The sequence below is a fragment of the Thiomonas sp. DCM-2 genome (assembly GCF_056820905.1).
The window spans coordinates 2,018,885-2,240,284 of sequence record NZ_CM165962.1 but is presented as its reverse complement, the minus strand read 5'-3'; the positions used below and the strand labels follow the sequence as shown (position 1 = coordinate 2,240,284).

The following is a 221,400-nucleotide window of genomic DNA, read 5'->3' as shown; positions in this document are numbered from 1 at the left end:
ATCATCCGCCAGCTCGAGGATCGCGGCTGGGTCGAGGTGATCGGTCACCGTGAGGCGCCGGGCCGACCGGCACTGCTGGCCACGACCCAGCAGTTTCTCGATGATCTCGGCCTGAAGGCGCTCGACATGCTGCCGCCGCTCGGAGAACGCGGCGAAACCCCGCCCAGTTTCGACGGCCTGCAGCAGCGCCTGCCCGAACTCGGCATGACCGACGATGCGCAGGACATCGCACCGACCCAGGCGCACGCACCAGGCGACAGCCAAGCTGGGCCTGGTGTTCCGGACAACGGGCAGCCATCCCCGATTTCCCATCGCAGTGTGCCGTTCGGCGCGTTGCCCACCGACTGAACCCAAACGGATCGCACCATGAGCAATTCCGACCCCACCGAGACGCCCGAGATTCCCGCAGCGACCGAGGCTGTGCAGGCATTGGCCGACGGACCCGCCGCAGTCGAAGCCCCGGTGCGCAAACCGCGCGCTTCCACCCGGCGTGCACCGCGCAAGACCGCGGCGATGCCGACCGAGCTGACCGACAGCGCCGAGCAGTCAGCGCCGGCGGTGGAGCCTGCCCCTGATCCTTTGACGGCCGAACCCCCGACGCACGTTCCGGTGGATGCGCTGCAATCCGCTGAAATGCAGCCCGCGCCTGCGGCCGATGCGCAAGCCACACTGCGGGTGCGGCCTCCGCGCGCGCCCAAGCCGCCGCGTCGCGCGGCTGAGCCACCCGCCGAGCAGGACGACAGTGCGGTGGAGCCTGATGCGGCAACATCGCCGATGCCGACAGCCGGGGTGCAAATCCAGGATGTGATTTCCGGCACCTATGACCAGGCGGCGGACACCGCGCCGGTCGTGCGTCGCGTGCTGGCACCCGCCGAAGACGCACCCAAGCTCCACAAGGTGCTGGCACAAAGCGGCGTGGGCTCGCGCCGCGAAATGGAAGATCTCATCCTCGCCGGACGGGTGTCGGTCAACGGCGAACCCGCGCATCTGGGTCAGCGCATCCTGCCGACCGATCAGATCCGCGTCAACGGCAAGATCATCAAACGCCGCCTGCGGCCTGCGCAGGCCCGGGTGCTGGCCTATCACAAGCCCACGGGCGAAGTGGTCTCGTTCAAAGACCCGGAGGGGCGTCCGACGGTGTTCCAGCACCTGCCCAAGTTGCAGGGGGCCAAGTGGACCGCCGTGGGGCGACTGGACATCAATACCGAAGGCCTGCTGCTGTTCACCACCTCGGGTGACCTGGCCAACCGGTTGATGCACCCGAGCTACGGAGCCGAGCGCGAATATGCGGTGCGCGTGCTGGGCGAACTCGATGCCGCCGCGCGCGACGAGCTGCTCAGTGGTGTGCAACTTGGCGACGGCCCGGCCAAATTCCTCAGTCTGGACGAGGCGGGTGGCGAGGGTGCGAATCGCTGGTGGCGCGTGGTCATCTCCGAAGGTCGCAACCGCGAGGTGCGGCGCATGTTCGAGGCTGTGGGGCTGACAGTGAGCCGCCTGATCCGCGTGCGCTATGCCAGCGTGGTGCTGCCCGCCGGGCTGCGTCGCGGCGATTTTGTCGAACTCGACAAATCCGCTGTGCAGGCCCTGCAAGGCAAATCTCCGGACGCCGCCACGCAAGGCGACCGGCCGCCGCGGCGTCATAACGGATCGCAACAGGCGGGCGAGCGGCGCAACGACAGCCGCGGCGGACGCGGTGGCCGGGGTGGGCGCAGCAAGGGGCAGGGTGGTGGGCAGCAGCAACCTGGGCCGGACAGCTATGCGCGGACCACGGTCGAGGCGCTGTTCGGCAAAAGTCCGGTGGTGCGCAGCAACAGCTGGGGCGGTGTCGAGGGCAATTTTTCTTCGGCTGCGAAGCCGGGTTCACAAAAGCGCCGCAAGGCGGGCGGAAAGCCACAGAATTCGCAGCCCGATCCGATGAAGACCAGCTTTGGCTACATCCACAAGGACGCGGGACAGAAGCGCAGCGGCGGTGGCTTGGGCGGCGGGCCTTCGGGCGGACGCCGACGCACCGGCGGCGGCAACCGCAGCGGCCGCTGAACCACGGAAAATGGACACTGCTGCAGCGCATCGCATTCCATGCGCTGCCCTACAATGATCGATTAACCCTTTGATTTCAGGAGCAAAGTATGACCATTGAGCGCACGCTCTCCATCATCAAGCCCGATGCCGTTGCCAAGAACGTGATCGGCCAGATCTACACCCGTTTCGAAAACGCCGGCCTGAAAATCGTGGCTGCGCGCATGGCGCAACTCTCGCGTGCCGAGGCCGAGGCGTTCTACGCGGTGCACAAGGCCCGTCCCTTCTTCAAGGATCTGGTCGATTTCATGATCTCCGGCCCGGTGATGATCCAGGTGCTCGAAGGCGAAGGCGCCATTCTGAAAAACCGCGACCTGATGGGCGCGACCGACCCGAAGAAGGCCGCTCCCGGCACCATTCGCGCCGATTTCGCCGACAGCATCGACGCCAACGCCGTGCACGGCTCCGACGCTGCGCAAACCGCTGCGGTCGAGATCGCCTTCTTTTTCCCGGCCATGGCGATTTACTCTCGCTGAGCACACGCTGCGCCCTGGTCCCCATGTCCGACGCACCCGCCGTCACCAACCTGCTGCAGTTCGACCGAACCGCACTGGTCGAGTGGTTTGCACGCCATGGGCATGCGGCGTTCCGAGCGCGGCAGGTGTTCCGCTGGATTCACCAGAAGGGCGTGGCCGATTTCGATGCCATGAGCGACCTGGCCAAGCCGCTGCGCCAGTTCCTGCGCGAACAGGCCGCGGTCGCGGCGCTGCCGGTGGTGACCGAGTCGCGCTCTGCCGACGGCACGGTGAAATGGCTGTTCGACGTGGGGCAGGGCAATGCGGTCGAGGCGGTGTTCATCCCCGAGGCGCAGCGCAACACCCTGTGCGTGTCGTCTCAGGCGGGTTGCGCGGTGAACTGCAAGTTCTGCTCCACCGGCCATCAGGGGTTCAGTCGCAATCTGCAGACCTGGGAAATCCTGGCACAACTCTGGCATGCCGAATTCACCATGCGGCGCGAACTCGGGCTGGCTCCGGGTGAGCGCGCCATCTCCAATGTGGTGATGATGGGCATGGGCGAGCCCCTGCAGAACTATGGCCAGCTGATCCCCGCGCTGCGCACCATGCTCGACGACGACGGCTACGGCCTGTCGCGACGCCGCGTGACGGTCTCGACCTCGGGCGTCGTGCCCATGATCGACCGACTGGCGCAGGATTGCCCGGTGGCGCTGGCAGTGTCACTGCATGCGCCTGTCGATGCGCTGCGTGACGAACTGGTTCCGCTCAATCGCAAATATCCGCTGCACGAGCTGTTGGCGGCGTGCAAGCGTTACCTTGCATTCGCCCCGCGCGACTTCATCACCGTTGAATATTGCATGCTCGATGGCGTGAATGACACACCGGCGCTGGCGCAGGAACTGGTGCGCCTGGTGCGTGCTGCGCAGGTGAATTGCAAGTTCAACCTCATTCCATTCAACCCGTTCCCGGAGTCCGGGCTCAAGCGCTCCGCTGCGACGCGCGTCTCGGCCTTTGCCCAGGTGCTGCTGGACGCGGGCATCGTGACCACGGTGCGCAAGACCCGCGGTGACGATATCGACGCCGCCTGTGGTCAACTCGCTGGCGAGGTGCAGGATCGCACCCGCCGTGTCATTCGGATGCAGCAGGCGGCGGTCACGCCAGCCGCCCAGCTGAGCCATTGAGGGAGAGATTGCCCATGTTCTTGCTTCATCGCGCGTTGTCTGTTGCCGGGCCTTGGCGTGCGGCCTTGCTCGGGGTTTTGCTGGCCGGTGCAGTCCTGCTGGGCGGCTGCGCAACGCAGACGCAGCGCGCGGCAGACATGGGTTCGGGCGCGGCCCTCAGCACGTCCGAAACCGCCGTGCTCAAGCGCGTGCAGTTGCGGCTCGAACTTGCGGAGGGGTATTACCAGCGCGGGCAGTTCGCCGTGGCGCTGGAAGAAGTGAACAAGGCGCTCGCGGAAAAATCCGACTTCGTGCCGGCCTACACCATGCGTGCACTCATCTACACGGCCCTGAACGACAGCGCCAAGGCAGATGCGAATTACCGGGAAGCGCTGCGGCTGTCGCCAGACAACGCAGACGCGCTGCACAACTATGGCTGGTTTCTCTGCCAACAGCGGCGCTATCCCGAGTCGTTTGCCCAGTTCAACAAGGCGCTCTCCATCCAGAATTACCGCTACCCGGTACGAACCTATCTTGCGCTGGGGGTCTGCCAGTACCGGGCCAATGATCTGGCTGCGTCGGAGAGCACGCTGAAGAAGGGGTTTGCGCTCGACCCGGCCAACCCGGCCGTGTCCACCAATCTCGCGGTTGTGCTCGACCGTCTGGGCAAGGCCAAGGAGGCGCTGTTCTACATCGCCCGGGTCAACAGTGGGCAGTACGCCAGCGCGCAGTCGCTCTGGGTCGGCATCCTCATCGCGCGCAAGGCGGGCAATGCCGTGGATGCGGCGCAGTGGACCAACCAGCTCGAACAGCGCTTCCCCGATTCGCGCGAAGCCATCGCGGCGCAACAGGGCCGGTTCGACGATTCCGCACTGCTCAACTACTGATCGCGCATGTCCGAGATCACACCCGAACTGATCCAAAGCCGCACCCAGGCGGGTGCTGCACTGCGCGCGGCGCGTACCGCCGCGGGTCGCAGTGTCGAGGAGCTCGCAGCGCAACTCAAGGTCACGCCGTCCAAGATCGCTGCGCTCGAATCCGGCGACTGGTCTGCGCTGCCTGACGAGACCTTTGGCCGCGCGCTGCTGCGCAGTTGCTGCAAGGCGCTGAAGGTGGACGCGCAACCCATGCTCGATCTGCTGCCAGGCGCCCCGGTGCTGCTCAGCGCCCAGGCGTCGGATGCGGATGCCGATGACATGGCGAACATGCCGGAGCGGGCGCTGCCGCGTACCGGCTCCGGTGTGCATAAATCGCGCGGCATGCTGTGGCTCGCGGCTCTGATCGTGGTGCTGGCCGCAGTGGTGTATTTCTGGCCGGCGCTGCGCGGGCTGGTGGACGGGCTGCAGCCCAAACCGGCATCGCCCGCGGCTGAACAGGGTGTCGTGCATGAGGCGGTGCCCACGCCTTCCCAGCCGGTACGCGCCGCTTCCGCGCCTGTTGGCCTGCAGTCTTCACCCGCGCTGGCGGCGTCTGCCCCTGCCGTGCCTGCGTCGAGCGCTGCGGCGTCCGCGCCAGTGGTTGCGGCGGGTGGCGCGGCACTGCAATTCACCGCAAGCGCACAAAGCTGGGTGCAGGTGACTGCCCAGGGCGGCAAGGTGATTTTTTCGCAGTTGCTGCAACCCGGGTCGCCGCAATCGGTTCAGGTGCCAGCCGGGAGCGCGCCGCTGACCGTGGTTGTGGGCAATGCCCCGAGCACCACGCTCACCTACGCGGGCAAGCCGGTCGATCTGGCCCCGGCCACGCGAGGCAATGTCGCTCGACTCACGCTGAAATAACCCGCCCTCTCATGCAATTGCTCGATCCGCCCATCCCCGAAGCCGTGCCCGCACGCCATGTCACGCGGCAGGCGCGTGTGGTGTGGGGCGACACCGTGGTCACCGTGGGCGGCGATGCACCGGTGCGGGTGCAGTCCATGACCAACACCGACACGTCCGATGCGATCGCCACCGCGATCCAGGTCAAGGAACTGGCGATGGCCGGCTCGGAACTGGTGCGCATCACGGTCGACACGCCCGAGGCGGCTGCAGCGGTTCCGGCGATCCGCGAGCAGCTCGATCGCATGGGGGTGTCGGTGCCACTGATTGGCGACTTCCACTACAACGGCCACCGCCTGCTCACCGACTATCCGGGCTGCGCGCAGGCGCTGTCCAAGTACCGCATCAACCCCGGCAATGTGGGCAAGGGCGAAAAAAAAGACCGGCAGTTTGGCCAGATGATCGATATTGCGCTGCGCCATGACAAGCCGGTGCGCATCGGGGTGAACTGGGGCAGTCTGGACCAGGAATTGCTCGCCTCACTGATGGACGCCAACGCGCACCGGGCACAACCCTATGAAACCCGGCAGATCATGGCGCAGGCGCTGGTGCTCTCGGCGCTCGAATCGGCGCAGCGCGCGCAGGAGCTGGGCATGAGCCCGGCGCAGATCCTGCTGTCGTGCAAGGTCTCGAATGTGCAGGATCTGATCACCGTGTACCGGGCGCTGGCGGCGCGCTGCGACTACCCGCTGCACCTCGGGCTGACCGAGGCTGGCATGGGCACCAAGGGTGCGGTGGCCTCGACCGCCGCGCTGGCGGTGCTGCTGCAGGAAGGCATCGGCGACACCATCCGCGTGTCGCTCACGCCCGAGCCCAACGGTGCGCGCACCGACGAAGTGACCGTGGCGCTGGAAATCCTGCAGGCGCTGGGGTTGCGCGCGTTCACGCCGTCGGTGACCGCCTGCCCGGGCTGCGGTCGCACCACCAGCACCTTCTTTCAGGAACTCACCCAGACCATCGACCAGTTTCTGCGCGCGCAGATGCCGGTGTGGCGCTCGCGCTATCCCGGCGTGGAGCAACTGCGTGTGGCGGTGATGGGCTGCATCGTCAACGGCCCGGGCGAGAGCAAGCATGCCGACATCGGCATCAGCCTGCCGGGCACGGGCGAGTCTCCTGCGGCGCCCGTGTTCATCGACGGCGAAAAGCGCATGACCCTGCGCGGCGACAACATCGCGGCCGAATTCCAGACCATCGTCGAACAGTACGTTCATCAGCGCTACGGCGCAGCACACCGCCATCCCGATCGGGTGGCCTGATCCCCATGGCAGACAGACTGAGTGCCGTCAAAGGCATGAATGACATCGTGCCGCCCAAATCGGCGGCCTGGGAATGGTTCGAGCAGCAGGTGCGCGAACTGATGCGCAGCTACGGCTATCAGAACCTGCGCACCCCGATCGTCGAATACACCCCGCTGTTCGTGCGGGGCATCGGCGAGGTGACCGACATCGTTGAGAAGGAGATGTACAGCTTCACCGACGCGCTCAACGGTGAACAGCTCACCCTGCGGCCCGAAGGCACCGCCGCGGTGGTGCGCGCCTGCATCGAACATGGTTTGCTGCACGATGGCGGCAAGCGGCTTTGGTACACCGGGCCCATGTTCCGCCACGAGCGCCCGCAGCGGGGACGCTACCGGCAATTCCATCAGGTCGGCGCGGAAGCACTGGGCTTTGCCGGGCCGGATGCCGATGTCGAACTGATGCTCATGGCGCGGCAGCTGTGGTCGCGCCTGGGGGTGAGCGATCTGGTCACGCTGGAAATCAACTGTCTGGGGCAGGCCGACGAGCGGGCGCGCCACCGGGTCGATCTCATCCAGTATCTGGAGCGACACGCCGACCAGCTCGATGCCGATGCGAAGCGCAGGTTGCACGCCAACCCCTTGCGCGTGCTCGACACCAAGAACCCGCAGATGCAGGAGCTGGTCGCTGCCGCGCCGCGGCTGATCGACTATCTGGGCGAGGCATCTTTGGCGCATTTTCATGGCGTGCAGGCGTTGCTGCGCGCAGCCGGCCAGCCCTTCGTCATCAACCCCCGGCTGGTGCGCGGGCTCGATTACTACAACCTCACCGTGTTCGAGTGGGTGACCGATCGCCTCGGCGCACAGGCCACTGTCTGTGCCGGCGGGCGCTACGACGGCCTGATCGAGCAGATCGGCGGCAAGCCTGCACCGGCATGCGGCTGGGCGCTGGGCGTCGAGCGGGTGCTCGAACTGCTGGTCGAGGCCGGTCAGGCTGCGCCCGCGAGCGTCCCGCATGCCTACGCCGTGCTCACCAATCCGGATTTGATGCCACGCGCCATGCCGGTGTGCGAGGCCTTGCGTGCCGCCGGCGTGCAGGTGCAGTTGCATCTGGGCGGCGGCAGCATGAAATCGCAGATGAAAAAGGCAGATGCCAGCGGCGCGCGCTGGGCGCTGGTGTTCGGCGAGCAGGAAATGCAGGACGGGCAGGTCGGCATCAAGGATTTGCGCGGTGCGCAGGATGCCCAGCAACAACGCCTGGTCGCGCTGGAGCCGTTGCACAGCCTGATTTCTGCATTGCTCTGAACCGGCACCCTAAAATCACCCACTTTCGGCCGACGACCTCTCATGAGCTACAACTTCGAAGAACAAGAACAGATCGCCCAGTTGCGCCATTTCTGGGAACGCTGGGGTACGCAGATCTCCGCTGGCGTGCTGGCCGTGGCGCTCGGCTTTGCCGGGTATTACGGCTGGCAATGGTGGCAGCGCAACGAGGGCGTGAAGGCGGCTGCGGTGTTCGAGCAGGTCCAGGTGGCGCTGCAGAGCAACAGCCCGGACAAGATTCAGCAAGCCTGGACCGTGATGCAGTCCAAGGCGCCAGCAAGTGCCTATGCCGGCATGGCAGCGCTTGCCGTCGCAAAGGCCCTGCACGACGCAGGAAAGAATGCCGAGGCCATCACCATCCTGAAGTGGGCGGCCGACCACGCCGAAGGCAAGAGTGAGCGTGCGGTGGCCCGGCTGAACCTGTCGGCCCTGCAGATCGACGCGAAGCAATATGCCGAAGCGGACAAGACCCTGGCCGAGGTTCCAGAGCCGACCTTTGCCGCACTCTTTGATCTGCGCCGGGGCGATCTCGCCGCCTTGCAGGGCCAGCGCGATGCGGCGCGTCAGGCGTATGAGGCTGCGCTCAAGGCCTTGCCCGCAGAGTCTTCCGAGCGCGCTGCCGTGCAGCAAAGACTTCAAGCCGTTGGCGGGGGTGCAGCATGAAGATGCGTCCGATTTCAGAAGCATGCTGCCCGCACGGGGGGCGATGGACCCGCGTGGGGCGCATGGCCCTGCCGCTGCTGCTGGCAGCGCTGCTTGGCGCCTGCGCCTCGGGCTCCAAACGTCCCGATCCCACCCCCTTGTCGCCGGTGGTCAACATTCTCACCGTCAAGCAGGTCTGGACGCAGCGCATCGGCGATGTCCCGGCCTGGTTCCAGACGGCCACGCTGCCCGGAGCCGTTGTCGTCGCTTCGGCTGACGGACAAATCATGCGCCTCGACAGTGCGACCGGGCAGATCGTCTGGTCGGCCAAGGTGCCGTCGGGCATCAGCGCCGCCACCGGCAGCGATGGCACGTTCACCGCCGTGGTCGACAAGAACAACGGATTGATCTCCATCGGTCCCAAGGGCCAGTTGCTGTGGCGTTACCAATTGCCCACCACGGTCCTCACGCCTCCCACCGTGACTGGAGGACGCATCATCGTGCAGGGCGCGGATCAGCGCGTGCTTGCATTCGACGCGGCCTCCGGCAAGCGTCTGTGGCAGGCCGACAGCCGTGCCGCCTCGCTGCTGGTGCAGCAGGCGGGCGGCATGGTGGTGCACGACGGTCTGGTGATGATCGGCACCGCGCTCGGGCGCATCGACGCCTACTCTCTCAACGACGGTCTGCCGCGCTGGCAGGCCACGCTGGCACGTCCGCGTGGTGTCACCGAGGTGGAGCGCGTGGTCGGCATCACCGGCCAGCCCGCCTTGCTGGGCTCCACCGTCTGCGCCCGGGCCTATCAATCCACGGTGGGTTGTGTGGACGCCGACACGGGGCGCATTCTCTGGACGCGCGCTGCCGATGGTTACACCGCGCTGAGCATGAATGACCAGGAAGTCGTCGGCACGCAGGCGGACGGCGATGTGCAGGCCTATGCAGCGGCGGACGGCGTGCCGAGCTGGACCAATTCCCAACTGAAGTATCGCAACCTGAGTGCGCCGCTGCTGGTCGGGCGCACGGTCGCGGTGGGCGACTATCAAGGCTATATCAGCTTCCTGTCGGCCAAGGACGGCAGCATTGTCGGCCGCGTGTCCACGGATGGCAGCGCCATTGCGGTGGCTCCGGTGGTCGTGGGCAAGACCATGGTCGTGGTCACGGCCAAGGGCGGGGTCTACGCCTTCGTCCCGGACTGAAGCGGATGACCCCCATCGTCTCCCTGGTCGGGCGCCCCAATGTCGGCAAGTCCACACTGTTCAACCGCCTGACGCGCTCGCGCGACGCCATCGTCGCCGACATGCCGGGCCTGACGCGCGACCGGCACTACGGCATGCTGCGCATGGCCGACCGCCCGGTCATCGTGGTCGATACCGGCGGTTTCGAGCCCGTGGTCGATACCGGCATCGTGCACCAGATGGCGCGGCAAACCCGCCAGGCCATTGCCGAATCCGACCTGGTGGTGTTCCTGGTCGATCTGCGCACCGGCCTGAGTCCGCAGGACCTGCACATCGCAGCAGAGCTGCGCAAGACCGGCAAGCCGATTGTGCTCGCCGTGAACAAGGCGGAGGGCCGCCACGGGCACCCCGCGCTGGCTGAATTCCATGAACTCGGCCTGGGCGAACCGTTTTCCATCAGCGCCGCGCATGGCGACTCCGTGCCCGATCTGCTCGAGCGCATCCTCGCCATTCTGCCGCCCGAGCAGCCCGACGAGGCGGTCGAACCGGTCGTCGAGCCCGAAGCGGCGCTCCCGGAACCAGGGGCGACGCCTGCGCCGCCGCAGCGCGTTCACAGTCTGCGCCTGGCCATTGCCGGGCGGCCGAATGTCGGCAAGTCCACGCTGGTCAATGCGCTGGTGGGTGAAGAACGGGTGATCGCCTTCGACATGCCGGGCACCACGCGCGACGCCATCGAAGTGCCCTTCGAGCGCGATGGCCGCAAGTTCATCCTGATCGACACCGCGGGCTTGCGGCGCAAGGGCAAGGTGTTCGAGGCAGTGGAAAAATTTTCCGTCATCAAGACCCTGCAGGCCATCGAACAGGCCAATGTGGTCGTTCTGCTCCTGGATGCCACGGAGGGCGTTTCCGATCAGGACGCGCACATCGCCAGCTTCGCGGTCGAGGCGGGCAGGGCGCTGGTGCTGGCAGCCAACAAATGGGACGCGGTGGACACCTACGGTCGTGAACGCCTGATGGTGGCGATTCGCCAGCGCCTGCCTTTTGTGAGCTTCGCCCGCTTTCACAGCATTTCGGCGCGAACGGGCGCGGGTCTGAACGGGCTGATGAAATCGGTCATCGCCGCACATGCCGCCGCCTACCGCAAGCTGTCGACGCCCAAGCTCACACGCGCGATCATCGAGGCCGTGGCGCAGCAGCAACCGCCGCGCGTCGGCCCGGTCCGCCCCAAGCTGCGCTATGCCCACCAGGGCGGCACCAACCCACCCATCATCGTGATCCACGGCAGTGCGCTCGACCGTGTTCCGGCGACCTACACGCGCTATCTCGAGGGACGGTTGCGTGAAAAATTCGATCTGACGGGCACTCCGTTACGGGTGGAGTACCGAAGTTCGACCAATCCTTACGCGCGGGATGATTGAACTGGGCTGGAAACACCCACGGATCGCCACCCATATCAGCACTATGTTATTTTGCGTGCTCTTGCATTCCGGGCCACGAATGCCATTTACGCTTTCCTCACACAACGGAGAATAAGATGAGTAACAAAGGGCAGTTGCTACAAGACCCCTTCCTGAACCTGCTGCGCAAGGAGCATGTGCAGGTGTCCATTTATCTGGTCAACGGCATCAAGCTGCAGGGTCACATCGAATCGTTCGATCAATATGTTGTGTTGCTGCGCAACACCGTCACGCAGATGGTCTACAAGCACGCGATTTCCACCGTTGTTCCCGCACGTCCCGTCACATTCCAAGTTGGTGAGCAAGAAACCCCCGCAGCCTGAGGGCCCTGGGCGCGCTGCGCTGGTCAGTGTGCAACAGCGGCGTCCGGCGTCGGGCGACGCCTTGGCTGAACTGGAGCAACTGAGCAGTTCCGCCGGTTATGCGCTGGCGGGAGAGATGTCCTGCGTGCGCGCGCGGCCCGATGCCGCAACCTACATCGGTTCCGGAAAGCTGGAGGAGTTGGGCGAGCTGGTCAGTACCTCGTCGGCCGACACCATCATTTTCGACAATGCCCTGAGCCCCATCCAGCAGCGCAACCTGGAAAAGGCCCTGGGCAAGCCGGTGATCGACCGCACCGGACTGATTCTTGAAATCTTCGCCCGCCGCGCCCAGAGCGCAGAGGGCAAGATGCAGGTTGAACTGGCGCGCCTGGAGCATCTGGCCACGCGTCTGGTGCGCGGCTGGACCCACCTGGAGCGCCAGACCGGAGGGATTGGCGTGCGCGGCGGCCCGGGCGAAAAGCAGATCGAACTCGACCGCCGCATGCTCGATGACAAGATCAAGATGCTGCGAACCCGCCTGGGCAAGCTCGGGCGTCAGCGCATGACGCAGCGTCGCGCGCGTGGTCGCACGGGTGCGTTTCGCGTGGCGCTTGTGGGTTACACCAATGCCGGCAAGAGCACGCTGTTCAATGCCCTGACCAAGTCCAAAATCTACGCGGCCGACCAGCTGTTCGCCACGCTCGACACCACGACGCGCAAGTTCTATCTGGCACCGCAGGTCAATGCCACCTTGTCCGATACCGTGGGCTTCATCCGCGATCTGCCGCACACCCTGATCGAGGCGTTCAAGGCCACGCTGGAAGACACCTTGCAGGCCGACCTGCTCCTGCATGTCGTGGATGCCAGCGCGCCCATGCTGCACGAGCAGATGGACGAAGTGCAGTCGGTCTTGCACGAGATCGGCGCGGACGACATTCCCCAGTTCTTGATCCTGAACAAATCAGACCTGTTGCCGGTGAACCTTCAGGTTACACATGGTCACAACGATGCAGAGGGCATCAACGCGCGTGATAGCATGCCTCGCTTTGCGGTCAGCGCCCTGAAGGGCACAGGGCTTGCAGCGCTCAAGGATGCCTTGCTTGAAGCCGTTCTGGCAGATCCCCGTTTCCAGTCTGTTTCGCCAGTTTTGTCCGACACCACTCACCTCTCCGCATGACTTCCTCCCGTTTTTGGCGTGCATCTCCTGCTGGGCACACAGTACTGCGTGCTCGCGCTTGGCGCGGTGTCTGGCCTGCTTCGCGCGTGTTCACTCGCCTTTTCAACCTCAACGATCCGCGCTGGGGCAAGGACGAGGGTGGGAACAGCAACCAGAACAACAACCAGGACCCGAACCGTCGTCCCGGCAACGGCGGCCCCCCCGATCTGGACGAGCTCTGGCGTGACTTCAACCGCAAGCTTAACGGGCTGTTCGGCAAGAAGCGCGGTGGCAATGGTGGTGGCATGGGAACCCCTCCGCAGCGCCCGGACCTCTACCCATCGGCAAAAGGCATGGGGGTCGGCTTTGTCATTCTGGTCCTCATCGGAGTGCTTGGCTGGCTGTCTTCCGGGTTTTTCATCGTGCAGGAAGGACAGCAGGCCTCCGTCACGCGCTTCGGCAAGCTGGCCTACATCGCCGATGCCGGATTCCACTGGCGTTTGCCCTACCCCTTCGAGGCTGACGAAATCATCAATGTCTCGCAGGTCCGCTCGGTCGAAGTCGGGCGAGGCGGGGAGGTCAAGGCCACTGGGTTGCCCGAATCGGCCATGTTGACCGAAGATGAAAACATCGTGGACGTGCGCTTTGCGGTGCAATACCGCATCGACAACGTGGTGGAGTATCTCTACAACAATCGCAGCCCCGACGACGCCGTGTCGCAGGCTGCGGAAACTGCCGTGCGCGAGGTCGTCGGCAACAAGACTCTCGACTATGTGCTGTACGAAGGGCGTGAGCAAGTGGCCAGCGACGTCCAGGCCTTGACGCAGAAAATTCTTGACCGTTACAAAACCGGGATCGTCATCACCACGGTCACGCTGCAGAACGTGCAACCGCCCGAGCAGGTGCAGGCCGCGTTTGATGACGCGATCAAGGCGGGTCAAGACCGGGAACGCCTGAAGAACGAAGCGCAGGCCTACGCCAACAACGTCATTCCGCGTGCGCAGGGCACGGCGTCACGCCTGATCCAGGATGCAGAGGCCTACAAGGCCCAGGTCGTTGCGCAGGCGCAAGGCGATTCCTCGCGCTTCGACCAAATTCTTCAGCAGTACGAAAAGGCGCCGCAAGTCACGCGCGAGCGGATGTATCTCCAGACCATGCAAGACATTCTCACCAGCGTTTCCAAGGTCATGGTGGATTCGCGCAGCAACAACAACCTGCTTTATCTCCCTCTCGACAAGTTGCTGCAGCAATCTGCGGGCAAGCCGTCATCGTCTGCGGTGCCCGCGCCTGCCGCCCCGGCCGCGGTGCCCGCCCTCCCGGCGGCCTCGGTGGGTGCCTCGCCCAGTGCGGTGGACAGTGCCGCTGCGCTGCCGGACGGCACGGCACCCGCTCCGTCCAGAACGTCGCGCGATACGCTGCGCGAGCGCAACTTCCAGTAAGGACGGAGACATGAACAAAGTCATTCTGGCGATTGCCGCCATCGTCGTTGCGCTGCTGGTGCTGTCATCGAGTCTGTTCGTGGTGGATCAGCGGCAGTTCGCCGCTGTCTTCGGCCTGGGACAGATCAAGCGCGTCATCAGCGAACCGGGTCTGTATTTCAAGGTTCCAGCGCCTTTCGAGAATGTGGTGTTTATCGACAAGCGCATCCTGACCCTGCAGAGCCCGGATACCGACCGTTTCATCACCGCCGAGAAAAAGAACGTGGTGGTGGACTGGTATCTGAAGTGGCGCATCACCAACCCGACCGAATTCATCCGCAGCTACGGCGGCGACCAACGCCGTGCCGGGGATCGCCTGTCACAGATCGTCAAGGCTGCACTGAACGAGCAGATCACCAAGCGCACCGTGCGGCAGGTGTTGGCGTCGCAGCGGGATCAGGTCATGCAGGATGTGCAGGCTGGCATTGCCAAGGACATCAAGGGCACGGGGATTCAGATCGTGGACATGCGTCTGACTCGGGTCGATTTTGTTGCCGCCATCACCCAGTCGGTGTATCGCCGCATGGAGGCCGAGCGTCAGCGCGTGGCCAATGAGCTGCGATCGACAGGCTACGCCGAGGCCGAAAAAATCCGCGCCGAAGCCGACAAGCAGCGCGAAATCGTCATCTCCCAGGCCTACAGCAAGGCCCAGACCATCAAGGGTCAGGGCGATGCCGAGGCGTCCTCGATCTACGCCAAGTCGTTCGGGCAGAATCCGCAGTTTGCCGAGTTCTACCGAAGTCTGGAAGCGTACCGCGCCAGTTTCAACAACAAGTCCGACGTCCTGGTGCTCGATCCGAACAGCCAGTTCTTCCAGTTCTTCCGCAGTCCTGGAGGTTCTGCGCCAAAGTCGGCCAAATGAAAAAAACCCCGGGTTGCGCATCCGGTTGAAGCGCGCCCGGGTCTCGGCTGTCTATGCTGGACTCCCTGCTCCTCGCTCTTGGCCTGGTTCTGGTGCTCGAAGGGCTGATGCCCTTGCTTGTCCCACGCCAGTGGCGCGCGACGTTTCGCCAACTCATGGCCTTGACGGACGGGCAACTCCGGTTTGTCGGCTTGATTGCCGTGCTCGGTGGCCTTCTCCTGGTGCTTCTCCTCAAGTAAGCTGAGAGGTTGGCGCGGATTGTCGCGTCGCCATTTTTTGCGCGTTCCATGAGCAACTGGCGTCTTCCTGAATACTTTTCCGATGTGCTGCCCCGCGAGGCGGCGATCATCGAACAGCTGCGCCGCGCCTGTCTGGACACTGCGCAGCGCCATGGCTATGCCCTGGTCATGCCGCCCTTGCTGGAGTTCGTCGACTCGCTGCTGTCAGGCACCGGGCAAGACCTCGACCTGCAGACCTTCAAGCTGGTCGATCAACTCTCCGGCCGCGCACTGGGCTTGCGTGCCGACATGACACCGCAAGCCGCGCGCATCGATGCGCATCTGTTGAATCAGGATGGAGTGACGCGCGTCTGCTATTGCGGCAGTGCCGTGCGCACGCACCCGGAGGGTGTCCATGCCAGCCGCGAAATCCTGCAATTCGGTGCCGAGCTGTACGGGCATTCGGGACTGGAGGCCGATCTGGAAGTGCAGCAACTGTCCATGGCCTGTCTGCGCCTGGCCGGGGTCCATCACGCGGCGCTCGATCTGGCGGACAACCGCATTGTCCGTGGTGTGCTGTCGGGCCTGCTGCTCGGGCCGCAGGACATGGAGGCCATTCTGGATGCGCTAGCCAGCAAGGATGCAGGAGAGCTTCGTTTGTTGACGCGCGCATGCACAGCGCAGCAGCGCGAGGCCATTCTCGTTCTGCCGGAGCTGTATGGCGATGCGCAGGTTCTGCAGGAGGCGCGCCGTGTCTTGCCGCAACACGCGCTGATCCAAGGTGCGCTGGATGATTTGTCCACTCTCGCGCAGCACCACCAGCAGCAAGGCGTGACGGTGCAGATCGATCTGGCCGACATGCGTGGCTACCGCTATCACAGCGGCGTGATTTTCAGCGCCTATGCGCCGGGCTATGCGAATGCCGTGGCGCGAGGCGGGCGTTACGACGAAGTTGGCGCGAGTTTCGGCAGGCCGCGAGCAGCCACGGGCTTTTCCATGGATCTGCGCGAGGTGGCTGGACTGGCTGATGCCACTCCACCGCGCGCCGCCATTCTGGCCGAATGGTCTGATGCAGCCGGTTTGTCACAGGCGGTCGCCGATTTGCGACTGCGCGGAGAAACCGTGGTGCAATTGCCCTTGAATCAAATCGAATTGGCGCGCGCCAGCTATGGCCGCCGACTGGTGCTGCGCAATGCCACCTGGCAGGTCGAAGACCTGGCCTGATTCGCCTCATACCGATTCTTTGACTGACTGATACTGAAAGAACACCGCGTGAATACTGGACGTCATGTTGTTGTGGTGGGTACCCAATGGGGAGATGAAGGCAAGGGCAAGGTCGTCGATTGGCTGACCGACCATGCGCAAGGCGTGGTGCGCTTCCAGGGCGGTCACAATGCAGGGCATACCCTGGTGATCAATGGGCACAAGACCGCGCTGCAACTCATTCCCTCCGGCGTGATGCGGCCCGGCGTGGCATGCTATGTGGGCAACGGCGTGGTGGTCGACCCGGAGCATCTTCTGCTCGAAATCGCGCGGCTCGAAGCCGCGGGTGTGGATGTGCGCTCCCGGCTGCACCTGAGCGAATCCTGCCCTGTGGTTCTGCCGACGCATGTGGCGCTCGACAAGGCGCGCGAAATCCGGCGCGAAAACGATGGCAGTGGCAAGATCGGCACCACGGGCAAGGGCATCGGCCCGGCCTATGAAGACAAGGTGGCGCGTCGCGCCATCCGGCTGCAGGACCTCAAGCATCCTCAGCGGCTGCAAACCAAACTCGACGAAGTGCTCGACCTGCACAATTTCGTGCTCAAGAACTATCTGCACACGCAGCCGATCGACGGCAAGCAGGTGCTCGATTCCCTGCTGAAGTCGGCTGAGCAGGTGCTGCCGCTGCTGGCCGATGTCGGTTATGGCATTCACCAGGCGCATCTGCGTGGCGACCGCCTGCTGTTTGAAGGCGCGCAGGGCTCCTTGCTGGACATTGATCACGGCACCTATCCCTTCGTGACCTCGAGCAACTGCGTGGCTGGTACGGCCGCCGTGGGTTCGGGTGTGGGCCCCGGGATGCTGCACTATGTGCTGGGCATCACCAAGGCCTATACCACCCGGGTCGGCAGCGGCCCGTTTCCGACAGAACTGCCGACGGACCAGGCGGGCAGTGTGGGCGAGCATCTCTCGCGCGTCGGTCAGGAATTCGGCACGGTCACTGGACGCGCGCGGCGCTGCGGTTGGCTGGACGTTGCGGCGCTCAAGCGCGCGGTCATCATCAATGGTGTTTCGGGTCTGTGCATCACCAAGCTCGATGTGCTCGATGGGCTGCCGACCATCCGTGCCTGCGTGGGTTATCAGCTCGACGGCGTGCGGCGTGATGTGCTGCCGCTCGACGCCGACGAGATCGAGCGCTGCGAGCCGATCTATGAAGACTTCCCCGGCTGGGCACAGAGCACCAAGGGGCTCACTACCTGGGATCAGCTCCCGGCGGCCGCGCGCAGCTATCTGCAGCGCGTCGGTGAATTGATCGGCGCGCCGATCGACATGGTGTCCACCGGCCCGGATCGCGAGCACACGATTGTGCTGCGGCACCCGTTTCAGGCCTGAGTGTCAGCCGCGCATCAGGCAGATTTCCACTTCCAACACGTTCACAAAGGTTTGGCCATGCTCAGCGAGGACGGAAAGCATCTCTATGTTTCCTGGGACGAATACCACGCCCTGATCGAAAAGCTCGCGCTGAAGGTGCATGCCTCCGGCTGGGAGTTCGACCAGATTCTGTGCCTGGCCCGAGGCGGGGTGCGGCCGGGCGACATCCTGTCGCGCATTTTCAACAAGCCCTTGGCCATCATGTCCACCAGTTCGTACCGCGAAAGCGCCGGGACGGTGCAGGGGCGCCTGGATATTGCGCGCTACATCACGCTGCCGCGCGGCGAGCTTGAGGGTCGGGTCCTGCTGGTCGACGATCTCGCCGATTCAGGCGAAACCCTCAAGGCGGTGGAAAACCACCTGCGCAGTGGCAGCGGAAAAATCACGGATCTGCGCAGCGCGGTGATCTGGGTAAAGGGCATTTCCACCTATCTGCCCGAGTACTACGTGGACATGTTGCCCACGAGTCCGTGGATTCACCAGCCATTCGAAGAGTATGACGTGCTGCGGCCGGCCAAGCTGGCCGAGCGCTGGAAAATCTGAGTGCGCTGCAGATTTCGGCTCATCGGCAGTACTGGGCGATGAGTCCGGCGATGCGGGCGTGTTCTGCAGCGCGCTCGGCGTCATCCATGATGGTGCGCTGTCCCTGAGCGTCGATCTGCACCATGCGTTGTCCGCTGTCGAGAATCTGAAGCTGTTGTTGCGCCTGCAGGCAGTTCTGCTGGTTCTGCAGCGCCTGCTCCTGTTGTTGCCGCAGTTTGGCCTGCTCCTGCGCGGCCTGATCCGCCGCTTTTTTCTCCGCGATCTTTTTCTCGAGCGCACTGCTCGCCTGCTGTTTTGCGCCCGCAGGCGCGGAGGACGGAGAGGCTGCAGCCGCTGTGGTTTGCACCGGCGCAACCGTCTGCGCTGGCCGCTGCAGGATGTTGCGCGCCGGCACCGTGGGCGGAGGGGGAACATCGCTGTAATGCACCACGCCCTGGGCATCGAGCCATTTCCACTGGGCTGCCTGGACGGTCTGGCCGACCAGCAGGAGGGCGGGCAGAGCGAGGGCGGCTCTCAGCAGCACATGGTGGCGAGACTTGGCGGATTGCATGAAAGGGTGCATGGCGGTTGACCTCAGGACATGCCGCAAGCTTAGCGTCTTCGCGGGGGCGGCTGCGTGTTTGTCTGGCCTGCAGGCTGACCTTGCCCCTGGAATTCGTATCCCATAGCTGACTCATGCACTGGCTTGCCTTGGTTTGTTGGCGAGCCAGTTTTCTTCGAACCGCATCGGGCTGACATAGGCCAGGGTTGAGTGCAGCCGGGTGCGGTTGTACCAGAGCATCCAGGCGACGGCTTCGTCCATCGCTTGGCGACGTGTCTTGAAGCGCTGCCCATGCAACCGCTCCACCTTGAGCGAACCGAATAACGTCTCGCTGCAAGCGTTGTCCCAGCAGTTGCCTTTGCGGCTCATTGAACTCGTGATCCCATACTCGGCCAGCACGTCGCGGAAGTCCTTGGCAGCGTACTGGCTACCGCGGTCGCTGTGGAAGATGAGCCCGGCTTTCTTGCTCGGATGGCGCTTGAACCAAGCCATGCGCAGGGCGTCGATGACGATGTCGCGCGTCATGTCGGCGCGCAGGCTCCAGCCGATCACCTGGCGGCTGAACAAATCAATGACCACGGCCAGAAACAGCCACCCTTCGTCGGTGGCGATGTAGGTGATGTCACCTGCCCAGACCTTGTCGGGCTCGGCCACGGTGAACTGCCGGTCAAGCAGGTTGGGGGCAATCGGGAAGTCATGATTGCTGTCGGTGGTGACCTTGAAGCGCCGCTTGCCACGGGCGCGGATGCCATGCCGTTGCATGAGCTTCTGGACACGCTCCTTGCCCACGCGGATGCCCCTGGCCAGCAGTTCCTTCCAGGTGCGCGGCCAGCCGTAGCTCCCACGGGTCTCGGCGTGGATGGCCTTGATATGCACCAGCAGCGCATCGTCGCTGAGATGGCGTTGCTGGGCCGTGCTGGCGGCCCGCACGACGTGCGCGTGGTAGCCAGCCACGCTGACCTCCAGCACCCGGCACTGCACCGAGATCGGCCACACGCGCCGGTGGCGCTGGATGAAGGCGTACTTCACGTCGCTGCCTTTGCGAAGTACGCCGTCGCTTTTCCCAGGATGTCGCGCTCCATCTTCACACGCGCCAATTCGGCCCGCAGCCGACTGATCTCCATCTGCTCGGCGCTGACGACCTTGCTGTCAGCCCCCTTGAGCTTGCCGTGCCGCTGGGCTTTGACCCAGTTGAACAGCGTCTGATCCACCACGCCCAGTGTGCGGGCTGCCGCAGCGATGCTCTGGCCGCCCTCGACCAGCCGCACAGCCTCTTGCTTGAACTCGAGCGTGTACCGCGCCCGCCTTGTCGTCTTCGTCATTTCCGTTCTCCTTGCTTGGATTGAATCACTCAGCAAGGGATACGTTTTTCACGGGCAAGGTCAGGCTGCCGCCCGCGTTCGACCCCTATAATTTCCTTTTGCCCGGAGGCATCTATGCGTCTTGTAGGAAAAGCGCTGACTTTCGACGATGTGTTGTTGGTCCCCGCGTATTCCCAGGTGTTGCCCAAAGACACCAACCTTGCGACTCGCCTGACTCGCAATATTTCCCTCAATATCCCTCTGGTTTCGGCCGCAATGGATACGGTGACCGAATCCCGCCTGGCCATTGCCATGGCGCAGGAGGGGGGGATTGGCATCATCCACAAAAACCTCAGCGCCAAGGCGCAGGCCACCGAAGTGGCGCGGGTGAAGCGCTTTGAATCCGGGGTGCTGCGCGATCCCATCACCATTTCGCCCATCGTCAAGGTGCGCGATGTGATGCAGCTCTCGCGTCAGCATGGCATCTCCGGTTTTCCGGTCATCGAGAACGGCAAGGTCGTGGGCATCGTCACCAACCGGGACTTGCGGTTCGAAACCCGCCTGGACACGCCGGTGCGCGACATCATGACACCGCGCGAACGGCTGATCACCGTGCCGGAGGGTGCGCCGCTGGAGCAGGCCAAGGCCCTGATGCATCAGCATCGTCTGGAACGCGTGCTGGTGGTCAATGCCGAATTCGAACTGCGCGGGCTGATGACGGTCAAGGACATCCAGAAAGCCACGGAGCGGCCCAATGCCGCACGCGACCCGCAAGGCAAGCTGCGCGCGGGCGCGGCAGTGGGCGTGGGCGAGGGCACGGAAGAGCGTGTCGAAGCGCTGGCCAATGCCGGTGTCGACGTGATCGTGGTGGATACCGCGCATGGCCACAGCCAGGGCGTGCTCGACCGGGTGCGCTGGGTGAAGCGCAACTTTCCGCAGATCGAAGTGGTCGGCGGCAATATTGCCACGGGCGCCGCTGCCCTGGCTCTGGTGGATGCAGGTGCGGACGGCGTGAAAGTGGGCATTGGCCCGGGCTCCATCTGCACCACGCGCATCATCGCGGGCGTCGGTGTGCCGCAGATCACCGCCATCGCCAACGTGGCCAAGGCGCTGGAGGGCACGGACGTGCCGCTGATCGCGGACGGCGGCATCCGCTATTCCGGCGACATCGCCAAGGCGATTGCTGCAGGTGCGTCCACCGTCATGATGGGCAGCATGTTCGCCGGCACCGAAGAGGCGCCGGGCGAGGCCATTCTGTACCAGGGCCGCGCGTACAAGGCATACCGTGGCATGGGCTCGATCGGGGCCATGAAGGCTGGCTCGGCCGATCGCTATTTCCAGGACGGCGCTGAAATGTCTTCCGCTGCGGGCAATGAGAAGTTCGTTCCGGAGGGCATCGAAGGCCGCGTGCCGCACAAGGGTCCGCTGGTCGCCATCATCTATCAGCTTGTCGGTGGCGTGCGCTCGTCCATGGGCTACTGCGGTTGCGCCAGCATCGATGCGATGCGCGCTCAGGCCGAGTTTGTGCAAATCACCGCGGCCGGCATGCGCGAGAGCCATGTGCACGACGTGCAGATCACGCAGGAAGCGCCCAACTACCACGTCGACTGACGCACCTCCCATCACCGACTCCGCGACAGCGTCAGCCTTCATGCACGACAAGATCCTCATCCTCGATTTCGGCTCCCAGGTCACCCAGCTCATTGCCCGCCGCGTGCGCGAGGCACATGTCTATTGCGAAATCCACCCCAATGACGTGAGCGACGAGTTCATCCGTGAGTTCGCGCCCAAGGGCATCATTCTGTCGGGCAGCCACGCCAGCACCTACGAAGATCAGGACTTGCGCGCCCCGCAGGCTGTGTGGAATGCCGGGGTTCCGGTGCTGGGCATCTGCTACGGCATGTTCGCCATGACCGTGCAGCTTGGCGGTGAAGTCGAGCCCAGTCAGCACCGCGAGTTCGGCTATGCAGAGGTGCGCGCACGCGGACATACCCGGCTGTTCGACGGCATTGAAGACTTCACCACGCCGGAAGGCCACGGCATGCTCAAGGTCTGGATGAGCCACGGCGACAAGGTCACGGCCATGCCGCCCGGCTTCAAGCTCATGGCCAGTACCCCGAGTTGCCCCATTGCCGGCATGGCCGACGAGGCGCGCGGCTATTACGCGGTGCAGTTTCATCCCGAGGTCACGCACACCGCCAAGGGGCGCGAGATCCTGGAGCGCTTTGTGCTGCAGATCTGCGCGGCCAGGCCGGACTGGGTCATGCACGATCACATCGGCGAAGCGGTCGAGCACATCCGCTCCCAGGTCGGCAGCGAGGAGGTCATCCTTGGCTTGTCGGGCGGGGTGGACTCCAGTGTGGCGGCTGCCCTCATTCATCGCGCCATCGGCGATCAGCTCACCTGTGTGTTTGTCGACCACGGTCTGCTGCGGCTGAATGAAGGCAAGGCGGTCATGGACATGTTCGCCGGGCGGCTGCATGCCAAAGTGGTGCATGTCGACGCCAGCGCCCGTTTCATGGCTGCGCTCGCCGGAGTCAGTGATCCCGAAGCCAAGCGCAAGATCATTGGGCGCGAGTTTGTCGAGGTGTTCCAGGCCGAGGCCGCCAAGCTGAAGAATGCCAAGTGGCTGGCCCAGGGCACCATCTATCCCGACGTCATCGAGTCCGGTGGAGCAAAGACCAAGAAGGCCACCACCATCAAGAGCCACCACAACGTCGGCGGCCTGCCCGAAACGCTGGGGCTGAAACTGCTGGAACCTTTGCGCGACCTGTTCAAGGATGAGGTGCGCGAACTTGGCGTGGCGCTGGGCTTGCCGCATGACATGGTGTACCGCCATCCCTTCCCAGGGCCCGGTCTGGGGGTGCGCATACTGGGGGAGGTCAAGCCCGAATACGCCGATCTGCTGCGCCGCGCCGATGCGATTTTCATCGAGGAATTGCGCAACTGGCGCGACGAGGCAAGCGGCAAGAATTGGTACGACCTCACCAGCCAGGCTTTCACCGTGTTCCTGCCCGTCAAGAGCGTGGGCGTGATGGGCGATGGCCGCACCTACGACTATGTCGTGGCACTGCGTGCGGTGCAGACCAGCGACTTCATGACCGCAGACTGGGCCGAACTGCCCTATGGCCTGCTCAAGAAGGTCAGCAGCCGCATCATCAACGAGGTGCGCGGCATCAACCGGGTGACCTACGACGTGTCGAGCAAACCGCCGGCCACCATCGAATGGGAATGATTCCACGTCGGGCAGTGGCTGGCATCACAAAGCATCAAATCGTGCGTAAGTTATCGTCAACATTGAATTGTTTTCTCGGTATAGTTGCATTGACAGGCATCGAGAGGCAACGCCAAGCACCATTTTTTAATGGCATTGTGGGTGGTACTATTTCTTTCTGATGCCATGAGTTGTACCTGATGCCATGTCGCATTGAACGAGCGACATGGTATGAAAACAGCATAAACATCTGATATTAAAGGTGTTTTTTCTGTTTTTCGGGATGTTTAAATCATGGTATTGGAACTCGCGCGGGGCCAAGACCATGCTGACTGATACCAAACTGCGAAGCCTCAAGCCGCAGGACAAACTCTACAAGGTGAACGACCGGGATGGCCTCTATGTGGCCGTCACCCCTGCGGGATCCATATCCTTCCGCTACAACTACTCGATCAACGGTCGGCAGGAGACCATCACGTTCGGACGCTATGGCGTCGGCGGCATCACTCTGTCGGAAGCCCGTGAACGCCTGGGCGAGGCCAAGAAGATGATTGCGGCCGGGAAGTCACCTGCAAGGGAGAAGGCGCGAGAGAAGGCACGCGTCAAAGACGCCGAAACCTTCGGTGCGTGGGCGGAAAAGTGGCTGCGTGGCTACCAGATGGCCGACTCCACCCGCGACATGCGCCGGGCGGTCTATGAGCGCGAGCTAAAACCTAAGTTTGGCAGCCAGAAGCTGGTCGAAATCACGCACGAAGACCTGCGGGCGCTGACCGATGCCATCGTGGAGCGCGGTGCACCAGCTACCGCGGTGCATTCGCGTGAAGTCGTTCTCCAGGTCTACAGGTGGGCGATCGAGCGTGGCCAGAAGGTCGAGAACCCAGCAGAGTTGGTGCGCCCCACCTCCATCGCCAAGTTTGAGCCGAGAGATCGTGCACTGACGCCCGATGAGATCGCCCTGATGTACCAGTACATGGAGCGCATCGGTACCGCGCCATCCATTCGGGCGGCGGCCAAGCTGCTGTTACTGACGATGGTGCGCAAAAGCGAGCTGACGAACGCGACGTGGAGCGAAATCAATTTCAGCGAGGCGCTGTGGACGATCCCAAAAGAGCGCATGAAGCGGCGCAACCCGCATCTGGTGTTCCTGTCCAGGCAGGCGCTGGACATCTTCATTGCTTTGAAGACCTTTGCCGGTGGTTCAGACTATGTGCTGCCGTCGCGCTATGACTCTGATATGCCAATGAGCAGCGCGACGCTCAACCAGGTGTTGACGCTGACGTACAGGCTTGCTCAGAAGGAGGGGAAACCCCTTGCGAAGTTTGGGCCTCACGACCTGCGGCGAACGGCAAGTACGCTGCTGCACGAAGCCGGATATAACACCGATTGGATCGAAAAATGCCTTGCCCACGAGCAACGTGGTGTGAGGGCCGTCTACAACAAGGCCGAGTACCGAGAGCAGCGCACAGCCATGCTGCAAGACTGGGCTGACATGATCGACGAGTGGACGGTCAAGCGGTCGCGGCCATGTGAGTAATGCCAGGGCGCGTGGCATGCGTCCCAGATGATTTACGCGCCTCGATCCATTCTTCAACCTCGGCCAAGTCCCACGCGACGTTTCTGCTGGTTAGAGCGATGCGGCGGGGAAACTCTCCCCGCTGTTCCATGTTGAAGATGGTTCGCTCAGATAGCGGGATCATTGCCAGAAGTCTTTTGCGGTTGATTAACACTTTATTGGGTTTTGTATGTACAGGACTCATTTCACATCCCCACGCACGGTTGCACCGCATCTACCAGCCGTTCCACCGCCTCTCCCGCCGTTGGCATGATCGGGAAGCTGCACGCCAGCATCAGGTTGGCTGGCAGCCCGAAGTCCTCCACCAATCCGCCGTCGAGCTTGTCGCGTGCGCGGCCATCACAGTCGTGCCAGACCTTGCGCAGCATGGCTGACCGCTCTGCTGTGTGCCAGTAGTCGCCGATCCAGCCAGCCACTGGCTTGCCGATGGCGTAGGCGAAAGCTGCCTCGAATACTGATCCGCTATCCGGTTCCGAGCCGCGGAATGGGCTCAGGTTCACCAGTACCGCATCACAGATGCGCAGAAGCCGCAGATTGTGCTGATAGATTTGTTCTGCTGCGGGAAGTGGCCCCTCTGTGTGCAGCTCAAGGCCATCAATCGGCGCCACAGCATCCAGACCGGCTTGTGCGCATGCCGCCCGCAGCCGGGCATATCGCTCCTCCCGATCCTCGAAAAACAGGTCTGGTCCGGCCAGATAGACGCGTGGCTTGCTCATCGACGCTTTCCTCCGAATATTTTTGCCGTAACCCACACTGCAGCAATCGCGACAATCGCTAGTCCGGCCGTCTGCACGATCGACAGATGCCGCGTTGTCTTGAAAATCACGTCATAGACCAGCCCATGCACCACCGAGCTGACGATCATGTGCCCGATGTCCAGATGCATCACGCATCCTCCAAAGCGATTCCCTGGGCCATCACCGCAGCCAAGCTGGCGACGGCAGATACGCATGCATCCCGATGTGGCAGGTGCCCCCACCGCAAAGATGCCAAAGCAGCCCGTGCGGGCTGAAGCCCGATCGCGCTATGGCCCAGGGCTTGCATAGAGGACTCCGCCTGGTCGAGGCGGCGAATGGCCGCTTCGATGTCGGCCGGGGAGGGCCGCAGGCCGATGCGCGCGAAGGCGATCACCCGTTGCGGAAGTTCGAGCAGGTCGTTGTGCATGGCTGTTCCTTAGTTTGGTGTTACATCCGCCTGACGCGGGACATCATCCGGCGAATCTTGAATTCCCAGGCAGCTTGCCTGTAAACGCCCCACAGCCGCTTTCCGATTGCCCAAAGCAGTCGGCCCAGCGAGAAGAGAATGGGCGACAGGACAATCAGCTTGACCCAGAGCGGCGCCATCAAGAACAGGTGGCCGAGGGCGTAAAGCACGATCATCATGATGACGATGGTCACTCCGGCGTTCTGCATGTTTGTTCCTTTCGTCAGAAGGCGCCCGGCTGCGTCTTTGCGTTCTGCATGCGCTGGTAATACGCATTGGCTGCGAGGTCGCATGCCGGGTCATAGGTCTTTGCCTGCTCCTTGACGAGGGGGTTCAAGTAGCCGTTGTTCGCTTTGCACCAGATGTTTTCTTGGTCGTTCTCCTTGGGGTGTGCGACGAACCAAGCCTGATCGTGGCCACTGTATGGGCTGGGGCCGCTGCTTGTCGTCGAAGAGACACTTGGCGTTGACTTACCGCATCCCGCCAACAGCCCAGCGGACAGCAGCGCGACTAATGCAATCGAATGTTTCATTGAAAACTCCCTCAAGTCGTGAAAATGGAAGAACGGGCACCGCAAGCCTCCCTGAGCATGAAAAATTGCTCCAGAAATAGCGCAGCCCAACGCTGTGGTGTCGCGCCCACCAGAGCAGCATGCCCATCGTGCGGCGCAACACCTTCAAGTATGGCCCACGGTTGGTTGACGTTCATGTCAAACCGTAATACATCCCGCCGTTCTGTCGCCAGCGCCACACGATCTGCATGCTTCACGATGTCACGCCAGTCATTCATCGCATCACGCAAGCCGAACGCATCCAAGACAGAATCCTCAGCTTGGTGTTCGAGATCAGCCCATGTTGCTCCAAGCGCGGCCTTGATCGGTGTTGGCACATCGCCGACATAGGCCTCATGCGCGTCATGCATCAGCCCGCACAGCATGGCCTCCGCCGGTGCGTCCATCGATTCCAGGATGCGTACCACCAACAGGCTGTGCTGTGCCACCGAGTAGTGCTCGGTACAGTGCCCGCCGAAACGGCAGATCAGCGACAGCGCGTGAGCGATGTCTGCGATTTGCACGTCACGCACCCTTAACCTGCCGGGCAAATAATCGATGCCCGAATGGGACATCATGTGCATCGGCAGGCTAGTCTGCGGTCGGCTCCCGAGCCATGCTGATGCCTCGGCCTGTGCATCGTCGTAGGCTTCGAGGTCTGATTCGCCAGCAGGAAAAATGCCACCGCCGATTTCCTCGCCGTTCTCCAGGAGGCGCAATCGCCAGCCGCCGCCAAGCTCATCGGAGCGGGGTTCTATTCGGTAGCCGTAGTCCATCACAGCCGCGCCTCCACGCTGCTGCGACCAAGCATGGGCATCGGAGCAGCGCCCTGCGCGATGCGCTCTGCGCGGGCAAGAAGACCCTGTGCATAGCCGCGCCGGTAAGCATCGCGCCGCCACAGCGCAGGATCGGGGGCGCGCCCGGCGCTGCCATCGCGCTCCCCTACGAGGGAATAGTCCACTTTGAATGGCCTGTAGAACATGGTCGGCGCTCCTCAGATGTCCTCTGTGTCGGGTTTTATGGTGAATGTCGCCTTGGACATGTCCACCGGCCTGCGGGCCGCAGCGACTGGCGCGGCAACAGCCTGCTCAGGCTGCGCCTGCGTCTGTTCTTGCGGCTGCGCCCCGGATTTACCACCCAGCAGGATCAGGTCAGTGCCAACCACCTCGGGCGTGAAGCGTTCAACGCCGCCCTTGTCTTCCCATTTCCGGGTGCGCAGGTAGCCTTCAACGAAGCACTGGCTACCCTTTTTGAGGTAATCGGAGGCGATTTCGGCACGGCGGTCATAGAAGACGACGCGCGTCCATTCGGTCTCTTCCTGCCGCTCGCCGTTCTTGTCCTTCCAGACGCGAGTTGTGGCAATTTGCAGATGGGCGACGGCCAGGCCGTCCGGTGTGTAGCGCACCTCCGGGTCGCGACCGAGGTGGCCGATCAGTTGAACCTTGTTGAGAGAGGACATGCTTCACTCCATCGAGGGGATGGAATGAATAGTAGCGAACGCTAAACATTAAAGCAATAGCGTTCGCTAGCTATTTGTCATGATTAGGGGAGACACATATAGAAACAGCTTTCGTGGGCGGAAAAAGGCCGCCCGGAGGCGGCTTCTTTCAGTGTCGGTTCAATCTATGCAGCGTTCGCCCACTCGATCACGCGCTCGGCCAGCGCGTCGACGGTGGATTCCATCTCGACATGCAAGATGGGATGCGCGCGAAACAGCACGGTATCTAGCGCGCGGTCGATTTGTTGGGCTTCTTTTTCCTTCGGCATCGGAGGGCGAAGAATGAACAGGCCTTGGCGCTGCTTCTTTCCGAAGCGAGCCGCGAATTCCATGTCGAGGACAGCATCCATCAGGTGAGTGCGGACGGTTTCGGCTCCATAGTCTGTACTCTTCAGCGTGCCAACCGCATCGCGCGTAACAAAAGGCGCGTAGACGGAACGCTTGCCGCGGGGGGTATCGAAGGAAAGAAATGGGGTGTCAGTCAAAATCTCTTCCGCGGCGAGTTGAAGTGTCTTGCGAATGCAGTCGCTCACCAGTCGTAGCGCCCCATCGTCGTCGATGCGTGTGCGTGCGTCTGCTTCCTTGATTGGAATGGCTGCTGTCACCTGCTGCTCAAATGCGGCGTTTAGAAACTCTGGAAGATTGGAGTTGTAGAACGGGCTGGGATCGGCAAACTCGATCTGTGTCGAGGGCGAACCCTCGCCCGCAAGCGCACATCGCTTCGCGACATGCGCAAGTGCGATGATGTTGGCCGCTGACTCGCCGTACAGACATTTCAATCGCCCAGGATCTTCCATTACTTTCGCATGGCGCACGCCATTTGCGTCCATGCCGGCGACACCGATATTGAATCGCTCGCTTGTATAGGGATCAGGGGTGCACCGAATAACAAACCACTGTCCAGTCTGCTGCAGATTGAGCGAAGGCTGTGTCTTCAGCAATGAATCAAACGTGTTCATATCAGTAGGCCAAGACGACTGCGAAACCAGCCAACGACTTCGTGTGAGCGTCGCCGAATCGCTTCCGCACTCGCAGTAGCGCGTCCAGTTGCTCCCACTTGAATTGCCTTGCTGAACTCGGGTTGAATCTCATAAAAGAGATCCACTAGAACTTCAGCTGCAGCGATGATGCCCGTTTTTAACCTAGGCGACAATGCCTGAATTGGGGCAAGGTCTTCGATAAGCTTGCTGCGTGCCCATACTTGTGGTTCGTACAGGCGCTCTGTGGGGAATGCCGCGCCACCCAGAATGGCTTCATGGTCGAAGATTTCGATGGATCGTGGTCCGGTGAATGCCAAATTGCCGATGTTACGGTCGCTGTTGCCCAAGAGTTGATCGGCAGCGATGATCGACGCGAATGCAGCGCAGGCATGTAGGCGCCGAGTGACTTCATCCAGTTGCTCTGGGCCGAGCGGCTGATAAATTTGCTTGGCAGTTCCCTCGAATCCACGGGCGGCCTCCAGGCTCGCAAAGGCCAGAGTGGCCTCGTCCGACCCAAGCACTGGGGCAGGAAGCACAGCGCCTTCTGAGCAAGGTACACCCAATCCACTCAGGAGGGTGCACGCAAGCGCCTCATTGAAGAGTCCAAATGGCTCGGTCACCGAAAAATGCTTGACGTAAGCCCGCCGAACTTGGCCCTGGAAGCGGATCAACGCCAGGTGGGTCTCGCGTAGACCGCCGTGAGGTGGTCGTGAGGGTGCGCCCGGCACTGGGCCCAAATAGGCATCCACCCCCAGCAGCGGTGGTACGCGAATCGTCATTTTTTCAAGAAGCCGGGAATATCTTGGTTTGCTGTGGGGGGGGTGCCTACGAAGTCGTTGGTCGACACGGCGGCCCGTGTGTTGTGGGTGGTCGAGGACTGCATGAGTTTTTCTAACGCTTCGCGTATAGCTAATTCGCCAGGGTGGAGGGCGAGGGCGTGCAATAGATCGGCCACGGCCTCGCGCTTGTCTGGGGCGACCCGATGGACTGCGAGCGCCAGTTGATCGAGGATCTGCGAGAGAGTCAGTTCATGGGGCTGGGCTTGAATGATCGGGGGCGCGCTGGAGAACCATCCATTCAGCTTGGGAATGGCGGTCACGATCTTTATGACCGTTTTTTCTGTAATGGCCTTGCCCCCGGAAAGCATCTGACGGACAAACGCTCCATCCTTGTAGCCAAGCCGACGCCCGAAGGCTGCTTCATTTCCGCCAAATTCCTCATCGATGACGCGCTGCAGTATGCGTCTTCGGCTTTCCTGAACATCTTCTTTAAGCATGCAGCGAAAGCTATCACGCAATAGCATAGCGTTCGGCCCTTGTGAAGCATAGCGAACGCTACTAATATGCGGAGCCATGGAACTTCTCGAATACATTCGTGGACCGGGTTCAAGTGCTGCCGGGCTTGGGCGAAGCCTCGGGATCGCCCCCGCGTTTCTTTACCAGATCGCCCACGGCAAGCGTAAGGCGAATGCCGCTCTGTCCCGATCAATAGAAAGGGCTACAAGGGGCGCCGTCATGCGCTGGGACCTGCGCCCAGACGACTGGCACTTGATCTGGCCCGAACTCATCGATACCGCCGGTGCGCCCGCGATCCCAACACAACAAAGACGAACTCCATGACCGAGCATCGTGAAATCCGTCATTTCCATCTCTTCTGCGGCCTGGGCGGTGGCGCCAAAGGGTTCAACAAGGCGCAGCCGCGAATCCCCGGCATCCAGGGCCGCATGCGCTGCATCGGCGGTATCGATGTCGATCCAGCTGGCATTGCGGATTTCTCGCGGCTGGCCGGTGTCCAGGGCACGGTGCTCGATCTGTTCGACCGATCGCAATACCGCGATTTCCATGGCGCCGAACCTCCTGCAGCGTGGCAAGAGGCGTCGCCTGCTGATATCCAGCAGGCCGCAGGGAATGAGCGACCACACATCGTGTTCCTGTCAGCGCCGTGCAAAGGGTTCTCCGGGCTGCTCTCGGAGACGCGCAGCAAAACCACCAAGTACCAGGCACTGAACCGCTTGACCGTGCGCGGTGTCTGGCTGATGCTCGAAGCCTTTGGCGACGACCCGCCGGAATTCGTCCTGTTCGAGAACGTGCCGCGCATCCAGAACCGCGGCGCGCACCTGCTCAGCCAGATCACATCACTGCTGGAGCAGTATGGCTATGCCGTTGCCGGCGCGCCGCATGATTGCGGCGAACTGGGCGGGCTCGGGCAATCTCGCAAACGCTACCTGCTGGTCGCTCGCCACCGGGAGAAGGTTCCCCCATTCCTCTACGAGCCGCCGAAACTGGCGTTGCGCAGCGTGGGCGAGATCATCGGCCGGTTGCCGGTGCCCGGCGATGGAATCGGTGGGCCGATGCACCGCATGCCACAACTGGCGTGGAAGACCTGGGTGCGCCTGGCCTTCGTCGAAGCGGGCTCGGACTGGCGCTCGTTGAACCGGCTGACCGTCGAAAACGGCCTGCTGCGCGACTATCTGGTCGTGCCGAAGATGCACGATGGCATGGTGACCACTTCTATATCAGCGGCCTTCGCTATCGCTGATCCCCGATTCGACGGACAGCGCAACGACTACATGCAATATGGGGTGATCCCGTGGGGACAGCCCACTGGGGCCATGATCAACGTGAAGTCCCCTGGCCAAGGCAAATTTGCCGTGGCCGACCCCAGGCACTTCGGGCCATCGAAGCACGGCAACGAATTCCGTGTGGTCCGGCGGCGAGATGTTTCCCGCGCTGTCACAGGCGGCCATGGCCCAAGCCAGTGCGTCGCCGATCCACGGGGCGGGACTGACCCGGCAAAGCTGCACAGCAAATACGAGGTGGCAACATGGGATGGTTCAGCGCGCACGGTCATCAGCGGCAGCAACACGGGGCAGGGCGCCTTTGCGGTCGCTGACCCGCGTCCTGGGCTTGCCCGCGACAAGGGCGATCATTACCTGACAGCCGGGCACTACGGCGTCACCGCCTGGGACGCCCCAAGTGGAGCCGTCTCGGCGGCTGCAGGGCACGACAACGGGCGCTGGAGTGTTGCCGACCCGCGAGAGCCTGCGTGCTGCTTTGATGTCGCGGAAGAGGCAGGAGCGCCCTGTGAAATGCCAGGAGCGAATGACAAGCTGGCGGCCAGGATCGTCGCGGAGGACAGAACGTGGCATCGCCCATTCACGACGCTGGAACTGGCCGCGTTGCAGAGCCTGGTGGATCCGGAGGAATGGCTTGAGCTGGAGGGACTGAGCGACAGCGCATGGCGGGAGCGCATCGGCAATGCCGTGCCGCCGGATGCGGCGCAGGCCATCGGCGAAGAAATCGGCCGCACGCTGCTGCTGGCCTGGGCGGGCGAGACCTTCCAGTTGTCCGCGACACCGCTCTGGGTGCGCAACATCGATATCGCAATGTCCCTGGACGTGCCGCAGTTCATCCTCGGAGATTTGTCATGAATCCAGGCATGTCCAACTCCCTGGGTCTTGTCATGGCTCTGCGCATGCGGCGCGCACAGATTCAGACCCACTGCACTGACCAAAGGACCGGCGTCATGACAGCTTCAGGTGGCACCTACCTCAATGAGACTGAACGCCGCGCCGCCGCAGATTGGCTGCGTGGTCAGCTTGACCGTGGCGAAATTGAGCCCGATCTGGCGGCGTACTTCCTTGCACGCCTCGAAGACCTGAAGTCTCCCTTGATTCGCTTTGCCCCTCTGGGAGTAGGCGAAGGCCCGTTTTTGACCCCTGACGAGCGAATGCGACTTGCGGTCGAAATCAGGCAGGAGCTGACTGCGGGAACGCTGTCGGCTGACTCCCAGAAGGCGCAGTTGCTTCCCGCGCTCGAGAACGTACTCAGTGTCCCCTTTGTTTGGCGATCAGACATCAAGGATGCCAACGACCATGGCTAAACCTAGTCTCAATGGCAGGTCGTTGCCAACAGCAACGGGTAAATATCTGAAGCCTTGGATAGCCCTTGCCTCGCGGGCAATCACACCGCCATGCGGAATGATCCCAGCGGCGCAGAGTGAGGCCATCATGGTGAAGTCAACAAGCTCCATGCTTGGCAGGGTAAGCCATGCGTGGAACTTGATGCGGCCTGAATCTGGATGTCCACGTGCCAGCCACTCGTCCACGTCTTCACGAGAACACGAATGCCAAGTTGATCCCGTCGTCGTCTCAACCGCACCGATCGTCAAAACGGGTTCAACGCCCGTCAACATCGCCACCCGTGGCCGCAGGGCCGCATGGATCGGCAAACAACGCCCAGCGACCAGCTTGAGAGGGGGCGGTGTGCCGACAAGCCGGAGCAACTCCTCGACAAAAGAGGCCTCATGCGCATTACCCAGGAATGGTGCCACCTTGGTAGGGCTGTCGGGGATGGCAAGGTTTCTGGCGCATGAGAACGCGACGGCCTCGCGGAATAGTGTTTCGTATTCGTGCATTGCAATCATCCATGAGAGAGCAAAACAGCATACGAGGACGGTTGGATGGCTCTGCTCGAATGTCGCACCGCGCTGTAGTGAGGATCTCCTCACCCCTTCATGGGGTTTGCGTCAGCCCATCGGTCGGCAACGGCCGGTGGGCGCTTTTTCTTCTCGTTCGGCCTTTGGCGTAAAAGGAGCGTGCATCCATGCAATTGCATACTGATCCGGGAATCGAGGCTCTTCCTCAACCGCTCACACCGTCAACGTGCGACCTGCGCGCCATGCCGCACATGCCGCTGGACGTGACGCGGCTGCTGAACTCCGATTTCATCGCCCAGACCGATTGTCACGCCTTCAAGGCCGGCATGACGCTGATGCTCACAAGCTGGCAGCAGGTGCCCGCCGCCAGTCTGCCAGCAGACGACAAATCCCTGGCCTGGTTGGCCCATGTCGCACCACGACGCTGGAGTCGTATCAAAGATCTGGCCCTGCGTGGCTGGGTGCTCTGCAGCGATGGGCGTCTGTACCACCCTGTGATTGCCGAGTTCGCCCTGGACGCCTTCGACAAGGTGCGTGAACGCCTTGACGACAGCGTGCCGTCCCGACGGATCAGCAGCAGCGCCGAGCGCATGCGTCGCCTGCGCGCACGGCAGAAGGCCGAGCGTGACGCCGCGTCACAAGCGTCACATGTGACGCAGGATGTGACGCACAGTGACGTCACACCCGTGACGGAAGTGACGTCACATGTGACGCCCCCTCCCCAGACCCCACCCCATAAAGAAGAAAAAAAAGAGAAAGGGAGTGACGCGTGTGACGCGTCACATGTGACGCCTGGCGTGACGCCCGTCATCGCGTCACGGCCTCAGCGTCACCTCCCCATCCTGCAGGCCATGCCTGCGGCTGCAGACGCTGACGCGTCTTCGCCGCCCCCCATTCCTGAAGGGCAAGCCCAACCCCAAACCGTCAGCAAAGACAAGCACAAGGTGCAGCTGACCAGCGACGAGCAGCACATCGCCGCGACGCTCTGGCAAAGCTACGCGCAGGCCTTTCAGGAACGGTACGACGCGCCCCCTCTGCGGGACGGCAAAGCGAACTACCAGCTCGCCAGCCTCGTCCGCAGTCTGGGCCAGCAGGCACCGGCCGTCGCCGTGCACTACCTGCAGAGCAACAACGACTGGTACGTCCGCAAAGGCCACGACCTCGGCACCCTGCTGGCTGACGCCAGCAAGGTGCGCGCCGACTGGATTGCCGCAAGCAAACGCGCAGCCCAACTCGACGCCGTGCGCATGCGAAATCACCAATCGGTGCAAACAACCACCCAGCCCAAGGCGCCCGCGCCGCAAGCCATCCAGAAAGCGCTGGCCGACTTGCAGCAGAAGTGGACACGTCCTGTCCCTGCTGCGACCGGCACCTGAGTCCTCCACCACCCTGACCATCACCATGCAAGCGACCACCATGCAACCCAACAAAGCACTCCCCCTGGACTTCGGCGCCACCGGCGCCGATCCGCAGCAACTGCGGGCCATTCCGCTCGTCGCCATCCACACCGACGGCGACTTCACTGTGCGTCGGCTTGATGCAGAGGCTCTGGACGATCTGGCCAAGAGCCTGGAGATCGTCGGCCAGCTTCAGCCCATCGGCGTGCGCGCAGCAGGTGCGAACTGGAACCTGGTGTACGGCGAACGCCGCGTGCGCGCCGCGCGGCTGCTCAACTGGGGCACGTTGCTCGCGCGTGTCTATCCACCGGTCGGTGCCGCCGCCGTGGTGCTGCGCGCCACAGAGAACATGCACCGGCAGGAATTCAGTCTGGAAGACGCAGCGGCGACCGTGCTGCGTCTGGTGGAGGCCGGGATGTCTCCGCCCAGCATCGCCAAGGCGCTGGCCCGCCGGGAATCCTGGGTGACTGGCATGCTTTCCCTGGCCCGCAACCCGCTTGCACGCGACCTGGCGTCACTTGGACGCCTGCAGTCAGTCTCGGCCTGGGAAGAGTTCTCCTCGCTCGACGCTGCTCAACAGCGCGGCATCGTCGAATCCAGCGATGTGATCACCGTTGCGCGTTGCGAGGCGGCGCGCAAGGCCTGCCAACAGCAGTCGCAGAAGCGACAGCAAAAGCTGCTCGATGCACCGCCGCAGGCCACGCACCCCACACCCGCTGAGGCACCTGACGAACAGGGAGCCAAGGACGTGTCTGAGGAATCGAGCGAGCCCGTGCTGAAGGTGCGTGTGAGCGCTGCACTGTACCGAGCCCTGAAGCAGATCAGCGAGCAAGAGCACCGCTCCGAGGAAGATGTCTTGCGCGAGGCGCTGGACGCTTGGTTTGCCACCCACCCGATCGCAGCCAGCCATGTCTGACGCACAAAGCCTGTATGACAGCATGGTCGGCGAAGCCCACAAATTCGCATCCGTGAGCACGCTCAGCGTCGAAGACGTGCGCCAGACGCTGTATCTGATGTGCCTGGAACGCGCAGCCGGTATCGACGGCTACAACCCACTGGTCGGTTCAGAACGAGCGTACATCATGGGCCGCATGTGGGGCCTGGTGGAGCGCTGGCGTGCGATGCGATCTCTCGAAGACGAGGAAATGGAAACGGCGCAAGCACCCAGCGTGGAAGAATCGCTCATCACCGTGCAGCAGCGGCAAGTCGAAGAGCTGATCAGGAATGATCTGCATGGCACCGATCGCGAGGCACTGCCAACGCTGCCGACCATGGTCGCTTTGGTTGCGCACAGGGAGCGTACTGTGCGCGAAGTGACGCGACGATGGGGCGTCGAGAGCGGCCATGGGCGGAAGAAGCTGAGTGAGGCGGTGCGCAAGATTGCGGGGCAGTGAGCAAATTGAAGAAGACGAAGGTGGCACGTGACTGCACCAAAGCTCGCCATTTTCTCTGTTGGTACCAGATTTCAGGCGCCGGGCGCTGCTCAAGGCAATGAGCAGTGATATGAGTCACCACCGAGCCGCCAGTCCGTTTCCTTTGGGATAGAGCGGGCTGGCTTGTGGCGTCCAGCTCACCACAGGCTTTACGGGCGGTAGGGCCGCTCCTGCCGCCGTCCATTGCGCCATCCGCCCACCAGGAATGGCTGGTACCGTCACCCCGGCCTTGCTGTAAACCTGCGCACCATACTTTGCCCCAACGGGGCTGGCCAACTGCCCCGTGTTGTACGCCGACAGCGTGGCACGCAGGTCGGCGGATCGTTTCCAGCCTTCCAGCAGCACCGCCTGCGCTGCTCGCAGGTTCTCGCAGGGCTGCAATACCTGATCGATGCTCATGCCCAGCCGTGGCAGATTGCGGCTGTTGATCTGTGCCAGGCCGATGTCCACCGAGTGGCCCTGAGCGATCAAAATGCGAGCGATCTCCGCCGCCTCGGTCAGGCTTGCTGGCCGATAGCTCTTTCCAGATGTATTGTCGTGCAGGGCAAGCGGGTTGCCCCCGCTTTCCTGCTGCACGACCGCAGCCATCGTGACCGGCGCGATGGCCGGAGCGCACTGTTCGAGAAGCGCTGCGGCACTCATGATTCGCGGGTGGCATCGAGCCGGGCACCGAGAGAACCCCCGGCTACGGCACAGCCGTTCCCGGACGCTCCGCGATTCCCGCCCCACAACATGCCGCGGAGCATATCCACGGCCGGCTCGATCAGCCGATAAAAAACGAGGGCAGCAATGATGGATGAAAAAAAGCTGATGTTCATGGCGGTTCCCTTCGGGGGGCGCACCCCTGCGCCCTTCCAAGACTCTGCAGACCGGCCCGCTCCGCAGAGTCTCCATATCGTCCACACACCGTCAATGGAGACTTCATGCGCCTCATCATTGCTGAAAAACCGTCTGTCGCTCAAGCCATCGCCGGAGTCCTCGGCGGCGCTAGGCGAGGCGATGGCTTCATCGAATGCCCGCCAGTCAAGACTCGCGTCACCTGGTGTTTTGGACACCTCTTGGAGCAGGCAAGACCAGAGGATTACGTCCAGGGCGGCAAAGTCTTGCCTTCACACCTTCCTGTCATTCCCGCCCCGTGGCGGCTACAGCCCCGAGACGGTGGCGCAGGCAAGCAGATCAAGGTGATCCGCGATCTGCTCAAAGACGCCACCGAGGTGGTCAACGCTGGCGATGCGGATCGCGAAGGGCAACTGCTGGTGGACGAGGTGCTGCTCTTCCTGGGTTGGAAAGGCAAGACATCGCGTCTGTGGCTGTCCAGCCTGGACGACGAAAGCGTCCAGCGCGCACTGGTCACCGTCAAAAGCAATGACGCCATGCGTCCGCTCTATGAATCCGCGCTGGCGCGTCAGCGCGCCGACTGGCTGATGGGCATGAACTGCTCGATTGCGCTGAGCCGCAATCTGCAAGCCGTGGGTGTTCAGGGAGCCTGGAGCGTCGGCCGGGTGCAGACCCCGACCCTGGCACTGCTGGTCGACCGCAAGCGCGAGATCGACCACTTCAAGCCCCGCGATCACTACCAGGTGGAGGCCGCACTCGATGGCGACACCCGTGCGCTGTGGCAGATCCCCGAGGACTTGCTCATTGATGGGCTGCTTCTGGACAAGGCCGCAGCCGAGGCGGTCGCCAAGGCTGTGGAGGGCCAGAAAGCCACGGTGGAAAAATTCACCCGCAAGACCGGCGAGCGTGCAGCCCCGCTGCCGTACACCCTGGGTGCCCTGCAGAAGGTGGCCAGCAGCCGTCTTGGCCTGTCCGCGAATGACACCCTGGCGGCAGCGCAGGAGCTCTACGAGGCCAAAGTCGCCACCTATCCGCGAACCGATTGTCCGTACCTGCCGACCGAGATGCACGGTGCGGCAGCGGACATTCTCAAAGTGATCGGCGGCGAGGGCATCGCAGGACTCGATCCGGCGCGCAGGCATGCGGCCTGGAATACCAGCAAGGTCGAGGCGCATCACGGCCTGATTCCGACCGGGCAGAATCCGGATACGGTCAGCCTGTCTGCCAACGCCAAGCGAGTATTCGACCTGATCCGGGAGTCATACATCCGCCTGTTCATGCCGTCCGAGAAATTCGAGACTCGGGAAGCGATCTTCGTCTTCTCGACCGGTGAGCATTTCAGGGCCGCGGCGCGCATTGTGTTGGAGCCGGGCTGGACGAAGCTCGGCGCGCAGGACGAGGGGGAGGGCGAGTCAGCCGAAGCGAACGGCAAGCTGCCGATCCTGGCCGAAGGTCAGATGCTGGCCTGCTCCGCAGTGCAGATCCTGTCCAAGCGCACCGTGCCGCCGAAACCCTACACCGACGGCACGCTCATCGCCGCCATGACCGGCATACACAAGCTGGTCACCGATCCGAAGCTCAAGGCCCGGCTGAAGGAGACCTCCGGCCTGGGCACTGAGGCAACGCGGGCCGCGATGATCGAAGTTCTCATCGCCCGCGAATACGCTGAGCGCAAGAAGAAGGAAATCCACCCTACCGAGCGCGGTGTGCAGCTGATCGACATGTTGCGCAAAGTCGCCCCCGAACTTGCCGACCCCGGAACCACCGCCCTGCAAGAAGATGCGCTCGCCTCTGTCGCCAGCAGCCGCATGGCGTTCGACGCCTTCATGGCAGCCCAGCTCGACAGTATGCGCGAAGCAACCCGCAAGTTGCTCGATGGCCAGCTCGGCGCAACGACGGCAACATTCAATGCCTGCCCGGCCTGTGGAGGCAGCCGCTGCGCGAAGCTGACCAGCAAGGCTGGGAACGCCTATCACCGCTGTATGGACTGCCAAGTGGCGTTCGGCGACGACGCGGGCAAACCCGGCAAGCGCTTCGAGGACAAGCCGATAGGTGAGGGCGAGCAGAAGACATCGGGTGCTGCCGGCCCGAAATGCCCGAGCTGCAAGAAGCCGACTTTCAAGAACGAAACCAGGACCGGCAAGGCGTATTACCGGTGCGGCGGATGCAAGAGTGCCTGGTGGCCGGACCGCAAGGATGAAGGCAAGCTTGGAGGAAAATGGGAGCCAATGAAATGAATGAAAATAGATCTCCTGAAAGGCGAGGATCAGGTCTGTCCATTTTGAGATCCACGCTGCGCTCTCTTCCCCTTGCTTTCTTTCCGCCCTTTCGCCTGCATGGCAATATAGTTACAAGGGCTTAGGAATGCTTGTCTCACCTCGGTAATAGACGCCTCTGATGGACACCCGCGGCGCATTTTTCGCGACCAAGACGGGCGCAAAATTGCTTGAAAGTACAGCCATATTATCCCGCGGAACTGGATAGCTCGACGGGTTGGTCGGTGGCGTTGGGCGTAACACTGGAGTTCGAGTCGCTTGTTGCTCGGGGCGTATTTGTCCTGATAAATGACGATGCCGCGGATCGTCGGATTTGAACGGCACCCACCGCACGACTTGCCCCCGCCGCGCACCTGCAATGGACCATCCATCATGAACCACTCTGCACATGTGTTGCCGTCCCGGCAGCGTCTTCTGGTTCTCGGCGGCGGGCGCGGAGGAACCGCCATGCTCGAACTGTTCCTCGGCGATCCGCTGGTCGAGATCGTCGGCGTCATGGACAGTGATCCCCAGGCCCCGGCCATGGCCCTGGCTGCGCAGCAGGGGATCGCGTGCTTCACCGATCTGACGCAAGCCATCGCGGTCTGTCGCCCTTGCATGGCGTTCAACCTCACCGGGGACGAGGCAGTCAGCACCTTTGCGCAGGAACACCTGGGCAATGCCAACGTGGTCGGCGGATTTCAGGCGCACTTTCTGTGGAACCTGCTGACACGGCTGAAGCAGACCAATGACCAGATCACCCATCTGGCCTATCACGACGCCCTCACGGGCCTGCCCAATCGCACCCTGTTCTACGACCGCCTCGCCCAGGCTATTGTCAGGGCCCGCCGCGCGCAGGAGAGGTTTGCCGTGCTCTACCTCGATCTGGATGGCTTCAAGACGGTCAACGATTCCTTCGGCCATGATGTGGGCGATGCCCTGTTGCGAGAAGCCGCGCGGCGTATCCAGGCGTGCGTGCGCGAGTCCGACACCACGGCCCGGATGGGCGGCGATGAATTCACCGCGATCCTGAACGACATCAAGGCGCCTGAAAACGTCCAGCGTGCAACCGACTGCCTGCTGCGTGCACTTTCAAGCCCGTTCGTTCTGAGCGGACGAAACTGTCAAGTCGGCGCCAGCATCGGAGTTGCCATCTACCCGGACAACGCCACGACCGCCGAACAGTTGGTCAAGAGCGCAGACGCCGCCATGTACTGGGCCAAGCAAGGCGGCAAGAATCGCTGCCGATTGTTCGGCCAGTGAATTTCAAGATGGAATCGCATCAACACACAGAATCGCCATCATGGACAACACCAAAAAATCCATTGAACACAGTCAGGTCGATGTGGACTGGAATCACCCCGAACTGCAGGCCCTGCTGGCCAAGATCGAGGGCCTTCGCCTGGACAATCGCGGCATGTTCAAACCCCGCCCCGTGGTCATCCGCACCTTCTGGCCCCAGGCCGATGTGCTGGGCCCAGGCACCCTCACCGGCAATGATGGCAAAGGCAATTGGGTGGTGATGACGGAGTTCCCCATGGACATCGGCACGGGGCTGACCATCGGGCAGGAGATCGAGGAACTGGGCACCACGGTGCATTACCTGTGTGAGGTGCGGCAGTGCCGGCGGGGGCAGCGCCCCGAAGATGTCGATCGCCCCGTGTTCATTTCCACCTTGTTCTGTCAGCGCAGCAAGACGCAACCATGACCCTGAACTTCTTTTCCGCGACCAAGGCGCACCAGGACTGGAAAAAGCGCCTGCTGCAGTGCGTCTGTGACAACTGCAACGACAACCTCGATCCCGAACGGATTGCCAAGGACAACCTCTGCGCTCTGGGGATGTGGCTTTATGAGCGCAAGGCCCAGAATCCCATCCTGTCCAAGGACGCGAACGCGCTGTTCACCCGCCTGCTGGAAGAGCACGCCCAGTTTCACCTGGCAGCCGCGCAGGTCGCCAGAATGGCCTTGGAGGGACAACGTCAGGAGGCACTCACCCAGTTGCAAGGTGGAGACTACGCACGCATCTCCAACCGAGTCATTGCCACACTCGGTGAGTTGTATCTCAAGCGGCGTGAATTTGGGATGGATTAGCTGCAGTGTTTGAGGACTACGGCGGTTGCCATGCACTGACCCCAACGACCAAAAATCCCGCGATCGCGTGAACAATTTCACGCCATCCCCTAAAGATTGCTGCCACCTCGGGGTTCTACCCCTGGATCGACTTTACGTTCACCATAAAAATTGCGTCAGGTTGATGTCAGAAACCTCAGCTTCGAGCAAATCAATTCTGACATTGATTTTTCGCAAAAGAATGGAGACATGCAGTGCACACTACGGGGATGGGTCTAATGGGAGACCGTGTCTGGAGGAGACGATATTCGGCGCCTCAATTCTGGCGGCAAAGCGCGAATTGCGGCCACGACGAAACGACTGACGGATTGGAGCGGGACGACCATTCATCAGTGCGCGTAAGGACATGACGGCATGATGGATCAACTACTGCCGCCGTGTGAACAGCCCATTCGATTGGTGCCCATTCGGGGTGAACCAGAGGAAGCCTCGTCCTGGCGCGTTCTCAGCCTTCCTTGCGAGCATTCCACCGGATCCGTCAGCGGTGCACATGAGCGCGAACGGCTACTCGTCGCACTTGCTGGAGCGCTGGGAGGATTGATCGATCCCGCCGACTGCGCATCGGTCATGCAAAGCCTCATCGAGGAAATCGTGACCGCGTCTGACCAAATTACGCTGGCTTGGGCGTGGATTGGCAAACCGGAGGATGAGGCCATTGCGCCTCTATGCGTGGCAGGACAAGAGGAGGTTTTCGGCCGCGCGATGCGTATCAACCGCGACCCTACGACTGCACACTGCCCGATCTTTCAGGCGCTAACGCAACATCGCATCATCTATATGCCCATGTCTCCACGCAGCCCTTACAAACCATGGAGGCGTGCAGCTCAACAATATGGCTTCGAAGAAGTGCTTGCCGTTCCGATTGATCTTGATGTAACGGGTCAACACGGTGTGGTTGTGTTTTACGCGGTTGAGCGGGGCTACTTTGCCCGTATCGGGATGCAACCCTTTCGTGCGCTCGCCAAGCTTGGCCAGGTTGCTGTGCATCAAGCACAGCTCATCACCCGCCTCCAAATCCAAAGTTCGATCGATCCGTTGTGTGGCACGCTCAATCGCCACGCGACTGAGCAAATTCTGGAACAAGAATTTTCTCGTGCGCGACTCAGCCACGACGGCTTTGGGCTGATCCTGCTTGATCTTGACCGCTTCAAGCTCATCAACGACTCCTACGGACACATGGCCGGAGATGAAGCCCTGCGCGAAACCGTCTCCGTGCTGCGTCGACATGTCAGGTCCTCGGATCACATCGGACGGTGGGGAGGTGAGGAGTTTCTTGTCATCCTCCCTCACCAAACGATTGAACAGGTTTATGCCACGGCCGAGCGATTGCGCAGAGCAATCGAGTCGATCTGCGTCAAGCATGAAGGTCGCTGCATCCAATTCACCGCAAGTTTTGGCATCACGACATGGTCAGGTCAGTCCTGCACACCGGAACGCCTGATCTCGCGACTCGATTCATTTCTCTATGACGCAAAACGCTTGGGGCGCAACCAGGTGCGAGGTGCTGACGGGCGCGGCAGCGAGACGCTGTCTCTCGGAGCGCAAATCCAGGTGGCGTTGGAGACCCAGCGCATGCGTGTGGCGTATCAGCCGTTGGTTGACCTGCGCACTGGCGCTGTGGTCGCACAGGAGGCACTGGCCCGACTGATTACAGCTGAGGGCACCGTCATGCCAGCCAGCGCTTTTATCGGTGCGGCACACCGTCTGCGCATGGAATGGCGGATCGACGAAGCTGTATCGCGCCAAGCGCTGGCGCACTGTCTGGCGAGCACGCAGCAGGGTGTACACCCTCAAAGACATCTCATCAATTGTTCGGCGGATTTTCTGGCACGTCCGGACTGCATTGAAAGATTGCTCAGTGCCGCAGAACGCAATTGCGCGGATTGCGCTGACGTGTTGCATGGCCCGCACAAGCCAGTCATCATTGAAGTCACCGAGCGCCAGTTGCTCGGCGATCCCGCAAAAACGCGGCAACTGCTACAGCCCTTGCTCGATTTCGGATTCGAACTCGCTGTGGATGACTTCGGGAGCGGCTACTCGTCGTTTCTGTATCTGCTCGACCTTCCGGTGCGCTACCTCAAAATCGAAGGCGAACTCGTGCGCCGCTCTGTGGGGGAGTCACGCGCACGCACCATGATCGAGGCCATTCAGGCCATGGCTCGGCGCTTGGGCATTTGCACCATTGCCGAGGGCATCGAAGACCAAGCAACCTGCGACTTGATGCGCGACCTCGGTATCGACTGGGGACAAGGTTACTTGATAGGACGGCCGGAAATTTCCTGAAAAAGAACCCAGAGGGAGGAGAAAACATGTTTCATATTGACTATGCCCTGTTTGCACCCTGGCACGCGCTGGCTGGTGGCGTGATGATCGGAGCGGCCGCCGGCATCATGGCGCTGTTGGGAGGAAAAGTCATGGGTTGCAGCGGAATCGCAGGTGGCAATTTGCATGATCTGATCGAAGGCATACCCACTCAGGCCTGGCGATGGTCGTTTTTGCTGGGGGTCCTGTTGGGCACCGTCGGGTGGCTTGTACTTGAGGGGCCGATTCCCGGCGCATCTCAACCTCTGCCCTGGCTTGGTTACACCGTCGGAGGATTGGCTGTTGGCTTTGGCACACGGCTGGGTTCAGGCTGCACCAGCGGACATGGCGTGTGCGGAATTCCCCGGTTGTCCCAGCGTTCGCTCGTTGCGGTGGCCTGCTTTTTTTGCACGGCCATGTTGACCGTGTTCATTTCCCACCATCTTGTGTGAGGCAAACCATGATGAATCTGATTGCCATGGTCTGCGGCCTCTTGTTCAGTCTCGGTCTCTTGGTCTCTGGCATGGTTGATCCGGATAAAGTGATCGGCTTTCTGAATATCGCCGGGCATTGGGACCCCAGTTTGGCGTTCGTGATGATTGGAGCAATCCTCACCAATCTACTTCCGATGCGGCTGGCCATGCGGCGCAAGGAATCCATGTTGTTGCACTGCCCAATGGATCTACCGAAAGCGTCGCAAATCACCAAGCGTCTTGTCTTTGGCAGCGTGATTTTCGGCCTGGGTTGGGGTTTGAGCGGCATCTGTCCTGGTCCTGCTCTGGTCAATATTGGTACTGCACAGCCCGATCGCTTGCTGTTTTTTGTGTTTATGGTTCTCGGCATGGGGGGCTATGAAATCTGGAATCGGCAAATCTCGAACCAACGTACCCCCGTCGCACATTTTTCTGACGCATTGGAACTTCTGCCATTGGGACGAGAGATCCAGCCGCCGCTGCGTGCCAAACTTGCCGCGCAGGGAGATGGCCATCAGATGACGATCCTGATTGATACGCCGCTTTCTGTGGGTGAACGGTACTGGGTGATGCAATCAGGACAAACGCGGCGACAGGCGCGCTGTTATGTGGTGCAACACTTTCGCCCAGGCGTTCGAGAGGGCGACATAGCCAGCGCCGTCCTGGTTGCTTATCTCTTACTCGACATTCCTGAGCCAGCCCTTGTCGATGACTCAGCCAGTTCACCATTGAACTCTGCGCAAAAGGAAATGGCATGACAACGACGTTAAGCGAGAGCACAACGCGCGATGCCGCACGCTCTCATCTGTTGCTCTGGGCGATTCCAGCCCTGTTGATGACATTTGGTGAGGAGGGATGGCGTTTGCAGGAAAGTAACGCTGCAGCCGACGAATTTGCGATGGCAGGCGGAATCGACTTGTCGCGCGATGCCCCCACTTGGCTGCCGAGCACGGCCAAGGATTTAGCCTTGTCGCAAGACGGCACCGCAAACCGCCAGTCACCGAAATTCCTTGGGGTGGAAAGGCAGATCGGAGCGAGACCATGCCGGCTGCACATCACGGCCTGGCCCAGTGCGCAAGACTTGCTCCTCGTCCAGATGATTGATCTTTCAGCACGTCAGTTTGCCGAGACAACCACACGCGATGTCATCAATATTGTCAACAGTTCGGGCAGGGTTCTGGGGCAGACTGCTGACCAGATCTATGCCACCATCGAGGGCGTTGAGCAGGGTCTACGCACCACGGAAATGAGCGAAGTCGATAACAGGACGCATGTCGACTCGCTCGTGGGCAATGTCAAATCAATCTCGACGATTGCATCGGATATTCGCGCCATCGCATCCCAAACCAATCTTCTGGCCTTGAACGCGGCAATCGAAGCAGCGCGGGCCGGCGAAGCGGGGCGCGGATTCGCCGTCGTCGCCGACGAAGTCAAGAATCTATCGCGGCGGGTTCAAGCCGCGACCCAAAGCATTACCGAACTTGCCGACGGAATCCGTGGCGTGTCCGGGGGAATCAAATCGGCATGCCATGCGTCGATGCAATCCGTCGAGGCTTCGCACGCTCTGCTCGAACGTTCAACAGCCGATGTAATGCAGATGCGGCGGGTTTCGCATGTTTCCAGTCTTCGTGCAGCGAAAGGCGGTCATCGACTTTTTGTTTTCCGCGTGCAAGGAGATCTGGAACGTGAGGCGCCGTTGCTCAAGCCTGATAGTCTGGCCACGCACCATAGCTGCGGCCTCGGGGATTGGTATGAGGCCAATCGCAGCACGCAGCTGGGACGGCTGGCCAGTTTTCAGGCCCTGGAGAAACCGCACGCCCGCCTTCATGAGTTGGTGCGTGATTTCGCCAAGCTCCTGCAGGAAAGGCAGCGGCACAAGGCGCTTGGGCTCATGCAAGATATCGACCGAGAACTGGAGATACTGCTAGCTGCCATCGACACATTGATACGCGAAATTGAAACCGTGCTTGAGGGATGAGATACCCCCAGCTCACCAGGCATGTCGTGCCCCGATGCCAGTAAACAAATCGAGGATTTGAGTGGACGATGACACGATCTGAAATTTCCAGTGCACTGGTGATGCGAGCTTTCGACGCCATCCCGGAGTCCTGCGTGCTGACCGATGCCGATCAGACCATCATCACGGTCAACCGTGCCTTCACTGCGCTGACCGGCTACACGGAACAAGAAGTGATTGGACAGACCTGTCGCATCCTTCAAGGACCACGCACCGACCCCGTCGCACTCGAAAAGATGCGCCTGGCCATCCAGGCCGGGGAGGTATTCCGCGGATGTCTGTGCAACTATCGCAAGGATGGCACGACCTTCTGGAACTCGATCACGATCACCCCATTGCGCGATGCCAAAGGCCAAATCACCCACTTCGTCAGTGTGCAGCGGGATGACACAGAAAAGCATCAAATCTGGGAAACCCTGCGCGAGCAGTCGATTCATGACCCCCTGACCCACCTGCCCAATCGGGCCGGGTTGGTGCAGCACCTCACTCTGGCAATTGCCAGAGCGCAGCGCGATCACAAGATGGTGGCCCTGGGCATCATCGACCTCGACGATTTCAAGCCCGTCAACGACACCTGGGGACATGCCGCCGGTGACATCCTCCTCGCCGAATTCGCACAGCGTCTAGGCCATCAGCTTCGCGCGGTCGACTTTCTTGCTCGACTCGGTGGCGATGAATTCGTGGTGGTGTTGGAGGGGCTGGCATCCGAACAACTCCAGAGCCAGATCGTCAATCTGGCGCGTCGTTTGCACACGGCAGTCGAAACCCCTTTCGAAGTCATGCCCAGGCAGTTTGCCGAAGTCGGCATGAGCATGGGCGTGGCCATCTACCCTGGCGACGGGCAGGAACCCGACGCCCTCATGCGCTTGGCCGATGCTGCGCTGTATGAGGCGAAGTCACAAAAAGCGAACCGTCCGCATTGGTGGCGTTGTCACAGCAGCCTCTGCGAGGGCGGATTCGAGCAACCATCCCTCTATCTGCCCAGCGAACTCGACGCCTATGGGCCCAAAGCCAGTGAACTGCTCATTCAGATCCAGGATCACCTGCAGCATGTCGGTGCGCAGTTTGTCCGGGAGTTTTATGCCGAAGTACATCAACGGCGTGAGCCATCAGCCATCCTCGGGCATCTCAGTGCCGAGGAATATGCGCATTTGCAGGACAAGCAGATGGAGCATCTGCGCCAGTTGCTGTCCCCTGCGACATCGGAATCCCAGCACCAAGCGCAAGCTGCGCAACTGGGGCAAGTCCACGCCTTGATCGGACTGGATGCCAGCGAGATGATCCTGGCCATGCAGGATTACACCAGTCTGGTCCATCGTGCGATTCAATCCCTGCCCTGGCGTAGCGATCGCCGCACGGAACTCATGGGTGTCATCGGCGAGCGGCTCAAACGAGAAATGCATTGGGAGCTCCAAGGCATGCGACAGATCGAGCAAGCGCGGCAGAGCGTGCTCGCCAATCTCGATTCGATGGCCGAGGACTGGAGCCGCAAGCAGGAAGGCAGCCTGATTGCCATGGCACTGCAGGCCTTGCTCCGCCACTTACATGGGCTTCGGGGTGCCGCTTATGGTGAAGCGGATGCACATGGACAGATTTCCCCGGTTGCCGAGGCAGGGGTTGTCGAGATCTATCTGTCGGACCTGTCGCAGTCCGGGGTGGCGCTCACCTTTGATCCTCAAAATCCGCAGGTTGGCCAGAGCAGTACTGTGCGCGCCTGGGTGACTGGCCAGATTGCAACCGTGCCAAACTACGCAACGGTCGACACGCTCGCCGATGTGGCTCCCATTGCGCGCAAGCATGGCATTCGCAGTGCAGCAACCGTGCCGGTTTTCGATATTCAAGGCAATCCGGTCGGTGTCATTACCCTCTTTGGTGGCTATCCATGCCAGTTTGAGTCCTGGGCGGCACAACTCTGGCTACGTTCATTGCAACAATTTTTCCAGCGCCATGCCAAATCAATCTCGGCAGGTCGCGCTGCGATCGGCATGCCGTCGTCACAAGAACGCCAACGCTATCGGCGCTTACTGCACAGTGATCGCCTCAAGATGTTCATGCAGCCCTTGGTGGATCTGTACACCGGGCGTTTGGTCAAGGTCGAAGCTTTGGCGCGCCTGCAAGACGGATCGGACTGGATCACGCCTGGGACCTTTCTTCCGGCTCTGGGTGCGCATGATCTCATTCATCTGTTTCGGAACGGGCTGTCGCAAGCACTGCAGTGGCTGCATCGCTGGGATACCGATGGGCTCGTGCTGGACGTCAGTGTCAATTTGCCTCCAACCGTCCTGGTTTCGCCCGAGTGTGTCGACTGGGTGCGTCATGCCTTGGAGGCAACCGGAATCGACCCGCATCGATTGATCCTGGAGCTTCTCGAAACGGAGGACATCGAGAACCACGCGGCCCGCGACAAGGCCATTCAATCCCTGGCTGAACTCGGCGTGCAATTGGGAATGGATGATCTTGGGTCGGGTTACAGCGGCCTGCAACGCTTGCAGACTCTGCCGTTTCATGTCGTGAAAATCGATCAGGCCGCCGTGCGGCAGGCAATGGAAACGCCGGACCGATCGATTCCGTTTTTGGGCGCCTTGGTCCGAATGACGCAGGCCATGGGCATGCGCGTGGCGATGGAGGGCTTGGAATCCGAAGAACTGATCGAGATGGCGGCCTGTCTAGGGGTGGACTGGGGACAGGGCTTTGCCATAGCCAAACCGCTTGCGCCCGAAGCGATTCTGGCATGGGCGGTCGACTGGAACTGGACGCTCGATCCGGATCGACCGCGACATGCGCTGGGGAAGCAGGCCCAGATTTTTCGACAGGAATCGTTACCCTTCGACTGGAAACATGCGATTGAGACTCACAAAAAATGGAATGTGGCCTTCTTTGAACGTCTAAGGGGTCAGGGCAAACCATTGAATTGGAAAGTGGTCTGCCGTGATGATGTCTGTCAGCTGGGCCGCTGGCTCTATCGCCACCGTCAAACCGATGTACCAGCGTTGCGATCCTTGTATGAGCAAGCCCTGAAGACGCATGCCCAGTTTCATCACATGGCGGGGGACTTGGTGCGTCGTGCCGAACAAAATGGAGATGTCGTCAATGTTCTGGCGGAACTGCAAAATGGTGCTCTCGTCGACCAATCGAATCAATTGATCCATCTCCTGAATGCGCTCAGTGAGGCATCGATGAAGTTTTGAAGTGTTTGTGCCAAGTGGTCGTGTCGAAAGAAAATTGACTCGTAGGCACTTTGCATCGTTTTGGAATGGCTACTCATCGGCCTGAACGGCATCTAGGCCGTCTCGCGCAATGGCCGATGTCGACCCGCCCCATAAGAGTCATTCGCTTTATGAGAAGCGGACTCACATACGCCTCCGCTTCTCGAAATTCACCTGCAATTGCACCGGTCAGCCCCCCTCAATCGAGACCGGATCGCGAGAGGGCCGGCCGTTGACTCATGGACTTGGCCGTCTCGATGGCGTTGTCTCAAAAACTGTGGTTTGTGAGGCGATGCCATTCCGCAAAAAGCGAGCCGATGAGGACTGCGCAATGTTTCGTTACGTTGCGACACATGTCCTGCATTGACGAATCGCCTTTACAGAATAACAATGATTCGCATTACGTTGATGGAGCGGCAATGCGAATCATCCAGTGGACCCGAGGCTTAGCTTGTGTGGGCGGCTTGTTTCTCGGCGCGCAAGCGCAGGCGCAGTCATGGTCGGTGCAGCCATGCGATGTGGACGACTACATCACCAAAGCCATCGGGATCGAGGAACCATGGTTAGAAAATGCGGCCTATGTCTTTGCCCAGACCAACACCAATGGCACGCCACGGTCGCTGACGCTTTCCCCTGAGATCGAGGGCCAGTTCAGTGAGCGTCTGGGCATGGAGCTCGATCTTCCAGCCTACACCGCGAACGCGCCTTTCGGGCGTGGAAATGGAGCGTTTGGCCCCGTCGCAGCGGGATTGAAGTTTGCGGCTTTGCATACCTGTGATTTGAGCGAGGGGCGTGCCAGCCTATTGACGGCCGAAGTGGAAGGCCAGTACTGGGCCGACCCGCGCCCAAGTGTGCTGCCGGGGCAAGGCAATGCGGTGACGGCTCAGGTGATGTGGGCGCAGCTCTGGTATCCCTGGTTCACCCAGGGAGAGGCTGGCTATACCCAACGCATCGGGACGGGTATCGCCAGTGGCTGGTTCCTCAACACCAGTTTGGGGCATGCCATAGGGACTGCTTATGCTGCGCAAGTGGAAGTGGAAGTCGACAACCAGTTGGTCATGGACGACGGACGGCGGGGTATGGAGGGAAGTGTGATGCCACAAATTGCTTACCACCTCACACAACAATGGCTGCTGGCCCTTGGTGAACAGGCGTCATTTCAACAAGGTACGTCGCATCCGCAATGGTCCACTTGGGTGATGCTGGAGCGGGAATTCTGAGGTGATGGGCTAAGAACTTATCCGTAAATAGATAAAATGACGCTTCGAGTCGTGGCGTGTGCGGCGTGGGAGCGATACGGTGGCCAAGCGGGTTGCGTCGTGGGTTGTGACAGATGCATTCTGGGAGCGAGTGGAGCCGCTGATTCCGCAGCGGGCCGTGCCGGCGGACAAGATCTATCGACGCAAGCCTGGCGCGGGCCGACCGCCGAAGCCGGCACGGCAGGTGTTCGAGGCCATCGTGTACGTGCTGCGCACAGGCTGTCAGTGGAAGGCACTACCCAAGGAGCGGTTCGGCAGCGCCAGCGCCGTGCACAAACGCTTCCTGGAATGGGAGAGGGCCGGCTTCTTCGAAGCGCTGTGGAAAGCGGGCCTGGCCGAATACGACGACATGCAGGGCATCGCCTGGCGATGGCAGAGCGTGGACGGTGCGATGATGAAGGCGCCATTGGCGCAAGAAGCGGTCGGGCCGAACCCGACCGACCGGGGGAAAAAAATGGGAGCAAGCGCCACCTGCTGGTGGACGGCCGTGGCGTCCCGTTGTCGCTCATCGTGACCGGGGCGAACGTCAATGATGGCAAACGCCTGGACGAAGTCCTGGGTGCCATCAGGGTCAAGCGTGAGAGTCCGCCGACGAGGCGCCACAAGCATCTGTGCGCCGATGCCGGCTACCGCAGTGCCGACAATGCGCGCACCAATGACAAGCACGGCTATATCCCCCACGTCGTCGACCGTCGCAGGGAAGCGGACATCAAGCGGCGCGACCCGAAGAAGAAGGCCCGGCGCTGGGTCGTCGAGGTTTGCCATAGTTGGTTCAACCGATTCCGCAAGCTACTCGTGCGCTACGAAAAGCTCGAGCGCAGCTTCCTCGCACTCAACCACCTCGCCGCAGCCATCATCGCGTTTCGGAAAGTGCCGCTCAAGGTCAACATTATTTACGGATAGGTTCTAAGGCTACGCTGAACAGCCCGCCGCGTTCAGCGTAGCCTTAGCCCAGCACATCCCGCAGCGCGATGTTCACAGAGTTGACGTCAAATCCAGCCGGATCAAATGGGCCACCAAACCACCGACGCATCGCCTTGTGTTCCTCATGGGTCGGGTCGAGAACAGCCTCCAGAAAGCTGAGGTAGCCAGGAGGCCCACCCACGTCCTCTGGTGGACAGGCATTCTGCCCTTCCAGGCACTGCGGCCAAGTGTTGTACTCGGGGTCGGGCTTGAGAAGCTGCTCCACGGTCACGACATGGCACCAATCGTCGCCGAAGTCATAGGTGTAGATGAAGTTATGCATGCTCGTGCCCAGCAGATCAGCCAGGCGGAAGTCCTTGTCGAGCTTGGCGGGCTTGTCAACCGGGTACTCATCCAGAGCCATGCCGTAGCGCTGCCCTTCGATCTCGAATTCGTGAAGGTGGCTGTTCGTCCACCCCATGATTGTTTGAATCACCCGATCCAAGCCCGCCAGAGTGATGGCACCAGGCACCCAAAACCGGCGCCAGACCCTCGGCTCGATATAGAGCAGCTGAATGTGCAGCTGATAGATGCTCTTGGCGGGTGCGCGGCGACTGGTGGTCTTTGCGGGCAGCATAGCTAGGCTCATGTGGTCAGTGCTTGATATTGTGCCTTTGCGCGGTGTGCGGGAGTTGGATTGTGCTTTGGAGATGCACAGAAAAATTCCTCGCGCAATGCAAGCCGTGGAAGCTCTACAAATTGTGTGTCTGATGGCAGTGCTGGCCTGATTCGACAGAACTACCGATTCACCGCCGTCACCACCGGCACTCCCATCAACCGCGCCCACGCCCGCGTGCTCGCTTCCTGAATCGCAGGGGCTGCATTCCCTGGCGTGGCCCACCAAGTATTGGACTGCGCCAGGATCACAGTAGGCCGTTGCCACAACGCCTCCAGCCATGTCCATGGTTGCACCTGCTCCACGCAGAGCGCCGCCCAAACCCGCTGCCCATCCAGATCAAACACCTGCTGCCACCATGCCGGGTGCAGGGTGCGCGGATTCCAGGGCTGCCAGTCACCACCCAACAGCAGCCCGGCAGCCACAGCAACGGGTGCGGAATCAGCCCGGCCGTGCTCAACCCGCACCACCGCATCGTGCGCACCGGCCTGCACACCCAGCAGCCAGACTTGCGCACGCGGTACCGCAGCCGCAAACTGCGCCTGCGTACCGGCATACCAGTCCGGCAAGATCGCTTCGGGGAAAACCACGACCCGCGCTCCTGCACCTTGCTGCAGTCCTGCACCGATGCCAGTCTGGTTATTCTGAATATCCGCCAGGACGTTTCCATTGCCAGGCCGGATAAACGTCCGAACACCTATCCAGCCCTCAGGCGCTGTAGGGTGGATCACAGACCAAGCCAGCGCGTTCATGAAGGCACCCGTCGCCAGAAGCCCGGCAACAGCGCTCAGTCCGAAACGCCTGCCCCGCGCCGCCGCCGGTAACGTCCCGACGAGCGCCACCAGTGCCACAACGCCGAGCCATCCGCTGCCTGGATACAAGACCCCCATCGCGTTCATCGGCGACAACCATCCGATAACCCCCAGAGGGGGTAGAGCCGTCAGCAACAATGCCGCCAGCAGTCCGCCACGGCGTGATGGCAATGCCCATGGCAGCGCAAGCAGAATGGACGCAGTCAGCCAGCCTGCGATGGCAAACCCCGCATGTTGTGCGCCCCAGTAGCCGAGCACGGCGCTGACGATGGGCCAGCATCCTGTCAAGTAATAAGCCAGGGCGACGGTCAATCGCCTCCACCACTTGCTCTGACAGGCGACGAGAACCGGCAGGACAAGTGAACACGCTGGCCCCAGCAAACTGCCACCGCCGAGCAGCCAGGCACCGCCGGCCGCAACAGCGCCCGGTGTGGCGAGCGCCCAGCGGCTACTTCCGGGCGTGCTCATCGGCGTGCGGGCTGGTCGCGGTCAGCTTCTGAATCATCTGCTGCTGCATCTGAACGGTAGGCTCCAGCTGCCGTTTGCCCCACCAGGAGCCGATGAACAGCGATCCGGCAATGACCACACCAAGAACCGCCATTGAGGCCAGCGAGATCGGCTCGCGCAAGGCTTCCGACACGGCGGACTTGACCACGGAGTCATCAACCTTCACCGCCACCGGGCGCGCTGAAGCATCTTGCAGGGCACGCAACCCCTGCAATATCGGGTTCAAGTCCACCTGCACTGCATCGCCCCGTCCCGATTCCAGCACCGCTGCCTTCACCGCAGCCAATACGTCCGCCCTAGGCGTACTGCGCGCCCAACCCCAGGCGAACAGCGTGACATGCGGCGCATTGGTCGGGTCGTCCACCTCAAATCCGGCCCTCTGCAAGATACCCAGAAGTGAGCGGATTTCCTTCCATTCGTTTTCGGTAGGCAAACTGCCGAGAGCCTCCATGAACACTTGCTCTGAGTTGCTGAAGGCCATCACACCACCCCCTGTTCGATCGTTTCAACCTTCTCCAGCGCGGCACCGACGCGTTTGAGCCACGACTGCAGTGCGAGTTTGAATCCATAGGGCAGTGGGCGACCATCGATTCCGGTGGCCAACACCTCATGGAACGGGCGGCGCCCGATCATCACGGCGAGTTGATCGTTCATCTCCGGCAGTTCGGCCTCGACCCAGGCCCCCTCGTCCACCAGGCGTTGACGCAGAGCATCGGCCTGCCAGAGTAGGAATTTGTCAGCCGAGCCGAAAAACAGGTTCTTCACCACCACGCCCGCCTCATAGCGGGTGGGCATGTTGCGCAGGCGGTAATCCAACGCACGGATGCTTTCCTGGGTGCGGCTGAGCAGCCATACCGGCATGGCATTGGCCTCTCGTAGCACCTCACCCACGATGTGGATCGAGCCGTCAAAGGCCCGCGTGCCGATCTGGGCCGGCATGTTGATGATGATGCGGTACTCATTCGTCTGGGCAGCTGCGCTGATCGTTTCCAGCCGCGTGCCCAGATCGATCCATCCGCTCTCGGTCGAGAGATCGAGCAGCGCGGTATGGGCGATGCCATTGCCCGGCTTGAGTCCACCTTCGCCACAGACATCAGGGTTGGACAGGTCGGCGTCGTAAACCACCAGCCGTGGCCGGGTCTCCTCATCCTGGGTCAGGTAGTGATGCACCAGCGCCCGGGCGGCCAGGCTCTTGCCCACGCCCCCCTTGTCGCCGTCGATGATGAAAGTCTTGAGCATGATGGTTGCCTTTCAGAGGTAAGCCGGGGAACGCCCCCGGAAGCGACCGGTGGCACCGGCGATCAGCGGTTGTGCTCGCCGATGAATTTGCGCTGGGTCTCAGGCGGCATCTCCAGCGACTTGCGAAAGATGTAGTCGTCGTCCGATTCGCCGGGCATCAAATCCGACCAGTCGGCCCAATCGGGCAGCCGGGCGCTGGGAATCGTCGAGTGCTGGGTCGGTTTGCCCTCGGCGCTGGGCGCCTTTGGTGCGGGAGCTGCTGCAGGCGCCGTGCCCTCCGCTGTCTTTGGTGGGGCGTCCTTGGATTGCGCTTTCCGCTCCGCCTGCTTTGGCGGCATGGCGGCTGGTTTCGGCTTTGCTCTCGCAACGTCCCCAGCTGGGCGGGTCACTGCGGCGTTCGGTAGATCATGCAGACGGTGCCGCTCGCGGATATAAGCGAGCGCATAGCGCAGATCGGCAGAAGGCACGGCAGGAAGGTGGGACTGAATCAACGCCAGAACCTCGTTCACAGACGCACCATCCTCGAACATGCCAACGATGACGGGCTCAAGGCTGCGGACGGTGTTCAGCGCGAACTGCCGTGCCGTAGCCGCAGCTTTGGCGCTCTGGCGGGCGCGGCGGGCGGCCAGCAGCGCCGCCGACACGGCGCCGAGTTGCGCGTAGGCGGCCTGGGCGTCGAAGACGTGATCTGGCTTATCGTCTTTCTCGCTCATGTTTTTCTCCAGTGTTGCGGCCCGCAGGGAGTGGGGCCGATGCCTGGACTCTGCGGGGCGGCCCGCGCCGTGTGCGACAAGGGAACCGCGGAGAACCGGTAGGAGGCCGTTCGGTGGCGCGTCGGAAACGATCGGGAGCAGATCGGAGCGCGCCGGTGACCGGTCGGTTGCAGTCGGGTGTCGGGCGGAGCCTGACCAAGTGGCGTTCGTGTGCGTTTGGAGACGGGCCGCAGGCCGGTCGGAAAACGTCAGACGAACCCTTACCTTGCAAGGATTTTGTCCACAGTTCGAGATCCGAACGCCAACCGGACGGCTTCGGACTGTGCCCGGACGACTTCGGAAGTAAACGGAACGATGCCCAAATCAACCGAGATAACGACGCACTATGCTGTGCTGATGAAACCACTTCCACCCATGCGCGTGATGCTGCGCGCCAAACTGCACAGCGCCACGCTGACCGGAGCTGATCTTCACTACGAGGGATCGTGCGGCATCGACCAGGCACTGCTGGATGCCTGCGACATCCTTCCAGGTGAGCAGATCGAGATTTACAACGTCACCACCGGCGCACGTCTGAGCACCTATGCCATCGCCGAAACCGAACACAGTGGCCGTATCACCCTCAATGGCTCTGCGGCCCGCCATGCCGCTGTCGGCGATGTACTGATCATCTGCGCCTACGCGCCGATGGATGACGCCACGGCGCGGGCATTCCACCCACGCATCGCTTTGCTCGGCGAGAACAACTGCATCAAGATGATGAAGGATTGAGGCTGGTGAGCGCGGCCAGTGCACCGGGTGCGTCGCCCAAGGCTGTGGCCAATAGCGCAGGGTCGTTTTCCTCAAGAACAGCCGTCAGATATTTGGCGCATGCGCCGGAACGACGAGTTTCAAGAACGCGGGACAGTTGTCAGCGGCAAGAACAGAGTAAGCGGCGAGGCTGGCAAGGCAATGAAGCCATGATGCCGGTAGAACGCTGCTGCCGCCTCGTCTTTGGCGTCGACGATCAGCGCAAAGGCGGCAATCTCCGAACGGGTGGCACGGTCGAGCGCATCGGCCAGCAGAGCTCCGCCAAGACCTTGTCCTTTGAATGCTCGATCGACGGCCAAGCGGCCCATGCGAACGGCGGGCACGGTCGGATAGCGCGGCAGTTTCTTGCCGGTGCTGGCCGGAAGATCGGCGAGCAGCAGGCTTGCCGATGCCAAGGTGTAGTAACCCACGATACGCTGCCCGTCCGCCAGGGCCACGAAACAGGCGGCTACGCGACGGCGAATGTCCTGGGTGACTTGCTCGCGCAGGTAGCGATTCAGCGGATCCGAATCGCTATGGAAACCGGCGCGGTCATGTCCTGCATCGAGCGGCGAGAGTAGGTACGGTGCTCGGCTCATTCCGTGCGCAGGAGCTTGCTACGGCGAGCGAAGGCACGCTCCAACGCAGGGGCCGGTTTCGGCGGCGACAGCAGCGCTTGTGCGAAACATTCCTGATCGGCCAGAGACAGGCGAATGACTTCAGCTTGCTCGATCGCGCGCTGCGCGGCATCCTGCACGGCAGACACAACGAAATCAGTCATGGTGCGCCCCTGAATCTCGGCGGCACGCTTGAGCATCGAATGCAGATCGGTGCTGATTCGGGCTTCCAGACGGGCGGTAGAGATGGTGACGGGCATGGCTTTGTCCTCCTGATGCAATCATACGGCAGAATGCCGTACAAGCCAAGGCGGGAATCTCGGCGTTTCCGGCTCACCTCCCGATCTCCCTCTCGCGCTGCCTGCCAACGGCATCGTTGAACTGCGCGATGGCTGGCCCTGCATCGTCACCGCGCCTTGAGAGCGCCCGGCCAACAGCCAGCGCAACCAACTCCCGGCCCTCTCGCCCTTGCTGCACGGCACGATCATGCGCGGCGATGAATGCTTTCACTGGCCCGGCGCTATGGTCGCCGCCTATCCACTCATCAAGCGCACGCTCCATCGCTTGCACGGCGGGATCGGCTGCCTCTTTCTGAGGCAGACCAGTTCCCGCCTGTGGTTGCAAGGGCTTGGCGACTTCGGGCCGTGACTTCTCCACAGCCGATGGGGATAACCCCCTCGCCTCGTTCTGCATCCGCACCTGCTCATCCTTGACCACGCCTTGCAAGTCGGCATCCGTCACCTCGATCCCCAGCCGCACCGCCTGCCGGGCGGCCCGCTCCCGGAACTCGGCGCTTCCGGTGATGTCCACCTTACCGCCGAACTTCTGCGCCGCCATGCGCAAGGCCGCTTCCAGGCTCTCGTCGCTCTTGTCGTGCATCACGATGCGCGGGCCAGTGTCGGTGAACTTGTCCCGGCCATCTGAACCCCGGTACAGCACCAGTTGCCGTTTCTGGTCGATCTGCGCTTGCAGCCCGGCCAGCGTGAGCTTGCGCAGCGGGTCGAGTTCTTCGCCCTCGATGCCGTCCACCGCTTTGTTCTTGTTGCGCTGCTCGCGGTAGCGAATCCCGCGCAGCGCGGCCTGCGCCGCTTCATCGCCCCGTGCGGCCTCACGTTCCAGCCATGTGCGCCAGACTTCCTGTTTAGGCAGCTTGGCTGAGAGCGCCTTGCGTTCTGTCGCCTGGCGCTTCTGCAAGGCTTCGCGCTCCTGCGCCGCCCGCAGTGCCCACAGCGACTGCACCACGGCCAGCGGCTGGCCCTGCTGCCTCGCCTGCTCGGGCAGGGCCTTGCGCTCCTGCCGCATTTGCGCGGTGAGTTCCTTGCGTTCTTGTTGGTGTTGGATGCGTAAGGCAGCGCGTTGCTGAGGCCGCTGCGCACGCCCTGCCGCTTGCTCGGCCTCGAAGCGAGCAGCGAGCGCTGCGCGCGCATCGGCACGGGCCTGTCTGCGAAGGGCGCGTTCGTCAGGATCGCGTTTGGGTTGTTTGCCCGTTGTTTTGTGGCCCTGGTGCATACTGTTTTTGACGTATAGCGCGTAAGGGGCCGGCTTTTGCGGCGGCAGTTCCGGGCCTGGGATGAAGGGGCCGAGGCGCTTTTCCAGTTCGGATTTGCTGGCCCAGCGACCTAACTGGGAAGCCTTGGCGGCCAGGATGCGGCCGTCGTCAAGCTGGGTGGTGACGACCAGACCGGAGCCTTTGGTTTGGATGGTGACGCCGTGCTGCGCCAGGGCCTGGTGAGCATCCGCCCAGGTGGCGCCGGGAGCCTGCACGACGGCACGCAGGTCTTGGGAAGGGCGGGCGGCAACCCAGGACTGAAAGGAATCAGTGCCCAGCCTGTATTCGGCTGCTGTGGCGCTTCGTGTTAGCCGTGGATTGCCCTCCTCTTTCAACAGCCCCCGCATTCTCCGTTCGGCCCGGCTCATGCGCACGATGGTCGGCCCTTGGTCGGTGTCCAGGGTGATATAAGGGCCATTCGCGCGGGCGTAGCCGAATTCCAGTTCGAGCTCGCGCATGCAGCGGTCGAGGATGAAATAGTCTTTTTTGAACGGCGGCTGAACGTAACCGGTAAGCCAGCGGCGTTCTTTCGTTCGTTTCGGATCCCACGAAGAATGTTTCCCATCGCAGGGATGAGGAGACATTCGAGATGGAGAACGACGCGGCAGAGGTGGCCGAGGTCAAGCGGCGGCGGCACCTGGACGAGGCGTGCTGGCGCGACGTGATTGAGCGTTTCCCGGCCTCGGGGCTGACGCTCAAGAGCTTTTGTCGGCAGGAGCGAGTGTGTGTGAGCAGCTATCGGCGCTGGCGTGAGCGGCTGTCGGGCAAGGTGAAGGCTGCGCCCGTGACGGCCAAGACTGGGCGTATGGAGCAGCGTGCCGCGGGGTTCATCGAGTTGGGCGAAGTCGGTACCGGCGGCATGCATGCGCCCATGGAGTTGCGGCTGGACCTGGGCGGCGGCATGAGCCTGCATCTGGTGCGCCGCTGATGTTCTTTCCTGAGGGGCGCATCCGGGTCTTCTTGTATGGGCAGCCTGCCGACATGCGCAAGTCCTACGACGGGCTGTACGCGCTGGCGCGCCAGGGCTTTGAGGTCGACCCGCTGGGCGGGCATCTGTTCGTGTTCGCGAACCGTCGGGCTGACCAGATCAAGGTGCTGTACTTCGATCGCAGCGGCTGGTGCGTGTGGAGCAAACGGCTGGAGGCCGGCCGCTTTGTGCGCGACTGGGGCGGGCAGCGCAGCGCCGAGATCGACTTCACCGCGCTCAAGCTCCTGCTCGAGGGGCTGCAGGTGACGCGGCAGTTCAAGCGGCATCGACACGTGGAGTGGCGATAACGGGTTTTGCAATGTGGCAAAGCCCGATTCCCTTCGGGCTTTGCCATGGGCACAATGCTTTCATGCGTGCAGACCCCGCTCAAGTGCAGACCTATACCGCCCAGATCGTGGCGGGCATGGCGGTTGAGGCTCTCGTGCGGTTGCTGCAATCGCAAGCGCAGACCATCGTTGAGCAGCAGCGGCAACTGGCGTGGTTCAGGCGACAGATCTTCGGCAGCAAGAGCGAACGGCTGCAGAGCGTGGCCGATGCGCAGCAACTTCATCTCGGCCAGATTCTGGGTGATCTGCCGATCCCGCCACAAGCCCCCGAGGCTGGACGCCAAGTGGCCGGGCACACGCGGCGCGCACGCACGACAGATTGTGCTGGCGACCAGGACGCGACGGCGTTCTTCGACGCCGAGCGGGTCGAGGTGCAGGTCATCCACCTGCCGTGCGCCCAGGCGCAGGGGTTGCGTGCCGAGGAGTACGAGGTCATCGGCGAGAAGGTCAGCTACCGCCTGGCGCAGCGCCCGGGCGCCTATGTGGCGCTCAAGTACGTGCGCCCGGTGATCAAGCGGCTCGACACCGCGACCCTGCACTGCGCGCCGGCGCCGGCCAGCGTGTTCGAGGGCAGCCGCGCCGACGTGAGTTTCGTCGCCGGCATGGCGGTGGACAAGTTCCGCTACCACCTGCCGCTGTACCGCCAGCATCAGCGGCTGGCCGATGCCGGCTTCAAGCTCAGCCGGGCCTGGTTGACCCAGCTCATGCAGCAGACTGCGGCGCTGCTCGAGCCCATCGTGGATGCGCAGCTGGCCTCGATCCTGGGCGGGCATGTGATCACGATGGACGAGACCCCGATCAAGGCCGGCCGCGCCGGGCCGGGGAAGATGAAGGGCACGTACTTCTGGCCGGTGTATGGCGAGCACGACGAGGTGTGCTTCCCCCACTTCGCCTCGCGCCGCCATGAGCATGTGAGCCAAGTTCTTGGACAGTTGCCCAGTGGCACGGTGCTGCTGAGCGATGGCTACGCGGCCTATGCCCGCTATGCGAGGCAGACCGGAGTCACCCACGCGCAGTGCTGGGCGCACGCGCGGCGCCTGTTCTTCGAGGCGCAAGACGCCGAGCCGCGGGCGGCCACGCAAGCCTTGCAGCACATCACCGCGCTGTACCGTATCGAGGCCGAGATCCGCGCCGCCGGGTGGGAGGGTGCGGCCAAGCTGGCGCATCGCGCCACCCACAGCCGGGCGCGGGTGCAGGCGTTCTTCGCCTGGGTCGAGCAGCAGTTCGCGCAGCAGGGCCTGCTGCCGAGCAATCCGTTGACCAAAGCGCTGGCCTACGTGCGAGAGCGACGGGCAGCGCTGTCAGTGTTCATCGATGACCCGGCGGTGCCCATCGACACGAACCACATCGAGCGCGCGCTGCGTCCGATCCCGATGGGGCGGCGCAACTGGCTGTTCTGCTGGAGCGAGGTCGGCGCACGCCATGTGGGCATCCTGCAAAGCCTCATCGCCACCTGCGTGCTGCAGGGTATCGACCCGTACACCTATCTGGTCGACGTGTTGCAGCGCGTGGGCCGACATCCCCAGTCCCGGGTGGTCGAACTCACCCCCAGGCTGTGGACGCAGCACTTCGGGCAGGACCCGCTGTGCTCGGACCTGGACAGGGCCGCGCCCCGATGACGCAGCGGATCTCCACGCGCATTGTTGCCCAGGCGATCCTCACCGTCGACCGCATGGATCTGCGCGCGCGCGAGGCGCTCGCCGACGAGATCCATGCGCACCAGCCCACGCTGCTTGCCAGTGTGCTGGTCCTGCCGCGCCTGGGCGCCAGGCTGGAGCAGGTCGAGATTATCCTCAACATCCTCTTCGTGGTGTACCAGGCGATGAAGATCAGCGGACATGCATGGCCGATGGTCTGCGAGGATCTGCAAGATCGCTGCCTCGACCGCCTCGTGGCGAAGATGCTCTTCCTCGACGGCTTGACCACGCTGCAGCAGGCGCAGGCGCTGCAGCAGCAGATCGACTCCCACGCCGAGCCCAACCTGCTGGCGTTCGTCTACAGCCGCCTGCAGGATCACGACCTGCTGGACGTGAAAACCGATGCGATCATGTTCATGCTTCTGGCAGCGGTGAACCTCACCGAGTGCGTCGCAGCAGTATGCCCATCGCACACCACCAAGGCGGTGCAGCGGCGCACTGCCCGACGCGTGAAGACTGCTGCCTGATGCTGCTGCATCTACCCACCCAATAGCTCGAGCGCAATCACGCCGCTGGCTGAACGCTTACGGCTGAACGGCAATGAATTTTTCTGGATGCACCCGGTTGATGACCAGGTGCACATGATCATTGTCGGTGTCGCGGTGGGTGGCCCATGCGGCCTGATGCTCACCGTATCCCAGAGCATTCATGACTTGCTTGCAGGCGTGTTCGGCCTGCTTTGCAGTCGGGTGTTCTCCCTCTTGCCAGGTGATGGCGACGTGATAGACGGGGTTGCCTTGGAAGCGGCCCTTGCTGAAGCATCGTTCAGCGGTGGAGTCGCAGGCCGCGGCCAAGTCTTCAGCGTAGGCCAGACGGTGTTCGTCGAGCGACCAGTAGAGCCGTTCTTCCGGGATGTTGAAATGGCCACCGTCCAGATTCTGTCCAGGCGGCAGCTCCTCGTTGGCTCGCATGACATAGCGCATGACGTTGCCGAAACCCTTGCTGGGTGCCCCAGGCCTGAGGGTGATGACTTTGGCGAGCATCAGGGTGTCCTGCGGAGTTGAGCCGCAGTGCGCTGGAGATCTTCGACCAGCTTCCACCACTTGCGCCGATCTTCTGTGGTGGCCCAGCCCTTGTCCTTTGGGTAGAGGAGCTTGAGCAGCCGACCGAGCTGGTCAATGCTCTTGGCTGTGTCCTTGTCGGTTCGGCTGACCACTGGCTTCAGCAGGGATCGATCTCGGACAAGTTCGGAGACGGATGACCCGGCATGTGCAGCTTGTTTGCGCAGGTCTGCGATTTGTTTGGCCGTCATGCGGACGGTGATCCGCTGCAATTTGATCTGCTTGGTTTCCATGCAATGACTCTGTAGAGTGGCCCGGTTGGCGTTCGGATCTCGAACTGTGGACAAAATCCTTGCAAGGTAAGGGTTCGTCTGACGTTTTCCGACCGGCCTGCGGCCCGTCTCCAAACGCACACGAACGCCACTTGGTCAGGCTCCGCCCGACACCCGACTGCAACCGACCGGTCACCGGCGCGCTCCGATCTGCTCCCGATCGTTTCCGACGCGCCACCGAACGGCCTCCTACCGGTTCTCCGCGGTTCCCTTGTCGCACACGGCGCGGGCCGCCCCGCAGAGTCCAGGCATCGGCCCCACTCCCTGCGGGCCGCAACACTGGAGAAAAACATGGCATCCCCCGGAAAACTCTATGTCGTCGGTTTTGGTGGAACAGACTATCTCGTGCGCGCATTCACGCAGCGCGGTGCCGCCAAGGGACTGATCCGATCTCTCACCGACTCCGCCCTCGAAAACACCCGCCCGGCCAGCCAGGACGACATCCTGGAACTGGCGGGCAATGGTGTGCGCCCCATCGACGTGACCGCAACCGAACCCGAGGAGCCGTCCGCCGCCGGGAGTGAGGAGTGAGCGCCCAGCAGCTCACCCACGCCCGCCAGTCCGAGGCGCTGCGCCGGGCGATGGGATCGGAAGTCCTCGCGCCGCTCGATGACCCCAAGGTCGTCGAGATCATGCTCAACCCCGACGGCACCCTGTGGGTGGATCGTCTCGGCGAGGGCATGCGGCAGACGGCAAGCATCGACGCCGTGCGGGCGCTCACCATCGTCAACACAGTGGCGGCCATGCTCAATACCGTGGTGACGCCAGAACGTCCCATCCTCGAATGCGAACTGCCACTTGATGGCAGCCGTTTCGAGGCCCTGATTCCACCGCTGGTGGAACGCGCCAGCTTCGCCCTGCGCAAGAAGGCCACCCTGGTCTTCAGTCTGGCCGACTACGTTGCCAAGGGCATCATGACCCAGGCACAGATGCGGGAAATCGAGCAGGCCGTTGCTAGCCGACACAACGTGCTTGTGTGTGGCGGCACCGGAACCGGCAAGACCACGCTCGCCAACGCCATCCTCGATGCCGTGGCCCGAATCGATGGCGAACACCGTGTGGTCGTCATCGAGGACACCCGCGAGCTGCAGGTCAACGCCGAGAACGTTGTCTTTCTGCGCACCAGCGACAACACCGACATGACGCGGCTGCTGCGCGCCACCATGCGGCTGCGCCCCGACCGCATCGTTGTCGGCGAAGTGCGCGACGGCAGCGCTCTGGCGCTGCTCAAGGCCTGGAATACCGGCCATCCCGGTGGCGTCGGCACCGTCCACGCCAACGACGCCAGCGCCGCACTGATCCGTATCGGCCAGCTCATCCAGGAAGCGGGCGTGCCGCCCAACCCGGAGTTGATCGCCGAGGCGGTCAACGTTGTCGTGTCGATCAAGCGTACCGCCGACGGGCGCCGCGTCGAAGAAGTGGCCGCCGTGCGCGGCTGGTCGGCCAGCGGTGGATTTCATGTCGAGCGCATCGCGTGACCCAAACGGGCCGGCCCGCAGAGTCAGAGCATGGACATCACACAAACCTCCGCATTCCTCGACTTCGCCCGTATGCATGACGTGCATATCGATCCACATCGCCTGCAGGCCGATGGGCGCATCCACCGTGCTGATGTGGGCGACCGCCCCAATGGCAGGAATGACGCCGCCTATCTCCTGCGCGAAGACGGCACCGGATGGGTGACCAACTTCAAGGCAGACGGTAAACCCATTGCGTTTCGTCCGGAACTGGCGCGCGAGCTTACCCCTGAGGAAAGGCAGAAGGCCGATGCTGCCCGAGCCGCTTGGCAAGCGCAGCAGGCCGAACGCCAAAAGGCCGCGATCAGTGACAGCTTGGCGCGCTGGGAAGCCAGCCACGCCCCGAACAATTTCCCCTATCTGCAAAGCCCGTCTCTTCCAGCCGCCGGATTGCGGCAGCACAGCGCGCAGTTGCTCGTGCCGATGATCAGCCTCAGCGACGGCGAGCCCGGCTGGGTTGGCATGCAGCGCATCGCTTGGGCAGAGCCCGGGCAGTCGCCCGACAAGCGGTTTGTTGCCGGAACGCCCACGCAGGGCGCGTTCGCGGTCATCCCCATTGACGGTCATGACCCTGAAGCGCCGCTTCGCGCCTTCGAATCCGCCCGCACGGCACCGCGCGTTGTGATGTGCGAGGGAATCGGCAACGCGCTGGCGATTCACAAGGCGATCGGACTGCCCGTCATCGCCGCGCTCTCGGCGCAGAACCTGCCTGATGTGGCACGTGCCCTGCACGACCAGGTGCAAGGCCGCATCACCCTCTATGCCGACAACGACGGCGAGCGCGCAGCCCACAAAGGGCAGGCCAACGCCCTCAAGGCCGCCCGCATCCTCGGCAGCTCCCGCGCTGACATCGCCCTCCCCGAAAAACCGGGCGGCGTCACGCCCCCCGGCTACGACGCCCGCGACCAGCTCCGCGATGGCGGTACGGACGCGATCCGCAGCACCCTGGACCGTGCAGTTCCGGCCTGGATCTTTCAGCGCAGCCTGCCAAGCCTCGCGCAATCCACTGGGCCAGGACATCAACCCAAACCCATCACCCCCCACCTCAAGCAGGAGAACACGATGAACAAGATCGACAAGGCACAAGAGCAACGCGATTCGCTGCCGACCGCACAGGTGCAGACCGAACAGACGCCACCCCCTGACCAGCTAGAACAGAGCCAGCAGGCCACGTTTGCTGACCTCAACGCTGCGCTGGAGCAGGCCGAAGCGTCAGCGGCTGCGCCCGATGTGAGGCAAGTCACCGAGAAGACGACACCGCTCGGGAAGGAAAACAACGCTCCGCAATGGAGCGAAGCCTCCCTGCTTGACGCCTGGCGCGAAGCGGCGCGGCCCGCTCGGGAGACACGCGCCAAGGCGTGGCAAGACCTGAACGTGAAGCATCTGGCGGCAAGAGAGGATTTGTTCGCCAGCCTCGCGCAGCAGCGCGCCGAGATCGTCAAACAGCGCGGCGACCTCGATTTGCATGCTTTCGAGGCTGCAAAACAGATCGAGCACCTGCAAAAGTCGCAGATGGCAGAGCGTAAGACGCTGGCCAGCGGGCTGCCCATGGTGCCGACGCTGCGCGAGTTCCTGGAGCCGCATGCCGAGCGCGATCCCGTGGCCGCCCGCATGCTGGAACAGGAGAATGCCCGCGACCCTGCGCAGGAGAGTATTCGCGGCAAGCGCACGGCCGCGCTGGAGCCCGAAGCTCTTGAAGGCCTGACCCACGACATCGACGATGGACCGCCCAAGTCGGTGCACTATGCCCGCGACGGCGAGCGGGTCATGAGCGATCACGGCGAGCGCGTCGATCTCTATCAGGTCGATGACCGTGAAATCGAGGCCGCCTTGCGCCTGGCCGAACAGAAATTCGACATGGACAAGGGGCTGCAGCTCACCGGTAGTCGCGAGTTCCAGGAACGCGCAGCCGAACTCGCTGGACGCCTGGGTCTGAAAGTGCAGAACCCCGATCTGCAGCACACCTGGCAGGCTGGGCGTCTCCAGGCCATGCAACGCGACGAGCTGGCCGAAGACGTTCGTCTGACGGCTCCGGCGGTCGGGAAAGGAAGCGTTGAGCCTGCTCGCGTCAGCCGCGGCGACGATAGCCGTACCTACGCGGTCGATGCCCAATTCATGCAGGCCGAAGCGCTGCTAACCAAGCTCGACCACCATGGCTGGGACGGTCTGGACCGCGCCTCGCGCTACCAGCCTCTGACACCTGGGCAGCGCGCCCAGCTCCAGGGCCATGACGAACAGACCCAGCTCATCGATGACAAGGATCACCTCACCCCACTGGGCGAACGTGTCACCGAGCGCATGTGGGCCAAGATCGAGGCCGAGCGTGCGCAGCTGCAGCAGCAACTGCGCACCCGCAACATCGACGAAGAGCTGGAAAAGCGCCAGGAGCAAGAGAAGGAACGCGCGCAGGAAAAGGCCGAGGACAAACATGAGAAGGCCGTCGAACGGGAGATCGTCGCCCAAGAGCGCGCGGAGGAGCGCGAGATCGAGACAGTGCCGCGCGCGCACAACCGCCAACGGCCGGGGCAACCCAGCCGTGACATTGGTTTGGGCGGCTGAGCATCCGGGGCCACCCCGCAGAGTCAGGGTAGGGCGTCAATGCCTGATGCCCGCCTTGATCCATTCTTCTGGAGACCGTCATGCAAACCCCCGAAACCCTGCCAACCGAACCGACAGACGACTCGACTGAATTCGTGATCCTCCAAGCGCCCGATCGCGCAGCCGCTGAAGCGCTGGGCGCGGACATCGACGACACCGAAACGGAGGCCGAGCATGTCTGAGAACACCAAGCCCGAGGCGGCCGCTGCCAAGCCCCCGCGCGACCTGCGCCAAGAACTGACCACCAAACTGGTGCAGTCGCTGGAGCAGGGGCAGATCCCCTGGAATAAACCCTGGGTCGGCCAGGGTCTGCCCCGGAATATGGAAACCGGCCGCGAATACCGCGGTGGTAACCGCCTCATGTTGCTGCTGGAACAGGCCGACCGTGGCTACGTCGATCCGCGCTATGGCACGGTCAAGCAGATCAACGCGTTGGGTGGCCGCGTGAAAAAAGGCGAGCGAGGCATGCCCGTCGAACTCTGGAAGGAGCAGCCTTTCTATGAGCGCAAGGACATCACCGTCACCCTCAATGACATGCGCGTCAAGGTTTTTGCCGAGAAGAATGGCATGGCGCAGATCGGTATGCCGACTGACAAGGAAGACACGCTGCGCGTCAAGACCGGCGATCTGCGTGTTCAGCAGCGCACCAAGGACGGTCAGCAGGATTTGAGCTGGGCAGATGCCCGCAAACTCGACGCCTGGACCGCTCGCGTGCATACGGTGTTCAACGTCGCGCAGTGCGAGGGCCTGAAGATTGAACCGCTGGCTCCCGCACCGAACTTTGACACGGTGGCGCGGGGTGAATCCATCAAGGCCGCGATGGCCCGCGATGGTCTCAGCTACGCCGAACATCCCCAGCACGCTTTCTACTCGCCCAAGCGGGACGAAGTCTCGCTCCCGCCGCCCGGCGCCTTCAACTCCGAGCCAGGCAAGGACGACGGCGCCGCCCGCTACTACGGAACCCTGCTCCACGAAATCGGCCATGCCACTGGGGCAGCGCACCGCCTGAACCGCGAGGGCATCACCGGCGGGCACCGGTTTGGCTCCGAGGGTTACGCCAAGGAAGAACTGCGCGCCGAGCTGTTCAGCATGTTCATGGCTGCCGAAACTGGTATCCCTCATGATGAGGAGCAGCACAAGGCCTACATTCAATCTTGGGCCAAGGTGCTGAAGAACGACAAGAACGAAATCTTCCGCGCTGCGGCGGAAGCAGGCAGGGCGGTTGACTATGTGCTCGACAAGGAGCAGAGCCTGCAGGTGGCGCAGGAGCGGCTGGCATCCGTCAAGGCGGCCGAGCTGGCGGCGCAGGCGCTGGATGGCAAACAGTCGGCGTCCAATCTCGGCAAGTACTTCCAGCAAATCGAGGACGATCTTGACCGACAGGTCAACGACATCCTCGACCATGCGGAGCAGCCGACCAAGCAGCCCCTGCGTGAGCTGCGCCGCGAGTCCATCGACAACCTCAATCCAGACCTGCGGCTCGGTGTTGAGGCTTACAGCTTCCTCGCCGTGGACAAGGGTACTGGCGCGTATGCGTTTGATGAATTCGCCGACATCATCAACGCCCGGTACGACTCGCCGCAAGCACGCGCCATCGCTGATGCATTCCGTGCCGTACCGGATGGCGTTCTGACAGTCAATGCGAACCGCACGGTTTCCATCGACTTGCCCGCTGTGCGTGACCAAGTACCCCAGCACGAACTCGCACCCAGACCGCCGACGCTGCGCGAAGCCCTTGAGGAGGATGGCTGGAAATTCAAGGCATCGACGGGCTCCTATGAAAAAACATTCGTCCTGACCAAGGACAAGAGCAGGGGCGGCGAGTTCACATACGGGAAGTCTGAAGTCGAAAAAATCCTGATCGCCAAGACCGCTGCACAGGGGCTCGTCATCGAGAGTGGCTGGGATGATGTCCCTGTGCCGGGGACGGCTGGCGTCGCGCCCAGGGAGGCGGCCCGGTTGCTTGACGCCGCAGCGAAAGAGCGCCTTGCCACAGAGCATGCGCACCTTCGTGTTGTGGCGGTTCGTGGCGCGAATGAACCAGCCAGACCGCAATCCGGGGAGCAGGAACAGGCACGCCACAAGGCGCCCCACGAGATGACCTTTGCCGAGTTCCGCGCGGAAGCCAGCGCAGTCAAGCTCGGGCCGGGTCACGGGCGGCAATGGGAAGTGTTCGACGGAAAGCAGTCTCTGGGGTTTGCCGACGGGCCGACGGAGGAGGGCGCACTGCGTCAAGTGCACAAGCGCGAAGTCAACAACGCGCTGTATGGCAACCAGCTCGACGCGCCAGCCTACTTGCACACATCCATGCCGCCGCTGCATGTTCTGGCTGAGTATCCCGATCTGCAGAAGCAGTTCGCGGGAGTCATTGAGGCAAGGCAGCCAGCGGCAATCCTTGCGCAAGAACCCATGCAACAGCAAGGAAAGTTCAAGTCCGTCGAGATCGATGCTCCGGCGGCCTGGGGCAGCGCTCTGGTGAACCGGGATGAGAGTGGCCTTAGCCAGAGCGAAGCCGCTTGCGTCAAGGAATGGGTCGCGAACCAAGGAATCGGCTGGCCGGTGTCCATGTCAGACCAGACCTTCATGGGCCGTCACGAGGGGCTGCTGACCGAAATGGCGACCTATACCTTCCTTGTCCCGGAAAAGGACATCGGCCTGAGCGGAGTCGGTGGCAAACAACCCACCACACCGGAGATCACGAAGCCAAGCGCCTACGACGAGGCGATCCAGAACTTCGTCCTAGGTGGCGGCGCCGAGAAAGACGCCCGCTCCATACTGGACAGTGAACTGGCAGGCGACTTCGACCCGAAGCACCTGCCGAAAGCATTGGTCTTCCACGGATTTGCCAAACCAAGCGGTGCCGAGAAACTGGCCACTGCCATCCTTGCCGAAGAGCACCAGAAGATTCTGGACAAGGAGGATCGCAAGGCCTCCGAGTTTCATATGGCGCAGCAGGTCGAAGAGGCTGCGGGCAAGGACAAGCCGAACGGGGCGGAACGAGCGGCCGACAAAACCCCCGATCGGGCTGATGACGACAAACCCGAGCGCCCAGCGCGGCCGCGCCTGCGTCAGACCAGTCGCAAAGTCGCCTCTATGGAGCGCTGATCCAGCAGACGCCCAGCGGCAGGTGGCGCAAAACAGCCGCAGCGCGCGACCGGATTCCTTCCGCTTCTGGTGATCCTTGCCGGGGCGCACGCCGACTGGCCCACGTCACGGGCGACTTCCCCTATCTGAAGAGGCAGCACAGCCATGAGCACACCATCCGAAGCCATCTATCACATCCCCAAGGCGCAGAAAGACATCACCCGCTTCGTCTGGACAGGTCTGGGTCTGTTCCTCATGATCGTGGTGCTGTCCACTTGGGCTGCGACCGAGTATGCCGCGTGGGGCTTCGGTTTCAGCGCGGCCTTGGGCGAGCCGATGGTCCCGCCGTGGTTGTATGCCCCATTCGACATTCTGATCTGGACCTTCAAATACAACCGCATCGAGTACGGCCAGGCCGTGCTGGATATTCTGGAACGCGCCCACCTCATCATGGGTGTTGGCGGCTTCCTCTCCCTGGTGTTGCCCGTCGGCATTGCTTACCGCCGATCGCGCAAGGCCGATGCCGAGCGCAACGACCTGCACGGCTCGGCGCATTGGGCAACAGACACCGAAGTCGCAGCCGCTGGCATCCTGCCCGACGACAAGAACAAGGGCGGGGTGCTGTTCGGCGCCTGGAACGATGGACAGCATGTGCGCTACCTGCGGCACAAAGGGCCGGAGCACATGATGGTGTTCGCACCCACCCGCTCCGGCAAGGGGGTGGGCATTGTCATACCGACCCTGCTGGCCTGGGACCAATCCGTCTTGGTGCATGACATCAAGGGTGAGAACTGGGCCTTGACCAGCGGATTCCGCGAGAAGGTGCTGGGGCACCGGGCCATCAAGTTCGATCCGACCTCGCCGGATTCCGCGCGGTTCAATCCCCTGCAGGAAATCCGCATGGATGGCAACCTGGTGAAGGATGTGCAGAACATCGCCACCATGATCGTCGATCCCGACGGCAAGGGCCTGAACGACCACTGGGCCAAGACCGGCTTCGATCTGATGACGGGGGTGGTGTTGTTCGTTCTCCTTTACTGGGACGGCAAAGGGCCTGAAGCCCGCCTGCGCTGCCTTCACACGGTTCAGGCCATTCTTTCCGACGGCGGCCCGATTCGCGAGATCGCCAAGGAGGCAGCCGCCCGCAATCAGTCTGAAGATGCTGAGCCGATGGAAGGTTCGCAGGCCGTGATGACCTACATTCGCGACGTGGCGCTGGAGAAGGGGGCACAGAGCACCGACCCCCATGCTCGCACCGGCTGGGCCGCAGTCGCGCAGGCCAGCCAGTCGTTTCTCAACAAGGCGCCCAACGAAGCCTCTGGCGTGCTCTCCACCGCCCTGTCTTTTCTCTCCCTCTACCGCGACCCCATCGTCGCCGAGAACACCCGCGTCTCCGATTTCACGCTGGAGAGCATCATGGGTGGCGCCGACGTGAACGGCAAGAAGGAGGCCCGCAAGACGGCGCTGTACCTGGTGGTGCCGCCAAGCGACAAAGACCGGCTCAAACCCCTGCTGCGCCTGGTGATCAACCAGGTGGTGCGGCGCCTGACCGAAGGCATGGACTTCGATGCGGGCGGGGCGAGCAAGAGTCGCTATCCCCATCGCCTCCTGCTTCTGCTCGATGAGTTTCCCAGCCTGGGCAAGCTCGACATCTTCCAGGAGGCCCTGGCCTTCATCGCCGGTTACGGCCTCAAGGCGCTGCTCATCGTGCAGGACTTGAGCCAGCTCTTTGCCGCCTATGGCAAGGACGAATCCATCATCAGCAACTGCCACATTCGCGTGGCCTACGCCCCGAACAAGATCGAGACGGCCGAGCTGCTGTCCAAGATGGCCGGGCAGGCCACCGTCAGCCATACCCAGCGGCAATACAGCGGCAACCGGCTTGCCGTGCTGTTGCAGAACGTCAACACCAACGAGCAGATCGTGCAACGCCCGCTGCTCACGCCCGACGAATGCATGCGCCTGCCCCCAGACGACGAACTTGTGTTCGTTGCTGGTCATGCCCCGGTGTACTGCCAGAAGATCAAGTATTACCAGGACGCGGCGCTGGCTGAGCGCATCAAACTCGGGGCGGCGACATCGACGGGAAGAATGTCAAAATAAATGGACAAATTACTTGGAAAGCACAAAAATGTCCTATATGAAGGACATTCAAGTGCGTCAACTTCCATCGCTGAATGCGCAGGACCTCGGTCGCGCATTCCGTGCCGAGCGCAAGGCCCAGGGCAAAAGCCAGGCCGGAATCGCTGCGCAGATCGGCACCAAGCGCCAGACCATCGTAGCCTTGGAAGCGGGCCGCAACGTGGGTCTTTATACCGTGTTTGCGGCTCTCGCCGCGTTGGGAAAGGGGTTACTGATCGCCGACCCGCGTGCCGAACTGGATCGACTCGATGAGTATTTCGGTGATGAAGACGAAAGAGCTTGAAGTCTCCACTCCACAGGGAGATGCAGGCCATCTGCGCCGCGAATCGCAATACGTCTTCAATTACAACCGCGGCGTCGACCTGTCGTGTGAGATTTCGCTGACCATGCCGCTGCGGGCGCAGAGCTATAGCGGCAACGTGTTGCCCCCTATTTTCACGATGAACAGGCCGGAAGGCTGGCTGGCACAGGAGCTTGTGCGCCGCATGGCAAAGCAGGGCCCCGTTGACGACATGCGCCTGCTTGCCATCACGGGCGATCACCAGATCGGGAGGTTGCGCTTCAGTGAGCCGAACACGCCTGGGCGCGGCAGGTCGGCTCAGATCGGGCTGCGCGAGATTCTGACGGCCGGATCATCCGCCGAGGTCTTCGCCTTCCTGGTTGATCAGTACGTCGATTCAGGAATCTCCGGCGTTCAGCCAAAAGTCATGGTTCCTGACGCCGACAGGCCGCTGCCCCCAGCAAGCAGATCCACTGCCACTGCGGCTGATCTGATCGTCAAATCGGGCGGCGATCAATACCCTGGATTGGCCGCCAATGAATTCCTTTGCATGAGTGCAGCGCGTTATGCGGGGCTGGAGGTTCCTGAGTTCTGGCTGTCCAACGATGGTCAGCTCTTTGTCATGAAACGCTTTGATATCGCTCCAGACGGCGCCCGCCTTGGCTTCGAGGACATGGCCGTGCTCATGGGCAAAACCGCCGATCCCTATGGGCGCTACAAATACGAGGGCAGCTACGAGAACATCGCTCGGGCGGTGCAACTGTATTGCGGTGCCGAAGCCCCGCATTCCCTGGGCCGACTGTTCGAGAGTGTGGCTCTGTCCATGATGGTGCGCAACGGAGACGCGCACCTCAAGAACTTCGGGGTGCTGTACTTGCACCCGCATGCCGCACTTGCGCCCCGCCTCGCCCCAGCCTACGACATCGTGACGACCACGGTTTACAGCTATGAAGATGCGCGCACCGGCATACAACTGAATGATCGCACCCTGGCCCTGAAGCTGGCCGGCTCCAAGTCCTATCCGTCCCGCGAGCAGTTGATTGACTTCGGACGGGCGGCCTGTCACGTCAACAACCCTGCCGAAGTCGTTGAGCGGATCGCCGACGGCATGTCCCAGGCACTGGACGAACATGCCGACCTGCTGTCCAGCGCCATGGGCAACAACCTGCGCGAAGAGTGGGATGCCGGAAGACTGGCGTACACGGCAGACCCTCCCCGTCAGGCACGCGTTCTGTCTGTGCCAAAAACTGATCGAAGAGGGCTGGACGAACCACCGTCGCAACAGGCTGATCGTCCTAAACCAGCCCGCAAAACGTCTCGCCGCGACCTAGGTCGTTGAGTTTCAGCCAACACACTACCCGGGGCCACCCTGCAGAGTCAGGGTAGGGCGCAATGTCGCGCCCTGCGAAGCAGGAGCCCGGCATGAGCATTCCCTACGCCAGCGAACAGGCAATCACCAGACCACGCAAACCGCGCTGGGAACGCGCCGCCATTCCTCTCGCCGCCCTGGCGGCGACCGCCGTGGCCGTCAACGCTCTCTGGTGGTATGGCTGGCGGATCAACTGGACGGAGAGCGAGCCGCTGGGTTTCTATCGCCTGCTGCCTGTGGATTCCAGAACGGCGATCCCGCGCGGCGCCCGTGCGGCGTTCTGCCCCCCGCCCTCGGTGACGCCGCAGGCCTTCCCGTTCTACATGAAGGGCGACTGCCCTGGTGGTGGCATGCCGATGTTCAAACAGATCGTGGGCATCCCTGGCGACCGCATCACCGTCACCCCGCAATCCGTCAGCATCAACGGCCAAGCCTTGCCACACAGCGGCCAACTTCCTGGCTCCCCGACCTACCCCAGGGTGCATCTGCCCTACCAGCACGGCACCTTTGTGCTCGGCCCCGACCAATTCTGGGTCTATGGCAGCGGCGCGCGCCCAGACCTGGCGGGCCAAAGTTTCGACAGCCGCTACTGGGGGCCGATCACCCGACAGGACATCCGGCGGGCGGCTCCTTGACTGACGGGCCACCCCGCAGAGTCAGGGTAGGGCGCCGATTTCCTGCTCCCTATTTCCTTCCTCGTGACCTCGAAAGGCATTTCCATGAAACGCTTCAAACTTCTTTCTATTCACCATCGTCTGCGTGCCGCAGTCGTGCGGCGCAGTCTCCTGGCATCCGCGGTCTTCGCCGCCACGATAGCCGACGCCTTCGCTACCGGCGCGGGTGGTCTGCCCTGGGACAGCGCCGTTAGTACCCTGCAGAACGATCTGACTGGTCCGGTCGCCACGGCGATCAGCGTCATCGCCTTCCTCGCTGCAGGCGCTGCCCTGGTGTTCGGAGAAGAACTTGGTGGCATCGCCAAGAAGGCTCTGTACGTCGTCCTGGGGGTGGCCTTCATCGTCCTGGGCAACAAGTTTCTTCAGGTGCTCGGTCTGAGCGGCGCCATGGTGTTCTGAACCCCATGATGCACCCCGCCCACACCGAAGCCGGGCGCGGCGGGGAGACGACTCCCCGCCCCCAACTGTCCGAGATGCTGCTCGCCGTTGTGCAGGCCCTGGTCGAGCAAGGTTGGGGCTTGCCGCAGATCGTTGCTGCCATGCGCTACACGGCCGACTTGACCGAATTCACCGACCGCGTGACCGGAGTTCCACAATGAACGACACCAAAACCCCCATTCATGATTCTCTCAATCGTCCCATCCTGATGATGGGAGGCGAGCGCCAGCTCGTGCTGCTGCTGGCCATCGTCGCGGGCATCTTCATCTTCTCACTGGCGAAACTCTGGGCCGCGATCATTGGCGTCACCCTGTGGATGGTTGGCCAATGGGCGTTGTCGCGCGCAGCCAGCTACGACCCGGTGCTGTCGAAAACCGGTAGCCGCCTGTTGAAGTACCGTCGCCACTATCCGGCGCAGGCCTCGCCCTTCGCTAAAGCGCGCGAGGTGCGGTCATGATGGCGCTCAAGGAGTTCCGCACGGCGGCCTATGGCCTACCCGATCTGCTGCCCTGGGCGGCGTTGGTGGACAACGGCATCGTGCTGACCAAGAGCGGTGGCCTGATGGCCGCCTGGGAATACCGTGGCCCCGACCTGGACTCCTCCACGCAGGAGGAGCTGGGCGCAATGGCCGCCCGGGTCAACGCCGCCCTCAAGCTCGGCGACGGTTGGATACTGCATTGCGACGCCGTGCGCTCCCCTGCGCCCGGCTACCCGCCCCCCGGCGCATTCCCCGACCGCACCACACGACTGATTGACGACGCCCGGCGCAACAGTCACGAACGCAGTTTCATCGGCTACCGAAGCCGCTTCATCCTCACCGCGACCTGGTTCCCCATGCCGGATGCCGCCAGCAAGACGGCCGACCTGTTCGTCGAGGGCAGGGTCAAGGCCACGGCCAGCCGCAATCTGGAGCGATTCAAGGAGCAGATCCGCGAGTTGGAGGCAAGGCTGTCGACGCTGCTGGACATTCGACGACTGACGGACACCATCGATGCGCGCACGGGCGTCATCACCAGCCCGATCCTGGCCCATCTGGAGCAGTGTGTCAGCCTGCTGCCGGACCGCCGCCCCTTCCGCATGGCGCATACGCCGATGTATCTCGATGCCGTGCTGGGTCAGCACGACTTCACGACTGGCTTCGTCCCCCGCATCGGGCGCCGCAATCTCTCCTGCATCGCCCTGACCGGCCTGCCGCCCGAGAGCTTCCCCGGCATTCTTGATGTGCTCTCGCGGCTTCCTGTGTCCTACCGCTGGAGCAGCCGCTTCATCTATCTCGATCCTGGGCAGGCCGAGAAGACGCTCAATAAATATCGCAGCAAGTGGGCGCAGAAGCGCAAGAGCATGATGAACCTGCTGCGCGAGAACGCTGGCGGCCAGGCCACCCACATCAACGCCGATGCAGACCGCATGGCCAATGACGCCGTGCAGGCCCTGGCCGAAGCCTCCAGCGGCATGGTGCTGTTCGGCTATTACACCAGTGTGCTGTTGCTCTCGCACGAAGATCCGGAAGTGCTGGATGAATCCACCCGCGAGATGGTCAAGCTCATCGAGAACCGTGGTTTCGGTGCACGGGTGGAGGACGTGAATGCCGTCGAGGCCTACCTTGGCACGCTTCCCGGCAATACCGTCGCGAACGTGCGCCGCCCCATCATCCATACCCTCAACCTGGCCCATTTGCTGCCGCTGACCGCCGTCTGGGCTGGACCCGATACGAACCCCTGTCCGTTCTACCCTCCCAACAGCCCGCCGCTGCTACAGGCCAAGACCGATGGTGGTACGCCGTTCACCCTCAGCCTGCATGCGGGTGACCTGGGTCACAGCGCCATTCTTGGGCCGACGGGCGCCGGCAAGAGCACCCTGCTGGCCCTCGTTGCGGCCCAGCAGTTCCGCTACCCCGGAGCGCAGGTCTTCGCCTTCGATAAAGGCTATTCCATGCTGCCGCTGTGCTGGGCGGCTGGCGGCGAACACTACGACATCGCCGGCGAGCATGGCGATCTGGCCTTCTGTCCCCTCGGCCGCGTGAACGAATCCAATGAGCGCGTCTGGGCTGCGGAGTGGCTGGAACAGCTCTGCGAACTGCAGGGTGTCAAGGTGATGCCGCACCACCGGCAAGAGCTGTTCCGCGCCGTCAACCAACTCGGTGCCTCGACGGAGAAGATGGCGCAGCGCACCATGACCAACTTCCTGGTGCTGCTGCAGGATCAGACCCTGCGCGAAGCCCTGCAGGCTTATACCCTGCGCGGCATGGCTGGGCATCTTCTCGATGCCGAAACCGACAGCCTGGGCGAGGACGTGTTCCAGGTGTTCGAGATGGAGCACCTCATGAACAAGGGCGACAAGCTCGTGCTTCCTGTGCTGGCCTACCTGTTTCATCGCATCGAGCAGCGCTTCAAGGGACAGCCGACGCTGCTGATCCTGGACGAGGCCTGGATCATGCTCAGCCATCCTGCCTTCAAAGCCAAGATTCGGGAATGGCTCAAGGTGCTGCGCAAGGCCAATGTCGCCGTGGTGTTCGCCACCCAGTCGCTCACCGACCTGGTGCGCTCGGGCATCGCCGACGTCATTTTCGAGTCGTGCCCGACCAAGGTTTTTCTGCCCAACCCTGAAGCCGAGACCGAGAACATCCGTCCGCTCTATGAAGGTGTGGGCCTCAATGCGCGGCAAATCCAGATTCTGGCCTTTGCCACCCCGAAACGCCAGTACTACGTCATGCACCCGGACGGCCGTCGCCTGTTCGATCTCGGCCTGACCGGCCCTGAGCTGGCGTTTGTCGGGGCCAGCGGCAAGAACGACATCGCGCGCATCCGGGAGCTGCGCGAGACCCTAGGCAATGCGTGGCCCGCCCAGTGGCTGCGCGAACGCGGCCAGTCTGATGCCGCACAACTGTGGGAGAGTTATCAGTGAAATCCTTCAAACACACCCTTCTTGCTGCTGCACTCGCCGCGGCGGCCACCTGCCATGCGCAGACCTTCCAGGCGAGCGCGCCCGCACCGGCGCCTGTCCCGACCGCGCAGCAGAGTCTGAGCACGGCCGCGAATGCCAACGGCACCGCGACCTACAACGCGGGCATGTCCTATTACAACCAGCAGGCATATCAGGCTGCTGCGAACACAGCCCAGGACATCTCCAACCAGGACGCCCAGAACGTCGGCAGCGGTTATGGCGGCGGGTTTGGCGCCACCGACGCATGGCAGCAGGCCGCTGACCAGGCGCAAACCGTGGCCAACCAGAACCAGGCGCAGGCCGACAATCAGATCCCGATCCAGAACCAGAACGAAGCGCAGCAGGGCAGCAGCCTGAGCAGCGCAACGAACGCCGCGCAGCCGACGGCACAGTCCAACAGCACGGCGGCGCAGAGCGCGGCAGGGCAGGGCAGCAGTCAGTCTTTTGCCGACATCGGCGCCCAGACCAGCGTCCAGCAGGGTCAGCCCTCGGTGACGAACAACACCGGCGAATACATCATCGCCGGTGCGGCAACCCAGGCGCTGATGAATGGGTTGGCAACGAGTGGGTACAGCGCCAACATCGCTGCCTATCAGGCGGCCCAGAACGCTGCAGCCTGTTCGGGCTGGAATGCAGGCTGCGCAGCATTCTGGTGGGCTGTCAACGCCTCTGAGCAAGCCATCGCGAATACGGCCTACGCCAGCAATGTCGCGGCAGCTCCGGTGCTCGGCACCGCGCTCGACGTGGCCGCCGCCGCATCCGCTCTCAAGAGCGCGCAGGGCACGCTGAACCAGATCAGCAGCATGACGGGCGTGCAGCAGGGGCAGACCGCCGGCGCCACGACTGCATCGGCCGCATTCAACCAGACCAGCAGCCAGACCGGTGTTATGCAAGGGCAGCCGCAGACGGGCACCGATACCAGCTACACCGGCGCTGCCGATGCTCAGCAGGCTGCGCTGGGCAGCGCCGCGCAGCAGAACCAGAATGCCACCGTTACGGCAGCGCAGGCTGGGATTGCAGCCTTGAACGCGCAGTATTCCCGCGACGCCGCAAATCAGATCGCCAGCTACGACACCAACCAGGCGCAAGTCACCGGCGATCCCGACTGGACCTCGGCTGCGCAGATTGCGCAGCAGGAGGTGACGAGCCAGGGCAACATCTACGACGCCCAGGCGGCGATCCAGAGCCAGGCCATTGCCACCGGCAACACCACGGCCGCGCAGGCAAGCGCCATGGCGCCCGGCATCGGAAACACCCTGAACACCGCCGCGCAGAGTGCCGCCACGACGCAGGCCAACACCACCCTGCAGGCCATCGCCGCCCAGTCCGGCACCGCACAGTAACCCAGATCCCGAAAGGAGCCCATCATGAACAAACCACGCATCGCCCTGGCCGCCGCCCTGGCCACCCTTGCCATTACCCCTGCACACGCCACCGGCGCAATCGCCGGTGCCACCTTCCCTGAACAGATCGTGCAGGAACTCACCTTGGTGGAGCAGTACGCCACCCAGGCGCAGCAGTTGCAGGCCCAGTTCCAGCAGGTCTACAACCAGGCGGTGAACATGGCGAACATCCCTTCGCAACTCTGGCCCAACATCACCAGCCAGCTCAGCAACCTGGTGAATCTGGTCGGCAACGCTAAAGGTCTGTCCTATGCCGCAGCAAACACCGTTTCCGCAGTGCAGTCGCAGTTCGGCGCGCCCAACGCCGTGCTGACCAATTACAACAAGAGCCTGCAGACCTGGACAGGGAATCTGGACAGTCAAATTGCCGGCGTGCTGCAGCAGTATGGGTTGAACGCCTCGAACTTTCAGACCACCCAATCGGCACTCGCCGCCATCCAGGCACAAAGCAATTCAGCAGCGGGCCGCAAGGCGGTCATGCAGGCGGGCAACCAGATCGCCGGTCTCATGGTCAACCAACTGCAGGGACTGCAGTCTGACATCCAGGCGGGCAACCAGGCCATGCTGAATTACATGGCCATGCAGGCGCACACCCAGACGGATCAATCCAACAGTGTGACGCCGATCCTGACTGCACCGACCCAGCCGGGCGCATTCTGAGGAGAGTCATAATGCGAGCAGACACCGTCGTCTCCTGGCGGAACATCCGCCCCACTGCGATGCAATGGGTGGCACTCGCCGGACTGTTGCTGCTGGTCGCGGCGGTGTCCGTCACATATGCCGCACCCGCCCCTACCCCTACAGGGGGGCCGGGTGGGCAAGGCTATCTGGACACCATCAGTTCACAGTTCCAGGCCGCCACCACGGGTTGGATGACCACGGCGCAAGGCTATGCCTTCAAGATTTTTACGGCTCTTGCCGCCATGGACTTGTCCTGGTGGGGCATCAAGCAGGTCCTCAAAAAGAACGACCTTGCCGATTTCATCGCGGGGGCAACCCTCAAGATCGCCTCGATCGCCTTCTTCTACACCATTGTCAAGTATGCGCCAACCTGGATGCCGCTGATCACGTCGAGCTTCATGAACATGGGTCAGGCGATCGGCGGCGCGGGGGCGGCGACTGCCTCTCCTTCCGGCGTGATGTCGATGGCGTTCTCCGTGGTGCATCAGCTGTATCAGGTCTACAACAACGCTCCTGGCGGTATTACGAACATCGGCACCAATTTGTTTCTCGCCATTGTCATTGCGGCAACGTCTCTGCTCGCCTTAATCGGCTTCGGCCTGGTGGCACTGCAGTTGCTGATGACGCTGATCGAAACCTACCTGGTCGGCGGTGCCGGTCTGGTGATGTTGGGCTTCACCGGTTCCGGCCTGACCAGCAGCTTTGGTGAGAAATACATCGGCTACCTGGTCAGCGTCGGCATCAAATTGCTGATGATCTACGCCATCATCGGACTGGGCCAGAATCTGGTCAACAGCGAACTCTCCTACATCGCGCGATACACGTCAGGCAATTCACTCCCCCCAACCGATCTGCTGACGGTCGGTGTCAGCATGCTGATCTATGGCGTGATCGGCATGCAGGCCCCCGGCCTGGCCGGTAGTCTGATGAACGGCTCACCCAATATGTCCCTGGGCAATGTGGCTGGCGGCGCGGCAGCCATTGCTGGCGGACTTGCAGCCGCCGGCGCTGCGGGCGTAGCCGGGTACGCTGCTGCAACGAAGGGGCTCGACAAGTTGGCGGGCCTCGTGGGCGCAGGCAGCGGCAGCAGCGCATCCGGCGCGGGCGGCGCGATAGCTGGGGCGGAGAAGCTCGCGGCTCTTGGGCAGGCCACAGGTGCGGCATCGGGCGCTGGCGGGTCTTCCGTCGGCGGGATCATGGGAGCGAAGGGCGGCAGCATTGGTGGTCTGCCGTCTGGCGGCGGATCAGGCAGCGCAGGTTCTGTAAAGGGAGCCAACGTCTCGCCGGGCGTCGCAGGCGTCGGTCAGGCCGCGCAGGCCATGATGGAGGGCAAGGGCATTGCGGATGCTGCGAGCACGCCCATCGGGCCACGTCTGGCGCAATCGAGCGCGGGATCGTCCGGCCCGGCGTCTGGCGCTTCACCCAGCCCGTCTGGGCGTCCTGGTACTGGCCCGGTGCCTGCAGCTGGCCAGCCCGGACAGAGTGTCGCGGCCAAGGGGACGATGGACAGCCTGGGCGCGCCGGCGAGTGCTGATCTCGATCAAAGACTTGCGCAGGAAAGCGGCGCGAGATCCAGCTCTGATCGGGAACCGTTCGATGCCTTGAGAGAGAACCTGGGCAAAGTGATCGATAAGAAAGATGACATTGCTCGCCACGAAGGTGGTGGCGGCAGCGGTATCCAGATCCGTCTCGGCCACACGGAGCATTGAGATGGCCGATGACAAAAACCGCTTGCGCAGACAGGTCGTGGATGAGGTCAGTGCAGGCTTTGCCCGAGCAATGCGCAGCGACCGCAAGGGGTTTGCGATTCTGTTGCTGCAAGTTGTCAACGCCGTCTGGTTCGCCGCGCTCTGGGCGCGCGGCTTTCAGCCTGTTCTGCCCGTCATGGCTTGGGGGCTTTTCTTCGTGGTCTCACTGGCCGCCATGATTGCTATCGAACGCACGAGGTAGCGTGCGCACCACCCTGCACAGACACAGGTTTCAACCCAAGGCCCGCCGATTGCGGGCCTTGTCGTGTCGCACAGTGCGAATCGGCTGAGCTTTCAGCCAATCCCCCCGCTCCCCACAGCAATTCCCGCTGCGGGCCACTCCGCAGAGTCAGTGTAGGGCGCCACATTCCGGCGCCGTAACCCTGGAGAACGGAATGGCCGAAGCCAACCCCTACCTCAACGCCCGCCGCGAGTGGGACGAGCGCTACGGCGACGCGCTCGCTCGGGCAAAGAACTGGCGGCTCGCCGCCTTTGCCAGCCTGGCAGTAGCCTCGATTGCCGTTGCCGGCATCGCCTATGTCGGCGGACAAAGCAAGATCCAGCCCTTTGTTGTTGCGATCGACAAAATGGGCAATCCGGTCGCGATGGCCCAGCCGATTGGTGGCAGCGCGGTCAGCCAGCGCATCATCGAGGCGCAGGTCGCAAACTGGGTATGGAACGCGCGCACTGTCGTTCCTGACGCCAATGCCCAGAAAGCCCTGATCGCCAAGGTCTACGCCATGGCCGGCACCAATGCCGCCGCTTACCTCAATTCCTACTACGCAGCGCATCCGCCTTTTGGGGATTTCACAGTCAACGTCACCATCACCAGCGTCCTGCCTGTCAGCAAGGACACCTGGCAGGTCGGCTGGGACGAGCTGCGCTACGAGGGTGGACAACCCAAGCCGGTCGAACACTGGCGGGCCAACATCACCACCGGGCTCGATCCGAAGATGGCCGACAACCCCCAGGTGATGCTCAACAACCCGCTGGGCCTGTTCGTCAAGAACGTGACCTGGACGCAGATCGTCGGAGGCGCGCCATGAGTGGATCAATGGCACCGCGATACCAACTGACGCGAGCGCGCTTGACAGGGCGCAACCTCACGGCGTTCGTCCTGGAGACAGCAGGGATGGCATTGCTCGTCTGCGTGCCCATCGTCTGGGGCTTCATGCCCTTGATTCTCCCATTCGACCCCGCGCCCTATGCCATCGGGCTCGGTGTCCTCGGCCACCTGCTGCTTCTGCTCGGCCTGCTCACGCGCCCGCGCATCCTGCGTCCCGATTTCGTCAATTCCATCATGCTCTATCAGGAGGATCAAACATGATTCCCAGCAAAACCCTTCTCACCCTGACCCTGATTGCCGCAGCGGCTAGCGCCCAAGCTGGTATGCCCTCGGCGGCTGCATCGCAACCGAAGTTGGACATCAAGACCGCCGCCTCGATGCCGTTGCAGACCAGCCACCAGATCTACGATCTCAAAGCACCGATCCCGCTGTCCTGGCGGGCGACCACGGCTGCGGCTCAGACCTGGCTCGACACCGGTAACGCGCCGAGCATGGTTGGCACCAATGGCATGGTGATGTACGCATACGGCCAGAGCCAGCCCACCATCACCTGCGCACCGCTGCACATCTGCGTCATCAATCTGCTGCCGGGCGAGCACATCACCAACCTGTCCATCGGCGACAGTGTTCGCTGGCTGGTGCAGCCCACTGACGCCGGAAAGACGCCGGTCGTTGTGGTCAAACCCACGGCGGCAGGCCTGACAACGAACTTGGCTGTCACCACCGACGCAGGCCGGGTTTACTACATGACCTTGGTCAGCGACAAACACAGCTATGTGCCGCAGATCGGCTTCTACGATCCGCAGCAACTGGTCATCAACATGGAGCAGCAGGCAGCGCGGCAGCGCGCCGCCGAAGCAGCACAGACCGAAGCGAAGAAGCAGGAAGTCGTCGCCCCCATGGGCAACATCGACCCCTCAACCCTGGACTTCAACTACACCTGCAAGCTCGATGGCGGCCAATCTGACCTCGAAAACGACGACCTTCTTCCTGTGCGTGTGTTCTCCGGTGGTGGTCACACCTACCTGCAGATGCCCGGCAAGATGCGCTACACCGACGCGCCTGCGGTGTTCAACGTCACCGACGACACCACCGAGCTGCTCAACAGCCGTCTGGTGCACGGCTACTTCGTGATCGACAGCCTGCCGCAGAAGTTCAAGCTGGCCGTTGGCGTCGGCAAGGGCGCGCGCAGCGTCACCTGCGAACACGCGCAGGCCAGCACTGGACCAAGCTGGTGGACGCGCTAAAGGAGCCCATGATGACCGACACAACGCAATCAGGCACCCCCGAGGCCGACCCCATCCTGCTTGCGCAGGACGTGGACGGCGCCGCCGCCGACAAGAAAAAGAGCCTGAGCATCAAGGGCACACCAAAGGAGGGTGGTGCCTGCCTGAGCAAGAACTTCAAGAATGTGGCCTTTGTTGCCGGTGGCGTCATCGCTGGCGGCATGGTCATCGGCATCATGACGGCCGGGAACAAGCCATCAGCCCCCGCCGACGGCAGCGACGCCGGCGCCCAGCAGGTCGGGCAGACGAGCCCGGACATCGCCGCGATGCAGCGCGCCGCAGCCCGCGCCGCTGCACCGACCTCTGGAGCGTCGAGCCCGGTCAAAACCGCCGCTGCGACAGCAAGCTCCCCCGGATCTGCGCTGCAAACGCCAGGCGCGACGCTCTCGACGACCAACAACCAGCAGCAGCTCACTCCAGCCCAGAAGTATCACCAGTGGCTGGAAGAGCAGCACTACAAAGACCTGGAAGGTGCCGTGCTGGCCGCCCAGAGTGCGCATCTGTCCAAGGTCGGACTGGAATCACCGAGCGGGGGACAGCAGTCTTCCGGCGGCAATACTGCCGATGATCTGCGCCGCCTTGCCCTGGCTGCCGCCCCCAAATCTGGCGAACAGGATCAGGCCCTGCAGAAAACCCTGGCCGCCCTGCAGGGCGGTGCAGGCGCAGGCCAGCAATCGCCTCAGCAACAGAACAAGGGCTTCCTGGATGCCGCACAGACCAAGGGCGAAAACGGTTACTTGCCCGCCGCTGTGCAGCCGCCGCTTGCCCGGCACGAACTGTTCGCAGGCAGTGTCATTCCGGCTGTCATGCTCAGCGGCATCGACAGCGATCTGCCCGGCACCATCAGCGCTCAGGTGCGCCAGACCGTCTATGACAGTCTGAATCCGTCGGTGGTTGTCATCCCTCAGGGGACGCGCCTGATCGGCGAATACAGCAGCGAGGTCGCCTATGGCCAGAGCCGCGTTCTGGTGGCCTGGAGCCGGTTGATCTTCCCCAATGGCGCCACCATCGACCTGCGCGGGATGGAAGGCACCGACGGCAAGGGCCAGGCCGGGTTCCACGACCAGGTGGACAACCACTACCTCCGCGTCTTCGGCAGTGCCATCCTGATGAGCCTGCTTGGCGTCGGCGCCCAACTGAGCCAGCCGCAGAACTCCGGCGCGCTCAACACCCCGTCGGCAAGCCAGCAGGCGGCAGCTGCCACGGCGCAGCAGCTCAACAACGTCGGTACCAACCTGCTCAATCGCAACCTGAACATCCAGCCGACGCTGGTGATCCGGCCGGGCTATGCTTTCAACGTGCTGGTGAACAGGACAATGATCCTGCCGCCGTATGGGGGACTGAACCGCCCCGGCTTCTGAGGGGCTACAACTTTCAGAGAGAGGTCGGGACCGCTATCGGCCACTACCGGTCTATCACGCGTTCGCCGGAGCCGCCATTCGCGTGACTGCTCAACTCTGGAACCCGTCGGAGAGCCAACGCAAGCTGATCGGCGGGCATTAGATGGGGTTCTTGGGAACGTCAGCGATGCTCGAGGTTTCGGCCCACGACAGATGCTGGATCAACCGTCTCGTTCTCCGGCTTTGCGGCGTTCAGACCGCCAAAGCCGGAACCCAGGCGTAATAGCCATTGAGCAGATAGACCCCGAACAGAATCAGCGTGATGCCGCCAGCAGCCTCAAATAGACGTCGGTAAGCATCGAAGTGCCGGAGGTTCTGCAGCCATCCCAACGACCACGCGCCCACGGCCACGGGAATCGCCCGGCCGAAGGCGAAGGCCAGCAACAGGCCCATCCCCAGCCATGGCGAACCTGATGCCGCGGCGACGCCGATCAGCACAGCCAGCGCAGGGGTGCAAAACGGACACACCGCAACCGAGAACGGGATGCCCAGGGCAAACGCACCCCATAGCCCCTTGGGACGGCGCGCACGCAAGGCCAAGGCTGGCAGGGGCAGGCGGATCCAGCCCGGCCATAGCAGGCCCATCAGAATCAGCAGCGGTCCGAGGAACAATCCCCATTGGCGCCCCAGCAGATGCTCGACCCAGGCACCGCCCAAGCCGGCGATCAATCCCAAGAGCCCGTGGATGAACAGCATGCCCAGGATGAACATGGTGCCGAAGGCCCAAGCCTGGCGGGCCTGCCTGGCCTTGGTGACGTAGGCCATCGAGACAGGAATGGCGGCTAGCGCCACGGGATTGATGCTGAAAGCCAGCCCGGCCAGGAAGCTGACACCCAGAGCCGCCGTGCCGGCATGTTCCAGGGTGGTGCGAAATAGGGATGGATCCATGGGTCAGCACTCGTCCCGCGCAAGCGGTTCCAGGGCCGCACAGAGCTGTTGCGGCGTCGGCAGTTTGGGAAAGAGCAAATCCCCGTTGACGGCCAGCGCCGGCAGGCTCAGAACGCCGAGTTCGACGGCACGGTCGAGTGCCTCCAGCACATTGCATTCGCACCACTGAACTTGCGGGAAGCGCTGCAGGGCGGCGGCCTTGAGCTGGGTGCGGGCGCCATCACACTGGGTACAGCCCGGGGAATAGAACAGTTCGATCTGCATCAGCGTGCCCCGTTGGACGCAGTCAGTTCGGCGCTTTCGAGTGCAGCCAGTATGGGGCAAGCATCCAGGGGATAGCGTTCCTGGTTGCAATCGGCAATCAGGCGGCCCAGGGCGTCGGACATGGCCTTGAGCGCCTTGATACGGCTTTCGAGCTGTAGCTTTTTCTCGATCGCCCGTTTGCGCATATCGCCGCAACAGGCGGCGTCCGTGGCACGCAGATCGAGCAACGCGTGGATTTCCGCCAGCGTAAAACCGCAATGCTGGGCCTGCTTGATGAACCGGATGCGACGCGCAGCCTCGGCGTCATAGAGTCTGTAACCCCCTTCGGACTTGGAGGTGGGGGCAATCAGGCCCTCGCGTTCGTAGAAGCGCAGGGCATCGGGCGTGGTTTGCGCCAGTGCAGCGAGTTTGCCGATGGTCAGCATGGATTGTTTTCTGCCGTTCAGGAGCATGACATGCCTGGCCCCAACATCATCGCGGGGCCAGGCGATGCAAAACGCTAGCGCACCTGGCCGAGACCGGCCACGCGCAATACGGCTTCGTCGACACCGCGCCCGGCACAGCAACCGGCGAGTTGGCCGTCGATGGCGACCGCGGGAACCGAACGCACGCCCAGCGCCTTGGCACGCGCCGCAGCCTTGATGTCGTGCATGTCATGCACGACAATGTCGCAAGACGTGCAGGCAACGCGCTTGACCAAGGCCACCACGTCTTCACACACGCCGCACCCGGCGCTGAAAACTTCAACCTGACGTTGTGTTGCCATGTCAGAACTCCTTCGTTTGAAACACCCATCTGTCTTGGCATGATCCCCGGGTGAACAAAGACCTGCCGCATCGCGATGGATGCACTCTAGACCTTGGAGTGAGGTCCAGAGTCAAGGGATTTTTTGGCGTGCTGTTCATCTTCGGGATGACTGCCTTCATTTTCATCGCCGAAGTGACAGAAACTTTTCGGCCGACGTCATGCCTTTGCGGCAGTTTGGGCAAAGCATGCCACCCTAAAAAGTTTACACAGAAATTCCTCTCTGAATCGAATAGGATCGGTATGCGCTGTGGTGCGTCGCACGCATGTTCGCAGCCGCCTGCGTGACGAGGGCAGCACCATAACCAATTTTTGCTGGAACTCCGGCAGGCATGCAGGACTCAAATATCGATTTGCATGATGACGCTCGCTTATATCCCCTTGCTTTTCTCAATAGCCTGATTGCATGAACACCTTGCGTGTCGTCCTGCTCACCGTCCTGCTGGCGTTGCTGCCGCTGCAAGGCTGGGCCGCTATGGGCGATGCCACGACGTTCACGGCCATGCTGAGTCACTGCCCCGGACGAGATCAAGCTTTAATGGGGGCATCGCACGCAGACTTGTCGGCCACAGACCTGCAACAGTCACAGCATCCCCTCGATTCCTTTGAACGCAGCCGTGAAGTGAGGCCGGACGGCCGCCTGGGCCACCCGGTAGCCGGACATGCCCTTTGCCCCGTCCCCTGCGGTATCGCTTTAGCGACGGCTTCCGCGCCATTCGCTTGGCACTTTGTACAGAACGCAGCTTCCATGCCGCAATTCCACACACGCTTCGTCGCCAGTGCGGCGCCTGACGCCCCTTATCACCCGCCCAGGGTCTGATCACCCCTCAAAGCCGGCATTCGTCCGGCCTCAGCGCTGCGGCAGCAGGTCAATCTGCGAGGTCGCCCTCTGTCCCCGGCTCGTCCCAACGACCAGCCTCCGGACCCGGTCCGAGAGCATCGTTCCGCGATGAAACTGGGCGAGCCGATCACCACAGCCTTCTTGAAAACATCGATCGAGGTGAAATCATGCGTGTGCGTTTCACAATTGCCGCCACTGTGGCGTTCGTCATGGCCGGCATGGCCTATTTTGTCCTGGCCAGGAAGCCGGCTGTCCCGCAGGCGACGTTTGTGCTGCTGACTGGAAGAACCCTTTCGACCTCTTCCCTGCGAGGCCAGGTCTATCTGGTGAATTTCTGGGCCACGAGCTGCGCTACCTGCATCAAGGAAATGCCCCAAATGGTCAAGACGTACGAGCGATTCGAGGGAAGGAATTTCGAGTTCATCGCGGTGGATATGAGCTATGACCCGCTGTCTTATGTGACCGACTACACCTCGACCCGGCATTTACCGTTCAAGGTTGCCAAGGACGCGGATGGCCACCTGGCACGCGAGTTCTACGACGTCCGCCTGACGCCGACCACGTTTCTGGTCGACAAGCAAGGGAACGTCGTCAAGCGAATTCTCGGCGAACCCGACTTTCCCGAGCTTGATCGACTGATCCAGCACGAACTGGCTAAAAACGCTTGAAAGGACCAAGCCCCATGGACATCTCACTCATCCTCGAAGTCCTCCTCGCGGTCGGCGCAGGCATGCTGCTCAACCTGACGCCATGCGTGCTGCCGGTCATTCCAATCAAGGTTCGCACCATCCTGCGCGCCGCCGGTGCAAAGCCGGCGACACGTGCTTTGTCCGCCGGTCTGTTCGCTGCGGGGTCCCTGTTGTTTTTCACACCCCTGGGGCTGGCAACAGCTCTCCTGCATCTTCAATGGGGCGTGCTGTTCCAATCGCGAGCCGTGCTGATCGGCCTGGTCATCATCCTGCTGGTGATGGCGGTGATGAATTTCACGGGGCGCAGTTTGCCGATTCCTCCCATCATCGCGAGAATGGGAGGTGGGCGTTTCGCCGAGCCGCTGGTCTCCGGCCTGGTCAGTGCCCTTTTGTCGACGCCCTGTACCGGCCCCTTGCTGGGTGGGATCCTTGTGTTTGCCCTCACCCGGCCAACTGTCGACATCGTGATGATATTCATCGCGATTGGTCTTGGCATGGCTCTGCCCTACGCCATTCTGCTTCTGAAGCCCGGACTTCTCGATCGGCTGCCACGTGGAGGGGCTTGGACTGATATCGTGCGTCAAAGCTTCGGCTGGCTGCTTGCCGGCGCCGCGATTTTTTTCGCGCAAAGTCTGTTTCCCGCCAGCGTGGACAAGGCGCTATGGTTCGCATTTCTTGCTGGGATGATGTTGTGGGTACTCGCAACGAGCCTTCGCGCCACAGATCGCGCCTCGCGCTGGGCCGCGCCACTTTCGAGCTTGCCCGCACTGGCTTTGGTTTATCTGAGTGCAGGGATCTGGCCCGTCCCATCGCAGGGCATCCCTTGGCAGCCGCTTGAGGCAACACAAATCGCCGAGATTGTCAATCTGCATCGCCCTGCGCTGGTCGAATTCACCGCACAGTGGTGCCTGAACTGCAGGTTTCTGGAGCAAACCGTCTATGGCGACGCGCGCGTTGTGCAAGCCCTGCGCACCCGCGGTGTCGTTCCCTTGCAGGTTGACCTAACCCGCCCGAACCCAGAACTGCAAAGTCTCCTTGCCGCCTACGGCGGGGCTGGCCTGCCGTTCGTGGCGATATTGAATCCACATGGGCGAGAGATCGGCCATCTTTCCGGACTGTTCTCGGCCGATGCGCTCGTCCGAGGTTTGAATGCCATCCAACCATAAAGGAATTTCGATGAAACCAAAACTCCGGCGCATGGCCGCCGTCTCGCTCATTGCCCTGACCGTCTTGATCGGCGCTGCCTTGCTGTTCCATGCCGCGTATCCCGACCCTGGCTTGACCCCGGCTGCTGCCGGCGATCTGGTCGATTCCTCCGCCAAGGTTGGTGCCAGTGCCGCGATCAATGGCCCCAATGCGGTGGTGACGCTGCACATTGACGCGGGTTGGCATGTCTACGCCAATCCGCCGTCGGCGCCCTACTTGATTCCTGTCACGGTGGTCGCGCAACGCAGTGGCCGTACGTTAGCGATCCAACCTCTCTATCCACCCGGTCAAGACATCGGCCTACATATCAACGGCAAGACCATACGGGTCTACGAGAACGGTACACGCATCGCTCTGCCAGGTCTGTCAAGGCTGCGCGATGTCCGCATACAGGTGCAAATCCAGGCTTGCGCCGACAAAGGGCTATGCCTTCCACCGGCAACGATCGTTGCGACGACCCAATAATCTCATCGCTTCAGCGCTTTTCCGCCCGTAGAGCGGGCCCCGCTCGCGTTTTTCTTACGGAGTTGAACGATGGATGGTCGTGTTTTTCCCTTGCTCGTCGTACTTGCCTGTGCCGTGCTTCCGCCCGGCGCCTTGGCTGCGGATGCCGCCCCGGCCGCAGCGGCGAGTGCGGCGCAACCGTCGTGGACGAACGCCAGGCACGCTTTCACCGTGCAGTTGATCCAGCTCAGCCCAGACAGTGTGCGCGCCTTCTACGAGAACATGGGCTATCCATCCAAGGCCATCGATGCCATTGCCCGGGTCTGCGTGTTCGGAACCTCGATCCGGAACAACGCCAAGGTTCCTATCACCTATGACGTGGCCGCCTGGAAGGCCGTGACCCCGGATGGCAAGGGGCACCCGCTGATCACCAAAACCCAGTGGCTGCACCGCTGGCAGCCACTGGGCGTGCGTTCGGACTGGTCGGTCCTGCCGGCGCAGCAAACCCTGCAGCCCGGGGATTGGGCCCAGGGGTTCACCACCGTCGACTTGCCGCGCGGCGCGCGGTTCAAACTGATTTTTTTCTGGAGAGAGCATGGAACGCAACACCAAGCCACATTGGCCGGACCGCAATGCGCGGGGGCCACGCCTGATCAACCCTGAGCGCCGCCAGGTGCTGTCCTGGCTCGGCGGCGCCGGGCTGCTGGCCGTTGGCGCGGCGCGCGCCGCACGCGCCGCCGACCCGGCGCAGGACCACGCGCTCGCGGTGGTGGAGCCGCCACGCCCGGCGCCGGCATTCAGCTTGCAGGACATCAACGGCAAGACCCACCGCCTGGCCGATTACCGCGGCAAGGTGGTGCTGGTCAACTTCTGGGCCACCTGGTGCCCTCCGTGCCGGCAGGAAATGCCGTCCATCGAAAGGCTTTACCTGGCGATGAAGGGCCGCCCCTTCGAGGTGCTGGCGCTGGACCAGGGCGAGACCCTGAACAACGTTTTCGCCTACATGGGCCAGCTCAATCCATCACCCACCTTCCCGGTGTTGCTGGACCAGCACAGCGAGGCGGCGCATGCCTTCGGTGTGATGGGCATTCCGACGACCTATCTGGTCGACAAGAATGGCATGATCGTCCGGCAGGCCGTCGGCGGGCGGGATTACGACAGCCCTGCGATTCGGCAGGTCATCGAGGCCCTGATGCGCTGAACAGTCCCTGATCAGGCCACGGCGAACTGGCCCATCATCCCTTGCAGGCTGAGGTGCCGGACGGAGGCATCCGGCCCGCGGCGTCGAAATGGAGGCGATTTTCGCGGGCAATCGGCCCTGCTTGGCGGCGGGAGGCGCGGCGCGAAGCGGTAGAAGGCGACACTCAAGCAAGATTTTTGAGAACGCCAAGCCGCTGTTGCCGGGTGCCACCCCTGCCACTTCATGTGGAGCGCTCACTCCACCAGAATCTTGCCGACCATGCCAGCTTCCATATGCCTGGGCATCGTGCAGGCGAAGTCGACGGTCCCGGGCTTGCCAAAGCGCCAGATCAGCTCACCCTTGCTTCCAGGCGGTACGGCGACCATATTGGGCTCGGCCCCATCGGTCATATCGGGCATAGCCGCCATCATCTTTTCGTGCTCCTTGAGCTCGGCCATGCTCCCGATCGTCATCTCGTGCTTGATTTGGCCACGGTTGATCAAAACAAACCGAATCGTTTGTCCCGGCTGCACATGGATGACATCCGGCGTAAAACGCATCGAGTCGTCCATCGTGATGTCCACGTTTTTGGTGGCGGCCGTTGCTTGACCAGGATTGCCGATGGAAGATGCGTCGGCGTCCGCGTCGGCATGAACCGATGCGTGGGGGGCAGAGGCCGCATTTGCGGCAACCCCTGACATGCCCATGCCCTGCATGTTCATACCTTGCATATTCATGCCCTTCATGGCACCAGGCATTGCGGCAGCCTCAGAGGACACGCTTGCGCCACGCTTCGGCGTGGCCTCGTGTGACGGATTCTCGACTCCGGACGCATTCGCGGCGGCAAGCGCAAATACGGGCCATGCGCCAAGCAGAAGCATGGACAGTCGGATTTTCTTCATCTTCATATGGGTATCCTTTCGTCAGCCTTAAAAGTACAACAGCGAATCCGTTGAAAACCAACGGGTCAGAACCAGAAATGCAAGCCAGCGACGATGGCCGTCTGGCGTGTCTTTTCGCCCGCAATGCGCGCGTAGTCCGCGCTGCGGCCAAATTTCCCGCTCCATTCCACGCCGACATAGGGCGCGAACTGGCGCGTGAACTCGTAGCGCAGGCGCAACCCGGCGGTCGCATCGGACAGCCCACTGCCGATTTGACGCGCCGGATCATCCTTGCCATACAGGTTGGCTTCAACGCGCGGCTGCAGTACGACGCGCTGGGTGATCAGCAAGTCGTAACTCGTCGCCAGACGCAGCGCGCTGCGTCCCGCGTTGCCCAAATAGCCTGTGGCCTCGACATCGAACCAATAGGGTGCCAGGCCCTGCACCCCGAACGCCAGCCAGTTACGGTCGGGTCCGGAGCCGTTGTCGTGACGCACACCGAGCTGCGTGTCCCAGAACGCGGCAACCGCGTGCCCCCAGAGAAGCTCGGTTCGGGCGTCCTGCAGGCGTCCTTGCGAGACATCGCCCTCGGCCTTGATCACCAAGCGGTTGAAATCGCGGCCGAACCAGGCCTGCACGTCGTAGGCGCTCCAGTTGCCGTCGCGCGTATAGGCGCGCTCCAGGCGATCGACCAGCACCGAGCCGAAATTCTCCTGGTCCGCAAGGCGCGGCGGCTTGACTCCAGGCGGGATAAAGGGTCCGGTCGTCAGCGTGTAGCCACCGGAGTACGCATCGGCGCTGCGCGGCTGGTTGGGAGCCGCCCCCTTCATGTTCCCGTCAGCCGCCGCCTGCGTGGCCGCGCCCGTCCCTTGCATCTGCATCCCCGGCATGTCCATCCCATTCATGTCATTCGGCGCTGCCGCGGGCTTTGAAGAGGGCGTGGGAATTGCCTTTGACGAAGACGGGGTGGTTGCATCCATTCCCTGCATGTTCATGCCGCCCATGTCGCCAGACATTGCAGGCGCCTTCGTCGGCGAAACGGGGTGATCGGCCGGGGAGGAAGCCGAAGCAGCAGGAGATCCCATCCCTGGCATGCTCATCCCTGGCATGTCCATGCTTTGCGCCCAGACCGGCGCAATCGCCAGACCGGCGATCGCCAATGCCAGAGCTTTGTTGATGTGTTGCAGTCTCATTGATTTCATCTCCTATGGCCGCGGTGGTCATGACACCAGAATCTCGCGGAACATCCCCGCGTCCATGTGCATCATCAAATGGCAGTGCCAGGCCCAGCGCCCCAGCGCGTCGGCGCTGATGCGGTAGCTGACCTGCTGCGCCGGCTGAACCGGGATGGTGTGGCGGCGCACCTGGAATTGGCCATCCGGGCTCTCCAATTCGCTCCACATGCCGTGCATGTGCATCGGGTGGGTCATCATCGTGTCGTTCACCAACACCATGCGCAGGCGCTCGCCATAGCGGAAATGCACCGGTGTCGACTCCCCGAACGGCACGCCGTCGAACGACCAGGTGTAGCGCTCCATGTTGCCCGTCAGATGCATCTCGATCGTGCGACCGGGCGCACGCGGGTCGATCGGGCCACCGATCGTGTGCAGATCAGCCAGGGTCAAGACGCGTCGGCCGTTGTTGCGCAGGCCCACGCCAGGATCGTCCAGATTTGTCCGTGGGTGGTCGACGCGGGCGTCGACGCCGGGACCGTATTCGGCCGGCGCGTGCCGCACAGCAGGTTCCGTGTCCATACTCATCCCTCCCATGTCCATTCCCGGCATCGAGCTCATGTCGTTGCCCATCATGTCGGCCATGGTCAATTGCTGGCGTGGGTCCATCGGCGGAACGGGCGCGGCGAGACCCGGCCGGGCAGCCAGCGTGCCGCGTGCGTATCCGGTACGGTCCATCGATTGCGCAAAGATCGTGTACGCCTCGTCTCTGGGGCGCACCAGCACGTCATAGGTTTCCCCAGGGCCGAAGCGGAACTCGTCTACACTCACCGGCTCCACGTCCTGCCCGTCGGCGGCAACCACCGTGAGTTTCAGGCCGGGGATGCGCACGTCGTAAAAGGTATCACCCGAGCCATTGATGAAGCGCAGTCGTGCGACCTTGCCCGGCACGATGGGTGCGAACCAGTTGCCGGCAGGGGTGACGCCATTAGTGAGATACGTCAGCGTGGCGCCCGATAGATCGGAAAGGTCGCCCGGACTCATGCGCATCTGCTCCCACATCGCGCGCTTGTCGAGTGCCGCACGCAGTCCCTCGCGGGAGACATCGCGGAAGAAGTCCACCGCCGTCGGCTCGTGGTAGTTGTCAAAACCGCTGTCGTCCTTGAGCTTGGCCAGGACGCGCATCGGGTCTTCGTCCATCCAGTCCGACAACAGCACCACATGATCGGTCTCGGCGTGTATGGTCTTGCCCTGCGCGGGCTCGATGATGATGGCGCCGTACATGCCAGTTTGCTCCTGCATGCCCGAGTGCGAGTGGTACCAGTAGGTGCCGGCCTGCCGGACCTTGAAGTGATAGACGAAGGTCTCACCGGGCGTGATGCCCTTGAAGCTCATTCCAGGCACGCCATCCATCTGAAAGGGCACGAGCATGCCGTGCCAGTGGATCGACGTCGAACGGTTCATACGGTTGGTCACACGAATCGTCACCGTGTCGCCTTCCTTCCAGCGCAGCGTCGGCCCTGGAATCGATCCGTTGATCGTCGTCGCGACCCGAGGTTTTCCGGTGAAATTGACCGGAGTCTCGGCCACCGTCAGATCGAATTCGCGACCCCGCAGCTCCGGGGCCGTCCCGGTTGCGGTGGGCGCCGCTTGCGCGTGCGCCGCCCATGGGGCCAGCCCCAGCATGACGCCGCCAGCAGCCAACCCTTGCACGAAGCGCCGCCGTTGAACATGGACACCTTGTGGCCGGATGAGGAGATTGCGTTGCATGGTTTCGGCTGCTCCCGTTCAATGGAAAAATTTGAATGTGAAGCGTAGACAGGGTGTGCTTTCATGCGGATGACCACGGCATTACATTGATGTCATCGTCCTGTCATGGTCGCGGCAGATTCGGCGAACTACATTGAGAGTATGCTTCGGTCTTGGGGCGCCGGCGAGGTAACGCAGATGAAACTTCTGATCGTCGAAGACGAAGTCAAAACCGGGGAATATCTACAGCAGGGTCTCAGAGAATCGGGGTTCGTCGTGGATTGGGCGCGCAACGGCCTTGATGGCCATCATCACGCGATGATCGCGCCGTATGACCTGATCGTGCTCGATGTCATGCTTCCCGACATCGACGGATGGCGCATCCTCCGATCCCTTCGCGAGTCGGGCAACGATACGCCGGTGTTGTTCCTCACCGCGCGTGACGCGGTGGAGGATCGCGTCAAGGGCCTTGAACTCGGGGCCGATGACTATCTGGTCAAACCATTTGTCTTCACCGAGTTGCTTGCACGGGTACGCACCCTGTTGCGACGCGGGCGCGCCCCAACGCAAATCGATCAACTTGAGGTCGCCGATCTGGTGCTCGATTTACCGCGGCGCCGTGCTACGCGGGCCGGCACCCGAATCAACCTGAGCAGCAAGGAGTTCGCCTTGCTTGAATTGCTGATCCGTCGTCAGGGCGAAGTGCTGCCTCGGTCCCTGATCGCATCCCAGGTTTGGGACATGAACTTCGACAGTGACACGAATGTGATTGATGTTGCCATTCGTCGGCTGCGAGCGAAGGTCGACGATGGTTTCGAGCCCAAGTTGATCCAGACCGTGCGCGGTATGGGTTATACCCTGGACGTCCCCGATGGGCGTTGAGAACCGAACACGCCGCCCCATGTCGCTGGCGGTTCGCGTCACAAGTCTGGTTGGCTTGGTGACAACGGCGATATTCGTACTCTCTGCATGGGGCATCGAATATTCGATCCAGCGGCATTTTTCCCGGATGGATCTGGCCGAACTGCAATCAGCTTGGGCATCGGTGGATGCAGCGCTTCATCGAGATGGGGCTTCTTCGTCTGGGGTGGCACAGTCCCACGAACTCGTCGACGCGATCGCGGGAGGCCACGATGTGTACTTTGTCGTCCGTGACGCTAATGGCCGGCTGCTGTACGGAACGACTGCACCAGATCTCGATGCCTTGGGCGAAAAGGTGCCCGCCACCACGCATTTGACTTTAGATACGCTCCATATCTGGCGAACCGATCACCACGTCTACCGAGGAGCGGTCTTGCGTAGTGGCAACAAAACGGTCGTCGTCGCCACTGCGATCGACTTCCACCTCCAGTATTTACGGGAATTGCAGAATGCTCTTTGGGCGGGGACGTTGATGGCAAGCCTCATCAGCGTTCTTGTCGCAGCCTTAGCCGTACGCCAAGGGCACGCGCCGCTGCGCCGCATCAGCGCGCGCATGCGAGAAATGACAACTGAGCGGCTGCACACACGCCTCGATCCAAAGCATGTTCCAGTCGAACTCGTGGATCTGGCGGCCGCCTTCAACGCCATGTTGACCAGGATCGAGCAAGGCTTCGCGCGTTTGCGTAACGTCTCGGCCGACATCGCTCACGAGCTGCGCACCCCTGTGACCAATCTCACGACGCAAACCCAGGTCGCGCTGTCAAAGGCCCGGGACGTGGACGCCTACCGGGAAATCCTGTATTCGAACCTTGAAGAATTCGAGCGTATGGGCGCGATGATCAGCGACATGCTGTTCCTGGCGCAAGCCGAGCAGGGGCCGATGCGACGCGACGCCGCGGGAATTGACCTGCATGCGGAAATACGCAGCTTGTTCGACTACTTCGAAGCCTGGGCGGAGGACCGTGGGGTCTCGCTCGAACTGAACGGGCAAGTCGGCCGAGTCGAGGGTGATCGGGAGATGTTGCGCCGCGCACTCAGCAACCTGATCGCCAACGCCATCCGATATACGCAGCACGGTCAATCCGTCCATCTGCGCTTGTCGCAGGACGAGCGGTGGGTCAGGATTGAAATATGTAATCCCGGCAACATTCCATCCGAACATTTGCCCCATTTGTTCGATCGCTTTTACCGCGTGGATCCTTCGCGCCAGCGCCGTGGCGAAGGGGCGGGGCTCGGCTTGGCCATCGTCAAGTCGATCGTCGAAGCGCATGCCGGTCAAGTCGAGGTCACGTCCGAGAATGGAAAAACATGCTTCAGCGTGCGATTGCCGGGGGCGCATCTCAGCTCTCAAGTCACTCACGCCAAGTAGTTGATTAACAATGAGTCTTTTGAGCGACTTTCGGGCGATTTGCGGCCCTGGCCCGATTACCTCGCTAACTTCTCACGCGGCAGGCTTGTACGCATGTCTCTCCCTCCGCTGGCGGTTTCATGCCAATGACGTTTCGCCTCACGTGACGAGCCTCAGCCCATCCACGTGATTCAGAACGAGCTTGAACCCTGAGCCTTGGGAAAGGGTTGTCATGCCAATCTCGGCAAGCTCGACGTCAATACGTGTCAGACCGCGCATTTCAAGGACTGAGCGCGGACGAAGCCGTCGGCAGTGGCGGGGCGCTCAACGCAACCTGGATTTGCTGCTCCGCCTGAAGGCGAATTTGGACGATTTGCCGCAGGATTTCGGCAACTGCAGCGCCGGCCTTGGCCTGTGCCGCCGGATCGGGCTTGGCCACGGAGTTGACCGCCAGCAGGTTGGCGCGAGCGGTGTAGAGCTGCGGCTGCAAGGCGCCTTCCTGACGCAAGGCCTCAGCCTGAATCTGTCCAATCCGCACGCGCTGCTGCGGCGTGACCAATTCCTGCCAAGAACCCCTGGCCGCCGGCCAGATGCCCCCGCCCATCATGCCGTAGCCATAACCGCCGTCGTCACCATAGCCGTGATCGCTCTGAACGCCGAGCGCACCCCAGTCCCCGACCGGGCCGTTCATCATGCCGTAGCCGGATCGTGGCCCCCACCAACCGGAACTTTCACGCCAGGTGGGCGGTGCGCCCGCGTCCCATCGCTGGCCCCAGAAGGGGGCGACGCCGAATTCGGGGATCAAGAGTAGGTAAAAAGCGAATAGCACGATCGCCAGTGCAAGCAGCCACTTCGGTAGCGGTTTCATGATCTGAGCCTCAACTTTCCAGTTCGCGCCGCATGCGGTCATAGGTCTCGTGGTCGATGTCTCCGCGGGCGTAGCGCTCCTTCAGGATCTCCAGGTGCCTTTTGCTGTCAGATCGCACCCCGGAATCGCCCGAATGGCCCGTGAACAGCCATCGGATCAAGCCCACAACTATGGCGAGAATCAAAGCCCACCACACCAGCATGAAGAGCCAGCCCAAACCGAAGCCGCCCCATCCGCCCATCATTCCATATCCATAGCCCATGACCATGCTCCCATTGGATGTTCACAATAACCAGGCACCGACCGGCTGGACCGAATCAGCGCCTTGATGATGGCACCGACGCAGCCCTCAGGCGCGCAGGGCCTCGGCGACGCGCTTGAGCTTGTCGCGCACTTCACCGCCGAGTTTGTCTACCTCGGGACGTTTGACCATGCCGAGCACGGCCGCTGGGTCCATGAACACCACGCTGACCCCGCCGTCCGCCTCTTCCCGCACGACGACATTGCAGGGCAGCAGCGCGCCAATATCCGGCTCAGCTTGCAGGGCCTGATGGGCATAGTGCGGATTGCAGGCCCCGAGGATGAGGTAGGGACGTTCCTCGATGCCGAGTTTGGCCTTGAGCGTGGCGGCCACGTCGATGGTAGTCAGGACGCCGAAGCCCTCATGTTTCAACGCTTCGGTCGCCGCTTGCACGGTGGCCTCGAAGCCTTTGGGGCTGGTCACGGTAAAGACATAGTCACTCATGGGTCAATCTCCGGGTTTGAGGAAAGAACGGGTTGAAGATGGTGGTGCACGGTCCTTGATGGCATCGTCTGGCGCATGGCTCTGTCGGCTGCATGTCACGCCTGCGCTGTTGCTACCTGCGGCCCGGCCACGGCGTTCGTGGCCGGGCCGATGCGAATGCCGGTCAACCGGGTGCGCTTGAGCATCAGGGCGTTGACTGCCACCAGCGCCGAGCTGCCCGACATGGCGAGCGCCGCCACTTCGGGACTGATGGTGAAGGGGTAGAACACCCCTGCGGCCACTGGAAACGCAATGACGTTGTAGGCCACTGCCCACCACAGGTTCTGATGCATCTTGCGCAGGGTGGCGTGCGACAGCACGATCGCGCCGACGACGTCGAACGGATCGCTTTTCATCAGCACCACGTCGGCGCTTTCGATCGCCACATCGGTTCCGGCGCCGATGGCGAAGCCGACGTCGGCCTGCGTCAGCGCCGGTGCATCGTTGATGCCGTCGCCCACCATGCCGACCCGCTTGCCCTGCCCTTGCAACTCCCTGATCTTGGCCGCTTTGTCGCCGGGCAGCACGTCGGCCAGCACGATGTCGATGCCGATCTCGCGGGCGATGCGCTCCGCCGTCGGCCGGTTGTCGCCGGTCAGCATGGCCACCTGCACGCCCCTGGCGTGGAGCGCCGCCACGGTGGGCGCGGAGGTCGGGCGCACAGCGTCGGCAATGGCGATGAGACCCATCAAGCGCCCCGCACGCGCGACGTGCACCACCGTCATCCCCTGCCCCTGCAGCCGCTGCGAATCAGCCTCGAGGCCGTTCATGTTGGCCTTGTCGAGCGCTATCAGCTTGTCGTTGCCCAGCAGCACCACCTCGCCCCCCAGTTCGGCCCGGGCGCCCATGCCGTCGATGTTGGTGAACGCGCTGGCGGGTTCGAGCGCAAGACCCTTGGCGCTCTCGAGGATCGCAAGCGCCAGTGGATGCTCGGAGAGCTTTTCGACGGCCCCGGCCGTTTTCAGCAGTTCGTCTTCGGCGATGCCGGCGGCCAGGACCAAGTCGACCACCTCCGGCCGCCCCAGGGTCAGCGTGCCGGTCTTGTCGAAAACCACCACGTTCAACTGGGTCGCATCCTCCAGCGCGGAGGCGTTCTTGAACAAGATGCCGTTCATGGCGCCGAGCCCCGTTCCCACCATCACGGCCATCGGGGTGGCAAGGCCCAGGGCGTCCGGACAGGCGATGACGAACACGGTGATGGTCAATGCCAGCGCCAGCAGCAGCGGCTGCCCCAGGATGACGTACCAGGCGACGAAGGTCGCCACGCCGATCAGGACGGCAATCACCACCAGCCATTGCGATGCGCGGTCGGCCAGCAATTGCGCCGGCGCCTTGGAGTTCTGCGCCTCCTGCACCAGCTTGACGATCTGCGCCAGCGCGGTGTCGGCGCCCACCTTGGTGGCGCGGTAGCGCAAGCTGCCGCTCTTGTTGATGGTCGCTCCGATCACCGCGTCGCCGGGTTTTTTCCCCACCGGCATCGACTCGCCGGTCAGCATCGACTCATCGACCTGCGACGCGCCTTCCAGCACCTCGCCATCCACCGGAATCTTGTCGCCGGGGCGGATGAGCACCACGTCGCCCGGCAGCACCGCGGAGGTTGCCACCGTGATTTCCGCACCGTTGCGCAGCACTGTCGCCTTGGGCGGCGCCAGATTCATCAACGCGCGGATCGCCTCGGAGGCACCGGCGCGGGCGCGCATTTCAAGCCAATGCCCCAGCAGGATGAACACCAGCAGCACCGATACGGCCTCGTAGAACTGCGCCCCCTCGAAGAGAAAGGTCGTGCCGACGCTGAACAGATAGCCCGTGCCGATGGAGAGCACGACCAGCACCGCCATATTGAGCACGCCGTTGCGCAATGCGCGAGCCGCTGCGACGAAAAACGGCCAGGCCGGATAGATCACCGCGGCGCTGGCCAGGCCGAACAGCCAGTCCTTGAGCGCGAGACCGAACGGCGGCGCCGGCGGTGCGAACAGCCCGCCCATGGGCGAGTACACGAACAGCGGGACCGTGAACAACAGGCATACCCAGAACCGGTTGCGCATGTCTCGCGCCATGTCACGCGCGTCCATGCCGGCACCATGGCCCATGTCGTGCGCCATGGCATCTATTCCGGGCGTGCGACCGGAATGGGCGTCGCGTTCGGCGCCTTGGAGCCTGGCTCCGCCATGCACCACTCCAGCCTTGTGCGCACCCTGGGCATGCACCATGGCATGCTCCTCGCGCGGCTCGCACAGATGGTCGGGAACCGACTCGCCGCGGCAGTGGTAGCCGCAACGCTCGACCTGCGCCTGCAGTGCAGCCAGGTTGGTCAAGGCCGCGTCGTACACAACCGTGGCGCTGCCCGCGACGTAATTGACCTGCACGTCGGCGACGCCCGGCAGGCGCCGGAGCTTCTTTTCGACCCCGCGGGCGGAAAGGCTCGACACCAGCCCGGAGACATCGATGACGCTGGTGGTGTTCATAGGGACCGTCTTGTTCCTAAATTGGGTGGCTACGCTGGCGGACCGGAACCTTCGCCGCTTCTCACGCTACGGTGAACTGCCCCATCATGCCGTTGCCTTCATGTTCGAGGATATGGCAGTGGTACATGAAGGGATGTGCATCGTCTGCGGGCTGAGTAAAGCGCGCGGCCATCCGGACGGTTTCGTTGATGCGCACGAGGACGGTGTCCTTCCAGCCCTGTTCCCACTCCGGTACCTCACCGCTGTTGCGCGACAGGAGGCGAAGCGAGGTGCCGTGGCAATGGAACGGATGGGCCATCATCGCATCGTTGCGCACCTCCCAGACTTCGTTGCTGCCAAGACGCACGCGCTGGTTGATCACCGCCATGTCCATGAACTGGTCATTGATGGAAAAAAGCCTCGCGCCGCCGATCCCCAGACTCATGCGGCCCGGACCCGAGTCGGGCGGGGCGCCGCGCTCCACGCCGCCACCCATGCGCATCATTCCCGAGTCGCCTCCGCCCATCATCCGTATGCCCTGCAGGGTGAAGCGGCGTACAGGCGCATCGGGCCGCAACGCGGCGTACTCGGCCATCCGTGCCGGCAGCACGGTTTTCGCCGCATTTGGCGCAACGACCCGAAGCTGAAGCAGATCGAAGCCGTTGCGGTCCCAGCCATCCGTATGCATCGGCGCGCCATTGAGGGCCGGGACCACGGCACCCGAATCGCTGCGCAGCACCAGAGTCTTACCCAGGTCGCGGGATAGATCGACGAAGATTTCGGCGCGTTCCCCCGGCGCCAGCACCAGCCGACGCATCTCCACCGGACGTTCCAGCAGGCCGGCGTCGGTGGCGATCGCATGGAACGCGCGCCCATCGCTCAATGCAAAGTTGTAGAAACGCGCGTTGGAGCCGTTCAGCAGACGCAGACGCACCCGTTGCGCCGGCACCGCGGCATAGGGTTGCTCGCGGCCGTTGACCAGAAAGCGGTCACCCTTCATGCCCATGAGATCCATCATCGAGGTCATGTACAGCAGCCGGCCGTCGGCGGCCATGCGCCGATCCTGGACGATCACCGGAATGTCGTCCACCCCCCCAGGTGCACGGCAGACCGAGGCGAGCGTCCACTCCGTTATCGATGAGCAGTAGCCCGGCCAGCCCGGCATAGGCATGCGCCCCCGTGCGCGTCTCCGGACGAGGGTGGTACCAGAGCGTCGCGCCAGGCTGGGGTCCAGGGTGAAGCGATAGTCGAAGGTTTGACCGGGAAGGATCAGACTTTGCGGACCACCGTCCATCGATCCGGGCACATGGGCGCCATGCCAATGCGTGGTGGTCGACTGGTCGAGGTTGTTGGTCACCGCGATGCGCACCGCGCGCCCCCGCGGCACGCGCAACGCCGGGCCGAGCAGCGGGCCGTTGTATCCCCAGGTCGGGGTGCGCGTTCCAGCTACGAGTTCGCTGGTGCCGACACCCATGCGCAGGGCATAGTGGAGCACACCGGCGCGCTCCTCACCGGAGATCTGCGGGGGAATCGCCAGAGGGCGCGTGAAAGCTCCTGCGTTCATCGTCGCGGGTTTGAGCAGGCCAGGCTCCATGCCCATCATTCCGCCCATGCCACCACCCATGGCTTGGGCGGACGCGCCTTTGCGCAGCGCGGGGGCGGCGAGGACCGCCAGCGCGGCTGTGCCGATCAAACGGCGTCGGCTCAGTTGCAAACCCGATTCGGTTAGCGTGGAAAGAGCATTGGACGTCCCGGAATCGGACATGGAAGATATGGAAGGACACTTGCGCTTCTTCATTTGGATACTCCCTTCGTCTCCCGCCAGAGATGGGCACTTTGCGCACTACTGATGTTTCCCGAATCTGTGACTGTCTGAACCTCTCCCCACCCCAATCCTCCCCCATCTCGTGGGGGAGGCCCGGAGGGGGAGCCTTGCGCGCTGCCTTGCGTCTGTCGCCCATTCTGGAAATCTCAATAGCCAAAAGTCGATGGACTCTAGTTTGTCGTGCAGCGTGCTTCCACTTTAGTGCCGCGACGCTGTCCCATTCATGACAGCGCCATTAAAACTTTGTCATCTCTCGCCGACCGACGCCTACGCTCACACCGACACGCCACCTGGATGATCCGCTCCGGACCGATTGACCGGTTCCGCATGGCATTCGCAGGGCTCGCCGGCCGCGGCGTGTCGCAGGTTCTGCAGGATGCCGCATGCGCTCGCCGTTCGGTTGACCTGACAGGACTCGCGCAGCGCGTGCAACTGCTGCTCCAGCAAGCGCAGCGATTCGACCTGATGATGAATGCGCGCGATCTGCCGGTCGATCAACTGGTTGATGTCGTCGCACGCCGATTCAGGATGCTCCTGAAAGCTGAGCAATACGCGCACGTCGGGCAATCCCATGCCCAGCGAGCGGCAGTGCCGAATGAAATTGAGTTGCACCAGGTGATCACTGGTGTAGTTGCGATAGCCGTTGCCCTCGCGAGAGGGCGCGTCCAGCAAGCCCTCGCGTTCGTAAAAACGCACCGTCTCCACGTCGCAGTGCCCGCGCTGCGCCAATTCCCCGATTCGCATCTTGCATTCCCCTGTCGTCTAAAGGTACTTGACCCTGTAGCAGGTACAGGCTGTTCAATGATCGCATTGTTCACCGAGATCCGCCATCATGAGCCAGCACGACCCCATCAGCACAGCGTTACGCCTGCCTGCCCAGGCGCAAGACCATGGACCCACCTGTGACCACGATCATGCGCAGGATCATGGCCACGACCACGGCCCTGATGCGCATATCCATGCCCACGCGGGGGCCGATGCCTGCTGCGCCCCGGCGACACAGACCGACTGTCTGACGGGTGTTTGCAAAACCAATCCGGCACCCGAAGGGACCAGCCGGGTTCGCTACCGCATCGACAAGATGGACTGCCCCACCGAGGAGCGCCTGATCCGCAACAAGCTGGAGGTCATGCCCGGGGTCGTCCAACTCGACTTCAACCTCCTGCAACGGGAACTCACGGTGTATCACCGTTTGGAGCAGCCGCACGAGATTACTGCAGTGCTGAGCAAGCTGGACATGGCACCCAATGTGCTGGAAGCCAATGCGTCGGTGTCTGTACTTCCCCCGGCCCTGAGCCCACGGCAAAAAGGCCTGCTCGCCGTGGCTGGCGTCGCCGCGGTCGCGGCCGAGGCCATCGCCTGGTCGACCGGGCGAGAGACCTCATCGATGGTGATGGCGCTTGCCGCTGTGTCCATCGTGAGCGCCGGCCTGCCGACCATCAAAAAGGGCTGGGTCGCGCTCAAGAACCTGACCCTCAACATCTACTTCCTGATGTCCATCGCGGTGACCGGGGCCGTGGCTCTCGGCAAGTGGCCGGAGGCGGCGATGGTGGTGTTCCTGTTCGCCGTGGCCGAGGCGATCGAGGCGCTGTCGCTGGAGCGTGCCAGGAACGCGATTAAGTCGCTCACGGCCATCGCGCCGGAAACCGCCGAGGTCAAGGCTGGCGAGGCCTGGCAGGCCAAGCCGGTGGCCGAGGTGGCCGTCGGCAGTCGCATCCGGGTGCGCACCGGCGCGCGGGTGCCGCTGGACGCGCGCGTCGTGTCCGGCCGCGCGGCGCTAAACCAAGCGCCGATCACCGGGGAAAGCATGCCCGTGGACAAGCAAGTGGGCGACCCGCTGTATGCAGGCAGCATTGTGGCCGATGGCGTGGTGGAAGCCTCCGTCACGGCCTCGGCCGGTGACAGCACCTTGGCCCGCATCGCCCTGGCCATTCAGAGCGCGCAGTCACAGCGCGCGCCGACCCAGCGTTTCGTCGATCAATTCGCGCGGTACTACACCCCAGCGGTGGTGGTCTTCGCCATCGCCGTGGCCATCCTCGGCCCGCTGCTGAGTGGTGGAGGCTGGAGTTCCTGGCTGTACGAGGCCCTGGTCATGCTGGTCATCGCCTGCCCCTGCGCCTTGGTGGTCTCCACGCCGGTCACCGTGGTCAGCGGTCTTGCGGCGGCGGCCGGGCATGGCATCCTGGTCAAGGGCGGGATCCATCTGGAAGGCGGCCGTCTGCTCAAAGCCGTGGCGCTCGATAAGACCGGCACGCTGACCCGCGGCAAGCCCGCACTGACCGATGCGATCCCGCTTGGCGACATGACCATCGCGCAGGCCTTGCGGATCGCCGCCAGCCTCGACGACCACAGCACGCATCCGGTCGCCCAGGCGCTGGTTGCCGGCTGGCGCGCGCAGCAGCCAGGGTCCACAGTGCTGCCCGTCGAGGATTTTGGTGTGCTGCAAGGGCGCGGCGTTAAGGGCAGCGTCACCGGCCAGCTCTGGCATCTGGGCAATCATCGCCTGGCCGAAGACATCGGGGTCTGTTCGGCGGCGCTGGAGGCGCAGCTTGCCGTGCTGGAGCGTGCCGGCAAGACCGCCATCGTGTTGTGCGACGCGGCTGGCCCCGTGGCCGTTTTCGGCGTCGCCGACACCCTCAGGCCAGAGAGCGCGCAGGCGGTTGCGGCCCTCAAGGGGCTGGGCGTCGAGCCGGTCATGTTGACGGGCGACAACCCGGCCACGGCAAGGGCCATTGCCGCTCAGCTCGGCATCGCCGATGCGCGAGGCAATCTGCTGCCACAGGACAAGCAGGCCGCCGTTGCCGAACTGCATGCGCGCTACGGTTCGGTCGGTATGGTCGGCGACGGCGTGAACGATGCGCCGGCGCTGGCGCGCGCGAACATCGGCTTTGCCATGGGGGCGGCCGGCACCGCCACGGCGCTGGAAACCGCCGATGTCGCCATCATGGACGACGACCCGCGCAAGATCGCCGACTTCATCCATTTGAGCCGGCGCACCGCCGCAATTCTCAAGCAGAACATCGCCCTAGCGCTGGGCATCAAGGCGGTGTTCTTCGCCTTGGCCCTGAGCGGCGTGGCGACCCTGTGGATGGCGGTGTTCGCCGATGCCGGGGCCAGCCTGTTGGTGGTGTTCAACGGCATGCGGCTGCTGTCGCTACGACGTGCAACGGTTTGATGTTCTGGGTTCATGGTTTCACAACAAGGAGATGCCGTCATGAAATGCCACGTCTGCAAGGAAAGTACCCTGGTGATGACCGAACGCCAGGGCATTGAAATTGACGACTGCCGCAATACCGCGGCGTTTGGCTCGATCGCGGCGAGCTTGACAAGATCATCGAGCGAAACCACCAACAGGAGGCGGCCAGCGCACCACAGCAAGTGAGCCGCCCATCACCACAGCCTGAAAGTCATGGCCAAAACGGCGACCACCACGGCGGTGGCAAACATCAGGGGCGCTATGGCCCGATGCCGGGCCGAAAATCGTTCTGGAAAGAAATTTTCGACTGAAGCTGCAAGGCGTTTCAGCACCGGACGCGTTGGCCGCGAGGCCACGCGCAACACGGCTTCGTCGACACCGCTCCCGGCACAGCACCCGGCGCTGAAAACTTCAACCTGACGTTGTGTTGCCATGTCAGAACTCCTTCGTTTGAACACCCATCTGTCTTGGCATGATCTCCGGGTGAACAAAGACCTGCCGCATCGCGATGGATGCACTCTAGACCTTGGAGTGAGGTCCAGAGTCAAGGGATTTCTGAACACGATAACCATCTTGCGGTGTGGTTTACGAGCCGCGCCGGAAGCACGCTGAACGCCATCACGCGCACGAACCGACAACACGTCGGAATGACGTCACCGCACGACAGCAATCTTGGTGACGATGTACTGTCCCGATGGTCCCTTGGCCAGATCGAAATTCACTGTTTCTCCCGCCTTGAGTTCGTTGAGCATGCTCTTGCTCCGCACGCCGAAGTCCATGGTCATTCCCGGCCAGCCCAGCGCCTTGATCGCCTGGTGCGTGATATTCACCGTGCCGGTGGCGGCGTTGACGCTGTTGATGGCCCCGTGAGCCATAAAGCCATTGGTCGCGGTGGCTGGATCGGACATGCCCCCCATGCCCCCACCATTCATATTGCCCATACCCGGCATCGCGTTCGATGCTGCAAAAGTAGGCGACATGGCTGCCGCGGAACCGATCAGAATGAGGGCGAGGTCGAAACGTTTCATCGAGTTCTCCTGTGTTGATCCATGATGTTTGTGGGTAGGTGCGAGCCACGGCTCGTCTGCGGCGAGTGGTGGCCACCCCGGCGCACGACCCTCAGGGCCATGCGCCACAGGGGAGGTTACTTCTGCATCAAGAATCCATGCTCCCTCCAGCAGTCCAACGGGTTGCGCACGGCTGGCTTGTCCATCAATTGGCCATGCATGCGAAAGCAGGCTTGAATTTGCGCCTCCCGGGCCTGCACCCCATTGCTGCCCGCAGCAAACGCCGGGTAGGCGGCGCCCAGCATCAGCAGGGGGGTGATGACGACCAACAGTTTCTTCATGGCAATGCTCCAGTTAATCGAAATGCAGCAGCGCTGATCCAGCAGACCTGGGGCCGGCTGCTGTGACAACCCAGATGGAAAACTTCGTATTGCCAGGCAGACTGGTGTCGCCAGTTCTGCCAAGCCGCGCATGCAGGTCTCACATCATCCCGCGCATCATCGCCGGCATGCCCTCTTTGGCGAAGCGGTCGAGCTCGCGCGAGTGCGCCTTGATCACTGCGACCATCTCCGGGTCGGTGGAGGTCTCGGTCACGGCCACGCCGTCGGGCAGGATGTCCAGTTTGCGTTGATATTTCGTCGGGTGGGCGAACATCTGCGGCACGCTGTTGCTCATGGGGTAGGGGAAAGGGTGGTTCTGATCGAGCCGTGCATACATCTCCACCACATGCTTCTGGATGAGCGCTGCAGTCGTGGGGTCGGCCGAGGTGGTCACGTCATGCACCCCGTTGGGCAGCTCGGTCACCTTGCGCTGAATCTGCTGGTGAACCTTGAACAATTCCATGCCGGTGCGCATGGGGCCGTTCATGTTCTCGGGCGACATCATGCCGCCCTTGCCGCCACCCATCATCCCTCCACCCATCATGCCCTGGGCCTGGGCGGACGGTGCGCCGCGTCCGGTCAAAAAGCCCACGACGGTTCCAACAAAACCCACAACGGTAGTCAAAAATGTACGACGTTGCATGATGAACTCCTGGTTGCAACACACGGAACAAACGACGAAAGGAAACCGATCATGATGACTTCTGTCTGCATGTCGGGGGGCGGCATGGCCCTCATGGGGTTGTTCGGACTGCTGGTGCTGGCCTTCATTGCGCTCGGCGTGGCGGCGCTGATCAAATACCTCTTCTCCAGCCCAAGGCTTTGACGCCGCAAGCTCCTGAAATGCGTGCGCCCTGCACACTGAGATCGGCGTTTGCCCAGCAGAGTTCTGGAAGCAGCCGAGCCCGGCAGCGGTGTGATTTGCCCCTGCTCAAGGGCGGGCAAGCTCGGCCGTTGCCGCATTTGCTTGACCCCTTTGGGCAAGTCTGCTTGCGGCCGATTCATGGCGTTCATGAAACCACCTCCAGCCTGGGACTCTCGCCCAGTCCCAGGCGCTGCTTCTGCCACAGGGCGTAAACCGCTGGAATCACCAGCAGCGCCAGCAGGGCGGCGGTCAGCATGCCGCCCACCATGGGTGCGGCAATGCGCTTCATCACGTCGGCGCCAGCGCCTTCGCTGAACATGATGGGCAGCAGGCCGCCGACCACCATGGTCAGGGTCATCGCCATGGGCCGCAGTCGCAGCAAGGTGCCCTCGACCACGGTCTGCTTGAGATCGTCCCAGGTGCTGAGGCGGTCTTGAATCTTGCGTCGCTCCAGCGCCGCGTCGAGATACAGCAGCATGACCACGCCGAACTCGGAGGCCACCCCAGCGGTGGCGATGAAGCCCACGCCCACCGCCACCGAGAGCTTGTAGCCGAGCCAGTCGACGTACCAGAATCCGCCCACCAGCGACAGCGGCAAAGTCAGCAGGATGATGGCGACCTCGGTGAGGTTCTTGAAGTTGAAATACAGCAAGAGCGCGATCAGGCCGATCACCGCCGGCACGACGATCTTCAGGCGCTGCACGGCCTGCTCCAGCGCCTGGTACTGCCCCACCCAGTCGAGTGTGAAACCGGGCTGCAGATGCACCTTCTGCGCCAGGGCTGCTTGCGCCGCGGCCACGTAGCCGCCGATGCTGGTGCCGGGCTTGAGGTCGATGTACACCCAGGAATTCAGCCGGCTGTTGTCGCTGGTGAGCATGGGCGGGCCGCCCTCGATGCGCAGCGTGGCCACCTGCGCCAGCGGAATCTGGCTGCCCTCGGGCGTGGCGATGCGACTTTCCATCAGCGTGGACAGCGATTGACGCAGTTCGCGCGGATAGCGCAAGATGATGGGGAAACGCTCCAGACCGTTGACGGCGGTGGACAGGATCTGCCCGCCGATCGCTGTCTCGACTAGGCGGTTCACATCCGCCACCGAAAGGCCGTAGCGCGCGGCGGCCAGCCGGTTGGTGTCGACCACGATGTAGCGCCCACCGGTGGCGCGCGCCGCATAGGCGTTCTGCGTACCCGGAACGGTTTGCAGCACGGCTTGAATTTCCTGCCCTAGTCGGTTCAGCGTGTCGAGATTGCTGCCGGTGACCTTGATGCCCAGCGGCGTTTGCAAGCCGGTGGTCAACATGTCCACCTGACCCTTGATCGGCTGGGTCCAGGTGTTCGATACGCCTGGAATCTGCAGCGACTGGTTCAGCTTCTCAATCAGCTTGGCGGTGGTCATGCCGGCCGGCCAAGTGCTGCGGTCTTTCAGGTTCACGACCGTCATGAACATCGAGATCGGCGTCGGGTCGGTCGCGGTCTGCGCCCGCCCCGCCTTGCCGAACACGCTCTCCACTTCGGGGAAGGTCTTGATGATGCGGTCGCTCTGCTGCAGGATCGCGGCCGATTGGCCGATGGAGATCGACGGATCCTGCGATACCGGCATGTACAACAAGGTGCCTTCGTTCAGGGGAGGCATGAACTCCGAGCCGAGATGCTTCCAGGGGAAATACAGACTGGCCACCGCGACGATGGCCAGCACGATCACCACCCAGGGAGCCCGCAGCACGCCGTGGATCAAGGGGCGGTAGAGCCAGACCAGTACCTGGTTCAAGGGGTTTTTCCCCTCCGGGCGGATCGGCCCGCGAATGAACCACGCCATCAGCAGCGGCACCAGAGTGATGGACAGAATGGCGGCTGCCGCCATGGCATAGGTCTTGGTGAAGGCCAGGGGCCGAAACAGCTTGCCCTCCTCGCCGCCGAGCGCGAACACCGGCAGGAACGACACCGCGATGATCAGCAGCGAAAAAAACAATGCCGGACCGACCTCCGCGGCGGCGACCCGCGCCTTCATCCAGGGATCGGCATGCGGGTCGTGCTCCATATGCTTGTGCATGTTCTCGATCATGACGATCGCGGCGTCGGTCATCGCGCCGATGGCGATGGCGATGCCCCCCAGAGACATGATGTTGGCCGGAATGCCCTGCGCCCACATCACCAGAAAGGCGGCGAGGATGCCCAGCGGCAGCGACACGATGGCCACCAGCGCCGAGCGCGCACGCAGCAGGAACAGGAAGGACACCAAGGCGACGATCAGTGATTCTTCCAGCAGCTTCTCGGTGAGGGTGTGGATGGCACGCTGGATCAGCGGCGCTTGGCTGTAGGTGGTGACGATCTTCACCCCGGGAGGCAGGGAGGGCTGGATGGCGCGAATCTTGTCCTCGACGTGTTGAATGATGGCATCGGCGTTCGAGCCCTGGTTCATCATCACGATGCCGCCGACCACCGCGCCCTCGCCGTTGAGGTCGGCGGCGCTGTTGGGCAGCTCCGGCCCGAACTGCACGCGGGCGACGTCTTTGAGCGTCAGCGGCACGCCGCCGCGCGCCGCCAGTGGCGCGTTTTCCAGGTCCCGCAGCGAGCGGATGTAGCCGGTGGTACGCACCATATAGCTGGCCTCACCCAGATCGACCACCGAGCCGCTGGTCTCGCCGTTCGCGGCGCGAATGGCATCTTCCACCTGAGGCAGGGTGAGGTTGTAGGCCAGTAGGGCCTGCGGGTTCACCACCACCTGGTATTCCTTGACCATGCCACCGACCGTGGCGACCTCGGCCACGCCCGGAATGCTTTGCAACTGGTATTTGAGGAACCAGTTCTGCAGGGTGGTGAGCTGGCTCAGGTCCTGCGTGCCACCGGTATCGGTCAGGGCGTACATGTAAACCCAGTCCACCCCCGAGCTGTCCGGACCCAGCGCCGGCGTCACCCCGGGCGGCAGTTTGGATTGCACCTGGCTGAGATACTGCAGCACCAGATTGCGCGCCTGGTAGATGTTGGTTCCGTCCTTGAAGATGACGTAGACGAAGGAGTCGCCGAACATCGAGTAGCCGCGCACGGCGCGCGCGCCGGGAACCGACTGCAGGGTGGTCTCCAGCGGATAGGTCACCTGGTCCTGCACCACCTGCGGCGCCTGCCCGGGGTAAGAGGTCTTGATGATGACCTGGGTGGGCGAGATGTCGGGGATGGCTTCCAGCGGCGTGTTGCGCACCGCCAGGATGCCCGCGGCCAGCAGCAGCAGCGCGCCGATCACCGTCAGGCTGCGGTTCTCGAAGCACCACTCCATGAGTCGCCGGATCATGGGGCGCTCCGGCCAGGGGCCATATTCATTCCGGCCATCGATCCCGCGTCAGGGGGCGCTGCTGCTGGTCTCACGGGCGGAGTAGCCGTCGGCGCGGGCATGGGCCCGGCAGCGCCGGCTTGCGGGGAGCTCGCTGGCGGCATGCCTGACATCGCCCCCGTAGCGGGCATGCCACTCGCTCCACTCGTGTTGGCTTGACCGCCGAGCATGCGCGCCTTGACCGACTGGAACTGCGATTCGGAGTACAGCAGGAACTGGGCGCTTTCCACCACCTGGTCACCCACCTTGAGCCCTCGGGCGATGACCACCCAGCCGTTCGCCTCGGGACCAAGCGCAACCTGCACCGGCAGGAAGTGGCCGCCCGCCTGCGCCAGCATGGCGTAATCGCCATCTTGCGTGCGCAGCACCGCGCTGCTCGGCAGCGCCAGCGCGGTTTGCGCCTGAGCCTGCACCGTGGCGTTGGCATACATGCCCGGGCGCAACATGCCGCCGGGGTTGGCGAAGCTCAGGCGCGCGGTGATGGTGCGAGTTTGCGGATCCAGCGTGGGGTAGAGAAAGTTCAAGCGCCCATCCCAATTCCTGCCGGGGTAGGCCGGGAGCTGGAGCTGCACGCCGTCGCCCAGACGCACCCACGGCATCTGGTAGTCGTACAGCGCCACATTGACCCAGACCCGATCCAGATTGGCGATCTCGAACAGGCTGTTCTGCGACGAGACATAGCTGCCCTGGCGAATATTGAGCGCCGTCACCACGCCGCTCTCGGGCGCCAGGATGGGAACGTCGCGCATCGGTTGGCCCGAGGCCTCCAACTGCTTGAGCGCTGCCTCGGGCAGGCCCAGCAGCAGCAGGCGCTGTTTGGCTGCGGCCAGCAAGCCCTGGTTGTCGGGGTGACTGCCGGTGTGGCTATCAGTCGTGCCCGCTAGCTGGCGCGCGATGCTGTATTCCTGCTGCGCGGCGTACAACTCGGGCGAGTAAATCTCCGCCAGCACCTGACCGCGCGCCACCGCATCGCCCACGGCACGCACCTTGAGCTGCACCACCCAGCCGGAGAAGCGCGGGGTGACGATGGTGACACGGTTCTGGTCCACCGCCACGGTGCCCACGGTCTGGATCGCCTGGCCCAGGGGGCGCATCTGTGCGGTCGTCAGACGCACGCCCAGGTTTTGCGTCAGACGCGGGTCGATGTGCACTCCGGTGTCGGCCCCTCCGGTTTCGGCCTGGGCGTAGACCGGCACGTAATCCATGCCCATGTTGTCCTTCATCGGATGGTCCGCATGGATCGCCGGATTCATCGGGCTGGCCCAGTACAGCACCCGGCGCTGCGGCGCCGCAGCCGGGGCGTAGACCGGCACATAGTCCATCCCCATGTTGTCTTTCATCGGGTGGTCGGCGTGGATGGCGGCGTTCATCGGGTTGGCCCAGTACAGCACCTGGCGGCTTGCCGGCGCTGCTGCGGAAGCTGTTGCGGAAGCCGGGGCCGCCGCGGTGTTTGCCGACTCGGCTTGCGAGGCGCCGTGCGGCAGCCAGCGACTGCTCCAGAGGCCCGCGCCGAGGCCCACCAGCAACAGGCCGAGGCCGAGAGTGAAGGTTCGCAAATTCATGGCTGCTGCTCCGAAGGCGTGGTCAGGTAGTCGAGTTCGGCCTGGGTGGCCAGCAGATCCCGGCGCAGTTGCAGGGTCTGGAGTTCAAGGGCAAAGACAGCTTGCTGCGCCTTGAGCACGTCGCCCATGCTGGCGCGGCCGTTGCTGTAGGCGGTGAGGGTGGAGTCATAGGCCTCGTGCGCCAGCGGCAGCATCTGGGCGTGCAGGCGCTGCCACTTCTCCTGCTGGCTGCGCATGCGCGCTGTGGCCGAGCGAATCTGCTGCTGCAAGGCCAGCCGCTGGTCCTGCTCGTCGTAGCGGGCTTCCATCACCTGGGCGCGCGCGCTGTCGAGTTCCTGGTCCAGCCGATGGCTGGAGAAGATCGGCAGATTCATCGACACCCCAGCCGAAAAATAGTTGGGGGAGCCCGGAACAAAGCTCTTGCCGTAGGAGGCGCCCACCGTGATGGCTGGCCGGAAATTCGTCTTGGCCACTTGCACGCCAGCCTGCGCGGTCAGCACCTTGGCCTGGGCCAGGCGCAGCAGTGGCTGGCCTGGGGGAGCTTGCTCCGGAGTCATCGCACCAGGCGCCAAGTTCGGCCAGGCAGGATCGATCTGCGGCGCATGCTCGCTGCCGAGTGCCTGAGCGATGTCGGCCAGGGCCGCTGCTTCATCGGCGGCGAGCGCGCTTTGGTCGTTGCGCAATTCGTCCTCGGCGAGACGGGCGCGCAACACATCGCTCTGCGCTCCGCTGCCCGCACGGTAGCTGGCCATGGCCGCGTCGACGTTCTCACGCGCCAGCGACTGCTGCCGTTGCACGGTCGCCATGGCCTGGCGCGTGTACACCGCCACCAGCCAGGCGCGTCGCAAAGCGAGAACCAGTTGCGCCCGCTTGGCTTCACGGCTGAAGCGTTGCTCCGAGGCTTGCGCCTGCAGCTTGCTCCCTTCGAGGGCCAGCTTGCCGATGGGTGAAAAGCTCTGACTGACGCCAACGCTGAGCATGGTCATGCCTTGCTGGGTCAGCGAAAAGCTGTTGGTGGGTAGGTTGACCGCGTCGAACGACACATGCGGGTCGGGCAAGTGCGTGGCCGCTGCAGCCTGATGCTGGAGAGCGCGGATGCGCTGTGTGGCTGCTGCCAGACTCGGGTTGGCTTGTGCCAGTTGCGCCTCGGCGGCTCTGAGGGTCAAGGGTGCATCTTGGGCTTGGGCAGCCACGCTGGCAAGCAGCGGACCGAGCAGAAACATCAAGGGGAGAGCCGCCACCCTGCGCTTTGAACAGGCGGTGGCAGATCGCCGGGCGAACGCACGGCGGCACTGAAACATGAGGGACATCGCTTTCCTCTTCGGCAGATGGTGCGCTGCAGAGTTGCAGCGTTGATCGCAAGGCGAACACGCGCATCGCCCGGTCAAAGTTCACCGGGCTTGCTTGCTGCCGAAGGGGTCAAACTTGGAGACGCGCCGCGAGGAAAGACGGTCTGGAGGGGGGTGGGGGCTCAATGCGCTGAATTTGCCAGTTCAGCAAAGCGGGGCGGACTTGCGGCACCAGCATCACACGCTGGATCAGCGCGGCGGGGCCAATACCAAAGCTCTTGATCGTGCTGGCTGGAGCCGCTGCGTTCAGGTCTTGGCAGGCTGCCTGACAAAACGCACGCTCAACCCTTGCGCTGTCCTGGCTAGAAACTTGTGCTTGTTGCCCAGCAGCTCCCATGGACATGGAGTCCATGGTCGGCATACCCGGCATATTCGCGCAGCAAGGGGCCGGAACAACCACCGGACGCGCCATGGCGACTTGCATCCACGGCAGAAACGCCAATGCGCAAACGAACGCCCAGAAGCGGGAGAAAGTTCGGAAGGAACGCATGGGCTTGGATGGGTGCATGGGACGATGAAGGTGGCTGATGATAGCGAAGGTTCCTTGCTCGTCAATCCCCTGCCCCGCCCAATGCCGATCCATCTCATGATCACCTGATCGTGTCCCCGTTCGATGGAGACCAGCGCAATGAATTCAAACACCCTATCCCCCTATAGTGTTGGCATGAGCCACACCATCCGAGAAAGAACCAAACTTCTCAACCGCGTGCGCCGCATTCGCGGCCAGGTCGATGCCATCGAGCGTGCTCTGGAGAGTGATGCGGGCTGTGAGCAAGTCATGCATGCCATCGCGGCTTGCCGTGGTGCGATGAACAGCTTACTGTCCGAGGTCGTCGAAGATCACATCCAGACCCACCTGATTGATCCCCGCAAGGGCCAACAGGATGAATCGGCCGAGGCTGCCGCCCAGTTGATCGACGTCGTGCACAGATACTTCAAGTGAGCGCATCCATGTCCGCGACCCCGTTTACCCATGAGCATGAGCATGTGTTTCTCGGTCAGGACCATGACCGCAATGCCCGCAAGACCCGGGCCGTCATCGCCCTGTGTACCGGGGTGATGGTCATCGAGATCGCTGATGGGGTTCACTTTGGCTCGCTGGCGTTGGTCGCCGATGGCCTGCACATGAGCACTCATGCTGCAGCCATGCTGATCGCCGCCATGGCCTACCACTACGCGCGCCAACATGCCCATGACGCTCGCTTCAGCTTCGGCACCGGCAAGGTGGGGGATCTGGCGGGTTTCTCCAGCGCCATCATCTTGGCCATGATCGCTTTATTGATCGGCTATGAGGCGATTGCGCGCTTCATCCATCCGGTGGCCATCGATTTCAATGCTGCCATCGCCATTGCCTTTCTCGGCCTGTTCGTCAACATCCTCAGTGCCTGGCTGCTCAGTGGCAATGAGCACAGTTATGGACATGCGCATGGTCATGTCCATGGCGCGGCAACCGCGGACGATGCCCAGTTCGTGGACACTGCCACAGGTCGCGTGCGGGTCGAGATTCATGAGGATCGCGTCCCGCCGAGGTTTCGCTTGCGTTGGCAAGATCAATCAGGCCCACCCACAAGCCTGCTGGCGTCGCACATGTGGATGGAGACGATTCGTCCTTCCGGGCAACACCAAACGTTTCAGTTTCAAGACCAGGGCGGGTACTGGGAATCGGTCGATACCATTCCGGAGCCGCATGCCTTCGAAGCACGGTTGCATCTGAACATCGGGGCAACGGTGGTATCTCGAACCCTGCACTTTGCAGAGTCTGAGGGCCATGACCATGGTCATGCAGACCATCACCGGGATCACAATATGCGCGCCGCTTTCGTGCATGTGGCTGCGGACGCCGCAGTTTCCGTGCTGGCCATTGTGGGGCTGGCAGCGGGCAAGTTCTTCGGCTTGAACTTTATGGATCCCGTGATGGGTATCGTCGGCGCGGTGGTGATTGCGAACTGGTCCTTCGGTTTGATCCGGGATACCGGCGCCATTCTGTTGGACGTCAATCCGGATGCCGCGCTGAGCCAGTCCATCCGCAAGGTCGTGCAGGAAGCGGGCGATGAATTGGCCGACTTGCATCTGTGGCGCCTCGGACCTGGGCACCTCGGAGCGATCGTGGCGGTGAAATGCAAAGATCCCACCCGGGATGCGTTGTACTACCGGCACAAGCTGCAAGGCTTTCGGGATTTGTCGCATTTGACGATTGAGGTGGAAAAAAGGCCGATAGCTTTGTAAGCCGGTCAGTGCTGACATGGCGCGAGCGTGCCCCAATGCCAGATCAGGCCGATACGCTGTCGGCGGATAGACATGCTGTATGGCTGCTCGACCCCGGAACCAGTCATTGGAACACCGGCGATACGAACGACGGGTAGGGGTCGAGACTTGCCACTCATGCCCGATGCATTCAACTCCCCATTCCAGATGACTCTTTTTTGGTCTATGCAGATGATGCTTGCAGGGGTTCTGGATCGAGGCGTCCGTCAAACGGTGGTTTTCTGAACACTCCGTAGAGTCCCAGTTTTAGATCGCCGAAGCCGCCGATGAGTGTTAATATACCCGTCAATTTTTCAGTGTTCTGATTCCGTCAATGAATCAACGAATAGGATACGCCCGCGTATCGACCGATGACCAGCACCTAGACCTGCAGCGCGACGCGCTCACGTGGGCTGGGTGCAGTGCGATCTACGAGGAAGCGGCCAGCGGTAAGAGTGCAGCCCGCCCGGAGCTTGAGCAGTGCCGAAAGGCGCTGCGGGCTGGGGATACCCTTGTCGTCTGGCGGCTGGATCGGCTAGGCCGCAGTTTGCCCGACCTGGTACAGATCGTGGCCGATCTTGAGCAGCGCGGCGTCGGATTCGAAAGCTTGACAGAAAAGATCGAGACGAGCGGCGCGGCGGGCAAGCTGCTTTTCCATGTGTTCGCGGCATTGGCAGAGTTTGAACGCGGCTTGATTCGAGAACGGACGCAGGCCGGGCTGGCAGCAGCCCGCGCCCGCGGCCGGGCCGGTGGTCGGAAGCCGAAGTTAGACGACCAGCAGGTGCGCGAGATCAAAGCCCTGTTGCGCGATCCAGATATTCAGGTGGCCGAGGTAGCCCGCCGGTATGGCGTGTCCCGAACCACCCTTTACAAGCACGTCGGCGTCGTCATGCCGCGTCAATGAGCACTTGGGATGGCCCAACAACTAGACACTGCATACAGCGTGCGCAGCAAGGTTTCTCCTAGAGCTGTTGCAGTCCCTGTATGCCCGGTCATGGCGGCTACTGAGGCTTTGGCGACAGAGGGGGGGCATGAGGCTCGCGGGGCTATTTTCACGCGCTCTGAGGTGGTGGATTTCATTCTCGACCTGGCTGGCTACACGGAGGATCAACCGCTTTACGAAAAGCGGCTTTTGGAGCCGTCATTCGGTGGCGGCGACTTCCTGCTGCCGATCATTGAACGGCTATTGAGTGCATGGAGGGCGGCAAGGCCGAACGGTTCCGCGCTCAACGAGCTAGCCAATACGATCCGAGCGGTAGAGCTGCACCACGACACCTTTCGCAGCACCCAAGCCGCTGTGATCGCGCTGCTCAAGCGCCAGGGGGTCGCCGCGAATGCAGCGACCGCCTTGGCTGGATGCTGGTTGTCGCAGGGCGATTTCCTGCTGGCACCGCTGGAGGGGCAATTCGATTTCGTGGTGGGTAACCCACCCTATGTTCGTCAGGAACTGATCCCGGCGCCACTACTTGCCGAATACCGCAGCCGTTACCTGACGATGTATGACCGGGCCGATATCTACATTCCATTCATCGAACGGTCGCTGTCGGTCTTGTCGGATGGTGGCCGCCTGGGCTTCATCTGCGCGGATCGCTGGATGAAGAACCGCTATGGCGGGCCGCTGCGCAGCCTCGTAGCCGAGCGATTCCACCTAAAAGTCTATGTCGATATGGTGGATACACCGGCCTTCCACTCCGATGTGATCGCCTACCCAGCCATCACCATCATCAGCCGTGAAGTGTCGGGGGCAACGCGCATCGCTCACCGTCCGGCTATTGACCGTGCGACGCTGACCACACTTGCAGACTTGCTCAGGGCCCCTATGCTGCCGAAAGGAACCGGCCTGGTGCGCGAACTGGCCCGCGTGACTAACGGTGCTGAGCCGTGGCTGCTGGAGTCATCCGACCAGATGGCGCTCATTCGCCGTCTGGAGGGTGCTTTCCCCCTGCTGGAAGAGGCGGGGTGCAAGGTTGGGATCGGTGTCGCGACCGGCGCTGACAAGGCGTTCATCGGGGACTTCTCAGCTCTCGATGTCGAGCCAAGCCGGAAGCTGCCGCTGGTGACAACCAAGGACATCATGACTGGCGAGGTGCAGTGGCGCGGTCAGGGTGTCATCAACCCCTTTGCCGAGTTGGGCGGGCTGGTCAATCTTGACGAGTACCCGCGCCTGCGCCGTTACCTTGAGGCCCGCCGAGAGGCGATTGCTGGTCGTCACTGTGCGCAGAAAGCTCCGGCCAACTGGTATCGCACGATTGACCGCATCACCCCGGCGCTGGCTGCGAGGCCGAAGCTCCTGGTCCCGGACATCAAGGGTGAGGCGCATATCGTCTTTGAAAGCGGCGAGCTGTATCCCCATCACAACCTCTACTACGTCACCTCAGACGACTGGGATTTGCGGGCATTGCAGGCTGTGCTGCTGTCTGCTGTCTCACGTCTGTTTGTGGCGACCTACTCAACAAAAATGCGGGGTGGTTTCCTGCGCTTCCAAGCGCAGTACCTGCGCCGAATTCGCATCCCACGCTGGGCGGATGTGCCCGAGACGCTGCGCCGTGAACTGGTCGAGGCTGCAATCAAGCGGGACGTGCAAGCCTGCAACCGGGCTGTGTTCAAGCTTTACGGACTGAGTCACGAAGAACGATCTGCCCTCGGAGGCAATGGAGAATAAATGGCACTCGATCTCGCCAACTACGAACAGAAAGCCCGCGAGGCCGTGAAGGCGTTTTGGGGCAACCGCGAAGCAGCAAGACAAAAGCAAATTGAGTCGGGCAAAGCCGACCAAGGTGAACGTGCAGGAGTTACCGCTGGCAAGAATATGGATGGGTTCTTGGCCTTGGTGCTCGACATCATCAAGGCCAATGGGCTAGCCCACGCCGAGATTCACCAGAACCGGGCAATGCTAACCCTGCCCGGCTAATTCCGCCCGACGAAGCTGTGGGATCTCTTGGTGATCTACAAGGGGGAGCTGATCGCAGCCATTGAGCTGAAAAGCCAGGTAGGCCCCTCGTTCGGCAACAACTTCAATAACCGAACTGAGGAAGCCATCGGGACGGCCCATGATCTATGGACCGCCTTCCGTGAAGAGGCTTTCGGCAAGCAACCGCGTCCCTTTGTTGGGTGGATGATGATGGTCGAGGATGCGCCGGAATCGCGCAAGCCTGTCCGTGATTCGTCGCCACACTTCCCAGTGTTCGATGAGTTCAAGGGTGCGTCCTACCTCAAGCGGTATGACTTGCTGTGTCAGCGACTGGTGCAGGAGCAGCTTTACACCACCGCTGCCGTCATCGCCGCAGAGCGCAGCGCGGTGGATACCGGAGATTTCACGGAGCTGTCGTCGATGACCAGCCTCAGGACATTCGTATCTGCTCTGGCAGGTCACATCGCGGCAGAGGCAGCGCGGTTGGGTTGATAGCTGCCGAAATCAAGTGAATTAGGGGGGAGCATGAGCGATCAGTACACCTATGCGAAATTCTGGCGCTGCGCGCTCCAGGTCAATCCCGTCGGTTACAACGGTACCTATCGAGGAGCCGATCACGGGCTGGATGAGGCGGGGTACAACCAAGCACTCCTCCAGAAATGCCTTGAGCTGGGCATTACGGTAGTCGGCTTGGCCGACCACGGCAGCGTGGCTAGCGTCGATGCGTTGCGTGAGATGCTTCAACCGCACGGGATTGTGGTGTTCCCCGGCTTTGAGATCGCCTCGAACGACAAGACCCATTATGTCTGCCTGTTTTCCGAGGAAACGACAGGACAGCAGCTCGAGCGCTACCTTGGCAATCTCGACCTGCTTGACCCTGCAGATGGTGTCCGCCCGTCTCGATTGAGTTCCGAGCAGTTGATCGAGAAGGTCGATCAGCTTGGCGGCTTCATCTACGCTGCGCATTGCACGCAGGACAGTGGCCTCCTGAAGAACCGGCTCAATCATGTATGGAAGCTACCCAAGCTGCGCTCGGCCCAGATTCCGGGGGCGGTAGATGACTTGGCGGGGGTGGAAAGCGATTTCTACCGCAAGGTGCTGCTGAACAAGGACGATGCCTATCGCCGCGAGCGGCCCATAGCTGTCATCAATGCCAAAGATGTCGCCAAGCCGGAAGACTTGGAGCAGCCGGGAGCCACTTGCCTCATCAAGATGACGCGGCCCAACTTTGCGGCGTTCAAGGTGGCCTTCCTTGACCCAGGGTCGCGCATCCGCTTGAACTCGCAGCAGGCCGAAAGCCCGATTGGCAAGGTGCTCCGCATGACGGTCACGGGTGGCTACCTGGATGGCGTCCGCGTGGACTTCTCCGATCACCTCAACACGGTCATCGGCGGTCGAGGGACAGGTAAATCGACCTTGCTCGAATGTCTGCGCTATGCCTTGGACTTTCCACCCAAGGGCAAGCAAGCCTTGAAGCTCCATCAGGAGATCATCAAGGAGAACCTTGGCCGCGCGGCGGGCCGATTGGAGCTGGTGGTGGTGTCGTCATCTCAGAACGGCAAGCAGTACACAGTCTCACGGCGTTATGGTGAACCGCCGATTGTTCGTGACTTGGGCGGCAACGTTTCCACCCTTCTCCCGAGAGACTTGCTGCCCGGCATCGACATTTATGGGCAGAACGAGATTTACGAGCTGGCTCAGGACGAAACCAGCCGGGTGCAGTTGCTGGATCGCTTCCTTCCACAGGACGGGGACTATGAGACGAAGAGCGCTGACGTTCACCGCCGCTTGACCGAGAACCAGCGGAAGCTCGTGAAGTCCTTGTCCGACCTCGATGACGTGAAGGCGCAGGTGGATCGCCTACCGAAGTTGGAAGAGCAGCTACGCGGGTTTGAAGAACTGGGCATCAAGGAGAAGCTGGCCAAGACCTCTCTGCTCGCCAGAGAGCGGGAGATTGCCAAGAGTGCCACGGAGAGCGTGCAGTCTCTGCGGGATGCCCTTGCCGATTTTTGCGACAGCCTGCCCGACCTCGCCTTCATCAACGATGAAGCCCTCGAGGGGCTGCCCGATGTAGCCCAGTTGGTTGCGGTGCGCACGACGCTGGAGGGGGTCAGCCAAGGCTTCACAGGCCATCTGACAGCCATGACGGCTTTGTTGGATGAGGCGTCAGGCCAGCTCACTGCTCAGCAAGAGGCTTGGCAGCAGGCCATCCAAGGGCATGAGGCCGAACTGGAGAAGGCGCTTCGGACGCTTCCTTCGGCAGCGGGTAAAAGTGGGCAGGAAGTCGGTGCTGCCTATCAACGGCTTATGGGTGACATCGAGCGCATCAAGCCAATGAAGGCAAAGCTGTCAACGCACGAGGGTCAAGGCAACACCTTGAGGCAAGAGCGGCGCAACCTGTTGGCCGAGCTGTCCGACCTACGAGGGCAGCGCATTCAGGCCCTGCAGAAGGCCGCAAAGCGCCTGAACAAGCGACTTGAAGGCAAACTCAAGATCGAGATCGTGCCGGAGGCCGATCGCTCTCCGCTGCTGAACTTCCTGCTGGGGTGTAAGCTGGAAGGCGTTGGGGAAAAGCGATTGGCGTGGATCGAAGAGGCTGAGACGATCAGCCCTTTGTCGTTGGCTCAGTCGATCCAGAATGGTTCGGCCGATGTTCAACTGGACTGGGGTGTCACTCAGATGGTGGCCGAGGCGCTGACCAAGCTCCAGCCATCGCAGCTCATGGAGTTAGAGGCACTGGAGCTGGATCATCGGGTAGACATTTCCCTGAACGTCGCTCACGGTCAGGCTGACCCGGTGTTCCGCCCGTTAAGCAAACTATCGACTGGGCAGCAATGCACGGCGATATTGCACATGCTACTTCTGGAGAACGCCGACCCGCTGCTCATGGATCAGCCGGAGGACAACCTAGACAACGCCTTCATCGCGGAACGAATCGTCACCGAGCTGAGGGATGCCAAGACCAGTCGGCAATTCCTGTTTGCGACGCACAACGCGAACATCCCTGTGTTTGGCGACGCTGAGTGGATCGGCGTCTTTACTGCGGCTGAGAATCAGGGCTGCCTTGGGCTAGAGGCACAAGGGTCGATTGACGTGCCGGTGATTCGGGATCAAGTTGCTAGCATTCTGGAAGGAGGGCGCGATGCCTTCATCCAGCGCAAGGAAAAGTATGAATTCTGAGATGCTGCGTCAGCGGACTGCACAAGGAGCGGAGATGAACAAGTGTGAGCCAGAAGAGCCAGCATTTCTTGATGATGACGGCCCCAGTGACGACCTTCCACAGATCTTTACAACCACCAACATCCGAGAGCTGTATGGGTGGCAGCCTGGGGAGACTCTGGACGAAGCCATGGCTCGTCATCTGGCCGGGCGTGACTTGTCCAAGGCGGGGAATTGAAGGTGTATGGTACTTTTCATGGCATTGTGCAAGTGTGAATATTTAAGTTATTGTTTCTGATGAATATTTTTCCCATGTTTACAATAGAATGGGAGTGATGCGATGCGCATGCTGTTCGGGCTCATCGGCTTGTTGCTCACTTTGCTTGTTCTGGTCTGGCTGGTGCGCACGCAGTTGACCGGACAGGTCGGTGTGTCAACACAGTCCGCGACGGCGGGCGCGCAGGGCGGTCAGGAACAGTCGGCATCGGCGGCGCTCAAGCAGTTCAAGCAATCGCTGGACAAGGCGCTCAAGGCGCGTCCGGCCAGCGTGCCTGAATAGGCCGATATGCTGAATCAAGTTTCTTCAGATTCCGAGGCCGACCGCGCGTTCATGCACCTGGCGCTCGATCAGGCGCAGAACGCCTGGCTGCTGGGCGAAGTACCGGTCGGTGCGGTGATCGTGCGGGCAGGGCAGGTCATTGCCACCGGCTACAACCGGCCGATCGGCGAACATGATCCCACCGCGCATGCCGAGATCGTCGCCCTGCGCCAGGCAGCAAACCTGCTGGGCAATTACCGCCTGCCGGATTGCACCCTGTATGTCACTCTGGAGCCCTGCGCGATGTGCGCCATGGCCTTGTTGCATGCGCGGCTCGCTCGCGTGGTGTTTGGTGCCCGTGATCCCAAGACTGGTGCAGCGGGCAGTGTGGTGGACCTGTTTGCCGATCCCCGGTTGAATCACCACTGCAGCGTCACCGGCGATGTCGAGCAGGCCACGTGCAGCGCCTTGCTGCAAGATTTTTTCCGCGAACGTCGCCGGGCGCAGAAGTTGCCGCAAGGTTCCGTGCACGACGGGTGTCTGGCGGGCATCGAAGTCACCGAACTCGATATCGAGCCGCCCTTGGTGTAATGGCGTCTTGTCTCTGCTCTGTTTCCGCACACGTTCATGTCGACACCCGATTCAATTCCAGAACAGCACATGAAGCGCGGTCTTCTGCGCCTCGTCTCTCCCGCCGGTGCAGTGCAGGACGCCGCGCGCCTCGAACTGGCCAGAGCGCACCTGGAGGCGCTGGGTTTTCGCGTGCACGCCGGGGCGCAGGTCTTCGCGCGGGTGCAGCGTTTTGCTGGCACGGATGCCCAGCGCCTGCGTGCCCTGCACGATGCTGCGCGCAGCAAGGCTGATGTGGTGATGATGACGCGCGGCGGCTACGGCTTGAGCCGCCTGCTGCCCGTCATTGATTACCCGTTGCTGGCCGAGGCCATCAAGACGCGCAGGCAGATGTGGGTGGGGCACAGCGATTTCACCGCCCTGCAGTTGGCCCTGCTCGCCAAGGCCGGAGTGGTGACCTTCAGCGGGCCGATGGCCGCCTATGACTTTGGCGACAAGACCCCGGACGACATCACGATCGACAGTTTTCTGGATGCGGCGGACGGCACGCTTGAGGCGGTGGGGTTCGCCTGCGACGATGCACCGCGCGGCTTCGACGTCACAGGCATTCTCTGGGGGGGGAATCTCGCCATGGTCGCCAGTCTGGTCGGCACCCCCTATCTCCCGCGTGTTGGCGGCGTGCTGTTCCTTGAGGACGTGAACGAGCATCCCTACAGCATCGAGCGCATGTTCAGCCAGTTGCTCCACTCAGGGGTGTTGCAGCGGCAGAAGGCCGTCCTGCTCGGACAGTTCACGGCATACAAGTTGAGCGCCCATGATGCGGGTTACAACCTGGATGCCGCTGTCGATTGGCTGCGCGCGCAACTCAAGCCGCACGGCGTGCCCGTGCTGACCGGATTGCCTTTTGGCCATGTGCGCACCAAGTTGACCTTGCCGCACGGGGTGCGCACACATGCGCTGCGCGATGGAAGCGAGGTTTTCCTGTTTTTCCCGCACGCCGGACACTGACGCCGCCCTGCAGGCGGGCGCTTTACTGTGACTGCCTGTGCTGCTGCTCGTACTCGCGCCGCAGGCGTTCCTGCTCGCCGGGTGGCAGGCGCTTGAAGCGCTGTTGCTCCTGCAGGATGCGATCGCGCTGCTGCGGCGGCATTCTTTCCCACTGCTGATACGAACCCTGACCATCGCGCTGGTTCGCCCGTGCCGCTGGCGAGAACACCCCTGCGCTCAAGGCCGCCGCAATGGCGACGGATAGGAGGCTGCGGGCAAGGGTTTGCCCGGAATGGAACCGATCAGGCCGGATTGCCATTTTGAAGTCCCTGTTGCAGCATCTGCGGATGGTTGGACAGCCACTGATAGAACTCGATGTTCTGCACCGCGTCCGCGACCTGCGGGCTGAGGCTGCCGGGATAGTTGCCTTCGTTCGAGGTGAGATGGGGCACGCTGATGAACACCGCCAGCGCCAGGGAGGCGGTTGCCATGCCAGCGGCGAACACCCGCGGCCAGCGCACGGCGCGCGGAGTGCGCCGGGGCAGACGTGCCGCAAGCTGGGGCAGGGGGCCGAGCTGGGCGCTGAGGCGTCGGCCGAACTGCAGCGCTTCCTGACACCGCGGGCAGTGCTTGAGGTGCATTTCCATTTGCGCGGCCTGTTCAGCCGACGCCAGACCACTGCGATAGTGGTCGATCTGAGCTGGGGTGAGGTGGTTTTGGGTGGTCATGATGTCACCTGATGCAGGCAAGTCAAACTTTAGCGGGATGGTCCGATTCAAGCAATTCCCGCAGACGGGTAAGGGCGCGCATGTGGTGGGTTTTCACGCTGCCTTCACTGACTTTCATCGCCATTGCGGTGTCCACGATGGACAGTCCCTCCATTTCGCGGAGCAAAAACGCCTCGCGCTGGCGTGGGCTGAGCGCGGAAATCGCATCGGCAATGCGCCCTGCAAGCTGACCGTTGGCAACTTCAGCCTCGGGCCCCATCGCGGTATCGGCCACGGATTCCCAACTGGGTGGCTGATCCTCCTCTTCGTCGCTGGAGAAGAAAAAATCGAAAATCTTCTCCACCTTGCGCTTGCGGTGCATGTCGGTGATGCGATTGCGCAGGATGCTGTAGAACAGCGGCGCCCATTCTTCTGGCGGACGATCCTGGTAATGGCTCACCAGCTTGAGCAGGCTGTCCTGCACCACGTCGGCGGCCATGGCCGCGTCGCGAAGCTCGATGAGTGCCACGCGTGTGGCGCGAACACGCACCTCGGCGCAAAACCGGTTCAGTGCGCTGGAGGTGGGTGCTGTGGCGTCACTCACGCGCACAGGGGAGAGAGCGTAGACATGATCCATAGCATAGTGGGCCAGTTCGGGCGAGTGGTCACAGGGCGAAAAAGGTGCGTTTGCCTGAAGACAACGCAGCGATCGGCGCGGTGATGACAGGCCATTCGGGGCGTGAGCATCTTTTTTCGGCGGTGGCAACGCGACGCACTCCGAATGCGCCTTCGTAGAATGCCCGCTCCAACTGCTTGCCCGCACGGTCCATCCAAGTGAATCCCCGCCTCGATCTGCTTCAGCCCTATCCCTTTGAAAAATTGCGCGTTCTGACGCAAGGCGTCACTCCGCCTGCGCAGTTGCGCGCGATCAGCCTGGGGATCGGCGAGCCCAAGCATCCCACGCCGCAGTTCATCCGCGATGCACTGACCGCGCATCTCGACGGCCTGGCGGTGTACCCCAGCACTGCCGGAACCACGGCGTTGCGGCAGTCCTGCGCGCAGTGGGCGCACCGGCGCTATGGCATTGCCCTGGATGCGCAGACGCAGGTGCTGCCGGTCAACGGCTCGCGCGAGGCGCTGTTCGCCATCGCGCAGACGGTGGTGGATGCCAGCCGCGACGCGGCCACCGTGGTCTGCCCCAACCCGTTCTACCAAATCTACGAGGGGGCAGCGCTGCTGGCCGGGGCGCAGCCGTATTTCGCCGCGGTGGATGCGCAGCGTAACTTTGCGGTGGACTGGGCGGCGGTGCCAAGCGAGGTCTGGCAGAACACGCAATTGGTGTACGTCTGCTCCCCGGGCAACCCGACTGGCGCGGTGATGCCGCTGTCGGAGTGGAAGCTGCTGTTCGAACTGTCCGACCGGCACGGCTTTGTCATCGCCAGCGATGAGTGCTATTCCGAAATCTGGTTTGGTGACCAGCCGCCGCTCGGGGGCCTGGAGGCAGCGTGGCGACTGGGGCGGACGGATTATCGCAATCTGTTGATGTTCACTTCCCTGTCCAAGCGCTCCAACGTGCCGGGGCTGCGATCGGGTTTCGTTGCCGGAGATGCTGCGCTCATTGCCGCCTTCACCCGCTATCGCACCTATCACGGCAGTGCGATGAATCCGGCGGTGCAGGCCGCGAGCGCGGTCGCCTGGGACGACGAAGCGCACGTCGCGCACAACCGCGCGCTGTACCGCGAGAAATTTGCCGCAGTGCTCCCCATCCTGCAGTCGGTGATGGACGTGCAATTGCCGGACGCCGGGTTCTACCTGTGGGCTGCAACACCAGGCGATGACGCGCAGTTCGCCCGCGGCCTGCTCGAAAAATACAATGTCACCGTTTTGCCCGGCAGTTACCTGGCGCGCGCGCAGGGCGGCGCCAACCCGGGCAGTGGACGCATCCGCATGGCGCTGGTTGCCTCCGTGGATGAATGTACCGAAGCGGCGCGCCGGATTGCCGCTTATTGTTCCGATCTCAACCCCTCACAGTGAACTTCACCATGACGCAACAACTGCAGACTCTCATCGATCAGGCCTGGGACAACCGCACCAGCTACAGCCCGGCCAGCGCCCCGGCCGAACTGCGCGAGGCGGTCGGCCATGTGATCGATCAGCTCAACGTGGGCAAGTTGCGCGTGGCCGAGCGGGTGAACGGCGACTGGGTGACGCACCAGTGGCTGAAGAAGGCCGTGCTGCTGAGCTTCCGCCTCCAGGACAACATGTCGATGCAGGCCGGCGATCTGCATTTTTTCGACAAGGTGCAGACCAAGTTTCACAATCTGAGTGAAGAACAGATGCGTGCCACCGGCGTGCGCGTGGTGCCGCCGGCCGTGGCGCGGCACGGCGCTTACATCGCGCCCAATGTGGTGCTGATGCCGTCCTATGTGAACATCGGCGCCTATGTCGATGAAGGCACGATGGTCGACACCTGGGCCACTGTGGGCTCGTGTGCGCAGATCGGCAAGAACGTGCATCTGTCGGGTGGCGTGGGCATTGGCGGGGTGCTGGAACCCATCCAGGCCAACCCGACGATCATTGGCGACAACTGCTTCATCGGCGCGCGCTCGGAAGTGGTGGAAGGCGTGATCGTCGAGGACAACTGCGTCATCTCGATGGGCGTGTACATCGGCAAATCGACCAAGATCTACGACCGTGCCACGGGTGAGGTGAGCTATGGCCGCATCCCGGAAGGCTCCGTGGTGGTCAGTGGCAATCTGCCCAGCAGCGACGGCAAGTACAGCCTGTATTGCGCGGTGATCGTGAAAAAGGTGGATGCGCAGACGCGCTCGAAGACCAGCATCAACGAACTGTTGCGCACTTGAGCAAACCAGGCGCGACGCACTGCAGTTTCAGATCACAAAGGGGGGGTGTATGTCGGCAATGGAGCGTTTGTTCAAGCTGATGGCGGAGAAAAAGGCGTCTGACATCTACATCAGCCCGCATGCCCCCATTCTCATCCGCATCAACGGTCACGCGGTGGCGGTCAACCGGCAGGTGCTGACCCCAGAAGAGCCGTTTCGTCTGCTGGCCGAGGCCGTGGGGCACGAGAAGGCGGCGGAGGTCACCCGCACCGGGGAACTCAACATCGGCCTGCCGCGGCCAGGACTGGGGAGCTTTCGCATCAGCGCGTTCCGCCAGCGCGGCAGCGTGGCCATGGTGGTGCGCTTCATCCCGGGAGAAATCCCGGCGCTGGAGTCGCTCAACCTGCCCGGCGTGCTGGCCGATCTGGTCATGGAAAAGCACGGCCTGCTGCTGATGGTGGGCTCCACCGGCGCAGGCAAGAGCACCACCCTGGCGGCGATGATCGACTATCGCAATGCCAACAAGACCGGCCACATCCTCACGCTGGAAGAGCCGATCGAATACCTGTTTTCCAATCGCAAGTCCATTGTCAATCAGCGCGAGGTCGGCATCGACACCGAGTCGCTCGCTGTGGGCCTGAGAAATGCGCTGCGCCAGGCGCCAGACTGCATCATGATCGGCGAAATCCGCGACCAGACGACCATGAGCGCGGCGCTGCAATACGCCCTGTCTGGCCACCTTTGCCTGGCCACGCTGCACGCCAACAACAGCTATCAGGCGCTGAACCGCATTGTCGGTTTCTATCCGATGGATCAGCGTGCCGCACTGTTCAACGACATGGCGTCGGGGCTGCGCGGCATCGTCTCGCAGCGGTTGCTGCGCGCCAGTGCCGGAGGGCTGACGCCAGCGGTGGAAATCATGCTCAACACCCAGCTGGTGCGGGAACTGATCGAAAAGGGCGATTTCTCCGGGGTCAAGGAGGCGATGGAAAAATCCATGGCCGAAGGCTCGCAGACGTTCGAGCAGGCACTGGCAGCCATGGTGGTCGATGGCGTGGTCAGCCGCGAGGAAGCGCTGGCCTATGCCGACTCTCCCACCAATCTGCTCTGGAGGCTGGAGAACGATTCAACCCTGCGCAAGCAGGCCGCGCCGGCCGAAGCCATCGAAGACGACACCCCTTCCTTCACCGAGATCACTCTCGACCTCGATTCCCCGCGTTAAGCGCGCACACGACCGCCGCATGTCTCCCACCCAAACCCTGGTTCACGATCTCATCTCCCGCCACTCCGTCACCCCGCGCGATGCGGGCTGCCAGCAGGTCATCGGCGCACGTCTGGCCGCACTGGGCTTTGCCTGCGAGACGGTGGAAAGCGGCCCGCCTGACTTTCGCGTGACCAACCTCTGGGCGCTGCGTCCGGGCGCGGCAGACGATGCTTCAGTGCTGGTGTTTGCCGGCCACACCGATGTCGTGCCCACCGGCCCGCTCGATCAGTGGCACAGCGACCCGTTCGTGCCCACCGTGCGCGAGGGGCGGCTGTACGGTCGCGGGGCGGCCGACATGAAAACCTCGCTGGCCGCGATGGTGGTGGCCGTGGAGGAATTTCTTGCCGCGCATCCGCAACCCCGGGGCGCAATCGCCTTCCTGCTGACCAGTGATGAAGAGGGCCCTGCGCGCGACGGCACGGTGAAGGTGTGCGAGCTGCTGGCCGCCCGCCGTCAGCGGCTGGACTGGTGCATCGTCGGCGAGCCCACCTCCACCGCAACCCTGGGCGACGTGATCAAGAATGGGCGGCGCGGCTCGCTGTCCGGGCGGCTGACCGTGCGGGGTGTGCAGGGCCATATCGCTTATCCGCACCTGGCCAGGAACCCCATCCATCTTGCCGCTCCCGCGCTGGCCGAACTGGCGGCAATCACCTGGGACGCGGGCAATGCCCACTTCCCGCCGACGTCCTGGCAGATGTCCAACATCCACGCTGGCACCGGAGCGACCAATGTCATTCCAGGGGAGGTGGTGGTGGATTTCAACTTCCGCTTTTCCACCGAATCCACGCCGGAACAATTGCGGCAGCGCGTCCATGCGGTGCTCGACCGCCACGCGCTGGATTACGCCATCGACTGGACATTGGGCGGAGAGCCGTTTCTCACCGCGCCGGGTGCGCTGTCCGAGGCCTTGCAGGCCGCCATTCGGGCCGAGACCGGTGTGCAGGCGCAGCTTTCCACCACGGGTGGCACGTCCGATGGCCGTTTCATCGCCAAGATCTGTCCGCAGGTCGTGGAGTTCGGACCGGTCAACGCCAGCATCCACAAAATCGACGAATGGGTGGACGTGAGCGCGCTCGACCCGCTGAAAAACATTTACCGCCGCACCCTCGAGGCGCTGGTGGCATGACCCCCACTGCGGACACGCGGCCGCACGACTCTTCCCCGGCGACACTGGGCGACGCGTGGGCCGAATCGGCGCACGCACTGGCTGCCGCGTCACTGGATTACGGACATGGCTGCGCCAGCGCCGAGGAAGAGGCGGCCTGGCTGGTCTTGCATGCCGCGGGGTTGCCCGCCACCGAGGCCGATCGGCTCGACATCCATGCCGCCCAGCCGCTGACCGATCGCCAGGTTCAGCAGATTCAGCAGATCACCGCACAGCGCATCGCCAGCCGCCAGCCGCTGGCCTATCTGCTCGGAGAGGCCTGGTTGGCTGGACTGCGGTTCACGGTCGATCCGCGGGTGATCGTGCCGCGTTCCTTCATTGCCGAACTGCTCGACCAGGGCGCTCTCGATCCCTGGCTTGTTGCGCCGCCGCAACGTGTGCTGGACATGTGCACCGGATCGGGCTGTCTGGCCATTCTCGCCGCGCTGGCCTGGGAGGACGCGCAGGTGGACGCCGCCGATCTCTCGCCGGACGCCCTGGACGTGGCACAGATCAACCGCGCCGATTACGCGCTGCAGGATCGCGTCCGGCTCATCGCCTCCGATCTGTGGAGCGCTTTCGCCGCCCGGCCGGGCGAAGGCTATGACCTGGTGCTGTGCAACCCGCCCTATGTGCCCACCTCCAGCATGCAGGCGCTGCCCGAGGAATATCGCCATGAGCCCGCGCTGGCGCTGGCCGGTGGAGCCGATGGCATGGATCTGGTGCGGCGTTTCCTGCGCGAGGCGCCAGTCCATCTCGCGCCGCACGGCGTGATCGTGCTTGAAGTGGGCAACGAGCGCGCGGCGTTCGAGGCGGCATTTCCGCAACTGCCTGCGGTCTGGCTCGAGACCGAACTTCACCTCGAGGCCGTCTGCCTGCTGCTTGCAGACGACTTGCGTGCAGCGTTTGCAGCCGGAGTGGCAGCATGATCCGCCTCACCGACATCGTGCTGCGCCGGGGCATCCAGGTCGTGCTCGACCACGCCAGCCTCACCCTGCATCCCGGCGACAAGGTGGGTCTGGTGGGCGTGAACGGCGCTGGCAAGACCTCGCTGTTTTCGCTGCTGCTCGGCACGCTGCATGAAGACGCGGGCACTCTGGAAAAGCCAGCCAACTGGCGCCTGGCCACGGTTGCACAGGACGTGCCCGATACCAACGCCACCGCAACCGACTTCGTGCTGCAGGGCGACGTGGCCCTGTGCGCCGCACAGCGGGCGCTGCAGGCGGCCATGAGCGCGCCCGAGCACGACGAGGCGGCCAGCCACGACCTTGGCGAAGCGCAGCATGCGTTCGAACTGGCCGACGGCTACACCGCACGGGCGCGGGCCGAGGCCTTGCTGCTCGGGCTGGGTTTCAGCGTGGCGGAATTGCACAAGCCCGTGCAGCAGTTTTCTGGTGGCTGGCGCATGCGGCTCGCGCTGGCGCAGGCGCTGTTCGCACCGAGCGACTGCCTGCTGCTCGACGAGCCGACCAATCACCTCGATCTCGACGCGCTGGTCTGGCTGGAGCAGTGGCTGAGCCGCTATCCCGGGCTGCTGCTGGTCATTTCGCACGACCGCGAATTTCTCGACGCCATCTGCCGCGTCACCGTGCATCTCGACGGCGGCAAGCTCACCCGCTACGGTGGCAATTACACCCTGTTCGAGGAACAGCGCGCTGAAAAAATCATGCAGCAGCAGGCGGCGTTTGCCCGGCAGCAGCAAGATATTGCACGGCTGACGCGCTTTGTCGAGCGCTTCCGTGCCAAGGCAACCAAGGCGCGTCAGGCGCAAAGCCGCATGAAGGCGCTCGAGCGCATGGAGCGGCTGGCGCCGGTCTATCTCAGCGGCGCCCTGCGCATCGAGCTGCTGGCGCCGCTGAGTCTGCCGCAGCAACTGCTCACCCTGCATGACGGGTGCTGCGGCTATGGCGTTCCCCCCATCCTCAAGGGCGTCAGCAAGGTCGTGACCGGCGGCCTGCGCCTGGGCATTCTCGGGGCCAACGGGCAGGGCAAGTCCACCCTGGTCAAGACCCTTGCCGGTGTGCTTCCTCTGCTGTCGGGCCAGCGCATCGAGGGCAAGGGACTGGTGATTGGCTACTTCGCCCAGCAGGAGGTTGATGTGCTGCGGCTGGATGAATCGCCGCTGCAGCACATGCAGCGTCTGGCGCGCGACATGGCGCCGCACACGTCCGAGCAGGAATGGCGCAACTGGCTGGGCCGCTATCAGTTCGACGGCGACATGATGCTGCGCGCCTGCGGCAGTTTTTCCGGCGGCGAAAAGGCCCGCCTGGCGCTGGCGCTGGTCATCTGGCGCAGGCCCAATCTGCTGCTGCTCGACGAGCCCACCAATCACCTCGATCTCCCCACACGCGAGGCGCTGGCCATGGCGTTGCAGGACTTCGCCGGCACTGTGCTGCTGGTGTCGCACGACCGCGCCTTGCTGCGCGCCACCTGCGATGCCTTCTGGCTGGTGGCCGACGGTCAGGTGCAGGACTTCGACGGCAGCCTCGACGACTACCAGCAATGGGCCCTGGCGCGCACCCGACAGCGCCAGAGTGCTGCCCAAGCCAAGCCCCAGATGCAGGCGAGCGTGCCCGCGCCCGAGCTGACTTCGCTGGATCGCAAGGAAGCCCGCCGCCAGCAGGCCGAACAGCGGCAACAGCGTGCGCAGCGGCTCAAGCCGATCAAGGCCGAGTTCGACAAGGTCGAGACCGAAATGCGCCAGCTCGAAGCAGACCGCACGGCGCTGGAAGCTGCGCTCGCGCAGCCCGGTCTGCCGACGGCAGAACGCGTGGAGCACAGCAGACAGCACCACGCCCTCTCCGAGCGCATTGCCCTGCTCGAAGATCGCTGGCTTGAACTGGGGGAACAACTCGAAGCGCTGCAGTCGGTTTGAGTCGGCGCACTCCGCTCGAAATTTGATCAATGCGGATATGCGGACCTGTTGATCCGAGTAAATTGGTCAGCCTTTCATCGTCAGGTCAGCCATCGGCTGACTGCGATCATCCCCGGAGTTCTCATGAAACAAACCCTGCTGCAAGAAAAATACCCTGTCTATGTTGCCGAAGTCTCCAAGTCCGAGACACGTTACACCACGGTCGGCGAAGTCGTCGACTACTTCAAGGAAAAGATCGCTTCCAACCCCAAGGTGAAATTCATCGCCGTGTTCGACCATTTCGAGCACACCACCAACATCGGCGGCGCCATTGCCCCGGAGATCAAGGCAGCGGCGGAAGTGATTTTTTGCTTCGGCATTGCATTGCCCAACCCCATGGTGCTCGCCGTGCGTCCGCGCTCCATCGGCATTGCCGACATGGGCGACAAATTTGTGGTCACCTTCCTCGAAGCACCCATGGCTCCGGCCAACGAAGCCATGGAAGCCTGGACAAAAGGGTTGCACAACAAGGACTGAGAACGCCCCCCACGCCTCGTCCACAATGATCGAGCAGCACCCCGACACGTTCGGCGGTGCTGTTGTTTTCTGCAACGCGTCAGCCTGGTGGCCTTCGGGCCACGCGCCAGAGCAGCACGGCAAAGCAACTCGCCGCGACTGCCAGGCCCGTCGTATTTCCCATCCAGAAACCCGCGGCGCCCTGCAGCGCAGGCGGGGTGAGCCCCAGGATGTCGAACCCCAGCATATAGCCACCGCCCAGCCCGATGCCCCAGAGGGACAGCGCATACAGCACGCTGGGCAACACTGCGATGTGGTAGGAGCGCAGGACGAAGGCGCTGCTCGATTGCACCGCGTCAAACACCTGATAGAGCGCGATGAACAGGAAGAGATGATCGGCCACGCGCTGCACCTTGGGGTCGGCGGTGTACCAGCCGATGATGTGGCCCCGCTCCAGCCAGACGATCAAGCCGATGGCCACCGAGAGCAAGGCTGCGGTTCCCACGCCACTCCAGGCCATGTGGCGCGCAGCGCGGATGTTGCCCGCGCCGAGATGCTGGGCCACCACCGAGCCCGTTGCGATGGAAATCGACAGCGGCAGCATGTAGAGCACGGTGGCGAAATTGGCGGTGATCTGGTGCGCGGCCAGCACGGTGTTCCCGAGGCGGGCGATGAACAGCGCCATGAAGGTGAAGGCGGACACCTCGACCAGCAGACTCAGCCCGATCGGCCCACCCAGGCGAAGCAGATGCGCCTGGGCAGCCCAGTCGGGCCATTCCCAGCGCGACAACGCGGCAAACGGGTGCAGCGCGGCGCTGTATCGATGCTGGAGCAGTGCCACAGCCAGCAGACCGTACTGGGTCAGCACCGTGGCCATGGCGCAGCCGGCTGCGCCGAATGCTGCAATGCCCCGCAGACCAAACTGATCCGGCAGCAGAAACAGAGCATTGAGCAGCAGTTTGACCAGCAGACCGCAGATCTGCAGGCCTGCCGTGAGCAAGGGTCTGGAGATGGCCTGGCTCAGCGCCGCATGCACCCGGAACGCCAGCGCGGCCGGCAGTCCGAAGGCCAGGATGCTGAGGTAGCGATCGACCATCGGATCGTGTGCCTGCCCGGTGAGCGCCAGCAGTGGCTGCGGCCAGAGCAGGACCGCCATGCCGACGACGCACAGGCCGACAGCAAGCCAGAGTCCCTGCCGATATCCCTCTCCCACGACCCGTGGTGTGCCTGCGCCGAAGCTGCGCCCCAGTGTGGGCAGCAGCGACTGGGTGACGCCCGAGAGCGCCACATACAACGTGATGTAGATCGCCTGGCCAATGGAGAGGGTGGCCAGATTGGCCGTGGTGGAGTAATGCCCGAGCATCACCGTGTCGGCCACGCCAAAGCCGATGACCGCAAGCTGGCCGATGAGCACGCTCACGGCCAGTCGCAGCAGATCGCGCAGTGACCGCATGCCGCGTTCAGCGAGGGGCTGGCGTCAGCCGCTGGTAGAGCAGGATCGGCTCGTCCCGTTCACCGGGGCGGCCGCCGCGCCAGATCTGCCGCCACTGCGCCGCAGGACCGGGGGCATGCGTGCCCAGTGCATAGGGGCAGTCTGCCCTGGAGAAGGCAAGACGGCTCCAGTAACCGATCAAGGCTTGCGAGGTGAGGTCGATTCCAGAAGGCTGCAGGCAGGGCGTGCCGACCCGCATGGACAGTGCGCTGCTGGTGCGCACCGCATGGGCCACGCTGATACCGACGAAGCGGTAGGTGCTGGCGTAGTTCAGTGCCGGCATCCACAGGCTGCCGACCAGCACCCAGGCGAGCGTGACTCCGCTGGCCGACAACACCATGCCCTTCCACAGCGGGTGACGATGGCGTCCGGTGCGCCACATCACAATCGCCGTCCAGGCCGCGGTGGCCAGCAGCGAGATGCCCACCGTGAACAGATCGAGGTCGAGATGAAAGCCAGGCGCAAGTCGAGCAATATTGGCTGCGGGCTTGGGCGGCCAGCCCGTCAGCATGGCCAGCCACATCACCCAGACCACCAGCGCCAGCAGACTGTAGAGCAGGACCGCGAACCAGTCGATTGCCGCCAGCCCGGCACGCCGCATCACAGGCAGCGCGAAGCCGGCCAGAATGGCCATCGGCGGAAGGGACAGCAAAAAGACCTTGTCGTTGTTGCCGAGCGCCAGGGCGCTGAGCAACGCCAGCAGGGCCAGCGCCCAGGCTGGTTGCAGGTGCCTGGCATGCAGTGATTCGCGCCAGCGCCACAGGGCCCACAACGCAAGTGGCCAGGCTGGCCAGGTGAACCAGACGCCAATGCGGAAAAAATTGCCGATGCCCTGCCATGTCGGCCATTGACCGTGCAAGGACCAGCCGAGTTGCGATTCGGCCCACAGACCCGATGCCAGGCCGAGCAGCAGGGCGAGCAGGGAAGGCCAGTGGCGTCTGTCCAGCTCACGCCGTAACAGCAGTGCAAGCGTGACTGTCAACAGCACAGCGAACCAGCCGGCCGATGTCAGTGCCAGGCTGAGCAGTCCCAGTCCGATCACCGCGGCCCCGGCTCCCGCCCTGCGCGGATGCAGCGACACGCCCAGCAGTACCGCGCTGACCGCAGCGAGCTGCAACACCTGGGTCGAGGCTTCATGGCCGCGGCCGAGCAAGCCCAGCGTGGCCAGCAAGGTGAGCAGCACGCCATCGGCGATGGCGCGGGCATAGTCGCGCGATGCAATCGGCGGCCCAAAGGCCGGCGGCACAGGTTGCGCCGCGTCATCGCGCGCAAAGTGATAGGCCGCATACCAGGTCAGGCTCATGCTTGCACCGAGCGCCAGCATGAACGGCAGCCGGGAAGCCAGCACCGGGCCGATCGATGTGCCGAGGGCCTGAATCGACAGCGCGCCCAGCCAGTGGGTCAGCCAGCCATCGCGGATGACATGGCCGTACAGCTGCGGGTGAAACCAGTCGGTCGCGCCCTGCGCCATTTGCCACATCACCGCGAAATTCAGGCCGTCTGAACGCCAGGGATCGCGGCCGATGAAGCCAGGAAGGATGTAGGCCACACAGAGCAGCAACAGCAGGGGACGCGGCAGTTTGGTGACCGCGTCGGCCTTCAGCGCGGGGCGCGTCGGCGGCCTGCGGGTCTGTCCGTGCGAGAAGGCCGAACTCATCGGGAGAATCTTCGGAATGGGCGTTGCGTCTGATCTGAAAAAGACAACGGGCAGCCGCGCTGCCCGTTGTCTGCATCTGCATCGGGTCGTGACAACCCGGACTGGCCGCCAGGTGCTCAGGCCTTGCCGGTCGCCTTGGCGAATTTCTGGCGGAACTTCTCGACGCGGCCACCCAGAGTGTCGACGCTCTTTTGTTGACCGGTGTAGAAGGGATGCGACTCTGCGCTGGTTTCCACCTTGTACAGGGGGACTTCGCGCCCATCGTCGAGCTTGATGGTTTCGCGTGTCTGCGCGGTGGAGGAGATGATGATTTTCGAGCCGGTGGACAGGTCGAGGAAGCAGACGTCGCGGTATTGAGGGTGGATTCCAGGTTTCATTTCAGTTCCTTGGGGTTCAGCTAGCCGCCGACGCGCGTGAAAATCATGCAGCAAAAGCATGCAGGGCTACACAACAGTCTGCAGTCGGTACTTGGCAAAGGGCGAGATTATCGCAGATTTTTCTGGCGTGGCCTCAACCACCGCGGCGCATCATGTCGAAGAACTCGGCGTTGTTCTTGGTCTGCTTCATTTTGTCGAGCAGAAATTCCATCGCCTGAATTTCGTCCATGGGGTAGAGCAGTTTGCGCAGAATCCAGGCTTTCTGCAGGACTTCCGGCTTGAGCAGCAGTTCTTCGCGGCGCGTGCCGGAGCGGTTGATCAACATGGCCGGATAGACGCGTTTTTCGGACAGGCGACGATCGAGGTGGATTTCCATATTGCCGGTGCCCTTGAATTCTTCGTAGATCACCTCGTCCATGCGGCTGCCGGTGTCGACCAGCGCGGTGCCAATGATGGTCAGCGAGCCGCCCTCCTCGATGTTGCGCGCGGCACCGAAAAAGCGCTTGGGTCGCTGCAGGGCGTTGGCATCGACGCCACCCGTGAGAATCTTGCCGGAAGTCGGGATGACCGTGTTGTAGGCGCGCGCCAGGCGCGTGATGGAGTCGAGCAGGATGACCACATCCTTTTTCAGTTCGACCAGACGCTTGGCCTTTTCGATCACCATTTCCGCGACCTGCACATGGCGCACTGCGGGTTCGTCGAAGGTGGAACTCACCACTTCGCCGCGCACAGAGCGCTGCATTTCGGTCACTTCCTCCGGGCGCTCGTCGATCAGCAGCACGATGAGCACCACCTCGGGATGATTGGCGGTGATGGCATGCGCCAGGGCCTGCAGCATCACGGTCTTGCCGCTCTTGGGCGGGGCGACCAACAGACCGCGCTGGCCCTTGCCGATCGGCGCAATGATGTCGATCACGCGGCCGATGATGTTTTCCTCGCCCTTGATGTCGCGCTCCAGACGCATGTGCTCCGTGGGGAACAGCGGCGTCAGGTTCTCGAACATGATCTTGTTCTTGTTCTCTTCCGGGGTCACGCCGTTGACCCGGTCCACCTTCACCAGAGCAAAGTAGCGCTCGCCGTCTTTTGGCACGCGCACCTCACCTTCGATGGAGTCGCCGGTATGCAGATTGAAGCGGCGGATCTGGCTGGGCGAGATGTAGATGTCATCCGGCGACGCCATGTAGCTCGACTCGGGTGCGCGCAAAAAGCCGAAGCCATCGGGCAGGACTTCCAGGCAGCCGTCTCCGAACACCTGCTCGCCGTTACGCGCCACACGCTTGAGAATGGCGAACATCAGTTCCTGCTTGCGCAGACGACTTGCGTTCTCAATCTCGAACGATTGCGCCATTTCAAGCAGCTTGGAGACGTGTGTCGCTTTGAGTTCGGACAGATGCATGGTGAAAAGCTCGGGAGGGGAAGTCTGCAGTCGGGTCCGTCGTGACCTGAACTGTGCATGAACCTGGACATGGCCCACGCGAAGCAGCAACAAGAGAGAGGGGGTAGAACAGGCCGTGTGGGGGGTATCACGGCAGGCGATTGGCTTTGAGTGACCAAGCGCCGAAAGAAGTTGCGCGGTGGCGGTCATCACGACCGCGACCGCACAACTGAGGCAAATTATAGATGGGCGTCGACGAAGGCGGTCAGTTGAGACTTGGAGGCCGCGCCAACCTTGTTGCCCGCAAGCTCGCCGTTCTTGAACAGCAGCAGGGTGGGAATGCCGCGAATTCCGAACTTGGCAGGGATGGAGCGGTTTTCGTCCACGTTGACTTTCATGATGGCGAGCTTGCCTTGGTATTCGCTGGCCATCTCGTCCAGGGTCGGGGCGATCATGCGGCAGGGGCCGCACCACTCGGCCCAGAAGTCCACGAGCACGGGCACGCCAGACTTGAGCACATCCTGCTCGAAATTGGCGTCGTTGGTATGTTTGATCAGTTCGCTAGCCATGGTCACCTCGATAGAAAGATTTGATGGGGATTTTGACACAAATTGCCGCGGTGGCGCTGATCGCAACGGACTGATCCTGAATCAGTGACTGGGCAAACACCTTGGAGAATCGCAAGTCCGACCGCATGACGGCAAGGGCGGGCGATGCCGGAATTGGGGTGACGAGCCGTTCCCCCGGCACTCTCGGTAAACGGCTGTGGCTGCTTCGTTCCCGACCTGACCAAGTTCACCGCGCCGCGATGCGAGGCGGCCCGTCATTGCGCATTCTATGTTGTTTCGTTCCGGCGGGCCTCAGGGCCGATCCGCTTCATGCTGACTTTCGCCTCTTGCGGGATGCGCGCTTCAGTTGCCCGCTTCATCCATCAGCGCCCGGGCCTGGGCAATGTGGCCGCGGTAGGCGTCGAAAATCTTGCGCAGCGCGGTGTCCATGTCGGCCTTGGGCGCCCAGTTCAGATCGTGCATGGTGTTGGCGATCTTGGGCACGCGGTTCTGCACGTCCTGGTAGCCCTTGCCGTAGTAGGCGCCAGAGCTGGTTTCGACGAGTTGGACCTGTTTGGCGGAGTCAGCGTATTCAGGCACGGAGGCGGCGATGCGCAGCATGCGCTCGGCCAGTTCGCGGATGGAGTGATTGTTGGCCGGGTTGCCGATGTTGTAGATCTGGCCGCTGGCCACGCCATCCCTGTTCTCGATGATTTTCATCAGCGCGTCGATGCCGTCGTCGATGTCGGTGAAGGCGCGTTTTTGCTGACCGCCGTCGACCAGGCTGATGGCCTCACCGCGCACGATGTGGCCGAGGAACTGCGTGACCACGCGCGAGCTGCCTTCCTTGGCCGAAAAGATGTTGTCCAGCCCGGCGCCGATCCAGTTGAACGGACGAAACAGGGTGTAGTCCAGCCCTTCCTGCTGGCCGTAGGCGGCAATCACCCGGTCCATGAGCTGCTTGGAGCAGGCATAGATCCAGCGTGGCTTATTGATCGGGCCGTAGGTGAGAGGCGAGTTCTCGGGGTCAAATTCGGCGTCACTGCTCATGCCGTACACCTCGGAGGTGGACGGGAACACCAGACGTTTGCGATGTTTGACCGCAGCGCGCACGATGGGCAGGTTGGCCTCGAAGTCGAGCTCGAACACGCGCAGCGGCGCCTTCACATAAGTGGCGGGTGTGGCGATGGCTACCAGCGGCAGGATCACATCGCACTTTCGCACGTGGTATTCGATCCACTCCTTGTTGATGGTGATGTCGCCCTCGAAAAACTTGAAGCGCGGATTGCCGGTCAGTTCTTCGACACGGTCGGCATTCATGTCCATGCCGTACACCTGCCAGTCGGTGGTGGCGAGGATGCGTTTGGAGAGGTGGTGGCCAATGAACCCGTTGACGCCGAGGATGAGGATTTTTTTCATGATTGCAGTCCTGCGAGGCTTGAGAATTGTTGTGCGCTCAGGGGGTGACCGGGCTGGTCAGCGGCCCAGAGTTCCAGGAGGTGGATCACGCCGCCATCGGCCGCCCTGGCGAGCATTTGCCCGCCAGCGACAGCTGGGCCGACCGGGGTTGATGCCGCGAGCAGCCCGGCCAGTTCAGGACGCGCCAGGCGGGCGCGGGCGACGATGAACCGATGGCCGCCCAGATCGAAAAAGGCGCCGGGGTAGGGCGGTGCGACAGCGCGGATGAGGTTGTAGACCGACTGCGCCGGTTGCGCCCAGTCGATGCGGCCATCTTCCGGCTTGCGGCCGCCAAAATAGCTGCCTTTGGCGAGCGCGTTGGCGCGGCGCGGAACCTCGCCGCGCTGCAGTTGGGGCAACACCGTCCAAAGGGCAATTTCGGCGGCCACGGTGAGTTTGTCGAACACGTCTTTGGCCGTGTCGTCGGGCAGGATGGGCACGGCCTGCTGCGCGACGATGTCGCCGGCGTCGGGCTTGATGTCCATGACATGCAGCGTGGCGCCGGTCTCGGTTTCGCCATGCAGCACGGCCCAGTTCACTGGCACGCGGCCGCGATATTTCGGCAGCAGCGATCCGTGCATGTTCAGCGCGGCAATGCGCGCCGCGGCCAGCAGCGGCGCAGGCAGCATGCGACGGAAGTAGAAGGAAAACAGGTAATCGGGGGCAAGTGCGACCACCCGATCGATCAGTGCGCCGTCCACGGCCTCGTCCACATAGGCCACCGGAATGCCCGCTTCGACCGCCACATCGGCGACGCGGTCGAACCAGAGGGTTTCGGTCGGGCTGTCCGGGTGGGTGACGACGAGATCGACTTGCACGCCGCGCGCCAGCAAGGTCTTGAGGCAGCGCACCCCGACATTGTGATAGGCAAAGACGACGGCTCTCACGTTGTGGCGGCCTGCGTCTGGGCTGCAGGGTTGGAAGCGGGCGTCTGGTGCGGCACGAACACGCCCGGCTCGGGTGGTAAATCCTGCAGCACCGCCTGCACCAGATAGCGTGGGCGGCCGCGCACCTGTTCGTAGATGCGGCCGATGTATTCCCCCAGCAGGCCGATGCTGAACAACACCACGCCGAGCAGGAAGAAGGTGATGGCGAACAGCGTGAACACGCCCTGCACCTGCGCGCCCTCGATGAAGCGTTGCACCATCAGATAGAGGAACAGCGCGCCGGAGGCCAGCGACAGCAGGATGCCCGAGTAGGACATGAGCTGCAGCGGTACCAGCGAGAACCCGGTGACCAGATCGAAGTTCAGCCGGATGAGCTTGAACAGCGAGTATTTGGAGTCACCCGCCTGTCGCTCCTCATGGGCCACCTCGATTTCGGTGGGGTGGAGTGCGAAGGTGTAGGCCAGTGCCGGGACGAAGGTATTGGCCTCGGTGCAGCGGTTCACGGTGTCGACCACGTCGCGGCCGTAGGCGCGCAGCATGCAGCCCTGATCGGTCATGCGCACGCTGGTGATCTTTTCGCGGATCCAGTTCATCGCCCGGCTGGCGTTGCGACGGAACCAACTGTCCTGCCGCATGCGGCGAATGGTGCCGACGTAGTCATAGCCCTCGCGCATCTTGGCCACCAGATGGACGATTTCCTCGGGCGGGTTCTGCAGATCGGCGTCCAGGGTCACGATGATGGGCGCGCGCGTGTGCTCGAAGCCGGCAAGGATGGCCATGTGCTGGCCGTAATTGCCGTTGAAAAGCACCACGCGGGTCACGTCAGGGCGCAGCCGTTGCTGCGCGGCCAGCAGCGCGGCGGAGCGGTCACGGCTGCCATCGTTGACGAACAGGATTTCGTAGGGCTCGCCCAGTGCGTCGAGCGCGGGGTAGAGGCGGGCGAACAGGGCGGGCAGTCCGGCTTCTTCGTTGTAGACAGGAACGACCACCGAAACGGCAGGATGAGAATGCAAGGTCATAGGCCGAATTGTCGCAGCACGGCGTCGAGGGTGTCAGTCACTCGGGCCACGTCGCTGTCGCGCATCGCAGGGAACAGCGGCAGGGTGAGGATGGATGCGCCCACGGTCTCGGCATGTGGAAAATCGCCGGGCGCAAAGCCGCGCGCACGGTACAGGCGGAACAGATGGATCGGCGGGTAGTGCACGCCGGTGACGATGCCGCGGTCTTTCATCGCCTGCATCACGTCGGCGCGGCGCAGATGCGGCGGCAACACGATCTGGAACATGTGCCAGTTGCTCTGCGTGAAATCGCGCGGCGGCAGCTGCACCCCGCGTGCTTGCAGCCCGATCGCGTCGAACGCGGCGAAGTATTGCCGCGCCAGATCGCGCCTGCGGGCGTTGAATTCGTCGAGCCGCTGCAGCTGCCCCCAGCCGACGCGCGCGGCCACGTCGGTGAGGTTGGACTTGCCGCCGACCACGTCCACCTCCATGCCGTCGAGCCCGCTGCGCCGCACGCCCTGCAGCCGCAACCGGCGCGCCAGGTCGGCGTCGGCATCCGGCGGCAGCACCAGGCAGCCGCCTTCGATCGACGTGATGTTCTTGTTCGGGTGAAAGCTGAACGAGGCGAAATCACCGAAGCTGCCGATGCGTTTGCTGCCCCAGCTGCTGCCGATGGCCTGCGCGGCATCCTCGATCACCCGCAGCCCGTGGCGCTGGGCGATCGCGTCGATGGCGTCCAGATCGGCAGGCAGGCCGGCCAGGTGCACCGGCAGGATGGCGCGGGTGCGCGGGGTGATCGCCGCCTCGATGCGGCCTGCGTCGATGTTGCGCGTGGCCGGGTCGATGTCGACGAACACCGGCGTCGCACCTACGGTGAGGATCACATTGCTGGTCGCCACCCAGGACAGCGGCGTGGTGATGACCTCATCGCCCGGGCCGATGCCCAGCAGCCTGAGCGCCACCTCCATGGTCACGGTGCCCGAGGCGAAGGCCAGCACGGTGCGCCCGCCAAAGTAATCGGACAGCGCCTGTTCGAACCGGGCGCACCACGGGCCGGTGGTGATCCAGCCCGAGCGCAGCACCTCGACCACCCCGGCGATGGTGTCGTCGTCGATGTCGGGGCGGGTAAAGGGAAGGATGTCTTGAGAAGTCATGCGAGACAGTTCAGGCGCGGGCGACGATGACGACGCCCGCGATGATGACGGCGATGCCGACGACCTTCTGCACGGTGAGCGCTTCGCCGAACAGCCACCACGCGGCAAAGGCTGTGACGACATAACCCAGCGACAGCATGGGGTAGGCGATGGAGACCTGCACGCGAGTGAGCGCCAGAATCCACACCCCGACGGAAACCGCGTAGAACGCCAGGCCCAGCAGAATCTGCCATTGCAGCGCAAAGTGCAGACCGGCGTGCCAGATGTTGCCTGCAGTGAAATTGAAGCGCCCCACGGTCTCGGCGCCGGCCTTGATGAGCAGCTGCGCTGCGGCGTTCAGCAGCACGCCGGTCAGCACCAGGGCGAAGGCGACCGCGCTCATCGCATCGTCTCCGTCACTGCAGGCGGCGTGAGCGACGCGCCTGTGTTCCACGCCGCTGGCAACTGGGCCGCAGCCACTTGCGCCGCATGGCCGTAGTCCTGACCCGGCTTGGCGATGACGACGAAACGCGGGCTGCGGTAAATCACGGTCATCGGCAGGTGCAGCGCCTGCAGCGCGGGCAGACTGGACGGCGGCAGCAGTGCCAGCGGCAGCTTGTCCGTCTCCCAGCGTTTGGCGAAATCGGCGTAGGTCGGCACCCACAGCCCGGGTTGCTGCGTAATGCCGAAATGCAGTTCGCCCTGGTATTCCACCAAGGTCACGGTGCGGTCGAGGTAGAAAGGCAGGGTCTGGTCGTAAGTACCCACCGCGTAGAACGGCTGGCCCGGGTGAATCCACGGACGGATGGCAGTCACCACGTCCTTGGTCGATGCGGTGCGGCCCAGGATCTGGAATTGCTGAATCCCCAGGGAGAATCCGAGGGTCATCGCCACACTGACCAGGAGCACCGCCGCGGTGCGTCGGCCTTGCGTTTCCCAGCGCCAGGCCATCAGGCCGCTGCCCAGCGCCAGAACGGCGGTGCCTTCCAGCCACCAGCCGAACTGCTGATACAGCGCGCCGGGGGTGGTCGCGTTGCCCAGTCGGTGCAACTGCGTGAAGCCGATCACCGCCGCCAGCCCCAGCAGCGCCAGCAGCCCAAACTGCCAGCGCAGCGCGCCGCGTTGTGCCCGGTCGAGATGGTCGCCAATCAGCAGCGCGATGGCCGGGAAGATGGGCAGGATGTAGGACGGCAGCTTGGATTTGGAAATGCTGAAAAAGACAAAAATGAACACCGCCCAGATCAGCAACATGCCCTGGGCATGCAGGGTGCGCCCCCGTGCATCGCCAAAAGCCGCACCGCGCAGCGCAGGCTGGGCGGTGCTCCTGGCCAGCGCCGGAACCAGACTGCCCAGCCACGGCAGCACACCCAGAATCAGAATGGGAAAGAAATACCACCACGGACCCGGGCGCTTGAGCTCACTGGTGAGAAAGCGGGTGAACTGCTGGTAGATGAAAAAATAATCGAAAAACTCGGGGTTGCGCGCCTGCACCCAGACGAACCACGGCGCGGCAATTGCCAAAAAGATGAGCAGGCCACTGACGATGTAGAGCCGCGTCCACAGCCGCCAGTCGCGATAGATCAGGGTGTACAGCACCAGGGCAGCGCCCGGCAGCAGGATGCCGATCAGTCCCTTGGACAGCATGGCCAGCGCCATGAACGCCCAGCAAGCCCACATCCACCAGCGGGTCTGGGTGCGGCTGGCATCGGGTCGTTGCGCGAGCAGAAAGGCCATCAGACTTGCGGACATGGTGGCGGCAGTGCCCATGTCCAGCGTGTTGATGTGGCTCATCGCGTTCCAGTAGAACATGCTGGCCAGCACCGCCGCGGCAAACACGCCCGTGCGGCGGTTGAACAGGCGCGTTCCGGCCCATCCGGTGAACAGGACGGAGAGCAGCCCGGTCAGCCCGGTCCACAGCCGCGCCTGCCATTCACCGAAGCCAAACAGCTGGTACGTCACCGCCGTGGTCCAGTATTGCAGCGGCGGCTTTTCGAAGTATTTGAAGCCATCGAGCCGCGGGGTGACCCAGTCACCGCTCACCACCATTTCACGCGGAATCTCGGCGTAGCGTCCTTCATCGGTGGGCACCAGATCGCGCCAGCCTAGCGTGCCCAGCCAGAGCACGACGAGGGCGGCAAACAGCACCCAGATCAGACCGCGGCCGGGGCCGGGGTCGGAGGCGGAAAAGTCTTGCGAGGAAGGCGACATGGGCAAAAGGAAGGTCGATGCAAGGCCGGTGCAGGCCGTTGGCGATCTGCCGGATAGCCGAGCATGGTAACGGGCGATGCCTTGCAGGCAACTGAGCGAAGGTGCTGCAATGGCCGGCAGAAAACAGGAGATCACCATGCGCTGGCCGACCCACGCCGTCACCAATCAGGTGCCGCCGCTGCAGGATTACAACCTCTTTGTCGCCGATCCCGCCCTGCGGGAAGCGTTGTTGCGCGGCGGAGCGGCCTGGGCGCAGCCCGCGCTGATGCAGCAGGGGCAGGAACTCGGGACCGCGTCCTGCTTCGAGCAGGGACGTCTGGCCAACCGCTTCGGCCCCGAACTGCGCGCCTTCGACGCACGTGGATTTCGCCGTGACCAGATCGCGTTTCACCCCGCGTGGCACGCGCTCATGGCCGACATCGCCCGGCGCGGGCTGCACACCGGTCCGTGGGCACAGCCCCGGCCTGGCGCGCATGTGGCGCGGGCGGCCGGGTTCATCCTGCAGACCCAGATCGAGGCCGGGACCATGTGCCCGACCACCATGACCTATGGCGCGATTCCCGCGCTGTCGCGCGATCCGCAGCTGGCGCGCGACTGGCTGCCCACCCTCCTGCGCGCGGACTACGACCCGAGCGATCAGCCGTTTGCGCACAAGCGCGGCGGACTGATCGGCATGGGCATGACGGAGAAGCAGGGTGGCTCCGATCTGCGCACCAACACCACCCAGGCCGTGCGCGACGGCGCGGACGGCTGGCGGCTGACCGGGCACAAGTGGTTTTTCTCGGCGCCGCAGTGCGACGCGCATCTGGTGTTTGCGCAGGCACCGCTTGGCTTGAGCTGCTTTTTCGTGCCACGCTGGGCGCCGGACGGCAGCAAGAACCCGGTGCTGATCCAGCGGCTCAAGGACAAGCTGGGCAACCGCTCCAACGCCTCGGCCGAGGTGGAGTTCCAGGGCGCCTGGGGGCATCTGCTCGGCGAGGAGGGGCGCGGCATCCCGACCATCCTGGAAATGGGTACCTACACCCGGCTGGACTGCGTGCTCGGCACCACCGGGCTGATGCGGCAGGCGCTGAGTCAGGCGGTGCACCACGCGCGGCACCGGCAGGCGTTCGGTGCCGCACTGATCGACCAGCCGCTGATGCGCAATGTGCTGGCCGACATGGCGCTAGAGGTCGAGGCCGCCATCGCGCTGGCGATGCGGCTGGCGCAGGCGTTCGACGCGCAGCACGACGAGGCACAACTGCTGCTGCGCCGCCTGCTGACCCCGGCAGGCAAGTTCCGCATCTGCAAGCGCGGCGCCGAACTTGCCGCCGAAGCCATGGAGGTGCTGGGCGGCAACGGCTATGTGGAAGATGATGTGCAGGCGCGCATCTACCGCGAAATGCCGGTGAACTCCATCTGGGAAGGATCGGGCAATGTCATGTGCCTGGACGTGCTGCGCGCCTTGGGCAAGAACCCGCGCACCACCGACGCGCTGATGGCAGAACTCGCCCCGGCACAGGGTCGCAACCCCCATTTCGACGCACATGTGCAGCACCTGTCCACCGCCCTGCGCAACCCGGACGATGTGCAGAGCCGCGCCCGTGCCCTGACGCACGACCTCGTGCTGGCCGTGCAGGCTGCGCTGCTGTTGCAGCATGCGCCCGCATCCATCGCTCAGGCGTTCTGTGCCTCGCGCCTGGGCGGGCAATGGGGCGGCGGATTTGGCACCCTGCCGCAAACCACCGACTTCGACACCCTGCTCGGCAGGGCGCTGCAGACGGATGGATTCAATTCAGAATGCGGAACTTGATCGGCACCAGCACCCAGGAGGTGATGGCCTGGCCGTTGCGGGTCGCAGCAACGAAGCGCCACTGGGCTACCGTCGCTTCGGCCGCTTCATCCAGCCGCGCATAGCCTGTCGAGGACATGAGCTTGACCTGCAAGGCCCGCCCATCCGCGCCGACCTGCACCTTGAGCAGCGCGGTGCCTTCTTCGCCCAGCTGCCGCGACAGGCGAGGATAGGGCGGAGGCGGATTGTCCAGGTAGTCCGCCTTGTAAGACGCCATCGTTTCCACGGCGGGAGTGGCAGCGGGCGGCGTGGAGGCCGCGACCATTGGCGCGTGTCCCGGCTCGGTGTCCTGTCTGGGTGCAGCGATCGAGGCGGGTGCTGAGGTCCGGGCAGGCGCCGGAGTCTGCGCCGTTTGTGGCGAGGTGACCGGCGTGGCATCGGCAGGCGGCGCCGGCGGCTGCGGCTTGGCTGGCACGGGTTTTTGCGCCGCGACCTTGGGTGCAGGTGTTGCAGCTTTCGGCCCGACCGAAGCCGGGCGGGGTGGTTCGGCTGCCGGAGCCGGGGCCACTGCGGGAGCGGGCGTCGGTGGCTGGGGCTGGGGTTTCGCGGGTTCCAGCATCACCCAGTCCATGCGTTGTTCGGGTCTGCTCGGGGGAGGCGCTGGGGTGAACACCAGCCAGGCCAGCAGCAGCCCGTGGGCAAGCAGCACGATGACTGCGATCGCAATCAGGGGAAACGGTCGGGGCAGGGTGGGGAGGGTGTTCATCAAGCGGACGGCGCCAAGGACTTTGCGCCAAGCGCGTGAATATAATCTGACAGATTTTGTGCGCCTGAAGCGTCGCCGTCCTGTGGCGAACACCAAAGGGGCGCGAAGGCCAGGCAAGGCGGCTGTCCAGGCGCTTGCGCGGCCCGCGCCCAAGACACGTCAGATCGACTGGCGTGTCGTTCCAATATCCGGGCGCTCACCGGAGAGTTTTCATGTTGCCCATGCTGCCCAAAGCCGTTCTGGTTCTCGCCGACGGCTCGATTTTTCGCGGACTTTCCATTGGCGCAACCGGGCAGACTGTCGGTGAGGTGGTGTTCAACACGGCCATGACCGGCTACCAGGAAATCCTCACCGATCCAAGCTATTGCCGCCAGATCGTCACCCTCACCTATCCGCATATCGGCAATGTGGGTGTCAACGCGCAGGACGTGGAGGCGGCCAGGGTGCATGCCGCCGGCCTGATCATCAAGGACTTGCCTCTGCTGCAGTCGAACTATCGCAGCGAGCAAACACTCGATGCCTATCTGCGCGCGCAGGGCACGGTGGCGATTGCGGGGATCGATACCCGCCGACTGACCCGTCACTTGCGCACCCGGGGTGCGCAGAACGGCTGCGTCATTGGCTTGGCCGCAGGGCAGGACATCAGCGACAGCGTCATCCAGACGGCGCTGGACGCCGCGCGCGGCTTTGCCGGGTTGGCCGGCATGGATCTGGCCCGGGTCGTGTCCACCACGGCGTCGTATGCGTGGAAGCAGACCGACTGGTCGCTGGAACAGGGCTATGGTGAGATGACCGCGCCGAGCCGTCATGTGGTGGCCTACGATTTCGGCGTGAAGTTCAATATTCTGCGGCTTCTGGCCGCGCGTGGCTGCCGCGTGACGGTGGTGCCGGCGCAGACCCCGGCGGCCGAGGTGCTGGCGATGCGCCCCGATGGGGTGTTTCTGTCCAACGGCCCGGGTGACCCGGAGCCCTGCGATTACGCCATTTCTGCAACCCGCAGCATCATCGCTGCGGGCATGCCGACCTTCGGCATCTGCCTGGGGCATCAGATCATGGGGCTGGCGGCGGGCGGCAAGAGCTTCAAGATGAAATTCGGCCACCACGGCGCCAACCATCCGGTCAAGGATCTGGACACCGGGCGGGTGTCGATCACCAGCCAGAATCATGGTTTTGCGGTGGATGCGGACAGCCTGTCCGACGCTGTACGCATCACCCATGTCTCGCTGTTCGACGGCACGCTGCAGGGCTTTGCGTGGAAGGACAAGCCCGCCTTCTGCTTCCAGGGCCATCCGGAAGCCAGCCCGGGGCCGCACGACATTGGCTACCTGTTCGACCGCTTTGTCGGCCTGATGGACCGGGCCTGAGCCGGGGCACAGCAGATGTTCGGCGTGATCAATCTCTGGACTTACGTGCTCGGGGTGATTTTCATCGTCCTGTTGCCTGGACCGAATTCGCTTTACGTGCTCAGCGTGGCTGCGCAGCGCGGGGTGCGTGCGGGGTATCGGGGCGCGCTGGGGGTTTTTCTCGGCGACACGGTGCTGATGGTGCTGGCTGCAGCCGGGGCCGCCTCGCTGCTGGAAACCAACCTGACCCTCTACCACCTGGTGCAGGCGGCAGGTGCCTTGTATCTGGGCTGGCTGGGCATCAACATGTTGCGCGCCGCCTGGACGCGCTGGCGCACGCCTGACACCGGCCTGCATGCGCAAGCGCCGCAGCCCCACCCGCACCCCGACCTGCCGGGCCGGCGCCATGAAGATCCGTTTCGCAAGGCGCTGTTCATCAGCCTGCTCAACCCCAAGGCCATCCTGTTCTTCGTGTCGTTCTTCATCCAGTTCGTCGATCCGCACTACCCGCATCCGGCGCTGTCGTTCGCCATTCTGGGCGCCATCGTCCAGACCTTCAGCCTGCTGTATCTGTCGGTGCTGATCTTCGGTGGCGTGCGGGTCGCCGATGCGTTTCGCCGCCGCCGCCGTCTGTCCGCGGTGACGATGGGCGCAACCGGCGCCGGATTTTTCGGATTCGGTATCAAGCTGGCGCTGGCTGCCACCGCGAAAACACACTGATCTTTCACGAATTCATCTGCCTAAAGAGACTCGCCCATGCCCAAGCGCAGCGACATAAAAAGCATTCTGATCATCGGCGCTGGCCCCATCATCATCGGCCAGGCCTGCGAGTTCGACTATTCCGGAGCGCAGGCCTGCAAGGCGCTGCGCGAGGAGGGCTACAAGGTCATCCTGGTCAACAGCAATCCGGCCACCATCATGACCGACCCGGAGACGGCCGATGTCACCTATATCGAGCCCATCACCTGGCAGGTGGTCGAGACCATCATCGAGAAGGAGCGGCCCGATGCCATCCTGCCGACCATGGGCGGGCAGACCGCGCTGAATTGCGCGCTCGATCTGCACCACAACGGTGTGCTTGAAAAGTATGGCGTCGAGCTCATCGGCGCCAAACCCGAAGCCATCGACATGGCCGAGGATCGGCAGAAATTCAAGCAGGCCATGACCCGCATCGGCCTGGGTTCGGCGCGCTCGGGCATTGCGCATTCGCTGGAAGAGGCCTGGACGGTGCAGAAGAGCATCGGCTTTCCGGTCATCATCCGCCCGAGCTTCACCCTGGGCGGCACCGGCGGCGGCATTGCCTACAACCCGGAAGAGTTCGAGAGCATCTGCAAGCGCGGCATCGAGGCCTCGCCCACCAGCGAGTTGCTGATCGAAGAGTCTCTGATCGGCTGGAAAGAGTTCGAGATGGAGGTCGTGCGCGACAGCGCGGACAACTGCATCATCGTCTGCTCCATCGAAAACCTCGACCCGATGGGGGTGCACACCGGCGACTCGATCACCGTGGCCCCGGCGCAGACGCTCACCGACAAGGAATACCAGATCATGCGCAACGCCAGCATCGCGGTGCTGCGCGAGATCGGCGTCGATACTGGCGGCTCCAATGTGCAATTCGCCGTCAATCCAAAGGATGGGCGGCTGATCGTCATCGAAATGAATCCGCGGGTGAGCCGCTCTTCGGCGCTGGCGTCCAAGGCCACCGGCTTTCCGATTGCCAAGATTGCGGCCAAGCTCGCCGTGGGCTACACCCTGGACGAACTGCGCAACGACATCACCGGCGGCGTCACGCCGGCTTCCTTCGAGCCGACCATCGACTATGTGGTCACCAAGGTGCCGCGTTTCGCTTTCGAGAAATTCCCCCAGGCCGACTCGCGTCTGACCACGCAGATGAAGTCGGTCGGTGAAGTCATGGCCATGGGGCGCACCTTCCAGGAGAGTTTCCAGAAGGCGCTGCGCGGTCTCGAAGTGGGCGTGGACGGCATGAACGAAAAAACCCAGGACCGCGAGGTGCTGGAAAAGGAACTGGGCGAGCCCGGCCCCGAGCGCATCTGGTACGTGGGCGACGCGTTTGCGCAGGGCATGAGCCTGGAGGAAGTGCATCAGCTCACCCGCATCGATCCGTGGTTCCTGGCGCAAATCCAGGACATCGTGCAGACCGAACTCGATCTGGAACGCAACCATGCGCTGGACAAGCTCGACCGCGACACGCTTTACGCGCTCAAGCAAAAGGGCTTTTCCGACCGGCGGCTTGCCAAGTTGCTGCACACCACCGAGACCGCGGTGCGCAACCGCCGCCGTGCGCTGCAGGTGCGCCCGGTGTTCAAGCGTGTGGACACCTGCGCTGCCGAGTTCGGTACGGAAACCGCCTATCTCTACTCGACCTACGACGAGGAATGCGAGGCTGCGCCGACCACGCGCAAGAAGCTCATGGTGCTGGGCGGCGGGCCCAACCGCATCGGCCAGGGCATCGAGTTCGACTATTGCTGCGTGCACGCGGCGCTGGCGCTGCGCGCCGATGGGTTCGAGACCATCATGGTCAACTGCAACCCCGAGACGGTCTCGACCGACTACGACACCTCCGACCGTCTGTACTTCGAGCCGCTGACCCTGGAGGACGTGCTGGAAATCGTCGACAAGGAGCAACCCGTCGGGGTGATCGTGCAGTACGGCGGTCAGACCCCGCTCAAGCTCGCACTCGATCTCGAAGCCAATGGCGTGCCCATCATCGGCACCAGCCCGGACATGATCGACATGGCCGAGGATCGCGAGCGTTTCCAGCATCTGGTCGAACACCTGGGCCTGCTGCAGCCGCCCAACCGCACCGCGCGGTCCGAGGCCGAGGCGCTGACCCGGGCCGAAGAAATCGGCTATCCGCTGGTCGTGCGGCCAAGCTACGTGCTGGGCGGGCGGGCGATGGAAATCGTGCACGAACAGCGCGATCTGGAACGCTACATGCGCGAGGCGGTGAAGGTGAGCAACGACTCTCCGGTGCTGCTCGACCGCTTCCTCAACGACGCGATCGAGTGTGACGTCGACGCGATCTGCGACGGCACCCAGGTGTTCATCGGCGGTGTGATGGAGCACATCGAACAGGCGGGGGTGCACAGTGGCGACTCGGCCTGCTCGCTGCCGCCGTATTCGCTCTCGGCGGCCACCGTGGCGCGCATCAAGGAGCAGACAGTCAAGCTGGCGCATGGCCTCAAGGTGGTCGGGCTGATGAATGTGCAGTTCGCGATTCAGCAGCAGGACGGCGAAGACCGCATCTACCTGCTCGAAGTCAACCCGCGTGCCTCGCGGACCGTGCCCTATGTGTCCAAGGCCACCGGGCTTCAGCTTGCCAAGATTGCGGCGCGTTGCATGGCCGGGCAGAGTCTGGCGCAGCAGGGCGTCACTGCTGAAGTCACGCCGCCGTATTACTGCGTCAAGGAAGCGGTGTTTCCGTTCAACAAGTTCCCTGGGGTCGATCCCATCCTGGGGCCGGAGATGAAGTCCACCGGCGAGGTCATGGGCGTGGGCCGCACCTTCGGCGAGGCCTTCGTCAAGTCGCAGCTCGCCGCGGGCACACGCCTGCCCGACCCCAAGGCGGGTGGCAAGGTGTTCCTCTCGGTCAAGCAGAGCGACAAGCCCGACGCCGTGGAAGTCGCTCGGCAACTGGTGGCGATGGGCTTCGGCGTCGTGGCGACCCGCGGCACGGCCGCCGCCATTGCCGCAGCGGGAGTCGAGGTGCAGGTGATCAACAAGGTCACCGAAGGCCGGCCCAATGTGGTCGACATGATCAAGAACAACGAGATCGTGCTGGTCATCAACACGGTGGAAGAGCGCCGAAATGCCATTGCCGATTCGCGTGCCATCCGCACCTCGGCACTGGCCGCGCGCGTGACCACCTACACCACCATCTCTGGCGCGCTCGCCGCGGTCGAAGGGATGAAGCAGCTGCAGAAAGTCGCGGTTTATCCGTTGCAATCGTTCGCAAACGCGTAAAATTCCAGGCACCTGAGCACCGCAGCGCAAGTGGCTGCGGTGCTCGTTTTTTTCATGGTTCTACGGAGGCCCGAACATGGCGACCCCCATGACGCGCAGAGGCGCGGAACAACTCAAGCAAGAGCTGCAACGGCTCAAGACCATCGAACGTCCGGCAGTGATCCAGGCCATCGCCGAAGCGCGCGCGCAGGGCGATCTGTCGGAAAACGCCGAGTACGACGCGGCCCGTGACAAGCAGGGCTTCATCGAAGGCCGCATTGCCGACATCGAGGGCAAGCTCGGTACCGCGCAGATCATCGATCCGAGTGAACTGCAGGCTGACGGCCGCGTGGTGTTCGGTGCCACGGTGGAACTCAGCGACGAAGCCAGCGGCGATGAAATCACCTATCAGATCGTCGGAGATGATGAGGCGGATCTCAAGCAGGGCCGCATTTCCATCAACTCACCGATTGCGCGTGCGTTGATCGGCAAGGAGTCCGGGGATGTCGCACAGGTCGCCGCTCCCGGTGGCGTGCGGCGCTACGAAATTCTCGCTGTCCACTACAAATGAGCAGCCTGCGCGCCCGCTGGTTTTTGGCTGCGCTCTGGCTCGGCGGGATGGTTGCGGTCGGTCTCATCGGCGCGCCAACCGCCTTCGCGACCGTGCCGGAAAAGATGGTGGCCGCTGCGGTGGCCAGCCGCATGTTCTACATCATGGCGCTCGCCGCCATTGGGTTCGGGGTGCTGATCGCCGTGCTGGAGCGCGTTGGCAGCAAGGCCACGATGTCCGCCGATTTTCTGCTGCCGCTGGGCGGGATATTTTTTGCCGTACTGGGCGAGTTCGGTGTGGTGCCCCGACTGCTGCAGGCCGCTTACAGCCATTCCCCCCAGGCCGGCGTGTGGCACGGCGTGGCCAGTCTGGTGTTTGCCCTGCAGGCCGCGTGCGTGGCGGCTTACGTGTGGCGCCTGCCTGCGCGCAGTCGCAACTGAAGGCGGCAACGTCTGCGCCGCTTCACCTGCAGCATTTCAGCCGCGCGATGATTTTTTCGCACTGCTCAAGCGCGGCTTGGCGCGCTTGACCTTGCCGGTAGCGGTCAGGCGCTGATTGCCCAGCAGGGTGATGCGCTTGACCTTGGCCCGGTGGGTGGGGCTGCTGGAGGGGATGACCAGCTTGACGGTACGCGGAGATTTGCCGCGCCGCGTGGTGGTCGCCTCATCCTCCCGGTCCACGCGCGGCGTTTTCGGCACCGGGCGGTAGATCACCAGCAGTTTGCCAATGGACTGCACCGGTGCGGCGCCCAGGGTGTCGCAAACGGTGTGCAGGATCGCAGCGCGTGCGGCAGAGTCATCGCCAAACACGCGCACCTTGATCAGCCCATGCGCTTTCAGTGCCAGATCGATCTCCGCCATGTTCGCCGGGTTCAGGCCTTGCTCGCCGATGAGCACGACGGGCTTGAGCGGATGGGCTTGCGCGCGCAGTGCGCTGCGCAGTTGCGGGGTGAGTTCCAATGTGGTCATGATGCTTGCGCGCCGGCGCATCTGTGTGCGCTGCGTGTTTTGAAGTCTTAATGTCGTATTGTCCTTGAAGAATCCATGTCGAGTGCGAAGAAAAACAAATTCAGCAAAGCCTGGCTGCAGGATCACCTCAACGATCCTTATGTGAAGATGGCGCAGCGCGAGGGCTATCGTGCCCGCGCCGCCTACAAACTCAAGGAAATCGACGAGGCGGAAGGGCTGCTGCGGCCCGGGCAGATCATTGTGGACCTGGGCAGTACGCCGGGCTCCTGGTCTCAGTATGCGCGCAACCGCTTGATGCGCAATGGCGTGCTGCAAGGCACCATTTTTGCACTCGATCTGCTGCCCATGGAGTCCGTGCCCGACGTGCATTTCCTGCAAGGCGACTTCCGGGAAGACGCCGTGGTGAACGCGCTGGAGGCGCTGCTTGATGGCCGCAGGGTGGATGTGGTGCTGTCCGACATGGCGCCGAACCTGACCGGCATTCCCTCGGCCGATGCCGCCCGCATCGAGCACCTGAGCGAACTGGCGCTGGACTTCGCCAGGAACTGGCTGCAACCGCAGGGTGCGATGGTCATCAAGACCTTTCATGGCAGCTACTACAGCCAGATCGTCAAGGAGTTCAAGCAGACGTTTCAGCAGGTCAAGGCCGTCAAGCCGCAGGCCTCACGCGACAAATCGGCAGAGACGTTCATCCTGGCGCGGGTGCTCAAGAAGGCCGCCGAATAAGAGCGTGCCACGGGCCATATGACCCTCTCGGAGGATGTAAACGAAAACAACATCTCGTGCGTTATGCTCGGATCGGGGCATGCGGACACGAGGCGGCAGATGGTGAAGAAGGCGCAGGATGAGCAAGCAAGACGACCGGGCCGCAAGCCCTCTCTGGACGCTGAACACACCACAGTGCTGCGTGCGATCACCCAGGAGCAGCCACGCGCGTCGTTGGACGAGGTGACGCGCGAGTTGCTTCGACGCACGGGCGTCAAGGTCAGCACGGTGACCGTGCGCAAGGCGCTGCGCGAAGCCGGTATCGAGCGACTCAAGCCGCTGCGCCGCGCCGGTGAGCGCGCTGCCGTGCAAGGGACGGCGCCCAAGCGCTACGGCTACACCGCCGCGCACCGCCGTGCCGATGGCGCCAGCGGCATGAACACCGATTTGACCGATGCCGAGTGGGCGTTGGTAGCGGACCTGTTCGAGCGCGATGGCCAGCGCGGTGCGCCACCCCGCTACGCGCGCCGCCAGATGGTCAACGCCTGCTGCTACGCGCTGCGCACGGGGTGCGCATGGCGGTTGTTGCCCAAGACCTTCCCGCCCTGGCAGGCGACCTACATGTCGTTCAAGCGCTGGGCTGCGGCCGGCGTGTTCGAGGCCCTGCACGACCGGCTGCGCCAGCAATGGCGCGATCGCATGGGCAGAGCCCCCGAGCCGACGGCCGCCATCATCGATGCGCAAAGCACGCGCAGCACGGCCCAGGGCGGCAACACCGGGTTCGACGCGGGCAAGAAGGTCAAGGGGCGCAAGCGCCATCTGGTGGTCGATACCCTGGGATTGCTGCTGGCCGTCACGCTCACGGCAGCCAGCGTGCAGGATCGTGATGCGGCGGCCGAGGTCGTGGCGCAGGCCTGCACCAAAGTCCCGGGACTGAAAAAACTCTACACCGACGCCGCCTACGGCGGCAAATGCGCCGTAGGCATCGAGCTGACCCACGGCATCAGCGTGGAGGTCGTGCGTCACCCCGGCAACCGCAGCACGGGAACCTGGCAAGACGCGCAGCAGCCCCTGTGGCCCGAGACTGTTGCCAAGGGCTTCGTCGTGCAGGCCAAGCGCTGGGTGGTCGAGCGCACGCATGCCTGGAACGAGCGCGCACGCCGCCTCATGGCCCATCATGATCGTTCCACCTGGGCACCGCTCGCCTGGGTCTGGCTGGCCGAAGCGCGTATCCTCGCGACACGATTGGCAGGGTAAATCATTTCGTTTACACCCTCTCAGGCTTGCCTTTTGTCAAATTCGATCGGATTGGTGAAATCAATAGCCCATTTTGGTAGATCGGTTTTCTGGTTTCTCCCCGCTTGCGCTCTTGAAATGCCTAAAATGCGACGCATGTCCTGCAACTGGGTTTGCACTGTTTCTGGAGGTTGGTTTTGAACAATCAATGGTTTTCCAAAATTGCGATCTGGCTGGTGATCGGCCTGGTGCTGTTCACGGTGTTCAAACAGTTCGACCGTCCTCAGCAGTCCACGGATGCGGTGAGCTACACCCAGTTCATGCAGGATGCGAAGAATGGTCGCATCAAAAAAGTCGTGGTGCACCAGAGCGGCATTCTGGACGTGACCACGTCCGAGGGGCGCAACTTCAGCCTCACCTCTCCGGGTGATCTGTGGATGGTCGGTGACCTGGTCAAGGACGGTGTCGAGGTGGTTGGTGCCCCGCGTCAGGAGCAATCCTTCCTGACACAGATTTTCATTTCCTGGTTCCCGATGCTGCTGCTGATCGGTGTCTGGGTCTACTTCATGCGCCAGATGCAAGGTGGTGGCCGCGGGGGCGCGTTCAGTTTCGGCAAATCCAAGGCCCGCCTGCTCGATGAATCCAGTAACAACGTGACCTTTGCCGATGTGGCAGGTTGCGACGAAGCCAAGGAAGACGTCAAGGAGCTGGTCGATTTCCTCAAGGACCCGCAGAAATTCCAGAAACTCGGCGGGCGCATCCCGCGTGGCGTGCTGCTGGTCGGGCCTCCGGGCACCGGCAAGACCTTGCTCGCCAAGAGCATCGCCGGCGAAGCCAAGGTGCCGTTTTTCACGATTTCGGGTTCCGATTTCGTTGAAATGTTCGTCGGTGTCGGTGCGTCCCGTGTGCGCGACATGTTCGAGAACGCCAAGAAACATGCGCCCTGCATCATTTTCATCGATGAAATCGATGCGGTTGGCCGTCATCGCGGCGCTGGCCTGGGCGGCGGCAACGACGAACGCGAACAGACCCTGAACCAGATGCTGGTGGAAATGGATGGTTTCGACACCAATCTCGGCGTCATCGTGATTGCTGCGACCAACCGTCCGGACATTCTTGACCCCGCGCTGCTGCGCCCAGGTCGCTTCGACCGTCAGGTCTATGTCACGCTGCCAGACATTCGCGGTCGCGAGCAGATTCTGCAGGTGCACATGCGCAAGATTCCGGTCGGCAGCGACATTCGCGCAGACATTCTGGCGCGTGGCACCCCGGGTTTCTCCGGCGCAGACCTGGCCAATCTGGTCAACGAAGCCGCATTGTTCGCCGCACGCCGCAACGGGCGCCTTGTCGAGATGGAAGATTTCGAGCGCGCGAAAGACAAGATCATGATGGGTGCCGAGCGCAAGGGCATGGTCATGCCCGAGGAGGAGCGCCGCAATACCGCCTATCACGAGGCCGGCCATGCGCTGGTGGCGATGTCGCTGCCCAAGTCCGATCCGGTGCACAAGGTCACCATCATTCCCCGTGGTCGTGCCCTGGGGGTGACCATGCAACTGCCCGAGAACGACCGCTACAGCATGGACAAGGAACGCATGCTCAACATGATCTCGGTGCTGTTCGGTGGGCGGATTGCCGAGGAAGTGTTCATGAACCAGATGACCACTGGGGCATCGAACGACTTCGAGCGTGCCACCCAACTTGCGCGCGACATGGTCACCCGCTACGGCATGACCGAGTCCCTCGGGCCGATGGTCTATGCCGAGAATGAAGGCGAAGTGTTTCTCGGCCGCTCCATCACCAAGACCACGCACGTGTCGGAGCAGACCATGCAAAAGGTCGATTCGGAAATTCGCCGCATCATCGACGAGCAATACGCACTGGCCCGTCGCCTGATCGAGGAAAACAAGGACAAGATGCACGCCATGGCTGCTGCCTTGCTCGAGTGGGAAACCATCGACTCCGACCAGCTGAACGACATCATGGCCGGGCGCGAGCCGCGTCCGCCCAAGCTGCCGCCCAGCAGCGGACCCAGCTCTGCGCCGAAACCGCCGCCTGCCCCCTCAACGGGAACGACGACGGATGCACCGTCGGCCACAGCAGCCTGAGCGTCATCCTGTCAACAACGGCCCGGTCGATGACCGGGCTTTTTTTTGGAGTGATTGAATTGGCGCAGCAATGGCTCGCAGGACGATTCCACCTGCAATTGGACAGGCCCCTGGTCATGGGCATTGTCAACGTCACCCCGGACTCCTTCTCCGACGGCGGGCAGCATGCCGAACCGCGCACGGCAATTGCGCATGCGCGCACCTTGCTCGAGCAGGGCGCAGACATTCTCGACATCGGCGGCGAGTCGTCACGCCCTGGCTCCCCGCGCGTGTCGCATGCGCAGGAGTGGGATCGCATTGCTCCAGTGTTGCGCGAAGTCGTGCGCTGGAACGTCCCGATTTCGGTCGATACCTATCAGCCGGACACCATGCGTCTGGCACTGGACATGGGGGTGGACATCATCAACGACATTCGTGCCCTGCGTGTGCCGGGCGCTTTGGATGTGGTGGCGGCCTCGACGGCTGGCATCTGCCTGATGCACATGCTGGGGGAACCTGGGACGATGCAGCAGGCGCCGCACTATGCGGATGTCGGCCGCGAGGTGCACGCCTTTCTGCTCGAACGCGCGCAGGCATTGGAGTCGCGCGGTGTTGCGGCATCGCGCATCGCCCTCGATCCGGGGTTTGGTTTTGGCAAGACACTCGAACACAATCTCGCATTGGCACATGCGCTGGGCGAACTGGTTGCCGAGGGCTATCCGGTGCTGATTGGCGTGTCGCGCAAGTCCATGCTGGGAGAAATGCTCGGGCGGCGCGTGGATGACCGGCTGGCTGGCAGCCTGGCGGCTGCACTGGCCTGCATTGCGTCGGGGGCGCAGATCGTGCGTGTGCATGATGTTGGCCCGACGCTGGACGCGATTAAAGTGTGGCATGCCATGCGCGCGTGAGCCGATCCCAGCGGGCCGCGCGCCAATCGAATTCTTGGAGAGGGTGATGAGCAGAAAGTATTTCGGAACCGATGGAGTGCGCGGTCTGGTGGGCAAGAGCCCGATCGTGCCGGAGTTCGGCCTGCGTTTGGGACACGCTGCAGGCAAGGTGTTGCGCGCCCAGGGCGTGCAGCGCCCCACGGTACTGATCGGCAAGGACACGCGCATCAGCGGCTACATGCTCGAAGCCGCGCTGGAATGCGGTTTCGCCGCAGCCGGTTGCGACGTGGTGCTGGTCGGGCCGCTGCCCACGCCCGGTGTGGCATATCTCACGCGCGCGCTGCGGCTCGATCTGGGCGTGGTCATCAGTGCATCGCACAACCCGTTTGCCGATAACGGCATCAAGTTTTTTTCCGCGGGCGGCAGCAAACTACCCGATGTCTGGGAACTCGAAGTCGAAGCGGCCATGCCGGAAGCCGAGGGCTGCGTGCCCTCCGAACAGCTCGGAAAGGCCCGTCGGCTGGACGATGCCGCTGGGCGCTATATCGAGTTCTGCAAAAGCACCTTCCCGAACCACCTCACCCTGAAGGGTCTGCGGCTGGTGGTCGATTGCGCGCATGGCGCCGCCTATCACATTGCCCCGGCGGTGTTCCACGAACTCGGCGCCGAGGTCATTCCCATCGGTGTGCAGCCCGATGGTTTCAACATCAACAAGGACGTTGGCGCGACCGCTCCGGACGCGCTGATCCGCGCTGTGCGCGCGCATCACGCGGACTACGGCATCGCACTCGACGGCGATGCAGACCGTCTGCAACTCGTCGATCGCCATGGCCGCCTGTTCAATGGCGACGAACTGCTTTACCTGCTCGCCATGGATCGCAAGCCGCCCGGTGTGGTGGGCACGCTGATGACCAATCTGGCGGTTGAAAAGGCGCTTCAGGCCCAAGGCATGGAGTTCGTCAGGGCTGCTGTTGGCGATCGCTACGTCCTAGAGGAATTGCTGGCCCGTGGCTGGCAACTCGGCGGTGAGGGTTCGGGGCACATGCTGCTGCTCGATCGTCACACCACGGGGGACGGCATCGTCGCCGCGCTGCAGATGCTCGAACTCGTCGTGCGCACGGGCCGCAGCCTGGGCGAGCAGCTTCAGGCCGTGCAGCTCTACTCACAGACGCTGCTGAACGTCAAACTGCCTGCCGGCCTGGATTGGAAGAACCACGCCGGTTTCGCGCAGGCGCGGGCCGCAGCCGAAGGGCAGATCAACGGCAGCGGACGCGTGCTCATCCGCCCGTCTGGTACCGAGCCCGTGCTGCGCATCATGGTCGAGCATGCCGACCCGGGTGAAGCGCAGCGCCATGCCGATGCGCTGAGAGAGGCGCTGGTCGGTTCATAAGGGTGTGATTCTCCGATCTTTGCGCCCTCGCAAAGATGAGATTGTCACGTTATCGTCATAATGCGTTCTTAGGATGGTAACGTGCTCGGAACTGCACGTTCATCCCAAGGAGAGTTTTATGAAAATCAATCGTCGATCGTTTGCCAAGGCGGCCATCGCGGTCGCAGTGGCAGGTGCTGTTGGAACGGGTGCCATCACCTCTGCATTCGCCGGCGTGAGCCTGACTGGTGCGGGAAGCACCTGGGTGTATCCGCTGGTCGCCAAGTGGTCTGCCGCCTACGAAAAGCAAACCGGCAACAAGGTCAACTATCAGTCCATCGGCTCGGGCGGTGGCATTGCCCAGATCAAGGCCGGAACCGTGGCCTTCGGTGCCAGCGACATGCCGCTCAAGCCGGAAGAGCTCGAAAAGGAAGGCCTGATTCAGTTTCCCACCGCTGTTGCGGGGGAGGACCTGGTGATGAACCTGCCGGGCATCAAGCCGGGTGAACTCATCCTCAGCGGCCCGGTCGTTGCTGACATCTATCTGGGCAAGATCAAGAAGTGGAATGATCCGGCGATCGCCAAGCTCAATCCGGGCGTCAAGCTGCCTGACATGAACATCACCGTGGTGCACCGCTCCGACGGCTCGGGCACCACCTTCACTTTTGCCGACTACCTGTCCAAGGTCAGCCCCGAGTGGAAGGAAAAAGTCGGTGCCAATACCTCGCTGAACTGGCCGACCGGCGTGGGCGGCAAGGGCAACGAAGGCGTGGCGGCCTATGTGCAGCGCATTCCCGGCTCCATCGGCTATGTGGAATATGCCTATATCCTCGAGAACAAGCTCAACTATGCCCGCATGGTCAACCGTGACGGCAAGGTTGTCAGCCCAAGCCTCAAAGGCTTCCAGGACGCAGCCGCGCATGTGGATTTCAACAAGGCAAAGGATTTCTACGTCATCCTGACCGACCACACCGGCCCGGATACGTGGCCAATTTCCGGCTGCACCTGGCAGATCCTGAGCAAGAAGGCGCCCAAGGCAACCAATGAAGAAGTCACCAAGTTTTTCCTGTGGGGCTTCGAGAATGGCCAGTCCATGGCAGAGTCGATCTCTTTCGGGCCGCTGCCGCAGAGCACGGTGGATGTGATCAAGACCTATTGGAAAACCAACCTCGGTATTTGATCGATCAACAGGCGAATTGACATGAGTGCATCCGGAGCTGTAGCAAGCCAAGCGCTTGACAAGGACGCTTCGGAGCAAAAGTCCGCAACGAAGGCCGGTTCTTCGTTTGCGGATTTTTTGTTCCGCAAGGGGACGGGCCTGGTCGCCCTGATTGTGGCGGTCACATTGCTTGCCGTCATGATTTCTCTCATCATCGAGGGGTGGCAGGCGCTGCATACCTTCGGATGGAAATTTCTTGTCACCACGACCTGGGACCCAGTCACCAATGAGTTTGGTGCGCTGGTGTTCATTATTGGCACACTGGTGAGTTCTGCGATCGCGATGCTGATCGCAGTGCCTGTGAGTTTTGGTATTGCACTCTTTATTTCTGAATTGTCACCGAATTGGCTGCGTGGGCCGGTTTCGGCGGTGATTGAATTGTTGGCCGCCATTCCCAGCATCATCTACGGCATGTGGGGTTTGCTGGTTTTCGCACCATGGTTCGGAAATATCGAACCATGGATCAATGATCATTTGGGCGCTATTCCAGGCATTGGTGTTTTGTTTCAGGGTCCCCCAATGGGTATCGGCATGCTGACGGCCGGCATTGTGCTTGCGATCATGGTGATTCCCTTCATCGCGTCCATCATGCGAGATGTGTTTCTCATTACGCCACCCGCCCTCAAGGAATCGGCTTATGCGCTTGGTGCAACCACCTGGGAGGTCGCCCGCAATGTCATTTTGCCTTATACCCGAACTGCGGTGACTGGCGGTATCTTTCTCGGGCTAGGGCGCGCGCTCGGTGAGACCATGGCAGTGACGTTCATCATTGGTAATGCGAACAATCTCAGTGCGAGCCTGCTGATGCCCGGCGCTTCGATTGCGTCGGTGATTGCCAATGAGTTCACTGAGGCCACAACGAGCCTATATAAATCGTCGCTGCTGGCGCTCGGCCTCGTGCTGTTCGTCATCACAGTGATCGTGCTGGCACTGGCCAAGCTGTTGCTGTTGCGTCTAGAGGCGACACAGGAGGGCAAGAAATCATGAACTCACTGTATTTGCGCCGTCAGTTGATCAACAAGATCAACATGTTCATCGCGGTTTTGATGACGATTTTCGGAATTTTCTGGGTGGTCTGGATTCTTTGGACAACCATTCGCTATGGTCTTCCTGCTCTGAACCTCCATTTATTTACACAGGATACTCCACCTCCAGGTACCGAAGGCGGCGGCTTGCGCAACGCCTTTGTTGGCAGCATTGTTCTTCTGGGCATTGCTGTTGTGATTGGCACGCCGATCGGCATCCTTGCCGGAACGTGGCTTGGAGAGTTTGCTGTCAAACGCAAGATTGGCGGTGTTGTGCGTTTTCTCAATGATATTCTGCTGAGCGCGCCATCCATTGTGATTGGTTTGTTTGCCTACGCGATTCTGGTTGATCCTCTCGGTCATTTTTCTGCATTCTCCGGGGGTGTTGCCCTCGCGCTGATTTTGATTCCGGTGGTCGTGCGCACGACGGATGAAATGCTGCGTCTCGTCCCAGGATCATTGCGTGAGGCTGCAATCGCCCTGGGCACACCCTACTGGAAAATGGTGACAAAAATTACCTGGAAGGCAGCTTCGACTGGCATACTGACCGGGGTGATTCTGGGTATTGCACGCATTAGTGGAGAGACAGCTCCATTATTGTTCACGGCGCTGAACAATCAATACTTCAGCTCGGATATCTGGCACCCGATGGCAAATCTTCCGGTTGTCATCTTCCAGTTTGCCATGAGCCCCTATGCAAACTGGCAGCAAATGGCATGGGCGGGTGCGTTTATTGCCGTCGTATTCATTCTTGTCCTCAGCGTCGGTTCGCGTTGGCTACTGCGCCGTGGCGGTGGCAAAAGCTGAGCATCAATCAATTTTCTGAATGTGATCAATTATCTGGTGCCTGCAAGATGGAAACTCAAACTGCTACCTCCCGACCTCCAGCTGTCTCGGTTCGTCAGTCCTCGCAAGCGGGTTCTGCCGATCATCCAATCAAGATTCAAACCAGGAACCTGAATTTCTTCTACGGAAAATTCAAGGCCATCAAAAATGTTCATCTCGATATCCCGCAAGGTCAGGTGACCGCATTCATCGGTCCTTCTGGCTGTGGAAAATCGACGCTGTTACGGATGTTCAACCGCATGTATGAGCTCTACCCGGAGCAACGTGCCGAGGGGGAGATCAATATCGATGGTGAAAACATCCTGACCAGCAAGAAAAATGTGTCCTTGATTCGGGCCAAGATCGGCATGGTGTTTCAAAAACCCACACCGTTTCCGATGTCGATCTACGAGAACATCGCCTTCGGCATTCGCCTCTACGAAAAGCTCTCGCGCTCCGAGATGGATGAACGCGTTGAAGCCAGTCTGACCAAGGCCGGGCTGTGGAATGAGGTCAAGGATAAATTGCAACAGAGCGGAATGGGTTTATCTGGCGGTCAGCAGCAGCGCTTGTGCATTGCGCGTGGGATCGCGATTCGCCCGGAAATCCTGTTGCTGGACGAGCCGACATCTGCGCTCGATCCGCTCTCCACAGCAAAGGTCGAGGAACTGGTGACGGAATTGAAAAAGGATTACACCGTCGTGATTGTGACCCATAACATGCAGCAGGCCGCGCGCGTGTCTGATTTCACCGCCTATATGTATTTGGGTGAACTGATCGAATTCGGCGCGACGGATCAGATTTTCCTGAAGCCAAAAAAACAAGAGACCGAAGATTACATCACGGGTCGTTTTGGCTGATTGTGGCGGGTGATCACAGATCGCCAACTAAGAATGATCAAAAGGAGCTTTTCATGGAAAACAAGCCGCATCTTTCAACCCAGTTCGACACCGAAATCAACGCTGTCTCCACCCGCGTGCTCGAAATGGGCGGGCAGGTCGAGTCGCAACTGGCGCAAGCCATCTATGCCTTGCGGCATCTCGACGGCGAAGCGGCGCGCAATGTGCTGCAGGTGGAAAAGCGCGTGAACCAGATGGAAGTCGACATCGACGCCGACATCACCCAGATCATCGCCAAACGCCAGCCCACCGCACGTGATCTGCGTCTGCTGGTGGCCATTTCCAAGACCATCACCAATCTGGAACGCGCGGGCGACGAGGCGGCGCGCATTGCGCGCATGGCCCGAGACATTTCCGAGTCGGGCACATCGGTTTCCATGGGCATCAGCGATCTGCAGCATGCCGCCGACCTGGCGATCGATCAACTGCGTCGCTCGCTCGACAGCTTCGCCCGCCTGGACGAAAAGGCCGCGGTGGAAATTGTCGAATCCGACAGCAAGATCGACGACGAGTTCGATGGCTTCACCCGCAAGGTCATCACCTATGTGATGGAAGATCCGCGCGCCATTTCCACCATGCTCGATCTGATGTTCGTGGCCAAGGCCATCGAGCGCATCGGCGACCATGCCAAGGGCATTGCCGAGTTCGTGATCTACATCGTGCGCGGCACGGACGTGCGTCACAACAAGGCAGCGTTCCGCGAAGTGGCCGGATCGCTCTGATCCACGCCCCAGTTCCCGAGAGCACCCGCATCATGAGTCTGTCCAGCAACATCCTGATCGTTGAAGACGAGCCCGCCATTGCCGAACTGCTGGCAATGAACCTGCAGCACGCGGGGCATTGCCCCATCCGGGCGGGCAGCGCCGAGGAGGCGTTGCGCGTGATCCGCGACGTGCTGCCCGATGTGCTGCTGATCGACTGGATGCTGCCGGGCATGTCGGGCGTGGCGCTGGCGCGGGCACTGCGTGCCGATGCGCGCACCAAGGGCATTCCCATCATCCTGCTCACCGCGCGCAGCGAAGAGGGCGACAAGGTGCAGGGCCTGGATTCCGGGGCGGACGACTACATCACCAAGCCGTTTTCACCCAAGGAGCTGCTGGCCCGTATCCGCGCTGTGCTGCGCCGTCGCGCGCCGCAGCTCACCGACGAGCAGGTGGAGCTGGGTGGCCTGTCTGTCGATCCCTCCAGCCGTCGGGCGCTGTTCAAGAGGGCTGGCGCCGATCCGCTCGAAATCCGCCTGGGGCCCACCGAGTTCAAGTTGCTGCATTACCTGATGGCCCATCCCGAGCGGGTGCACAGCCGCGGCGCGCTGCTCGACAAGGTCTGGGGCGATCATGTGTTCATCGAAGAACGCACGGTGGATGTGCACATCAAGCGCCTGCGGGAGGCACTGTCGCCAGTGAACTGTTCCGACATGGTGGAGACCGTGCGTGGGGCGGGCTACCGTTTCACTGCGCAGAGCCGCGCAGTGCAGGCTTCTGTCGCGTGAAATTGCGTCGTCCCGGACTGCACAGGCTCTGCGTCGCACGTCTGACAATGGGGTTCGGAGCGGTCCTTGCATCTGACTGCAGCCTGTTGCGGGCTTCAACATGATCTCTGTCGTCTGGCGTCTGACCATCATCCTGCTGCTCGTCGTGCTGGCCGCAGCAGCAGGTGGACTTCTGGGCGGTCAACTCGGCGCGATGGCTGCTGCGCTGCTGGTTCTCGTCGGCGCGGTGCTGCGCGATTCGCTGGCGCTGTCCCGCCTCATTCGCTGGCTCAAGGCGCCAGACGCCACGCCCGTGCCGAACGGCACCGGCGCCTGGGCCGAGGTGTTTTATCGCGCGTCGCGCCAGTTGCGCCTGTGGACGGTGCGGCTGCGCTATGAGGAGTCGAAGCTGGAGCGTTTCATCGAGGCGCTGCAGGTCTCGCCCAATGGCGTCATCCTGCTCGACGAGAACGACCAGATCGATTGGTGCAACGCCACGGCGGCACATCACTTCGGACTGGACGCGCAGCGCGACCTGCGGCAGCACGCCGTGCATCTCATCCGCAACCCGGAGTTCGTGGCCTATCTGCAGGCGCAGCAGTATCACGAACCGCTGCACATGCACCGTGCCGGCGGGCGCGGGCAATTCACGCTGAGCGTGCAGATCTTTCCGTATGGCGACCGACAAAAGCTCTTGCTGTCGCAGGACATCACCCAGCTGGAGCGCACCGAGGCGATGCGACGCGATTTCGTGGCCAATGTGTCGCACGAGATCAAGACGCCGCTGACCGTGCTCGGCGGATTTGTCGAGACCATGCGCGACATGCCGCTGGATGACGCGCAGCGCCAGCGTGTGCTCGACATGATGCAGGCCCAGTCCGACCGCATGCGGCATCTGGTGGACGATCTGCTGGCGTTGGCGCGGCTGGAAGGCGACCCCTACCCGCCCACCGAGCAGGTCATCGAGATGGTGCCGATGATGGCGCAATACAAGAACGAGGCGCTGGCCCTGTCTGGTGGACGGCACCAGATCTCTGTGGACGTTCGGACCGATCTTGGGGTGCGCGGCAGCCCGCAGGAACTGCATTCCGCGTTGTCCAATCTGGTGAGCAATGCTGTGCGTTATACCCCCGAGGGCGGCACCATCCGGCTGGAGTGGGATGCGGTGTTCGAAGACTCCCAGCCGAAATACGCCGAGTTCAGCGTGACCGACACCGGCATCGGCATTGCGGCAGAGCATATTCCGCGGCTGACCGAGCGCTTCTACCGCGTCGATCGCGGGCGCTCGCGCGAGTCGGGCGGCACGGGTCTGGGCCTGGCGATCGCCAAGCATGTGCTGCTGCGTCACCAGGCCGAATTGCTGGTGCACAGCATTCCGGGCAAGGGCAGCCGCTTCGTGGTGCGCTTTCCGGCTGCGCGGCTGGCGGCAGCCTCATCCCAGGCGCCCAGCGAGTCGTTGAAGGCTGCCTAGCGCTGACAGGCCCTAACTTTTTCCGCCCAGCCGCGAATGCATGAGCACCTGGTGGCAGCTCAGGCGGCTGCGTGAGCCGCGCGGACGGTGATAGTTGCCGTCGCTGTCCATCTCCCAGGCATTGCCGGGGTGCTGCCATTGCATGCGCAGACCTTCGCGGATGACCTGCGCCTTGATCTTGTTGTCGAGCAGCGGCACGGCAATTTCCACACGGCGGCGCAGATTGCGTTCCATCCAGTCGGCCGAGGAGATGTAGACCTCGGCATCACCGCCGTTGTGGAAGTAGAACACCCGGGAATGTTCCAGAAACCGGCCGATGGTCGAGCGCACGCGGATGTTGTCGGACAGTCCCTCCACGCCCGGACGCAGCATGCACGCCCCGCGCACCAGCAGGCGGATTTCCACCCCGGCTTGTGACGCCGCGTAGAGTGCCTCGATCACGGTGGGCTCCAGCAGGGCATTGACACGCGCCCAGACGCGTGCTGGCTTGCCGTTGCGCGCATGGTTGGCCTCGCGCGCGATCGCGGCGAGCACGTTGTCGAGCAGGGTGAACGGCGACTGCCAGAGCCGCCGCAGTTGTTGCACCTGGCTGGAGCCGGTGATCTGCAGGAACACGCGGCGCGCGTCTTCGCAGATTTCAGGGTTGGCCGTCATCAGACCGAAGTCGGTGTAGAGCCGCGCGGTGCGGGCGTGATAGTTGCCGGTGCCCAGGTGGGCATACATGCGCAGCATCTTGCGGCCGTTGTCTTCCCGGGTTTCGCGACGCACGATGAGCAGCATCTTGGCGTGGCATTTGAAGCCGACCACGCCGAACACCACATGCGCGCCCGCAGCCTCCAGGCGCGACGACCAGTTGATATTGGTTTCCTCGTCGAGCCGCGCCATGAGCTCGAGGACCACCGTCACTTCCTTGCCATTGCGCGCGGCTTCGATGAGCGCGTCCATCAGCTCGGAATTGCCGCCGGTGCGGTAGATGGTCTGCTTGATGGCGACGACGGCAGGGTCGCGCGCGGCCGTGCGGACCAGATCGACCACGGGAGCAAAGGAGTCGTACGGGTGGTGCAGCAGCAGATCGCGCGTGCGGATCAGGTCGAAAATTTCGGCGTCGACCCCCGGCCAGTTGGCGGGCAGGGCAGGCAGATAGGGCGGGAACAGAAGCTGCGGTTCGTTGACGGATTCGAGAATCTCCTGCAAGCGCACCAGATTCACCGGCCCGTCCACGCGGTAGCAGTCTTGCGGCAGGATATTGTTCTCGCGCAGCAGCCGGTCAATGACCGCATGCGGGCAATCCGCAGCCACTTCGAGCCGCACCGCGTCGCCAAAGTGCCGGGCACGCAACTCGCCCTGCAGCGCCGCGCGCAGATTGGTGATGTCGTCGTCGTCGATGAACAGCTCGCTGTTGCGGGTGACGCGGAACTGATGCACGCCGCGCACCTCCAGCCCCGGAAACAGCTGCCCGGCAAACGCCTGCATGCACGACGACAGCAGCATGAAGCCGTAGCGCGCATCGCACAGCTCGGGCGGCAGGGGAACGACGCGCGGCAGGGTGCGTGGGGTCTGCACCACGCCGAGTTCGATATTGCGTCCAAAGGCGTCGGTGCCTTCCAACTGCACCGCAAAGACCAGGTTCTTGTTGATCACGCGCGGGAAGGGGTGCGCAGGATCGAGGCCGATGGGCGTGAGCAGCGGAGAGACTTCGGTCTCGAAATAATGCTGTGCCCAGGCGCGTTGCGCGTCGGTCCAGTCGGACAGCCGGTAGAGACGGATGCCCTGTGCGTCGAGCGCGGGCAGCACGGCCTGCTGCAGCACGCGGTACTGATCGGCGATCAGGGCGTGCGCGCGTGTGGAAATCTCGGCCAGGGCGTCGCGCACCAGCATGCCGTCGGGAGTACGCGCGCTGGGGTCGGCTTCGAGCATGTCCTGCAGCGTGGCCACGCGGGTTTCGAAAAACTCGTCCATATTGCTCGACACGATGCTGAGAAAGCGCAGGCGCTCGAGCAGGGGATTGGTGTCGTCGAGCGCCTGGAACAGCACGCGACGGTTGAATTCGAGCGTGCCGAGTTCACGGTTGAGCAGGCGGGGAGGAGAGTCTGAATGGGACATGAAGGGTTCGAGCAAGAAACAGCTGGCATTTTGCCAGTGCAGACGGCAATCCGAGCGAGAATGCTGGCTGACGATGAAATCTTGATGACAACGTTCAAATGCATGTCATCAAACGGAGTTTCAATCCACTTATGCCCACTCTATTGAATCAACATCTCGCCGCGGTCGATCTGGGGTCGAACAGTTTTCGCATGCTCATCGGCCGCGCGCAGGACAGCGCCGCCGGGGTGCAGGTCTATCCCATCGACTCGCTGCGCGAGCCGGTGCGCCTTGCGGCGGGGCTGGATGACAAGAAATACCTCTCCGAAGCCTCGCAGCAGATCGCCCTGCAAACCCTGCAGCGCTTTGGCGAGCGGCTGCGCCAGTTTCACCCGGACCGGGTGCGCGCCGTGGCCACCAACACGGTGCGCGTGGCCAAGAACGCGCCGCAGTTTCTGCAGCGGGCGCAACTGGCGCTGGGCTTTCCGATCGAGGTCATCGCCGGTCGCGAGGAGGCCCGGCTGGTCTATATCGGCGCGGCGCATTCGGTGTCGGTGGTGCAGGGCAAGCGGCTGGTGGTCGACATCGGCGGCGGCTCCACCGAGTTCATCATCGGCCAGGGCTACGAGCCGGGATTGATGGAGTCGCTCTACATCGGTTGCGTGTCCATGAGCCAGCGCTTCTTTCCCGGCAATCAGGTGGACGAGACCACCATGCGCGCCGCCGAGATTGCCGCGCGCAAGGAAATCCAGATCATCGCGGCCGACTTCAAGCGCAATGGCTGGAGCCATGCAGTGGGCTCCAGCGGCACGGCGCGGGCGCTGGCCGACATGATCGGCGGCAGCCGCCTCAACCCGCCGGACCAGCCGGGTGACATCACCCTGCAAGGTCTGCGCGAGTTGCGCCGCGTGTTTGTGCGCGCGGGCAATCTCAACAAGCTGCGCATGGACGGGCTGAAGCCGGACCGCGTGCCGGTGGCAGCAGGCGGGCTGGCCATCATGCTCGGGGTGTTCGAGGAACTGGGCATCCAGTCCATGGAGGTTACCGATGCCGCGCTGCGCCTGGGCGTGCTGTACGACCTGCTCGGACGCGAGCAGTCGCAGGACATGCGCGAGGTCACCGCGCTGCAGTTCATCCAGCGCTACGGCGCCGATCCGCAGCAGGCGCAGCGGGTGAGTGAGGTGGCGCTGCGGCTCTATGCACAACTGCGGCCCGATGCGTCAGAGGCGGAGCAGCGCCTGCTGCGCTGGGCCGGGCAACTGCACGAGATCGGTCTGTCCATCTCGCACAGCGCGTATCACAAGCACTCGGCCTACATCGCCGCGAATGCCGACATGCCCGGGTTTTCGCGTGGAGAGCAGGCCGCGCTGGCGCAACTCGTGCTGGCGCACACCGGCAAGCTGAAAAAGCTCAGCGCGACCGATCTGGAGAGCCTCGATCTCGATGCGGTGATGGCGCTGCGGCTGGCGGTCATTCTGGCGCGCAACCGTACCGCAGTCGACCTGGACGGGTTGCGGCTGCGCTATCAGGCCACCGGTGTCAGCCTGCCGGGTGCGCGGCCCGCGATGGACATCCTGGCGCCCGAGCCATGGCTCAAGGCCAACCCGCTGACCGAATACAGCCTGCGGCAGGAAGCCTCCGAATGGGCGCGGCTGAACTGGAACGTCACGTTACACAGTCTGGCTTGATTCCGGCATGACTGCAGCGTAACGTTTGTGCAGAGCCCTGCTGGATGCAGGGCCACCACAGACAAGGAGCGCTTCATGCAGATCATCCTGACGCGACACGGCGAGGTCGAGGGCATTCATCCCGAGCGCTTTCGCGGCCGCATGGAACTGGAACTCACCCCACTGGGGCGGCGGCAGGCCAAGGCAGTGGCCGCGCGCATCGCCGCCGAGTTTGTACCGCAGGCAATCTACACCAGTCCAATGAGCCGGTGCCGTGACACCGGCGCCGAAATCGCCGCGGCCTGCAGCCTGAGCGCGCAGGTTCTGGACGGGATCAACGACCTCGATTACGGCCAATGGCAATGGAAAACGCACGATGAGGCGAAAGTGGCTGACCCGCAGGCCTACGCACTATGGAAAAGTGCGCCGCAATGGGTGCGCTTTCCGGGCGGCGAGTCGCTGCAGGATCTCGCACTGCGGACTGCCGATGGCCTGCGTGCGCTGCTGCATCGCCACGCCGATCACGCCGTGGTGCTGGTCGGGCACGACAGCGTGAACCGGGCGCTGTTGCTGCAGGCACTCGATTTGCCGTTGTCGGCCTACTGGCGCATCGTGCAGAAGCCTTGCTGTCTCAACCTGTTCAGCGTGGATGCGCAGGGCAGGGTGAGCCTGCAACTGGTCAACGACACCGCGCATCTTCACGGTCTGACATGAGCACGGCGATTCCAACGCCATGTCCGTTCTGCCAGGACATGCCCCGGGTGTTGCGCAACGAACTGGCTTTCGCGGTGTACGACCGCACGCCGGTGAACCCTGGGCATCTGCTGCTGATCCCCTTTCGGCATGTGGCCGACTGGTTCGACTGCACTGCGCAGGAGCAGCAGGCGCTCCTTGAACTGGCTGCGGAAGGCCGGGCACTGCTGTTGCGCGAGCGCAGGCCCGACGGTTTCAACCTGGGGGTGAACTGCGGGCAGGCCGCGGGTCAGAGCATTTTTCATGTGCATCTGCACCTGATTCCGCGCTACACAGGCGACATGGCGGAACCGCTGGGCGGAGTGCGCGGGGTGATTCCGGCGCGGCAGAAGTATTGAATGCCCCATGTGTCAGGTGCGCTTGCAATTCGATGCAATTCGGGCGCTCGAATGCATTGACCCTGCGGGTTTCGTGACTTAAATTCAAACCATGCTGACGGCGATGGAGTTCGCCGTTCAATTGCCGACAGGGGTCTCGCCCCGGGCTGATGACTCCTACCTCGTTCATGTGCGCAGTGCCTTGCTGTCTGCGCGCCATCAGGGGGAGTCGAGGATGATCGCATCCACAACATTCGAGCGTGTCTGGTCGCTGCCGCATCCACCGGACCGTTCCATGTCGGTTTCGCACCTCTCCTGTGTTGTTCCTGCTTCGTCCACCTGTGCGCGCAGGTGAGCGCGCGTTCGCTTGCCACATTCTGAAAGGAGATTCGCATGCCTTCCATCACGTCGTCCATTCTGGGTCAGGTCGATGAGCGCCTGTCTCACCTTCCCTTGTCCTGCAGTGTGGTGCTTCCGGGAGGGCAGCGGGTCGGCCCCAGCAATGCGCAAGTGGAAATGCGACTGCGCGACAAGCGTGCGCTGTGGCACATCACCACCGGGCAGATTGGCAAGCTGGCAGAAGATTATGTCGAGGGCTTGGTCGATATTCTGGGCAATCTGCGCGACCTGATGCGCATTGCACCGGTATTGCTCGATGACGACCCGCGCAACGAGCCATCTGCTGCGACCGCGCGGCTGTGGCATGGCCTGCGTCGCACCCTGTGGGAGCACAGCCACCACACCCGCGAGAAGGACGCTGCGCAGATCCAGCATCACTACGACGTGTCGGACGATTTCTACGCCCTGTGGCTTGACCCGCGCCGGGTGTATTCATGCGCGTATTTCGCCGACCCGGCGATGACCCTGGCGCAGGCGCAGGAGGCCAAGCTCGACCATATCTGCACCAAGCTGATGCTGCGGCCGGGCGAGCGTTTCATCGACATCGGCGCGGGCTGGGGCGGGCTGCTGCTGTGGGCTGCAGAGCATTACGGCGTAGACGCGACCGGCATTACCCTGTCCAAGAATCAGTATGCCTATGTGAACAGGCTGATCGTGCAAAAAGGCTTGCAGGGTCGGGTGCGCATGCTGCTGCAGGACTACCGCGATGTGGACGAATCGCAGCCATTCGACAAGGTCGCCTCGGTGGGCATGTGCGAGCATGTCGGTCGTCCCAATTTGCCTGTGTATTTCAGCAAGATCCGTCGCCTGCTCAAGCCCGGCGGGCTGGTGATGAACCACGGCATCACCGCGGGCGGCGTGGACAACAGCCAGCTCGCCGGAGGCATGGGCGATTTCATCGAGAAATACATCTTCCCTGGCGGGCAACTGGTGCATGTCAGCGTGATGGCCGAAACTATGACCCGCGGCGGGCTGGAACCGCTGGACATGGAATGTCTGCGCCCGCACTACGCCAAGACCCTGTGGCACTGGGTGGACGCGCTCGAGGACCGCCTCGACGAGGCCCGCCGGGTGCTGGGCGACAACGCCGAGAAGACTCTGCGCGCTTACCGCCTGTATCTCGCGGGCTCTGCCATGGGTTTCGAGCAGGGCTGGATTTCGCTGTTCCAGATCCTGGGCAGCCGCCCCGATGGCGTGGTCGAAGACCGTTTCGACAGCGACCACCTGCTGCGCGCGCGGCAATGCGTCTACCCCTTCACGCGCGGCTATCAATATGCAGGCAAGGTGCAGGCGGCTTTGCCGCAATCGCAGACCACGCCTGTACCCGCTGAGGCCGAGGGCTGAACACTTGACTGGCCGACCCGGACCTGCTTCACAGACCTTCGAATGGAAAAAGAATGAGCGCGTCACAATCCACCATCCTGGTGATCAATGCCCTGGAAATCCTGGACTCGCGTGGCACGCCCACGGTCAAGGCAACCGTCACGCTGGAATCCGGCGTGCGCGCTTCGGCGGCGGTGCCGTCGGGTGCGTCCACCGGCAGCAACGAGGCGGTGGAATTGCGCGATGGCGACCCTAAGCGTTACTTCGGTCGGGGCGTGCGCAAGGTGCTGACCCATATCGAGGGGGAGATTGCCGCGGCGCTCAAGGGGCATGATGTGTGCGATCAGGCGGCCATCGACGGCGCGCTCATCGCACTGGACGGCACGCCGAACAAGGCGCGGCTCGGCGCCAACGCCCTGCTGGCCGTCAGCATGGCTGCTGCGCGGGCCGCGGCGCAGGTGCGCGGCAAGCCGCTGTACCGCACGCTGTGCGATGCGCCGTCCAATCTGCTGCCCATGCCCATGTTCAACGTGCTCAACGGCGGCCTGCATGCGCCGGGTAGCAGTCTGGATTTCCAGGAGTTCATGCTCGTGCCGCTGGGCGCACCGAGTTTCAGCGAAGCGGTGCGCTATGGCGCCGAGACCTATCACGCGATCAAGGAACTGCTGCAGGCGCAGGGACACTCCATCGCAGTGGGCGATGAAGGCGGCTTCGCGCCCAAGCTCATGGGCGGCAACCAGTCAGCCTGCGAGCTGATGGTGCGCGGCATGGAGCGCGCGGGCTACCGGCCGGGGGAAGATCTGGCCATCGCGCTTGATCCGGCGTCCACCTCGTTCTACAGAAATGGCCGCTACCACCTGCATCGCTCGGGCAATCAGGTGCTCGACAGCCAGGAGATGGTGGATCTGTACCGGAGTTGGCTCCATGTCTTTCCCATCGTTTCCATCGAGGACGGTCATGCCGAGGACGACTGGGACGGTTTTGCCGCCATGACCCGGCAGCTCGGCGACCGGATTCAGATCGTCGGCGACGACAACTTTGTCACGAACACCCAGATCATCCAGCGCGGCATCGACGAGGGCACGGCCAACGCCTCCCTCATCAAGCTCAACCAGATCGGCACAGTCAGCGAGACCCTTGCCGCAGTGCGACTGTGCCAGAGGGTCGGCTGGGGCACAGTGATGTCGCACCGCAGCGGCGAGACCGAAGATGCCTTCCTATCTGACTTCGCCGTGGCCGTGGGCGCAGGGCAGATGAAATCGGGCGCGCCCGCGCGCAGCGAGCGCCTGGCCAAGTACAACCGCCTGATGGAAATCGAGGCCGAACTGGGCGACAGCGCCGAATTCGTCAATCCCTACCGCCGCTGAGGGGGTGGCATGGCGACAGTTCCTGCGTTCTACAGCCTGGCGTTTCCCACGGCGGCACAGGAAGCCGCGCAGCCACCAGGCGACGATCTGCGCGACGTGTTTCACGACCTGTTCCTTGAGCCGATCTTCGCTGCGGCGTTCGGCGCCTATCTGCCGCGCGAACAACCGTCGCTCTATGTGGCCGGTCGTACCGATGATGAGGCGCCATACCGTGCCGAAGTGCTCACGCTCCTGCAGGCGCTGTATCGCGCGCCCTTGCAGGATCTGACCGTGCTGCGCTACCGGCAGGATGCGCTGCGCGACATCCAGCAGGCGCCGGTGCTGTCTGCGCTGCAAGGCTTCCAGCAGGCCATGCGCGGCATGCGTGAGCACCTGCGGCGGGCCAAAAGAGCCTACAACGCCATCGAGGGCCAGCGCTGGTTTGTCGATGCTGCAGTGGCCTACGGCCACGCGGTGAACGCGCTGCAGCAGGCGCTGCTGGCGGCAGACCTGCAGTCAATGGCCATGCAGGCCCTGCGCGCGCATGTGGCCGCGCTGTGCGCCTCGGATGCACTCAAAGCCTGCATGACAGAGGCACAGGCGCTGGTGGACGCGCTGGCGCAGGTGCGGTATGCAGTGCGCATCGACGGCACCACGGTGTCCGTGCTGCAAGACCCGGGTGAGCCCGACTACACCGCGACCGTTGCCGACACCTTTGCCCGTTTCCGTCAGGGCGAGGTCAAGGACTACAGGACGCAGTTCAACCCGACATCTGGGCTGAACCATGTCGAAGGGCAGATTCTCGACCGCGTGGCTCTGCTGCATCCAGCGGTGTTTGGGCGGCTGGCGCGGTTTCGCAGCACGCAGGCTGATTTCGCCGATGACCGCATGTTGCGGCTTGACCGCGAACTGGCCTGGTTTCTGTCCTGGCACGAATTCACCCAACGTTTCGTCCGCGCCGGTTTGCCGCTGTGCGTTCCGCAACTGATGACCGAGCCGGGCGGAATCGACGCACGCGACGCCTACGACATGGCGCTGGCGCGGCAATGCGTGGAGGCGAGGCAGCCGGTGGTGTGCAACGACTTTGCACTGACGGGCGAGGAACGCCTGCTCGTGGTCACCGGGCCGAATCACGGCGGCAAGACCACTCTGGCGCGCACGGTGGGTCAGTTGCACTATCTGGCTGCACTTGGTCTGCCAGTGGCCGCACGCAGCGCCAGTCTGCTGCTGTGCGATCGGGTGTTCACCCACTTCGAGCGGGTGGAAGACATCACCAACCAGCGCGGCAAACTGCAGGACGATCTGGTGCGCATGCACCACACCCTCACCGCGGCGACGCCGCGCAGTCTGGTGCTGATGAACGAGATCTTCTCCTCCACCACACTGGACGATGCGCTGTGGCTGGCGCGGCGCATCATGGCGCGTCTGTCGAACATCGGCGCCGCCTGTGTTTTGGTGACGTTTCTCGATGAGCTCGCCACCTTCGACGCACACACCGTGAGCATGGTCGGCCAGGTCGATGCCGACGATCCCACCATCCGCACCTTCAAGGTGCTGCGGCAGGCTGCCGATGGCAAGTCGTATGCGCTGGCGCTGGCACGCAAGTTTGGCGTGACCCGCGAACAACTGCTGCAGAGGATTGCGTCGTGAAGGCTCATCTGCTGTTTCCTGACCGCGATTTCGATCCCAAGGCCGCTGCGCCTGCGCAGTGGCTCGAAGTGGCGCAGGATCTTGAGGTCAACACGCTGCTGGCCGCCATGGCGCATGAAGACGCCTTCCTGCTCGATGTGGCCACCCGAGTGCTCATGGCCGCCAGCGGCGCGGGCGACGCCCGGGTCATCGCCCACCGGCAGGACGCGCTGCGCGACGCGCTCGATCACCCGGAACAGGTGCGCGCGCTGTATGCCCTGGTGGTCGAGGCCATCGACAGCCGCAAGAAGCATCTGTTCGGCCTCGGACTGTTCGGCCGCTATCCCAGCTTCAATCTGCGTGGCGCGGTGGAATTGCTGCAGACCTTTGTGCAATACCTGCACCGCCTGCGACAACAGGCCGACAGTCTCGCCAGCAGCTTTCGCTCCGAGGCGTTTGGCGCCCTGTTTGCTTCCCTGCAGCGCGATATCAGCGACGCTTATTTCGACCAGGTGCAGGAGCATCTGGACACACTGCGATTTCGTCACGGCGAATTGTTCAGCGTCAGCCTCGGACCGGGCAACGCGGGCCGGGACTATGTGCTGCACGCGGGCAATGGCAGCCGTCCCGGCTGGCTGGCGCGACTGCTGCACAAGGCGCCTCCCGAGTTCACCTTCCGCCTGCCCGACCGCGATGAGGCCGGAGCGCAGGCCCTGTCTGAACTGGTCGATCGCGGTCTCAACGACGTGGCCAATGCCATGGCGCAGGCCACCGATCATGTGCTGAATTTTTTCGAGCTGCTGCGCGCTGAACTCGGCTTTTACGTCGCCTGCCTCAATCTGCACCAGCGTCTCACTGCGCTCGGCGGGGAGGTCTGCATGCCCGAGTTTGCGCCACAAGGCGCGCTGCGGCTCTCGGCCCAGGAACTGTACGACCCCACACTGGCGCTCACCCTGCAGCGCGCGCCAGTGTGCAATGCGTTTGCAGCGGACGGCAAGTCCCTTGTGGCCGTGACCGGTGCGAATCAGGGTGGCAAGTCCACTTTCCTGCGCTCGGTCGGCTTGGCTCAGCTCATGCTGCACGCCGGCATGTTTGTCGCGGCGCAGTCTTATGCGGGCGAACTGGCCAGCGGGGTGTTCACCCACTACAAGCGCGAGGAAGATTCAGGTCTGCAGGGCGGCAAGCTCGACGAGGAACTCGACCGCATGCGCACCATCGCCCAGCACATTCGGCCCGGCGCACTGTGGCTGTCCAATGAGTCCTTCGCCTCGACCAACGCGCGCGAAGGCTCGGAACTGCTGCTGCAGGTGGTCGATGCGCTGCGCCAGCGCGGCATCAAGGTGGCGCTGGTCACACATCTGTTCGACGCAGCCCGGCACCTGCGTGCGCAGGACCCAGACCGCGTGTGCATGCTGCGCGCCGAACGCCGCGACGACGGCAGCCGCAGCTTCCGTCTGGAGCCTGGAGACGCGCTGCAGACCAGCTTTGGCGCGGATCTGTATGCCGAGGTGTTTGGCGCGGATGCGCAGTGATTCCGGTCACTCAGCTCGCGTCTGGAAAACGGCTTTGAAGCTGACGCATGGCGTGCTCACGCACGGCATGCGCCGGGTGCTCCCGGGCCAGGCGCTGCAGCGCCTGGGCAAGCGTCGGGGTCTGGGGCATCTGCGCCAGGCTGTGCAGGATTTCCAGGCCCTCGATCACGTCACCGCTGTGCTCCAGCGCGCAGTCGGTCAGCGCGTTGATGGTCAGTGAATCGGCCTGCTTGCCCAAAGCGATGATGGCGCCCATGCGAGTTTCGCTCAAGGGGTGATGCAGGGCGTGGATCAGCCTGTCCTGGTAGGACGTGTGGCGGGCGTAGTCGTCCAGATTGGTGCCGCAATCGGGGCAGACCGCAGTGCCGGCGGGAATCTGCGCAAAGCACCAGGTGCAGAAATGAACCTGCGTGGGCTCGCCCATCGTCTGTCGCTGCTAGATCAAGCGGCGGTCGGTGACGTCGAAATAATGTCGCGCATGCACCACCAACTGGTTGTTCGAGGGATGGTCCACGGTCTCCACCGCCAGCACACGGTCGAACACAGCCGGGTCGTGGTGATGCAGATGCTTCAGCAGCCAGAGTTTGGCCTGGCCGGGCCCGGTGATGAGAATTTCATGGGCATCTTTGAGCGACTCCGCCACAGCGTGGTAATAGTGCTGATCCTCGATCAGCTTGCCCGCGCCGATGGTGTTGGCCTTGTGGTGCAGGTGTTGATGCGGATGCGGCGAATGCACGATGGACTCGCGGACATGCTCTGGATCGACGAAAAACACATGGGCTTCGTTGTGATCGATCCAGACGACGGCATGCTTGCTCGGATTCATGGTTTGTCGCGACATGTATCGCGCTCGTGGACAGAATAAAAAGACGGCCCGGCGCAGCGCCGGACCGCAAGACGGAAACGGACCCATTCAGTTGCAGCCGCATTGCGCGGCCCAGTAGACGATGTGCCCGGGCGGCACCATCTCCTGGATGCGGGGCAGCACGGCGTCGACCACCTCGGGTTCATCGAAGAATTCCAGCACCAGCGGCAGATGCACGCTCAGGCGCAGCAGGTCGTCCGCGTGCACCTCTCCCTTGCTGCCGAAGCCGGCCACGCCACGGAACACCGTGACGCCATGCACCTTGTGTTCCTCGTGCAGCAGTTTGAAGATGGAGCGCATCAGATCGTGGCCCCCCACCTTGTCGCCCTCCTTGATGTAGATACGGACCATGGTGACGGATTTGCTGCTCATGACGAGACTCCCATGTTGCGTGACAGAAAGGCGCCGAAAATGGCCGCCGCGATGGACAGCACGACAGACGCGGCGACATACAGCCCGGCCTTGACCATTTCGCCGTTCTCGATCAGATTGAGCGACTCCAGCGAAAAAGTCGAGAACGTGGTGTAGGCGCCAAGCCCACCCGTGAGAATGCCGGTGCGCAGTTCCGGGCTCAGGTTGAGGCGCTCCAGGGTTTCAAAAAACAGAAAACCCATGAGAAAAGAGCCAAGAATGTTGATCGACAGCGTGGCGAAGGGGAAGGAGCGCCCCAGCACGCCCTGCACAACAAGGGTCTGGCCGTAGCGGGCAAACGCGCCGATGATGGCGAAGATGGCGATGAAGACGTAGGTCATGCGAAAAATCCAATGAGGATGTAGAAGAAGAAAAAACCGCGGAAATGTTGCGGCCGTGTCATGCTCAGGCCGGACTCCACACCAGCACCAAGCCAAAAATGACGATCAGCAGCACGCCGATATACGCGATGTAGGCGTTCATCAGACCGTTCTGCAGGAAGCGCAATTGACGTGCCAGCCATTGCACCGCTCGCACCGCAGGGGTGAACAGCAGCGGCCCGAAAATCGGCGCCTGCGAATAATCGAACTGCAATTCTTTCAGGAAATACGCCTTGCCCTCGAACTGCCGTGCCACCGCGTTGCGCGGGCGGTAGACGAAGTTGTAGAACACCCGCATTGCGTTGGAGAATGACAGCGCCGTGGTCGCTCCGGCATGCGCCGCATAGTCCTCGCCGCCGCACCACAGCGCCGCATGGCGCACGGGGAAGCGACGCTGTGTCCAGACCAGCACCAGCGGAATGAGCGCCAGCAGCGGCACCGCGATCACCAGCAGCGCCGGGGAGATGAAGGCAAAGCCCGCCGAGAGTGGCACCAGCAGCCAGCCGTGGGTCATGGCTTGCGGAACCTGCACGGCAGGCCAGGCGGAGGCGGCCATCTGCGGTAGCCACAACACCAGGCTGACCGCGAATGCTGGCACGGCCAGCCCGGTGATGAGCACCGCGGCACGCTGCAGTGGCGTGAGCATGGTCTGGTGCTTGCGATGATGCGCGCCGTGGACTTCGTTTTGTCCCAAGAGCCCCACGCCGAACAGCTTGACCATGCTCGCCAGCGCGATCGCAGCGGTCAATGCCATGCCGGCACCGGCCAGCGCCAGCGCGATGCGCGAGCCGTCGGTCTTGAGGGTGAAGTCGTGGAACAGGCTCTGGAACAGATACCACTCGCTGACAAACCCGGCGGTGGGCGGCATGGCCGCCAGACTCATCGCGCCGAAGACTGCACCCAGCCCGAGGGTCAGCGGTGCATGGCGCAGGATGGCGCCTTGCCGCAGGTGGTAATTGCCCTGCAGCGTCGCGTCGGCATCGGCGCTGAGAAACAGCGTGCCTTTGGCCAGGCTGTGGCCCATCAGATGCAGCATGCCCACCGTCCAGGCCAGGCCCGAGAGCATGTCCTCGCCGCCAGCGCGAAACACCAGCGCTGCGCCCAGCGCGGTAACCGCCACGCCAGCGTTTTCGGCCGACGAAAACGCCAGCAACCGCCGCCAGTCGTTTTGCTGGAAGGCGTAGAGAATCGCCAGGATGGCGGTGAAGGTGCCTGCAACCAGCACGACGACACCAAAGGCTGCCAGCCACGGCGGCGTGCCCATCCATTGCAGCAGCGCGCGGCCCAGAGCGAAGTAGGCCGCATTCATCACCACGCCCGACATCAGCGCGCCGGTAGCACCGCTGCCGCTGCCATAGGCGCCCGGATACCACTCGTAAAACGGCAGCAGCCCGAGCTTGGCGCCAAAGCCAGCCAGCCACAACAGACCGAGGAAAAAGGCGGAGGCCACGCCCCATTGCGTCCACTGCAGCGCGTAGCTGCCGAACGCCAGGCTCTGGCCGAGCATCAGCACCGCAAGCAGCAGTGCCACGCCGCCGACCTCGAGCAGCGCGAGCATGAACAGGCTGTCGTGCCCGGCCTGCACGCTGCGGTGATCGGCCAGCAGCATCAGGGCGCCGCCGAATCCCATGACCTCCCAGGCGATGAGAAAACTCGCGCCGTCCTGCAGCCCGTAAACGCCCAATGCCCCCAGCAGCGACAGTGCCGCCCCCGCCGCCCAGCCGCGCGACGGCTGGATGCCGCCGAGCAGGCCGGCGAAAAATGCGGGCAGCAGCGCGGGCAGCATCAGCCACAGCGCGGCGGCGTCAGGCTGAAAGATCACCGGTGTATCGCCCAGCATCAGCACGGCCTGCGCCGCGCTGCCGCCAGGCAGACCCCACAGCGCGCCAATGGCAGCCAGCGCGCAGCCCAGCGCCAGCAGCCAGCGCGGCAGGGCAGTGCCGAGCAACAGATCGGTCAGCAACGCCAGCACCCAGGCCAGTGCGGCCAGGCCAAAGGCAGTCAGCGTGACGGCGTCAGGCGCGCTCATGCTGACCTCCATGTACCCGCTGCGGGCGGCGGCGCAGCAGCAACAGCAACGCCTCGATCAACGCCGCCGGGTTGGGCGGGCAGCCCGGCAGCCACACATCCACCGGCAGCATGCCGTCCAGCCCCTGATGGCAGGCGTAGCCGCCGCCATTGGTGCCGCCGCCGGTGGCGCAGGTGCCTGCGGCCATGACCCAGCGCGGCTGCGGCATGGCGTCATAGGTGCGCAGCAGTGGCTCGCGCATCGCCGCGGTCACCGGGCCGGTGACCAGCAGCAGGTCGGCAAAGCGCGGCGAGGGAGTGAAAAAGATGCCCAGGCGGTGCAGGTTGTAAAAGGGGTTCAGCAGGGCCTGCAGCTCGCTTTCGCAGCCATTGCAGGAACCGGCGTCGACATGGCGGATGTGCAGGCTCTTGCCGAAGGCCTGGATTTCCTGCGCGAGTTCGGTGGTGCTCGCGGCTCCCCCTCCCGGCCTCCCCCACGCGGTGGGGGAGGGGGTTGAAGCTCCCTCCCCACACTGTGGAGAGGGTTGGGGTGGGGCGGCTTGGTCGTCACCGAGGTTGAGCAAATCTGCCCTGTCGCGCACGCCGAAGGCCCAGTCGTGGCTGGTGCTGAACGCGCCTTCGGGGCAGACCTCGGTGCAGAGCTGGCAGCCGACGCAGCGGGCGTAGTCGAGCTGCACCGCGCCTGCCGTGCTGCGGGTGATGGCCGAGGCGGGGCAGGCGGCAACGCAATCGCTGCAGCCGGTTTGCACGCTGCCGCAGCGCGCGGCATCGAAGCGCGGCAGCCCGAGCACGCCGTCCTGTCCGTTCGGCCCAGGGCCGTCGGGCCAGGCGGTCGTGGCGCGGCCCTTCTGAATGCCAAACCAGGTCCACACAGGCATGGTCGTTCTCCTCTGTTCAGCGATCGGCGCCGGCGATGGACAGGCCGAAGCTGGCTTCGTTGATGGCGTAATCCATCATGTTGCTGTCCTCCACGGTAAAGGGAAACACCCGCCAGTTCGAAAACGACGGCTCCTTGATCTTCACCCGCAGCAGGCGCTGCCCGCCGTCGTCCAGATGCACGGCATAGAGCAGCCCCCCGCGTGTGGCTTCTACCCAGCCCAGTCCCTCGTGGTGCGGGTCGACCTCTTCCATCACGTCAAAGCGCAGCACCGCCCCAGGCTTGGTGCGGCCGATGGTCTGGCGGATGATGGCGAGCGATTCGCGCAATTCCTCCATCCGCACCCGTGCGCGTGCACAGGCGTCGCCAGCCTGGTGTACCGGCACCGCAAAGCGCACCTTGGCGTAGTTGGCGTAGGGGTGGTCGCGGCGCAAGTCGCGGTCGAGATGGCTCGCTCGTTCGATCGGGCCAGTGGCGCCCTGGTCGAACGCCACCTGCCGCAGCAGCACCCCGGTCGTCATCAGGCGGTCGAGATGGCTGCGGGTGTTGTCCAGACGGTCGATGTAGCGGGCGATGTCGTCACTGATGGCATCCAGCGCCTTGTCCAGCCCGGAGATGTCGAGATCGCGGCGCAGCCCGCCCGGGACGATCAGCCCGCGCAGCAAGCGGTTGCCGGTGAGTCTTGCGTTGATCTGCTTGACCCGCTCTTCGAGCAGATGGCCTTCGGCCTCGCCGACCTTGAGCGTGGTGGTCTTGGCCAGATGGCCCAGATAGTGCAGATGGTTGTACAGCCGCTCGAGCTCGGCGAGGATCATGCGCAGGTAACGCGCCCGCGGCGGCGCGCGCCAGCCTGTTGCGCCCTCGACCGCCTGCGCGAAGGCCAGCGCGTGCGCCACAGAGTCGATGCCGCTCACGCGCTCGGCCAGCACGGCGCCGGTGCGCAAGGTCTGCCCCTGAAACCGCGCCTCCATCGCCCGGTGCTTGTAGAACAGCCTTGGGTGATAGTGCAGGATGCCCTCGCCGATGTAGAAGAACAGGAACTGCGCCGACTCGACGATGTCGGCGCGCACCGGGCCGAAGGGCAGGCGCTGGATGTCCGGCCCGAGTACCTGCGGCACGGTCGGCGGCTGCGGCGAAAAGTCCAGCGCTGGGGCTGCCGGGTCGAACGGCGTGCGCAGAGGCGCTGGCTCACGCGGCATCCCCTCGTGCAGCACCAGCGGATGCGGCTCGGGATGCCCCGTGAAGCGCAGGCCATACAGATCCATCATCTCGCGCTCGTACCAGCCCAGCAGCGGCAGCTTGCTCGCCAGCGACGGCAGGGTGTGATCCTGCGGGCGCACGCGCCAGACCTTGTACGGCAGGTTCGCGCCCTGGCTCAAGACGTAAATCACGTCCATGCCGCCGTCGGCGCAACCGCAGGCATAGGCCATCTGCATGCGACCGTGCGCGCTGGGCGCGTCGCCCAGTTCGGTGAGCAGACTGTCGGCCGCCGTTGGCAGTTCGGCGGGACTCAGGACGGATGTTTCGCAGTGGCGCATGTCAGCTCCGATATGCGCCCGGCAGGGCAGGTGACTGGCTCATCTCACACCTCTCCCAACTGCTGGGCGATCCCGGCCAGATGCGCCCAGATCGGCGGCAGCCACCACAGACCGAGCAGCAGGATGGCGGCCAGCGCCATGGCCATGGGCGCAACATGCACGAACTTCAATTGGAGATGAGGCGCATGCTCCGGCCGCGCCCCGAAATACATCGCGCGGAAATGGTTGAGAAAGCCGATGAAAATCACGATCAGCAGGCCCCCCATCCACCACACCGCCCACGGATTGGCGCTCTGCATGCCGCCGCGCAGGATGGTGAGTTCAGACAGAAACAGGCCGAACGGCGGGGCTCCGGTGATGGCCACTGCACCGGCCAGCCATACTGCCCCACTGCGCGGAAAGAAGCGCAGCACCCGGCGAATTCTGGCGATCTCCTTGCTCTCGTAGGCGTGCATCATGTTGCCCGCACCGAAGAACACCAGGCTCTTGGTCAGCGAGTGGTTGAGCATGTGATAGAGCGCGCCGATCACCCCCAGCGGCCCGCCAAAGCCGAAGCCCAGAGCGATCACGCCCATGTGCTCCACGCTGGAGTACGCGGCAAGCCGCTTGACGATGGTCTGGCGGCTGATGAACAGCGCCGCCACCAGCAGGCTGAACGCGCCCAGCACCACCAGCGCGGTGCGCGCGGAGGTTTCGACCGGCGTGTGCGCGACGATTTGCAAAAACCGCACGATGCCCAGCATGGCGCAGTTGAGCAGCGCGCCGGACAGCATCGCCGACACCGGAGCCGGGCCTTCGCTGTGCGCGTCGGGCAGCCAGGTGTGCATCGGCGCCAGCCCCACCTTGGTGCCAAAGCCCACCAGCACCAGCAGGAAGGACAGCAGCAACAGCAGCGGCTCCGCCTTGGGTGCGATCATCGCCAGATTGGCCCAGGTCATCGCGTAGACCGGGCCAAGGATGAAGGTGCCGGCCCAGTAGAACAGCACCGTGCCCAGCAGTGCCAGCCCCAGGCCTGCGGAAACGATGACGATGTATTTCCACGCCGCCTCGATGCTCTCTGGCGCGCGCTGGAAGCCAACGAGAAACGCGCTGACGATCGTTGTGAGATCGATCGCGATCCAGTACAGGCCGGGATTGTTCTGCGCCGGGGCAAAGAACATGGTCAGCGCAAATGCCGCAAACAGCGCGTAGAAGCGGTGCAGCCGCGCTTGCTCTCCATGCATCCAGCGCATATAGCCGATGGCATAAATGCTGGACAGCAGATAGACGATGGCCAGGCAGAACATCACCCATACGCCGAAGGCGTCGAGCAAGAGATAGCCGTTCAGCGCGGTTGCGCCCTGCGCCGGGGTGGCGAACAGCAGCACCACGGTGAGCACGAAGTCGATGACGGCGGCACAGAGATTGAGCATTTCGGCCACACGGCTGCGGTGCGAGATCCAGCTACCCGCCATCGCCAGCGCGGTGAAGATCCAGATGGCGTAAAGGAGATTCCAGATCATCGCCTCACCCCACCAGCCGCGTGAGTTCACGGCTGCTTGTGGTGCCCACTTCCTTGTGCAGGTAGCGGATCAGCATGCCGAAGGTGGAGACGATGATCAGCAGGTCGAACAGAATCACCATTTCCAGCAGCAGGGGCATGCCTGGCACCAGGATCTGCGAGCCAAGAAAAATGCCGTTTTCGATCACCAGCAGACCAAGGATGGAACTCACAGCCTCGGCGCGCAGCACCAGCATCAGAAAACCGATGAGTTTGAGGCTGAACATGGCAGTCAGCGCGAGCACCGCGATGTTGTCCACCAGGTTCATGCGCACGCCCAGCCTTTGCGCCACGGCGTACGAGAACAGCACCAGAAAGCCGCCGAGCACGATGCTCGACGAGGGCTGGAGCAGTGGCGTGAACTCGCGGTTCTGCTTCAGGTCGTTGACGATGCGCAGCAGCAGATAGGGCAGCAGGCTGCCGCGGAACAGTGCGGTGAGCGCGGCGATGAACACCAGCTCGGGATAATGCCCGCTGATGCCGATGGCAGCCGACAGCGCCGCGATCACCCACGACTCGGCGGCAAACGCCAGGATATGGTTCTTGATCCAGTGCGAGCCCAGCATCACGAAGGCCAGGATCAGCGCGACGATCACCAAGAGACTGAAGATCGACGCTTGCACGCCGCCGAGATGGAAGATCAGCATGGTGTCATTCCTCAAACCTGCCGCGCGACGATGGCGAGAATGGCCATCAGAAAAGACAGCGCCAGCGGCTCCTGATAGCGATAGAACCGCAGCCGCGACTGCGCGGTGTCGACGAACACCATGACCAGACCGAGCAGTGTCCACTTGGCCAGCAGCGCGAGGGTCGCCCCCAGCAATCCCAGCGCCGTGCCCTGCATCGACAGCCCCCAGGGGATAGTCAGCACGTTGAGAAAGATGGTGTAGAGAATGGCCTGCTTCATCCACGACGCCCACTTGAGCAGCGCCAGCAGCGGGCCGGAGTATTCGAGGATGCGCGCCTCGCCGATCATGTAAATCTCGTAGTGGATGCTCGAATGGATCGGCAGGCGCTCGGTCTCGACGGTCAGCAGGATGAAGAACGCTGCGACCAGGAACAGATGCGCCGGGCTCCAATACACCGCCGGATCGGCAACGAGCAGATGGTTGACGACGAACGGCAGCATCGCCTGCGCCAGCAGGGTGATCCCGACGAACACCATGATCAGTGTGGGCTCGGCCAGAATGGCGAGCATGGCCTCGCGGCTTGACCCCAGGCCGCCATAGGGATGGCCGCTGTCCAGACCGGCGAGCAGGATGGCGAAACCACCGAGCGTGAGGATCAGCCCGCCGCCGAGAATGTCTCCCATGTCGGAGAGCGGCAGCGGATAGTTGGTCAGCACCGGAATGAGGATGGGCACCGTGAGCATGGCGGCAAAGGCCACCACCGGTGCGGTCCAGAACACCCACGAGGCCGTCTGCGGTACCACGATTTCCTTGCGGAACCACTTGAACAGATCGCGGTAGGGCTGAAACAGACTCGGCCCGGTGCCGCGCTGCACCTTCTCCTCCATCGTTGCGATGAAGCCGTGCAGCAGGGGGGAGAGCAGCGCAATGACCAGCACCTGGCACACTTGCTGCAAGACAACATCGACGCGCATCACTCCTCCCTGACATGAAATGCAAGCAGCACAGGCCACTTGCAGCAGGTAGGAGTCATCAGCGATGGGCCTGGCCCGCGCGGTTGTTGGCGAACTCCATCGCCCTTGTTCTGTGAAGCAGTCTAGGAGTTCGCCGTGACAGGGGTCAAGCGCACATCAGTATGTAAACGTAAGGAAAGTCAAAGGATGTAATCATCGCGCCAGTGCGCAATGCACGGTCACAACTGCGCCGAGGACCATTCCGGTGGCAAACTGGGTGTGCAAGGACTACAACAGCGGAAATTCTCTTCTGGAGGCCACGCATGGATGCCGACAACCCGCAGCACATGGCCCTGCCCGCCGAGGGCATGCGGATCGAAACCGATTCCTTCGGGCCCATCGAGGTGTCCGAAGCCCATCTGTGGGGCGCGCAGACGCAGCGTTCACTGCAGCATTTCGCCATTTCCACCGAGCGGATGCCGCACGAGTTCATCCGCGCGCTCGCGCTGGTCAAGCGGGCGTGTGCCGCCGCCAATGTCGATCTCGGCAAGCTCGATCTGCGCACGGCGCAGGCCATCATCGAATCGGCGGACGAAGTCATTGCCGGGCGCTATCCCGACGAGTTTCCGCTGGCGGTCTGGCAGACCGGCTCGGGCACGCAGACCAATATGAACATGAACGAGGTGCTGGCCAACCGCGCCTCGGTGCTGCTGGGCGGCGGGGTCGGCACGGCGCGCATCGTGCACCCGAACGATCAGGTCAACATGGGGCAGTCGTCCAACGACATTTTCCCCACGGCAATGCACGTGGCCGCCGCAGCGCAGACCGTGCAGGCGCTGCTGCCAGCGCTGATTGCGCTGCGCACCACGCTGCAGACCAAGGCCGATGTGTTTGCCGACATTGTCAAAATCGGCCGCACCCACCTGCAGGACGCCACGCCACTGACTCTGGGGCAGGAGTTCTCCGGCTACGTCGCACAGCTCGACCTGTGCCGCCGCGCCATCGATGCGGCGCTCAATCCGGTCTATGCGCTCGCGGTGGGCGGCACGGCGGTGGGCACTGGGCTGAACACCCATCCCTCGTTCGGTGCGCGCGTCGCCGCGGAACTGGCGCGGCAGACCGGGCTGCCGTTCACCAGCGCAGAAAACAAGTTCGCCACGCTCGCGGGCCACGAGGCGCTGGTGTTCCTGCACGGCGCGCTCAAGACCCTGGCTGCGGCGCTGATGAAGATTGCCAACGACATCCGCTGGATGGCTTCAGGGCCGCGCAGCGGCCTGGGCGAGATCCGCATTCCGGAAAACGAGCCCGGCAGCTCGATCATGCCCGGCAAGGTCAACCCCACGCAGTGCGAGGCGCTGACCATGGTGTGCGCGCAGGTGTTCGGCAACGACGTGGCGATCAACATCGGCGGCGCGTCGGGCAATTTCGAGCTCAATGTATTCAAGCCGCTGATCGCGCACAACCTGCTGCAAAGCCTGCGGCTGCTGGCCGATGCGATGGCGAGTTTCGACCGGCATCTGGCGCGGGGCATCGAGCCCGACCGCGCCCGCATCAACGAGCTGATGCAGCGCTCGCTGATGCTGGTGACCGCGCTGGCGCCGCACCTCGGCTATGACCGCGCCGCGACGATCGCCAAGGCGGCGCACCACGGCGGCACCACCTTGCGCGAGGCCGCACTGGCCTCGGGCTGGATCAGCGCGGAGGAGTTCGACCGCTGGGTGCGGCCGCAGGACATGGTGGGCGCGCGAACGTAGACGGATTCAGGCGGTCTGCAGCAGCAGGGACTGCAGGCCGTGATAGGCCGGGTTTTCCATCCACTGAGGCGCGGCCTGAGCCAGCCGCAGACCGGGCCAGCGCGCGAGCAACTGCCGCAGCGTCATTTCGGCCTCCAGCCGGGTGAGCGCCGCGCCGAGGCAGGCGTGGATGCCGGAGCCGAACGCCAGCGCGCCCGGATCGGGTCGCAGGATGTCGAGCCGATCGGGGTGTGCGTGGCGTGCCGGATCGCGGTTGGCCGAGCCGATCAGCGGCAGGACCAGATCGCCGCGCTCCAGCCGCTGTCCGTGCAGGGTCAGTGCGGTTGTCACGCGCCGACCGGTGTATTGCACCGGGCTGTCGAAGCGCAGCAGCTCGCGCACTGCGCCCGGTGCACGGTTGGGGTCGTCCAGCAGGCTTTGCCATTGCTCCGGGTGGTTGAGCAGGGCATGCAGGCCGTTTCCCAGGAGATTGCGGGTGGTCTCATGTCCGGCGAACAGCAGCATGGCGCATTGCGCAAGGAGTTCTGCGTCATCCTTCAGCGCGCCTTGCGCACGTGCCTGGCGCAGCGCGGCAAGCAGCACGTCGGGGTCGTTCGGGTGCGAATGGAGCAACTGCTGATGGAAATAGTCGGTCAACGCCAGCACGCTGTCCTGAGCGCGCAGCGCCAGGGTGTGCGTGGGTTGCGGCGCGCCGATGAACGCGGCCAGATCGTCCGACCAGCGCAGGAGATCGGCGCTGTCACTCGGATCGATGCCCAGCATCAGCGCGATCACCTGCACCGGCAAGGGTCGGGCAATGTGCGCCATCGCATCGAATGGCTGGGCCGGGGGGATGGCATCGAGCAGGGCATCCACGATCTGCGCGATGCGCGGCCGCAGGCGCGCCACGGCCTCGGGGCGGAAGGCTGCCTGCATCAGAGAGCGGACCCGGCCGTGCTCGGGAGGGTCGAGAAACAGCAGGGCACGGGAAAACAGGCGCTGAAATCGGGCCAGTTCGCCGCGCGCGGTCTGCACGTCGTTGATCCAGCCCCCCGTGCGTTGGGCGGAAAACCGCGGATCGCGCAGCACAGCCTCCACATCGGCATGCCGGGTCAGTAGCCAGGCGCCACCGAAGAATTCCGCGCTCCAATGCAACGGCCCGGCCTCGCGCAGTGCCTCATAGGTGGGGTAAGGGTTGGCGAGAAATGCGGCATCGACCAACGTCCGCTCCAGCAGCGCCGTCATCGTGCGAAGACCTGCCGCAGACCGACTGGATCGAGGTGGTGCAGGATGGCCTGCGGGCTCGGCTCGGACAGGCGGGGGACATGGCCGAGCGCGATCGCGCCATGCCGAGCCCACAGCATCTGCCGCAGGGTGGCGAGGTTGTCGTCCATCCAGGGCATGGTCGGATCGACGGTGTTGCCCACCCAGCCGATCAGCCGCAGTCCGCGTGCCTGCACGCCTTGCGCCGTGAGCAGGGCATGATTGAGACAGCCCAGACGCAGGCCGACGACCAGCACTACCGGCAGGCCAAGTGCCTGCGCCAGATCGGCGGTGTCGCGCTGCGTGTCCAGGGGCACGACGAAGCCGCCGACGCCTTCGACCACGAGGGCATCCGCCTTGCTGGCAAGGTGACGGGCGGCGCGCAGCAAGGCGTCGAAATCGATCACACGGCCTTCCTGTGCAGCGGCGAGATGTGGCGCACAGGCTGCCCTGAACTGGCAGGGACCGACTTCTGCATCGGTGAGCGGAACCGAGCCGGCCTGGCGCAACAGCTGTACGTCGGCATTGACCCAACGGCCATCCATCTGTTCCAGACCAGCTGCGACCGGCTTGAATCCGGCGCTGCGCCAGCCCTGAAGCACGCACCAGTGCAGCAGCGCGGCGCTGACATGGGTCTTGCCCACTTCGGTGTCGGTGCCGGTGACAAAGCATCCGCGCGCTGCAATCGGCTGTTTCATCGGAAATCGCGGGCAATGCCGTGCAGTGCGCTGAGCAGGTGTTCGATGTCTTCGGGGGTGTGTGCGGCGCTGAGGGTGATGCGCAGACGCGCCGTGCCCACGGGCACGGTGGGCGGGCGAATGGCGGGAATCCACAGCGCCTGCGCGTCCAATGCCGACGAGAGCGCCAGCGCCCGCGCGTTGTCGCCCACGATCAGGGGCTGAATGGGCATGTCGGAGGCGCCCAGCCGCCAGCCGAGCGAGGGGAACTGGTCGATCAGGTTCTGCAGACCGCTGCGCAACTGGGCGATGTGTTGCCGCAGCGTGGCGCGGCGCTGCGCGCCTTCCGTACTGGCGATGAGATTCAGGCTGGTCTGCAGCGCATGGGCCAGCGCGGGCGGCGCAGCTGTGGTGAACACCGCGCTGCGGGCAGTCTGCATCAACCAGTCGATGATGACCGGGTGCGCCGCGACGAAGGCACCGGCGATGCCCGCTGCCTTGCCCAGCGTGCCCATCAGAATGAAACGTTCGCTGCGCAGCCCGGCATGCGCGAGGCTGCCCTCACCCTGCGAGCCGAGCACACCGAAGCCATGGGCATCGTCGAGGATCAGCCAGGCATCATGCTGCTCGGCCAATGCCAGCAGGGCGGGCAGATCGGCCCTGTCGCCATCCATGCTGAACACGGTATCGGTGACGATCAGGCGCAGCGGGGTGGTGCAGGTTTGAAGCTGGCGCTGCAGCGTCGCAAGGTCGCGGTGGGGATAGCGCTGCACCTCGGCCTTGGCGAGCCGGGCCCCATCGATCAGCGAGGCATGGTTGAGCTTGTCGCAGAACAGCGTGGCCTGCGCATCCCCCAGCGCGGTCAGCAGCGCCAGGTTGGCCATGTAGCCGGTGCTGAAGGTCAGCGTGCGCGACTGCGGGATGTAGGGTGCCATCCAATCGGCCAGGAGATTTTCCAATGCGTCGTGCGCCAGTGAATGGCCGCTGACCAGGTGCGAGGCGCCACTGCCCGCGCCATAGCGGCGGGCGCCCTCGGCAATCGCCTCGATCAGCGCCGGGTGATTGGCCAGACCGAGATAGTCGTTGCTGCAAAAGCCCAGTCGCTTGCGCGGCTGTGAGTCGACCGACTGCGGCCCACCGCAGACCTGCTGCTGCGGGGCGCAGGCGGTCGCAGCCGTGCGGCGTTGCCGTTGCAGGCCTTTTGCCGCGCGCTCAAGCAGTTGCTGGTTCAGATGGTCGATGAGCATGGGGATTGGGCTGATCAAGCACATCGTCCAGCGTGGCGCGCACCTGCTCTGCCAGCCAGCGCGACAGCGAGGCATCCAGCACATAGGGCGGCATGAGGTAGACCGTGCGGCCAATGGGGCGGATGAGCAGTTCGCGCGCCCGGCCAGCGAGATGAAACCGCTCGGCAAAGCGCGGGCCGGCATACGGCTCGCGCACGTCGAATGCCCAGATCATGCCGATCTGGCGGACATGCTCCAGGCGCGGATCGTCGCGCAGCGGGGCAAGGGCTTCGGTCAGCGCGCGCGCTTGCTGTGCATTGTCCTGCAGCACGGCGCTGTCACGGAAGCGGTCGAGCACCGCCAGCGCGGCCCTGCATGCCAGCGCGTTGCCGCTGTAGGAGTGGGAGTGCAGAAATCCTCGGGCGACCGCGTCGTCGAGGAAGGCGGCATAGATCGCGTCGCGCGACAGCACCACGGACAGCGGCAGATAACCCCCGGTGATGCCCTTGGACAGGCACAGCAGATCGGGCCAGATCGGTGCCTGTCCCGCAGGTGCGGCCTGCTCGAAGGCGAAGAATGTTCCGGTGCGGCCGTAGCCCACGGCAATCTCGTCGGCAATGAGCAGCACCTGGTGGGCATCGCACAGCGCCCGTGCCTCGTGCAGGTAAAGCGGATCAAAGAACGCCATGCCGGTGGCGGCCTGCACCAAGGGCTCCAGAATGAGCGCGGCGATGTGTCGGGAGCGCGCCTCGAACAGGGCGCGCAAAGCGGCCACGGCGCGGCGTGCCACGTCGGCAGCGGTTTCGCCCGGTTGCGCCTGCCGTGCGTCGGGCGACATGACCTGATGCGCGCGCATCAGCAGCGGGTCGTAGGCATCGCGAAAGATGGCCACATCGGTGACGGCGAGCGCGCCGAGGGTCTCGCCGTGATAGCTGTGACGCAGGCAGACGAATTCGGTCTTGTCCGTCTGCCCGCTGTTGCGCCAGTAATGCACGCTCATCTTCAGCGCGATTTCCACCGCAGACGCCCCATCGCTGCCAAAAAAGCAATGGCCAAGAGCGTGGCCCGTCTGTGCCGACAAGCGCTCGGCCAGTTCGACCGCGGGGGAATGGGTGCAGCCAGCGAGCATGACATGCGGCAGTCGGTCGAGTTGGTCCTTGAGCGCGGCGTTGATGCCGGGATCGGCGTGACCGAACAGATTGACCCACCAGGAACTGCTGGTATCGAAATAGCGGCCTCCGGCCTCATCGAACAGCCACGGCCCTGTGCCGCGCACCATCGCCAGGGGCGGAGCGTGCTTCGCACGCAGCATCTGCGTGCAGGGGTGCCAGACGGCCTGCACGCTGCGTTGGGTGAGAGATTGGGGCTGGGACATGGGCGCCTGTCGTTGCGATGGGCGCCGCACGCCGATCGTCGTTGCCAAGCGGTAGGAGTGGACTGCGGCGCATCCGCAAAGGCGCGCATCTTACAACGCGGCCCAACGAGATGGCTGGTCGCTCAGGCGCCCAGGAAATGCCGGGCGTAGCGCGGATTGACCTGGCTCAGGCGCAGCAGCACCGGGAAGTCGGCCACGCCGAAGTCCGGGTCCCAGGCCGGGGCGCCGCAGACCTTGGCGCCTACGCGCAGATAGCCCTTGAGCAGCGCTGGGGGCTCGACGGCGAGGTCTTGCCGCAGGCGTTGGATCGGCAGCGGCAGCCGGGGATGCACCCGGTCTTCGATCGCCGCCAGGTGCGTGCGCAGCAACTGCGCCCACAGACTGGCGGCCGTGTGACCGCCGCAGTGCATGGACATGCTGGCGCAGCCGATCAGCGCGTCCAGTCCGTGCCGCTGCATGTATGCCGCAATGCCGCTCCACAGCGCCAGGATGACCGCACCGCTGCGGTAGTCGCGGTGCACGCAGGAGCGGCCGATTTCGAGCAGCCGCGGCTTGAGGTGATACAGCCGGGTGAGGTCGAATTCGGTCTCGGTGTAGAGCGTGCCGACGCGCTTGGCCTGATGCGGGGGCAGGGCGCGATAGGTGCCGATGAGGCGCCCCTCGGCGTCGCGCACCAGCAGGTGATCGCAGTACGGGTCGAACAGGTCGATGTCCAGACCTGGCTCGGGTGTCTTGATCTGCGCGCCCATTTCTTCGACGAACACCTTGTAGCGCAGACGCTGGGCCTCGCGCACTTCGTCGGCATGCCGCGCCCAGGCCACGGTGAAATTGTGTGCCGGGTGTTGCGCGGCAGTTCCGGCGTCGGGCTGAATGCTCTGCGGATGAGTCACCAGCCGCTGCGCGGCGTCGTCGTCGAACATGGGGTCTCCTTCATGTCAGTCCATGAAGAAGATAAGAAGGCAGCGTGACGGTTCGGTGACGTTTGCGTGAATTTGGTGTGACAGTGCAAGGAAAGTGACCAGACGTGTTCAGTCGCTCAGCAGGTCAGCGCTGATGCAGGCGCGCAGGTTGCGCTGGATGCCGGAATCCCGGCTGCGCTCCACCGCCCACAGCAGCCCGCTCTTGCGCAGCGAAAACTGCTGATCACAGCCCGTGATCCAGTACAGCCCGGCGCGGCCCATGGTGGGTTGATGGCCGACGAGAATGAGCGCGCCGCCCTCGCGCGGGAACTCCGACACCACCGAGAGCAGCTCGGCCGTGTCCGCTTCCGGGCGCAGACGCGGGTCGGCCACCGGGTAATCGCTCAGGTGCTGCGCGGTCTGCCGCGCACGGGCAGCCGGGCTGGTCAGCACCGTCCAGGGCTTGGGCAATTGCGACTTGATCCACGCGGCCACCAGGGCGGCGTCGCGGCGACCCTGCTTGGTGAGGCTGCGCCGCAGATCGACGTCGTCGCCCTGGGCGGAGCCCGGTGCGTCTTCCGCTTCGGCGTGACGCCAGAAAATGACATGGAAATTCGGCATGTTAGGGAGCAGCGTTCGGGCAAAGTCAGAAGCGCTCAAGGATACACGTCCGAGATGTCAGGAATTTGTAAACCTCACTGGAACAGTCGGCTTGGTCGGCGGGACAGCTTGCAAAAATCAGGACATGGCCCGACTGCCTGGTGAAAAATCAGTGCTGCATCACCGCGAGGAACACCGGAATGGACACAGCGCCCAGCACGGTGGACAGGCTGACCAGTCCGGCCACATAAGGGCCATCTCCGCCCATGCGCGCCGCCAGCACATACGCGCTCGATGCCGTGGGCATGGCGGCAAACAGCACCAGCATCAGAGCCTGCAGCGGCGGCAGTTGCAGCGCAGCAGCCAGCGCCATCGCAGAGAGCGGCAGAAGCAGATGCCGAATGGTCAGGAACCACAGGCCCACGGGCAATTCCCGCCCCAGTCCGCGCCACTGCAGCCCCGCGCCGACAGTCATCAAGCCAAGCGCGATGGACGCGCTGCCCAGGCGGTCGAGCACGGGCAGCACCAGGCCGGGCAGCGACCAGCCCATGCCATGCACCACCAAGCCGGCCACGGTGGCGAGAATGAGCGGATTGCGCAGGATTTCGCGCAGCACATTGGCCTGGGCATGCTGGGCCAGCGCCCACACCGCGGCAAAGTTGCACAGCGGCACGCCGATGGCAATGAGCACCGCGACCAGCGACACCGCCTGCGCTCCGCCCACCCGGTCGGCCACCGCCAGCGCGATGTAGGAGTTGAACCGAAACGCGGTCTGCACTCCGCTGGCCACGCAGCGTCGGTCTGCCTTGCGGAACCAGAATGCGGCATACGCCAGGCCGATGCCGATGAGCAGCATCGCCGCTCCGGCGATCAACAGATCGGCACTGCCACGCAGACTGGCATGGCCGCGGCTGGTGGTGGAAAACAGCAGGGCCGGAAACAGCACGAAGTACACCAGCCGCTCGACGCCGTCCCAGACATTGCGCTTGAGCGGCGTGAACTGCACCAGCGCCAGACCGAGCACGATCAGGCTGAAATCGGGAAACAGCAGCAGGGCGTCGTGCAGCATGACAGGGCAGGGTGATGGCGCGGGGCAACGCCGTTCAGGCGAGGCTCGACGCCTGGGGTCAAAGCCGCGAATCGCGAGCTTCCTCGGCATCGGAAGACGCGTCGGTCGGCTCGTCGGGCTTGCGCTGCACCAGCACCTTGTCGATGCGCTTGCCGTCCATGTCCACGATCTCGAACGTCCAGCCGCCCCAGTCCACGATGTCTCCGGTGGCGGGCAGACGTGCGAGCAGCAGCATGAGCATGCCCGAGAGGGTGTTGTAGCGCTGCTTTTCCTCGTCGGGCAGATGCGCCAGGCCCAGGCGGGTCTTGAGGTCATCGACCGTGATGAGGCCGTCCATCAGCCACGAGCCGTCGGCGCGCTGCATCGCCCACGGTTCTTCCGACGGGTGCGACTTGAACTCGCCGGCAATGGCCTCCATCAAGTCCTGCACGGTGACGATGCCCATGGTCTGGCCGTATTCGTCGATCACCATGGCGGTGTGCTCGGCGCTTTGCCGGAAGGTCTGCAGCAGCTCCAGCCCGGTCAGGCTTTCGGGTACGAAGGTCGCGGGAATGGCGGCCTTGCTCAGATCGTCGATGCCCTCGCGGCGAATGAAGCGGCCCAGCAGCTCCTTGGTTGACACCAGCCCGACCACGTCCTCCAGCCCGCGCTTGACCAGCGGAAAGCGCGAATGGGTGGACTGCGCGATCTTGTTGAGGTTTTCGCTCAGGGGCTGATCGACATCGAGATACTCGATCTCGTTGCGCGGGGTCATCAGCGAGGCAATCTGCCGGTCGTCGAGGCGGAACACGTTGCGCACCATCTCGTGTTCCTGCTCCTCGATCACGCCGGCGTCCGAGCCCTCTTCGAGCACTTCGTTGATTTCGGCCTCGGTCATCTGCGGCATGGTGTTGTGCCGCACGCGCAGCAGGGTGAGCAGCAGGTCGGTGGAGATCGACAGCAGCTTGACGAAGGGCGCCGCGCCGCGGGCGATCCAGGTCATCGGCCGCGCCATCACCATGGCGATGCGCTCGGGAGCGAGTTGTCCCAGCCGCTTGGGCACCAGTTCGCCGATGACGATGGACGCAAACGTGATGATCAGCACCACGATGGCCGTGGCCGACGCTCCGGCAAACTTGGGCAGCAGCCCCAGTGAAATCAGCCAGTTGGCCACTGGCTCGGAAAACGCCGCCTCACCCAGAATCCCGTTGAGCACGCTGATGGACGTGATGCCGATCTGCACCGTGGACAGCAGCCGCGTGGGCTGCTCGGCCAGGTGCAGCGCGGTGCGCGCGTTGTCGTTTCCGGCTTCGGCCAGTGCCGTGAGGCGGGCACGGCGCGCTGTGACCAGCGCGATCTCCGACATGGCGAACAGGCCATTGAGCAGGATCAGGCCGAACAGAATCAGCACTTCCATGACGGACGCTCCAGGGGGGACGAAACACAGCGAGAGGCACGCGCCCGCAAGTCAACCGGCAAATCGACCGGCTCCGCGCAGGGCAGGGGAGAACAGGCAGGCGTACCGATGCGCCGCGGCGGCGCATGGAACTGGACGGTTGTTGCAAACCCGGCAAGATCGCCGGGCAACAAAGGTTCAGGGTCAGGATCCAAGGAGTGCGTGTCGGAATGGACAGCGCATTCGGCCTATGCTTTGCGCTGGTCTGCAGGGCAAGACGCCCGAGCAGGTCAGTGAAAAACAGACCGGAACACTGCGGAGCCCATTCCATGTCGAGTCAAGAGCAGTCCCGATTAGACCAAAATCCCCAGACGGCTTCACAAATGCAACAGTTGTCGACACGTCTGCAGCACCACCCCTACCAGCCGCCACCCGGATTTTGCGCGGTAGAACCCGGCGTGCACCATGCCTCGACCGTGATGTTCCCGAGCGTGGCCGCGATGCGCGCACGCGACTGGCGCAGCAAGGACGGCTACACCTATGGCCTGCACGGCACGCCCACCACCTTCCTGCTGGAAGAGCGACTCGCCAGCCTGGATGGCGCCCGTCATTGCCTGCTCTGCCCCTCGGGTCTGTCGGCCATCACCCTGATCGACCAGGCGCTGCTCGTGCAGGGCGATCATGTGCTGCTGCCGGCCAATGCCTACGGCCCTGGCCGCGAATTCGCCGAACGCCTGCTGGTTGGCTGGGGCATCACCTCCAGTCTCTACGACCCGCTGGACACAGCCGAACAACTCGCCGCACGGATGACCCCGGCCACCCGCCTGCTCTGGCTGGAGGCGCCGGGCTCGGTCACCATGGAAATGCCCGATCTGCGCGCCCTGGTGGCCGCAGCAAAAGCCCAAGGCGTGCGCACCGCCATCGATGCCACCTGGGCTGCGGGCATTGCGCTGCAGCCCTTCGATCTGGGCATCGACATCGTCATGCAGGCGCTGACCAAATACCAGAGCGGCGGCGCCGATGTGCTGATGGGCAGCGTGAGCACCCGCGACGACACCCTGCACGAAAGGCTGCTGTTCACGCACATGCGCCTGGGTCTGGGCGTTTGTGGCGACGATTGCGCCAAGGTGCTGCGCGGCCTGCACTCTCTGCCGCTGCGCTATGCCGCGCACGACGCCGCTGCCCGCCGCATCGCCGCCTGGCTGCAGACCCAGCCGCAAGTGGCCGTGGTGCTGCATCCGGCGCTGCCGGACAGTCCCGGGCACGCCTTCTGGACGCGCGATTGCACCGCCGCCGCCGGGTTGTTCAGCGTGGTGTTCGACGCTCGTTACAGCCCGGTGCAGATCGATGCCTTCGTCGATGCGCTGCGCCTGTTCAAGATCGGCTATTCCTGGGGCGGCCCGGTCAGCCTGGCCGTGCCCTACGACGTGCAGACCATGCGCCCCGCCGGTCAGTGGCCGCACAAGGGCGGGCTGGTGCGGCTGGCCATCGGCCTGGAAGACGCGGACGATCTGATCGCCGATCTGGCGCAGGCCATGCAACGGGCGATGGGCTGAATTTGGCTGTCATCAAACCCGGGTGCAGATGCGTTGTCTGGGCATCATGCGTCTTTCGGGGAAATCCATCATGTCTCGGTCTGGTCTGTTGTTGAGCGGTGCGGTGTTGCTGTCGTTGCTGGGTGGTTGCGCCGTGGTGCCGCCGTCGCAGTCGTATTCCTCGGCTGACGCGGTGCCGCGGCAGCCGGTCTATCAGCAGCCGGGCTATGCGCCATATGGCACGCCGTATGGCGGGCAATACGCCCAGCCGGGCTACACCCCCTCGTCGGCGTATGACAACGGTGACGGCGCTGCGCCGCCCGCGTATGCGGCCCAGCCGTCCTATGCGCCGCAACCGACCTATGCACCGGCTCCGGTGGCGCAATCGGCTTTGCCGGGGGCCGCGTTGGGGGCTCTGGCCGGTGGGGTGATCGGCTCGCGCTTCGGCTCGGGCAATGGGCGCACGGCGATGGCGGCGACCGGCGCGGCGCTGGGCGCAGTGGTGGGGGCAAATGCCGCCAACCCCTATGGCACGCAGATCACCCCGGGCACGGTGATCGGCGGCGTGGTCGGCGGTCTGGTGGGCTCGCGCTTCGGCAGCGGCAACGGCAAGACAGCGGCCGCCGCGCTGGGTGCCGCGGTGGGGGCGATGGCCGGGTCGCAGTATCCGGCCGTGGGTCTGCCATAATCTGGCCCGACCTCATTCGAACCAGCGCAGCAGGCTGTCGAGGCCGCCGTGGTCGATGGCGGCGGTGGCGGCTTCGCGCACCTTGGGTTTGGCGTGGTAGGCCACGCTGAAGCCCACCGCCTGCATCATCGGCAGATCGTTGGCGCCGTCGCCGATGACCAGCACTTCGCCGGGGTCACAGCCCAGGTCGTTGCAGAACGCGAGCACGGCCGTCTTCTTGGCGGCGCCGTCGATGATGTCGCCGACCAGCTTGCCGTCGAGCGCGTCGCCCTGCACGCCCAGCACATTGGCGGCGACGCGGTCAAAGCCCAGGCGCTGTTTCAGTCGGTCGGTGAAGTGGGTGAAGCCGCCCGTGACGAGCTGGGTTTTCAGCCCGGCGGCCTTGGCCGCAGACAGCAGGGTTTCGGCGCCGGGGTTCAGACGCAGGACGTCGGTGTAGAGCCTGTCGAGCGCGGTCAGCGGCACGCCAGCCAGCAGCGCCACGCGCTGACGCAGGCTGGTGGCGTAGTCGGCAATCTCGCCACGCATCGCGGCGGCGGTGATGGCGGCGATCTCGTCCTTCTTGCCTACTGCGGCGCCGATCTCATCGACAGTCTCGATGTTGATGAGGGTGGAGTCCATGTCCATCGCCAGCAGCTTGAAGTCGCCCAGATGCAGCCCCGCCGGGATGATGGCCCAGTCGATGTGGTGCGTGCGGCAATAGGCGTCTATCGCATGGCGCGTGGCGGCGCCAGTGCTGCGGATGTCGCGCAGCCGTGCGCCGTTGTGGCCGCGGTTGGGGCCGTTGTCGTCGGCAAACTTTTCCAGGCTGATGGGCGCGGCGATGTGGCAAAGCTGGTCGAGGTTCTCTTGCGACAGTGGGGTGGTGTGGCGCTGAATGACAAGATGGTGCATGGCAGGTCTGGAGGAGTGGCGAGGAGTGTGTGGGACGGTCTGTCGGCGTTGATGCATCAGGCCAGCGCCGCCTCGGTGCGCGGCGTGCCGAGCTGCCTGAGGACGTCGCGGATGAGCTGGGCGCGCTGCGCGGCGTCTTTCGTCGCGCGTTCGATGCGCAGGCGGTCGTTGCCGCTGAGCTTGATGTGGCGGTGTTTCTGGATCAGGTCGATGATGCGCGCCGCGTCCACCGGCGCATCCTTGCGGAACTGCAGGATGGCCACTTCTTCGGCCGCGTCGATCTTGGTGATGCCGTAGGCCTGCGCCATCAGCCGCAGACGGTGCGTGTCCACCAGCGCCTGCGCGGGGGGCGGCATGCGGCCGAAGCGATCGACGATTTCCTCGGCCACGCTGTCGAGCTGCGCGCTGGTGGTGGCGCTGGCCAGCCGCTTGTAGAGCGACAGCCGCGCATGCACGTCGCCGCAATAGTCGTTGGGCAGCAGTGCGGGTACGTGCAGGTTGATTTCGGTGGTCACGCCCAGCGGGTTGAGCAGATCGGGTTCGCGTCCGGCGCGCAGCGCCTTCACCGCCTCGGCCAGCATGTCGTTGTAGAGCGCAAAGCCGATCTCCTGCATATTGCCCGACTGCTGCTCGCCCAGCACCTCGCCGGCGCCGCGGATCTCCAGGTCGTGCATCGCCAGATAAAAACCCGAGCCCAGCTCTTCCATCTGCTGGATGGCCTCCAGCCGCTGTCCGGCCTGCTTGGTCAGGCTCTGCACATCGGGCACCAGCAGATACGCGTAGGCCTGGTGGTGCGAGCGCCCGACGCGGCCGCGCAGCTGGTGCAACTGCGCCAGACCGAACTTGTCGGCCCGCGCCATGATGATGGTGTTGGCGCTGGGGACGTCGATGCCGGTCTCGATGATGGTCGTGCACAGCAGGATGTTGAAGCGCTGGGCGTGGAAGTCGCGCATCACCCGCTCGAGGTCGCGCTCGTGCATCTGGCCGTGGGCGATGTCGATGCGCGCCTCGGGCACCAGTTCCTCGAGCTGGCGCCTGCGGTTCTCGATGGTCTCGACCTCGTTGTGCAGGAAGTACACCTGACCGCCGCGCTTGATTTCGCGCAGGATGGCTTCGCGCATCACCGCGCTGCTTTCGCTGCGCACGAAGGTCTTGATCGCCAGCCGTTTTTGCGGCGCGGTGGCGATGACGCTCAAGTCGCGCAGCCCTTCGAGCGCCATGCCCAGGGTGCGCGGAATGGGGGTGGCAGTCAGCGTGAGCAGGTCGACCGAGGCGCGCAGCGCCTTGAGCGCCTCCTTGTGGCGCACGCCGAAGCGGTGTTCCTCGTCGACGATCACCAGCCCCAGCCGGTCGAACTTGACCGTGGGCGACAGCAGCTTGTGCGTGCCGATGACGATGTCCACCGTGCCGCGTGCGAGACCTTCGAGCGCCGCGTTGATCTCCTTGGTGCTGCGAAAGCGCGACATTTCGGCAATGCGCACCGGCCAGTCGGCAAAGCGGTTGCGGAAGGTCTCGCAATGCTGCTCGGCCAGCAGGGTGGTGGGCGCGAGCACGGCGACCTGCTTGCCGCCCATCACCGCAACGAACGCGGCGCGCAGCGCCACCTCGGTCTTGCCAAAGCCCACGTCGCCGCAGACCAGCCGGTCCATCGGGCGCGGGGAAATCATGTCCTGCACCACGGCGTGAATGGCTGCGGCCTGATCGGGCGTTTCCTCGAAGCCAAAGCTCGCGGCGAAGGCTTCGTAGTCCTGCGGGGTATAGCGGAACGCGTGGCCCTGATGCGCAGCGCGGCGGGCGTAAATGTTGAGCAGTTCGGCGGCGGCGTCGCGCACCTGTTCGGCGGCCTTGCGCCTGGCCTTGTCCCACTGGCCGGAGCCCAGGGTATGCAGCGGCGCGTCGTCCTGCGCGGCGCCGCTGTAGCGGCCGATGAGGTGCAGTTGCGAGACGGGCACATACAGCACCGCGTCGTTCGCATAGACCAGATGCAGGAACTCGGCCGGGCCGTCGCCCAGATCGAGCTCGGTCAGGCCCTGATAGCGGCCGATGCCGTGGTTGGCATGCACCACGGGATCGCCGGGCTGCAGTTCGGCAAGGTCGTGGATCAGGGCATCGACATTGCTGGCCTGCTCCTGTTTGCGGCGGCGGCGCTGCGCCGGATTGAGGGCGAACAGCTCGGTTTCGGTCAGGACCGCCAGGCGGTCGGCCGGCAGGGCAAAGCCGCGCGCCAGCGGGCCAACGGCCAGGGCAAAGCCGGTGGTGCCGCTGACGAATTCGTCCCAGCTTTCGGCCGGCTGGGCGGACAGGCCGGACTCCTGCAGCAACTCGCGCAGGGTTTCACGGCGCCCGGCGGACTCGGCCAGCAACAGCGCGCGCTGGTTGTGCTGCCTGCCCGCCTCGAGCCAATTCGCCAGCCGGGCCAGCGGACGGGTGGCGCGGCGGTCGGCGGAAATGTCGGGCAGCGCGGCGCTCGCGGGCTTGGCGTCGGCGTCGGCAGCGGTTTCGTCCCGGGGGCGCAGCGCCAGCTGGGCATAGGGCTTGATGCGGGTGAAAAACGCTTCCTCGCTGAGGAAGAGCTGGTCGGGTGCGAGGGCAGGGCGCTCCGGGTCGTGGCGCAGCAGGCGGTGGCGATCTTGGGTGTCGGTCCAGAAGGTTCGGATGGCGGCGGCAATATCGCCATGCAGCACCACGCGCGTCCGAGGGCCGAGAAAGTCGGGCAGGGTGGCGGTGTGCTCGAAAAACAGCGGCAGGTAATACTCGATGCCGGGTCCGGCCACGCCGCTGGCCATGTCCTTGTAGAGCGGGCTGCGGCTCGGATCGCCCTCGAACACTTCGCGCCATCGGGCGCGAAAGCGCTTTTGCGTGGCTTCATCGAGCGGAAACTCGCGTCCGGGCAGCAGGCGCACCTCCTTGACCGGATAGAGGCTGCGCTGGGTGTCGGGGTCGAAGGCCTGGATCGAGTCGATGGTGTCGCCGAACAGATCGACCCGGTAGGGCACTGGAGAGCCCATGGGGTGCAGGTCGATCAGCCCGCCGCGCACCGCGTATTCGCCCGGCGCCATCACCTGGCTGACATGGTTGTAGCCGGCCAGCACCAGCTGGGCGCGCAGGGCGGCCTCGTCGAGCGCCTCACCCTGGCGGAAGTCGAAGGTGTAGGCGGCGAGGAACTCGGGTGGAGCCAGCCGCTGGATCGCGGTGTTGGCCGGGGCGATGACCACGTCGATCTGCCCGCTGTGAATCGCCCAGAGCGTGGCCAGGCGCTCGGAGATCAAATCCTGGTGCGGTGAGAAGCTGTCGTAGGGCAGCGTTTCCCAGTCGGGCAGCAGACCCACGCGCAGCGACGGCGCGAACCAGCGCACTTCGTCGAGCAGGCGCTGGGCGTCGGCGGCTTCGGCGGTGACGACGAGCCACGGCCCGCCCTGCGTGCTGCCGGTGGTGCACAGCTCGGCGAGCAACAGGGCGTCTGCACTTCCGCTGGGTAAGGCCCAGCTCACACGCTGGCCGGGTTTGAGCGCGGGCACTTGGCTGCGCAGGGCATGGACAATAGACGACATGGTCAAATTTTCGCCCAAAGTGCGCCTTCGCCTTGTGTCCTGATGCAAATGCCGTCCCATTCCACTGCGCTTTCCCCCCGCTGCCATGCCCTGATTCCCTGCGCGGGAAGTGGATCGCGCCTGCCCGGCGAGGTGCCCAAGCAATACCGCACCCTGCTGGGCGACTGCGTGGTGCAGCACACGGTGCGGGCGTTCTTGCGCACCCCGCGCATCGCTTCGGTCGCTGTCGTGGTGCAGGCCGGTGATACGCAGGCGGCGGCTTGTCTGCGGGCCGATCCGCGCTTGTCCGTGCTGCCTCTGGGCGGCGCAAGCCGCGCGCACAGCGTGCTCGGCGGCCTCGACGGTCTGCTGCAGGCGGGCGCGCTGCCGACCGACTGGGCACTGGTGCACGACGCGGCGCGCTGCTGCATCACCCCGGAGCTGATCGACCGGCTGATCGACACCTGTGCGACCGATGCGGTGGGCGGCCTGCTGGCGCTGCCCCTGCCCGACACCCTCAAGACCGCCGACACCGCAGGCCGTGTGGCCCGCACCGAACCACGCGAGGGCCGCTGGCTGGCGCAGACGCCGCAGATGTTCCGCATCGGCTCGCTGCGCGAGGCGTTGCAGGCGGCGATTGCGGTCCATGCCCCACCCACCGACGAAGCCGGGGCGATGGAACAACGGGGCTTGCAGGCGCTGCTGGTGCCCGGCGCCGCGTTCAATTTCAAGATCACCTATCCCCAGGACCTCGAACTGGCGCAGGCCGTGCTGGCCTTGCGCGCAGGAGATTCCGCATGACACAGATCCGCATCGGCGAGGGCTTTGATGTTCACGCCCTGGTCCCCGGCCGCAGGCTCATTCTCGGCGGCGTGACCATTCCCCACTCCCTCGGCCTGCTCGGCCATTCCGACGCCGACGTGCTGCTGCACGCCATCACCGACGCGCTGCTGGGCGCAGCGGGGCTCGGCGACATCGGCCAGCATTTCCCCGATACCGATGCGCGCTTTGCCGGCGCGGACTCCGGCGAACTGCTGCGGCAGGTGCGGCACAGCGTGGTGCAGCAGGGTTGGACGGTGGGCAATGTCGATTGCACCGTGATTGCGCAGGCGCCGAAGCTCGCGCCCTATCGCGACGCGATGCGCCAGCGCATTGCCGAGCTGCTGGAGCTGGATGTCGCGCAGGTCAACGTCAAAGGCAAGACCACCGAGCGGCTGGGCTTCGTGGGCCGCGGTGAGGGCATCGCCGCCAGCGCGGTGTGCCTGCTGCTGCGCGCTTGAGCAACGACCATGCACAAGGAACGCACCATGCACATCGTCCATTTGCTGCGCAGCGTTGCACTCGCATGCACCCTGACCAGTGCCACCGCGGCCTGCGCTGCGCAGCCCGAGGTCAATACCGGCCTGCCGCAGGTCACGCTCAAGGTGGGCGGGCACGTCCTGCGCGCGGAGGTGGCAGCCACGGCCGAGCAGCAGCAGACCGGGCTGATGAACCGCCGCAGCCTGCCCGCGAATCACGGCATGGTGTTCGTCTGGTCGCAGCCGCAGGCGGTGTGCATGTGGATGAAGAACACCTTCATTCCGCTGTCGGTGGCGTTCATCGCTGCGGATGGGCGCATCGTCAACATCGCCGACATGCAACCGGAAACTGAAGACGTGCATTGCGCACAGACCGATGTGCGCTACGCCCTGGAAACACCGCTGCACTGGTTCTCGCGGCATGGAGTGAAGCCCGGCGCGCAGGTGACCGGTCTGCCCCTGTCTGCGCGCTGAACACAATTGGTGACAACTGCGTGCGGTGCGGTTGTCGCCGCCTGCAGGGGAGTTCCGTTGATTCGACACGGCCGCACTTTCTCTTGTCGAACAGCAAAGGAATCCCAACATGCACCCAGTTCTTCGTCCGGCATGGCTGTCCATGCTGACTGCAGGCGCCCTGCTCAGCACGCCGCTGGCGTTTGCGCAAACGCCCTGGCAGGCGGCGCATCCGAATCGTGCGCAGGTCATCCAGCGCGCCGATCGTCTCGATCATCGCATCGACCACGCCAGCCTTGTCGGTGAGATACCGCCGTGGCGCGCGCAGGCGCTGCACCTTCAGGTGGCGCGGGTGCGGTGGCAGCAGCAGGCGGTGGCGCAGCGCCACGGCGGCGGCCTGCCGCGTGCACAGTGGCTGGCGCTGAACCGGCGCGAGGCTGCGATCAGCCGGGAGATCGTGCAATGAAGGCGCTCGTGGCATTGACACGGGCGCGCCGAGTGCGTCTGGCCGCACTGGCGCTGGCGAGCAGCATGCTGCTCGGGGGCTGTTATGTGGCGCCCATTGCACCGGCGCAGGTCTCCGGCGCAGTCATCGTGCGGCCCGAAGGTGGCGGCTGCTGGCACCGGGCGCATTGGGGCCCCTGGGGAGTGTGGCACCCGGGCCATTGGGGCGTTTGCGGCTGAACGGGGCGCGATCATGGAAACACGCACGATGCCCGCTCTGCAGGATCTGTCGCGCCGCCGATTCCTTGGCGGTCTGGGCGCAGCCGGGCTGGGGCTGACGGGTCTGGCACCGCAGGCCTGGTCGCAAACCCAGCAGACCGCAGGCGCCGCGCCCGATCTGGACGCGGCAGCGCAAGCCCGCCCGGTGGCCTTCCTCGACCGCATCGGCTGGGGCGCAAGCGCTGCACAGCTGCAGGCCTTGGCCCAGGCTGGTGCGACGGCCTATCTGAACGCACAGTTGCAAGCGCAGGCGACCCCAGGGCTGCCGCCGGAGCTGAGCGCACAGCTCGCCGCCCTGCCAGTGAACCAAGCGCTGGACGCGTTGATCCCGCCCATCGTTCGGCAAGAGCGCGACATCCGCCGCACAAGAAGGGACGGGCAGACAAGCGACGCGCAGCGCGTCCAAGTCCAGCTCAATGCGATCAACCGCTTCAAATTCGCGCTGGCGCAACAGGCGGCGGCGCAGCAAGTGCTGCTCGCCCTCTACGCGCCCAACACACTGCATCAGCGGCTCACCTGGTTCTGGGTCAACCATTTCAACGTGTTCCGCGCCGGCAATGTCGGGCCGATGCTTGCCGACTACACCCAGCGGGTGATCGCGCCGCACGCGCTCGGGCGCTTTCGCGACCTGCTGCGCGCCACCATGTTCTCGCCGCAGATGCTGCTGTATCTGAACAACGCGCAGAACGCCCGCGGCCACATCAACGAGAACTACGCCCGCGAAGTGATGGAGCTGCACACCCTGGGCGTGGGCAGCGGCTACACCCAGGCGGATGTGACCAATCTGGCTCGGGTGCTCACCGGCCTGGGGGTCGACCTGCTCGGCGAGCCGCTGCGCGTGCGTCCGGTCTGGCGTGCCGAACTCTGGCAACAGGGGCTGGTGGTGTTCAACCCCGCGCGGCACGATCCCGACCCCAAGGTCGTGCTTGGCCACACCCTGCAGGGGCGGGGGCTGGAGGACATCGACGCGGTCATCACGCTGCTGGCTGACCATCCCGCCACCGCCCGGCATGTCAGCACGCAGCTGGCACAGTATTTCGTTGCCGATCATCCGCCGCCCGCGCTGGTGGCGGCGATGGTGGTGCGCTGGCGGCAGAGCGGTGGTCAGATCGCCGCGGTGCTGCAGGCGATGTTCACCCATCCGGAGTTCATCGCCAGCCTGTCGCAGCCGCAGTTCAAGGACCCGGTGCGTTATGTCTTCTCGGCCCTGCGCGCCAGCCTGGGGGATGAGCCGATCCGCAATCCGCAGCCGGTGCTGGCGATGCTGCAGCGCCTGGGCGAACCGCTGTTCGGGCGGCAGACGCCGGACGGTTATCCGCTCGATGCCGGCGCCTGGGACAGCCCGGGGCAGCTGACTGCGCGGTTCGAAGTGGCGCGGCAGATCGGCGTTGGCGCGCCGATGCTGTATGCCGAGCCGCCCGCGCTGTTGACGCAGGCCGCACCGATCGACGGTGATGCGGCAGACGGCATGGAGATGAGCGCCGTGCCGCCCGTACCGCCGCCCGCCAAGCCGCCGCGTCGCCCGCCGCCCGACCTGGCGCGCAGCGCGGTGTATCTCGCGCAGCAAAACCAACTCGGCATCGCCACGCTGCGCGCGCTCGCGCAAGCCGACGACCGCGTGGGCTGGAACGCGCTGTGGCTGTCATCTCCCGAATTCATGCAAACCTGAAGGAGCCTCGCATGCAACGCCGCCGTTTTTTGCAAGCCGCTGCCGCAACTGCGCTGGCCGCGCCCACGACCCGGCTGTGGGCCGCGCCGAGCAGCCAGGGCCAGCCCAAGTTCATCCTGGTGTTCCTGCGCGGGGCGTATGACGCGACCAATCTGCTCGTGCCCTACGCCAATGCGTTCTATTACGAATCCCGCCCGCACATCGCCGTGCCCCGGCCAGGCAGCGCGACCGACGCGGCGATCGCGCTCGATGCCGACTGGGCATTGCACCCGGCGCTGCGCGACGCGATGTTGCCGCTGTGGCAGGCCGGGCAGCTCGCCTTCGTGCCCTTTGCCGGCACGCGCGACCTGACCCGCAGCCATTTCGAAACGCAGGATCACATCGAACTCGGGCAGGGCGCGCAGGCGCGCGATTTCAACGACGGCTTTCTCAACCGTTTGGCGCAGCAGCTCGGCGGGCGCGCGCAGCCGATGGTGTTCACCGCGCAACTGCCGCTGTCGCTGCGTGGGCAAGAGCGCGTGCCCAATCTGGCGATCGCGCAGGCAGGCAAGACCGGCATCGACGTGCGGCAGCGCGCCCTGATCGAAAGCATGTGGAGCGGCTCGGCGCAAGGCGCGGCCGTGCGCGAAGGCTTTGCGGTGCACCAGACCGTGCGCCGCGACATGCAGCAGACCGACTGGCAGGCCGAGATGGTTGCCGCGAGCCGCGGCGCGGTTGCGCCCAAGGGATTTGTCGCCGAGGCGGTGAAAATCGGCGCGCTGATGCGCGAGAGCTTCAACATCGGTTTCATCGACGTCGGCGGCTGGGACACGCATGTCAACGAAGCAACCACCAGCGGCGCGCAGGGGCAGCTGTCCGACAAGCTCGCGGCGTTGGGCCAGGGGCTGGCCGGCATGGCGCGAGCGATGGGGCCTGCATGGCGCGACACCACCGTGGTCGTGCTCAGCGAATTCGGCCGCACCTTCCGCGAAAACGGGAACCGTGGCACCGACCACGGCCACGGCACGGTGTACTGGGTGCTGGGCGGCGCGGTGCGCGGCGGGCGCGTGGCCGGCGAGCAGATCGTGCAGTCTCCCGCAACCCTCAACCAGAACCGCGACGACCCGGTGCTCACCGACTACCGCGACCTGCTCGGCGGCGTGTTTCAGCGGTTGTGGGGGCTGCGCGCGCCGCAGGTGCAGGCGGTGTTTCCGGGCGCGCAACCGGTCGATCTGCGGCTGCTTTGATTCAGCCCTGCCGCGCGATCCACGCGGCGATCTCCGGCCAGGCCTCTTCGAGCGTGCGCGCGCCCATGAAAAGGCCGACATGGCCGCCAGGGACGATGCGTTTTTCGATTTTTTTGGTGGGGTGCCGCACAGGGTTTCGGCGGCGAACACCTGCGGCGCGGTGGTGATGTCGTCGCTTTCGCCAGCCAGCAGATACAGCGGGCAGGTGATGTCCTTGAGATTGAGCGTGCGCCCGAGCGCGACATACTCGCCCTTGGCCAGCAGGTTGCGCTTGAACAGCTGGTCGATGACCTGCAGAGACCAGCGCCCCGGCAGGTCGAGCGGGTTTTCGTACCAGCGCTCGAACGCCTCGGTCTTGGACAGCCACACCGGGTCGTCGATGTGCTCGTACAGGTCGATGTGCTCCTGCACATCGTGCTGCTCGGGGTGCATGTTCTTCCACCCGGCGAGCATGAACTTGCCGAGCATCAGCCCAGCGCCTGACGGGGTCGGGCAAACACGGGGCGGCGCGGCGTTTGCCTGAGAGCGTCTGCATCAGGCTTTGGCCTTTTGAGCCTTTTGATCGTCCGCGATCATCGAGGTGAGGCCGGTGTGGGGTGCGATCACCAGCGTTGGCGTGCCCCGCGCGTCGTCCGCCGAATCGTCGCACAGGCCGGGGGTGCGCAGCGTCAGCCGCACGCTGTGCGCGGTGGCCAGACGCGGCTTGATCCCGCCGTGCAGCCGCAATTCCTCGTCGAGAAATTTGACATTGCGCGCAGCCAGCTCCAGCCCCTGCGCGGCCATGTCGGCAGCGAGCTGCATCGGCCAGAAAAACGGCACATTGATCTGCGGCGTTGCAGCGTTGTCGGACGGGGGCATGATGTTTTCCTTCAGGCAATGGCGAAGCGGGCGAACAACGGGCGTTTGAGCAGCGTATCGAGCAGCAGGGTGAAGACGGCGGTGGCCAGCAGGATGGCCCCGACCACCAGCCAAGGCAGCGCGGCCATCAGCACGCCGAATCCGGCGAGCAGGCTCACGGCGATCACATCACCCAGGATGGCTGCGGCCATCCATTTCGACGGCGCGAGCCGCCACATCGGGCCGTCGCTGCGCAGCAGGTAAATCCCCGCCTGGTTGCCCAGCACCAGGATCAGGAACACCACGGTCTGCAACTGCGCCGCGCTCAAACCCTGCGACTGCGCCCAGAGGTAAAGACCCGCGGCGAACAGCAGGCTCAAGCCTGCCAGCACGATGGACGCGCCCATCAGCCGGCCCACCTGCCAGCGCTGCGGCAGCGCTGCAGGCTGCACCCGGTCGGTGGCGATGCTCATCGTGGCAAAGTCGTTGGCAAACAGCATCAGCACGATCAGCAGCGGCGAGATGACGAAGTGCCCGGTGAGCAGCAGACCGAGGGTGAGGAACAGCACGATTTCCAGCGTGCGCAGCACCTTGTTGAGGGTGTAGGTGAGCATGCGCCGGTGTACCTGCCGCCCGGCACGCACCACGGTGAGCACGCCAGACAGCCCCGGATCGGTGAGCACCACACCCGCTGCGGCCTTGGCGACGTCGGTCGCGCTGGCCACCGCGATGCCCAGCTCCGCCTGGCGCAGCGCCGGCGCGTCGTTGACCCCGTCGCCGGTCATGCCGGTCACATGCCCGGCCTGCTGCAGCGCGGCGACGATGTGGTGCTTGTCTTCGGGCAGCACGCGCGCGAACAGATCGCACCGCTCGGGGTGTTGCAGCGCCTCGGGCGCGGCCTGACACACTCGCGTGCCCAGACCGAGCTGCGCGCCGATCGCGCGCGCGGCGACTTCGGCATCTCCTGTGGCCATGCACACGCGCACGCCGAGCCGTTTGATCTGCGCGATCAGATCGGCCGCATCGGGGCGCGGCGGATCGGACAGTCCGACCGCGCCGAGCAATTGCAGCGCATCGCCGTGGCCTGCGGCCACAGCGAGCACGCGCGCCCCGCTGGCGGCGAGCTGCTTTTCCGCGGCATGGAGCGCGGTTTGCTGTGGGCCGTCCAGATGGCACAGCGGGCCGATGATGGTGGCTGCACCCTTGACCGCGCGCCAGGGCTGGCCGTCGACGGTGTATTCGCCTTCGCTGCGCCGCGTGGCGGGGTCGAAGGGGTGAAACCCGGTGCGCGCCGGGGCGCCCTCCAGCAGCTTGCGCTCGCGCGCAGCGCTGAGCAACGCCAGATCCAGCGGGTCTTGCGTCGCGTCGTCGCTGGCCAGCGCGGCGGCGCGCAAGACGGCGTTTTCATCCGTGCCTGGCGCCAGTGCTGTGGCCGCGGCAAAGCGCAGGCTGTTCTGCGTGAGCGTGCCGGTCTTGTCCGAGACCAGGGTGTCCATCGCCGCGGCTTCTTCCACTGCGGGCAGGCGCGTGACCAGCACGTCAAGGTGTGCGAGTTGCTGGCTGCTGACCGCGGTCGCCAGGGTGTAGGTGGCCGGCAGCGCGACCGGCACCGAAGCGACGAGCAGCATCAGCGCGAACACCGCGGTATCGAGCAGCGGCAGGTCGCGCCACAGCGCATAGCCGATGACCAGCGCGACCAGCACGGCGTCGAACGCGACCAGGCGCTTGACGATGGCGAAGATGGTGCGCTGCATGTGGCTGGGGGCGCTGGATGCGCGCACCAGCTCGGCGGTCTGGCCGAAAACCGTATGCGCGCCGGTTGCGCTGACCACCCCGCTGGCCTCGCCCTGACGCACGATCGCGCCGGTAAAGGCCGGCTTGCCGGGGCCTGCATCGACCGGCAGCGACTCGCCGGTCAGCGCCGCCTGGTCGAGCGACACCGCACCGTCGAACAACTGCAGGTCGGCCGGGACGATGTCTCCAGCGCGGACGTGCACCACGTCTCCCGGAACCACCTGCGCCGCCGGGATTTGCTGCCAGCGCGCATCGCGTAGCACCCGGGCGCTGACGTGCAGTTGCCGGCGCAGCAGCGCCAGCGCGTCCTTGGCGCGCTGCTCCTGGACGAACGCGACCATGGCGTTGAACACCAGCAGCGCGGCGATCACCAGCGCCTCGAATCCCCGGCCGAGCAGCAACTGGAGGACGATCACCGCCTCGAGCATCCACGGCACTGGCGCCCAGAACTTGATCAACAGTTGCCGCCAGGCGGGGATGGTGCGCTCGGCGATGGCGTTGGGGCCGAAGCGGGCCAGCCGGGCGGCGGCCTCGGCGGCGGTAAGACCCTGCGCCGTGTCGGTGGGGGGCAGGTCATCGGTTTGCGCCGCGCGTGTGGTGCTGGGTGAGGCGGATGAGGCGTGCATCGGGGCTCCCTGGCGGCGCTACGGGCGCAGCGCGCGCGCCAGTGGGGCGATGAGCTGCGCTGCATCCATGCCGGCGATCTGCGCGCCCAGCAAAAGCGCTTCGGCACGGCGGAACACCAGTTTGATGAAGCCCTGCGTCTGCCCGTAGATCTGCGCGCGCGCGTCCTGCGCGTAGTCGTAGCGGGTCACTGCCACGGCCCTTGTGTTCATTCAAGACTCCCTGAGGTTCATGCCAGCAGCGCGGCGGCCTGCAGCGCCATCACGCCTTCTTCGTCGGTGGGCAGGGCGAAAGCGGGGATACGGCTGTCGCCGCGGGTGATGCGGGTCTGCCCTGCGGCGTTGGCCTGCGCGTCCAGCGCCACGCCCAGCCAGGCCAGTGCGTGGCACACGTCGGCACGCACCCGTGCGCTGTGCGTGCCGATGCCGCCGGTGAACACCAGCGCGTCGAGTCCGCCGAGGTCTGCGGCCAGCGCGCCGATGTGATGCACCACGCTGGCGACGAACACCGCGATCGCCTCGGCCGCGCGCGCGTCGCTGCTCTGTTCCAGCGTGCGCAGGTCGTCGCTGATTCCCGACACGCCCTTGAGCCCGCTGTCGTGGTAGAGCATGGCGGTGACCTGGGTTGCGTCCAGCTGCTCTTCAGCGATCCAGTGCAGCACCATCCCGGGGTCGATCGCGCCGCTGCGGGTGGACATGACCAGCCCGTCGAGCGCGGTAAAGCCCATGGTGGTGGTGACGCTCTTCAATTGCCGCAGACCGCACAGGCTTGCCCCGCCGCCCAGATGCGCGACGATCACCGCGCCCTGCGCGCGCGCGCCCAGCAGCGCAGGCAGGCTGTGGGTGATCGCGTCATACGACAGGCCGTGAAAGCCGTAGCGCTTGAAGCCCTTGTCGTGCCATGCGCGCGGGATGGCGTAGCGGCGTGCAAGCGGGGGTTGCGTGGCGTGAAATGCGGTGTCGAAACACGCGATCTGCGGCACGTCGGGCAGCCGCGCCGTGGCTGCGTCCACCCCGGCCAGCCCCGGCCCCTGGTGCAGCGGGGCGAGGCTGCGCAAATCGTCGAGCGCTGCGCGCACCTCGGGGGTGATGCGCTGCGCGCTGGTGTAGCGCTCGCCGCCGTGGACGATGCGGTGCGCAACCGCGGCGATCTCTCCCAAGCCCGCCGGGGCGATGACGTGGTCGAGCAGCGCGTCGACCTCGGCGGCGATGTCGCCGCGCGGCGTGTTCGAGGCGCTGCGGTGCGTTTGCCCTTGCGCATCGCTCCAGCGCAGCAGTGCCTGGCCGTCGTGGTTGTCGATCTCGCCGCGTATCAAGGCCGCGGGCAGCGACGGGCCGGCGCAGTCGGCGAGCGCGAACAGCGCGAATTTCAGGCTGGCCGAGCCGGTGTTGAGGCAGAGCAGGGTGGGGGCGGGCATGGCGCGGTTCACGCGGTCTGCGTCTTGTCGGGTGAGACGTCGGTGGCGTCCAGCTGGCCAGCGGCGCGCAGCAGGGCCTGGCGCTGCAGCACGGCGAGTGCACACGAGGCCAGCCGCGCCTGCACGCCGTCGGCACGGCTGGTGAGGATGATGGGCACGCGCGTGCCGACCACCAGCCCGGCGATGGTCGCGCCGCCGAGGTATTCGAGCTGCTTGGCCAGCATATTGCCCGATTCCAGATCGGGGGTGAGCAGAATGTCGGCCTGTCCGGCTACCGGCGATTGGATGTCCTTGGTCTTGGCCGCGGCGAGCGAAATCGCGTTGTCGAACGCCAGCGGCCCGTCGAGGACGGCGCCGGTGATCTGCCCGCGGTCGGCCATCTTGCACAGCGCCGCTGCGTCCAGCGTGGCGGGCATGCGGGCGTTGACCGTTTCCACCGCGGCCAGCAGCGCCACGCGCGGTGTGGCAACGCCCAGCGCCTGCGCCAGATCGATGGCGTTTTGTGCGATGTCGCGCTTGGTGTCGAGGTCGGGGGCGATGTTGATCGCGGCGTCGGTGATGAACAGCAGGCGGTCGGCAGCCGGGGCATCGACGACGAACACATGGCTGGCGCGCCGCGCCGAGCGCAAGCCGGTGGCGGGGTCGAGCACCGCGTGCATCAGTTCGTCGGTGTGCAGCGCGCCTTTCATCAGCGCGCCGACCTTGCCATTGCGCGCCAGCTCCACCGCGCGTGCGGCGGCGGCATGGCTGTGCTCGGTGGACAGCAGCTGCCAGGGCGACAGGTCGATGCCCGCAGCCTCTGCCGCGGCGCGGATGCGCGCTTCCGGCCCGATCCACACCGGCTCGATCAACCCGGCCTGCGCCGCGTCGATCGCGCCCTGGATGGACACGGCATTCACCGGATGCACCACGGCCACGCGCATCGGGTGCAGACCCTTGCAACCTTCGCGCGCCCTGGCCACCAGCGCGAGCAGGCGCTGGCCCGGGTCGATCAGATGCAACTGCGGCAGATGGGTGCGGGGGCGGCAGACTTTTTCGGTCGGCGCCTGCACCAGCGCGTGGCCGCTGACCACGATCTGCCCGCGCTGGTTGACCACTGCGCAGTCGAAGCGGATGCGGTGCGTGTCGGCAAACTTCTCGCGCGCAGTGACCGACACGGTGACCGTGTCGCCCAGCAGCACCTGCTGATGAAAGGTCAGCGCCTGATCGACATACACCGTGCCCGGCCCTGGCAGTTCGGTGCCGAGCAGGTTGGACAGCAGCGCGCCGCTCCACATGCCGTGCGCGACCACTTGGTGAAACGGGGTGCTGCGGGCGAAGTCGGCGTCCACATGCGAAGGGTTGGCGTCGCCCGACATCACCGCGAAGGTGGCAATGTCGTTCAGCGTGAGGGTGCGCTGCAGGCTGGCGCTGTCGCCCACGGCGATCTCGTCGAAGGTGCGGTTGCAAAGGGTGTCGGTCATGCGCGTCTCGGGAGGAGGGGGGGATTCAGCGCTGCAGCACATACTCGCCCGGCGCGTTGGCCAGCGGAGGATGGTCCACGCTGCCGCAGGCCGGCGGGTCGACCTGCTGGCCGCTGCCCTTGGCGACCAGCCAGCGGCTCCACAGCGGCCACCACGAGCCTTCCTCGGCCTGCGCCAGCGGTACCCAGTGATCCGGGTCGAGGTAGGGGCGGCCGCCGGGGTGCACCGCCCAGCGGTAGTGGCGGTGCGGATGGCCGGGCTCGCTGACGATGCCGGCGTTGTGCCCGCCGCTGGTGAGCACGAAGGTCACTTCGGAATCGGCCAGAAGGTGGATCTTGTAGACCGACTTCCACGGTGCGACATGATCGGTCTCGGTGCCGACGACGAACCACGGCGCGGTGACGTTTTCCACTGCGACCGGCTTGCCATCGACCTTGTAATGCCCCTCGGCCAGCGCGTTGCGCAGGTAGAGGCTGCGCAGGTATTCGCTGTGCATGCGGTAGGGCATGCGGGTGGCGTCGGCGTTCCACGCCATCAGGTCGTTCATCGGCGCGCGCTCGCCCATCAGGTAGTCGCGCATGATGCGCGACCAGATCAGATCGGAAGAGCGCAGCATCTGGAAGGTGCCGGCCATCTGCGAGGTGTCGAGAAACCCCTGCGACCACATCAGATCCTCGAGAAAGCTGACCTGGCTCTCGTCGGTGAACAGGGTGAGCTCGCCGGCCTCGGTGAAATCGGTCTGCGCGGCGAACAGGCTGATGCTTGCCAGCCGCTCGTCGCCGCGCCGCGCCAGCGCCGCAGCGGCGATGGACAGCAGTGTGCCGCCCAGGCAGTAGCCGGTGGCATGGACCCTGCGGCCCGGAACGATCGCGCCCACCGCATCGAGCGCGGCCAGCGGGCCGAGATGCAGGTAGTCGTCCATGCCCAGATCGCGATCGTCGGCAGTGGGGTTTTTCCACGACACCATGAACACCGTGTGGCCCTGATCGACCAGAAATTTCACCAGCGCGTTGTGCGGCGACAGGTCGAGGATGTAGTACTTCATGATCCACGCCGGGATGATGAGCACCGGCTCGGCGTGCACTGTCGGCGTGGTCGGGCTGTACTGGATCAGTTCCATCAGCCGGTTGCGCAGCACCACCTTGCCCGGGGTGACCGCCACCTCAAACCCGGGGCGGAACTGCTCGACCCCGGCGGGAGGCCGCCTGTCGATCAGCCGCTGCAGATCGTCCTGCCAGTTGCGCAGCCCTTGCAGCAGGCTGGTGCCGCCGGTGGCGGCGGTGCGCTCGAGCACCTCCGGGTTGGTCCAGAAGAAATTGCTCGGCGAGACCATGTCCATCCACTGTCGCGCCATGAAGGCCACGACCTGCTCATGGTGCGGCGATACCCCGCGCACGCCATGCGCTGCGGCATCGACCAGTTGTTCGCGCAGGAGGAAGCGCTGCGCGATCAGGTTGAACGGAAACTGCTGCCACTGCGGCGCGGCAAAGCGCCGGTCGGTCGCGGGCGGGGTGATGCAATCCGGGCAGGGGGTGCGGTCGCCGCGCAGCGCATGCGCACCCAGTTCGGCGGCGTAGCGCAGCCACTGGCCCTGCAGTTGCAGCGCCTGCGCCGCCAGGCTGGCCTGCTTGCCGGGCGAGGCCGTCATGTGCATGGCCCAATCGGCAAACGCCAGACCGAGCGCGGCCGGCGACAGCCCCAGCGTGGCGCGGGCCGACAGCGCGTGGATCGCGCGGTCGATCATGTCGCGCTGGGCCTGATCGCGGTCCGGCGGTGGCAGCGGAGTGCTTGAGGACGGCGGCAGGGGGATGACAGGCCGCGGCATTTCGGAGACCCCGTTGCGCGGCGCGGAGGGGACGGCTGCCGTCGAGACGGCAGCCAGTTTCAGCGCCGCTTGCTTGCTTGCGGATGCGCCAGCCCCCGATTTGCGTGGCGAAGCACGTCGGGGGCGGGGCTGGAGTTCGCTCATGGGTCTCTCCTCAAGGAAACGCAGGGCCGCCCCAGGTTGCCTCGACCCCCCTCGGGGGGTGAGGCGGCGAGTCAGCCCGGGGGGGGCGCGCAACAGATCACTGCATTGGAATGTCGCAGTGCAACATGGCACTTGATGCACGTCAAGCCGGGCGGGTCAGCGGATGTCAGCGCGGTCATGGAATGCAACGCCGTGTGTCACAGGCTTTGCCGCCGCCATGCTGCAAAATAGCACTCCCTGATGAAATCACGAGAAAGCCTGTCATGCGCGTCACAGTCATAGGAGCGGGGTATGTCGGTCTGGTCACCGCGGCCTGCTTTGCCGACGTCGGCAACAAGGTCACCTGCATCGAACGCGACCCGGCCCGCCTGTCCGCGCTGCGCGAACGCGCCGAGGTGCCGTTCTACGAGCCTGGTCTGAGCGATCTGGTGCGGCGCAATATCGAGCAGGGGCGGCTGACCTTGAGCCCGAGCATCGCCG

General features: G+C 63.7%; 218 protein-coding genes, 1 other RNA gene, 4 pseudogenes and 2 riboswitches (2 of these 225 only partly in view). Of the genes and pseudogenes, 129 read left to right on the top strand and 94 right to left on the bottom strand.

Going from position 1 to position 221,400, the window contains the following annotated elements; translation table 11 throughout:
• The 19 genes and pseudogenes from scpB to AC1ZQA_RS10690 form a co-directional block, all read left to right on the top strand.
• Positions 1-145 (top strand): annotated as a pseudogene (gene scpB / locus AC1ZQA_RS10780) (SMC-Scp complex subunit ScpB) (its annotated part extends 360 nt beyond the left edge of the window); the annotation flags it as partial.
• Between the two features lie 221 nt (positions 146-366).
• Positions 367-2,037 (top strand): 23S rRNA pseudouridine(2605) synthase RluB, encoded by a 1,671-nt coding sequence (gene rluB, locus AC1ZQA_RS10775; protein WP_482676900.1) that lies wholly within the window; start codon positions 367-369, stop codon positions 2,035-2,037.
• An 89-nt stretch (positions 2,038-2,126) separates the two neighbouring features.
• Positions 2,127-2,552, top strand: coding sequence for a nucleoside-diphosphate kinase (gene ndk / locus AC1ZQA_RS10770; protein ID WP_482676899.1), 426 nt, complete (start codon positions 2,127-2,129; stop codon positions 2,550-2,552).
• A gap of 23 nt (positions 2,553-2,575) precedes the next feature.
• Complete coding sequence (rlmN, locus tag AC1ZQA_RS10765) at positions 2,576-3,712, top strand: dual-specificity RNA methyltransferase RlmN (RefSeq protein ID WP_482676898.1); 1,137 nt, start codon at positions 2,576-2,578, stop codon at positions 3,710-3,712.
• Between the two features lie 14 nt (positions 3,713-3,726).
• Positions 3,727-4,578: a type IV pilus biogenesis/stability protein PilW gene (gene pilW, locus AC1ZQA_RS10760; protein ID WP_482676897.1), complete on the top strand. Its 852-nt coding sequence runs from the start codon at positions 3,727-3,729 to the stop codon at positions 4,576-4,578.
• 6 nt (positions 4,579-4,584) lie between these two features.
• Positions 4,585-5,466: a helix-turn-helix domain-containing protein gene (locus AC1ZQA_RS10755; RefSeq protein ID WP_482676896.1), complete on the top strand. Its 882-nt coding sequence runs from the start codon at positions 4,585-4,587 to the stop codon at positions 5,464-5,466.
• 11 nt (positions 5,467-5,477) lie between these two features.
• Positions 5,478-6,761, top strand: coding sequence for a flavodoxin-dependent (E)-4-hydroxy-3-methylbut-2-enyl-diphosphate synthase (ispG, locus tag AC1ZQA_RS10750; protein WP_482676895.1), 1,284 nt, complete (start codon positions 5,478-5,480; stop codon positions 6,759-6,761).
• A gap of 5 nt (positions 6,762-6,766) precedes the next feature.
• Complete coding sequence (gene hisS / locus AC1ZQA_RS10745) at positions 6,767-8,044, top strand: histidine--tRNA ligase (protein ID WP_482676894.1); 1,278 nt, start codon at positions 6,767-6,769, stop codon at positions 8,042-8,044.
• A 42-nt stretch (positions 8,045-8,086) separates the two neighbouring features.
• Positions 8,087-8,725 (top strand): YfgM family protein, encoded by a 639-nt coding sequence (locus AC1ZQA_RS10740; RefSeq protein ID WP_482676893.1) that lies wholly within the window; start codon positions 8,087-8,089, stop codon positions 8,723-8,725.
• A gap of 62 nt (positions 8,726-8,787) precedes the next feature.
• The gene (gene bamB / locus AC1ZQA_RS10735) at positions 8,788-9,897 is read left to right on the top strand and encodes an outer membrane protein assembly factor BamB (protein ID WP_482676892.1); all 1,110 of its coding nucleotides are present in this window, start codon (positions 8,788-8,790) and stop codon (positions 9,895-9,897) included.
• Positions 9,898-9,902: 5 nt separating this feature from the next.
• On the top strand, positions 9,903-11,294 hold the full coding sequence (gene der, locus AC1ZQA_RS10730) for a ribosome biogenesis GTPase Der (RefSeq protein WP_482676891.1): 1,392 nt from the start codon (positions 9,903-9,905) through the stop codon (positions 11,292-11,294).
• Positions 11,295-11,410: 116 nt separating this feature from the next.
• A complete protein-coding gene (gene hfq, locus AC1ZQA_RS10725; RefSeq protein ID WP_482676890.1) occupies positions 11,411-11,656 on the top strand; it encodes an RNA chaperone Hfq in 246 nt (81 codons plus the stop codon).
• Complete coding sequence (gene hflX / locus AC1ZQA_RS10720; RefSeq protein WP_482676889.1) at positions 11,631-12,812, top strand: GTPase HflX; 1,182 nt, start codon at positions 11,631-11,633, stop codon at positions 12,810-12,812. The genes hfq and hflX overlap by 26 nt, the downstream gene beginning before the upstream one ends.
• An 86-nt stretch (positions 12,813-12,898) precedes the next feature.
• Entirely contained in the window at positions 12,899-14,230 is a 1,332-nt protein-coding gene (gene hflK, locus AC1ZQA_RS10715) for an FtsH protease activity modulator HflK (RefSeq protein ID WP_482676888.1), read from the top strand.
• Positions 14,231-14,240: 10 nt separating this feature from the next.
• Positions 14,241-15,131 carry a protease modulator HflC gene (gene hflC / locus AC1ZQA_RS10710; protein ID WP_482676887.1) on the top strand — a complete coding sequence of 297 codons (891 nt, stop codon included), beginning with the start codon at positions 14,241-14,243 and terminating at the stop codon, positions 15,129-15,131.
• A 53-nt stretch (positions 15,132-15,184) separates the two neighbouring features.
• On the top strand, positions 15,185-15,370 hold the full coding sequence (locus AC1ZQA_RS10705; protein ID WP_482676886.1) for a DUF2065 family protein: 186 nt from the start codon (positions 15,185-15,187) through the stop codon (positions 15,368-15,370).
• Between the two features lie 48 nt (positions 15,371-15,418).
• Positions 15,419-16,573 (top strand): ATP phosphoribosyltransferase regulatory subunit, encoded by a 1,155-nt coding sequence (locus AC1ZQA_RS10700; RefSeq protein WP_482676885.1) that lies wholly within the window; start codon positions 15,419-15,421, stop codon positions 16,571-16,573.
• 48 nt (positions 16,574-16,621) lie between these two features.
• Entirely contained in the window at positions 16,622-17,944 is a 1,323-nt protein-coding gene (locus tag AC1ZQA_RS10695; RefSeq protein WP_482676884.1) for an adenylosuccinate synthase, read from the top strand.
• 57 nt (positions 17,945-18,001) lie between these two features.
• A complete protein-coding gene (locus tag AC1ZQA_RS10690) occupies positions 18,002-18,526 on the top strand; it encodes a phosphoribosyltransferase (RefSeq protein ID WP_482676883.1) in 525 nt (174 codons plus the stop codon).
• Between the two features lie 19 nt (positions 18,527-18,545).
• On the opposite strand, the gene AC1ZQA_RS10685 is transcribed toward AC1ZQA_RS10690, so the two are convergent.
• The gene (locus tag AC1ZQA_RS10685; RefSeq protein WP_482676882.1) at positions 18,546-19,088 is read right to left on the bottom strand and encodes a DUF4124 domain-containing protein; all 543 of its coding nucleotides are present in this window, start codon (positions 19,086-19,088) and stop codon (positions 18,546-18,548) included.
• 111 nt (positions 19,089-19,199) lie between these two features.
• Positions 19,200-20,389 (bottom strand): IS3 family transposase gene (locus AC1ZQA_RS10680; protein ID WP_482676881.1). Its coding sequence is split into 2 segments (ribosomal slippage): positions 19,200-20,131 and positions 20,131-20,389, totalling 1,191 coding nucleotides; the frame shifts between segments, so codons are not numbered across the junction.
• Between the two features lie 114 nt (positions 20,390-20,503).
• On the opposite strand from AC1ZQA_RS10680, the gene guaB reads away from it, so the two are divergent.
• The 3 genes from guaB (at position 20,504) to AC1ZQA_RS10665 (ending at position 25,116) form a co-directional block, all read left to right on the top strand.
• On the top strand, positions 20,504-21,979 hold the full coding sequence (guaB, locus tag AC1ZQA_RS10675) for an IMP dehydrogenase (RefSeq protein WP_482676880.1): 1,476 nt from the start codon (positions 20,504-20,506) through the stop codon (positions 21,977-21,979).
• 40 nt (positions 21,980-22,019) lie between these two features.
• Complete coding sequence (guaA, locus tag AC1ZQA_RS10670) at positions 22,020-23,603, top strand: glutamine-hydrolyzing GMP synthase (protein ID WP_482676879.1); 1,584 nt, start codon at positions 22,020-22,022, stop codon at positions 23,601-23,603.
• 304 nt (positions 23,604-23,907) lie between these two features.
• Positions 23,908-25,116, top strand: coding sequence for a tyrosine-type recombinase/integrase (locus AC1ZQA_RS10665; protein WP_055450657.1), 1,209 nt, complete (start codon positions 23,908-23,910; stop codon positions 25,114-25,116).
• On the opposite strand, the gene AC1ZQA_RS10660 is transcribed toward AC1ZQA_RS10665, so the two are convergent.
• The 12 genes from AC1ZQA_RS10660 to AC1ZQA_RS10605 form a co-directional block, all read right to left on the bottom strand.
• Positions 25,091-25,339, bottom strand: coding sequence for a helix-turn-helix transcriptional regulator (locus AC1ZQA_RS10660; protein ID WP_072243012.1), 249 nt, complete (start codon positions 25,337-25,339; stop codon positions 25,091-25,093). The genes AC1ZQA_RS10665 and AC1ZQA_RS10660 overlap by 26 nt on opposite strands.
• A gap of 1 nt (position 25,340) precedes the next feature.
• A complete protein-coding gene (locus tag AC1ZQA_RS10655) occupies positions 25,341-25,871 on the bottom strand; it encodes a nucleoside 2-deoxyribosyltransferase (RefSeq protein ID WP_055450468.1) in 531 nt (176 codons plus the stop codon).
• Entirely contained in the window at positions 25,868-26,041 is a 174-nt protein-coding gene (locus AC1ZQA_RS10650) for a hypothetical protein (RefSeq protein ID WP_156346981.1), read from the bottom strand. The genes AC1ZQA_RS10655 and AC1ZQA_RS10650 overlap by 4 nt, the downstream gene beginning before the upstream one ends.
• Positions 26,041-26,319: a hypothetical protein gene (locus tag AC1ZQA_RS10645; protein ID WP_055450467.1), complete on the bottom strand. Its 279-nt coding sequence runs from the start codon at positions 26,317-26,319 to the stop codon at positions 26,041-26,043. Before AC1ZQA_RS10645 ends, AC1ZQA_RS10650 begins: the two co-directional genes overlap by 1 nt.
• Before the next feature lie 20 nt (positions 26,320-26,339).
• On the bottom strand, positions 26,340-26,567 hold the full coding sequence (locus AC1ZQA_RS10640; RefSeq protein WP_055450466.1) for a hypothetical protein: 228 nt from the start codon (positions 26,565-26,567) through the stop codon (positions 26,340-26,342).
• Positions 26,568-26,581: 14 nt separating this feature from the next.
• On the bottom strand, positions 26,582-26,890 hold the full coding sequence (locus tag AC1ZQA_RS10635; RefSeq protein ID WP_055450465.1) for a hypothetical protein: 309 nt from the start codon (positions 26,888-26,890) through the stop codon (positions 26,582-26,584).
• An 11-nt stretch (positions 26,891-26,901) separates the two neighbouring features.
• Positions 26,902-27,684, bottom strand: coding sequence for an HD domain-containing protein (locus AC1ZQA_RS10630; protein WP_055450464.1), 783 nt, complete (start codon positions 27,682-27,684; stop codon positions 26,902-26,904).
• On the bottom strand, positions 27,684-27,890 hold the full coding sequence (locus AC1ZQA_RS10625) for a hypothetical protein (RefSeq protein WP_055450463.1): 207 nt from the start codon (positions 27,888-27,890) through the stop codon (positions 27,684-27,686). Before AC1ZQA_RS10625 ends, AC1ZQA_RS10630 begins: the two co-directional genes overlap by 1 nt.
• 12 nt (positions 27,891-27,902) lie before the next feature.
• Entirely contained in the window at positions 27,903-28,367 is a 465-nt protein-coding gene (locus AC1ZQA_RS10620; RefSeq protein ID WP_055450462.1) for a single-stranded DNA-binding protein, read from the bottom strand.
• A 164-nt stretch (positions 28,368-28,531) separates the two neighbouring features.
• Complete coding sequence (locus AC1ZQA_RS10615; RefSeq protein ID WP_141655757.1) at positions 28,532-29,365, bottom strand: DUF3037 domain-containing protein; 834 nt, start codon at positions 29,363-29,365, stop codon at positions 28,532-28,534.
• Complete coding sequence (locus AC1ZQA_RS10610; protein WP_482676878.1) at positions 29,362-30,006, bottom strand: hypothetical protein; 645 nt, start codon at positions 30,004-30,006, stop codon at positions 29,362-29,364. The genes AC1ZQA_RS10615 and AC1ZQA_RS10610 overlap by 4 nt, the downstream gene beginning before the upstream one ends.
• Before the next feature lie 155 nt (positions 30,007-30,161).
• On the bottom strand, positions 30,162-30,740 hold the full coding sequence (locus AC1ZQA_RS10605) for a hypothetical protein (RefSeq protein ID WP_141655755.1): 579 nt from the start codon (positions 30,738-30,740) through the stop codon (positions 30,162-30,164).
• Between AC1ZQA_RS10605 and AC1ZQA_RS10600 the strand changes: the two genes are divergently transcribed.
• Genes AC1ZQA_RS10600 through AC1ZQA_RS10590 form a run of 3 tightly spaced genes read left to right on the top strand, consistent with a single transcriptional unit; the run spans position 30,739 to position 33,268 of the window.
• Positions 30,739-31,005, top strand: coding sequence for a transcriptional regulator (locus AC1ZQA_RS10600; RefSeq protein ID WP_072243011.1), 267 nt, complete (start codon positions 30,739-30,741; stop codon positions 31,003-31,005). The two genes, AC1ZQA_RS10605 and AC1ZQA_RS10600, sit on opposite strands and share 2 nt — an antisense overlap.
• Positions 31,002-32,816, top strand: coding sequence for a DNA cytosine methyltransferase (locus AC1ZQA_RS10595; RefSeq protein ID WP_055450458.1), 1,815 nt, complete (start codon positions 31,002-31,004; stop codon positions 32,814-32,816). Before AC1ZQA_RS10600 ends, AC1ZQA_RS10595 begins: the two co-directional genes overlap by 4 nt.
• Before the next feature lie 8 nt (positions 32,817-32,824).
• Positions 32,825-33,268, top strand: coding sequence for a hypothetical protein (locus AC1ZQA_RS10590; RefSeq protein ID WP_055450457.1), 444 nt, complete (start codon positions 32,825-32,827; stop codon positions 33,266-33,268).
• On the opposite strand, the gene AC1ZQA_RS10585 is transcribed toward AC1ZQA_RS10590, so the two are convergent.
• On the bottom strand, positions 33,236-33,802 hold the full coding sequence (locus AC1ZQA_RS10585; protein ID WP_482676877.1) for a hypothetical protein: 567 nt from the start codon (positions 33,800-33,802) through the stop codon (positions 33,236-33,238). The genes AC1ZQA_RS10590 and AC1ZQA_RS10585 overlap by 33 nt on opposite strands.
• A 188-nt stretch (positions 33,803-33,990) precedes the next feature.
• On the opposite strand from AC1ZQA_RS10585, the gene AC1ZQA_RS10580 reads away from it, so the two are divergent.
• The 3 genes from AC1ZQA_RS10580 to AC1ZQA_RS10570 are packed head-to-tail and all read left to right on the top strand — an operon-like array spanning position 33,991 to position 36,614.
• The gene (locus AC1ZQA_RS10580) at positions 33,991-35,199 is read left to right on the top strand and encodes a DUF1376 domain-containing protein (RefSeq protein WP_482676876.1); all 1,209 of its coding nucleotides are present in this window, start codon (positions 33,991-33,993) and stop codon (positions 35,197-35,199) included.
• Between the two features lie 25 nt (positions 35,200-35,224).
• A complete protein-coding gene (locus AC1ZQA_RS10575) occupies positions 35,225-36,136 on the top strand; it encodes a ParB/RepB/Spo0J family partition protein (protein ID WP_482676875.1) in 912 nt (303 codons plus the stop codon).
• A complete protein-coding gene (locus tag AC1ZQA_RS10570; protein WP_482676874.1) occupies positions 36,129-36,614 on the top strand; it encodes a hypothetical protein in 486 nt (161 codons plus the stop codon). Before AC1ZQA_RS10575 ends, AC1ZQA_RS10570 begins: the two co-directional genes overlap by 8 nt.
• Positions 36,615-36,728: 114 nt before the next feature.
• Here AC1ZQA_RS10570 and AC1ZQA_RS10565 read toward each other — a convergent pair whose 3' ends face one another.
• Positions 36,729-37,295 carry a lytic transglycosylase domain-containing protein gene (locus AC1ZQA_RS10565; RefSeq protein ID WP_482676873.1) on the bottom strand — a complete coding sequence of 189 codons (567 nt, stop codon included), beginning with the start codon at positions 37,293-37,295 and terminating at the stop codon, positions 36,729-36,731.
• Positions 37,292-37,471, bottom strand: a complete 180-nt coding sequence (locus tag AC1ZQA_RS10560; RefSeq protein WP_482676872.1) for a hypothetical protein — start codon at positions 37,469-37,471, stop codon at positions 37,292-37,294. Before AC1ZQA_RS10560 ends, AC1ZQA_RS10565 begins: the two co-directional genes overlap by 4 nt.
• 105 nt (positions 37,472-37,576) lie before the next feature.
• Here AC1ZQA_RS10560 and AC1ZQA_RS10555 point away from each other — a divergent pair, with 105 nt between their 5' ends.
• The 12 genes and pseudogenes from AC1ZQA_RS10555 (at position 37,577) to AC1ZQA_RS10500 (ending at position 52,034) form a co-directional block, all read left to right on the top strand.
• Positions 37,577-39,727: a DNA topoisomerase 3 gene (locus AC1ZQA_RS10555; protein WP_482676871.1), complete on the top strand. Its 2,151-nt coding sequence runs from the start codon at positions 37,577-37,579 to the stop codon at positions 39,725-39,727.
• 411 nt (positions 39,728-40,138) lie between these two features.
• Positions 40,139-41,008: a diguanylate cyclase domain-containing protein gene (locus AC1ZQA_RS10550; protein WP_482676870.1), complete on the top strand. Its 870-nt coding sequence runs from the start codon at positions 40,139-40,141 to the stop codon at positions 41,006-41,008.
• Between the two features lie 40 nt (positions 41,009-41,048).
• On the top strand, positions 41,049-41,453 hold the full coding sequence (locus tag AC1ZQA_RS10545; RefSeq protein WP_055450439.1) for a hypothetical protein: 405 nt from the start codon (positions 41,049-41,051) through the stop codon (positions 41,451-41,453).
• The gene (locus tag AC1ZQA_RS10540; protein WP_482676869.1) at positions 41,450-41,836 is read left to right on the top strand and encodes a CZB domain-containing protein; all 387 of its coding nucleotides are present in this window, start codon (positions 41,450-41,452) and stop codon (positions 41,834-41,836) included. The genes AC1ZQA_RS10545 and AC1ZQA_RS10540 overlap by 4 nt, the downstream gene beginning before the upstream one ends.
• 393 nt (positions 41,837-42,229) lie before the next feature.
• The gene (locus tag AC1ZQA_RS10535) at positions 42,230-44,158 is read left to right on the top strand and encodes a putative bifunctional diguanylate cyclase/phosphodiesterase (protein ID WP_082454312.1); all 1,929 of its coding nucleotides are present in this window, start codon (positions 42,230-42,232) and stop codon (positions 44,156-44,158) included.
• Positions 44,159-44,184: 26 nt separating this feature from the next.
• Entirely contained in the window at positions 44,185-44,628 is a 444-nt protein-coding gene (locus tag AC1ZQA_RS10530) for a YeeE/YedE family protein (protein ID WP_055450442.1), read from the top strand.
• A gap of 8 nt (positions 44,629-44,636) precedes the next feature.
• On the top strand, positions 44,637-45,407 hold the full coding sequence (locus AC1ZQA_RS10525; RefSeq protein ID WP_072243009.1) for a YeeE/YedE family protein: 771 nt from the start codon (positions 44,637-44,639) through the stop codon (positions 45,405-45,407).
• A pseudogene (locus tag AC1ZQA_RS10520) lies at positions 45,404-46,183 on the top strand (methyl-accepting chemotaxis protein); the annotation flags it as partial. The gene AC1ZQA_RS10525 and the pseudogene AC1ZQA_RS10520, both read left to right, overlap by 4 nt.
• A gap of 3 nt (positions 46,184-46,186) precedes the next feature.
• Positions 46,187-46,627, top strand: coding sequence for a CZB domain-containing protein (locus AC1ZQA_RS10515; protein WP_482679314.1), 441 nt, complete (start codon positions 46,187-46,189; stop codon positions 46,625-46,627).
• Between the two features lie 68 nt (positions 46,628-46,695).
• The gene (locus AC1ZQA_RS10510; RefSeq protein ID WP_482676868.1) at positions 46,696-49,854 is read left to right on the top strand and encodes an EAL domain-containing protein; all 3,159 of its coding nucleotides are present in this window, start codon (positions 46,696-46,698) and stop codon (positions 49,852-49,854) included.
• 371 nt (positions 49,855-50,225) lie between these two features.
• Entirely contained in the window at positions 50,226-51,092 is an 867-nt protein-coding gene (locus tag AC1ZQA_RS10505) for a hypothetical protein (protein WP_141655751.1), read from the top strand.
• A 79-nt stretch (positions 51,093-51,171) separates the two neighbouring features.
• Positions 51,172-52,034, top strand: a protein-coding gene (locus tag AC1ZQA_RS10500; protein WP_141655752.1) for an IS5 family transposase whose coding sequence is annotated in 2 segments (ribosomal slippage) — positions 51,172-51,580 and positions 51,580-52,034 — 864 coding nt in all. Because the reading frame shifts where the segments join, the coding sequence is not laid out codon by codon here.
• Positions 52,035-52,077: 43 nt separating this feature from the next.
• Here AC1ZQA_RS10500 and AC1ZQA_RS10495 read toward each other — a convergent pair.
• The 5 genes from AC1ZQA_RS10495 to AC1ZQA_RS10475 form a co-directional block, all read right to left on the bottom strand.
• On the bottom strand, positions 52,078-52,683 hold the full coding sequence (locus tag AC1ZQA_RS10495; RefSeq protein ID WP_482676867.1) for a plasmid pRiA4b ORF-3 family protein: 606 nt from the start codon (positions 52,681-52,683) through the stop codon (positions 52,078-52,080).
• Between the two features lie 149 nt (positions 52,684-52,832).
• Positions 52,833-53,990 (bottom strand): carbon-nitrogen hydrolase family protein, encoded by a 1,158-nt coding sequence (locus AC1ZQA_RS10490; RefSeq protein WP_055450448.1) that lies wholly within the window; start codon positions 53,988-53,990, stop codon positions 52,833-52,835.
• Entirely contained in the window at positions 53,971-54,510 is a 540-nt protein-coding gene (locus AC1ZQA_RS10485) for a hypothetical protein (protein ID WP_482676866.1), read from the bottom strand. The genes AC1ZQA_RS10490 and AC1ZQA_RS10485 overlap by 20 nt, the downstream gene beginning before the upstream one ends.
• A complete protein-coding gene (locus AC1ZQA_RS10480; RefSeq protein WP_482676865.1) occupies positions 54,510-55,268 on the bottom strand; it encodes a hypothetical protein in 759 nt (252 codons plus the stop codon). The genes AC1ZQA_RS10485 and AC1ZQA_RS10480 overlap by 1 nt, the downstream gene beginning before the upstream one ends.
• Positions 55,269-55,330: 62 nt before the next feature.
• Positions 55,331-55,981: a hypothetical protein gene (locus AC1ZQA_RS10475; protein ID WP_055450450.1), complete on the bottom strand. Its 651-nt coding sequence runs from the start codon at positions 55,979-55,981 to the stop codon at positions 55,331-55,333.
• Positions 55,982-56,377: 396 nt separating this feature from the next.
• Here AC1ZQA_RS10475 and panD point away from each other — a divergent pair, with 396 nt between their 5' ends.
• A complete protein-coding gene (gene panD, locus AC1ZQA_RS10470) occupies positions 56,378-56,752 on the top strand; it encodes an aspartate 1-decarboxylase (RefSeq protein ID WP_245609998.1) in 375 nt (124 codons plus the stop codon).
• 119 nt (positions 56,753-56,871) lie between these two features.
• Here the strand turns inward: panD and AC1ZQA_RS10465 are convergent, their stop codons facing one another.
• The 3 genes from AC1ZQA_RS10465 to traI form a co-directional block, all read right to left on the bottom strand.
• Positions 56,872-57,369: a GNAT family N-acetyltransferase gene (locus AC1ZQA_RS10465; protein ID WP_055450452.1), complete on the bottom strand. Its 498-nt coding sequence runs from the start codon at positions 57,367-57,369 to the stop codon at positions 56,872-56,874.
• Positions 57,366-57,647 (bottom strand): type II toxin-antitoxin system TacA family antitoxin, encoded by a 282-nt coding sequence (locus AC1ZQA_RS10460; RefSeq protein ID WP_055450453.1) that lies wholly within the window; start codon positions 57,645-57,647, stop codon positions 57,366-57,368. Before AC1ZQA_RS10460 ends, AC1ZQA_RS10465 begins: the two co-directional genes overlap by 4 nt.
• A gap of 73 nt (positions 57,648-57,720) precedes the next feature.
• Positions 57,721-59,520, bottom strand: coding sequence for a TraI/MobA(P) family conjugative relaxase (traI, locus tag AC1ZQA_RS10455; protein ID WP_482676864.1), 1,800 nt, complete (start codon positions 59,518-59,520; stop codon positions 57,721-57,723).
• Positions 59,521-59,525: 5 nt separating this feature from the next.
• On the opposite strand from traI, the gene tnpA reads away from it, so the two are divergent.
• From tnpA to AC1ZQA_RS10435, 4 genes are all read left to right on the top strand, one after another.
• Positions 59,526-59,864, top strand: a complete 339-nt coding sequence (tnpA, locus tag AC1ZQA_RS10450; RefSeq protein WP_482676863.1) for an IS66 family insertion sequence element accessory protein TnpA — start codon at positions 59,526-59,528, stop codon at positions 59,862-59,864.
• Complete coding sequence (gene tnpB / locus AC1ZQA_RS10445) at positions 59,864-60,211, top strand: IS66 family insertion sequence element accessory protein TnpB (RefSeq protein ID WP_482676862.1); 348 nt, start codon at positions 59,864-59,866, stop codon at positions 60,209-60,211. Before tnpA ends, tnpB begins: the two co-directional genes overlap by 1 nt.
• Before the next feature lie 62 nt (positions 60,212-60,273).
• Entirely contained in the window at positions 60,274-61,869 is a 1,596-nt protein-coding gene (tnpC, locus tag AC1ZQA_RS10440; RefSeq protein WP_482676861.1) for an IS66 family transposase, read from the top strand.
• Positions 61,866-62,414 (top strand): hypothetical protein, encoded by a 549-nt coding sequence (locus tag AC1ZQA_RS10435; RefSeq protein WP_482676860.1) that lies wholly within the window; start codon positions 61,866-61,868, stop codon positions 62,412-62,414. The genes tnpC and AC1ZQA_RS10435 overlap by 4 nt, the downstream gene beginning before the upstream one ends.
• A gap of 57 nt (positions 62,415-62,471) precedes the next feature.
• On the opposite strand, the gene AC1ZQA_RS10430 is transcribed toward AC1ZQA_RS10435, so the two are convergent.
• Together AC1ZQA_RS10430 and AC1ZQA_RS10425 are read right to left on the bottom strand one after the other, a co-directional pair.
• Positions 62,472-62,930, bottom strand: a complete 459-nt coding sequence (locus tag AC1ZQA_RS10430) for a relaxase/mobilization nuclease domain-containing protein (RefSeq protein WP_482676859.1) — start codon at positions 62,928-62,930, stop codon at positions 62,472-62,474.
• Positions 62,930-63,241 carry a plasmid mobilization protein gene (locus AC1ZQA_RS10425; protein ID WP_482676858.1) on the bottom strand — a complete coding sequence of 104 codons (312 nt, stop codon included), beginning with the start codon at positions 63,239-63,241 and terminating at the stop codon, positions 62,930-62,932. Before AC1ZQA_RS10425 ends, AC1ZQA_RS10430 begins: the two co-directional genes overlap by 1 nt.
• 330 nt (positions 63,242-63,571) lie before the next feature.
• Here AC1ZQA_RS10425 and AC1ZQA_RS10420 point away from each other — a divergent pair, with 330 nt between their 5' ends.
• The 21 genes from AC1ZQA_RS10420 (at position 63,572) to AC1ZQA_RS10320 (ending at position 85,870) form a co-directional block, all read left to right on the top strand.
• On the top strand, positions 63,572-63,811 hold the full coding sequence (locus AC1ZQA_RS10420; protein ID WP_482676857.1) for a hypothetical protein: 240 nt from the start codon (positions 63,572-63,574) through the stop codon (positions 63,809-63,811).
• Positions 63,808-64,758 (top strand): P-type conjugative transfer ATPase TrbB, encoded by a 951-nt coding sequence (gene trbB / locus AC1ZQA_RS10415; RefSeq protein ID WP_482676856.1) that lies wholly within the window; start codon positions 63,808-63,810, stop codon positions 64,756-64,758. Before AC1ZQA_RS10420 ends, trbB begins: the two co-directional genes overlap by 4 nt.
• 30 nt (positions 64,759-64,788) lie before the next feature.
• Complete coding sequence (locus tag AC1ZQA_RS10410) at positions 64,789-67,356, top strand: LPD7 domain-containing protein (RefSeq protein ID WP_482676855.1); 2,568 nt, start codon at positions 64,789-64,791, stop codon at positions 67,354-67,356.
• An 80-nt stretch (positions 67,357-67,436) separates the two neighbouring features.
• The gene (locus AC1ZQA_RS10405; protein WP_482676854.1) at positions 67,437-67,577 is read left to right on the top strand and encodes a hypothetical protein; all 141 of its coding nucleotides are present in this window, start codon (positions 67,437-67,439) and stop codon (positions 67,575-67,577) included.
• Positions 67,570-70,500: an ArdC family protein gene (locus tag AC1ZQA_RS10400; RefSeq protein ID WP_482676853.1), complete on the top strand. Its 2,931-nt coding sequence runs from the start codon at positions 67,570-67,572 to the stop codon at positions 70,498-70,500. Before AC1ZQA_RS10405 ends, AC1ZQA_RS10400 begins: the two co-directional genes overlap by 8 nt.
• Positions 70,501-70,644: 144 nt before the next feature.
• Complete coding sequence (locus AC1ZQA_RS10395) at positions 70,645-72,582, top strand: type IV secretory system conjugative DNA transfer family protein (protein WP_482676852.1); 1,938 nt, start codon at positions 70,645-70,647, stop codon at positions 72,580-72,582.
• Positions 72,583-72,610: 28 nt separating this feature from the next.
• Positions 72,611-72,904, top strand: a complete 294-nt coding sequence (locus AC1ZQA_RS10390) for a helix-turn-helix transcriptional regulator (protein ID WP_055450455.1) — start codon at positions 72,611-72,613, stop codon at positions 72,902-72,904.
• The gene (locus tag AC1ZQA_RS10385; protein WP_482676851.1) at positions 72,870-74,240 is read left to right on the top strand and encodes a type II toxin-antitoxin system HipA family toxin; all 1,371 of its coding nucleotides are present in this window, start codon (positions 72,870-72,872) and stop codon (positions 74,238-74,240) included. Before AC1ZQA_RS10390 ends, AC1ZQA_RS10385 begins: the two co-directional genes overlap by 35 nt.
• Positions 74,241-74,323: 83 nt before the next feature.
• Positions 74,324-74,905 (top strand): S26 family signal peptidase, encoded by a 582-nt coding sequence (locus tag AC1ZQA_RS10380; RefSeq protein WP_482676850.1) that lies wholly within the window; start codon positions 74,324-74,326, stop codon positions 74,903-74,905.
• A gap of 84 nt (positions 74,906-74,989) precedes the next feature.
• A complete protein-coding gene (locus AC1ZQA_RS10375) occupies positions 74,990-75,343 on the top strand; it encodes a TrbC/VirB2 family type IV secretion system protein (RefSeq protein ID WP_055450437.1) in 354 nt (117 codons plus the stop codon).
• Between the two features lie 5 nt (positions 75,344-75,348).
• Positions 75,349-75,543: a hypothetical protein gene (locus AC1ZQA_RS10370; RefSeq protein WP_055450436.1), complete on the top strand. Its 195-nt coding sequence runs from the start codon at positions 75,349-75,351 to the stop codon at positions 75,541-75,543.
• On the top strand, positions 75,540-75,839 hold the full coding sequence (gene trbD, locus AC1ZQA_RS10365) for a conjugal transfer protein TrbD (protein WP_055450435.1): 300 nt from the start codon (positions 75,540-75,542) through the stop codon (positions 75,837-75,839). Before AC1ZQA_RS10370 ends, trbD begins: the two co-directional genes overlap by 4 nt.
• A complete protein-coding gene (locus AC1ZQA_RS10360; protein ID WP_055450434.1) occupies positions 75,836-78,286 on the top strand; it encodes a VirB4 family type IV secretion/conjugal transfer ATPase in 2,451 nt (816 codons plus the stop codon). The genes trbD and AC1ZQA_RS10360 overlap by 4 nt, the downstream gene beginning before the upstream one ends.
• Entirely contained in the window at positions 78,283-79,668 is a 1,386-nt protein-coding gene (locus AC1ZQA_RS10355) for a hypothetical protein (RefSeq protein WP_055450433.1), read from the top strand. Before AC1ZQA_RS10360 ends, AC1ZQA_RS10355 begins: the two co-directional genes overlap by 4 nt.
• A gap of 24 nt (positions 79,669-79,692) precedes the next feature.
• Positions 79,693-80,388, top strand: a complete 696-nt coding sequence (gene trbJ, locus AC1ZQA_RS10350; RefSeq protein WP_055450432.1) for a P-type conjugative transfer protein TrbJ — start codon at positions 79,693-79,695, stop codon at positions 80,386-80,388.
• Between the two features lie 11 nt (positions 80,389-80,399).
• Complete coding sequence (gene trbL, locus AC1ZQA_RS10345) at positions 80,400-82,118, top strand: P-type conjugative transfer protein TrbL (RefSeq protein WP_055450431.1); 1,719 nt, start codon at positions 80,400-80,402, stop codon at positions 82,116-82,118.
• Between the two features lies 1 nt (position 82,119).
• On the top strand, positions 82,120-82,359 hold the full coding sequence (locus AC1ZQA_RS10340) for a hypothetical protein (RefSeq protein ID WP_055450430.1): 240 nt from the start codon (positions 82,120-82,122) through the stop codon (positions 82,357-82,359).
• Between the two features lie 193 nt (positions 82,360-82,552).
• On the top strand, positions 82,553-83,203 hold the full coding sequence (locus AC1ZQA_RS10335; RefSeq protein WP_055450429.1) for a VirB8/TrbF family protein: 651 nt from the start codon (positions 82,553-82,555) through the stop codon (positions 83,201-83,203).
• Between the two features lie 86 nt (positions 83,204-83,289).
• Positions 83,290-83,484, top strand: a complete 195-nt coding sequence (locus AC1ZQA_RS10330) for a hypothetical protein (RefSeq protein ID WP_055450428.1) — start codon at positions 83,290-83,292, stop codon at positions 83,482-83,484.
• A complete protein-coding gene (locus AC1ZQA_RS10325) occupies positions 83,481-84,470 on the top strand; it encodes a TrbG/VirB9 family P-type conjugative transfer protein (protein WP_482676849.1) in 990 nt (329 codons plus the stop codon). The genes AC1ZQA_RS10330 and AC1ZQA_RS10325 overlap by 4 nt, the downstream gene beginning before the upstream one ends.
• Before the next feature lie 11 nt (positions 84,471-84,481).
• Positions 84,482-85,870 (top strand): TraB/TrbI/VirB10 family type IV secretion system protein, encoded by a 1,389-nt coding sequence (locus AC1ZQA_RS10320; protein ID WP_055450426.1) that lies wholly within the window; start codon positions 84,482-84,484, stop codon positions 85,868-85,870.
• Positions 85,871-86,101: 231 nt separating this feature from the next.
• On the opposite strand, the gene AC1ZQA_RS10315 is transcribed toward AC1ZQA_RS10320, so the two are convergent.
• The 4 genes from AC1ZQA_RS10315 to AC1ZQA_RS10300 all read right to left on the bottom strand — a co-directional run bounded on the left by AC1ZQA_RS10315 (position 86,102) and on the right by AC1ZQA_RS10300 (position 87,827).
• The gene (locus AC1ZQA_RS10315; protein WP_055450425.1) at positions 86,102-86,797 is read right to left on the bottom strand and encodes a cytochrome c biogenesis CcdA family protein; all 696 of its coding nucleotides are present in this window, start codon (positions 86,795-86,797) and stop codon (positions 86,102-86,104) included.
• A 3-nt stretch (positions 86,798-86,800) separates the two neighbouring features.
• Positions 86,801-87,061: a thioredoxin family protein gene (locus AC1ZQA_RS10310; RefSeq protein WP_055450424.1), complete on the bottom strand. Its 261-nt coding sequence runs from the start codon at positions 87,059-87,061 to the stop codon at positions 86,801-86,803.
• Entirely contained in the window at positions 87,061-87,486 is a 426-nt protein-coding gene (locus AC1ZQA_RS10305) for a heavy metal-responsive transcriptional regulator (protein ID WP_055450423.1), read from the bottom strand. The genes AC1ZQA_RS10310 and AC1ZQA_RS10305 overlap by 1 nt, the downstream gene beginning before the upstream one ends.
• 74 nt (positions 87,487-87,560) lie before the next feature.
• A complete protein-coding gene (locus AC1ZQA_RS10300; protein WP_288092855.1) occupies positions 87,561-87,827 on the bottom strand; it encodes a thioredoxin family protein in 267 nt (88 codons plus the stop codon).
• A gap of 444 nt (positions 87,828-88,271) precedes the next feature.
• Between AC1ZQA_RS10300 and AC1ZQA_RS10295 the strand changes: the two genes are divergently transcribed.
• The 6 genes from AC1ZQA_RS10295 to AC1ZQA_RS10270 all read left to right on the top strand — a co-directional run bounded on the left by AC1ZQA_RS10295 (position 88,272) and on the right by AC1ZQA_RS10270 (position 92,246).
• Positions 88,272-88,685 (top strand): hypothetical protein, encoded by a 414-nt coding sequence (locus AC1ZQA_RS10295; RefSeq protein ID WP_141655818.1) that lies wholly within the window; start codon positions 88,272-88,274, stop codon positions 88,683-88,685.
• 188 nt (positions 88,686-88,873) lie between these two features.
• On the top strand, positions 88,874-89,374 hold the full coding sequence (locus AC1ZQA_RS10290) for a TlpA family protein disulfide reductase (protein WP_055451821.1): 501 nt from the start codon (positions 88,874-88,876) through the stop codon (positions 89,372-89,374).
• Positions 89,375-89,388: 14 nt separating this feature from the next.
• On the top strand, positions 89,389-90,561 hold the full coding sequence (locus tag AC1ZQA_RS10285) for a protein-disulfide reductase DsbD family protein (RefSeq protein ID WP_055451820.1): 1,173 nt from the start codon (positions 89,389-89,391) through the stop codon (positions 90,559-90,561).
• 10 nt (positions 90,562-90,571) lie between these two features.
• A complete protein-coding gene (locus AC1ZQA_RS10280) occupies positions 90,572-91,066 on the top strand; it encodes a protein-disulfide reductase DsbD domain-containing protein (protein ID WP_072243093.1) in 495 nt (164 codons plus the stop codon).
• A gap of 69 nt (positions 91,067-91,135) precedes the next feature.
• The gene (locus AC1ZQA_RS10275; protein WP_055451818.1) at positions 91,136-91,708 is read left to right on the top strand and encodes a hypothetical protein; all 573 of its coding nucleotides are present in this window, start codon (positions 91,136-91,138) and stop codon (positions 91,706-91,708) included.
• Positions 91,641-92,246 (top strand): TlpA family protein disulfide reductase, encoded by a 606-nt coding sequence (locus tag AC1ZQA_RS10270; RefSeq protein WP_082454475.1) that lies wholly within the window; start codon positions 91,641-91,643, stop codon positions 92,244-92,246. Before AC1ZQA_RS10275 ends, AC1ZQA_RS10270 begins: the two co-directional genes overlap by 68 nt.
• Before the next feature lie 233 nt (positions 92,247-92,479).
• On the opposite strand, the gene AC1ZQA_RS10265 is transcribed toward AC1ZQA_RS10270, so the two are convergent.
• Genes AC1ZQA_RS10265 through AC1ZQA_RS10255 form a run of 3 tightly spaced genes read right to left on the bottom strand, consistent with a single transcriptional unit; the run spans position 92,480 to position 96,048 of the window.
• Positions 92,480-93,133, bottom strand: coding sequence for a cupredoxin domain-containing protein (locus AC1ZQA_RS10265; protein WP_245610082.1), 654 nt, complete (start codon positions 93,131-93,133; stop codon positions 92,480-92,482).
• A gap of 59 nt (positions 93,134-93,192) precedes the next feature.
• Positions 93,193-94,299 (bottom strand): copper resistance protein B, encoded by a 1,107-nt coding sequence (locus AC1ZQA_RS10260; protein ID WP_055451817.1) that lies wholly within the window; start codon positions 94,297-94,299, stop codon positions 93,193-93,195.
• Positions 94,300-94,326: 27 nt separating this feature from the next.
• The gene (locus tag AC1ZQA_RS10255; RefSeq protein ID WP_055451816.1) at positions 94,327-96,048 is read right to left on the bottom strand and encodes a copper resistance system multicopper oxidase; all 1,722 of its coding nucleotides are present in this window, start codon (positions 96,046-96,048) and stop codon (positions 94,327-94,329) included.
• Between the two features lie 177 nt (positions 96,049-96,225).
• Here AC1ZQA_RS10255 and AC1ZQA_RS10250 point away from each other — a divergent pair, with 177 nt between their 5' ends.
• Positions 96,226-96,909 carry a heavy metal response regulator transcription factor gene (locus tag AC1ZQA_RS10250; protein WP_055451824.1) on the top strand — a complete coding sequence of 228 codons (684 nt, stop codon included), beginning with the start codon at positions 96,226-96,228 and terminating at the stop codon, positions 96,907-96,909.
• Between the two features lie 19 nt (positions 96,910-96,928).
• On the top strand, positions 96,929-98,317 hold the full coding sequence (locus AC1ZQA_RS10245) for a heavy metal sensor histidine kinase (RefSeq protein ID WP_324345743.1): 1,389 nt from the start codon (positions 96,929-96,931) through the stop codon (positions 98,315-98,317).
• A gap of 259 nt (positions 98,318-98,576) precedes the next feature.
• On the opposite strand, the gene AC1ZQA_RS10240 is transcribed toward AC1ZQA_RS10245, so the two are convergent.
• From AC1ZQA_RS10240 to AC1ZQA_RS10215, 6 genes are all read right to left on the bottom strand, one after another.
• Positions 98,577-99,164, bottom strand: coding sequence for a hypothetical protein (locus AC1ZQA_RS10240; RefSeq protein ID WP_055451814.1), 588 nt, complete (start codon positions 99,162-99,164; stop codon positions 98,577-98,579).
• A gap of 10 nt (positions 99,165-99,174) precedes the next feature.
• Positions 99,175-99,426, bottom strand: a complete 252-nt coding sequence (locus AC1ZQA_RS10235; RefSeq protein WP_055451823.1) for an SHOCT domain-containing protein — start codon at positions 99,424-99,426, stop codon at positions 99,175-99,177.
• 87 nt (positions 99,427-99,513) lie between these two features.
• On the bottom strand, positions 99,514-99,909 hold the full coding sequence (locus tag AC1ZQA_RS10230; protein ID WP_055451813.1) for a DUF302 domain-containing protein: 396 nt from the start codon (positions 99,907-99,909) through the stop codon (positions 99,514-99,516).
• A 95-nt stretch (positions 99,910-100,004) separates the two neighbouring features.
• Positions 100,005-102,413 (bottom strand): heavy metal translocating P-type ATPase, encoded by a 2,409-nt coding sequence (locus tag AC1ZQA_RS10225; RefSeq protein ID WP_055451812.1) that lies wholly within the window; start codon positions 102,411-102,413, stop codon positions 100,005-100,007.
• A 61-nt stretch (positions 102,414-102,474) separates the two neighbouring features.
• A complete protein-coding gene (locus AC1ZQA_RS10220; protein WP_245610081.1) occupies positions 102,475-104,190 on the bottom strand; it encodes a multicopper oxidase family protein in 1,716 nt (571 codons plus the stop codon).
• A gap of 300 nt (positions 104,191-104,490) precedes the next feature.
• Positions 104,491-104,961 (bottom strand): Cd(II)/Pb(II)-responsive transcriptional regulator, encoded by a 471-nt coding sequence (locus AC1ZQA_RS10215; protein WP_055451811.1) that lies wholly within the window; start codon positions 104,959-104,961, stop codon positions 104,491-104,493.
• An 88-nt stretch (positions 104,962-105,049) separates the two neighbouring features.
• Between AC1ZQA_RS10215 and AC1ZQA_RS10210 the strand changes: the two genes are divergently transcribed.
• Positions 105,050-107,392: a heavy metal translocating P-type ATPase gene (locus AC1ZQA_RS10210; protein WP_082454473.1), complete on the top strand. Its 2,343-nt coding sequence runs from the start codon at positions 105,050-105,052 to the stop codon at positions 107,390-107,392.
• Between the two features lie 39 nt (positions 107,393-107,431).
• Positions 107,432-107,599 (top strand): hypothetical protein, encoded by a 168-nt coding sequence (locus tag AC1ZQA_RS10205; protein ID WP_465020117.1) that lies wholly within the window; start codon positions 107,432-107,434, stop codon positions 107,597-107,599.
• Between the two features lie 8 nt (positions 107,600-107,607).
• Here AC1ZQA_RS10205 and AC1ZQA_RS10200 read toward each other — a convergent pair whose 3' ends face one another.
• From AC1ZQA_RS10200 to AC1ZQA_RS10185, 4 genes are all read right to left on the bottom strand, one after another.
• Positions 107,608-107,847, bottom strand: coding sequence for a hypothetical protein (locus AC1ZQA_RS10200; protein WP_167344863.1), 240 nt, complete (start codon positions 107,845-107,847; stop codon positions 107,608-107,610).
• Between the two features lie 219 nt (positions 107,848-108,066).
• Positions 108,067-108,441, bottom strand: coding sequence for a copper-binding protein (locus AC1ZQA_RS10195; protein ID WP_055451810.1), 375 nt, complete (start codon positions 108,439-108,441; stop codon positions 108,067-108,069).
• Between the two features lie 116 nt (positions 108,442-108,557).
• Positions 108,558-108,761 carry a hypothetical protein gene (locus tag AC1ZQA_RS10190; protein WP_055451809.1) on the bottom strand — a complete coding sequence of 68 codons (204 nt, stop codon included), beginning with the start codon at positions 108,759-108,761 and terminating at the stop codon, positions 108,558-108,560.
• A gap of 139 nt (positions 108,762-108,900) precedes the next feature.
• On the bottom strand, positions 108,901-109,443 hold the full coding sequence (locus AC1ZQA_RS10185) for a hypothetical protein (protein ID WP_055451808.1): 543 nt from the start codon (positions 109,441-109,443) through the stop codon (positions 108,901-108,903).
• A 51-nt stretch (positions 109,444-109,494) separates the two neighbouring features.
• Here AC1ZQA_RS10185 and AC1ZQA_RS10180 point away from each other — a divergent pair, with 51 nt between their 5' ends.
• Positions 109,495-109,626 carry a hypothetical protein gene (locus tag AC1ZQA_RS10180; RefSeq protein WP_281173312.1) on the top strand — a complete coding sequence of 44 codons (132 nt, stop codon included), beginning with the start codon at positions 109,495-109,497 and terminating at the stop codon, positions 109,624-109,626.
• Positions 109,627-109,810: 184 nt separating this feature from the next.
• Here AC1ZQA_RS10180 and AC1ZQA_RS10175 read toward each other — a convergent pair whose 3' ends face one another.
• The 4 genes from AC1ZQA_RS10175 to AC1ZQA_RS10160 all read right to left on the bottom strand — a co-directional run bounded on the left by AC1ZQA_RS10175 (position 109,811) and on the right by AC1ZQA_RS10160 (position 116,481).
• Positions 109,811-112,948, bottom strand: a complete 3,138-nt coding sequence (locus AC1ZQA_RS10175; RefSeq protein WP_055451807.1) for an efflux RND transporter permease subunit — start codon at positions 112,946-112,948, stop codon at positions 109,811-109,813.
• Entirely contained in the window at positions 112,945-114,549 is a 1,605-nt protein-coding gene (locus tag AC1ZQA_RS10170; protein ID WP_055451806.1) for an efflux RND transporter periplasmic adaptor subunit, read from the bottom strand. Before AC1ZQA_RS10170 ends, AC1ZQA_RS10175 begins: the two co-directional genes overlap by 4 nt.
• A complete protein-coding gene (locus tag AC1ZQA_RS10165; protein ID WP_286986153.1) occupies positions 114,546-115,715 on the bottom strand; it encodes a TolC family protein in 1,170 nt (389 codons plus the stop codon). The genes AC1ZQA_RS10170 and AC1ZQA_RS10165 overlap by 4 nt, the downstream gene beginning before the upstream one ends.
• Positions 115,716-115,968: 253 nt before the next feature.
• Complete coding sequence (locus AC1ZQA_RS10160) at positions 115,969-116,481, bottom strand: hypothetical protein (RefSeq protein WP_055451804.1); 513 nt, start codon at positions 116,479-116,481, stop codon at positions 115,969-115,971.
• Positions 116,482-116,562: 81 nt separating this feature from the next.
• On the opposite strand from AC1ZQA_RS10160, the gene AC1ZQA_RS10155 reads away from it, so the two are divergent.
• The 9 genes and pseudogenes from AC1ZQA_RS10155 to AC1ZQA_RS10115 all read left to right on the top strand — a co-directional run bounded on the left by AC1ZQA_RS10155 (position 116,563) and on the right by AC1ZQA_RS10115 (position 126,328).
• A complete protein-coding gene (locus tag AC1ZQA_RS10155; RefSeq protein ID WP_055451803.1) occupies positions 116,563-116,841 on the top strand; it encodes a metal/formaldehyde-sensitive transcriptional repressor in 279 nt (92 codons plus the stop codon).
• 8 nt (positions 116,842-116,849) lie between these two features.
• Positions 116,850-118,124, top strand: a complete 1,275-nt coding sequence (gene dmeF, locus AC1ZQA_RS10150; protein WP_055451802.1) for a CDF family Co(II)/Ni(II) efflux transporter DmeF — start codon at positions 116,850-116,852, stop codon at positions 118,122-118,124.
• A 352-nt stretch (positions 118,125-118,476) separates the two neighbouring features.
• Positions 118,477-119,046 carry a recombinase family protein gene (locus AC1ZQA_RS10145; protein ID WP_055451801.1) on the top strand — a complete coding sequence of 190 codons (570 nt, stop codon included), beginning with the start codon at positions 118,477-118,479 and terminating at the stop codon, positions 119,044-119,046.
• A 90-nt stretch (positions 119,047-119,136) separates the two neighbouring features.
• The gene (locus AC1ZQA_RS10140; protein ID WP_055451800.1) at positions 119,137-120,804 is read left to right on the top strand and encodes an Eco57I restriction-modification methylase domain-containing protein; all 1,668 of its coding nucleotides are present in this window, start codon (positions 119,137-119,139) and stop codon (positions 120,802-120,804) included.
• Positions 120,805-121,545 (top strand): annotated as a pseudogene (locus tag AC1ZQA_RS10135) (PaeR7I family type II restriction endonuclease).
• A 33-nt stretch (positions 121,546-121,578) separates the two neighbouring features.
• The gene (locus AC1ZQA_RS10130) at positions 121,579-124,233 is read left to right on the top strand and encodes a TrlF family AAA-like ATPase (RefSeq protein ID WP_482676848.1); all 2,655 of its coding nucleotides are present in this window, start codon (positions 121,579-121,581) and stop codon (positions 124,231-124,233) included.
• 319 nt (positions 124,234-124,552) lie between these two features.
• Complete coding sequence (locus AC1ZQA_RS10125) at positions 124,553-124,771, top strand: hypothetical protein (protein WP_482676847.1); 219 nt, start codon at positions 124,553-124,555, stop codon at positions 124,769-124,771.
• Between the two features lie 6 nt (positions 124,772-124,777).
• Complete coding sequence (tadA, locus tag AC1ZQA_RS10120; protein WP_482676846.1) at positions 124,778-125,341, top strand: tRNA adenosine(34) deaminase TadA; 564 nt, start codon at positions 124,778-124,780, stop codon at positions 125,339-125,341.
• A 69-nt stretch (positions 125,342-125,410) separates the two neighbouring features.
• Positions 125,411-126,328, top strand: a complete 918-nt coding sequence (locus tag AC1ZQA_RS10115) for an LD-carboxypeptidase (protein WP_482676845.1) — start codon at positions 125,411-125,413, stop codon at positions 126,326-126,328.
• 22 nt (positions 126,329-126,350) lie between these two features.
• Here the strand turns inward: AC1ZQA_RS10115 and AC1ZQA_RS10110 are convergent, their stop codons facing one another.
• From AC1ZQA_RS10110 to AC1ZQA_RS10100, 3 genes are read right to left on the bottom strand one after another with little or no spacing between them, the layout of a single operon-like run.
• Entirely contained in the window at positions 126,351-126,626 is a 276-nt protein-coding gene (locus tag AC1ZQA_RS10110; protein ID WP_482676844.1) for a DUF3106 domain-containing protein, read from the bottom strand.
• Positions 126,610-127,035: an anti-sigma factor family protein gene (locus tag AC1ZQA_RS10105; RefSeq protein WP_482676843.1), complete on the bottom strand. Its 426-nt coding sequence runs from the start codon at positions 127,033-127,035 to the stop codon at positions 126,610-126,612. The genes AC1ZQA_RS10110 and AC1ZQA_RS10105 overlap by 17 nt, the downstream gene beginning before the upstream one ends.
• A gap of 22 nt (positions 127,036-127,057) precedes the next feature.
• On the bottom strand, positions 127,058-127,618 hold the full coding sequence (locus AC1ZQA_RS10100) for an RNA polymerase sigma factor (protein ID WP_482676842.1): 561 nt from the start codon (positions 127,616-127,618) through the stop codon (positions 127,058-127,060).
• Between the two features lie 230 nt (positions 127,619-127,848).
• On the opposite strand from AC1ZQA_RS10100, the gene dapC reads away from it, so the two are divergent.
• The 7 genes from dapC (at position 127,849) to AC1ZQA_RS10065 (ending at position 135,656) form a co-directional block, all read left to right on the top strand.
• On the top strand, positions 127,849-129,048 hold the full coding sequence (gene dapC, locus AC1ZQA_RS10095) for a succinyldiaminopimelate transaminase (RefSeq protein WP_482676841.1): 1,200 nt from the start codon (positions 127,849-127,851) through the stop codon (positions 129,046-129,048).
• 8 nt (positions 129,049-129,056) lie between these two features.
• Positions 129,057-129,878, top strand: a complete 822-nt coding sequence (dapD, locus tag AC1ZQA_RS10090; RefSeq protein WP_482676840.1) for a 2,3,4,5-tetrahydropyridine-2,6-dicarboxylate N-succinyltransferase — start codon at positions 129,057-129,059, stop codon at positions 129,876-129,878.
• Positions 129,879-129,927: 49 nt separating this feature from the next.
• On the top strand, positions 129,928-131,079 hold the full coding sequence (locus tag AC1ZQA_RS10085) for a PilT/PilU family type 4a pilus ATPase (protein ID WP_482676839.1): 1,152 nt from the start codon (positions 129,928-129,930) through the stop codon (positions 131,077-131,079).
• 19 nt (positions 131,080-131,098) lie between these two features.
• Positions 131,099-132,247, top strand: coding sequence for a succinyl-diaminopimelate desuccinylase (gene dapE, locus AC1ZQA_RS10080; protein ID WP_482676838.1), 1,149 nt, complete (start codon positions 131,099-131,101; stop codon positions 132,245-132,247).
• The gene (gene prmB / locus AC1ZQA_RS10075) at positions 132,244-133,194 is read left to right on the top strand and encodes a 50S ribosomal protein L3 N(5)-glutamine methyltransferase (protein WP_482676837.1); all 951 of its coding nucleotides are present in this window, start codon (positions 132,244-132,246) and stop codon (positions 133,192-133,194) included. Before dapE ends, prmB begins: the two co-directional genes overlap by 4 nt.
• Positions 133,191-135,140: an ABC-F family ATP-binding cassette domain-containing protein gene (locus tag AC1ZQA_RS10070; protein WP_482676836.1), complete on the top strand. Its 1,950-nt coding sequence runs from the start codon at positions 133,191-133,193 to the stop codon at positions 135,138-135,140. The genes prmB and AC1ZQA_RS10070 overlap by 4 nt, the downstream gene beginning before the upstream one ends.
• 123 nt (positions 135,141-135,263) lie before the next feature.
• Positions 135,264-135,656 carry a DUF6858 family protein gene (locus tag AC1ZQA_RS10065; RefSeq protein WP_482676835.1) on the top strand — a complete coding sequence of 131 codons (393 nt, stop codon included), beginning with the start codon at positions 135,264-135,266 and terminating at the stop codon, positions 135,654-135,656.
• 79 nt (positions 135,657-135,735) lie between these two features.
• Here AC1ZQA_RS10065 and AC1ZQA_RS10060 read toward each other — a convergent pair whose 3' ends face one another.
• From AC1ZQA_RS10060 to AC1ZQA_RS10005, 12 genes are all read right to left on the bottom strand, one after another.
• Complete coding sequence (locus AC1ZQA_RS10060) at positions 135,736-137,088, bottom strand: MATE family efflux transporter (RefSeq protein ID WP_482676834.1); 1,353 nt, start codon at positions 137,086-137,088, stop codon at positions 135,736-135,738.
• Between the two features lie 7 nt (positions 137,089-137,095).
• Entirely contained in the window at positions 137,096-138,784 is a 1,689-nt protein-coding gene (locus AC1ZQA_RS10055) for a hypothetical protein (protein WP_482676833.1), read from the bottom strand.
• Between the two features lie 116 nt (positions 138,785-138,900).
• Positions 138,901-139,161, bottom strand: a complete 261-nt coding sequence (locus AC1ZQA_RS10050) for a type B 50S ribosomal protein L31 (RefSeq protein ID WP_482676832.1) — start codon at positions 139,159-139,161, stop codon at positions 138,901-138,903.
• A 133-nt stretch (positions 139,162-139,294) separates the two neighbouring features.
• Positions 139,295-140,557, bottom strand: coding sequence for a transcription termination factor Rho (rho, locus tag AC1ZQA_RS10045; RefSeq protein ID WP_482676831.1), 1,263 nt, complete (start codon positions 140,555-140,557; stop codon positions 139,295-139,297).
• Between the two features lie 218 nt (positions 140,558-140,775).
• Positions 140,776-141,105: a thioredoxin TrxA gene (trxA, locus tag AC1ZQA_RS10040; RefSeq protein ID WP_079419497.1), complete on the bottom strand. Its 330-nt coding sequence runs from the start codon at positions 141,103-141,105 to the stop codon at positions 140,776-140,778.
• Between the two features lie 157 nt (positions 141,106-141,262).
• Positions 141,263-141,361, bottom strand: an RNA gene (gene ffs, locus AC1ZQA_RS10035) — signal recognition particle sRNA small type.
• An 86-nt stretch (positions 141,362-141,447) separates the two neighbouring features.
• Positions 141,448-142,503: a bifunctional UDP-4-keto-pentose/UDP-xylose synthase gene (locus tag AC1ZQA_RS10030; protein ID WP_482676830.1), complete on the bottom strand. Its 1,056-nt coding sequence runs from the start codon at positions 142,501-142,503 to the stop codon at positions 141,448-141,450.
• Entirely contained in the window at positions 142,500-143,429 is a 930-nt protein-coding gene (locus AC1ZQA_RS10025; RefSeq protein ID WP_482676829.1) for a formyltransferase, read from the bottom strand. Before AC1ZQA_RS10025 ends, AC1ZQA_RS10030 begins: the two co-directional genes overlap by 4 nt.
• Positions 143,426-144,448, bottom strand: coding sequence for a glycosyltransferase (locus AC1ZQA_RS10020; protein ID WP_482676828.1), 1,023 nt, complete (start codon positions 144,446-144,448; stop codon positions 143,426-143,428). Before AC1ZQA_RS10020 ends, AC1ZQA_RS10025 begins: the two co-directional genes overlap by 4 nt.
• Positions 144,445-145,581 carry a DegT/DnrJ/EryC1/StrS family aminotransferase gene (locus AC1ZQA_RS10015; RefSeq protein WP_482676827.1) on the bottom strand — a complete coding sequence of 379 codons (1,137 nt, stop codon included), beginning with the start codon at positions 145,579-145,581 and terminating at the stop codon, positions 144,445-144,447. Before AC1ZQA_RS10015 ends, AC1ZQA_RS10020 begins: the two co-directional genes overlap by 4 nt.
• 10 nt (positions 145,582-145,591) lie before the next feature.
• Complete coding sequence (locus AC1ZQA_RS10010; RefSeq protein ID WP_482676826.1) at positions 145,592-145,963, bottom strand: SMR family transporter; 372 nt, start codon at positions 145,961-145,963, stop codon at positions 145,592-145,594.
• On the bottom strand, positions 145,960-147,768 hold the full coding sequence (locus tag AC1ZQA_RS10005; RefSeq protein ID WP_482676825.1) for a glycosyltransferase family 39 protein: 1,809 nt from the start codon (positions 147,766-147,768) through the stop codon (positions 145,960-145,962). Before AC1ZQA_RS10005 ends, AC1ZQA_RS10010 begins: the two co-directional genes overlap by 4 nt.
• Before the next feature lie 136 nt (positions 147,769-147,904).
• Here AC1ZQA_RS10005 and AC1ZQA_RS10000 point away from each other — a divergent pair, with 136 nt between their 5' ends.
• The gene (locus AC1ZQA_RS10000; protein ID WP_482676824.1) at positions 147,905-149,560 is read left to right on the top strand and encodes an isovaleryl-CoA dehydrogenase; all 1,656 of its coding nucleotides are present in this window, start codon (positions 147,905-147,907) and stop codon (positions 149,558-149,560) included.
• On the opposite strand, the gene AC1ZQA_RS09995 is transcribed toward AC1ZQA_RS10000, so the two are convergent.
• Complete coding sequence (locus tag AC1ZQA_RS09995; RefSeq protein WP_482676823.1) at positions 149,538-150,305, bottom strand: energy transducer TonB; 768 nt, start codon at positions 150,303-150,305, stop codon at positions 149,538-149,540. The two genes, AC1ZQA_RS10000 and AC1ZQA_RS09995, sit on opposite strands and share 23 nt — an antisense overlap.
• 212 nt (positions 150,306-150,517) lie before the next feature.
• Here AC1ZQA_RS09995 and carA point away from each other — a divergent pair, with 212 nt between their 5' ends.
• The 5 genes from carA (at position 150,518) to AC1ZQA_RS09970 (ending at position 156,598) form a co-directional block, all read left to right on the top strand.
• Entirely contained in the window at positions 150,518-151,669 is a 1,152-nt protein-coding gene (gene carA / locus AC1ZQA_RS09990) for a glutamine-hydrolyzing carbamoyl-phosphate synthase small subunit (RefSeq protein ID WP_482676822.1), read from the top strand.
• Between the two features lie 15 nt (positions 151,670-151,684).
• Entirely contained in the window at positions 151,685-152,368 is a 684-nt protein-coding gene (gene leuE, locus AC1ZQA_RS09985; RefSeq protein ID WP_482676821.1) for a leucine efflux protein LeuE, read from the top strand.
• A gap of 36 nt (positions 152,369-152,404) precedes the next feature.
• Complete coding sequence (gene carB, locus AC1ZQA_RS09980; RefSeq protein ID WP_482676820.1) at positions 152,405-155,629, top strand: carbamoyl-phosphate synthase large subunit; 3,225 nt, start codon at positions 152,405-152,407, stop codon at positions 155,627-155,629.
• Between the two features lie 76 nt (positions 155,630-155,705).
• Entirely contained in the window at positions 155,706-156,179 is a 474-nt protein-coding gene (greA, locus tag AC1ZQA_RS09975; protein WP_482676819.1) for a transcription elongation factor GreA, read from the top strand.
• Complete coding sequence (locus tag AC1ZQA_RS09970) at positions 156,176-156,598, top strand: DUF4149 domain-containing protein (protein WP_482676818.1); 423 nt, start codon at positions 156,176-156,178, stop codon at positions 156,596-156,598. Before greA ends, AC1ZQA_RS09970 begins: the two co-directional genes overlap by 4 nt.
• A gap of 36 nt (positions 156,599-156,634) precedes the next feature.
• Here the strand turns inward: AC1ZQA_RS09970 and AC1ZQA_RS09965 are convergent, their stop codons facing one another.
• Complete coding sequence (locus AC1ZQA_RS09965) at positions 156,635-157,126, bottom strand: YhbY family RNA-binding protein (RefSeq protein WP_482676817.1); 492 nt, start codon at positions 157,124-157,126, stop codon at positions 156,635-156,637.
• Between the two features lie 75 nt (positions 157,127-157,201).
• On the opposite strand from AC1ZQA_RS09965, the gene AC1ZQA_RS09960 reads away from it, so the two are divergent.
• The 12 genes from AC1ZQA_RS09960 to phoR all read left to right on the top strand — a co-directional run bounded on the left by AC1ZQA_RS09960 (position 157,202) and on the right by phoR (position 170,314).
• Positions 157,202-157,852, top strand: a complete 651-nt coding sequence (locus AC1ZQA_RS09960; protein WP_482676816.1) for an RlmE family RNA methyltransferase — start codon at positions 157,202-157,204, stop codon at positions 157,850-157,852.
• Between the two features lie 99 nt (positions 157,853-157,951).
• Entirely contained in the window at positions 157,952-159,088 is a 1,137-nt protein-coding gene (locus tag AC1ZQA_RS09955; protein WP_482676815.1) for an IS5 family transposase, read from the top strand.
• 176 nt (positions 159,089-159,264) lie between these two features.
• Positions 159,265-161,172 (top strand): ATP-dependent zinc metalloprotease FtsH, encoded by a 1,908-nt coding sequence (ftsH, locus tag AC1ZQA_RS09950; RefSeq protein ID WP_482676814.1) that lies wholly within the window; start codon positions 159,265-159,267, stop codon positions 161,170-161,172.
• A 59-nt stretch (positions 161,173-161,231) separates the two neighbouring features.
• A complete protein-coding gene (folP, locus tag AC1ZQA_RS09945) occupies positions 161,232-162,059 on the top strand; it encodes a dihydropteroate synthase (protein ID WP_482676813.1) in 828 nt (275 codons plus the stop codon).
• Positions 162,060-162,105: 46 nt separating this feature from the next.
• The gene (gene glmM / locus AC1ZQA_RS09940) at positions 162,106-163,428 is read left to right on the top strand and encodes a phosphoglucosamine mutase (protein ID WP_482676812.1); all 1,323 of its coding nucleotides are present in this window, start codon (positions 162,106-162,108) and stop codon (positions 163,426-163,428) included.
• 118 nt (positions 163,429-163,546) lie between these two features.
• Entirely contained in the window at positions 163,547-164,587 is a 1,041-nt protein-coding gene (gene pstS, locus AC1ZQA_RS09935) for a phosphate ABC transporter substrate-binding protein PstS (RefSeq protein ID WP_482676811.1), read from the top strand.
• Between the two features lie 21 nt (positions 164,588-164,608).
• Positions 164,609-165,613 carry a phosphate ABC transporter permease subunit PstC gene (gene pstC, locus AC1ZQA_RS09930; protein ID WP_482676810.1) on the top strand — a complete coding sequence of 335 codons (1,005 nt, stop codon included), beginning with the start codon at positions 164,609-164,611 and terminating at the stop codon, positions 165,611-165,613.
• Positions 165,610-166,458 (top strand): phosphate ABC transporter permease PstA, encoded by an 849-nt coding sequence (pstA, locus tag AC1ZQA_RS09925; RefSeq protein WP_482676809.1) that lies wholly within the window; start codon positions 165,610-165,612, stop codon positions 166,456-166,458. Before pstC ends, pstA begins: the two co-directional genes overlap by 4 nt.
• A gap of 47 nt (positions 166,459-166,505) precedes the next feature.
• Positions 166,506-167,336: a phosphate ABC transporter ATP-binding protein PstB gene (pstB, locus tag AC1ZQA_RS09920; protein ID WP_482676808.1), complete on the top strand. Its 831-nt coding sequence runs from the start codon at positions 166,506-166,508 to the stop codon at positions 167,334-167,336.
• A 53-nt stretch (positions 167,337-167,389) separates the two neighbouring features.
• On the top strand, positions 167,390-168,097 hold the full coding sequence (gene phoU / locus AC1ZQA_RS09915) for a phosphate signaling complex protein PhoU (RefSeq protein ID WP_482676807.1): 708 nt from the start codon (positions 167,390-167,392) through the stop codon (positions 168,095-168,097).
• Positions 168,098-168,135: 38 nt separating this feature from the next.
• Positions 168,136-168,864, top strand: a complete 729-nt coding sequence (phoB, locus tag AC1ZQA_RS09910; RefSeq protein WP_482679313.1) for a phosphate regulon transcriptional regulator PhoB — start codon at positions 168,136-168,138, stop codon at positions 168,862-168,864.
• Between the two features lie 103 nt (positions 168,865-168,967).
• A complete protein-coding gene (gene phoR / locus AC1ZQA_RS09905) occupies positions 168,968-170,314 on the top strand; it encodes a phosphate regulon sensor histidine kinase PhoR (RefSeq protein ID WP_482679312.1) in 1,347 nt (448 codons plus the stop codon).
• Positions 170,315-170,326: 12 nt separating this feature from the next.
• On the opposite strand, the gene ppk1 is transcribed toward phoR, so the two are convergent.
• Complete coding sequence (gene ppk1 / locus AC1ZQA_RS09900) at positions 170,327-172,417, bottom strand: polyphosphate kinase 1 (RefSeq protein ID WP_482676806.1); 2,091 nt, start codon at positions 172,415-172,417, stop codon at positions 170,327-170,329.
• Between the two features lie 131 nt (positions 172,418-172,548).
• Here ppk1 and AC1ZQA_RS09895 point away from each other — a divergent pair, with 131 nt between their 5' ends.
• The 7 genes from AC1ZQA_RS09895 (at position 172,549) to AC1ZQA_RS09865 (ending at position 181,362) form a co-directional block, all read left to right on the top strand.
• The gene (locus tag AC1ZQA_RS09895) at positions 172,549-174,084 is read left to right on the top strand and encodes a Ppx/GppA phosphatase family protein (RefSeq protein ID WP_482676805.1); all 1,536 of its coding nucleotides are present in this window, start codon (positions 172,549-172,551) and stop codon (positions 174,082-174,084) included.
• Positions 174,085-174,159: 75 nt separating this feature from the next.
• A complete protein-coding gene (locus AC1ZQA_RS09890) occupies positions 174,160-174,777 on the top strand; it encodes a histidine phosphatase family protein (RefSeq protein ID WP_482676804.1) in 618 nt (205 codons plus the stop codon).
• Positions 174,774-175,154: an HIT family protein gene (locus tag AC1ZQA_RS09885; protein ID WP_482676803.1), complete on the top strand. Its 381-nt coding sequence runs from the start codon at positions 174,774-174,776 to the stop codon at positions 175,152-175,154. The genes AC1ZQA_RS09890 and AC1ZQA_RS09885 overlap by 4 nt, the downstream gene beginning before the upstream one ends.
• 90 nt (positions 175,155-175,244) lie before the next feature.
• Positions 175,245-175,320, top strand: a riboswitch (Fluoride riboswitch).
• A gap of 206 nt (positions 175,321-175,526) precedes the next feature.
• Positions 175,527-176,876 carry a class I SAM-dependent methyltransferase gene (locus tag AC1ZQA_RS09880; RefSeq protein ID WP_482676802.1) on the top strand — a complete coding sequence of 450 codons (1,350 nt, stop codon included), beginning with the start codon at positions 175,527-175,529 and terminating at the stop codon, positions 176,874-176,876.
• Positions 176,877-176,929: 53 nt separating this feature from the next.
• Positions 176,930-178,222 carry a phosphopyruvate hydratase gene (gene eno / locus AC1ZQA_RS09875; RefSeq protein WP_482676801.1) on the top strand — a complete coding sequence of 431 codons (1,293 nt, stop codon included), beginning with the start codon at positions 176,930-176,932 and terminating at the stop codon, positions 178,220-178,222.
• 9 nt (positions 178,223-178,231) lie between these two features.
• Positions 178,232-179,851 carry a MutS-related protein gene (locus AC1ZQA_RS09870; RefSeq protein ID WP_482676800.1) on the top strand — a complete coding sequence of 540 codons (1,620 nt, stop codon included), beginning with the start codon at positions 178,232-178,234 and terminating at the stop codon, positions 179,849-179,851.
• Positions 179,848-181,362, top strand: coding sequence for a MutS-related protein (locus AC1ZQA_RS09865; protein WP_482676799.1), 1,515 nt, complete (start codon positions 179,848-179,850; stop codon positions 181,360-181,362). Before AC1ZQA_RS09870 ends, AC1ZQA_RS09865 begins: the two co-directional genes overlap by 4 nt.
• A gap of 10 nt (positions 181,363-181,372) precedes the next feature.
• Here the strand turns inward: AC1ZQA_RS09865 and AC1ZQA_RS09860 are convergent, their stop codons facing one another.
• The 10 genes from AC1ZQA_RS09860 to AC1ZQA_RS09815 all read right to left on the bottom strand — a co-directional run bounded on the left by AC1ZQA_RS09860 (position 181,373) and on the right by AC1ZQA_RS09815 (position 190,604).
• Entirely contained in the window at positions 181,373-181,786 is a 414-nt protein-coding gene (locus AC1ZQA_RS09860; RefSeq protein WP_482676798.1) for a HEAT repeat domain-containing protein, read from the bottom strand.
• Positions 181,787-181,798: 12 nt separating this feature from the next.
• Positions 181,799-182,203, bottom strand: coding sequence for a translational machinery protein (locus tag AC1ZQA_RS09855; protein WP_482676797.1), 405 nt, complete (start codon positions 182,201-182,203; stop codon positions 181,799-181,801).
• Positions 182,204-182,275: 72 nt separating this feature from the next.
• A complete protein-coding gene (locus AC1ZQA_RS09850) occupies positions 182,276-182,599 on the bottom strand; it encodes a DUF190 domain-containing protein (RefSeq protein WP_482676796.1) in 324 nt (107 codons plus the stop codon).
• Entirely contained in the window at positions 182,596-182,979 is a 384-nt protein-coding gene (gene crcB / locus AC1ZQA_RS09845) for a fluoride efflux transporter CrcB (protein WP_482676795.1), read from the bottom strand. The genes AC1ZQA_RS09850 and crcB overlap by 4 nt, the downstream gene beginning before the upstream one ends.
• 64 nt (positions 182,980-183,043) lie before the next feature.
• Entirely contained in the window at positions 183,044-185,047 is a 2,004-nt protein-coding gene (locus AC1ZQA_RS09840; protein WP_482676794.1) for a proton-conducting transporter transmembrane domain-containing protein, read from the bottom strand.
• Positions 185,034-185,924: an NADH-quinone oxidoreductase subunit B family protein gene (locus AC1ZQA_RS09835; protein WP_482676793.1), complete on the bottom strand. Its 891-nt coding sequence runs from the start codon at positions 185,922-185,924 to the stop codon at positions 185,034-185,036. The genes AC1ZQA_RS09840 and AC1ZQA_RS09835 overlap by 14 nt, the downstream gene beginning before the upstream one ends.
• Positions 185,925-185,940: 16 nt before the next feature.
• Positions 185,941-187,461, bottom strand: a complete 1,521-nt coding sequence (locus AC1ZQA_RS09830; RefSeq protein ID WP_482676792.1) for a hydrogenase large subunit — start codon at positions 187,459-187,461, stop codon at positions 185,941-185,943.
• 44 nt (positions 187,462-187,505) lie between these two features.
• Positions 187,506-188,963, bottom strand: a complete 1,458-nt coding sequence (locus AC1ZQA_RS09825) for a proton-conducting transporter transmembrane domain-containing protein (RefSeq protein WP_482676791.1) — start codon at positions 188,961-188,963, stop codon at positions 187,506-187,508.
• Positions 188,964-188,967: 4 nt separating this feature from the next.
• Positions 188,968-189,648: a hydrogenase gene (locus AC1ZQA_RS09820; RefSeq protein ID WP_482676790.1), complete on the bottom strand. Its 681-nt coding sequence runs from the start codon at positions 189,646-189,648 to the stop codon at positions 188,968-188,970.
• Positions 189,649-189,659: 11 nt separating this feature from the next.
• Positions 189,660-190,604 (bottom strand): respiratory chain complex I subunit 1 family protein, encoded by a 945-nt coding sequence (locus tag AC1ZQA_RS09815; protein WP_482676789.1) that lies wholly within the window; start codon positions 190,602-190,604, stop codon positions 189,660-189,662.
• 42 nt (positions 190,605-190,646) lie between these two features.
• A riboswitch (Fluoride riboswitch) is annotated at positions 190,647-190,717 on the bottom strand.
• A 189-nt stretch (positions 190,718-190,906) separates the two neighbouring features.
• Here AC1ZQA_RS09815 and fumC point away from each other — a divergent pair.
• Complete coding sequence (fumC, locus tag AC1ZQA_RS09810; protein ID WP_482676788.1) at positions 190,907-192,337, top strand: class II fumarate hydratase; 1,431 nt, start codon at positions 190,907-190,909, stop codon at positions 192,335-192,337.
• Between the two features lie 6 nt (positions 192,338-192,343).
• Here the strand turns inward: fumC and AC1ZQA_RS09805 are convergent, their stop codons facing one another.
• The 8 genes from AC1ZQA_RS09805 to AC1ZQA_RS09770 all read right to left on the bottom strand — a co-directional run bounded on the left by AC1ZQA_RS09805 (position 192,344) and on the right by AC1ZQA_RS09770 (position 200,821).
• The gene (locus tag AC1ZQA_RS09805) at positions 192,344-193,561 is read right to left on the bottom strand and encodes a cytochrome P450 (protein ID WP_482676787.1); all 1,218 of its coding nucleotides are present in this window, start codon (positions 193,559-193,561) and stop codon (positions 192,344-192,346) included.
• Positions 193,558-194,277 (bottom strand): dethiobiotin synthase, encoded by a 720-nt coding sequence (bioD, locus tag AC1ZQA_RS09800; RefSeq protein WP_482676786.1) that lies wholly within the window; start codon positions 194,275-194,277, stop codon positions 193,558-193,560. Before bioD ends, AC1ZQA_RS09805 begins: the two co-directional genes overlap by 4 nt.
• Positions 194,274-195,503 (bottom strand): 8-amino-7-oxononanoate synthase, encoded by a 1,230-nt coding sequence (gene bioF / locus AC1ZQA_RS09795; RefSeq protein ID WP_482676785.1) that lies wholly within the window; start codon positions 195,501-195,503, stop codon positions 194,274-194,276. Before bioF ends, bioD begins: the two co-directional genes overlap by 4 nt.
• The gene (gene bioA / locus AC1ZQA_RS09790) at positions 195,469-196,857 is read right to left on the bottom strand and encodes an adenosylmethionine--8-amino-7-oxononanoate transaminase (RefSeq protein WP_482676784.1); all 1,389 of its coding nucleotides are present in this window, start codon (positions 196,855-196,857) and stop codon (positions 195,469-195,471) included. Before bioA ends, bioF begins: the two co-directional genes overlap by 35 nt.
• Before the next feature lie 122 nt (positions 196,858-196,979).
• On the bottom strand, positions 196,980-197,777 hold the full coding sequence (locus tag AC1ZQA_RS09785) for a GNAT family N-acetyltransferase (RefSeq protein ID WP_482676783.1): 798 nt from the start codon (positions 197,775-197,777) through the stop codon (positions 196,980-196,982).
• 108 nt (positions 197,778-197,885) lie between these two features.
• Positions 197,886-198,377: a SixA phosphatase family protein gene (locus AC1ZQA_RS09780; protein WP_482676782.1), complete on the bottom strand. Its 492-nt coding sequence runs from the start codon at positions 198,375-198,377 to the stop codon at positions 197,886-197,888.
• A 148-nt stretch (positions 198,378-198,525) separates the two neighbouring features.
• The gene (locus AC1ZQA_RS09775) at positions 198,526-199,425 is read right to left on the bottom strand and encodes an AEC family transporter (protein ID WP_482676781.1); all 900 of its coding nucleotides are present in this window, start codon (positions 199,423-199,425) and stop codon (positions 198,526-198,528) included.
• 58 nt (positions 199,426-199,483) lie between these two features.
• Entirely contained in the window at positions 199,484-200,821 is a 1,338-nt protein-coding gene (locus tag AC1ZQA_RS09770; protein ID WP_482676780.1) for a hemolysin family protein, read from the bottom strand.
• A 362-nt stretch (positions 200,822-201,183) separates the two neighbouring features.
• Between AC1ZQA_RS09770 and AC1ZQA_RS09765 the strand changes: the two genes are divergently transcribed.
• Both AC1ZQA_RS09765 and AC1ZQA_RS09760 read left to right on the top strand, forming a co-directional pair.
• Positions 201,184-202,356: a cystathionine beta-lyase gene (locus tag AC1ZQA_RS09765; RefSeq protein WP_482676779.1), complete on the top strand. Its 1,173-nt coding sequence runs from the start codon at positions 201,184-201,186 to the stop codon at positions 202,354-202,356.
• Positions 202,357-202,426: 70 nt separating this feature from the next.
• Positions 202,427-203,023: a glycine zipper 2TM domain-containing protein gene (locus tag AC1ZQA_RS09760; RefSeq protein ID WP_482676778.1), complete on the top strand. Its 597-nt coding sequence runs from the start codon at positions 202,427-202,429 to the stop codon at positions 203,021-203,023.
• A 12-nt stretch (positions 203,024-203,035) separates the two neighbouring features.
• On the opposite strand, the gene serB is transcribed toward AC1ZQA_RS09760, so the two are convergent.
• Positions 203,036-203,917, bottom strand: a complete 882-nt coding sequence (serB, locus tag AC1ZQA_RS09755; RefSeq protein WP_482676777.1) for a phosphoserine phosphatase SerB — start codon at positions 203,915-203,917, stop codon at positions 203,036-203,038.
• Positions 203,918-203,973: 56 nt separating this feature from the next.
• On the bottom strand, positions 203,974-207,468 hold the full coding sequence (gene mfd / locus AC1ZQA_RS09750) for a transcription-repair coupling factor (protein WP_482676776.1): 3,495 nt from the start codon (positions 207,466-207,468) through the stop codon (positions 203,974-203,976).
• A gap of 42 nt (positions 207,469-207,510) precedes the next feature.
• On the opposite strand from mfd, the gene ispD reads away from it, so the two are divergent.
• From ispD to AC1ZQA_RS09715, 7 genes are all read left to right on the top strand, one after another.
• Entirely contained in the window at positions 207,511-208,248 is a 738-nt protein-coding gene (gene ispD, locus AC1ZQA_RS09745; RefSeq protein ID WP_482676775.1) for a 2-C-methyl-D-erythritol 4-phosphate cytidylyltransferase, read from the top strand.
• Positions 208,245-208,727, top strand: coding sequence for a 2-C-methyl-D-erythritol 2,4-cyclodiphosphate synthase (ispF, locus tag AC1ZQA_RS09740; protein ID WP_482676774.1), 483 nt, complete (start codon positions 208,245-208,247; stop codon positions 208,725-208,727). Before ispD ends, ispF begins: the two co-directional genes overlap by 4 nt.
• A 27-nt stretch (positions 208,728-208,754) precedes the next feature.
• Entirely contained in the window at positions 208,755-209,219 is a 465-nt protein-coding gene (locus tag AC1ZQA_RS09735; RefSeq protein WP_482676773.1) for a DUF192 domain-containing protein, read from the top strand.
• A 109-nt stretch (positions 209,220-209,328) separates the two neighbouring features.
• Positions 209,329-209,664 carry a hypothetical protein gene (locus AC1ZQA_RS09730; RefSeq protein ID WP_482676772.1) on the top strand — a complete coding sequence of 112 codons (336 nt, stop codon included), beginning with the start codon at positions 209,329-209,331 and terminating at the stop codon, positions 209,662-209,664.
• Positions 209,661-209,882 carry a hypothetical protein gene (locus AC1ZQA_RS09725; protein ID WP_482676771.1) on the top strand — a complete coding sequence of 74 codons (222 nt, stop codon included), beginning with the start codon at positions 209,661-209,663 and terminating at the stop codon, positions 209,880-209,882. Before AC1ZQA_RS09730 ends, AC1ZQA_RS09725 begins: the two co-directional genes overlap by 4 nt.
• 13 nt (positions 209,883-209,895) lie before the next feature.
• The gene (locus AC1ZQA_RS09720; RefSeq protein ID WP_482676770.1) at positions 209,896-211,590 is read left to right on the top strand and encodes a DUF1800 domain-containing protein; all 1,695 of its coding nucleotides are present in this window, start codon (positions 209,896-209,898) and stop codon (positions 211,588-211,590) included.
• 11 nt (positions 211,591-211,601) lie between these two features.
• Entirely contained in the window at positions 211,602-212,816 is a 1,215-nt protein-coding gene (locus tag AC1ZQA_RS09715) for a DUF1501 domain-containing protein (protein WP_482676769.1), read from the top strand.
• Position 212,817: 1 nt separating this feature from the next.
• Here AC1ZQA_RS09715 and AC1ZQA_RS09710 read toward each other — a convergent pair whose 3' ends face one another.
• The 8 genes and pseudogenes from AC1ZQA_RS09710 to AC1ZQA_RS09675 all read right to left on the bottom strand — a co-directional run bounded on the left by AC1ZQA_RS09710 (position 212,818) and on the right by AC1ZQA_RS09675 (position 220,776).
• Entirely contained in the window at positions 212,818-212,946 is a 129-nt protein-coding gene (locus AC1ZQA_RS09710) for a hypothetical protein (protein WP_482676768.1), read from the bottom strand.
• Positions 212,947-212,975: 29 nt separating this feature from the next.
• Positions 212,976-213,227: pseudogene (locus AC1ZQA_RS09705) on the bottom strand (alpha/beta fold hydrolase); the annotation flags it as partial.
• A gap of 123 nt (positions 213,228-213,350) precedes the next feature.
• Complete coding sequence (locus AC1ZQA_RS09700; protein ID WP_482676767.1) at positions 213,351-213,674, bottom strand: hypothetical protein; 324 nt, start codon at positions 213,672-213,674, stop codon at positions 213,351-213,353.
• A gap of 11 nt (positions 213,675-213,685) precedes the next feature.
• Complete coding sequence (locus tag AC1ZQA_RS09695; protein WP_482676766.1) at positions 213,686-216,073, bottom strand: plasma-membrane proton-efflux P-type ATPase; 2,388 nt, start codon at positions 216,071-216,073, stop codon at positions 213,686-213,688.
• An 18-nt stretch (positions 216,074-216,091) separates the two neighbouring features.
• Positions 216,092-216,283 (bottom strand): hypothetical protein, encoded by a 192-nt coding sequence (locus tag AC1ZQA_RS09690; RefSeq protein ID WP_482676765.1) that lies wholly within the window; start codon positions 216,281-216,283, stop codon positions 216,092-216,094.
• Between the two features lie 17 nt (positions 216,284-216,300).
• Positions 216,301-217,488 carry an acetate/propionate family kinase gene (locus AC1ZQA_RS09685; protein ID WP_482676764.1) on the bottom strand — a complete coding sequence of 396 codons (1,188 nt, stop codon included), beginning with the start codon at positions 217,486-217,488 and terminating at the stop codon, positions 216,301-216,303.
• Positions 217,489-217,496: 8 nt separating this feature from the next.
• On the bottom strand, positions 217,497-218,951 hold the full coding sequence (locus tag AC1ZQA_RS09680) for a bifunctional enoyl-CoA hydratase/phosphate acetyltransferase (RefSeq protein WP_482676763.1): 1,455 nt from the start codon (positions 218,949-218,951) through the stop codon (positions 217,497-217,499).
• A 25-nt stretch (positions 218,952-218,976) separates the two neighbouring features.
• On the bottom strand, positions 218,977-220,776 hold the full coding sequence (locus tag AC1ZQA_RS09675; protein ID WP_482679311.1) for a PHA/PHB synthase family protein: 1,800 nt from the start codon (positions 220,774-220,776) through the stop codon (positions 218,977-218,979).
• A 407-nt stretch (positions 220,777-221,183) separates the two neighbouring features.
• Here AC1ZQA_RS09675 and AC1ZQA_RS09670 point away from each other — a divergent pair, with 407 nt between their 5' ends.
• Positions 221,184-221,400, top strand: partial view of a UDP-glucose dehydrogenase family protein gene (locus AC1ZQA_RS09670; protein WP_482676762.1) — the start only. 1,109 nt of this gene lie beyond the right edge of the window; the window shows 217 of its 1,326 coding nt (coding positions 1-217); it begins with the start codon at positions 221,184-221,186; the stop codon falls past the right edge of the window.

Excerpts from the sequence above, each read along its gene's own strand:
- AC1ZQA_RS10530 (WP_055450442.1), top strand. The coding sequence starts at position 44,185 with ATGTTTCATATTGACTATGCCCTGTTTGCACCCTGGCACGCGCTGGCT.
- AC1ZQA_RS09760 (WP_482676778.1), top strand. The coding sequence starts at position 202,427 with ATGTCTCGGTCTGGTCTGTTGTTGAGCGGTGCGGTGTTGCTGTCGTTG.
- AC1ZQA_RS10700 (WP_482676885.1), top strand. The coding sequence starts at position 15,419 with ATGAGCAACTGGCGTCTTCCTGAATACTTTTCCGATGTGCTGCCCCGC.
- AC1ZQA_RS09855 (WP_482676797.1), bottom strand. The coding sequence starts at position 182,203 with ATGTCGCGACAAACCATGAATCCGAGCAAGCATGCCGTCGTCTGGATC.
- AC1ZQA_RS09735 (WP_482676773.1), top strand. The coding sequence starts at position 208,755 with ATGCACATCGTCCATTTGCTGCGCAGCGTTGCACTCGCATGCACCCTG.
- AC1ZQA_RS10625 (WP_055450463.1), bottom strand. The coding sequence starts at position 27,890 with ATGTTCTACAGGCCATTCAAAGTGGACTATTCCCTCGTAGGGGAGCGC.
- phoU (WP_482676807.1), top strand. The coding sequence starts at position 167,390 with ATGGAAAACAAGCCGCATCTTTCAACCCAGTTCGACACCGAAATCAAC.
- AC1ZQA_RS10015 (WP_482676827.1), bottom strand. The coding sequence starts at position 145,581 with ATGACTTCTCAAGACATCCTTCCCTTTACCCGCCCCGACATCGACGAC.
- trxA (WP_079419497.1), bottom strand. The coding sequence starts at position 141,105 with ATGGCTAGCGAACTGATCAAACATACCAACGACGCCAATTTCGAGCAG.
- bioD (WP_482676786.1), bottom strand. The coding sequence starts at position 194,277 with ATGAAACAGCCGATTGCAGCGCGCGGATGCTTTGTCACCGGCACCGAC.
- trbD (WP_055450435.1), top strand. The coding sequence starts at position 75,540 with ATGAACGACACCAAAACCCCCATTCATGATTCTCTCAATCGTCCCATC.
- guaA (WP_482676879.1), top strand. The coding sequence starts at position 22,020 with ATGCACGACAAGATCCTCATCCTCGATTTCGGCTCCCAGGTCACCCAG.
- AC1ZQA_RS09780 (WP_482676782.1), bottom strand. The coding sequence starts at position 198,377 with ATGCCGAATTTCCATGTCATTTTCTGGCGTCACGCCGAAGCGGAAGAC.
- AC1ZQA_RS10280 (WP_072243093.1), top strand. The coding sequence starts at position 90,572 with ATGAAACCAAAACTCCGGCGCATGGCCGCCGTCTCGCTCATTGCCCTG.
- AC1ZQA_RS10170 (WP_055451806.1), bottom strand. The coding sequence starts at position 114,549 with ATGAATTTGCGAACCTTCACTCTCGGCCTCGGCCTGTTGCTGGTGGGC.
- AC1ZQA_RS10555 (WP_482676871.1), top strand. The coding sequence starts at position 37,577 with ATGCGCCTCATCATTGCTGAAAAACCGTCTGTCGCTCAAGCCATCGCC.
- crcB (WP_482676795.1), bottom strand. The coding sequence starts at position 182,979 with ATGACCTACGTCTTCATCGCCATCTTCGCCATCATCGGCGCGTTTGCC.
- dapE (WP_482676838.1), top strand. The coding sequence starts at position 131,099 with ATGTCTCCCACCCAAACCCTGGTTCACGATCTCATCTCCCGCCACTCC.
- AC1ZQA_RS10460 (WP_055450453.1), bottom strand. The coding sequence starts at position 57,647 with ATGCCCGTCACCATCTCTACCGCCCGTCTGGAAGCCCGAATCAGCACC.
- AC1ZQA_RS10615 (WP_141655757.1), bottom strand. The coding sequence starts at position 29,365 with ATGAACACGTTTGATTCATTGCTGAAGACACAGCCTTCGCTCAATCTG.
- AC1ZQA_RS09775 (WP_482676781.1), bottom strand. The coding sequence starts at position 199,425 with ATGCTGCACGACGCCCTGCTGCTGTTTCCCGATTTCAGCCTGATCGTG.
- eno (WP_482676801.1), top strand. The coding sequence starts at position 176,930 with ATGAGCGCGTCACAATCCACCATCCTGGTGATCAATGCCCTGGAAATC.
- AC1ZQA_RS09955 (WP_482676815.1), top strand. The coding sequence starts at position 157,952 with ATGGTGAAGAAGGCGCAGGATGAGCAAGCAAGACGACCGGGCCGCAAG.
- hfq (WP_482676890.1), top strand. The coding sequence starts at position 11,411 with ATGAGTAACAAAGGGCAGTTGCTACAAGACCCCTTCCTGAACCTGCTG.
- AC1ZQA_RS09815 (WP_482676789.1), bottom strand. The coding sequence starts at position 190,604 with ATGCGCGTCGATGTTGTCTTGCAGCAAGTGTGCCAGGTGCTGGTCATT.
- ndk (WP_482676899.1), top strand. The coding sequence starts at position 2,127 with ATGACCATTGAGCGCACGCTCTCCATCATCAAGCCCGATGCCGTTGCC.
- ppk1 (WP_482676806.1), bottom strand. The coding sequence starts at position 172,417 with ATGTCCCATTCAGACTCTCCTCCCCGCCTGCTCAACCGTGAACTCGGC.
- tadA (WP_482676846.1), top strand. The coding sequence starts at position 124,778 with ATGCTGAATCAAGTTTCTTCAGATTCCGAGGCCGACCGCGCGTTCATG.
- AC1ZQA_RS10660 (WP_072243012.1), bottom strand. The coding sequence starts at position 25,339 with ATGAGTCCTGTACATACAAAACCCAATAAAGTGTTAATCAACCGCAAA.
- AC1ZQA_RS10240 (WP_055451814.1), bottom strand. The coding sequence starts at position 99,164 with ATGAAACCGCTACCGAAGTGGCTGCTTGCACTGGCGATCGTGCTATTC.
- AC1ZQA_RS10485 (WP_482676866.1), bottom strand. The coding sequence starts at position 54,510 with ATGGCCTTCAGCAACTCAGAGCAAGTGTTCATGGAGGCTCTCGGCAGT.
- AC1ZQA_RS10310 (WP_055450424.1), bottom strand. The coding sequence starts at position 87,061 with ATGCAGATCGAACTGTTCTATTCCCCGGGCTGTACCCAGTGTGATGGC.
- AC1ZQA_RS10065 (WP_482676835.1), top strand. The coding sequence starts at position 135,264 with ATGAAACAAACCCTGCTGCAAGAAAAATACCCTGTCTATGTTGCCGAA.
- AC1ZQA_RS10480 (WP_482676865.1), bottom strand. The coding sequence starts at position 55,268 with ATGCTCAAGACTTTCATCATCGACGGCGACAAGGGGGGCGTGGGCAAG.
- bamB (WP_482676892.1), top strand. The coding sequence starts at position 8,788 with ATGGCCCTGCCGCTGCTGCTGGCAGCGCTGCTTGGCGCCTGCGCCTCG.
- ispD (WP_482676775.1), top strand. The coding sequence starts at position 207,511 with ATGCAAATGCCGTCCCATTCCACTGCGCTTTCCCCCCGCTGCCATGCC.
- AC1ZQA_RS10560 (WP_482676872.1), bottom strand. The coding sequence starts at position 37,471 with ATGAACATCAGCTTTTTTTCATCCATCATTGCTGCCCTCGTTTTTTAT.
- AC1ZQA_RS10265 (WP_245610082.1), bottom strand. The coding sequence starts at position 93,133 with ATGAAGATGAAGAAAATCCGACTGTCCATGCTTCTGCTTGGCGCATGG.
- rho (WP_482676831.1), bottom strand. The coding sequence starts at position 140,557 with ATGCATCTGTCCGAACTCAAAGCGACACACGTCTCCAAGCTGCTTGAA.
- AC1ZQA_RS09840 (WP_482676794.1), bottom strand. The coding sequence starts at position 185,047 with ATGAGCGCGCCTGACGCCGTCACGCTGACTGCCTTTGGCCTGGCCGCA.
- AC1ZQA_RS10635 (WP_055450465.1), bottom strand. The coding sequence starts at position 26,890 with ATGAAACATTCGATTGCATTAGTCGCGCTGCTGTCCGCTGGGCTGTTG.
- AC1ZQA_RS10690 (WP_482676883.1), top strand. The coding sequence starts at position 18,002 with ATGCTCAGCGAGGACGGAAAGCATCTCTATGTTTCCTGGGACGAATAC.
- AC1ZQA_RS10705 (WP_482676886.1), top strand. The coding sequence starts at position 15,185 with ATGCTGGACTCCCTGCTCCTCGCTCTTGGCCTGGTTCTGGTGCTCGAA.
- AC1ZQA_RS10185 (WP_055451808.1), bottom strand. The coding sequence starts at position 109,443 with ATGCAACGTCGTACATTTTTGACTACCGTTGTGGGTTTTGTTGGAACC.
- hisS (WP_482676894.1), top strand. The coding sequence starts at position 6,767 with ATGGCAGACAGACTGAGTGCCGTCAAAGGCATGAATGACATCGTGCCG.
- AC1ZQA_RS10110 (WP_482676844.1), bottom strand. The coding sequence starts at position 126,626 with ATGGCAATCCGGCCTGATCGGTTCCATTCCGGGCAAACCCTTGCCCGC.
- AC1ZQA_RS09995 (WP_482676823.1), bottom strand. The coding sequence starts at position 150,305 with ATGAACACCCTCCCCACCCTGCCCCGACCGTTTCCCCTGATTGCGATC.
- AC1ZQA_RS10195 (WP_055451810.1), bottom strand. The coding sequence starts at position 108,441 with ATGAAACGTTTCGACCTCGCCCTCATTCTGATCGGTTCCGCGGCAGCC.
- AC1ZQA_RS10335 (WP_055450429.1), top strand. The coding sequence starts at position 82,553 with ATGGCCGAAGCCAACCCCTACCTCAACGCCCGCCGCGAGTGGGACGAG.
- AC1ZQA_RS10070 (WP_482676836.1), top strand. The coding sequence starts at position 133,191 with ATGATCCGCCTCACCGACATCGTGCTGCGCCGGGGCATCCAGGTCGTG.
- AC1ZQA_RS09885 (WP_482676803.1), top strand. The coding sequence starts at position 174,774 with ATGAGCACGGCGATTCCAACGCCATGTCCGTTCTGCCAGGACATGCCC.
- AC1ZQA_RS10115 (WP_482676845.1), top strand. The coding sequence starts at position 125,411 with ATGAAGCGCGGTCTTCTGCGCCTCGTCTCTCCCGCCGGTGCAGTGCAG.
- serB (WP_482676777.1), bottom strand. The coding sequence starts at position 203,917 with ATGCACCATCTTGTCATTCAGCGCCACACCACCCCACTGTCGCAAGAG.
- AC1ZQA_RS10340 (WP_055450430.1), top strand. The coding sequence starts at position 82,120 with ATGGCCGATGACAAAAACCGCTTGCGCAGACAGGTCGTGGATGAGGTC.
- carA (WP_482676822.1), top strand. The coding sequence starts at position 150,518 with ATGTTGCCCATGCTGCCCAAAGCCGTTCTGGTTCTCGCCGACGGCTCG.
- AC1ZQA_RS09825 (WP_482676791.1), bottom strand. The coding sequence starts at position 188,963 with ATGATCTGGAATCTCCTTTACGCCATCTGGATCTTCACCGCGCTGGCG.
- AC1ZQA_RS10190 (WP_055451809.1), bottom strand. The coding sequence starts at position 108,761 with ATGAAGAAACTGTTGGTCGTCATCACCCCCCTGCTGATGCTGGGCGCC.
- AC1ZQA_RS10000 (WP_482676824.1), top strand. The coding sequence starts at position 147,905 with ATGCGCTGGCCGACCCACGCCGTCACCAATCAGGTGCCGCCGCTGCAG.
- AC1ZQA_RS10295 (WP_141655818.1), top strand. The coding sequence starts at position 88,272 with ATGAACACCTTGCGTGTCGTCCTGCTCACCGTCCTGCTGGCGTTGCTG.
- AC1ZQA_RS09860 (WP_482676798.1), bottom strand. The coding sequence starts at position 181,786 with ATGGGCGAGCCCACGCAGGTTCATTTCTGCACCTGGTGCTTTGCGCAG.
- AC1ZQA_RS10055 (WP_482676833.1), bottom strand. The coding sequence starts at position 138,784 with ATGAGTTCGGCCTTCTCGCACGGACAGACCCGCAGGCCGCCGACGCGC.
- AC1ZQA_RS10430 (WP_482676859.1), bottom strand. The coding sequence starts at position 62,930 with ATGCTCGCCAAAGTCATCACCCTCAGGCCTGGGGCACCCAGCAAGGGT.
- guaB (WP_482676880.1), top strand. The coding sequence starts at position 20,504 with ATGCGTCTTGTAGGAAAAGCGCTGACTTTCGACGATGTGTTGTTGGTC.
- AC1ZQA_RS10010 (WP_482676826.1), bottom strand. The coding sequence starts at position 145,963 with ATGAGCGCGGTCGCCTTCGCCCTGGTGCTGACCGGCGTGCTGCTGAAC.
- panD (WP_245609998.1), top strand. The coding sequence starts at position 56,378 with ATGAAACCACTTCCACCCATGCGCGTGATGCTGCGCGCCAAACTGCAC.
- AC1ZQA_RS10590 (WP_055450457.1), top strand. The coding sequence starts at position 32,825 with ATGTCCAACTCCCTGGGTCTTGTCATGGCTCTGCGCATGCGGCGCGCA.
- AC1ZQA_RS10585 (WP_482676877.1), bottom strand. The coding sequence starts at position 33,802 with ATGCACGAATACGAAACACTATTCCGCGAGGCCGTCGCGTTCTCATGC.
- tnpB (WP_482676862.1), top strand. The coding sequence starts at position 59,864 with ATGTTCTTTCCTGAGGGGCGCATCCGGGTCTTCTTGTATGGGCAGCCT.
- der (WP_482676891.1), top strand. The coding sequence starts at position 9,903 with ATGACCCCCATCGTCTCCCTGGTCGGGCGCCCCAATGTCGGCAAGTCC.
- carB (WP_482676820.1), top strand. The coding sequence starts at position 152,405 with ATGCCCAAGCGCAGCGACATAAAAAGCATTCTGATCATCGGCGCTGGC.
- AC1ZQA_RS10330 (WP_055450428.1), top strand. The coding sequence starts at position 83,290 with ATGGCATTGCTCGTCTGCGTGCCCATCGTCTGGGGCTTCATGCCCTTG.
- AC1ZQA_RS10360 (WP_055450434.1), top strand. The coding sequence starts at position 75,836 with ATGATGGCGCTCAAGGAGTTCCGCACGGCGGCCTATGGCCTACCCGAT.
- AC1ZQA_RS10580 (WP_482676876.1), top strand. The coding sequence starts at position 33,991 with ATGCAATTGCATACTGATCCGGGAATCGAGGCTCTTCCTCAACCGCTC.
- pstB (WP_482676808.1), top strand. The coding sequence starts at position 166,506 with ATGGAAACTCAAACTGCTACCTCCCGACCTCCAGCTGTCTCGGTTCGT.
- tnpC (WP_482676861.1), top strand. The coding sequence starts at position 60,274 with ATGCGTGCAGACCCCGCTCAAGTGCAGACCTATACCGCCCAGATCGTG.
- AC1ZQA_RS10515 (WP_482679314.1), top strand. The coding sequence starts at position 46,187 with ATGCAATCCGTCGAGGCTTCGCACGCTCTGCTCGAACGTTCAACAGCC.
- AC1ZQA_RS10250 (WP_055451824.1), top strand. The coding sequence starts at position 96,226 with ATGAAACTTCTGATCGTCGAAGACGAAGTCAAAACCGGGGAATATCTA.
- AC1ZQA_RS10305 (WP_055450423.1), bottom strand. The coding sequence starts at position 87,486 with ATGCTGACCATCGGCAAACTCGCTGCACTGGCGCAAACCACGCCCGAT.
- AC1ZQA_RS10510 (WP_482676868.1), top strand. The coding sequence starts at position 46,696 with ATGACACGATCTGAAATTTCCAGTGCACTGGTGATGCGAGCTTTCGAC.
- AC1ZQA_RS10155 (WP_055451803.1), top strand. The coding sequence starts at position 116,563 with ATGAGCCACACCATCCGAGAAAGAACCAAACTTCTCAACCGCGTGCGC.
- AC1ZQA_RS10030 (WP_482676830.1), bottom strand. The coding sequence starts at position 142,503 with ATGAAAAAAATCCTCATCCTCGGCGTCAACGGGTTCATTGGCCACCAC.
- AC1ZQA_RS10375 (WP_055450437.1), top strand. The coding sequence starts at position 74,990 with ATGAAACGCTTCAAACTTCTTTCTATTCACCATCGTCTGCGTGCCGCA.
- AC1ZQA_RS10270 (WP_082454475.1), top strand. The coding sequence starts at position 91,641 with ATGGAACGCAACACCAAGCCACATTGGCCGGACCGCAATGCGCGGGGG.
- AC1ZQA_RS10400 (WP_482676853.1), top strand. The coding sequence starts at position 67,570 with ATGTCTGAGAACACCAAGCCCGAGGCGGCCGCTGCCAAGCCCCCGCGC.
- AC1ZQA_RS10050 (WP_482676832.1), bottom strand. The coding sequence starts at position 139,161 with ATGAAACCTGGAATCCACCCTCAATACCGCGACGTCTGCTTCCTCGAC.
- AC1ZQA_RS10390 (WP_055450455.1), top strand. The coding sequence starts at position 72,611 with ATGTCCTATATGAAGGACATTCAAGTGCGTCAACTTCCATCGCTGAAT.
- traI (WP_482676864.1), bottom strand. The coding sequence starts at position 59,520 with ATGTCTCCTCATCCCTGCGATGGGAAACATTCTTCGTGGGATCCGAAA.
- AC1ZQA_RS10255 (WP_055451816.1), bottom strand. The coding sequence starts at position 96,048 with ATGCAACGCAATCTCCTCATCCGGCCACAAGGTGTCCATGTTCAACGG.
- AC1ZQA_RS10275 (WP_055451818.1), top strand. The coding sequence starts at position 91,136 with ATGGATGGTCGTGTTTTTCCCTTGCTCGTCGTACTTGCCTGTGCCGTG.
- AC1ZQA_RS10180 (WP_281173312.1), top strand. The coding sequence starts at position 109,495 with ATGATGACTTCTGTCTGCATGTCGGGGGGCGGCATGGCCCTCATGGGG.
- AC1ZQA_RS10410 (WP_482676855.1), top strand. The coding sequence starts at position 64,789 with ATGGACATCACACAAACCTCCGCATTCCTCGACTTCGCCCGTATGCAT.
- AC1ZQA_RS10740 (WP_482676893.1), top strand. The coding sequence starts at position 8,087 with ATGAGCTACAACTTCGAAGAACAAGAACAGATCGCCCAGTTGCGCCAT.
- AC1ZQA_RS09765 (WP_482676779.1), top strand. The coding sequence starts at position 201,184 with ATGCAACAGTTGTCGACACGTCTGCAGCACCACCCCTACCAGCCGCCA.
- AC1ZQA_RS10630 (WP_055450464.1), bottom strand. The coding sequence starts at position 27,684 with ATGGACTACGGCTACCGAATAGAACCCCGCTCCGATGAGCTTGGCGGC.
- trbJ (WP_055450432.1), top strand. The coding sequence starts at position 79,693 with ATGAACAAACCACGCATCGCCCTGGCCGCCGCCCTGGCCACCCTTGCC.
- AC1ZQA_RS10145 (WP_055451801.1), top strand. The coding sequence starts at position 118,477 with ATGAATCAACGAATAGGATACGCCCGCGTATCGACCGATGACCAGCAC.
- AC1ZQA_RS10235 (WP_055451823.1), bottom strand. The coding sequence starts at position 99,426 with ATGGGCTATGGATATGGAATGATGGGCGGATGGGGCGGCTTCGGTTTG.
- hflC (WP_482676887.1), top strand. The coding sequence starts at position 14,241 with ATGAACAAAGTCATTCTGGCGATTGCCGCCATCGTCGTTGCGCTGCTG.
- mfd (WP_482676776.1), bottom strand. The coding sequence starts at position 207,468 with ATGTCGTCTATTGTCCATGCCCTGCGCAGCCAAGTGCCCGCGCTCAAA.
- AC1ZQA_RS09965 (WP_482676817.1), bottom strand. The coding sequence starts at position 157,126 with ATGACCACATTGGAACTCACCCCGCAACTGCGCAGCGCACTGCGCGCG.
- bioA (WP_482676784.1), bottom strand. The coding sequence starts at position 196,857 with ATGTCCCAGCCCCAATCTCTCACCCAACGCAGCGTGCAGGCCGTCTGG.
- AC1ZQA_RS10290 (WP_055451821.1), top strand. The coding sequence starts at position 88,874 with ATGCGTGTGCGTTTCACAATTGCCGCCACTGTGGCGTTCGTCATGGCC.
- AC1ZQA_RS10465 (WP_055450452.1), bottom strand. The coding sequence starts at position 57,369 with ATGAGCCGAGCACCGTACCTACTCTCGCCGCTCGATGCAGGACATGAC.
- AC1ZQA_RS10125 (WP_482676847.1), top strand. The coding sequence starts at position 124,553 with ATGCGCATGCTGTTCGGGCTCATCGGCTTGTTGCTCACTTTGCTTGTT.
- AC1ZQA_RS10535 (WP_082454312.1), top strand. The coding sequence starts at position 42,230 with ATGATGGATCAACTACTGCCGCCGTGTGAACAGCCCATTCGATTGGTG.
- pstC (WP_482676810.1), top strand. The coding sequence starts at position 164,609 with ATGAGTGCATCCGGAGCTGTAGCAAGCCAAGCGCTTGACAAGGACGCT.
- AC1ZQA_RS10505 (WP_141655751.1), top strand. The coding sequence starts at position 50,226 with ATGTCCTGCATTGACGAATCGCCTTTACAGAATAACAATGATTCGCAT.
- trbL (WP_055450431.1), top strand. The coding sequence starts at position 80,400 with ATGCGAGCAGACACCGTCGTCTCCTGGCGGAACATCCGCCCCACTGCG.
- dmeF (WP_055451802.1), top strand. The coding sequence starts at position 116,850 with ATGTCCGCGACCCCGTTTACCCATGAGCATGAGCATGTGTTTCTCGGT.
- greA (WP_482676819.1), top strand. The coding sequence starts at position 155,706 with ATGGCGACCCCCATGACGCGCAGAGGCGCGGAACAACTCAAGCAAGAG.
- AC1ZQA_RS09880 (WP_482676802.1), top strand. The coding sequence starts at position 175,527 with ATGCCTTCCATCACGTCGTCCATTCTGGGTCAGGTCGATGAGCGCCTG.
- rlmN (WP_482676898.1), top strand. The coding sequence starts at position 2,576 with ATGTCCGACGCACCCGCCGTCACCAACCTGCTGCAGTTCGACCGAACC.
- AC1ZQA_RS10315 (WP_055450425.1), bottom strand. The coding sequence starts at position 86,797 with ATGGATCCATCCCTATTTCGCACCACCCTGGAACATGCCGGCACGGCG.
- AC1ZQA_RS09680 (WP_482676763.1), bottom strand. The coding sequence starts at position 218,951 with ATGACCGACACCCTTTGCAACCGCACCTTCGACGAGATCGCCGTGGGC.
- AC1ZQA_RS09820 (WP_482676790.1), bottom strand. The coding sequence starts at position 189,648 with ATGCTGATCTTCCATCTCGGCGGCGTGCAAGCGTCGATCTTCAGTCTC.
- AC1ZQA_RS10225 (WP_055451812.1), bottom strand. The coding sequence starts at position 102,413 with ATGAACACCACCAGCGTCATCGATGTCTCCGGGCTGGTGTCGAGCCTT.
- dapD (WP_482676840.1), top strand. The coding sequence starts at position 129,057 with ATGACGCAACAACTGCAGACTCTCATCGATCAGGCCTGGGACAACCGC.
- AC1ZQA_RS10105 (WP_482676843.1), bottom strand. The coding sequence starts at position 127,035 with ATGACCACCCAAAACCACCTCACCCCAGCTCAGATCGACCACTATCGC.
- AC1ZQA_RS09730 (WP_482676772.1), top strand. The coding sequence starts at position 209,329 with ATGCACCCAGTTCTTCGTCCGGCATGGCTGTCCATGCTGACTGCAGGC.
- fumC (WP_482676788.1), top strand. The coding sequence starts at position 190,907 with ATGGATGCCGACAACCCGCAGCACATGGCCCTGCCCGCCGAGGGCATG.
- prmB (WP_482676837.1), top strand. The coding sequence starts at position 132,244 with ATGACCCCCACTGCGGACACGCGGCCGCACGACTCTTCCCCGGCGACA.
- tnpA (WP_482676863.1), top strand. The coding sequence starts at position 59,526 with ATGGAGAACGACGCGGCAGAGGTGGCCGAGGTCAAGCGGCGGCGGCAC.
- AC1ZQA_RS09830 (WP_482676792.1), bottom strand. The coding sequence starts at position 187,461 with ATGCGCCACTGCGAAACATCCGTCCTGAGTCCCGCCGAACTGCCAACG.
- AC1ZQA_RS09785 (WP_482676783.1), bottom strand. The coding sequence starts at position 197,777 with ATGTTCGACGACGACGCCGCGCAGCGGCTGGTGACTCATCCGCAGAGC.
- rluB (WP_482676900.1), top strand. The coding sequence starts at position 367 with ATGAGCAATTCCGACCCCACCGAGACGCCCGAGATTCCCGCAGCGACC.
- AC1ZQA_RS10550 (WP_482676870.1), top strand. The coding sequence starts at position 40,139 with ATGAACCACTCTGCACATGTGTTGCCGTCCCGGCAGCGTCTTCTGGTT.
- AC1ZQA_RS10325 (WP_482676849.1), top strand. The coding sequence starts at position 83,481 with ATGATTCCCAGCAAAACCCTTCTCACCCTGACCCTGATTGCCGCAGCG.
- AC1ZQA_RS09960 (WP_482676816.1), top strand. The coding sequence starts at position 157,202 with ATGTCGAGTGCGAAGAAAAACAAATTCAGCAAAGCCTGGCTGCAGGAT.
- pstS (WP_482676811.1), top strand. The coding sequence starts at position 163,547 with ATGAAAATCAATCGTCGATCGTTTGCCAAGGCGGCCATCGCGGTCGCA.
- AC1ZQA_RS10655 (WP_055450468.1), bottom strand. The coding sequence starts at position 25,871 with ATGAGCAAGCCACGCGTCTATCTGGCCGGACCAGACCTGTTTTTCGAG.
- AC1ZQA_RS10600 (WP_072243011.1), top strand. The coding sequence starts at position 30,739 with ATGGAACTTCTCGAATACATTCGTGGACCGGGTTCAAGTGCTGCCGGG.
- AC1ZQA_RS10300 (WP_288092855.1), bottom strand. The coding sequence starts at position 87,827 with ATGGCAACACAACGTCAGGTTGAAGTTTTCAGCGCCGGGTGCGGCGTG.
- AC1ZQA_RS09685 (WP_482676764.1), bottom strand. The coding sequence starts at position 217,488 with ATGCCCGCCCCCACCCTGCTCTGCCTCAACACCGGCTCGGCCAGCCTG.
- AC1ZQA_RS10540 (WP_482676869.1), top strand. The coding sequence starts at position 41,450 with ATGACCCTGAACTTCTTTTCCGCGACCAAGGCGCACCAGGACTGGAAA.
- AC1ZQA_RS10175 (WP_055451807.1), bottom strand. The coding sequence starts at position 112,948 with ATGATCCGGCGACTCATGGAGTGGTGCTTCGAGAACCGCAGCCTGACG.
- AC1ZQA_RS10380 (WP_482676850.1), top strand. The coding sequence starts at position 74,324 with ATGAGCATTCCCTACGCCAGCGAACAGGCAATCACCAGACCACGCAAA.
- ispG (WP_482676895.1), top strand. The coding sequence starts at position 5,478 with ATGCAATTGCTCGATCCGCCCATCCCCGAAGCCGTGCCCGCACGCCAT.
- AC1ZQA_RS10215 (WP_055451811.1), bottom strand. The coding sequence starts at position 104,961 with ATGCGAATCGGGGAATTGGCGCAGCGCGGGCACTGCGACGTGGAGACG.
- AC1ZQA_RS09970 (WP_482676818.1), top strand. The coding sequence starts at position 156,176 with ATGAGCAGCCTGCGCGCCCGCTGGTTTTTGGCTGCGCTCTGGCTCGGC.
- AC1ZQA_RS10200 (WP_167344863.1), bottom strand. The coding sequence starts at position 107,847 with ATGGCAACACAACGTCAGGTTGAAGTTTTCAGCGCCGGGTGCTGTGCC.
- AC1ZQA_RS10210 (WP_082454473.1), top strand. The coding sequence starts at position 105,050 with ATGAGCCAGCACGACCCCATCAGCACAGCGTTACGCCTGCCTGCCCAG.
- AC1ZQA_RS10755 (WP_482676896.1), top strand. The coding sequence starts at position 4,585 with ATGTCCGAGATCACACCCGAACTGATCCAAAGCCGCACCCAGGCGGGT.
- pilW (WP_482676897.1), top strand. The coding sequence starts at position 3,727 with ATGTTCTTGCTTCATCGCGCGTTGTCTGTTGCCGGGCCTTGGCGTGCG.
- AC1ZQA_RS10245 (WP_324345743.1), top strand. The coding sequence starts at position 96,929 with ATGTCGCTGGCGGTTCGCGTCACAAGTCTGGTTGGCTTGGTGACAACG.
- AC1ZQA_RS10640 (WP_055450466.1), bottom strand. The coding sequence starts at position 26,567 with ATGCAGAACGCCGGAGTGACCATCGTCATCATGATGATCGTGCTTTAC.
- AC1ZQA_RS10525 (WP_072243009.1), top strand. The coding sequence starts at position 44,637 with ATGATGAATCTGATTGCCATGGTCTGCGGCCTCTTGTTCAGTCTCGGT.
- AC1ZQA_RS10230 (WP_055451813.1), bottom strand. The coding sequence starts at position 99,909 with ATGAGTGACTATGTCTTTACCGTGACCAGCCCCAAAGGCTTCGAGGCC.
- AC1ZQA_RS10395 (WP_482676852.1), top strand. The coding sequence starts at position 70,645 with ATGAGCACACCATCCGAAGCCATCTATCACATCCCCAAGGCGCAGAAA.
- AC1ZQA_RS10620 (WP_055450462.1), bottom strand. The coding sequence starts at position 28,367 with ATGTCCTCTCTCAACAAGGTTCAACTGATCGGCCACCTCGGTCGCGAC.
- AC1ZQA_RS10420 (WP_482676857.1), top strand. The coding sequence starts at position 63,572 with ATGGCATCCCCCGGAAAACTCTATGTCGTCGGTTTTGGTGGAACAGAC.
- AC1ZQA_RS09695 (WP_482676766.1), bottom strand. The coding sequence starts at position 216,073 with ATGCACGCCTCATCCGCCTCACCCAGCACCACACGCGCGGCGCAAACC.
- AC1ZQA_RS10160 (WP_055451804.1), bottom strand. The coding sequence starts at position 116,481 with ATGGATCGGCATTGGGCGGGGCAGGGGATTGACGAGCAAGGAACCTTC.
- ispF (WP_482676774.1), top strand. The coding sequence starts at position 208,245 with ATGACACAGATCCGCATCGGCGAGGGCTTTGATGTTCACGCCCTGGTC.
- pstA (WP_482676809.1), top strand. The coding sequence starts at position 165,610 with ATGAACTCACTGTATTTGCGCCGTCAGTTGATCAACAAGATCAACATG.
- AC1ZQA_RS10130 (WP_482676848.1), top strand. The coding sequence starts at position 121,579 with ATGAGCGATCAGTACACCTATGCGAAATTCTGGCGCTGCGCGCTCCAG.
- AC1ZQA_RS09770 (WP_482676780.1), bottom strand. The coding sequence starts at position 200,821 with ATGGAAGTGCTGATTCTGTTCGGCCTGATCCTGCTCAATGGCCTGTTC.
- AC1ZQA_RS09690 (WP_482676765.1), bottom strand. The coding sequence starts at position 216,283 with ATGAACACAAGGGCCGTGGCAGTGACCCGCTACGACTACGCGCAGGAC.
- AC1ZQA_RS10650 (WP_156346981.1), bottom strand. The coding sequence starts at position 26,041 with ATGCATCTGGACATCGGGCACATGATCGTCAGCTCGGTGGTGCATGGG.
- AC1ZQA_RS09895 (WP_482676805.1), top strand. The coding sequence starts at position 172,549 with ATGCCCACTCTATTGAATCAACATCTCGCCGCGGTCGATCTGGGGTCG.
- AC1ZQA_RS10260 (WP_055451817.1), bottom strand. The coding sequence starts at position 94,299 with ATGAGACTGCAACACATCAACAAAGCTCTGGCATTGGCGATCGCCGGT.
- AC1ZQA_RS10320 (WP_055450426.1), top strand. The coding sequence starts at position 84,482 with ATGACCGACACAACGCAATCAGGCACCCCCGAGGCCGACCCCATCCTG.
- AC1ZQA_RS09715 (WP_482676769.1), top strand. The coding sequence starts at position 211,602 with ATGCAACGCCGCCGTTTTTTGCAAGCCGCTGCCGCAACTGCGCTGGCC.
- AC1ZQA_RS10285 (WP_055451820.1), top strand. The coding sequence starts at position 89,389 with ATGGACATCTCACTCATCCTCGAAGTCCTCCTCGCGGTCGGCGCAGGC.
- AC1ZQA_RS10475 (WP_055450450.1), bottom strand. The coding sequence starts at position 55,981 with ATGAGCGAGAAAGACGATAAGCCAGATCACGTCTTCGACGCCCAGGCC.
- AC1ZQA_RS10545 (WP_055450439.1), top strand. The coding sequence starts at position 41,049 with ATGGACAACACCAAAAAATCCATTGAACACAGTCAGGTCGATGTGGAC.
- AC1ZQA_RS10205 (WP_465020117.1), top strand. The coding sequence starts at position 107,432 with ATGAAATGCCACGTCTGCAAGGAAAGTACCCTGGTGATGACCGAACGC.
- AC1ZQA_RS10425 (WP_482676858.1), bottom strand. The coding sequence starts at position 63,241 with ATGGAAACCAAGCAGATCAAATTGCAGCGGATCACCGTCCGCATGACG.
- AC1ZQA_RS10005 (WP_482676825.1), bottom strand. The coding sequence starts at position 147,768 with ATGTCGCCTTCCTCGCAAGACTTTTCCGCCTCCGACCCCGGCCCCGGC.
- AC1ZQA_RS10405 (WP_482676854.1), top strand. The coding sequence starts at position 67,437 with ATGCAAACCCCCGAAACCCTGCCAACCGAACCGACAGACGACTCGACT.
- AC1ZQA_RS09850 (WP_482676796.1), bottom strand. The coding sequence starts at position 182,599 with ATGAGCAGCAAATCCGTCACCATGGTCCGTATCTACATCAAGGAGGGC.
- leuE (WP_482676821.1), top strand. The coding sequence starts at position 151,685 with ATGTTCGGCGTGATCAATCTCTGGACTTACGTGCTCGGGGTGATTTTC.
- AC1ZQA_RS10140 (WP_055451800.1), top strand. The coding sequence starts at position 119,137 with ATGGCGGCTACTGAGGCTTTGGCGACAGAGGGGGGGCATGAGGCTCGC.
- AC1ZQA_RS10495 (WP_482676867.1), bottom strand. The coding sequence starts at position 52,683 with ATGAGCCTAGCTATGCTGCCCGCAAAGACCACCAGTCGCCGCGCACCC.
- AC1ZQA_RS10060 (WP_482676834.1), bottom strand. The coding sequence starts at position 137,088 with ATGCGGTCACTGCGCGATCTGCTGCGACTGGCCGTGAGCGTGCTCATC.
- AC1ZQA_RS10575 (WP_482676875.1), top strand. The coding sequence starts at position 35,225 with ATGCAAGCGACCACCATGCAACCCAACAAAGCACTCCCCCTGGACTTC.
- AC1ZQA_RS10490 (WP_055450448.1), bottom strand. The coding sequence starts at position 53,990 with ATGAGCACGCCCGGAAGTAGCCGCTGGGCGCTCGCCACACCGGGCGCT.
- AC1ZQA_RS10665 (WP_055450657.1), top strand. The coding sequence starts at position 23,908 with ATGCTGACTGATACCAAACTGCGAAGCCTCAAGCCGCAGGACAAACTC.
- AC1ZQA_RS10385 (WP_482676851.1), top strand. The coding sequence starts at position 72,870 with ATGAGTATTTCGGTGATGAAGACGAAAGAGCTTGAAGTCTCCACTCCA.
- AC1ZQA_RS10220 (WP_245610081.1), bottom strand. The coding sequence starts at position 104,190 with ATGAAGAAGCGCAAGTGTCCTTCCATATCTTCCATGTCCGATTCCGGG.
- AC1ZQA_RS09870 (WP_482676800.1), top strand. The coding sequence starts at position 178,232 with ATGGCGACAGTTCCTGCGTTCTACAGCCTGGCGTTTCCCACGGCGGCA.
- AC1ZQA_RS09835 (WP_482676793.1), bottom strand. The coding sequence starts at position 185,924 with ATGCCTGTGTGGACCTGGTTTGGCATTCAGAAGGGCCGCGCCACGACC.
- AC1ZQA_RS09725 (WP_482676771.1), top strand. The coding sequence starts at position 209,661 with ATGAAGGCGCTCGTGGCATTGACACGGGCGCGCCGAGTGCGTCTGGCC.
- AC1ZQA_RS10605 (WP_141655755.1), bottom strand. The coding sequence starts at position 30,740 with ATGGCTCCGCATATTAGTAGCGTTCGCTATGCTTCACAAGGGCCGAAC.
- AC1ZQA_RS09805 (WP_482676787.1), bottom strand. The coding sequence starts at position 193,561 with ATGACGGCGCTGCTGGAGCGGACGTTGGTCGATGCCGCATTTCTCGCC.
- AC1ZQA_RS10595 (WP_055450458.1), top strand. The coding sequence starts at position 31,002 with ATGACCGAGCATCGTGAAATCCGTCATTTCCATCTCTTCTGCGGCCTG.
- bioF (WP_482676785.1), bottom strand. The coding sequence starts at position 195,503 with ATGCTCATCGACCATCTGAACCAGCAACTGCTTGAGCGCGCGGCAAAA.
- AC1ZQA_RS09720 (WP_482676770.1), top strand. The coding sequence starts at position 209,896 with ATGGAAACACGCACGATGCCCGCTCTGCAGGATCTGTCGCGCCGCCGA.
- AC1ZQA_RS10565 (WP_482676873.1), bottom strand. The coding sequence starts at position 37,295 with ATGAGTGCCGCAGCGCTTCTCGAACAGTGCGCTCCGGCCATCGCGCCG.
- AC1ZQA_RS10020 (WP_482676828.1), bottom strand. The coding sequence starts at position 144,448 with ATGACCTTGCATTCTCATCCTGCCGTTTCGGTGGTCGTTCCTGTCTAC.
- AC1ZQA_RS10645 (WP_055450467.1), bottom strand. The coding sequence starts at position 26,319 with ATGCACAACGACCTGCTCGAACTTCCGCAACGGGTGATCGCCTTCGCG.
- AC1ZQA_RS09675 (WP_482679311.1), bottom strand. The coding sequence starts at position 220,776 with ATGCCGCGGCCTGTCATCCCCCTGCCGCCGTCCTCAAGCACTCCGCTG.
- AC1ZQA_RS10435 (WP_482676860.1), top strand. The coding sequence starts at position 61,866 with ATGACGCAGCGGATCTCCACGCGCATTGTTGCCCAGGCGATCCTCACC.
- AC1ZQA_RS10685 (WP_482676882.1), bottom strand. The coding sequence starts at position 19,088 with ATGCACCCTTTCATGCAATCCGCCAAGTCTCGCCACCATGTGCTGCTG.
- AC1ZQA_RS10570 (WP_482676874.1), top strand. The coding sequence starts at position 36,129 with ATGTCTGACGCACAAAGCCTGTATGACAGCATGGTCGGCGAAGCCCAC.
- AC1ZQA_RS09890 (WP_482676804.1), top strand. The coding sequence starts at position 174,160 with ATGCAGATCATCCTGACGCGACACGGCGAGGTCGAGGGCATTCATCCC.
- AC1ZQA_RS10370 (WP_055450436.1), top strand. The coding sequence starts at position 75,349 with ATGATGCACCCCGCCCACACCGAAGCCGGGCGCGGCGGGGAGACGACT.
- AC1ZQA_RS10085 (WP_482676839.1), top strand. The coding sequence starts at position 129,928 with ATGTCGGCAATGGAGCGTTTGTTCAAGCTGATGGCGGAGAAAAAGGCG.
- glmM (WP_482676812.1), top strand. The coding sequence starts at position 162,106 with ATGAGCAGAAAGTATTTCGGAACCGATGGAGTGCGCGGTCTGGTGGGC.
- AC1ZQA_RS09700 (WP_482676767.1), bottom strand. The coding sequence starts at position 213,674 with ATGCCCCCGTCCGACAACGCTGCAACGCCGCAGATCAATGTGCCGTTT.